178 protein-coding genes, 2 tRNA genes and 1 riboswitch are annotated in these 177,409 nt (G+C 73.1%); of the genes, 81 read left to right on the forward strand and 99 right to left on the reverse strand.

The genetic code is table 11. The annotated features are described in order from the left end of the window. Positions 1 to 90: 90 nt before the first annotated feature. The 6 genes from pknB to ACFVQZ_RS23595 all read right to left on the reverse strand — a co-directional run bounded on the left by pknB (position 91) and on the right by ACFVQZ_RS23595 (position 8,224). Complete coding sequence (gene pknB, locus ACFVQZ_RS23570; protein ID WP_081958961.1) at positions 91 to 2,169, reverse strand: Stk1 family PASTA domain-containing Ser/Thr kinase; 2,079 nt, start codon at positions 2,167 to 2,169, stop codon at positions 91 to 93. A 158-nt stretch (positions 2,170 to 2,327) separates the two neighbouring features. Beyond that, a complete protein-coding gene (locus ACFVQZ_RS23575; protein WP_030493736.1) occupies positions 2,328 to 3,788 on the reverse strand; it encodes a penicillin-binding transpeptidase domain-containing protein in 1,461 nt (486 codons plus the stop codon). Next, positions 3,785 to 5,224, reverse strand: a complete 1,440-nt coding sequence (locus tag ACFVQZ_RS23580; protein ID WP_030493735.1) for an FtsW/RodA/SpoVE family cell cycle protein — start codon at positions 5,222 to 5,224, stop codon at positions 3,785 to 3,787. Before ACFVQZ_RS23580 ends, ACFVQZ_RS23575 begins: the two co-directional genes overlap by 4 nt. Before the next feature lie 26 nt (positions 5,225 to 5,250). Further along, complete coding sequence (locus ACFVQZ_RS23585; protein WP_383625693.1) at positions 5,251 to 6,750, reverse strand: Stp1/IreP family PP2C-type Ser/Thr phosphatase; 1,500 nt, start codon at positions 6,748 to 6,750, stop codon at positions 5,251 to 5,253. Between the two features lie 96 nt (positions 6,751 to 6,846). Continuing rightward, the gene (locus ACFVQZ_RS23590; RefSeq protein ID WP_030493733.1) at positions 6,847 to 7,374 is read right to left on the reverse strand and encodes an FHA domain-containing protein; all 528 of its coding nucleotides are present in this window, start codon (positions 7,372 to 7,374) and stop codon (positions 6,847 to 6,849) included. 10 nt (positions 7,375 to 7,384) lie between these two features. Beyond that, complete coding sequence (locus ACFVQZ_RS23595) at positions 7,385 to 8,224, reverse strand: FHA domain-containing protein (RefSeq protein ID WP_030493732.1); 840 nt, start codon at positions 8,222 to 8,224, stop codon at positions 7,385 to 7,387. Between the two features lie 671 nt (positions 8,225 to 8,895). On the opposite strand from ACFVQZ_RS23595, the gene ACFVQZ_RS23600 reads away from it, so the two are divergent. The 3 genes from ACFVQZ_RS23600 to ACFVQZ_RS23610 all read left to right on the forward strand — a co-directional run bounded on the left by ACFVQZ_RS23600 (position 8,896) and on the right by ACFVQZ_RS23610 (position 11,691). Continuing rightward, positions 8,896 to 8,982: transfer RNA gene (locus tag ACFVQZ_RS23600), tRNA-Leu, on the forward strand. A gap of 215 nt (positions 8,983 to 9,197) precedes the next feature. Next, positions 9,198 to 10,970: a sensor histidine kinase gene (locus ACFVQZ_RS23605; RefSeq protein WP_383625697.1), complete on the forward strand. Its 1,773-nt coding sequence runs from the start codon at positions 9,198 to 9,200 to the stop codon at positions 10,968 to 10,970. Between the two features lie 40 nt (positions 10,971 to 11,010). After that, positions 11,011 to 11,691 (forward strand): response regulator, encoded by a 681-nt coding sequence (locus tag ACFVQZ_RS23610; RefSeq protein WP_383625701.1) that lies wholly within the window; start codon positions 11,011 to 11,013, stop codon positions 11,689 to 11,691. Positions 11,692 to 11,748: 57 nt separating this feature from the next. On the opposite strand, the gene ACFVQZ_RS23615 is transcribed toward ACFVQZ_RS23610, so the two are convergent. After that, the gene (locus ACFVQZ_RS23615; protein ID WP_383625704.1) at positions 11,749 to 12,231 is read right to left on the reverse strand and encodes a MarR family winged helix-turn-helix transcriptional regulator; all 483 of its coding nucleotides are present in this window, start codon (positions 12,229 to 12,231) and stop codon (positions 11,749 to 11,751) included. A 96-nt stretch (positions 12,232 to 12,327) separates the two neighbouring features. Here ACFVQZ_RS23615 and ACFVQZ_RS23620 point away from each other — a divergent pair, with 96 nt between their 5' ends. From ACFVQZ_RS23620 to ACFVQZ_RS23635, 4 genes are all read left to right on the forward strand, one after another. Beyond that, positions 12,328 to 13,425 (forward strand): hypothetical protein, encoded by a 1,098-nt coding sequence (locus ACFVQZ_RS23620; RefSeq protein ID WP_030493728.1) that lies wholly within the window; start codon positions 12,328 to 12,330, stop codon positions 13,423 to 13,425. A gap of 163 nt (positions 13,426 to 13,588) precedes the next feature. Continuing rightward, positions 13,589 to 15,037: a DUF2252 domain-containing protein gene (locus tag ACFVQZ_RS23625; protein WP_030493727.1), complete on the forward strand. Its 1,449-nt coding sequence runs from the start codon at positions 13,589 to 13,591 to the stop codon at positions 15,035 to 15,037. Positions 15,038 to 15,089: 52 nt separating this feature from the next. Continuing rightward, a complete protein-coding gene (locus tag ACFVQZ_RS23630) occupies positions 15,090 to 15,875 on the forward strand; it encodes a hypothetical protein (protein WP_383625707.1) in 786 nt (261 codons plus the stop codon). A gap of 50 nt (positions 15,876 to 15,925) precedes the next feature. Further along, the gene (locus ACFVQZ_RS23635) at positions 15,926 to 16,267 is read left to right on the forward strand and encodes a rhodanese-like domain-containing protein (protein ID WP_030493725.1); all 342 of its coding nucleotides are present in this window, start codon (positions 15,926 to 15,928) and stop codon (positions 16,265 to 16,267) included. A gap of 20 nt (positions 16,268 to 16,287) precedes the next feature. Here the strand turns inward: ACFVQZ_RS23635 and ACFVQZ_RS23640 are convergent, their stop codons facing one another. From ACFVQZ_RS23640 to paaA, 6 genes are all read right to left on the reverse strand, one after another. Further along, on the reverse strand, positions 16,288 to 17,421 hold the full coding sequence (locus ACFVQZ_RS23640) for an acyl-CoA dehydrogenase family protein (RefSeq protein WP_383625712.1): 1,134 nt from the start codon (positions 17,419 to 17,421) through the stop codon (positions 16,288 to 16,290). A 132-nt stretch (positions 17,422 to 17,553) separates the two neighbouring features. Then, the gene (locus ACFVQZ_RS23645) at positions 17,554 to 18,615 is read right to left on the reverse strand and encodes a 2Fe-2S iron-sulfur cluster-binding protein (RefSeq protein WP_383625715.1); all 1,062 of its coding nucleotides are present in this window, start codon (positions 18,613 to 18,615) and stop codon (positions 17,554 to 17,556) included. After that, entirely contained in the window at positions 18,616 to 19,119 is a 504-nt protein-coding gene (paaD, locus tag ACFVQZ_RS23650) for a 1,2-phenylacetyl-CoA epoxidase subunit PaaD (RefSeq protein WP_383625718.1), read from the reverse strand. Further along, positions 19,113 to 19,895, reverse strand: coding sequence for a 1,2-phenylacetyl-CoA epoxidase subunit PaaC (gene paaC / locus ACFVQZ_RS23655; RefSeq protein ID WP_383625722.1), 783 nt, complete (start codon positions 19,893 to 19,895; stop codon positions 19,113 to 19,115). Before paaC ends, paaD begins: the two co-directional genes overlap by 7 nt. Then, the gene (paaB, locus tag ACFVQZ_RS23660; RefSeq protein ID WP_030493720.1) at positions 19,892 to 20,179 is read right to left on the reverse strand and encodes a 1,2-phenylacetyl-CoA epoxidase subunit PaaB; all 288 of its coding nucleotides are present in this window, start codon (positions 20,177 to 20,179) and stop codon (positions 19,892 to 19,894) included. Before paaB ends, paaC begins: the two co-directional genes overlap by 4 nt. After that, positions 20,176 to 21,189 (reverse strand): 1,2-phenylacetyl-CoA epoxidase subunit PaaA, encoded by a 1,014-nt coding sequence (paaA, locus tag ACFVQZ_RS23665; RefSeq protein WP_030493719.1) that lies wholly within the window; start codon positions 21,187 to 21,189, stop codon positions 20,176 to 20,178. The genes paaB and paaA overlap by 4 nt, the downstream gene beginning before the upstream one ends. 162 nt (positions 21,190 to 21,351) lie before the next feature. Between paaA and ACFVQZ_RS23670 the strand changes: the two genes are divergently transcribed. Genes ACFVQZ_RS23670 through ACFVQZ_RS23680 form a run of 3 tightly spaced genes read left to right on the forward strand, consistent with a single transcriptional unit; the run spans position 21,352 to position 24,061 of the window. Then, entirely contained in the window at positions 21,352 to 22,107 is a 756-nt protein-coding gene (locus tag ACFVQZ_RS23670; RefSeq protein ID WP_383625726.1) for a DUF5819 family protein, read from the forward strand. Further along, on the forward strand, positions 22,104 to 23,384 hold the full coding sequence (locus ACFVQZ_RS23675) for an HTTM domain-containing protein (RefSeq protein ID WP_383625729.1): 1,281 nt from the start codon (positions 22,104 to 22,106) through the stop codon (positions 23,382 to 23,384). The genes ACFVQZ_RS23670 and ACFVQZ_RS23675 overlap by 4 nt, the downstream gene beginning before the upstream one ends. Next, positions 23,381 to 24,061, forward strand: a complete 681-nt coding sequence (locus ACFVQZ_RS23680; RefSeq protein WP_051787639.1) for a TrmH family RNA methyltransferase — start codon at positions 23,381 to 23,383, stop codon at positions 24,059 to 24,061. Before ACFVQZ_RS23675 ends, ACFVQZ_RS23680 begins: the two co-directional genes overlap by 4 nt. Before the next feature lie 31 nt (positions 24,062 to 24,092). Here the strand turns inward: ACFVQZ_RS23680 and paaN are convergent, their stop codons facing one another. Continuing rightward, positions 24,093 to 25,790 (reverse strand): phenylacetic acid degradation protein PaaN, encoded by a 1,698-nt coding sequence (gene paaN / locus ACFVQZ_RS23685; protein ID WP_383625733.1) that lies wholly within the window; start codon positions 25,788 to 25,790, stop codon positions 24,093 to 24,095. A 184-nt stretch (positions 25,791 to 25,974) separates the two neighbouring features. On the opposite strand from paaN, the gene ACFVQZ_RS23690 reads away from it, so the two are divergent. Together ACFVQZ_RS23690 and ACFVQZ_RS23695 are read left to right on the forward strand one after the other, a co-directional pair. Continuing rightward, positions 25,975 to 27,492, forward strand: coding sequence for a 3-hydroxyacyl-CoA dehydrogenase (locus tag ACFVQZ_RS23690; RefSeq protein ID WP_030493714.1), 1,518 nt, complete (start codon positions 25,975 to 25,977; stop codon positions 27,490 to 27,492). Then, positions 27,489 to 28,079: a TetR/AcrR family transcriptional regulator gene (locus ACFVQZ_RS23695; protein ID WP_030493713.1), complete on the forward strand. Its 591-nt coding sequence runs from the start codon at positions 27,489 to 27,491 to the stop codon at positions 28,077 to 28,079. The genes ACFVQZ_RS23690 and ACFVQZ_RS23695 overlap by 4 nt, the downstream gene beginning before the upstream one ends. A 127-nt stretch (positions 28,080 to 28,206) precedes the next feature. On the opposite strand, the gene ACFVQZ_RS23700 is transcribed toward ACFVQZ_RS23695, so the two are convergent. After that, positions 28,207 to 28,773, reverse strand: coding sequence for an Lrp/AsnC family transcriptional regulator (locus ACFVQZ_RS23700; RefSeq protein WP_383625737.1), 567 nt, complete (start codon positions 28,771 to 28,773; stop codon positions 28,207 to 28,209). A gap of 186 nt (positions 28,774 to 28,959) precedes the next feature. On the opposite strand from ACFVQZ_RS23700, the gene pdhA (ACFVQZ_RS23705) reads away from it, so the two are divergent. From pdhA (ACFVQZ_RS23705) to ACFVQZ_RS23735, 7 genes are all read left to right on the forward strand, one after another. Then, positions 28,960 to 30,111 (forward strand): pyruvate dehydrogenase (acetyl-transferring) E1 component subunit alpha, encoded by a 1,152-nt coding sequence (gene pdhA, locus ACFVQZ_RS23705; protein ID WP_383625740.1) that lies wholly within the window; start codon positions 28,960 to 28,962, stop codon positions 30,109 to 30,111. Continuing rightward, positions 30,108 to 31,145, forward strand: coding sequence for an alpha-ketoacid dehydrogenase subunit beta (locus ACFVQZ_RS23710; protein WP_030493710.1), 1,038 nt, complete (start codon positions 30,108 to 30,110; stop codon positions 31,143 to 31,145). Before pdhA (ACFVQZ_RS23705) ends, ACFVQZ_RS23710 begins: the two co-directional genes overlap by 4 nt. Beyond that, positions 31,145 to 32,509 (forward strand): dihydrolipoamide acetyltransferase family protein, encoded by a 1,365-nt coding sequence (locus ACFVQZ_RS23715; protein WP_383625743.1) that lies wholly within the window; start codon positions 31,145 to 31,147, stop codon positions 32,507 to 32,509. Before ACFVQZ_RS23710 ends, ACFVQZ_RS23715 begins: the two co-directional genes overlap by 1 nt. A gap of 81 nt (positions 32,510 to 32,590) precedes the next feature. Further along, a complete protein-coding gene (locus tag ACFVQZ_RS23720; RefSeq protein ID WP_383625746.1) occupies positions 32,591 to 33,553 on the forward strand; it encodes a DUF6457 domain-containing protein in 963 nt (320 codons plus the stop codon). After that, positions 33,550 to 34,956: a molybdopterin molybdotransferase MoeA gene (locus tag ACFVQZ_RS23725; protein WP_383625749.1), complete on the forward strand. Its 1,407-nt coding sequence runs from the start codon at positions 33,550 to 33,552 to the stop codon at positions 34,954 to 34,956. Before ACFVQZ_RS23720 ends, ACFVQZ_RS23725 begins: the two co-directional genes overlap by 4 nt. After that, complete coding sequence (locus ACFVQZ_RS23730; RefSeq protein ID WP_030493706.1) at positions 34,944 to 36,035, forward strand: potassium channel family protein; 1,092 nt, start codon at positions 34,944 to 34,946, stop codon at positions 36,033 to 36,035. The genes ACFVQZ_RS23725 and ACFVQZ_RS23730 overlap by 13 nt, the downstream gene beginning before the upstream one ends. A 37-nt stretch (positions 36,036 to 36,072) precedes the next feature. Next, entirely contained in the window at positions 36,073 to 37,053 is a 981-nt protein-coding gene (locus ACFVQZ_RS23735) for an NAD(P)H-quinone oxidoreductase (RefSeq protein ID WP_030493705.1), read from the forward strand. A gap of 138 nt (positions 37,054 to 37,191) precedes the next feature. Here ACFVQZ_RS23735 and ACFVQZ_RS23740 read toward each other — a convergent pair whose 3' ends face one another. From ACFVQZ_RS23740 to ACFVQZ_RS23765, 6 genes are all read right to left on the reverse strand, one after another. Beyond that, a complete protein-coding gene (locus tag ACFVQZ_RS23740; RefSeq protein ID WP_030493704.1) occupies positions 37,192 to 37,749 on the reverse strand; it encodes a bacterial proteasome activator family protein in 558 nt (185 codons plus the stop codon). 98 nt (positions 37,750 to 37,847) lie between these two features. Beyond that, positions 37,848 to 40,712, reverse strand: coding sequence for an FtsX-like permease family protein (locus tag ACFVQZ_RS23745; RefSeq protein WP_383625754.1), 2,865 nt, complete (start codon positions 40,710 to 40,712; stop codon positions 37,848 to 37,850). Then, positions 40,709 to 41,452 carry an ABC transporter ATP-binding protein gene (locus ACFVQZ_RS23750; protein ID WP_030493702.1) on the reverse strand — a complete coding sequence of 248 codons (744 nt, stop codon included), beginning with the start codon at positions 41,450 to 41,452 and terminating at the stop codon, positions 40,709 to 40,711. Before ACFVQZ_RS23750 ends, ACFVQZ_RS23745 begins: the two co-directional genes overlap by 4 nt. 109 nt (positions 41,453 to 41,561) lie before the next feature. Next, the gene (locus ACFVQZ_RS23755; RefSeq protein WP_383625759.1) at positions 41,562 to 42,296 is read right to left on the reverse strand and encodes a PadR family transcriptional regulator; all 735 of its coding nucleotides are present in this window, start codon (positions 42,294 to 42,296) and stop codon (positions 41,562 to 41,564) included. 98 nt (positions 42,297 to 42,394) lie between these two features. Further along, positions 42,395 to 43,336, reverse strand: coding sequence for a hypothetical protein (locus ACFVQZ_RS23760; protein ID WP_383625762.1), 942 nt, complete (start codon positions 43,334 to 43,336; stop codon positions 42,395 to 42,397). Positions 43,337 to 43,415: 79 nt separating this feature from the next. Next, positions 43,416 to 45,056, reverse strand: a complete 1,641-nt coding sequence (locus ACFVQZ_RS23765) for a protein kinase (RefSeq protein ID WP_383625765.1) — start codon at positions 45,054 to 45,056, stop codon at positions 43,416 to 43,418. Between the two features lie 292 nt (positions 45,057 to 45,348). Between ACFVQZ_RS23765 and ACFVQZ_RS23770 the strand changes: the two genes are divergently transcribed. Continuing rightward, a complete protein-coding gene (locus ACFVQZ_RS23770) occupies positions 45,349 to 47,070 on the forward strand; it encodes a serine/threonine-protein kinase (RefSeq protein WP_030498647.1) in 1,722 nt (573 codons plus the stop codon). Positions 47,071 to 47,077: 7 nt separating this feature from the next. Here ACFVQZ_RS23770 and ACFVQZ_RS23775 read toward each other — a convergent pair whose 3' ends face one another. The 3 genes from ACFVQZ_RS23775 to ACFVQZ_RS23785 form a co-directional block, all read right to left on the reverse strand. Next, on the reverse strand, positions 47,078 to 48,094 hold the full coding sequence (locus tag ACFVQZ_RS23775) for a phosphotransferase (RefSeq protein ID WP_030498648.1): 1,017 nt from the start codon (positions 48,092 to 48,094) through the stop codon (positions 47,078 to 47,080). A gap of 15 nt (positions 48,095 to 48,109) precedes the next feature. Further along, the gene (locus ACFVQZ_RS23780) at positions 48,110 to 48,541 is read right to left on the reverse strand and encodes a pyridoxamine 5'-phosphate oxidase family protein (protein ID WP_383625770.1); all 432 of its coding nucleotides are present in this window, start codon (positions 48,539 to 48,541) and stop codon (positions 48,110 to 48,112) included. A gap of 98 nt (positions 48,542 to 48,639) precedes the next feature. Beyond that, a complete protein-coding gene (locus tag ACFVQZ_RS23785; RefSeq protein ID WP_030498650.1) occupies positions 48,640 to 49,299 on the reverse strand; it encodes a response regulator transcription factor in 660 nt (219 codons plus the stop codon). A 342-nt stretch (positions 49,300 to 49,641) separates the two neighbouring features. Here ACFVQZ_RS23785 and pdhA (ACFVQZ_RS23790) point away from each other — a divergent pair, with 342 nt between their 5' ends. The 6 genes from pdhA (ACFVQZ_RS23790) (at position 49,642) to ACFVQZ_RS23815 (ending at position 55,841) form a co-directional block, all read left to right on the forward strand. Beyond that, positions 49,642 to 50,826 (forward strand): pyruvate dehydrogenase (acetyl-transferring) E1 component subunit alpha, encoded by a 1,185-nt coding sequence (pdhA, locus tag ACFVQZ_RS23790; RefSeq protein WP_383625774.1) that lies wholly within the window; start codon positions 49,642 to 49,644, stop codon positions 50,824 to 50,826. Positions 50,827 to 50,828: 2 nt separating this feature from the next. Further along, entirely contained in the window at positions 50,829 to 51,809 is a 981-nt protein-coding gene (locus ACFVQZ_RS23795) for an alpha-ketoacid dehydrogenase subunit beta (RefSeq protein ID WP_030498652.1), read from the forward strand. Positions 51,810 to 51,822: 13 nt separating this feature from the next. Then, positions 51,823 to 53,232, forward strand: coding sequence for a dihydrolipoamide acetyltransferase family protein (locus ACFVQZ_RS23800; protein WP_383625777.1), 1,410 nt, complete (start codon positions 51,823 to 51,825; stop codon positions 53,230 to 53,232). A gap of 101 nt (positions 53,233 to 53,333) precedes the next feature. Further along, positions 53,334 to 53,804, forward strand: coding sequence for a hypothetical protein (locus ACFVQZ_RS23805; RefSeq protein ID WP_383625779.1), 471 nt, complete (start codon positions 53,334 to 53,336; stop codon positions 53,802 to 53,804). A gap of 70 nt (positions 53,805 to 53,874) precedes the next feature. Continuing rightward, positions 53,875 to 54,525 (forward strand): FCD domain-containing protein, encoded by a 651-nt coding sequence (locus ACFVQZ_RS23810; protein WP_030498622.1) that lies wholly within the window; start codon positions 53,875 to 53,877, stop codon positions 54,523 to 54,525. Further along, positions 54,522 to 55,841: a nitrate/nitrite transporter gene (locus ACFVQZ_RS23815; protein ID WP_383625784.1), complete on the forward strand. Its 1,320-nt coding sequence runs from the start codon at positions 54,522 to 54,524 to the stop codon at positions 55,839 to 55,841. Before ACFVQZ_RS23810 ends, ACFVQZ_RS23815 begins: the two co-directional genes overlap by 4 nt. A gap of 13 nt (positions 55,842 to 55,854) precedes the next feature. Here ACFVQZ_RS23815 and ACFVQZ_RS23820 read toward each other — a convergent pair whose 3' ends face one another. Then, complete coding sequence (locus ACFVQZ_RS23820) at positions 55,855 to 56,682, reverse strand: maleylpyruvate isomerase family mycothiol-dependent enzyme (RefSeq protein WP_383625787.1); 828 nt, start codon at positions 56,680 to 56,682, stop codon at positions 55,855 to 55,857. 163 nt (positions 56,683 to 56,845) lie between these two features. Between ACFVQZ_RS23820 and ACFVQZ_RS23825 the strand changes: the two genes are divergently transcribed. Further along, positions 56,846 to 57,652: a carbon-nitrogen family hydrolase gene (locus tag ACFVQZ_RS23825; RefSeq protein ID WP_383625790.1), complete on the forward strand. Its 807-nt coding sequence runs from the start codon at positions 56,846 to 56,848 to the stop codon at positions 57,650 to 57,652. A gap of 84 nt (positions 57,653 to 57,736) precedes the next feature. On the opposite strand, the gene ACFVQZ_RS23830 is transcribed toward ACFVQZ_RS23825, so the two are convergent. From ACFVQZ_RS23830 to ACFVQZ_RS23845, 4 genes are all read right to left on the reverse strand, one after another. Then, positions 57,737 to 58,549, reverse strand: coding sequence for a hypothetical protein (locus ACFVQZ_RS23830; protein ID WP_030498626.1), 813 nt, complete (start codon positions 58,547 to 58,549; stop codon positions 57,737 to 57,739). A gap of 78 nt (positions 58,550 to 58,627) precedes the next feature. After that, positions 58,628 to 59,239 (reverse strand): hypothetical protein, encoded by a 612-nt coding sequence (locus ACFVQZ_RS23835; protein WP_030498627.1) that lies wholly within the window; start codon positions 59,237 to 59,239, stop codon positions 58,628 to 58,630. A gap of 37 nt (positions 59,240 to 59,276) precedes the next feature. After that, on the reverse strand, positions 59,277 to 60,731 hold the full coding sequence (locus tag ACFVQZ_RS23840) for a hypothetical protein (protein WP_030498628.1): 1,455 nt from the start codon (positions 60,729 to 60,731) through the stop codon (positions 59,277 to 59,279). A 13-nt stretch (positions 60,732 to 60,744) separates the two neighbouring features. Further along, positions 60,745 to 61,128, reverse strand: a complete 384-nt coding sequence (locus ACFVQZ_RS23845) for a hypothetical protein (protein WP_107645587.1) — start codon at positions 61,126 to 61,128, stop codon at positions 60,745 to 60,747. A gap of 258 nt (positions 61,129 to 61,386) precedes the next feature. On the opposite strand from ACFVQZ_RS23845, the gene ACFVQZ_RS23850 reads away from it, so the two are divergent. Then, entirely contained in the window at positions 61,387 to 62,595 is a 1,209-nt protein-coding gene (locus tag ACFVQZ_RS23850; protein WP_030498630.1) for an aminotransferase class I/II-fold pyridoxal phosphate-dependent enzyme, read from the forward strand. Between the two features lie 15 nt (positions 62,596 to 62,610). On the opposite strand, the gene ACFVQZ_RS23855 is transcribed toward ACFVQZ_RS23850, so the two are convergent. From ACFVQZ_RS23855 to ACFVQZ_RS23865, 3 genes are read right to left on the reverse strand one after another with little or no spacing between them, the layout of a single operon-like run. Beyond that, the gene (locus ACFVQZ_RS23855; protein ID WP_030498631.1) at positions 62,611 to 63,096 is read right to left on the reverse strand and encodes an LURP-one-related family protein; all 486 of its coding nucleotides are present in this window, start codon (positions 63,094 to 63,096) and stop codon (positions 62,611 to 62,613) included. 54 nt (positions 63,097 to 63,150) lie between these two features. Further along, positions 63,151 to 63,900: a DUF4239 domain-containing protein gene (locus ACFVQZ_RS23860; RefSeq protein ID WP_051788520.1), complete on the reverse strand. Its 750-nt coding sequence runs from the start codon at positions 63,898 to 63,900 to the stop codon at positions 63,151 to 63,153. Between the two features lie 3 nt (positions 63,901 to 63,903). Then, positions 63,904 to 65,274: a hypothetical protein gene (locus ACFVQZ_RS23865; RefSeq protein WP_383625799.1), complete on the reverse strand. Its 1,371-nt coding sequence runs from the start codon at positions 65,272 to 65,274 to the stop codon at positions 63,904 to 63,906. 203 nt (positions 65,275 to 65,477) lie between these two features. On the opposite strand from ACFVQZ_RS23865, the gene ACFVQZ_RS23870 reads away from it, so the two are divergent. After that, a complete protein-coding gene (locus tag ACFVQZ_RS23870) occupies positions 65,478 to 67,289 on the forward strand; it encodes an NHL domain-containing thioredoxin family protein (RefSeq protein WP_030498388.1) in 1,812 nt (603 codons plus the stop codon). A 16-nt stretch (positions 67,290 to 67,305) separates the two neighbouring features. Here the strand turns inward: ACFVQZ_RS23870 and ACFVQZ_RS23875 are convergent, their stop codons facing one another. Both ACFVQZ_RS23875 and ACFVQZ_RS23880 read right to left on the reverse strand, forming a co-directional pair. After that, positions 67,306 to 68,613, reverse strand: a complete 1,308-nt coding sequence (locus tag ACFVQZ_RS23875) for a M18 family aminopeptidase (RefSeq protein WP_383625803.1) — start codon at positions 68,611 to 68,613, stop codon at positions 67,306 to 67,308. Between the two features lie 180 nt (positions 68,614 to 68,793). Continuing rightward, positions 68,794 to 70,623, reverse strand: a complete 1,830-nt coding sequence (locus ACFVQZ_RS23880; protein ID WP_383625806.1) for an acyl-CoA dehydrogenase — start codon at positions 70,621 to 70,623, stop codon at positions 68,794 to 68,796. Between the two features lie 155 nt (positions 70,624 to 70,778). Here ACFVQZ_RS23880 and ACFVQZ_RS23885 point away from each other — a divergent pair, with 155 nt between their 5' ends. The 3 genes from ACFVQZ_RS23885 to ACFVQZ_RS23895 all read left to right on the forward strand — a co-directional run bounded on the left by ACFVQZ_RS23885 (position 70,779) and on the right by ACFVQZ_RS23895 (position 73,594). Further along, entirely contained in the window at positions 70,779 to 71,294 is a 516-nt protein-coding gene (locus ACFVQZ_RS23885) for an SseB family protein (protein ID WP_030498391.1), read from the forward strand. Between the two features lie 158 nt (positions 71,295 to 71,452). After that, complete coding sequence (locus ACFVQZ_RS23890) at positions 71,453 to 72,415, forward strand: pirin family protein (protein ID WP_030498392.1); 963 nt, start codon at positions 71,453 to 71,455, stop codon at positions 72,413 to 72,415. An 87-nt stretch (positions 72,416 to 72,502) separates the two neighbouring features. Next, positions 72,503 to 73,594, forward strand: coding sequence for an AI-2E family transporter (locus tag ACFVQZ_RS23895; protein ID WP_030498393.1), 1,092 nt, complete (start codon positions 72,503 to 72,505; stop codon positions 73,592 to 73,594). Here ACFVQZ_RS23895 and ACFVQZ_RS23900 read toward each other — a convergent pair. Together ACFVQZ_RS23900 and ACFVQZ_RS23905 are read right to left on the reverse strand one after the other, a co-directional pair. Continuing rightward, on the reverse strand, positions 73,591 to 74,403 hold the full coding sequence (locus tag ACFVQZ_RS23900) for an MBL fold metallo-hydrolase (protein ID WP_383625811.1): 813 nt from the start codon (positions 74,401 to 74,403) through the stop codon (positions 73,591 to 73,593). The genes ACFVQZ_RS23895 and ACFVQZ_RS23900 overlap by 4 nt on opposite strands. 115 nt (positions 74,404 to 74,518) lie before the next feature. After that, the gene (locus tag ACFVQZ_RS23905; RefSeq protein WP_030498395.1) at positions 74,519 to 76,645 is read right to left on the reverse strand and encodes a SpoIIE family protein phosphatase; all 2,127 of its coding nucleotides are present in this window, start codon (positions 76,643 to 76,645) and stop codon (positions 74,519 to 74,521) included. A 143-nt stretch (positions 76,646 to 76,788) separates the two neighbouring features. Between ACFVQZ_RS23905 and aspS the strand changes: the two genes are divergently transcribed. Beyond that, positions 76,789 to 78,606, forward strand: a complete 1,818-nt coding sequence (gene aspS, locus ACFVQZ_RS23910; RefSeq protein WP_030498396.1) for an aspartate--tRNA ligase — start codon at positions 76,789 to 76,791, stop codon at positions 78,604 to 78,606. 134 nt (positions 78,607 to 78,740) lie between these two features. Here the strand turns inward: aspS and ACFVQZ_RS23915 are convergent, their stop codons facing one another. From ACFVQZ_RS23915 to ACFVQZ_RS23965, 11 genes are all read right to left on the reverse strand, one after another. After that, entirely contained in the window at positions 78,741 to 79,175 is a 435-nt protein-coding gene (locus ACFVQZ_RS23915; RefSeq protein WP_030498397.1) for a PIN domain-containing protein, read from the reverse strand. Further along, positions 79,172 to 79,417 carry a ribbon-helix-helix protein, CopG family gene (locus ACFVQZ_RS23920; protein WP_081959704.1) on the reverse strand — a complete coding sequence of 82 codons (246 nt, stop codon included), beginning with the start codon at positions 79,415 to 79,417 and terminating at the stop codon, positions 79,172 to 79,174. The genes ACFVQZ_RS23915 and ACFVQZ_RS23920 overlap by 4 nt, the downstream gene beginning before the upstream one ends. 3 nt (positions 79,418 to 79,420) lie before the next feature. Beyond that, on the reverse strand, positions 79,421 to 79,963 hold the full coding sequence (locus tag ACFVQZ_RS23925; RefSeq protein ID WP_051788482.1) for a GNAT family N-acetyltransferase: 543 nt from the start codon (positions 79,961 to 79,963) through the stop codon (positions 79,421 to 79,423). A gap of 74 nt (positions 79,964 to 80,037) precedes the next feature. Next, positions 80,038 to 80,430, reverse strand: a complete 393-nt coding sequence (locus ACFVQZ_RS23930) for an Imm50 family immunity protein (protein ID WP_051788483.1) — start codon at positions 80,428 to 80,430, stop codon at positions 80,038 to 80,040. Between the two features lie 38 nt (positions 80,431 to 80,468). Beyond that, on the reverse strand, positions 80,469 to 80,861 hold the full coding sequence (locus tag ACFVQZ_RS23935; RefSeq protein ID WP_030498401.1) for a hypothetical protein: 393 nt from the start codon (positions 80,859 to 80,861) through the stop codon (positions 80,469 to 80,471). Positions 80,862 to 81,078: 217 nt separating this feature from the next. Further along, a complete protein-coding gene (locus tag ACFVQZ_RS23940) occupies positions 81,079 to 81,636 on the reverse strand; it encodes an SMI1/KNR4 family protein (RefSeq protein ID WP_383625820.1) in 558 nt (185 codons plus the stop codon). Between the two features lie 157 nt (positions 81,637 to 81,793). After that, positions 81,794 to 82,207: a hypothetical protein gene (locus ACFVQZ_RS23945; protein ID WP_383625823.1), complete on the reverse strand. Its 414-nt coding sequence runs from the start codon at positions 82,205 to 82,207 to the stop codon at positions 81,794 to 81,796. Beyond that, positions 82,194 to 82,697 (reverse strand): Imm50 family immunity protein, encoded by a 504-nt coding sequence (locus ACFVQZ_RS23950; protein WP_030498404.1) that lies wholly within the window; start codon positions 82,695 to 82,697, stop codon positions 82,194 to 82,196. Before ACFVQZ_RS23950 ends, ACFVQZ_RS23945 begins: the two co-directional genes overlap by 14 nt. 14 nt (positions 82,698 to 82,711) lie before the next feature. After that, positions 82,712 to 82,981 carry a hypothetical protein gene (locus ACFVQZ_RS23955; RefSeq protein ID WP_321193517.1) on the reverse strand — a complete coding sequence of 90 codons (270 nt, stop codon included), beginning with the start codon at positions 82,979 to 82,981 and terminating at the stop codon, positions 82,712 to 82,714. Between the two features lie 108 nt (positions 82,982 to 83,089). Beyond that, on the reverse strand, positions 83,090 to 83,935 hold the full coding sequence (locus ACFVQZ_RS23960) for a helix-turn-helix domain-containing protein (RefSeq protein ID WP_383625828.1): 846 nt from the start codon (positions 83,933 to 83,935) through the stop codon (positions 83,090 to 83,092). Positions 83,936 to 84,300: 365 nt separating this feature from the next. Beyond that, positions 84,301 to 84,735, reverse strand: a complete 435-nt coding sequence (locus ACFVQZ_RS23965) for an ATP-binding protein (protein ID WP_383625831.1) — start codon at positions 84,733 to 84,735, stop codon at positions 84,301 to 84,303. A gap of 154 nt (positions 84,736 to 84,889) precedes the next feature. On the opposite strand from ACFVQZ_RS23965, the gene ACFVQZ_RS23970 reads away from it, so the two are divergent. Both ACFVQZ_RS23970 and ACFVQZ_RS23975 read left to right on the forward strand, forming a co-directional pair. Next, positions 84,890 to 85,732 (forward strand): helix-turn-helix domain-containing protein, encoded by an 843-nt coding sequence (locus tag ACFVQZ_RS23970; RefSeq protein WP_383625834.1) that lies wholly within the window; start codon positions 84,890 to 84,892, stop codon positions 85,730 to 85,732. Then, the gene (locus ACFVQZ_RS23975) at positions 85,729 to 85,941 is read left to right on the forward strand and encodes a DUF397 domain-containing protein (protein ID WP_383625837.1); all 213 of its coding nucleotides are present in this window, start codon (positions 85,729 to 85,731) and stop codon (positions 85,939 to 85,941) included. The genes ACFVQZ_RS23970 and ACFVQZ_RS23975 overlap by 4 nt, the downstream gene beginning before the upstream one ends. Positions 85,942 to 85,956: 15 nt before the next feature. Here the strand turns inward: ACFVQZ_RS23975 and ACFVQZ_RS23980 are convergent, their stop codons facing one another. Continuing rightward, on the reverse strand, positions 85,957 to 86,460 hold the full coding sequence (locus ACFVQZ_RS23980) for a hypothetical protein (protein WP_383625840.1): 504 nt from the start codon (positions 86,458 to 86,460) through the stop codon (positions 85,957 to 85,959). Between the two features lie 156 nt (positions 86,461 to 86,616). Here ACFVQZ_RS23980 and ACFVQZ_RS23985 point away from each other — a divergent pair, with 156 nt between their 5' ends. Next, positions 86,617 to 86,955: a DoxX family protein gene (locus ACFVQZ_RS23985; RefSeq protein ID WP_383625843.1), complete on the forward strand. Its 339-nt coding sequence runs from the start codon at positions 86,617 to 86,619 to the stop codon at positions 86,953 to 86,955. A 71-nt stretch (positions 86,956 to 87,026) separates the two neighbouring features. Here ACFVQZ_RS23985 and metG read toward each other — a convergent pair whose 3' ends face one another. Together metG and ACFVQZ_RS23995 are read right to left on the reverse strand one after the other, a co-directional pair. Beyond that, a complete protein-coding gene (gene metG, locus ACFVQZ_RS23990; RefSeq protein WP_030495967.1) occupies positions 87,027 to 88,634 on the reverse strand; it encodes a methionine--tRNA ligase in 1,608 nt (535 codons plus the stop codon). Positions 88,635 to 88,719: 85 nt separating this feature from the next. Continuing rightward, the gene (locus tag ACFVQZ_RS23995) at positions 88,720 to 90,756 is read right to left on the reverse strand and encodes a VWA domain-containing protein (protein WP_383625848.1); all 2,037 of its coding nucleotides are present in this window, start codon (positions 90,754 to 90,756) and stop codon (positions 88,720 to 88,722) included. Between the two features lie 237 nt (positions 90,757 to 90,993). Between ACFVQZ_RS23995 and ACFVQZ_RS24000 the strand changes: the two genes are divergently transcribed. Continuing rightward, the gene (locus tag ACFVQZ_RS24000) at positions 90,994 to 93,084 is read left to right on the forward strand and encodes a PhoX family protein (RefSeq protein ID WP_383625851.1); all 2,091 of its coding nucleotides are present in this window, start codon (positions 90,994 to 90,996) and stop codon (positions 93,082 to 93,084) included. Between the two features lie 28 nt (positions 93,085 to 93,112). Here ACFVQZ_RS24000 and ACFVQZ_RS24005 read toward each other — a convergent pair whose 3' ends face one another. From ACFVQZ_RS24005 to ACFVQZ_RS24035, 7 genes are all read right to left on the reverse strand, one after another. After that, positions 93,113 to 94,108 (reverse strand): hypothetical protein, encoded by a 996-nt coding sequence (locus ACFVQZ_RS24005; RefSeq protein WP_383625854.1) that lies wholly within the window; start codon positions 94,106 to 94,108, stop codon positions 93,113 to 93,115. 80 nt (positions 94,109 to 94,188) lie between these two features. Continuing rightward, the gene (locus ACFVQZ_RS24010) at positions 94,189 to 95,661 is read right to left on the reverse strand and encodes an APC family permease (protein WP_383625857.1); all 1,473 of its coding nucleotides are present in this window, start codon (positions 95,659 to 95,661) and stop codon (positions 94,189 to 94,191) included. Positions 95,662 to 95,956: 295 nt separating this feature from the next. Then, complete coding sequence (locus tag ACFVQZ_RS24015; protein ID WP_030495962.1) at positions 95,957 to 97,918, reverse strand: FUSC family protein; 1,962 nt, start codon at positions 97,916 to 97,918, stop codon at positions 95,957 to 95,959. Positions 97,919 to 97,946: 28 nt separating this feature from the next. Continuing rightward, entirely contained in the window at positions 97,947 to 98,183 is a 237-nt protein-coding gene (locus ACFVQZ_RS24020; protein WP_030495961.1) for a DUF2630 family protein, read from the reverse strand. 17 nt (positions 98,184 to 98,200) lie between these two features. Continuing rightward, complete coding sequence (locus ACFVQZ_RS24025; protein WP_321193007.1) at positions 98,201 to 99,250, reverse strand: endonuclease/exonuclease/phosphatase family protein; 1,050 nt, start codon at positions 99,248 to 99,250, stop codon at positions 98,201 to 98,203. Positions 99,251 to 99,254: 4 nt separating this feature from the next. Further along, complete coding sequence (locus ACFVQZ_RS24030; RefSeq protein ID WP_383625863.1) at positions 99,255 to 99,695, reverse strand: hypothetical protein; 441 nt, start codon at positions 99,693 to 99,695, stop codon at positions 99,255 to 99,257. A 13-nt stretch (positions 99,696 to 99,708) separates the two neighbouring features. Next, positions 99,709 to 100,155, reverse strand: coding sequence for a hypothetical protein (locus ACFVQZ_RS24035; RefSeq protein ID WP_030495958.1), 447 nt, complete (start codon positions 100,153 to 100,155; stop codon positions 99,709 to 99,711). A 199-nt stretch (positions 100,156 to 100,354) separates the two neighbouring features. Here ACFVQZ_RS24035 and ACFVQZ_RS24040 point away from each other — a divergent pair, with 199 nt between their 5' ends. The 4 genes from ACFVQZ_RS24040 (at position 100,355) to ACFVQZ_RS24055 (ending at position 103,185) form a co-directional block, all read left to right on the forward strand. Next, positions 100,355 to 100,768, forward strand: coding sequence for a RidA family protein (locus ACFVQZ_RS24040; protein ID WP_030495957.1), 414 nt, complete (start codon positions 100,355 to 100,357; stop codon positions 100,766 to 100,768). 116 nt (positions 100,769 to 100,884) lie between these two features. Further along, positions 100,885 to 101,289: a hypothetical protein gene (locus tag ACFVQZ_RS24045; protein WP_030495956.1), complete on the forward strand. Its 405-nt coding sequence runs from the start codon at positions 100,885 to 100,887 to the stop codon at positions 101,287 to 101,289. 67 nt (positions 101,290 to 101,356) lie between these two features. Beyond that, complete coding sequence (locus tag ACFVQZ_RS24050) at positions 101,357 to 102,325, forward strand: daunorubicin resistance protein DrrA family ABC transporter ATP-binding protein (RefSeq protein ID WP_030495955.1); 969 nt, start codon at positions 101,357 to 101,359, stop codon at positions 102,323 to 102,325. Beyond that, positions 102,322 to 103,185 carry an ABC transporter permease gene (locus ACFVQZ_RS24055; RefSeq protein WP_383625869.1) on the forward strand — a complete coding sequence of 288 codons (864 nt, stop codon included), beginning with the start codon at positions 102,322 to 102,324 and terminating at the stop codon, positions 103,183 to 103,185. The genes ACFVQZ_RS24050 and ACFVQZ_RS24055 overlap by 4 nt, the downstream gene beginning before the upstream one ends. A gap of 40 nt (positions 103,186 to 103,225) precedes the next feature. On the opposite strand, the gene ACFVQZ_RS24060 is transcribed toward ACFVQZ_RS24055, so the two are convergent. The 4 genes from ACFVQZ_RS24060 to ACFVQZ_RS24075 form a co-directional block, all read right to left on the reverse strand. Then, positions 103,226 to 103,600 (reverse strand): VOC family protein, encoded by a 375-nt coding sequence (locus ACFVQZ_RS24060; protein WP_030495953.1) that lies wholly within the window; start codon positions 103,598 to 103,600, stop codon positions 103,226 to 103,228. A 102-nt stretch (positions 103,601 to 103,702) separates the two neighbouring features. Further along, positions 103,703 to 104,131: a universal stress protein gene (locus tag ACFVQZ_RS24065; protein ID WP_030495952.1), complete on the reverse strand. Its 429-nt coding sequence runs from the start codon at positions 104,129 to 104,131 to the stop codon at positions 103,703 to 103,705. 69 nt (positions 104,132 to 104,200) lie between these two features. Next, the gene (locus tag ACFVQZ_RS24070) at positions 104,201 to 104,830 is read right to left on the reverse strand and encodes an FMN reductase (RefSeq protein WP_030495951.1); all 630 of its coding nucleotides are present in this window, start codon (positions 104,828 to 104,830) and stop codon (positions 104,201 to 104,203) included. A 4-nt stretch (positions 104,831 to 104,834) separates the two neighbouring features. Further along, a complete protein-coding gene (locus ACFVQZ_RS24075; protein WP_030495950.1) occupies positions 104,835 to 105,968 on the reverse strand; it encodes an LLM class flavin-dependent oxidoreductase in 1,134 nt (377 codons plus the stop codon). A 188-nt stretch (positions 105,969 to 106,156) separates the two neighbouring features. Between ACFVQZ_RS24075 and ACFVQZ_RS24080 the strand changes: the two genes are divergently transcribed. Both ACFVQZ_RS24080 and cobM read left to right on the forward strand, forming a co-directional pair. Next, positions 106,157 to 107,389: a bifunctional cobalt-precorrin-7 (C(5))-methyltransferase/cobalt-precorrin-6B (C(15))-methyltransferase gene (locus ACFVQZ_RS24080; protein WP_030495949.1), complete on the forward strand. Its 1,233-nt coding sequence runs from the start codon at positions 106,157 to 106,159 to the stop codon at positions 107,387 to 107,389. Continuing rightward, positions 107,386 to 108,135: a precorrin-4 C(11)-methyltransferase gene (gene cobM / locus ACFVQZ_RS24085; RefSeq protein ID WP_030495948.1), complete on the forward strand. Its 750-nt coding sequence runs from the start codon at positions 107,386 to 107,388 to the stop codon at positions 108,133 to 108,135. The genes ACFVQZ_RS24080 and cobM overlap by 4 nt, the downstream gene beginning before the upstream one ends. Before the next feature lie 35 nt (positions 108,136 to 108,170). On the opposite strand, the gene ACFVQZ_RS24090 is transcribed toward cobM, so the two are convergent. Then, on the reverse strand, positions 108,171 to 108,245 hold the full coding sequence (locus tag ACFVQZ_RS24090) for a 50S ribosomal protein bL37 (protein WP_099895366.1): 75 nt from the start codon (positions 108,243 to 108,245) through the stop codon (positions 108,171 to 108,173). A 95-nt stretch (positions 108,246 to 108,340) separates the two neighbouring features. Beyond that, the gene (locus ACFVQZ_RS24095) at positions 108,341 to 109,459 is read right to left on the reverse strand and encodes a cobalt-precorrin-5B (C(1))-methyltransferase (RefSeq protein ID WP_383625876.1); all 1,119 of its coding nucleotides are present in this window, start codon (positions 109,457 to 109,459) and stop codon (positions 108,341 to 108,343) included. Positions 109,460 to 109,471: 12 nt separating this feature from the next. On the opposite strand from ACFVQZ_RS24095, the gene ACFVQZ_RS24100 reads away from it, so the two are divergent. Continuing rightward, entirely contained in the window at positions 109,472 to 110,215 is a 744-nt protein-coding gene (locus ACFVQZ_RS24100) for a cobalt-precorrin-6A reductase (RefSeq protein ID WP_383625879.1), read from the forward strand. On the opposite strand, the gene ACFVQZ_RS24105 is transcribed toward ACFVQZ_RS24100, so the two are convergent. From ACFVQZ_RS24105 to ACFVQZ_RS24115, 3 genes are read right to left on the reverse strand one after another with little or no spacing between them, the layout of a single operon-like run. Then, on the reverse strand, positions 110,206 to 111,690 hold the full coding sequence (locus ACFVQZ_RS24105) for a precorrin-2 C(20)-methyltransferase (RefSeq protein ID WP_383626020.1): 1,485 nt from the start codon (positions 111,688 to 111,690) through the stop codon (positions 110,206 to 110,208). The genes ACFVQZ_RS24100 and ACFVQZ_RS24105 overlap by 10 nt on opposite strands. 5 nt (positions 111,691 to 111,695) lie before the next feature. Next, positions 111,696 to 112,331 carry a precorrin-8X methylmutase gene (locus ACFVQZ_RS24110; protein WP_030495944.1) on the reverse strand — a complete coding sequence of 212 codons (636 nt, stop codon included), beginning with the start codon at positions 112,329 to 112,331 and terminating at the stop codon, positions 111,696 to 111,698. Between the two features lie 2 nt (positions 112,332 to 112,333). Next, a complete protein-coding gene (locus ACFVQZ_RS24115) occupies positions 112,334 to 113,575 on the reverse strand; it encodes a cobalamin biosynthesis protein CobG (RefSeq protein WP_383626023.1) in 1,242 nt (413 codons plus the stop codon). Between the two features lie 79 nt (positions 113,576 to 113,654). Then, positions 113,655 to 113,781, forward strand: a riboswitch (cobalamin riboswitch). Positions 113,782 to 113,821: 40 nt separating this feature from the next. On the opposite strand from ACFVQZ_RS24115, the gene cobN reads away from it, so the two are divergent. After that, positions 113,822 to 117,442, forward strand: a complete 3,621-nt coding sequence (gene cobN / locus ACFVQZ_RS24120; protein ID WP_383625881.1) for a cobaltochelatase subunit CobN — start codon at positions 113,822 to 113,824, stop codon at positions 117,440 to 117,442. A gap of 134 nt (positions 117,443 to 117,576) precedes the next feature. Here the strand turns inward: cobN and ACFVQZ_RS24125 are convergent, their stop codons facing one another. Beyond that, the gene (locus tag ACFVQZ_RS24125) at positions 117,577 to 117,924 is read right to left on the reverse strand and encodes a DoxX family protein (protein WP_383625884.1); all 348 of its coding nucleotides are present in this window, start codon (positions 117,922 to 117,924) and stop codon (positions 117,577 to 117,579) included. A gap of 92 nt (positions 117,925 to 118,016) precedes the next feature. Here ACFVQZ_RS24125 and ACFVQZ_RS24130 point away from each other — a divergent pair, with 92 nt between their 5' ends. Next, complete coding sequence (locus tag ACFVQZ_RS24130) at positions 118,017 to 118,460, forward strand: MarR family winged helix-turn-helix transcriptional regulator (RefSeq protein ID WP_383625888.1); 444 nt, start codon at positions 118,017 to 118,019, stop codon at positions 118,458 to 118,460. Positions 118,461 to 118,539: 79 nt separating this feature from the next. Further along, the gene (locus ACFVQZ_RS24135; protein ID WP_383625891.1) at positions 118,540 to 119,409 is read left to right on the forward strand and encodes an alpha/beta fold hydrolase; all 870 of its coding nucleotides are present in this window, start codon (positions 118,540 to 118,542) and stop codon (positions 119,407 to 119,409) included. A gap of 51 nt (positions 119,410 to 119,460) precedes the next feature. Here the strand turns inward: ACFVQZ_RS24135 and ACFVQZ_RS24140 are convergent, their stop codons facing one another. Next, the gene (locus tag ACFVQZ_RS24140) at positions 119,461 to 120,429 is read right to left on the reverse strand and encodes a S8 family peptidase (RefSeq protein WP_383625894.1); all 969 of its coding nucleotides are present in this window, start codon (positions 120,427 to 120,429) and stop codon (positions 119,461 to 119,463) included. Positions 120,430 to 120,601: 172 nt separating this feature from the next. Between ACFVQZ_RS24140 and ACFVQZ_RS24145 the strand changes: the two genes are divergently transcribed. Further along, positions 120,602 to 121,570 (forward strand): DUF1648 domain-containing protein, encoded by a 969-nt coding sequence (locus ACFVQZ_RS24145; protein ID WP_383625897.1) that lies wholly within the window; start codon positions 120,602 to 120,604, stop codon positions 121,568 to 121,570. A gap of 2 nt (positions 121,571 to 121,572) precedes the next feature. Then, positions 121,573 to 121,929 carry a GntR family transcriptional regulator gene (locus tag ACFVQZ_RS24150; RefSeq protein ID WP_030495937.1) on the forward strand — a complete coding sequence of 119 codons (357 nt, stop codon included), beginning with the start codon at positions 121,573 to 121,575 and terminating at the stop codon, positions 121,927 to 121,929. A 16-nt stretch (positions 121,930 to 121,945) separates the two neighbouring features. Here the strand turns inward: ACFVQZ_RS24150 and ACFVQZ_RS24155 are convergent, their stop codons facing one another. Then, positions 121,946 to 122,917, reverse strand: a complete 972-nt coding sequence (locus ACFVQZ_RS24155; protein WP_030495936.1) for an NAD(P)-dependent oxidoreductase — start codon at positions 122,915 to 122,917, stop codon at positions 121,946 to 121,948. An 89-nt stretch (positions 122,918 to 123,006) separates the two neighbouring features. Here ACFVQZ_RS24155 and ACFVQZ_RS24160 point away from each other — a divergent pair, with 89 nt between their 5' ends. The 4 genes from ACFVQZ_RS24160 (at position 123,007) to ACFVQZ_RS24175 (ending at position 125,761) form a co-directional block, all read left to right on the forward strand. Then, complete coding sequence (locus tag ACFVQZ_RS24160) at positions 123,007 to 124,335, forward strand: hypothetical protein (protein WP_383625902.1); 1,329 nt, start codon at positions 123,007 to 123,009, stop codon at positions 124,333 to 124,335. Between the two features lie 96 nt (positions 124,336 to 124,431). After that, entirely contained in the window at positions 124,432 to 124,842 is a 411-nt protein-coding gene (locus ACFVQZ_RS24165; protein ID WP_383625905.1) for a VOC family protein, read from the forward strand. A gap of 19 nt (positions 124,843 to 124,861) precedes the next feature. Beyond that, entirely contained in the window at positions 124,862 to 125,104 is a 243-nt protein-coding gene (locus ACFVQZ_RS24170; protein WP_383625909.1) for a hypothetical protein, read from the forward strand. Between the two features lie 153 nt (positions 125,105 to 125,257). After that, positions 125,258 to 125,761, forward strand: coding sequence for a DUF1801 domain-containing protein (locus ACFVQZ_RS24175; protein WP_036415458.1), 504 nt, complete (start codon positions 125,258 to 125,260; stop codon positions 125,759 to 125,761). On the opposite strand, the gene ACFVQZ_RS24180 is transcribed toward ACFVQZ_RS24175, so the two are convergent. Beyond that, positions 125,739 to 126,653 (reverse strand): NAD(P)-dependent oxidoreductase, encoded by a 915-nt coding sequence (locus tag ACFVQZ_RS24180; RefSeq protein WP_030495931.1) that lies wholly within the window; start codon positions 126,651 to 126,653, stop codon positions 125,739 to 125,741. The genes ACFVQZ_RS24175 and ACFVQZ_RS24180 overlap by 23 nt on opposite strands. An 87-nt stretch (positions 126,654 to 126,740) precedes the next feature. After that, positions 126,741 to 127,802 carry a LuxR C-terminal-related transcriptional regulator gene (locus tag ACFVQZ_RS24185; RefSeq protein ID WP_383625913.1) on the reverse strand — a complete coding sequence of 354 codons (1,062 nt, stop codon included), beginning with the start codon at positions 127,800 to 127,802 and terminating at the stop codon, positions 126,741 to 126,743. Between the two features lie 137 nt (positions 127,803 to 127,939). On the opposite strand from ACFVQZ_RS24185, the gene ACFVQZ_RS24190 reads away from it, so the two are divergent. The 15 genes from ACFVQZ_RS24190 (at position 127,940) to ACFVQZ_RS24260 (ending at position 142,432) form a co-directional block, all read left to right on the forward strand. Next, positions 127,940 to 128,122 carry a hypothetical protein gene (locus ACFVQZ_RS24190; protein WP_321193004.1) on the forward strand — a complete coding sequence of 61 codons (183 nt, stop codon included), beginning with the start codon at positions 127,940 to 127,942 and terminating at the stop codon, positions 128,120 to 128,122. Positions 128,123 to 128,257: 135 nt separating this feature from the next. Then, positions 128,258 to 128,446: a lysine biosynthesis protein LysW gene (locus ACFVQZ_RS24195; RefSeq protein WP_030495929.1), complete on the forward strand. Its 189-nt coding sequence runs from the start codon at positions 128,258 to 128,260 to the stop codon at positions 128,444 to 128,446. Further along, the gene (locus tag ACFVQZ_RS24200; protein ID WP_383625918.1) at positions 128,443 to 129,327 is read left to right on the forward strand and encodes a RimK family alpha-L-glutamate ligase; all 885 of its coding nucleotides are present in this window, start codon (positions 128,443 to 128,445) and stop codon (positions 129,325 to 129,327) included. Before ACFVQZ_RS24195 ends, ACFVQZ_RS24200 begins: the two co-directional genes overlap by 4 nt. A gap of 38 nt (positions 129,328 to 129,365) precedes the next feature. After that, on the forward strand, positions 129,366 to 130,004 hold the full coding sequence (locus ACFVQZ_RS24205) for a degT/DnrJ/EryC1/StrS aminotransferase (protein ID WP_383625922.1): 639 nt from the start codon (positions 129,366 to 129,368) through the stop codon (positions 130,002 to 130,004). After that, positions 130,001 to 131,320 carry an aminotransferase class I/II-fold pyridoxal phosphate-dependent enzyme gene (locus tag ACFVQZ_RS24210; protein WP_030495926.1) on the forward strand — a complete coding sequence of 440 codons (1,320 nt, stop codon included), beginning with the start codon at positions 130,001 to 130,003 and terminating at the stop codon, positions 131,318 to 131,320. Before ACFVQZ_RS24205 ends, ACFVQZ_RS24210 begins: the two co-directional genes overlap by 4 nt. Further along, the gene (gene argC, locus ACFVQZ_RS24215) at positions 131,313 to 132,362 is read left to right on the forward strand and encodes an N-acetyl-gamma-glutamyl-phosphate reductase (protein ID WP_030495925.1); all 1,050 of its coding nucleotides are present in this window, start codon (positions 131,313 to 131,315) and stop codon (positions 132,360 to 132,362) included. Before ACFVQZ_RS24210 ends, argC begins: the two co-directional genes overlap by 8 nt. Further along, entirely contained in the window at positions 132,359 to 134,218 is a 1,860-nt protein-coding gene (locus ACFVQZ_RS24220; protein WP_383625926.1) for a M20/M25/M40 family metallo-hydrolase, read from the forward strand. Before argC ends, ACFVQZ_RS24220 begins: the two co-directional genes overlap by 4 nt. After that, positions 134,215 to 135,042, forward strand: coding sequence for a thiamine pyrophosphate-dependent enzyme (locus ACFVQZ_RS24225; RefSeq protein ID WP_036415455.1), 828 nt, complete (start codon positions 134,215 to 134,217; stop codon positions 135,040 to 135,042). The genes ACFVQZ_RS24220 and ACFVQZ_RS24225 overlap by 4 nt, the downstream gene beginning before the upstream one ends. Continuing rightward, entirely contained in the window at positions 135,039 to 135,971 is a 933-nt protein-coding gene (locus ACFVQZ_RS24230; protein WP_051788012.1) for a transketolase, read from the forward strand. Before ACFVQZ_RS24225 ends, ACFVQZ_RS24230 begins: the two co-directional genes overlap by 4 nt. Before the next feature lie 41 nt (positions 135,972 to 136,012). Then, a complete protein-coding gene (locus tag ACFVQZ_RS24235; protein ID WP_383625930.1) occupies positions 136,013 to 137,266 on the forward strand; it encodes an ATP-grasp domain-containing protein in 1,254 nt (417 codons plus the stop codon). Beyond that, positions 137,263 to 138,591: a hydrolase gene (locus tag ACFVQZ_RS24240; protein ID WP_383625933.1), complete on the forward strand. Its 1,329-nt coding sequence runs from the start codon at positions 137,263 to 137,265 to the stop codon at positions 138,589 to 138,591. Before ACFVQZ_RS24235 ends, ACFVQZ_RS24240 begins: the two co-directional genes overlap by 4 nt. Further along, positions 138,588 to 139,841 (forward strand): MFS transporter, encoded by a 1,254-nt coding sequence (locus ACFVQZ_RS24245; RefSeq protein WP_030495920.1) that lies wholly within the window; start codon positions 138,588 to 138,590, stop codon positions 139,839 to 139,841. Before ACFVQZ_RS24240 ends, ACFVQZ_RS24245 begins: the two co-directional genes overlap by 4 nt. 46 nt (positions 139,842 to 139,887) lie before the next feature. Further along, the gene (locus ACFVQZ_RS24250) at positions 139,888 to 140,856 is read left to right on the forward strand and encodes an NAD-dependent epimerase/dehydratase family protein (protein ID WP_383625937.1); all 969 of its coding nucleotides are present in this window, start codon (positions 139,888 to 139,890) and stop codon (positions 140,854 to 140,856) included. Continuing rightward, a complete protein-coding gene (locus tag ACFVQZ_RS24255) occupies positions 140,856 to 141,176 on the forward strand; it encodes an antibiotic biosynthesis monooxygenase (RefSeq protein WP_030495918.1) in 321 nt (106 codons plus the stop codon). The genes ACFVQZ_RS24250 and ACFVQZ_RS24255 overlap by 1 nt, the downstream gene beginning before the upstream one ends. Continuing rightward, positions 141,173 to 142,432, forward strand: coding sequence for an ATP-grasp domain-containing protein (locus tag ACFVQZ_RS24260; RefSeq protein WP_383625940.1), 1,260 nt, complete (start codon positions 141,173 to 141,175; stop codon positions 142,430 to 142,432). Before ACFVQZ_RS24255 ends, ACFVQZ_RS24260 begins: the two co-directional genes overlap by 4 nt. 5 nt (positions 142,433 to 142,437) lie before the next feature. Here the strand turns inward: ACFVQZ_RS24260 and ACFVQZ_RS24265 are convergent, their stop codons facing one another. Then, positions 142,438 to 142,947, reverse strand: a complete 510-nt coding sequence (locus tag ACFVQZ_RS24265) for a hypothetical protein (protein ID WP_383625943.1) — start codon at positions 142,945 to 142,947, stop codon at positions 142,438 to 142,440. Between the two features lie 11 nt (positions 142,948 to 142,958). Next, positions 142,959 to 144,035, reverse strand: a complete 1,077-nt coding sequence (locus ACFVQZ_RS24270; protein WP_383625946.1) for a MerR family transcriptional regulator — start codon at positions 144,033 to 144,035, stop codon at positions 142,959 to 142,961. 166 nt (positions 144,036 to 144,201) lie between these two features. Between ACFVQZ_RS24270 and ACFVQZ_RS24275 the strand changes: the two genes are divergently transcribed. The 3 genes from ACFVQZ_RS24275 (at position 144,202) to ACFVQZ_RS24285 (ending at position 145,537) form a co-directional block, all read left to right on the forward strand. Next, positions 144,202 to 144,690 carry a carboxymuconolactone decarboxylase family protein gene (locus tag ACFVQZ_RS24275; RefSeq protein ID WP_030495914.1) on the forward strand — a complete coding sequence of 163 codons (489 nt, stop codon included), beginning with the start codon at positions 144,202 to 144,204 and terminating at the stop codon, positions 144,688 to 144,690. A 98-nt stretch (positions 144,691 to 144,788) separates the two neighbouring features. Further along, entirely contained in the window at positions 144,789 to 145,019 is a 231-nt protein-coding gene (locus ACFVQZ_RS24280; RefSeq protein WP_383625949.1) for a DUF4287 domain-containing protein, read from the forward strand. Positions 145,020 to 145,147: 128 nt separating this feature from the next. Further along, positions 145,148 to 145,537, forward strand: a complete 390-nt coding sequence (locus ACFVQZ_RS24285; protein WP_383625952.1) for a VOC family protein — start codon at positions 145,148 to 145,150, stop codon at positions 145,535 to 145,537. A gap of 57 nt (positions 145,538 to 145,594) precedes the next feature. On the opposite strand, the gene ACFVQZ_RS24290 is transcribed toward ACFVQZ_RS24285, so the two are convergent. From ACFVQZ_RS24290 to ACFVQZ_RS24325, 8 genes are all read right to left on the reverse strand, one after another. After that, entirely contained in the window at positions 145,595 to 145,930 is a 336-nt protein-coding gene (locus ACFVQZ_RS24290) for a YnfA family protein (protein ID WP_383625955.1), read from the reverse strand. A 36-nt stretch (positions 145,931 to 145,966) separates the two neighbouring features. Next, positions 145,967 to 147,946 carry an acetyl/propionyl/methylcrotonyl-CoA carboxylase subunit alpha gene (locus tag ACFVQZ_RS24295; protein WP_383625958.1) on the reverse strand — a complete coding sequence of 660 codons (1,980 nt, stop codon included), beginning with the start codon at positions 147,944 to 147,946 and terminating at the stop codon, positions 145,967 to 145,969. A 7-nt stretch (positions 147,947 to 147,953) separates the two neighbouring features. Continuing rightward, positions 147,954 to 149,558, reverse strand: coding sequence for a carboxyl transferase domain-containing protein (locus tag ACFVQZ_RS24300; protein WP_030495909.1), 1,605 nt, complete (start codon positions 149,556 to 149,558; stop codon positions 147,954 to 147,956). A 10-nt stretch (positions 149,559 to 149,568) separates the two neighbouring features. Then, positions 149,569 to 150,822, reverse strand: coding sequence for an MFS transporter (locus tag ACFVQZ_RS24305; protein WP_321193003.1), 1,254 nt, complete (start codon positions 150,820 to 150,822; stop codon positions 149,569 to 149,571). Next, positions 150,815 to 152,029 carry an aminotransferase class I/II-fold pyridoxal phosphate-dependent enzyme gene (locus tag ACFVQZ_RS24310; protein WP_383625963.1) on the reverse strand — a complete coding sequence of 405 codons (1,215 nt, stop codon included), beginning with the start codon at positions 152,027 to 152,029 and terminating at the stop codon, positions 150,815 to 150,817. Before ACFVQZ_RS24310 ends, ACFVQZ_RS24305 begins: the two co-directional genes overlap by 8 nt. Before the next feature lie 107 nt (positions 152,030 to 152,136). Further along, positions 152,137 to 153,129, reverse strand: coding sequence for a 3-hydroxybutyryl-CoA dehydrogenase (locus ACFVQZ_RS24315; RefSeq protein ID WP_383626026.1), 993 nt, complete (start codon positions 153,127 to 153,129; stop codon positions 152,137 to 152,139). Positions 153,130 to 153,321: 192 nt separating this feature from the next. Then, positions 153,322 to 154,104 carry a helix-turn-helix transcriptional regulator gene (locus ACFVQZ_RS24320; RefSeq protein WP_321193002.1) on the reverse strand — a complete coding sequence of 261 codons (783 nt, stop codon included), beginning with the start codon at positions 154,102 to 154,104 and terminating at the stop codon, positions 153,322 to 153,324. 258 nt (positions 154,105 to 154,362) lie between these two features. Then, positions 154,363 to 154,701 (reverse strand): MerR family transcriptional regulator, encoded by a 339-nt coding sequence (locus ACFVQZ_RS24325; protein ID WP_030495904.1) that lies wholly within the window; start codon positions 154,699 to 154,701, stop codon positions 154,363 to 154,365. A 286-nt stretch (positions 154,702 to 154,987) separates the two neighbouring features. Here ACFVQZ_RS24325 and ACFVQZ_RS24330 point away from each other — a divergent pair, with 286 nt between their 5' ends. Continuing rightward, a complete protein-coding gene (locus tag ACFVQZ_RS24330; RefSeq protein ID WP_030495903.1) occupies positions 154,988 to 155,347 on the forward strand; it encodes a hypothetical protein in 360 nt (119 codons plus the stop codon). An 89-nt stretch (positions 155,348 to 155,436) separates the two neighbouring features. Here the strand turns inward: ACFVQZ_RS24330 and ACFVQZ_RS24335 are convergent, their stop codons facing one another. The 5 genes from ACFVQZ_RS24335 to ACFVQZ_RS24355 all read right to left on the reverse strand — a co-directional run bounded on the left by ACFVQZ_RS24335 (position 155,437) and on the right by ACFVQZ_RS24355 (position 157,954). Next, a complete protein-coding gene (locus ACFVQZ_RS24335) occupies positions 155,437 to 155,694 on the reverse strand; it encodes an SCO5918 family protein (protein WP_030495902.1) in 258 nt (85 codons plus the stop codon). Positions 155,695 to 155,794: 100 nt separating this feature from the next. Then, entirely contained in the window at positions 155,795 to 156,004 is a 210-nt protein-coding gene (locus ACFVQZ_RS24340) for a hypothetical protein (protein ID WP_383626029.1), read from the reverse strand. A 274-nt stretch (positions 156,005 to 156,278) separates the two neighbouring features. Beyond that, a complete protein-coding gene (locus ACFVQZ_RS24345) occupies positions 156,279 to 156,482 on the reverse strand; it encodes a cold-shock protein (RefSeq protein ID WP_030495900.1) in 204 nt (67 codons plus the stop codon). A 273-nt stretch (positions 156,483 to 156,755) separates the two neighbouring features. Further along, a complete protein-coding gene (locus ACFVQZ_RS24350; protein WP_081959257.1) occupies positions 156,756 to 157,292 on the reverse strand; it encodes a DUF1772 domain-containing protein in 537 nt (178 codons plus the stop codon). A gap of 11 nt (positions 157,293 to 157,303) precedes the next feature. Then, positions 157,304 to 157,954, reverse strand: a complete 651-nt coding sequence (locus tag ACFVQZ_RS24355) for a maleylpyruvate isomerase family mycothiol-dependent enzyme (protein ID WP_030495898.1) — start codon at positions 157,952 to 157,954, stop codon at positions 157,304 to 157,306. A 71-nt stretch (positions 157,955 to 158,025) separates the two neighbouring features. Here ACFVQZ_RS24355 and ACFVQZ_RS24360 point away from each other — a divergent pair, with 71 nt between their 5' ends. Next, the gene (locus ACFVQZ_RS24360; protein ID WP_383625972.1) at positions 158,026 to 158,940 is read left to right on the forward strand and encodes a LysR family transcriptional regulator; all 915 of its coding nucleotides are present in this window, start codon (positions 158,026 to 158,028) and stop codon (positions 158,938 to 158,940) included. Between the two features lie 332 nt (positions 158,941 to 159,272). On the opposite strand, the gene ACFVQZ_RS24365 is transcribed toward ACFVQZ_RS24360, so the two are convergent. The 3 genes from ACFVQZ_RS24365 to ACFVQZ_RS24375 all read right to left on the reverse strand — a co-directional run bounded on the left by ACFVQZ_RS24365 (position 159,273) and on the right by ACFVQZ_RS24375 (position 161,605). After that, positions 159,273 to 159,836, reverse strand: coding sequence for a DUF5994 family protein (locus tag ACFVQZ_RS24365; protein WP_036415441.1), 564 nt, complete (start codon positions 159,834 to 159,836; stop codon positions 159,273 to 159,275). Between the two features lie 144 nt (positions 159,837 to 159,980). Beyond that, positions 159,981 to 161,192: a PP2C family protein-serine/threonine phosphatase gene (locus tag ACFVQZ_RS24370; RefSeq protein WP_383625976.1), complete on the reverse strand. Its 1,212-nt coding sequence runs from the start codon at positions 161,190 to 161,192 to the stop codon at positions 159,981 to 159,983. Between the two features lie 140 nt (positions 161,193 to 161,332). Continuing rightward, positions 161,333 to 161,605: a hypothetical protein gene (locus ACFVQZ_RS24375; RefSeq protein ID WP_036415438.1), complete on the reverse strand. Its 273-nt coding sequence runs from the start codon at positions 161,603 to 161,605 to the stop codon at positions 161,333 to 161,335. 230 nt (positions 161,606 to 161,835) lie between these two features. Between ACFVQZ_RS24375 and ACFVQZ_RS24380 the strand changes: the two genes are divergently transcribed. Beyond that, positions 161,836 to 162,312 (forward strand): DUF5994 family protein, encoded by a 477-nt coding sequence (locus ACFVQZ_RS24380; RefSeq protein ID WP_383625980.1) that lies wholly within the window; start codon positions 161,836 to 161,838, stop codon positions 162,310 to 162,312. Between the two features lie 59 nt (positions 162,313 to 162,371). On the opposite strand, the gene ACFVQZ_RS24385 is transcribed toward ACFVQZ_RS24380, so the two are convergent. Further along, positions 162,372 to 162,442, reverse strand: a tRNA-Gly gene (locus ACFVQZ_RS24385). 400 nt (positions 162,443 to 162,842) lie between these two features. Here ACFVQZ_RS24385 and dcd point away from each other — a divergent pair. Together dcd and ACFVQZ_RS24395 are read left to right on the forward strand one after the other, a co-directional pair. Beyond that, positions 162,843 to 163,418 carry a dCTP deaminase gene (gene dcd, locus ACFVQZ_RS24390; protein ID WP_030495892.1) on the forward strand — a complete coding sequence of 192 codons (576 nt, stop codon included), beginning with the start codon at positions 162,843 to 162,845 and terminating at the stop codon, positions 163,416 to 163,418. A gap of 14 nt (positions 163,419 to 163,432) precedes the next feature. Next, on the forward strand, positions 163,433 to 163,930 hold the full coding sequence (locus tag ACFVQZ_RS24395; protein ID WP_030495891.1) for a phosphoribosyltransferase: 498 nt from the start codon (positions 163,433 to 163,435) through the stop codon (positions 163,928 to 163,930). A 21-nt stretch (positions 163,931 to 163,951) separates the two neighbouring features. On the opposite strand, the gene ACFVQZ_RS24400 is transcribed toward ACFVQZ_RS24395, so the two are convergent. The 7 genes from ACFVQZ_RS24400 to ACFVQZ_RS24430 all read right to left on the reverse strand — a co-directional run bounded on the left by ACFVQZ_RS24400 (position 163,952) and on the right by ACFVQZ_RS24430 (position 169,072). Then, positions 163,952 to 164,599: a contact-dependent growth inhibition system immunity protein gene (locus tag ACFVQZ_RS24400; protein ID WP_383625985.1), complete on the reverse strand. Its 648-nt coding sequence runs from the start codon at positions 164,597 to 164,599 to the stop codon at positions 163,952 to 163,954. Between the two features lie 12 nt (positions 164,600 to 164,611). Further along, entirely contained in the window at positions 164,612 to 164,917 is a 306-nt protein-coding gene (locus tag ACFVQZ_RS24405) for an RNase A-like domain-containing protein (protein WP_383625989.1), read from the reverse strand. A gap of 10 nt (positions 164,918 to 164,927) precedes the next feature. Further along, positions 164,928 to 165,596, reverse strand: a complete 669-nt coding sequence (locus ACFVQZ_RS24410; protein ID WP_383625992.1) for a hypothetical protein — start codon at positions 165,594 to 165,596, stop codon at positions 164,928 to 164,930. Positions 165,597 to 165,606: 10 nt separating this feature from the next. Beyond that, on the reverse strand, positions 165,607 to 167,313 hold the full coding sequence (locus ACFVQZ_RS24415; protein WP_383625995.1) for an RNase A-like domain-containing protein: 1,707 nt from the start codon (positions 167,311 to 167,313) through the stop codon (positions 165,607 to 165,609). A gap of 1 nt (position 167,314) precedes the next feature. Continuing rightward, positions 167,315 to 167,614, reverse strand: a complete 300-nt coding sequence (locus tag ACFVQZ_RS24420) for a WXG100 family type VII secretion target (RefSeq protein WP_383625998.1) — start codon at positions 167,612 to 167,614, stop codon at positions 167,315 to 167,317. 49 nt (positions 167,615 to 167,663) lie between these two features. Further along, a complete protein-coding gene (locus ACFVQZ_RS24425) occupies positions 167,664 to 168,074 on the reverse strand; it encodes a WXG100 family type VII secretion target (protein WP_383626002.1) in 411 nt (136 codons plus the stop codon). A gap of 161 nt (positions 168,075 to 168,235) precedes the next feature. Further along, entirely contained in the window at positions 168,236 to 169,072 is an 837-nt protein-coding gene (locus ACFVQZ_RS24430; protein ID WP_383626005.1) for a Yip1 family protein, read from the reverse strand. Between the two features lie 192 nt (positions 169,073 to 169,264). Here ACFVQZ_RS24430 and ACFVQZ_RS24435 point away from each other — a divergent pair, with 192 nt between their 5' ends. Next, positions 169,265 to 169,927 (forward strand): hypothetical protein, encoded by a 663-nt coding sequence (locus ACFVQZ_RS24435; protein WP_383626008.1) that lies wholly within the window; start codon positions 169,265 to 169,267, stop codon positions 169,925 to 169,927. Between the two features lie 61 nt (positions 169,928 to 169,988). On the opposite strand, the gene ACFVQZ_RS24440 is transcribed toward ACFVQZ_RS24435, so the two are convergent. Further along, on the reverse strand, positions 169,989 to 172,247 hold the full coding sequence (locus ACFVQZ_RS24440; protein WP_383626011.1) for a (Fe-S)-binding protein: 2,259 nt from the start codon (positions 172,245 to 172,247) through the stop codon (positions 169,989 to 169,991). 157 nt (positions 172,248 to 172,404) lie between these two features. Continuing rightward, positions 172,405 to 172,926 (reverse strand): sugar transferase, encoded by a 522-nt coding sequence (locus ACFVQZ_RS24445; RefSeq protein WP_036415434.1) that lies wholly within the window; start codon positions 172,924 to 172,926, stop codon positions 172,405 to 172,407. 246 nt (positions 172,927 to 173,172) lie between these two features. Here ACFVQZ_RS24445 and dnaK point away from each other — a divergent pair, with 246 nt between their 5' ends. The 4 genes from dnaK to ACFVQZ_RS24465 are packed head-to-tail and all read left to right on the forward strand — an operon-like array spanning position 173,173 to position 177,318. Next, complete coding sequence (gene dnaK / locus ACFVQZ_RS24450; protein ID WP_030495886.1) at positions 173,173 to 175,011, forward strand: molecular chaperone DnaK; 1,839 nt, start codon at positions 173,173 to 173,175, stop codon at positions 175,009 to 175,011. Continuing rightward, entirely contained in the window at positions 175,008 to 175,664 is a 657-nt protein-coding gene (gene grpE / locus ACFVQZ_RS24455) for a nucleotide exchange factor GrpE (protein ID WP_030495885.1), read from the forward strand. Before dnaK ends, grpE begins: the two co-directional genes overlap by 4 nt. 33 nt (positions 175,665 to 175,697) lie before the next feature. Then, positions 175,698 to 176,870 carry a molecular chaperone DnaJ gene (gene dnaJ / locus ACFVQZ_RS24460; RefSeq protein ID WP_030495884.1) on the forward strand — a complete coding sequence of 391 codons (1,173 nt, stop codon included), beginning with the start codon at positions 175,698 to 175,700 and terminating at the stop codon, positions 176,868 to 176,870. 4 nt (positions 176,871 to 176,874) lie between these two features. Beyond that, positions 176,875 to 177,318: a heat shock protein transcriptional repressor HspR gene (locus ACFVQZ_RS24465; protein ID WP_030495883.1), complete on the forward strand. Its 444-nt coding sequence runs from the start codon at positions 176,875 to 176,877 to the stop codon at positions 177,316 to 177,318. The last annotated feature ends 91 nt before the right edge of the window (positions 177,319 to 177,409 follow it).

The raw sequence follows: 177,409 nt of genomic DNA on the forward strand, positions 1-177,409 counted from the left end.
CGGTCCGGCAGCAACGGCTCGATCCTCGCCCACTGGGCATCAGTCAACGACACACATCAACCAACGATCAGATGATCCGAAGGAAACGCCCTAGTCGAACCAGCCGCCGATCTCCCCGTTGTTGCCGTCGCCCTGCTGGTCGCCGGGCTGCTGCTGGTCGCCGCCGCCGCCGTTGTTGCCGCCGCCGGGGTTGCCCCCGCCGGGGTTGCCGCCGCCCGCTTCGACGGTGACCAGGGTGACCGTGTCGCCCTGCTTGACCTGCGAGCCCGGAGTCGGGAGCGACTGGCGCACCTGGGCGTCGTCCTTGTCGACGCCGACCACGGTGACCGCGACGCCCTGGCCCTGGAGGTTGTCCCGGACCTCCTTGAGCGTCTTGCCGACGATGTCGCCGGGGATCGTGATCTGCTGGACGGCCGGGCCCTTGGAGACCTTCAGGGTGATCTGCACGTCGAGCGGCTGGTTGCTGGGGCCGCCGGGGGACTGGTCCACGACCGTGCCCTTGGGCTGGTCGTTGTCGACCTCCTCCTGCTTCACGTTGCTGAAGCCGAGCCCGTTCAGCTGCTGGAGCGCCAGGCTGATGTCGCGGTTGCGGACGTCCGGCAGCTGCGTCAGCTTCTGCTTGGCGACGGTGAGGGTGACCTCGGAGTTCTTCTCGGCCTTGGTGCCGTTCTGCGGGTTCTGCCGCAGCACCGTGCCGGGGTCCTCGTCGGACTCCTCCTCCTCGACCTTGACCTTGAAGCCCTTGCCCTCCAGGGTCTCCCGGGCCCGCTCCAGCGACTGCTCCTGGACGTCCGGGACCTCCACGAGCGGCGCGCCCTCGGAGACCCACACCTGGATCGAGGCGTTGACCTCCATCTTGCTGGAGCCGTCCGCGGCCGGGTTCTGCCGGCAGATCGCCCCGGTGGGCTGGTCGCAGCGCTCGCTGCCCGCCTCGACCACCTTCACCTGGGCGTTGGTGGCGGCCCGCTGGGCGTCGTCCAGCTTCTGGCCGACGAGCTGCGGCACCGTCGTCTGCTGCGGGGTGTCGTCGGTGTTCAGCAGGTACTGGGCGATGAAGATCGCGCCGACCAGGACCAGGACACCGCAGAGCGCCAGCAGGATCGTCGAGGCGTTCGACTTCTTCTGGCCGCCGCGGCGGCGGTCCGGGCGGTCGTCGTAGCCGTCGTACCCGCCGTAGCCCCCGCCGTCCGGCGGGACCGGCGGCATCATCGAGGTCTGGCCCACCGGGTCGGCCTGGCGCAGCGCCGTCGTCGGCTGGTCCTCCGGCGGGTAGCCGTAGCCGTTGTACGCCGGGGCCGCCATGCCCATCGCGGCGGCGGCCGCCACCGGCTGCCCGTCGAGGCACGCCTCGATGTCCGCGCGCATCTCGTCGGCGGACTGGTAGCGGTAGTCGGGGTCCTTGACCAGCGCCTTCAGGACGATGGCGTCCATCTCGGGCGTGATCTCGGGGTCGAAGTTGCTCGGCGGCTGCGGCTCCTCGCGGACGTGCTGGTACGCGACGGCCACGGGCGAGTCGCCGATGAACGGCGGCCGGACGGTGAGCAGTTCGTACAGCAGGCAGCCGGTGGAGTACAGGTCGGAGCGGGCGTCGACCTGCTCGCCCTTGGCCTGCTCCGGGGAGAGGTACTGGGCGGTGCCGATGACCGCGGCGGTCTGCGTCATGGTCATGCCCGCGTCGCCCATGGCGCGCGCGATGCCGAAGTCCATGACCTTGACCTGGCCGGTGCGGGTCAGCATCACGTTCGCGGGCTTGATGTCGCGGTGCACGATGCCGGCGCGGTGCGAGTACTCCAGGGCCTGGAGGATGCCGACGGTCATCTCCAGGGTGCGCTCGGGCAGCAGCTTGCGGCCGGAGTGCAGCAGCTCGCGGAGGGTCGAGCCGTCGACGTACTCCATCACGATGTACGGGATGGACACCCCGTCGACGTAGTCCTCGCCGGTGTCGTAGACCGCGACGATCGCCGGGTGGTTCAGGGAGGCGGCGGACTGTGCCTCACGGCGGAACCGGGCCTGGAAGGACGGGTCACGGGCGAGGTCGGCCCGCAGCGTCTTCACGGCGACGGTGCGGCCGAGCCGGGTGTCCTGGGCGAGGTACACCTCGGCCATGCCACCGCGGCCGAGCACCGAGCCCAGCTCGTACCGGCCGCCGAGGCGACGCGGCTCTTCCATAGCTAATCCAGCCCTCTCCGTCTGTCCCGACCGCACCCATGGGTGGTCCGGCGGTGTGTGCTGTCCGCGCATACGCTACCGGCCCCGAAGAGCCGTACCGCCCGCGTGGGGCAGCTGATACCTGACCGGTACCTGGCGGGCACCGGCCCTTTGCAAGATCAGCCGCGGCTCTTCAGAACCGCCTTCATGACCGCCTTCGCGATCGGCGCGGCCAGACCGCCACCGCTGATGTCCTCACGGCCGACGCCCGCGGCGTCCTCGACGATCACGGCGACGGCGACGGGGGAGCCCTGGTCGGTCTTGGCGTACGAGATGAACCAGGCGTACGGCCGCTTGGCGTTCTTCTCGCCGTGCTGCGCGGTACCGGTCTTGCCGCCGACCTTCACGCCGTCCATGTTCAGGTCGGCCCGGCCGCCGGTGCCGTTGGAGACGACGCTCTCCATCATCTGCTGGAGCTTCTGCGCGTTCTCCGGGGAGACCGGCTGGCTCATCTGCTCCGGCTCGTTCTGCTTGATGACGTCCAGGTTCGGCGCGCGCAGCTGGTCGATCATGTACGGCTTCATGAGCTTGCCGTCGTTGGCGATCGCCGCCGTGACCATCGCCATCTGGAGGGGGGTGGTCGCGGTGTTGAACTGGCCGATGGAGGAGAGCGCGTTGCCGCCGCGGTCGGCCTTCTTGTCGTAGACGGAGGCCGAGGAGCGGACCGGGACGAACTGCTCGGCGTTGAAGCCGAACTTCTCCGCCATCTCGTTCATCTTGTCGACGCCGACGTCGTCACCGAGCTTGGCGAAGACCGAGTTGCAGGAGATCTCCAGGGCCCGGTTCAGGCTGGCGTTGGCGCAGCCCGAGGCGTGGTTCTTCATCGGGATCGTGGAGAGCGGGATCTTCCAGCCCTCCGGGGTGTCCGTCGCCGCGTTGATGTCCGTGACCTTGCCGGCCTCCAGCGCGGCGGCGGCGGTCACGACCTTGAAGACCGAGCCCGGGGGGTAGATCTCGCGCAGGGCGCGGTTCTGCATGGGCTTGGCCTTGGACTCGGTCAGCGACACCCACGCCTTCTCGTCGTCGCTGCCGGCGATCTTGGAGGGGTCGTACGACGGGGTGGACGCCAGCGCGAGAATCTTCCCGGTCGACGGCTCGATCGCGACCACCGCGCCGGTGTTGTTCCCCAGACCCTCGAAGGCGGCCTTCTGAGCGGCGCCGTTGAGGGTGAGGACGACGTCGCCGCCCTTCTTCTTCTCGCCGGTGAACATGGCGAGGGTGCGGTCGAAGAAGAGCCGGTCGTCGTTGCCGGTGAGGATGCCGTCCTCGATCTTCTCGATGAAGTTGGCGTCGTACACCTGCGAGGCGTACCCGGTGACCGGGGCCCACATGGGGCCGTCCACATAGGTCCGCTTGTACTTGTAGTAGTTGCCGCCGGAGTCGACGGAGCCGGTGATGGGCTTCCCGTCGACGATGATGTTGCCGCGCTCGTTCGCGTACCGCTCGATGCGGACGCGGGTGTTCTTGGGGTGCGCGTTGAGCTCGTCGGCACGGACGAACTGGACCCAGTTGTCGCGCAGGAGCAGGGCGAGGACGAGCAGGCCGCAGAAGATCGCGACCCGGCGCAGCGGCTTGTTCACGGACGGACCACCTGGGTCATCTCGGCGTCGGGGTTCGGGGCGGGAGCGGGCGCGGGGCGGCGCGCGGTGTCGCTGATCCGGATCAGGATGCCGATGAGGGCCCAGTTGGCGATCACGGACGAACCGCCGTACGCCAGGAACGGCATCGTCATGCCGGTGAGCGGGATCAGGCCCATCACACCGCCGGCGACGACGAAGATCTGGAGCGCGAAGGCGCCGGAGAGGCCCATCGCGAGCAGCTTGCCGAACGGGTCGCGGGCGGCGAGGGAGGTCCGGATGCCGCGCTCGATGATGAGGCCGTAGACCAGCAGGAAGACCATGACGCCGGCCAGGCCGAGCTCCTCGCCGACGGTGGCGAAGATGAAGTCGGAGTTGGCGGCGAAGCCGATGAGGTCCGAGTTGCCCTGGCCGAGGCCGGTCCCGAGGATGCCGCCGGAGCCGAACGACATGAGCACCTGGGTCATCTGGTCGCAGGCGTTCAGCATGTTCTGGTCGGTGGCCGTCTCCAGACAGCCGAACGGGTCGAGCCAGGCCGCCACACGCGACTGCACGTGCGTGGCCGTGGAACCGACGGCCACCGCGCCGGCGACGGCCATGAGCAGACCCATGACGATCCAGCTGGTCCGCTCGGTCGCCACGTACAGCATGATCACGAACATGCCGAAGAACAGCAGCGAGGTGCCGAGGTCGTTCTCGAAGACCAGGATGAGGAGGCTGACCGCCCAGATCGTCAGGATCGGGCCGAGGTCACGGCCGCGCGGCAGATAGAGCCCCATGAAGCGGCGGCTGGCCAGAGCCAGCGCGTCCCGCTTCACCATCAGGTAGCCGGAGAAGAACACGGCGAGGACGAGCTTGGCGAACTCACCGGGCTGGATCGAGAAGCCGCCGATGCGGATCCAGATCTTGGCGCCGAAGCTGTCGGTGCCGAGGCCCGGAACGAGCGGCAGCAGCAGGAGGACGAGCGCCGCCACCATGGAGATGTACGTGTAGCGCTGCAGGACCCGGTGGTCCTTGAGCAGCAGCAGCACGCCCACGAACATGGCGATGCCGATCGCCGAGTACATCATCTGACTGGGTGCGTCGGGGCTGAAGGAGCCGTACCGCCGCATCGACGTCGCGATCAGCCGCGGCGACTGGTCCAGTCGCCAGATCAGCACCAGGCCCATGCCGTTGAGCAGGGTCGCCAGCGGGAGCAGCAGCGGGTCGGCGTACGGGGCCCACTTGCGGACGACGAGGTGCGCGACGGTCGCGAGGAGGGCCAGGCCGAGGCCGTACCCGAGCATGCCGGACGGGACCTCGCCGTCCAGTGCGAGGCCCACGTTGAGGTACGCGAACACCGGGATGGCGACGGCGAAGCCGAGGAGCGCCAGCTCGGTGTTGCGGCGGCTCGGCGCCTCGATCGCGCCGATGGTGGTCGTGTTGGTGACAACGCTCATGGTGGTGACAGGCCCCCTACGGGTGCTTACTGCTTGCCGCAGTTCGAGGCCAGCTTCTGCTCCTCCGGAGTGAGGGTGGGACCCGGGGTCGGAGCGGCTGCGGTGGGCTTGGTTTCGGGCTTGGCGTCCGCGCCGTCGCCGTCGGCCGGCTTCTCGGCGGCCTCGGCGGCCTTCTCCTTGCCGGCCTTCTCCTTGGCCAGGCGGCGCTCTTCGGTCTTCTTGCAGGCGGACGCCTGCACGGCCAGCTCGGAGATCTTCGTCTGGGCCTTGGCGAGGCTGCCGCCGGCGATGGTGTCCTCGACCTGCTTCCGCTGGTAGGCGGGAAGGTACTTGAGTTCGATCTCGGGGTGGTCCTTCTCGACCTCCGAGAGCTTCACCCAGGCGAGGTCCTGGCTGATGCCGCGGTACAGCGCCACGTGTTCGGCGTTGGAGCCCACGAAGTACTGGGTCTGGGTCCAGCGCCAGCCGCCGTACGCGCCGCCGGCGAGGACGCCGAGCGCGAGGACGAGGATCAGGGTGCGCCCGATCCAGCGCCGCTTCTTCCGCGGCTTCACGAAGTCGTCGTCGGTGTACGCGTCGAAGGCGCCGTGCGGCGGCACGGCGCCGTAGCCGTGGTCGTCGCCGCTGCCGGGCGGGCCGAAGCCGCCCGCGGGCGGCTGGTGGTGCGCGGGGCGGCCGAGGCCGGAGGCGCGGCCGGCCGGGGTCTGCATGGCGCCGCCGTCGTTCAACTGCGTCTGGTTCTCGGCGACCGCGCCGACGACGACGGGGGTGTCGCTGAGGTGGCCGGCGAGGGTGTCGCCGCCGTCGACGTCGAGGACGTCGGCGACGATCACCGTGATGTTGTCGGGGCCGCCGCCGCGCAGCGCGAGCTGGATCAGCTCCTGCACGGTCTCCTGCGGGCCCTGGTAGCTGGCGAGGGTGTCCTCCAGCGTCTGGTGGGACACCACGCCGGACAGGCCGTCGGAGCAGATCAGGTACCGGTCGCCGGCGCGGACCTCGCGGATGGAGAGGTCGGGCTCGACGTGGTCGCCGCTGCCGAGCGCGCGCATGAGGAGCGACCGCTGCGGGTGGGTGGTGGCCTCTTCCTCGGTGATCCGGCCCTCGTCGACGAGCCGCTGGACCCAGGTGTGGTCCTGGGTGATCTGGGTGAGGACGCCGTCGCGCAGCAGGTAGGCGCGCGAGTCGCCGACGTGCACGAGGCCGAGGCGCTGACCGGTCCACAGCAGGGCGGTGAGCGTGGTGCCCATGCCCTCCAGCTGCGGGTCCTCCTCGACCATCATCCGGAGCTGGTCGTTGGCGCGCTGCACCGCCGTGCCGAGCGAGGTGAGGATGTCGGAGCCGGGGATGTCGTCGTCGAGGGTGACGAGCGTCGAGATCACCTCGGAGGAGGCGACCTCGCCGGCGGCCTGGCCGCCCATGCCGTCGGCGATCGCGAGCAGCCGGGGACCGGCGTAGCCGGAGTCCTCGTTGCCCTCGCGGATCATGCCCTTGTGCGAGCCCGCGGCGAATCGCAGGGAGAGACTCATGCCCACCTGCCCTGTCGCCGCTGCATCGGGGTAGAGCCGGTCTCGACCCACACTGCCCACCCTCCGGTCGCTCCGGTCAGCTCGCTCATTGTCGTACTACTTCCGCAGCTCGATGACGGTCTTGCCGATGCGGATCGGCGCCCCCAGCGGGATCGGCGTTGCGGTGGTGAGGCGGGTCCGGTCCAGGTACGTGCCGTTCGTGGACCCGAGGTCCTCGACGATCCACTGGCCGTCCCGGTCCGGGTAGATCCGGGCGTGCCGGCTGGACGCGTAGTCGTCGTCCAGCACGATCGTCGAGTCGTGCGCCCGGCCCAGCGTGATCGTCTGGCCCTGGAGGGCGACGGTCGTGCCGGTGAGGGTGCCCTCGGAGACGACCAGCTTGGTCGGGGCGCCGCGGCGCGACCGGCCGCCGCCGGCCGGCTGCGGCTGCTGCGCGCGCTGCTGCGGCGGCGCGGCGGCCTGGCGGCCGCCCTGCTGCGGGCGCGCCTCCTGGCGGCGGGAACCTCGCTGGGTCACCCGCGTACCGAACAGGTCGCTGCGGATGACCTGGACGGCCACGATGACGAACAGCCACAGAACGGCCAGGAAACCCAGCCGCATGACCGTCAGGGTCAGCTCTGACATTGCCCCCGCTTCACCCTTCGGCTTGCCGGTAAACGATGGTGGTGCTGCCCACGACGATCCGCGAGCCGTCGCGGAGCGTAGCGCGGGTGGTGTGCTGCCCGTCCACCACGATGCCGTTGGTGGATCCGAGATCCTGGATCGTCGAGGGCGTTCCGGTCCGGATCTCGCAGTGCCGGCGGGACACGCCGGGATCGTCGATCCTCACGTCCGCGTCGGTGCTGCGGCCGAGGACCAGGGTCGGGCGGGAGATCTGGTGGCGGTTGCCGTTGATCTCGATCCAGCGGCGCACCTGGGCGCCGCCGGCTGCCGGCGGACGGCCGCCGCCGGCCTGCCGCTGACCCGCGCCGACGGGCGGCGGCGTGGACGGCATCGGCGGGACTCCGCCCTGCGGGCCCTGCGGGTAACCGTAGCCGCCGCCGTGGCCCTGGGGCTGGTGGTGCTGCGGGTGGCCGCCGGGCGGCTGCGGCTGCGACGTGCTCGACGCGAGCGTACGGCTGCGCACCCGGTACAGGCCGGTGTCGAGGTCGTCGGCCTTCTCCAGGTGCACCTTGATCGGGCCCATGAAGGTGTACCGCTGCTGCTTGGCATAGTCGCGGACCAGGCCGGCGAGCTCGTCGCCCAGCTGGCCCGAGTAGGGGCTCAGGCGCTCGTAGTCGGGCGCGCTGAGCTCCACGATGAAGTCGTTGGGGACGACGGTCCGCTCGCGGTTCCAGATCTGCGCGTTGTTGTCGCACTCGCGCTGGAGCGCGCCGGCGATCTCGACCGGCTGGACCTCGGACTTGAACACCTTGGCGAAGGTGCCGTTGACCAGACCTTCGAGACGCTGCTCGAAACGCTTCAGGACTCCCATGGGGCACCTCCTCCGTCGTTGCCGTCCTGGTACTGCTTACTGATCGTATCCACGCGTCGGGAAATCGGCTGGTTCCCCTTCTCTGCCCTGTGGACGAGTGTCACCTCTCACAGGCCCTCCCCCCAGGGATCGTAGAGGGGGCCTGTGGACAGTGTCCCGCACGCGGCTGTCCGACAGGAGGGGCGGAGTACGCGAGTCAGCGCGCCGGAGGCTCCGACGGCCCCGCAACCTCCCGCTTCTCCCCTGTCCCTCCTCATCTCTCCCCTCTCTCCCCTGTGTCCCTTCTCTCCTTCTTCTCCCCTCTTCTCCCCAGCGGGGTGCGGAGCGACTCCGGGGGGTGGCCGGGGAGGGTTGCGGGGCGGTGTTCCGGGTGGTGCCCCGCGGGTGTTCCGCGTGGGGGTGCGTGGGGTGTTCCGCGTGGTGTTCGGGGGCGGTGTTGCGGGCGGGGCTTCGGAGGGGGCGGTGGGGCTGCCCGTCGTCCTGCGGCTCGTCCTCGTGCACCCTCGCCCCCTCCCCCTCTCTCCGCCCGGGTCCCTCTTCGTCTCCCTCTCCTCTGTTCTGCCGGTGGGGGGTCGAAACAACGGATGTGAATCCACCGTCCGCGACGTGCTAATCTTCAGATGTCGCCAGGCGCTCCCACCGAAAGGTGAGAGACCGGGAGACCACCCAATGCGCGGGTGGCGGAATAGGCAGACGCGCTGGATTCAGGTTCCAGTGCCCGAAAGGGCGTGGGGGTTCAACTCCCCCCTCGCGCACCAGACGGAAGCCCCGTAGGTCCCAGACCTACGGGGCTTCCGCGTTGTTCGGACGTGTGACGCTTCCCACTCCCCGTCTTCTCTCCTTCCTCGCCTTCGGCTTCGCCCCTGCGCTCTTCGCTTCGTCTTCGACTTCGACTTCGGCTTCGTCTTTCGTCGTTGCGGGTCGCGACGAAAGAGGGACGTGCCGGGCGGCCGGCGCTGCCTAGGGTGCGAGCGTGGAAGCGACGACGGTGAGAACGACGGGGGTCGGGGCGCGGGTGGCCGCCGCGTGGCGGTGGCTCGTGCCCGCGGGGGAGTGGTCGCGGCGCAGGACGGTCGGCGAAACGGCCCTCACCGCCGTCGTCGCGCTGCTCGCCGCCGGGACCGAGGAACTGCTCGGCGGCGAGGGAGGGCAGCTCGCCGGAGTCGCCGCCGGGACGGTCGTGCTGTGCCTGCTGCGCCGCCGGTTCCCGGCCACCGTGCTCGTCGTCACCGCCGCGCTCGCCCCGGTCGTCCCCGGGTTCGGTGCGCTGCTGCTGGTCCTCGGCTGGTCCGCCGGCGGGCACGTCACGGGGGTGGGCCGGGCGCTGAACGCGTTCATCGCCGCGTACGTCCTCAACGTCGTCACCACCCTGCTCGTCTCCTGGGACCACCAGCGGATGCTCACCGTCGCCTTCATGGCGACCCTCTACTACCTGGCCACCACCCTCGCCCCCGGTCTCGCCCACCGCTACTGGGCCCAGCGCCGCACCCTGCTGCACGCCCTCCAGGAACGCAACGAGCAGCTGGTACGGGAGCGGGCCATGATCGGGCGGAACGCGCGGCTGCGGGAGCGGCAGCGCATCGCCCAGGACATGCACGACAGCCTCGGCCACCAGCTCGCCCTGATCGCCGTCCACACCGGCGCGCTGGAGGTCGACCGCGAGCTGACCGGGCGGCAGCGCGAGGCCGTCGGCGTGCTCCGGGAGGCGTCCGTGACCGCCATGCACGAACTCCGGGAGGTCGTCGGCATACTCCGCGACGGCACCGAGGCCGCCGACCCCGACACCGGCCCCGCGGGCGCCGGCGACGAGAGCGGGAAGGCCGCGCGGGGGCTCGCCGGGATCGCGGGGCTCGTGCACTCCGCGCGCGCCGCCGGGGCCCGCGTCACCCTGCGGCGGGTCGGGGACGAGCGGCCCCTGGAGCCGGCCGCCGGGCACGCGGCGTACCGCATGGCGCAGGAAGCGCTCACCAACGCCTACAAGTACGCGCCGGGCGCCGCCATCAGCGTCGAACTGCGCTACGAGCCCGACACGTTCGTCATCGAGATCTTCAACGAGGAGCCGCCGGCCGGGCCCGCGCAGGGGGTCGTCAGCGGCGGCCAGGGGCTGGCGGGACTGGAGGAACGGGCCCGGCTCGTCGGCGGCATGTTCCACGCCGGGCCCGCCGACGGCGGCGGCTTCCGGGTCGCCGGAATGCTGCCGTACGGCTCGGCCCCGGCCGGTGAAGCAGTGCCTTTGGTCGATGCGGACGACGACTTCCGGCAGCAGTCGACGAAGCCCTTCAGCCAGGAAGCTCGGTCCGTACTGGTCGGAGAGCCCGACTGGAGCTTCACGGAACGGGAGTTGGCGATGGCACTGCACGGAGGGAAGCCCCGCAGCACGGGGGGTTCGATCGCGATCGGCTGCGGCATCGCCTTCGCGGCGCTCGTCGCCCTCGTCGTCGCCGCCGGCTTCGGCCTCTACTACTTCGTCGGATCGGTCCAGGACGCGATGGTCGATCCCGCGAAGTACGAGTCGATCGACGTCGGCATGGCGGAGAAGGACGTCCGGGCGATGCTGCCCGACGGCGACTCCCTCGCGAACATGGCCGCCACGGGCGACGGAACGCCGCCCGAGCCCAAGGGCGCCGCCTGCCTCGCCTTCCTCTCCACGGAGACGAGCGACTCGTTCGACACGGAGCCCGTTTTCCGGTTCTGCTTCAAGGACGGCAAGCTGATCGAGAAGAAGGCGTACGTGGTACGGCTGTAGCGTCACGGCGGGCCCGTACCGTAGGCATGGGGGAGGCGTAGTGCTGTCAGGGCGGACGGGACGGCCCGGGCGGGCCGTGAAGGTCGTGGTGGCCGACGACGAGCCGCTGATCAGAGCGGGGATCCGGATGATCCTCAACTCCGATCCGGACATCCAGGTGGTCGCCGAGGCCGCGAACGGGCGCGAGGCCGTCGACGCGGCCCGCGCGCACGCCGCCGACGTCGTGCTGCTCGACATCCAGATGCCGGTCCTCGACGGACTGTCCGCCCTCCCCGAGCTGCGCAGGGCCGCGCCGGGGGCGCGGGTGATCGTCCTGACCACCTTCGGCGAACGGGAGAACGTGCTGCGGGCGCTGGAGCACGGCAGCGCGGGCTTCCTGCTGAAGGACACCGCCCCCGCCGAACTGATCGGCGCGGTACGGGCCACCGCCGTCGGCGACGCCTACCTCTCGCCCGCGGCCACCCGGCACGTCGTCGAGCGGCTGGCCTCCGGCCGCGAGACGGCCCGCGCCGAAGAGGCGCGGGGGCGGGTCGCCGCGCTCGGCGAGAAGGAACGGGAGGTGCTGGCGCTCCTCGGCGAGGGGCTGTCCAACGCCGACGCGGGCCGCCGGCTGCACATGAGCGAGGGCACGGTGAAGACGTACGTCAGCAGGATCCTCGCCAAGCTCCAGTGCGACAACCGCGTCCAGGCGGCGCTGCTGGCCCGCGACGCGGGGCTCTGACGGTCCGGGGCGTCGTGGCCGCCCGGGGCGGGGTGGGACGGCCCCGGGCGGCGGGGGTCAGCGAGGGGTCGCCGGGGACGCCGGGGGCGGGGTGTCGTCGGGTCCGGCGGCGTTGTAGCGGAGCAGGTAGGCGGCGAAGCGGGCCAGGTCCTCGCCCGACCAGTCCTTCAGCCGCTCCTGGTAGGCGGCGAGACGGTTGGCCTGGGCGGTCGCGAGGACCGCGAGGCCGGCCTCCGTCGGGTGCAGCACCTGCACCCGGTGGTCGTCGGGAGCGGGCCGGCGCTCCACCAGGCCCATCTTCTCCAGTCCGGCCAGCTGGCGGCTGACCGTCGACTTGTCCAGCAGGTAGTGCGCCGCGAGGTCGGTGGCGCGGCAGCCGCGCCGGTCCTCGATGTGCGCGAGCAGCGTGTACGAGACGAGCGGGATCTCCGGGTGGACCCGGGCCGCGGCGGCGCGGGCCCGGCGCGCGAAGGCCGTCAGCTCGCGCTGGATGACGTCCACGGACGCCTCGCGCGGTGCCTCGGTGCCGGGGTCGGACATGTGGGCTCCCTTGTCGAGCTCGCCCGGTGCGGGTTTTCAGTTGTATAGTACAACGGTTCTTAGTTGTAAAAGCCAACCAATGCATCGGAGGTCACGGTGTCCACAGGACCCCACTCCACCGCCGGCGCCCTGCGGCACGTCCTCGGGCACCTCCTCACCCCCCTCCTCATGTGCGTCGGCATGGGCCTCGCCTACCTCGGCGCGTTCCACGCCCCCCAGCCGCACGACCTCCGCGTCGACGTCGTCGGCTCCGGGCCCTCCGCCCAGGTCCTCGCGCAGACCCTCCACGACAAGGGCGCCGGCGCCCTCGACGTCCGTACCGTCCCCGACCGGGCGGCCGCCGCGACCGCCCTCCGCGAGCAGGACAGCTACGGCGCCTACATCCCCGGCGACCACCCCGAACTCCTCGTCGCCTCCGCCTCCTCCGACACCAGCGCCATGGCCGTCGAGAAGGTCTTCACCAAGGTCGCCGCCGAGCAGGACGCCCCCCTCAAGGTCACCGACCTCGCCCCCACCGCCTCCGGCGACCCCACCGGCCAGGGGATCTTCTTCCTCCTCGTCGCCGTCAGCATCGGCGCCTACGCCTCCGTCGCCGTCATCGGCGCCGCCGGAGCCGCCCTCCCCATGCGCCTGCGCGCCCTCCTCGCCGCCGGCACCTCCCTCGTCGTCAGCCTCATCGGCACCCTCTTCGCCGGCCCCGTCTTCCACCTCGTCGACCACGGCCTCGCCGGCGTCTGGGCCCTCTCCTGGCTCTACGCCGCCGGCATCCTCCTCATCGGCGTCGGCCTGCACACCTACCTCCGCCGCTGGACCACGCTCGGCGTGATGGTCCTCTTCGTCATGCTCAACTTCACGAGCTCCGGCGGCATCTACCGGCCCGAACTGCAGCCCGGCTTCTTCGGGTCCCTGCACGCCTTCTGGAACGGCGCCGGGCTCGTCGAGGGCATCCGCGGCCACGTCTACTTCGACGGGCACGCCCTCGGCGGCAACGTCCTCGTCCTCGCCCTCTGGCTCCTCGCCGGAGCCGTCCTCGTCACCCTGGCCGGCCGCACCGAGGCCCGCCGGAACGCCCTGGCCGCCGCCGCGACCCCGCCGGCCGGGACGGACCGGGCCGACCGGGCCCCGGCCGCCGACGCCGCGAAGGAAGCCGAGGCGGCGAACGAGGAGGAGATGGAGGAAGCCGTGGCGGTGTGAGGCGGGAGGGGGGCTCACGGACTCGTGGGCGTCCGAACGGGGGCGCCCGGGGTTTTCCACAGGCCGTTGTCCACAGGGGGAGACGGGCGATCAAGAGCGGCTGTACCGTCAGGCCCGGAAGTCACCGGCACCGGCCGGACCAGTCATCGGGGGAGGTCGTCCCATGGGCGAGATCCAGGCCGTCGTGCCAGGACAGCGCGGAGACACGGGCGCGGAGCGCATCCCGCACGTGCCCGGATTCGCACGGCGCGGCGGCGCCACGGAGCACTCCCCCAGGACGCGCGGGAAGCAGCTGCGGACCGCCGTCCCCCGCTCCTCCCACGCGCGGCTCACCCTCCCCGCCGGGCGCCCCGACGCCGTCCGCGCCGTCGAGGAGTCGAGCCGGGGCCGCGTCCCCGAACTCACCCCCATCCGCGTCGGCCGGATGGCCGCCAACCCCTTCGCGTTCCTCCGCGGCTCCGCCGGCCTCATGGCCCACGACCTGGTCGGCACCCCCGTCACCGGCATCGCCGCCCAGCTGTGCGGCGACGCCCACGCCGCCAACTTCGGCCTCTACGGGGACGCCCGCGGCCGGCTCGTGATGGACCTCAACGACTTCGACGAGACGGTCGCCGGGCCCTGGGAATGGGACGTCAAACGGCTCGCCACCTCCCTCGTCCTCGCCGGCCGGGTGGTCGGCGCGGACGAGGACACCTGCCGGGCCGCCGCCTTCGACACCGTCGGCGCCTACCGGCGCACCATGCGCCTCCTCGCCCGGCTCCCCGCCCACGACGCCTGGAACGCGATACCCGACGAGGAGCTGGTCTCCCACACCGACGCCCGCGACCTCCTCGGCACCCTGGAGCGCGTCTCCGCCAAGGCGCGCAACAACACCAGCGCCCGGTTCGCCGCCCGCTCCACCGAGGCCGTCGCCGAGACGGACGGCGGCGGACGCCGCTTCGTCGACGCGCCCCCCGTCCTGCGCCGGGTGCCGGACGCCGAGGCCGCCGCCGTCACCGCCGCCCTCGGCGACTACCTGGAGACCGTCTCCGAGGACCGCCGCCCGCTCCTCGCGCGGTACGCCGTCCACGACGTCGCCTTCCGGGTCGTCGGCACCGGCAGCGTCGGCACCCGCTCCTACGTCGTCCTGCTCCTCGACCACCGCGGCGAACCGCTCGTCCTCCAGGTGAAGGAGGCCCGGCCGTCCGCGCTCCTGCCCCACCTGCCCGCCGCCGGGTTCGCCGTCCCCGACGCCGGCCACGAGGGCCGCCGCGTCGTCCTCGGGCAGAAGCGCATGCAGGTCGTCAGCGACATCCTGCTCGGCTGGACCACCGTCGAGGGGCGCCCCTTCCAGGTGCGCCAGTTCCGCAACCGCAAGGGCAGCGTCGACCCCGCCGCGCTCACCGCCGACCAGCTCGACGACTACGGCCGCATGACCGGCGCGCTCCTCGCCCGCGCCCACGCCCACAGCGCCGACCCGCGCCTGATAGCCGGCTACTGCGGCAAGAACGAGGAGTTCGACGAGGCCGTCGCCGCCTTCGCGGTCACCTACGCCGACCGGACCACCCAGGACCACGCCGACCTGCTCGCGGCGATCCGCACCGGGCGCATGGCGGCGGAGCTGGGCGTCTGAGGACCTACGCTGGAGGGGTCGGGCCGGAACGAGGACGTGGGCGGGCGGGAACGTGAGCGAGGACCAGCGGGCCGAGGCCCGGTTGGAGCGGGCTGTTCGGGTGGCCGAGCAGGCGTTGATCGAGTTCGAGATCGCCGTGGAGACCTTCCGGGTCGAGGTGGAGAACTTCTCGCGGCTGCACCACCAGAAGCTGGGGCCGATGTACGCGCGGCTCGACGAGCTGGACGCGGCGATCGCGGAGGCCAAGGCGGCGCGGACCGGCGACCCCGAGGACCTGCGCCGGGCGCGGGAGGCGCGGGCCGCGGTGCAGCCGCTGCCGGGCGTCGAGGCGCTGTTCGACGACTGGCTCGACTCCGACGGGCTCTCCCCCGAGGCCGCCGCGATGCTGACCGAGCGGCCGGTGCGGCCGCCGCAGCGGGTGCGGCCCAGCGAGGAGGTGCGCCGGCTCTACCGGGAGCTGGCGCGGAAGGCCCACCCCGACCTGGCCCGTGAGGAGGACGAGCGGAAGCGGCGGGAGGAGTTCATCACCCGGGTGAACGCCGCCTACGCGCGGGGCGACGAGGAGCTGCTGCGGGAGCTCGCCGACGAGTGGGAGGCCGGACCGGTGCCGGCCGAGGGGCGGCTGAGCGAGAGCGAGGAGCTGTACGCGCGGCTGGAGTGGCTGGCGCAGCGCAAGGACCTGCTGTCGGCGCTGGCGCGGGAGCTGGAGGAGAGCGCGATCGGGTCGATGCTGCGGCTGGCGCCCGAGGACCCGGACCGGCTGCTCGACGAGATCGCCGAGCAGCTGCGCGGCCAGGTGTCCGAGCGTGAGGCCGAGCTGGCCACGCTGGTGCAGTAGGTTTTCCCAGGTCGAGGCGGTTCCGCCGTACACGAGAGAAGGTCAGTGCCATGAGTTTCGCCCCGTTGCCGTCGGTGCCCGCCGCGTCCGTGCCCGCCGATGCCCTGGTGCTGGACGTGCGCGAGGACGACGAGTGGGCGGCCGGCCGGGTCGAGGGCGCGCTGCACGTGCCGATGAGCGACTTCGTGGCGCGGTTCGCGGAGGTCGGCGAGAAGCTGGCCGAGCACGGGCGGGCCTATGTGATGTGCCGGGTGGGCGGCCGGTCGGCGCAGGTCACCCAGTACCTGGTGCAGCAGGGGTACGACGCGGTGAACGTGGACGGCGGGATGGTGGCGTGGGAGAGCGCCGGGCGTCCCGTGGTGTCGGACAGCGGGCCCGGGTACGTCGCCTGAGCCGAGGCGTGCCGTAGGGGTCAGTCCAGGGGATGGGCGGCGATGAGGTCGCCCAGGGTCTCCTCGTGGGCGGCGGCCGGTCCGAGGGACAACTCCAGGTACTTCGCCCAGGCGTGGTAGCGGTGGAGCGGGTAGTCGGTGTCGGCGCCGAAGCCGCCGTGCAGGTGCTGGGCGGTCTGGACGACCCGGCGGACGCCCTCGGCGGCCCAGATCTTGGCGACGGCGAGGTCGGCCTCGGCGGGCAGGGCCGCGTCGGCGCCGGTGGAGACGCGCCAGGCGGCCTGCCAGAGGGTGGCCTCCATGGCGCGGAGGTCGATGTAGCGGTCGGCGGCCTGGACGGCGACGGCCTGGAAGGTGGCCACGGGGTGGCCGAACTGCTCGCGTTTGCCGGTGTACTGGCTCGTCATGGTGAGGACCTGTTCGCCCAGGCCGAGGGCGAGCGCGCAGGTGCCGGTGGTGAGCAGGGCGCGCAGCGCGGGCCAGGCGCCGGGGGAGTCGAGGACCCGGTCGGCGGGGAGGCGGACGGCGTCGAGCCGGAGCCGGGCGAGACGTTCGCCGTGGGTGCCGTACTGGGCGTCGAGGGCGAGCCCCGGGTGGTCGCGCGGGACCAGCGCGAGGACGGAGCCGCCGTCGGGGGTGCGGGCGGGGACGGCGGTCAGGTCGGCGTGGTGCGCCCAGGGGACGTGGTCGGTGGTGCCGTCGAGGATCCAGTGGGCGCCGTCGCGGCGGGCGGTGACGGCCCGTTCGGCCGGTTCGTGACCGGTGGCGCCGTGGGCGGCGGCGGTGAGGACCAGGCGCCCGGCGATCGCTTCGGGCAGCAGGGCGGCGGCGGTCGCGGCCGGGGCGTGGTGCTGGACGACGTGCGTGACGGCGGTGGTCTCCAGCAGCGGGACGCGGGCCAGGACGCGGGCGGACTCGCGCAGGACGAGGCAGAGGGCGATCGGGTCCAGGCCCGTACCGCCGTGCTCGGGGGCGACGAGGAGCCCGAGGAGGTCGGTGGCGGCGAGGCGCCGCCACAGGGGGCGGTCGAGGTCGTCGGCGACGGCCGTCGGGGTGAGGGCGGGGCTCGGTACGGCGTCGGGGGCGACATCGGCGAAGACGGCGCGGGCCGTCTCCGCGGCCGCCTGCTGCTCTTCGGTGAACGTGAAGTCCATGGCCCTGTCCCTCCGTCGCGTGCGTTGCGTGCGTCGCGTCCGTGGCGTCCGGCGCCGTCCCGGCGGCCCGTCAGCGCGCGAGCATCTGACGGGCCGTCAAGATAGAACAGGTTCTAGCGGAAGGGAATGGCCTCAGCGGTCGAAGTCCAGCTCCACGTCCGGGGTGGCGGGGTGGGACTGGCAGGCCAGGACGTAGCCGGCGTCGGTCTCCTCCGGTTCGAGGGCGAAGTTGCGGTCCATGCGGACCTCGCCGCCGACGACGAAGGCGCGGCAGGTGCCGCAGACGCCGCCCTTGCAGGCGTAGGGGGCGTCGGAGCGGGCGCGGAGCACGGTGTCGAGGAGGCTCTCGCCGCGCTCGACGGGCCAGGTGCCGGAGCGGCCGTGGAGCGTGGCCGTGAGCGTGGCGTGCGCGGGGGTGTCGGCGGTGGGGACGGGTGCGGGGCCCGAACCGTCGTCGACGTGGAAGATCTCCTGGTGGACGCGGGCGCGGTCGACGCCGAGGCCGCGCAGGGCCCGCTCGGCGCCCTGGACGAGGCCGTAGGGGCCGCAGAGGAACCAGCCGTCGACGGCGGCGACCGGCAGCAGGGCCGGCAGGAGGGCGGTGAGCCGGTCCTCGTCGAGGCGGCCGGAGGGGAGTCCGGCCTGCTGCTCCTCGCGGGAGAGGACGGTGACGAGCTGGAACCGCTCGGGGTGACGGTCCTTCAGGTCGGCCACCTCGTCCAGGAACATGGTGGAGGCGGCGGTGCGGTCGCTGCGGATCAGGCAGAACCGGGCGCCGGGCTCGCGGTCGAGGAGGGTCGCGGCCATGGAGAGCACCGGGGTGATGCCGCTGCCGCCGGCGACGGCGGCGAAGTGCCCGGGGCGCGGGTCGAGGACGAACCGGCCGGTGGGGGCCATCACGTCGACGGTGTGGCCGGGGGCGAGTTCCTTGAGGGCCCAGGTGGAGAAGGCGCCGCCGTCGACCAGGCGGATGCCGACGCGGAGTTCGGGCCGCTCGCCGGCCGGGGCGGCGGGGGAGCAGATCGAGTAGGTGCGGCGGATCTCCTGGCCGGACTCGTCGGTGCGGCGCAGCGCGAGGTGCTGGCCGGGGCGGTGCCGGAAGGTCTCGTGGAGGGCTTCGGGGACTGCGAAGGTGACGGCCACGGAGTCGTCGGTGAGCCGCTCGACCCGGCTGACCGGGAGCGGATGGAACATCTACAGCTCCTTGAAGTGGTCGAAGGGTTCGCGGCAGGCGGCGCAGCGGCGCAGGGCCTTGCAGGCGGTGGAGGAGAAGCGGCTGAGGAGTTCGGTGTCGGTGGATCCGCAGTGGGGGCAGCGGATGGCGAGGGTGACGGCGACGGGCCCGCCGGCCGGGCCCTGGGGGCGGGGCGGGGCGATGCCGAACTCGGCCAGCTTGCGGCGGCCTTCCTCGGTGATGTCGTCGGTGGACCAGGCGGGGGCGAGGACGGTGATGACGGTGACCTCGGGGACGCCGTGCGCGTGAAGGGCGTGCTCGATGTCGGTGGACATCGTCTCCACGGCGGGGCAGCCGGTGTAGGTGGGGGTGAGGGCGACCTCGACGCGGCCGGGGCCGGTGACGTGGACGCCGCGGAGAACGCCGAGTTCGGCGAGGGTGAGGACGGGCAGCTCGGGGTCGGGGACGGCGCCGGCGATCCGGGCCAGCTCCGCTTCGAGCGGGGTGGTGGTGGCGGTCACCATGTTGCCCCCGGGTGGCTGCGGTGCAGGTGCTGCATCTCGGCGAGCATCCGGCCGAAGTGCTCGGTGTGGAGGCCCTGGCGGCCGGCTCCGGCGCGCCAGGCACCGGTGCGGGAGCCGGTGGGCACGGTGAGGCCGGCGCGGGTGAGGACCGCGGTGACGGAGTCGAGCCAGGCCGCTTCGAGGGCGGCGGGGTCGGTGCCGAGGCCGTCGAGGGGCTGGAAGAGTTCGCCGGTGTACCGCCAGAGGGCGTCGCAGGCCGTCTGCATGCGGCGGTGGCTCTCCTCGGTGCCGTCGCCGAGGCGGAGGGTCCAGTGTTCGGCGTGGTCCTGGTGGTAGGCGACTTCCTTGACGGCCTTGGCGGCGAGCCCGGCCAGCGGGCCGTCGCCGGCTGCGAGAGCGGCGTAGAGCAGCCGCTGGTAGGTGGAGAAGTAGAGCTGGCGGGCGATGGTGTGGGCGAAGTCGCCGTTGGGCTGCTCGACCAGCTGGACGTTGCGGAAGGCGCGCTCCTCGCGGAGGAAGGCCAGTTCGTCCTCGTCGCCGGCGAGGGAGAGCAGGACGCGGGCCTGGCCGAGGAGGTCGAGCGCGATGTTGGCGAGGGCGACCTCCTCCTCCAGGACGGGGGCGCCGCCGGCCCACTCCCCCAGACGCTGGGCCAGGATGAGGGCGTCGTCGCCGAGGGCGAGGGCCGCGGCGGTGACGGCCGGGTCCGCGGCGGGCGCCGGAGCGGTCGGGGCGGTGGCCGCGTCCGTGGCGGCCGGGGTGCCGGTGGCGGTCACAGGTGCTTCACCCCTTCCGGGATCTCGTAGAAGGTCGGGTGCCGGTAGGGCTTGTCGGCGGCCGGTTCGAAGAAGGGGTCCTTCTCGTCCGGGGAGGAGGCGGTGATGGCGGCGGAGGGCACGACCCAGAGGGAGACGCCCTCCATGCGGCGGGTGTAGAGGTCCCGGGCGTTGCGCAGCGCCATCTCGGCGTCGGGGGCGTGGAGGCTGCCGGCGTGGGTGTGGGAGAGCCCTCGGCGGGAGCGCACGAACACCTCCCACAAGGGCCACGTGTCGCTGCTCATGCCTGTGCCTCCCCGTGCTGTCCGGTGTGCTTGCGCGCGTAGGCCGCGGCGGCCTCTCTGACCCAGGCGCCGTCCTCGTGGGCCTGGCGGCGCTTGGTGATCCGCTGGTCGTTGCAGGGGCCGTTGCCCTTGAGCACGTCCCAGAACTCGTCCCAGTCGATGGGACCGAAGTCGTAGTGCCCGCGCTCCTCGTTCCACTTCAGGTCGGGGTCGGGGAGGGTGAGGCCGAGGGCCTCCGCCTGCGGGGCGGCGATGTCGACGAAGCGCTGGCGCAGTTCGTCGTTGGAGTGCCGCTTGATCTTCCAGGCCATGGCCTGGGTGGAGTGGGTCGACACGTCGTCGGGCGGGCCGAACATCATGAGCGACGGCCACCACCAGCGGTCCACGGCGTCCTGGGCCATGGCGTGCTGGGCCTCGGTGCCCCGGGAGAGGGCGAGCAGGGCCTCGTACCCCTGGCGCTGGTGGAAGGACTCCTCCTTGCAGACGCGGACCATGGCCCGGGCGTACGGGCCGTAGGAGCAGCGGCAGAGGGGGACCTGGTTGGTGATGGCGGCGCCGTCCACCAGCCAGCCGATGGCGCCGACGTCGGCCCAGGTGAGGGTGGGGTAGTTGAAGATCGAGGAGTACTTCTGGCGGCCGGTGTGGAGCTTGTCGAGGAGCTCGTCGCGGCTGACGCCGAGGGTCTCGGCGGCGCTGTAGAGGTACAGGCCGTGGCCGGCCTCGTCCTGGACCTTGGCCATGAGGATGGCCTTGCGGCGCAGCGAGGGCGCGCGGGTGATCCAGTTCGCCTCGGGCTGCATGCCGATGATCTCGGAGTGGGCGTGCTGTGCGATCTGGCGGATGAGCGAGGCGCGGTACGCCTCCGGCATCCAGTCGCGCGGCTCGATGCGCTCGTCCGCGGCGACGGCGGCGTCGAACACCGCCTCGCGGGCGGCCTGTGCCGCCGCGTCCGCGGCATCCGCGCCGGGCGCCTCCGCGGTCACTGCCGTCCCTGCCGTCCCTGCGGTCATCGGACCCCCTACCGACCGATCGTTCGGTTGAATGACTTCAATGGTGGGTCGGCGGCCCGTATGGTGTCAACCCTGTGGATAACCGCCTGCTCCGTTCGGGGCGCAGACGAGCGGGTCACCGGTGGGACGGGATCGGGTCGGGAAGCCCGGGATCGGGGTGGGATGAGCGCGCACATCGACGTGAGCGACGTGAGCGACGTGAGCGACGTGAGCGACGTGAGCGTCGTGGGCGCCGGCGACGGCCGCGGGGAGCGGCGGCCGGCCGCGGGGATCCTGGCGCTGTCGCTGCCGTACCAGGTCGTCGCGGCGGTGGCGCTCGCCGCGCTGGCCGTCTTCGCCTGCCTGCACCTGGCCATGGTCTTCCTGCACGTGGCGCCGTCGAACACGATCACCAAGCAGCACGGGCAGGCCGTCGAGGACTGGATCTACCCCGAGTTCGAGCAGAACTGGAAGCTGTTCGCCCCCAACCCGCTCCAGCAGAACGTCTCCGTCGAGGTCCGCGCCGAGGTCGCCGACGCGTCGGGCGCCCGGCGGACCACCGGCTGGATCGACCTCACCGCGCAGGACGTCGAGGCCGTGCGGGGCAGCGTCTTCCCCAGCCACACCGAACAGAACCAGCTGCGCCGGGCGATCGACTGGTACGGCAACGCGCACGACGACGAGGGCCGCCCGAAGGGGATGCGCGGCCGGCTGTCGGAGGAGTACATGCGCCGGATCGTGCTGCCGCGCATCGAGGGCCCCCGGGCGCGCGCGGACGTCGGCGGGCGGGTGGAGCGGATCCAGCTCCGCCGCGTGGCCCGCCCGGTGCAGGCCCCGCACTGGAGCACCGAGAAGCGCTCCACCGAGCCCTCGATCAGCGTGATGCCCTGGTGGCAGATCACCGACGCCGACCGCAGCCGTACGGAGACCAGCCGATGACCGCCCCCCGTCCCGCGCCGGCCGCGGCCCCCGCGCGCGTGCCCTTCGACCGCCGGCTCGCCGGGGCCGTGCAGACGGTGACCTCGCGCGCGCTGGGCCCGTACCAGACCGCGATCGTCCGCATCGGCTTCGCGCTGACCTGGCTCTTCTTCCTGCTGCGCGAGTTCCCGCACCGGCACGAGATGTACGGCCCCGACGGGCCGTGGTCCTTCGACCTGGCGCGCCGGCTGATCGCCGACAACCGCGCCTTCACCGTCCTGATGTGGTCGGACGGGCGGCTCTGGTTCGAGGTGGTCTACGGGCTCGCCGTGGTGGCCGCGGCGCTGCTGCTCGTCGGCTGGCACACCCGGGCCGTCTCCGTGGTCTTCATGGTCGGCGCGCTGTCACTGCAGAACCGGTCCGTCTTCCTCGGCGACGGCGGCGACAACGTGGTGCACCTCGTCTCGCTGTACCTCACGCTGACCCGCTGCGGCCAGGTGTGGTCCCTGGACGCCCGGCGGGCGGCCCGGAAGGCGGCCGGCGGCGAGGAGGCGGCCCGCCGGGTGGAGCTCACGGGCCCGGTCCTCTGGGTCGTCCTCGGCGGCTTCCTGGTCGCCGCGACCTGGTTCAGCCCGCTCACCGGCGAGTGGTGGATGTACGTGCTGCTGTGGGTGCTCTGGCTCGGCCAGGGCCTGTGGTGGCTGGTGGAGCAGTACGCGCCGGGCGAGCCGCGCGTCCTCCTGGACGTCCTCGCCAACCTCGCCCACAACGCGACGCTCCTGGTCCTCATGGCCGAGGTGTGCCTGATCTACGCCACCGCCGGCTGGTACAAGGTGCAGGGCTCGCGCTGGCAGGACGGCACCGCGCTCTTCTACCCGCTGCACCTCGACTACTTCACGCCCTGGCCGGCCCTCTCCGACCTGCTCGCCTCCAGCGGGATCATGGTCATGCTGCTCAGCTACGGCACCGTGATCGTGCAGGTCGCCTTCCCCTTCACGCTGTTCAAGCGCAAGGTGAAGAACGTCCTGCTCGTGGTGATGATGCTGGAGCACGCCGGGATCGCGGTCCTGCTGGGCCTGCCCGCGTTCTCCCTGGCGATGATCGCCGCCGACGCCGTCTTCCTGCCGACCGTCTTCCTGGTGTGGCTGGGGGCGCGCGCCGCCCGGCTCCGGGACCGGCTGCCGTGGCGGAAGGCCGCGCCGGAGCTGCCGCCGCAGCGTGCCGCCGGGGACCCCGGCGCGGGGCCGTCCGGCGGGGAGACGGGCGGCGAGACCGCCCCCCGTACCCTCGTCGGGTGAGCACCACCGAAGAGAACCCCGTCCCGGACGGCGCCGAGCCGCTGCAGTACGACGAGGGCTACGGCCCCGAGATCGGCGTCGGCCCGCACCCGCTGCCGTGGCCCGAGGACCCGCGCTACGACCGGGAACTGCTGGCCGGGGGCGACCGGCGCAACGTCGTGGACGCGTACCGGTACTGGACCCGGGAGGCGATCGTCGCCGACCTGGACACCCGCCGGCACGACTTCCACGTGGCCGTGGAGAACTGGGGACACGACTTCAACATCGGGTCGGTGGTGCGGACGGCCAACGCCTTTCTGGCGAAGGAGGTCCACATCGTGGGGCGCCGTCGCTGGAACCGGCGCGGGGCCATGGTCACCGACCGCTACCAGCACGTCCGGCACCACCCCGACACGGAGGCGCTGACCGCCTGGGCGGCGGCCGAGGACCTGCCGATCATCGGCATCGACAACCTGCCGGGCTCGGTGCCGCTGGAGCGGACCGTGCTGCCCCGCCGCTGCGTGCTGCTCTTCGGCCAGGAGGGCCCCGGGCTGACCGAGGAGGCCCGCCGCCACGTGCGGACGGTCTGCTCGATCGCGCAGTTCGGCTCCACCCGGTCGATCAACGCCGGCGCCGCCGCCGCGATCGCCATGCACGCCTGGATCCAGCGCTACGCCGACGTGCCGGCCCCCGAGTAGGGGGACCGGCACGCCGGAGGCCGGTGCCGGGTCACGCCTGGCGGCGCACCTCGACCACGCGGAAGCGGTGGGCGACGAAGGCGCCGTCGCACAGCGCGGCGTTCGCCGCCGGGTTGCCGCCCGAGCCGTGGAAGTCGGAGAACGCGGCCGTCTGGTTCACGTACACCCCGCCCGTGAGGTTCAGCGAGAGCTGCGCCGACTCCTCCAGGCAGACCTCCTCGACGGCCCGCTCGACGCCGGCGTCCGTCGTGTACGCGCCGACCGTCATCGCGCCCTTCTCGCGGATCGTGCGCCGCAGCAGCTCCAGGCCGTCGGCGGTGGACTCCACCGAGACGGCGAAGGAGACCGGGCCGAAGCACTCGGAGAGGTACGCGGCCTCCGCGTCCGGCTTGGAGCCGTCCAGCTTCACCATGACCGGGGTGCGGACGACCGCGTCCGGGAAGTCCGGGTTGACGACCTCGCGGGAGGCCAGGGCGACCTCGCCGAGGTCGGCGGCGGCCTCCAGGCGGGCCTTCACATCCGGGTTGACCAGGGCGCCGAGCAGGGCGTTGGCCCGGGCGTCGTCGCCCAGCAGGCCGCCGACCGCGCCGGCCAGGTCGGCCACCACCTCGTCGTACGACTTGGGGCCCTGGTCGGTGGTGATGCCGTCGCGGGGGATCAGCAGGTTCTGCGGGGTGGTGCACATCTGGCCGCTGTACAGGGACAGCGAGAACGCCAGGTTGGACAGCATGCCCCGGTAGTCGTCGGTGGAGTCGATCAGGATCGTGTTGACGCCGGCCTTCTCCGTGTAGACCTGCGCCTGCCGGGCGTGGGCCTCCAGCCAGTCGCCGAACTCGGTGGAGCCGGTGTAGTCGATGATCCGGATCTCCGGGCGGAGGGCCAGGGTCTTGGCGATGCCCTCGCCCGGGCGCTCGGCGGCCAGCGCCACCAGGTTCGGGTCGAAGCCGGACTCGGCGAGCACCTCGCGGGCGATCTTCACGGTCAGCGCCAGCGGGAGCACCGCGCGCGGGTGGGGCTTCACCAGGACCGCGTTGCCCGTGGCGAGGGACGCGAACAGGCCCGGGTAGCCGTTCCACGTCGGGAAGGTGTTGCAGCCGATGACCAGGGCGATGCCGCGGCCGACGGGGGTGAACTCCTTGGTCAGCTCCAGCGGGTCCCGCTTGCCCTGCGGCTTGGACCAGGCGGCCCGGCCGGCGGGGGTGCGGGTCTGCTCCTCGTACGCGTACGCCACCGCCTCCAGGCCGCGGTCCTGCGCGTGCGGGCCGCCGGCCTGGAACGCCATCATGAACGCCTGGCCGCTGGTGTGCATGACCGCGTGGGCAAACTCGTGGGTGCGGGCCGAGATCCGGGCCAGGATCTCCAGGCAGACCAGGGCGCGCGTCTCCGGACCGGCGTCGCGCCAGCCGGGCAGGCCGGCGCGCATCGCGGGCAGCAGCACGTCCACGTCCGCGTGCGGGTACTCGACGCCCAGCTCGGGGCCGTACGGCGACACCTCGCCGCCCGTCCAGCCGTCGGTGCCGGGCTGGTCGAGGTCGAAGCGGCCGTTCAGCACCGCCTGGTGGGCGGCGAGGCCGGCGGCGGCGTCGAGCGAGCCGTCCGCGCCGTACGCCTTCGGGTGCTCCGGGTAGGGCGACCAGTAGGCGCGGCTGCGGATGGTGGCGAGGGCCTGATCGAGCGTGGACCGGTGCTTCGCGGCCAGAACGTCGGTGGTCGGCTGGGCGGTGGCCATGGGTGGACCAACTCCTCGTCGAGCTGGGCAGGGAGACGCGTACGGAGTTAGAGTAACCGAACGATCGGTCGGGACAAGGGGGTCCGTCGATCCTGTGGAAAACCCATCGGGGAGGATCACTCCTATGAGCGCCGGCAGCGAAGCGGACAAGCGTGCCAACGGGACCGTCAGGGGGAGCGCCGCCATGGACCAGGCCATCGGACGGGGCCGTACGGTCGCCGTCGTCGGCACCGGCACGATGGGCCAGGGGATCGCGCAGGTCGCGCTGGTCGCCGGCCACCCCGTACGGCTCTACGACAGCGCGCCCGGCCGGGCCGCCGAGGCCGTCGCCGCGATCGGCGCCCGCCTCGGCCGGCTGGTCGAGAAGGGCCGGATGACCGCCGCCGACCGCGAGGCCGCCGCCGGGCGGCTGCACGCCTGCGAGGACCTGGCCGACCTCGCCGACGCGGCGCTCGTCGTCGAGGCGATTGTCGAGGACCTGGCGGTCAAGCAGCGGCTCTTCGCCGACCTGGAGGAGACCGTCGGCGACGACGCCCTCCTCGCCACCAACACGTCCTCGCTCTCCGTCACCGCCATCGCCGGGCGCCTGCGGCGGCCCGGCCGCTTCGTCGGCCTGCACTTCTTCAACCCCGCGCCGCTGCTCCCCCTCGTCGAGGTCGTCCGTGGCGCCGCCACCGACGAGACCGCCGCCACGCGCGCGTACGGGACGGTCCTCGCCTGGGGCAAGACGCCGGTGCGCTGCGCCGACACCCCCGGCTTCATCGTCAACCGGATCGCCCGCCCCTTCTACGCCGAGGCGTTCCGCGTGTACGAGGAGCGGGGCGCCGACCCGGCCACCATCGACGCGGCGCTGCGCGAGTGCGGCGGCTTCCGGATGGGCCCGTTCGAGCTGACCGACCTGATCGGGCAGGACGTCAACGAGGCCGTGACCCGCTCCGTGTGGGACTCCTTCTTCCAGGACCCGAAGTTCACGCCGTCGCTGGCGCAGCGGCGGCTCGTGGAGTCGGGGCGGCTGGGCCGGAAGTCGGGCCACGGCTGGTACGCGTACGCGGACGGTGCCGAGCGGCCCGAGCCGCACACCGCGCCGCCCGCGAAGGCGCCGGAGCGGATCACCGTCCACGGCGACCTCGGGCCGGCCCGGGCGCTGGTGGGGCTCTTCGCGGACGCGGGGATCCGCGTGGAACGCCAGGAGGCCGAGGAGGGCGAGGGCGACGGGCGGGTCGTGCTGCCGGGAGGGGCCGAGCTGCACCTCGCGGACGGCGAGGCCTCCTTCCCGTACCGGAACGAGATCGTCTACTTCGATCTCGCCCTGGACTACGCGGCGGCGAGCCGGATCGTGCTCTCCGCGCGGGAGGGGGCCGACCCCGACGCCCTCGCGGAGGCCGTCGGGCTCTTCCAGGCGCTCGGCAAGAAGGTGTCCGTCATCGGCGACGTGCCCGGCATGATCGTGGCCCGGACGGTCGCGATGCTCGTCGACCTCGCCGCCGACGCCGTCGACCGGGGCGTCGCCACCGCCGAGGACATCGACACGGCGATGCGGCTCGGGGTCAACTACCCTGCCGGCCCGCTGGAATGGGGCGCGCGGCTGGGGTACCGGCGGGCGGCGATGCTGCTGGACGAACTGCACGACCGCTACCCGACGGGCCGGTACGCGCCGTGCCTCGGGCTCGCGCGCCGGGCCTACGCCGAGGAGGCGCGATGACCACCGCACGGCGCGACACCTACACCCCCGAGACGCTGCTCTCGGTCGCGGTGCGGGTCTTCAACGAGCGCGGGTACGACGGCACGTCCATGGAGCACCTGTCCAAGGCGGCCGGGATCTCCAAGTCGTCGATCTACCACCACGTGTCCGGCAAGGAGGAGCTGCTGCGGCGGGCCGTCAGCCGGGCGCTGGACGGGCTCTTCGCGGTCCTCGACGAGCCGGGCGCGGTGCGCGGCCGGGCGGTGGAGCGGGTCGAGTACGTGACCCGGCGGACCGTCGAGGTGCTGATCGCGGAGCTGCCGTACGTCACGCTGCTGCTGCGGGTGCGGGGCAACACCGCGACGGAGCGGTGGGCTATGGAGCGGCGCCGGGAGTTCGACCACCGGGTGGCCGAGCTGCTGGGGGCCGCGGCGGCCGAGGGCGACCTGCGGTCGGACGTGGACATCCGGCTCGCGACCCGACTGCTTTTCGGCATGATCAACTCGCTGGTGGAGTGGTACCGGCCGCATCCCGACCAGGCGGAGCGCGACCAGCTCGCCGAGACCGTCGCCCACCTGGCCTTCGACGGGCTGCGCAAGCCGCGCTGAGGCCGGCCGCGGGCGGTCGGTGCGGCCGCTTCCGGCTAGGTGCCGCTGATCCGGCCGCTGAGGCGCCGGCAGGAGTATGCGAGGGCCCCGGGGACGTTCCCGGGGCCCTCGCGCGCGTGCGGGGCCGTCAGGGCTTCGGGTCGGCGTTCAGGTCCATCTCGTCGAAGACGAGGAGGGTGCGGGTGGAGAGCACCTCCGGGATGGCCTGGAGGCGGGTGAGGACCAGCTCCCGCAGGGTCCGGTTGTCCGGGGTGTGGACCAGCAGCAGGACGTCGAAGTCGCCGCTGACCAGCGCGATGTGCGCGGCGCCGGGGAGCGCCTTCAGCTGTTCGCGGACCGTGCGCCAGGAGTTCTGGACGATCTTGAGCGTGATGTAGGCGGAGGCGCCGTGGCCGGCCCGCTCGTGGTTGACCCGGGCGCTGAAGCCCCGGATCACGCCGTCGTCGATGAGCCGGTTGATCCGGGCGTACGCGTTGGCCCGGGAGACGTGGACGCGCTCGGCGACGGAGCGCACCGAGGCGCGGCCGTCCGTCTGGAGCAGTCGCAGGATGTCCCGGTCTATCGCGTCCAGCGGGCGTGCCGGGGCGGCGTACGCCGGCGTGTCCGGGGGCGCGCTCAGCACCTCGCCCACCGCGTCCCCCGCCGTGTCGTCCGGGGCCCCGCCCCGGGCGACGGCCATTTGTTCATCCGCCATGTCCCCCCGCCTCTCTCCGGTGGACGACCTGTCCCTATCCCAGGCTGTGGAGAACCGTTTGTCCACAGGCTGGAGGTGCCTGTAGCCAAAATGCCTCCACGACCGAACAATCGGTAGGTGAGGCGCGCCACATCCGCGCCACCCGCCTTCGGGTCTTATGCCCGCTCCCACGAGGAGGTGGACTCGTTGCAACAGCGCAGTTCGACAGTCCAGGAGCCGCTCGCCGACACGGCCTACCGGCCCACACCGCCGCCGGCCTGGCGACCGCGGACCGATCCCGCCCCGCTGCTGCCCGACACCGAGCCGCTGCGCGTGCTCGGCACGGACGCCGTGGCCGACGCCGACCCCGCGCTGCTGCGCCGGCTCTACGCGGAGCTGGTCCGCGGGCGCCGGTACAACGCCCAGGCGACCGCCCTGACCAAGCAGGGCCGGCTCGCGGTCTACCCGTCCACCACCGGCCAGGAGGCCTGCGAGGTCGCCGCCGCCCTCGCCCTGGAGGAGCGCGACTGGCTCTTCCCGTCCTACCGGGACACCCTCGCGGCCGTCGCCCGCGGCCTCGACCCCGTCCAGGCGCTCACCCTGCTCCGCGGCGACTGGCACACCGGCTACGACCCGCGCGAGCACCGCGTCGCCCCGCTGTGCACCCCGCTCGCCACCCAGCTGCCGCACGCCGTGGGCCTCGCCCACGCGGCCCGGCTCAAGGGCGACGACGTGGTCGCGCTCGCCATGGTCGGCGACGGCGGCACCAGCGAGGGCGACTTCCACGAGGCGCTGAACTTCGCCGCCGTCTGGCAGGCGCCGGTCGTCTTCCTCGTGCAGAACAACGGCTTCGCGATCTCCGTGCCGCTGGCCAAGCAGACCGCCGCCCCCTCGCTCGCCCACAAGGCCGTCGGCTACGGCATGCCGGGCCGCCTGGTCGACGGCAACGACGCGGTCGCCGTCCACCAGGTCCTCACCGAGGCCGTCGCCCGCGCCCGGCGCGGCGGCGGACCGACCCTCGTGGAGGCGATCACCTACCGGATCGACGCCCACACCAACGCCGACGACGCCACCCGCTACCGCGCGGACGGCGAGGTCGAGGCCTGGCGGGCGCACGACCCGGTGCTGCTCCTGGAGCGGGAGCTGACCGAGCGGGGCCTCCTCGACGAGGACGGCCGCCGCGCCGCGGCCGAGGCCGCCGAGACGATGGCCGCGGAGCTGCGCGAGCGGATGAACGCCGACCCGGTGCTCGACCCGATGGACCTCTTCACGCACGTGTACGCCGAGCAGACCGCGCAGCTGCGCGAGCAGGCGGCGCAGCTGCGGGCCGAACTCGAAGCGGAGGACGAGAGCCGATGACGACGGCGACGACCGGCGCGGCGGCCGCGAAGGCGGCCGGCCGGCCCAAGCCGGCCACCATGGCGCAGGCGCTCCAGCGCGCCATGCGCGACGCGATGGCCGAGGACCCGACCGTCCACGTGATGGGCGAGGACGTCGGCACCCTCGGCGGGGTCTTCCGGGTCACCGACGGGCTCGCCAAGGAGTTCGGCGAGGACCGCTGCACGGACACGCCGCTCGCCGAGGCGGGCATCCTCGGCACCGCCGTCGGCATGGCCATGTACGGCCTGCGGCCGGTGGTCGAGATGCAGTTCGACGCGTTCGCCTACCCGGCGTTCGAGCAGCTCGTCTCGCACGTGGCGAAGATGCGGAACCGGACGCGCGGCGCGATGCCGATGCCGATGGTCATCCGGGTGCCGTACGGCGGCGGGATCGGCGGCGTCGAGCACCACAGCGACTCCTCCGAGATCTACTACATGGCCACCCCCGGCCTGCACGTCGTCACCCCGGCGACCGTCGAGGACGCCTACGGGCTGCTGCGGGCGGCCATCGCCTCCGACGACCCGGTCGTCTTCCTGGAGCCCAAGCGGCTCTACTGGTCCAAGTCCGACTGGTCGCCCGAGGCACCCGCGCGCGTGGAGCCCATCGGCAGGGCCGTGGTGCGACGCCCCGGCACCAGCGCCACCCTCATCACCTACGGCCCGTCCCTGCCGGTCTGCCTGGAGGCCGCCGAGGCGGCCACCGCCGAGGGCTGGGACCTGGAGGTCGTGGACCTCCGGTCGCTCGTGCCGTTCGACGAGGAGACCGTCGCCGCGTCGGTGCGGCGCACCGGCCGCGCGGTCGTGGTCCACGAGTCCGGCGGCTTCGCCGGCCCCGGCGCGGAGATCGCCGCCCGGATCACCGAGCGCTGCTTCCACCACCTGGAGGCTCCGGTGCTGCGGGTCGCGGGCTTCGACATCCCGTACCCGCCGCCGATGCTGGAGCGGCACCACCTGCCGGGTGTCGACCGGGTCCTGGACGCCGTCGCGCGGCTCCAGTGGGAGGCGGGGAACTGATGGCCCAGGTCCTGGAGTTCAAGCTGCCCGACCTCGGTGAAGGACTCACCGAGGCGGAGATCGTCCGCTGGCTCGTGGACGTCGGCGACGTCGTCGCCGTCGACCAGCCCGTCGTCGAGGTCGAGACCGCCAAGGCGATGGTCGAGGTGCCCTGCCCGTACGGCGGCGTGGTCACCGCCCGCTTCGGCGACGAGGGCACCGAACTGCCCGTCGGCGCGCCGCTCCTGACGGTCGCGGTGGGCGCCTCCGGAGCGGACGGCGCGGCACCGGCCGACGCGCCCGCGGCCGAACCGGCCGCCGGGGACGCCGTCTCCTCCGAGTACTCCGGCAACGTCCTCGTCGGCTACGGCACGGCCGGCCCCGCGGCCCGCCGGCGCCGGATCCGCCCCCAGTCCCCGGCCGTCGTCTCTTCCACGCCGACCACGACGGCCGGTCCCACCCGCGCGGCGGCCCCCGTGGCCGCCGCCCCGGTCCCCGCTGCCGCGCCCGCCGGGCCGGTGCCGGTCATCTCCCCGCTGGTGCGGAAGCTGGCCCGGGACCGCGGCCTCGACCTGCGCGAGGTGCGCGGCTCGGGACCCGACGGCCTGATCCTGCGGGCCGACGTCGAGCGGGCCCTCACCGCCCGCGAGACGCCCGTCGCGCCGGCCCCCGCACCCGCCGCGTCCGCACCGGCCGCGGGCGAGCGGATCCCGCTGCGCGGGCTGCGCGGAGCCGTCGCCGACAAGCTCTCCCGCAGCCGCACCGAGATCCCCGACGCGACCTGCTGGGTGGACGCCGACGCCACCGCGCTCATGGCCGCGCGGGCCGCGATGAACGCGGCGGGCGGGCCGAAGATCTCGCTCCTCGCGCTCCTGGCCCGGATCTGCGTCCACGCGCTGGCCCGCTTCCCCGAGCTGAACTCCACCGTGGACACGGCCGCCCGCGAGATCGTCCGGCTGCCCGACGTGCACCTCGGCTTCGCCGCGCAGACCCCGCGCGGGCTCGTCGTCCCGGTGGTCAGGGACGCCGGGAAGCGGACCGCCGAGTCGCTGACCGAGGAGTTCGCCCGGCTCACCGAGTCGGCCCGGCAGGGCACCCTCACCCCGGCCGACCTCACCGGCGGCACCTTCACCCTCAACAACTACGGGGTGTTCGGGGTCGACGGCTCCACGCCGATCGTCAACCACCCCGAGGCGGCGATGCTCGGCGTCGGCCGGATCATCCCCAAGCCCTGGGTCCACCAGGGCGAACTGGCCGTCCGTCAGGTGGTGCAGCTCTCGCTCACCTTCGACCACCGCGTCTGCGACGGCGGCACGGCCGGCGGCTTCCTCCGGTACGTCGCCGACTGCGTCGAACAGCCCGCCGTGCTGCTGCGCACCGTCTGACCGGCGGCCCGGCGCCCCCGGCCCGTCTCACCAGGAGACCGGCCGGGCCGCGCCGGGCGGCGACGGACCATACTTGCCGGGGTGACCACCGCATACGACGCCGTCGTGCTCGCCGGAGGCGCCGCGCGGCGCCTCGGCGGCGCGGACAAGCCCGGGGTACGGGTCGGCGGCCGGGCCCTGCTCGACCGGGTGCTCGCCGCCTGCGCCGGCGCCCGCCGCACCGTGGTCGTCGGCGACCCGCGCCCGACCGTCCGCCCCGTCCGCTGGACCCGCGAGCAGCGGATCGGCACCGGCCCCGTCGCCGCGCTGGACGCGGGCGCGCGGGCACTCGCCGAGGAGCCCGTGGAGGTGCCGGCACTCGCGACGGAGGCCCCGGAGGCCCGGCCGCCCGCGACAGAGCCTTCCGCCGGAGCACCCGCCACCGCGCCCGAGGTCCTGCTCGTGCTCTCCGCCGACCTGCCGTTCCTCGGGGAGGCCACCGTCGGACGGCTGCTCGCCGCGCTCGACGGCGCGCCGGACGCCGGGGCCGCGCTGCTCACCGACGCCGGCGGACGCGAGCAGCCGCTGGTCGCCGTCTACCGGGCCGGAGCGCTGCGCCGCGCGCTCGACAGGCTGCGGGACGCCCACGGGGAGCTCGACCACCTGCCGCTCCGGAAGCTCACCGGCGGGCTGCGGACCGTGCGGGTGCCGGCCGGGCCGGACGAGCCGGAGGCGTCCTTCGACTGCGACACCTGGGAGGACATCGCCACGGCCCGGGCCCGCATCAGGGACCATGGAGCCGTGCTGGACGAATGGATCACCGCAGCCAAGACCGAACTGGGCCTCGACCTGGACGTCGACACCGGCGTCCTGCTCGACCTGGCCCGTGACGCCGCCCACGGCGTCGCCCGCCCCGCCGCGCCGCTGACGACCTTCCTCGTCGGCTACGCGGCGGCGCGGGCCGCCGCGAACGGGACGGCCCCCGCCGAGGCGGTCGCGGAGGCCGCCCGCAAGGCCGCCGCGCTCGCCCAGCGCTGGGCGGCCGAACAGGACGAGGCCGGATGACCCCCGGCCAACCCGTCCCCACCGCCGCCCCCGCCGCGTCCGCCGCCGCCGGGCACGAGCAAGAGCACGGACACGGGCACGGGCACGGACACGGGCACGGAGACGGGCACGGGCACCACCGCGCCACCCCCTGGCCCGAGGCGCGCGCCCGCGCCGCCCGCGCCGGAACCGAGGCCCGCGCGGCCACGGACCGTCCGCCCGTCCGCGTACCGCTCGGGCAGGCCCTCGGCCGGACCCTCGCCGCACCGCTGCGGGCCCTCACCGACCTGCCGTCCTTCGACAGCTCCGCCATGGACGGGTGGGCGGTCGCGGGACCGGGCCCCTGGACCGTGCGCGAGGAGTCCGTCCTCGCCGGGCACGCCGGGGCCGCCGCCCTCGCCCCCGGTGAGGCGGTACGGATCGCCACCGGCGGCCGCGTCCCCGCCGGCGCCACCGCCGTCGTCCGCAGCGAGCACTCCCGCACCGGCACCTCCGAGGACGGAACGGTTCTGCTGCACCCCCTCCGCGACGTCGTCACCGGGCAGGATGTCCGGCCCCGGGGCCAGGAGTGCCGCGCCGGTGACGTGCTGCTGCCCGCCGGCACCCCCGTGACCCCCGCCGTGCTCGGCCTCGCCGCCGCCGCCGGCTACGACGAGGCCGCCGTGCTGCCCCGTCCCTCGGTGGAGGTCCTCGTCCTCGGCGACGAGCTGCTGACCTCCGGACTCCCCCACGACGGCCTGATCCGGGACGCGCTCGGCCCGATGCTCGGCCCCTGGCTCACGGCGCTCGGCGCCGAGGTCCTGGCGACCCGCCGGATCGGCGACGACGCCGAGGCCCTGTACGCCGCCGTCACGGGTTCCACCGCCGACCTCGTCGTCACCACCGGCGGCACCGCCGCCGGGCCCGTGGACCACGTCCACCGGGTCCTCGACCGGGCCGGCGCGCTCCTGCTCGTCGACGGCGTGAAGGTCCGCCCCGGGCACCCCATGCTGCTCGCCCGGCTCGACGCCGGACGCCACCTCGTCGGCCTGCCGGGCAACCCGCTCGCCGCCGTCTCCGGCCTCCTCACCCTCGCCGCCCCCCTGCTCGCCGCCCTCGCCGAGCCCGCGCCGCGAGGACCCGCGCCCCAGGACCCCGCGCCGCGAGGACCCGCCGAGGCCCCGCAGGTGTCCCCGTACCGCCTGCCCGTCGGTGAAGGCGTGCAGGGGCACCCGTACGACACCCGGCTCGTCCCCGTCGTCCACCGGGACGGGGTCGTCGTGCCGCTGCGCTACCACGGTCCCGCCATGCTGCGCGGCATCGCCGCCGCCGACGCCATGGCCGTCGTCCCGCCCGGCGGCGCCGAGCCCGGCCGGCGCCTCGACCTGCTCGCCCTCCCCTGGCCGACCGAGCAGCCGTCCGCCCAAGGAGCATGTTTCACGTGAAACTTCCCAGTCGTGACGTCATGGCCCGCCACGCCGACGAGAAGGTCAGCGGCTCGCGGATCCATCTGCCCAGCCGGTCCGTGGAACCGCTCCGGCAGGTCGCCCGGCGTCTGCTGATGGCCCTCGGGGTCCTCTTCCTGACCGTCCTCATCGTCTACGTCGACCGCGACGGCTACCACGACAACGCCAACGACACCGTCGACTTCCTCGACTGCGCCTACTACGCGACCGTCACCCTCTCCACCACCGGATACGGCGACATCGTCCCGTTCAGCGACTCGGCGCGGCTCGTCAACATCCTGGTGATCACGCCGCTGCGCGTGCTCTTCCTGATCATCCTGGTCGGCACCACTCTCGAGGTCCTCACCGAACGGACCCGGGAGGAGTTCCGCCTCAAGAAGTGGAGGTCCCACTTGCGCGACCACACCGTGATCGTCGGCTTCGGCACCAAGGGGCGATCCGCGATCCAGACCCTCTGCGCCACCGGTCTCCGCAAGGACCAGATCGTCATCGTCGACCCCTCCGGCAAGGTCATCGAGGCGGCCAACCTCGACGGCTTCGTCGGCGTCGTCGGCGACGGCACCCGCAGCGACGTGCTCCTCCGGGCCGAGGTCCAGCGCGCCCGGCAGATCGTCATCGCCACCCAGCGCGACGACACCGCCGTCCTGGTCACCCTGACCGCCCGCCAGCTCAACAAGGGCGCGAAGATCGTCGCCGCCGTCCGCGAGGAGGAGAACGCGCCGCTGCTCCGCCAGTCCGGCGCCGACGCGGTGATCACCAGCGCCTCCGCCGCCGGCCGGCTCCTCGGCCTCTCCGTGCTCAGCCCCAGCGCCGGCACGGTCATGGAGGACCTCATCCAGCAGGGCACCGGCCTCGACCTCGTCGAGCGCCCCGTCACCAAGGCCGAGGCGGGCCGCAGCGTCCGCGAGACCGACGACCTGGTGGTGAGCGTGCTGCGCGGCCACCGGCTGCTCGGCTACGACGACCCGCAGGCCAGCCCGCTGCAGCTCACCGACCGGGTCATCACCATCGTCCGCGCCGCCCCGGTCACCCCGCTCACCACACCGCCGGAGGACTGACCGCGCGCGGCGGGGCACCGGGAGTAGCCTCGCCGCCATGCATGCGATCACGATTCCGGAACCCGGCGGTCCCGACGCCCTCGTCTGGGCCGAGGCGCCCGATCCCGTGCCCGGCGAGGGCGAGGTCCTCGTCGAGGTGGTGGCGAGCGCCGTCAACCGCGCCGACGTCCTCCAGCGGCAGGGCTTCTACGACCCGCCGCCCGGCAGCTCCCCGTACCCCGGCCTGGAGTGCTCCGGGCGGATCGCCGCGCTCGGCCCCGGCGTCTCCGGCTGGTCCGTCGGCGACGAGGTCTGCGCGCTGCTCGTCGGCGGCGGCTACGCCCAGCGCGTGGCCGTCCCGGCCGGCCAGCTGCTCCCCGCCCCCAAGGGCCTCGACCTGGCCACGGCCGCCGCGCTCCCCGAGGTCGCCTGCACGGTCTGGTCCAACGTCTTCATGATCGCCCACCTGCGGCCCGGCGAGACGCTGCTCGTGCACGGCGGCGCCAGCGGCATCGGCACCATGGCGATCCAGCTGGCCAAGGCGGTCGGCGCGAAGGTCGCGGTCACCGCCGGCAGCCCGGAGAAGCTGGCCCGCTGCGCCGAACTCGGCGCGGACGTCCTGATCGACTACCGCGCCCAGGACTTCGTCGAGGAACTGCGCGCGGCCACGGACGGCGCGGGCGCGGACGTGATCCTCGACATCATGGGCGCCAAGTACCTGGACCGGAACGTCCAGGCCCTCGCGGTCAACGGCCGCCTCGTCGTCATCGGCCTCCAGGGCGGCGTCAAGGGCGAGCTGAACCTCGGCGCGCTGCTCGCCAAGCGGGCCGCCGTGATGGCGACGACCTTGCGCTCCCGGCCGCTCCAGGAGAAGGCGGCGATCGTCGCGGCCGTCCGCGAGCACGTCTGGCCGCTGATCGAGGGCGGCACCGTCCGCCCGGTCGTCGACCGGACGCTGCCGATGGCGGACGCCGCCGAGGCGCACCGCGTCCTGGAGTCCGGCGCGCACGTCGGCAAGGTGCTGCTCGTCGCGCCGTAAAGGCCCGCGGGCACGCGGAAGGCCCCGCACGCAGGGGGAAGCCCCGCACGCACGGAGAGGCCTCACGGACACGGGAAGGGCCCGGCGCCTCCGAGAAGCGCCGGGCCCTTTCCCGTACACGTACAGACGGCAACGCCCCTACAGGTAGGGCCCCGACCCGACCGCGCGCCCGTGGCCGCGTCCGCCGCCCTCGTCGTCATCGTCGTGCGAGGCGACGCCGGGGGGCAAGGCCCGCCGCATCTGCTCCAGCTGCGCGCGGGCCGCCATCTGCTGGGCGAACAGCGCGGTCTGGATGCCGTGGAAGAGGCCCTCCAGCCATCCCACCAACTGGGCCTGCGCGATGCGCAGTTCCGCCTCGGAGGGAATGGCCTCGTCGGTGAACGGCAGCGACAGGCGCTCCAGTTCCTCGACCAGCTCCGGCGCGAGGCCGTCCTCCAGCTCCTTCACCGAGCTGGCGTGGATCTCCTTCAGCCGGACCCGGCTCGCCTCGTCGAGGGGTGCCGCCCGGACTTCCTCCAGAAGCTGCTTGATCATGCTGCCGATCCGCATGACCTTCGCAGGCTGCTCGACCATTTCCGTCACCGGGACCTCGCGGGATTCGTCGTCGCCCTGGGCGCCGCCGAGAGCCATCCCGTCCTGTCCCACGATGAGGACCTGGGGGCTTTCCGGCGACCTGTCATTCCTCGGCATCTCCATGCCGCCATTCTCTCGCACACGTGCTTCACCACCAGGTGTGCCCGGGGACGCGGGTGATCCACCCTCGTCCCCGGGCACGGTCCGGCCACGGAAAGGTGTCAGGTCGCCGCGCGGCGGGCGACGGCCCCCTTCGAGCGGGTCACCAGGGCGGCGAGCAGCGCGGCGCCCAGCGGGACGGCGACGAGCAGGGCCGCCAGCGTCGCCCAGGGCACCACGATCGGCACGTACGGCGGGGTGATGTCGCCGCCCCAGCCCTCGGCGACGATCTGCTCGTAGGAGCGGATCTGCTCGCGCTCCTCGGTGAGCCGCAGGCCCATGGCGGGCAGCAGGCCGGAGACCGAGCCGAGGACGACGCCCATGGCGGCCACCACCCCGCACTGGAAGCCGCTGAGGGTGCGGCGGACGCGCGGCGGGGCGCCGACGGCGGCGAGCGTCTTCAGGTCGGCCTCGGCGTCGGCCTGGGCGAGACCGGTGGCGATGCCGGCGGCGCCGATGGTGACCAGGCCGGCGAAGACGGTCAGCGCGAGCAGGAAGATGCTGTCGTCGGAGACGTACCCCTCCTCGATGGTGAGGTCGATCCCGGCGCCCAGCGACGCGATCTCGGCGTCGAGCTTCTGGCGCTGCTCGCTGTCGGGCAGCCGGTCGGTGCTGAAGTACGCGCCGACGGGGGCGGTGGACAGACCGGCGGCCTTCGCGGCGGCCGGCGTCATCAGCACCTGGAGGCCGTAGGTCTCCTGATCGCCCGTCACCAGGTGGGCGGGGACGGAGGAGACCTTGCCCGGGGCGGGCTTGTTCTCCATCGACGCCTTCTCGGCGGCCTTCGTGTCGGTGATCTGCTTGACGCCGATCGTGCCGTCGGCGGCGACCAGCGCCTTCTGGAAGGTGACGGCCTTGCCGGCGGCGAGCGCGTCGGCGGCGCCGGGCGCGTCGATGCCGAGCACCTTCAGCAGGCGGGCGTCGCCGACGAGGAGACCGCCGTCGACGTAGACGCCGTGGCCCTCGTCCGTCTCGCAGCGCCAGTCGTCGCGGATCATCGTGCGCCGCTGCTCGGCGGTGTACTTCGCCGAGGGGTCGCTGCCGTCGGTCGTCGGCGCCCACAGCGGGCAGACGTTGGCGGGCGGCACCATCACCTCGTACCGGCCGCAGCCGGCGCCCTCGCCCCAGGCGGAGCAGCCGGGCTTGCCGACGGCGACGCGGGAGACGTCGGCGCGGGTCTCGACGGAGACGTGGCGCTGGACGGCGTCGGCGACGGCGCGGACGTCCCGGCCGCCCTCCTCCATCTGGACGAAGGAGACGGCGCCGTGCGGCAGCGCGGCGGTGTACTCGGCGCGGTACTGCGCGTCGCTGCTCGACGTGTACGTGGCGACGGCGACGGTGCCGGCGACGGCGGCGAGCACGGCGGCGACCGCGGGGGCCGTACGGCCCCGGTTGCGGACGGCGTCGCGGAGCGCGAGCCGCGGCGACAGCGGCAGCCAGCGGCCGGTCCGGCCGAAGAGCCCGACCAGGGCCGGGGTCATGGCGACCACGCCCAGTTCGGCGAGGGCGGAACCGCCGGCGACGATGATGAACTGGTCGGTGACGACCGAGCCGTACAGGGCGATCACCGCGCCGAGGAGCAGCGCGACCAGGCCGAGGACGGGCAGCACCCGGCTGGTGGAGCGGACGCCGCGGCGGCCGGTGAGCGAGGCGAGCACGGTCTGCCGGGAGGCGGTGACGGCCGGGACGACGGCGGCGAGCAGGCCGGTGAGGACGGCGAGCAGCGCGATGCCGAGGAGTTCCAGCGGCCGGACGTCGAAGGCGCCGAACCGCTGCCCCATGTAGTCCTCCAGGACCGGCTGGAGGGCCAGGGTGAGGACCAGGGCGAGGACCGTGCCGACGACGGCGGCGGAGACGCCGATGACGAGGCCGCCGCTCAGCACGATGGCCCGGATGTGGCTGCGGGAGCCGCCGTTGGCGCCGACCAGGCCGAGCTGGCGGCGGGAGCGGCGGGCGCCGACCGCGAAGGCGGGACCGGCGAGCAGGCAGATCTCCAGCATCGCCAGGCCGACGACGGTGCCGACGGAGGCGAGGAGCAGGGTGTCGGGGGTGCCGCCGGCCCGGTAGTCGTGCCAGCCGGGCCGCTGGAACATCGGGACCTCGGAGTCGGCCGGCGGGTCGAGCAGGACGGCCCGGGAGACGACGGCGACGCCCTGGGCGTTCACCTTCATGACGTCGTTCCACGTGAAACCGCCGTCGCGCCGCACCAGATAGGTGGTGGTGGCGCCGGGGCCGGGCGCGCCCGCCTTCTCGGCGGCCTTCGCGTACGGGGCGAGGAACGCGCCGGGCAGCGCGGTGACCTGCGTGGTCGTCAGCGAGTCGGGGAGTTCGTAACTGCCCACGATCCGGTACGGCCGGTCGAAATTGCGAGCGGAAACGGTCGAGCCGACGGCGAGTCCGCTCCGCTCCAGGAACGCCGAGGTGGCGATCACCTCGTCGGCCTTCCGCGGATAGCGCCCGTCGAGGAGGGTGGTGATGCCCCGGGCCGTCGGGTCGTCGGCCTTCAGCTCGCGGACGTCGGTCTGGAGCAGGCCGTGCACGGTGGTCAGCTTGGCGGCGCCGACGGTGTCGGTGATCCAGTGCGCGCCGGCGGGTATGGCCTTGGCGAGATCGGTGGTGCCGCTGGGCCAGGGCACGCCGTCCTTCTCGTCCTGCGCCGGCATGACGTTGTCGCCCTCGGGCGTCTGGTGGACGGGCGCGCCGCCGAAGCCGGGGTCGCGGAAGGCGGCGTCGGCGGCGCCGATGGTCCGCTCCAGCTTCTCCGGGACGGACAGTTCGGCGCTGCGGATGGTGAGGTCGGCGGCGCTGACCCCGAGGATGGGGAGGGCGATCATCGCGAGGACGAGCGAGCTGCGGCCCTTGGCGCGCCAGGCGTCGCGGCGGGCGATGCGGACGGCCGCCCGCCAGGAGTGGAACCAGGTCTTCACGCCTCGGCCACCCGGCCCGTCAGGAGGGAGTCGGCCTCGCTGCGCACGGTCTGGTCGACGATGGCGCCGTCGCGCAGGAAGACGACCCGGTCGGCCCAGGCGGCGAAGCGCGGCTCGTGGGTGACGAGGACGCCGGCGGCGCCGGCGTCGCAGCGGGAGCGGAGCAGGGCGAGGACGGACTCGCCGGTCTCGGAGTCGAGGGCGCCGGTGGGCTCGTCGGCGAGGACGAGGCGGCGGTCGCCGACGAGGGCGCGGGCGATGGCGACGCGCTGCTGCTGGCCGCCGGACATCTCGTCGGGGAAGCGGTCGGCGAGGTGGCCGAGCCCCATCTCCTCCAGGGCGGCGAGCGCTTCGCCGCGGGCCTTGCGGGCGGAGGTCCCGTCGAGCTCGCGGGGCAGGGCGACGTTCTCGGCGGCGGTCAGGGCCGGGATGAGGTTGTAGTCCTGGAAGACGTAGCCGATGCTGCGGCGGCGCAGGGCGGCGAGCTCCTTGAGCCCGGCGGTGGTGATGTCGGTGCCCTCGACGATCACGTGACCGGAGGTCGGGGTGTCGAGGCCGCCGGCGATGGTGAGCAGCGTGGACTTGCCGGAGCCGGACGGCCCCATGACGGCGACGAGTTCGCCGGGGTGCACGTCGAGGTCGATGCCGCGCAGGGCGTGCACCTCGGTGGCGCCGGACCCGTGGACCCGGGTCAGGTTCTGCAGGCGCAGCACGGGCTGCGCGGTGGGCGGTGTGGACATGGCGGGGTCCCCCTAGGCGTGCGCGGCGGCGGCCGGGCACGGGTGTGAGCGGTGACGGTCGAAGCGAAGAAAGTGAAAGAAGCGGGGTGTGACGAGGTCCGGGCCCGGCTCAGCGGGCCCGTCCCCCGCCCGGGCCCCCGGGCGCGCCCCCCGACCCACCCGCGGCCCCGCGCCCCCCGTCCCCCGCCCGGGGCCCGCGCCGGGCTCCCTGCCCGGAGACGGCCCCCGCGACGGGCGCGGGCGCGGCGGCGGGGGCGGTGGCGGGCGGGGTGCCGGGGCCGGGGCCGGGGGCCGGGGCGGTGGCGGAGAGGCGGATCAGCCGGGACTCGCAGTGGTCGAGCCAGCGGGCCTCGGCCTCGGTCTGGAAGATCAGCTGCTCCAGGACGAGGAGCCAGGCGACGTCGTCGCGTTCGCGGGAGCCGCCGGCTTCGAGGGCGCTCAGGGCCTGGGCCTTGAGCCGGGTGTAGTCCTGCATGGCCTGCACGGTGTGGCGGCGCTGGGACTGGATGACCTCGCGGATGTCGACGCCGGGCGCGCCGACGGCCATGGCGAGCTTGATGGCGAGCTCGTCGCGGGCGGGGCTGGTGCGGTCCACGGGCCGTTCGAACCAGGTGCGCAGCTCGGCGCGGCCGGCGTCGGTGATCGCGTAGAGCGCGTGGCCGGCGCCGTCCTCGCCGTTCTGGGCGACCAGGCCGTCCCGTTCGAGCCGGCCCAGGGTCGTGTAGACCTGGCCGACGTTCAGCGGCCAGGTGGCGCCGGTGCGGGACTCGAACTCGGTGCGCAGCTGGGAGCCGTAGCGGGGGCCGTGTTCGAGGAGGGCGAGGAGCCCGTGGCGGATCGACATACCGAGTATGTATACCGGGTAAGTCGAGGGCGGCAACCGTCGCGAGAGGGACCCGGAAGGTCCGCCTCAGGGGGGACCCGGCGGGGGTGGCACGGGGGTCAGCGGCGGCGCAGCCGGAGGCCGAGGAAGCCGAGCCCGAGGCCCATGAGGGTGAGCCCGATGCCGAGGGTGAGCAGGGGAACGTCCTGGTCGGAGACGGTGGCGTCGTTCCGGACGGTGAGCCGGGGGGAGTCGGCGGGGCGGGTCGCGCGGGCCGTCGCCGGGTGGGTGCCGGCCTCCCCCTCGGGTACCGCGGCGTCCTCCTCGGGGAGGTGGCCCTCGGGGGATTCTGTAGCGGTTCTGTCACGTGCGGGGGTGGCGCCGGCGTCCTCGGTGGCGGTCGGTTCGGCCGGTTCGGGCCGCCCGGGCCGGACGCGTCCTTCCCCGGCGGGCCGGCCGGCGAGCGAGGGCGAGCCGGTCGGCGCGGGGGCGTCGCTGGTGGGGGCGGCGGCGGGCTTCCCGGGCCGGGGCGCGCGGGAGCCGCCGGGGCCGCCCGAGGGGGTGGGCGCCGTGGACGGCTTGGACGCGGTGGGGGCGCCGGGGGCGCGGGTCGCGGGGGAGGACGGGGTGGCGGGCGTGGTGGTGCCGGGGCCGGTGGCCGTGCCGGTGGACGCGGTGGGGCGGCCGGTGGTGGTGGCGGCCGGAGGGGTGGCCGTGCCCGTGCCCGTGCCGCCGGGCGGGGTGGTGGCGGGGACGGCCGTGGTGGGGGCGGTGGTGCGGGCGGCGGCGGGGCCGTGCGCGGGGCCGCCGGTGGGGCCGTGCGCGGGGGCGGCGGCGCGCCCGGCGGGGGGTGCGGAGGGGCCGGCGAGGGCCGCGCCGGAGAACCCGTACAGGGTGAAGGCGCAGGCCAGCGCGGGGGCGACGGCGCTCCTCCGGAGCCCCTGGAGCCGTACGAGACCATGCGGGCCGCAGGTGCCGTGGAGTCCCCGGAGTCGTCGCGCGCGGCGGTGCCGTCCGCCGCCGCTGCCGCGTCTGCCGGTCCCGCCGCGTGTGGGAGTCACCGGGAATCCCTCCCCTGCCGTGCCGCCGAGGTGTCCGACTCAGCGTCACATAACGGGACGGGCCCGGCATCCGGGGCGGTTACTTCGGGGGATTCCCGGTGGAGATCTCCAGGGTGAACTCGGCGTCCTCGGCCTTGATGTCCGTGCCGGCCGGCGGGTACTGGGTGAGGATCGTGTCCTCGCCGTACGTGTTCTCGTCCACCGGCGTCTGCTTCTTGATCTTCCAGCCGGCGGCGTGCAGGCAGTCCTTCACCGAGGTGAGGTTCTTGTACGTGAAGTCGGGCACCTCGAACTTCTCGGGGTCGTCGCTCGACTCCCGCGGCTCGGTGCACTCCTTCGTCTCGATGGTCTTCGACAGGTCCGGGCCCTTGTGGCCGGGGCCCTCCGTCTGGACCTGGCCGCCGGCCGTGGCGCCGCCGGTGCCGGTGGCGCCGGTGGTCCCGCCGTCCCCGTCGTCCTTCATGTTGAGCGCGACGATCACACCGCCGACCGCGATCAGGGCGACCAGCACCGCGCCGACGATCACCGGCATGTTCCGGCGCGGCGCGGCGGCCTGGGCCGGGGTGTGCGCGGGCGTGTAGGCGGCGGGCTGCGGGGTCGGGTAGCCGGGCGCGGGCGTGGGCGCCTGCTGCGGGTAGCCGTACGCGGGGTTGGGCGCGGGCGCCGGCGTCGGCGGGCCGTACGGGCCGGGCTGCGGGGTGTGCGCCGGGTACGGCTGCTGCACCTGCGCGGAGGGGTGGGGCGGCGGGGTCTGGCCGACCGGCGGGAAGACGGCCGAGCCGACGCCGGAGCCGCTGTTCACCGGCCCGCCGGCGACGATCACGGGGGCGGCGGACTGGCCGGCCGACAGCACCCGCAGGCACTCGTCGCGCATCGCCGCGGCGCTCGGGAAGCGCTCGTTGGGGTTCTTCCGCAGGGCGCGGGCCACCAGGGCGTCCATCGCGGGCGTCACCGAGCGGTTCACGGAGGACGGGGCGACCGGCTCCTCCTGCACGTGCGCGTAGGCGATGGCCAGCGGGGAGTCCGCGTCGAACGGCAGCCGGCCCGTCAGCAGCTGGAACAGCATGATGCCGACCGAATAAAGGTCGGAGCGGGCGTCCACCGCCCGGCCCAGGGCCTGCTCGGGGGAGAGGTACTGCGGGGTGCCGACCACCATGCCGGTCTGCGTCATCGACGTCACGCCCGACTGCATGGCGCGCGCGATGCCGAAGTCCATGACCTTCACGACGCCGCGCTTGGTCATCATCACGTTGCCGGGCTTGATGTCGCGGTGCACCAGGCCCATCTCGTGGCTGACCTCCAGCGCGGCGAGCACGTCCGCCGTCACCTTCAGCGCCTTGTCGGCGGGCATCGCCCCGTACTGGCGGACGTCGGCGGCGAGCACCGAGCCGAGCGGCTGCCCCTCCACGTACTCCATGACGATGTACGGCATGAGACCGCCGTCGAGGGTGTCCTCGCCGGTGTCGAAGACCGAGACGATGTTGGTGTGCGAGAGCTTCGCCACGGCCTGCGCCTCGCGGCGGAACCGCTCGCGGAAGGACGCCTCGCGGCCCAGCTCGGTGTGGAGCGTCTTGATGGCGACCTGGCGGTCCAGCGCGCTGTCGTACGCCAGGTAGACCGAGGCCATGCCGCCCTCGCCGAGGAGGTCGCGCAGCTGGTAGCGGCCGTTCGCGACCGAACCGCCCGCGTAGCGGCCGCCCTGAGCGCCGTCGTGGCTCATCTCTGCTGTCCCCCTGCGCCCCGCGGCGTCGGTCCGTCGTCTGTGGCCGGACCTTCGTATCCCGCCGATTTTCTGCGCCAAGTCTGCCCCAGGCCCCTGACACGTCAAGCCGGGTGCCCGTTCCGTGACCCTCCGTACCGCCGGAGCCGGGCGGCGGCCGGGCGAAACCCGCGGAATTTGCACAGGCGTACGCGAGAAGGGTTGGATGGCCGGTCATCGCGAACCGTGATGTCGCACGAAGCCTGTAGCGTGACGACTGACCCACGGCACGGACAGACGACGGCGAGGACTCATGGAACCCGGATCCGACGCAGGTGGCGGTGTGCCCGGCGCTGCCGCGGAGTCATGGGGAGTCGGCGGCATCGTCGGCGACGGCCGCTACCGTCTGACGCACCGTCTGGGCCGCGGCGGCATGGCCGAGGTCTTCGCCGCCGAGGACGTGCGGCTCGGCCGCACCGTGGCGGTGAAGCTGCTCCGCTCCGACCTCGCCGAGGACCCCGTCTCCAAGGCCCGCTTCACGCGCGAGGCCCAGTCGGTCGCCGGCCTCAACCACCACGCGATCGTGGCGGTGTACGACTCCGGCGAGGACCTGGTCGACGGCCGCCCGGTGCCGTACATCGTGATGGAGCTCGTCGAGGGCCGCACCATCCGCGACCTGCTGGTCAGCGCCGAGGCGCCCGGACCCGAGCAGGCGCTGGTGATCGTCTCCGGCGTGCTGGAGGCGCTGGCCTACTCCCACCAGCACGGCATCGTGCACCGCGACATCAAGCCGGCCAACGTGATCATCACGAACTCCGGCGCCGTGAAGGTCATGGACTTCGGCATCGCCCGCGCCCTGCACGGCGCGCAGGCCACGATGACGCAGACCGGCATGGTCATGGGCACGCCGCAGTACCTCTCCCCGGAGCAGGCGCTCGGCAAGGCCGTCGACCACCGCTCCGACCTGTACGCGACGGGCTGCCTGCTCTACGAGCTGCTGGCGCTGCGGCCCCCCTTCACCGGCGAGACGCCGCTGTCGGTGGTCTACCAGCACGTCCAGGACACCCCCGTCCCGCCGTCCGAGGTCCGCGGCTCGACGCCGCCGGAGCTGGACGGCCTGGTGATGCGCTCGCTCGCGAAGGAGCCGGACGACCGGTTCCAGAGCGCCGAGGAGATGCGCGGGCTGATCCAGTACAGCCTGGAGATGCTCCAGCAGCAGGGCAGCCACACCGGCACCTGGAACACCGGCCCGGTGACCGCGCACGACGGCGGCCACACGCCCGTCAACGGCATGGCCGCGACGACGGCCATGGGCCACCCGCCGCTCGGCGACACCGCGCAGGGCCGGATCGTCCCGCTGCCCAACCCCGACGACGGCGGCTACGGCGGCTACAACGGCTACGACGACGGCACCGGCGGCACGGGCGGCACCGGCGGCTACGGCCAGAACGGCGGCGGCTACGGCGGCCACGACGACCGGGGCCGGCGCAACCGGCGGATCCTGTTCGCGGCGCTCGCGCTCGTCGCGATCGTCGCCGGCGTCGTCTTCGCGGTGAACATGGCCGACGGCGGCACGAAGAAGAAGGACCCGGTCACGACGCCGACGACGGTGTCGCAGTCGCCGTCCACGGCCTCCGAGGAGCCCACCCCGTCCGAGGAGCCGTCCGAGGACCCGCACACCGAGCAGCCCAGCGACACGACCGGCGGCGGTGGCGGCAACGGCGGCGGCGGGAACACCACCCGGCAGCCGTGGAACCCGGACCCGACGACGGAACCGACCACCGACCCCACGACGGCCCCGCCGACCACCGAGCCGACGCCCAGCGACGAGCCGACCACGGACCCGACGGAGACCGGCGAGCCGTCCACCGAGCCGCCCGTCACCGAGCAGCCGACCGGCCAGCCCACGGGCGGCGACAGCGGCGGCGGCGACTCCGGCGGCCAGACCGAGCCGACCGGCGGCGGCAACGGCGACCCGAACACCCCGCCCGTCGACACCTCGGGCGGCGGCGACACCGGCGCGACCACCCCGTAGGGGCCGCTCAGGCGGAGAAGGCGTCGCGGACGGCGTCGTACTCCCGGGTCCACCACACGGCCAGGGCCGACACCGCGGGGAACTGCGGGTCGGCCCTGCGGTCGTGCAGCTGGTAGCGCCAGCGCAGCGTCCAGAAGTCGTTCAGCCGCTCCCACCACACCCGGTGCACCGCCGCCGCCAGCTCCGCGCCGTCGGCGCCCGCCGCCCGCCGGTACGCGCGCGCGTACGCCCGCACCTTCTCCAGGTCCAGCTCGCCCCCCGGCCGTACGAAGAAGATCGCGGCGGCCCGCACCGCCTCCTCCGCCCGCGGCCGGACCCCGAGGCGGTCCCAGTCGACGATCGCGGCCGGTTCCGCGCCCCGGTAGAGCACGTTCAGCGGGTGGAAGTCCCCGTGCACCCAGCCGGCCGTGGCGGGCGCCGGAGGGCGCCGGTGGGCGTGCTGGGCGATCAGCCGGCGGCGCTCCCGCAGCCGGTGCTCCGCGAGCGCGTCGAAGCCGCCGTACGGGCGGTGGGCGCGGGCCAGCCGGATCAGCTCGGCGATGTCCCGGAAGGTGTCCTCGGGGCGGGCGCTGTCGTGCCGGTCGCCGGCCGGCGGCGGCTCCATGACCCGGGCCAGCGTGGTGTGGACGCGGCCCAGGAGGGCGCCGAGGCGGCGCGAGCCCCCCGTGGTGAGCTGGGCGCCGTCCCGGTGCCGGCCCTCGACCCACGGGTGCAGGGCGTAGCAGCGCCCGCCGATGACGGCGACCGTGCGGCCCCGGCTGTCGGGGAGCGGCGGGGCCACCGGGAGGCCCAGGGCGTGCAGCCGCTGGGTGGCGCGGTGCTGGCGGGTGATGGTGGCGCGGTCGGCGGTGGAGGCGTCCAGGTGCTGCTTGAGGAAGTAGTGGCCGCGGGTGGTGGAGAGCCGGTAGCCGCGGTTGAGCAGGCCCTCGGTGACGGGGACGCAGGCCAGCGGCTCGCCGGCGTGCGGGTGGCGGCGCAGCAGGGCGCCGACCGGAGGAGCGGGGTGTTCAGATGAGCGCGGCACTCCGCAGATGTTAGATCACGCTGCGTGGTCGAGGTGTCGCGCTACGGAACCGGCGGCCGGGCCGTAGTCGATGCTGTGCACCGTCACGAACTGCGGTTCGATCCGCAGGTACACCGGGACGAACGGCTCGCCGTCGACGCTCCGCGGCTCCGGCCCGAACGCGTCCAGCTCCTCCGGCGTCGGCTCGACGATCTCGGCGGTCCCGGTGAACTGCACCGACCACAGGACGCCGGAGACCGGATCCAGGTCGTCCGCCCCGTAGGCGACGACGCTGCCGCTGCACGCCTGGTGGTAGCCGAGCCCTTCGTGCATGCGGATCACCACCCCGCCGTCCGAGACGATGTGCCGGGCGGGCGCGACGAAGGGCATCGCCCGCATGCTCGTGGCGACCCGGCCGTACGACGCACGGCCGAGCAGTTCGATGGCGCGCAGCTCCTCGGTGGACATGTCTCCACTCTCCGCCACCGGCACCCCGCCGGGAAAGGGGCGCCCGGCCCCCTCTGTCCGGGGACGTAGGTCCCTGGACACGGCGCCGGGCCCTCGGCTCAGTGCCGCTCGGCCTGCATCCGCGCCACATAGGCGGCGGCCTGCGAGCGGCGCTCCATGCCCAGCTTCGACAGCAGGCTGGACACGTAGTTCTTGATGGTCTTCTCCGCCAGGTGGAGGCGCTCGCCGATGGCCCGGTTGGTCAGGCCCTCGCCGATCAGGTCGAGGATCTTCCGCTCCTGCTCGGTGAGGTTCGCGAGCTTGTCGTCGCCCTTCGGGCTGTTCCCGTCGCGAAGCCGCTCCAGGACCCGCGCCGTCGCCACCGGGTCGAGCAGCGACTTGCCGGCCGCCACGTCCCGGACCGCGTTCAGCAGTTCGTTGCCGCGAATGGCCTTGAGGACATAACCCGAGGCCCCGGCCATGATCGCGTCGAAAAGCGCCTCGTCGTCCGCGTACGACGTGAGCATCAGGCACTTGATCGCGTCGTCCTGGGAACGGACCTCGCGGCACACCTCGACCCCGCTGCCGTCCGGCAGCCGCACGTCGAGCACCGCCACGTCGGGGCGGGTCGCGGGAATTCTGACCAGGGCGTCCGCCGCCGTCCCCGCCTCGCCCACCACCTCGATGTCGTCCTCCACGGAAAGCAGCTCGTGGACGCCGCGCCGGACGACTTCGTGGTCATCCAGCAGAAATACCCGGATTTTTCCTTCTTCGCGCACGGAGTCAGTCTCACATATTGGCTCTTCCGGTGCCCGGGGTGCGCGGGTTACGGTGCCGGATGTTCCGACGACGGCGTCGGGCCGCTGCTCATGGCGCTGACCTGGGCGACTTCCCGCTTTTCTCGATTTACTTGGAAATCCAAGCAAAATCGCAGGTCAAGTGGGGTTTCGCAGGAATGCCGCGCTATGGGTAACGTGCCTTGTGACGGCGCTCGCCGGGACACCTGTCACGCCGACCCCGGCCGCGTCGCACCCACCCCGTGCGCAGGGTACGGATAAGGCGGAGAGCCGCACTGGCCTTACCGGCGAACCCGGGGGCCGGACCGACGGAGGAGCACGCACGTGACCGTGGAGAGCACTGCCGCGCGCAAGACGACGCGACGCAGCAGCGGCGCCAAGCGCACCACAGGCGCCGGCGCCGGCGCCAAGAAGGCCGCCCAGGCCGCCCCGGCCGGGGAGCCCGAGCTCGTTCAGCTGCTGACGCCCCAGGGCGAGCGCGTCCAGCACCCCGACTACGACATCGACCTGAGCGCCGAGGAGCTGCGCGGCCTCTACCGCGACATGGTCCTCACCCGCCGCTTCGACGCCGAGGCGACCGCCCTGCAGCGCCAGGGCGAGCTGGGCCTGTGGGCCTCGCTCCTCGGCCAGGAGGCGGCCCAGATCGGCTCCGGCCGGGCCCTGCGGGACGACGACTACGTCTTCCCGACCTACCGGGAGCACGGCGTGGCCTGGTGCCGCGGCGTCGACCCCACCAACCTGCTCGGCATGTTCCGCGGCGTGAACAACGGCGGGTGGGACCCCAGCAGCAACAACTTCCACCTGTACACGATCGTCCTCGGCTCGCAGACCCTGCACGCCACCGGCTACGCCATGGGCGTCGCCAAGGACGGCGCGGACTCCGCCGTGCTCGCGTACTTCGGCGACGGCGCCTCCAGCCAGGGCGACGTCAACGAGTCGTTCGTCTTCTCCGCGGTCTACAACGCCCCGGTCGTGTTCTTCTGCCAGAACAACCAGTGGGCGATCTCCGAGCCCATCGAGAAGCAGACCCGCGTCCCGCTCTACCAGCGCGCCCGCGGCTTCGGCTTCCCCGGCGTCCGCGTCGACGGCAACGACGTCCTCGCCTGCCTGGCCGTCACCCGGTCGGCGCTGGAGCGCGCCCGCCGCGGCGAAGGCCCCACCCTGATCGAGGCGTTCACCTACCGGATGGCCGCCCACACCACCTCCGACGACCCGACCCGCTACCGCCGCGACGCGGAGCGCGAGGCGTGGGAGGCGAAGGACCCGATCCTGCGCCTGCGCGCGTACCTGGAGAACGAGGGTCACGCCGACGCGGCCTTCTTCGAGGAGCTGGAGACCGAGAGCGAGGCCCTCGGCAAGCACGTCCGCGAGGTCGTCCGCGCCATGCCCGTCCCGGACCACATGGCGATGTTCGACCACACCTACGCGGACGGTCACGCGCTCGTCGACGAGGAGCGCGCCCAGTTCGCCGCCTACCAGGCGTCCTTCGCGGACGGAGAGGCCGAGTAATCATGGCTGTGCAGAAGCTTCCCCTCGCGAAGGCGCTCAACGAGTCCCTGCGCAAGGCCCTGGAGACCGACCCGAAGGTCGTCGTCATGGGCCTCGACGTCGGCAAGCTCGGCGGTGTCTTCCGCATCACCGACGGCCTCCAGAAGGACTTCGGCGAGGACCGGGTGGTCGACACCCCGCTCGCCGAGTCCGGCATCGTCGGCACCGCGATCGGCCTCGCCCTGCGCGGCTACCGCCCGGTCGTGGAGATCCAGTTCGACGGCTTCGTCTTCCCCGCGTACGACCAGATCGTCACCCAGCTGGCGAAGATGCGGGCCCGTTCGCTCGGCACCGTGAAGATGCCGGTCGTCATCCGCATCCCGTACGGCGGCGGCATCGGCGCCGTCGAGCACCACTCCGAGTCCCCCGAGTCGCTGTTCGCGCACGTCGCGGGCCTCAAGGTGGTCACCCCGGCGAACTCCTCCGACGCCTACTGGATGCTCCAGCAGGCCATCCAGAGCGACGACCCGGTCATCTTCTTCGAGCCCAAGCGCCGCTACTGGGACAAGGGCGAGCTCGACACCGAGGCCATCCCCGGCGAGCTCCACAAGGCCCGGGTCGCCCGCGAGGGCACCGACCTCACCCTCGTCGCCTACGGCCCGATGGTGAAGACCTGCCTGGAGGCGGCGGCCGTCGCCGCCGAGGAGGGCAAGTCGGTCGAGGTCGTGGACCTGCGCTCGATCTCCCCGCTCGACTTCGACACCATCCAGGCGTCGGTCGAGAAGACCCGCCGGCTGGTCGTCGTCCACGAGGCGCCGGTGTTCTTCGGCTCCGGCGCGGAGATCGCCGCCCGGATCACCGAGCGCTGCTTCTACCACCTGGAAGCCCCCGTCCTGCGGGTCGGCGGCTACCACGCGCCGTACCCGCCGGCGCGCCTGGAGGAGGAGTACCTGCCGGGCCTGGACCGCGTGCTCGACGCCGTCGACCGCTCGCTGGCGTACTGAGGAGAGCACGACCATGACGATCCGCGAATTCAAGATGCCCGACGTGGGCGAGGGCCTCACCGAGGCCGAGATCCTCAAGTGGTACGTCCAGCCCGGTGACACCGTCACCGACGGGCAGGTCGTCTGCGAGGTCGAGACGGCCAAGGCCGCCGTGGAGCTGCCGATCCCGTTCGACGGCACCGTCCACGAGCTGGTCTTCCCCGAGGGCACCACGGTCGACGTCGGCCAGGTCATCATCTCGGTGAACGTCGGCGGCGGCGTGCCCGCCGAGGCCCCGGCCCAGGCCGCTCCGGTGCCCGCCGAGGCCCCGGCCGCCCCGGCGCCCGTCCAGGAGCCGGTCGCCGAGGCCGAGGCCGACGAGCCGCAGGGCCGCCAGCCGGTCCTCGTCGGCTACGGCGTGGCCGCGGGCTCCACCAAGCGCCGCGCCCGCAAGACCGCGCCCGCCGCGCCCGTCGCGGTGGTCCCCGAGCAGCTGAACGGGCACGGCGCCGTCACCGGCGCGCCCAAGCCGCTGGCCAAGCCGCCGGTGCGCAAGCTCGCCAAGGACCTCGGCGTGGACCTGGCGGCGGTCGTGCCGACCGGCCCGGACGGGATCATCACCCGCGACGACGTGCACCGCGCCGCCGCCCCGGTCGCCCCCGAGGCGCCGGCGCAGACCCCGCAGGCCCCGGCTCCGGCCGCCGTCCCGGCGCAGGCGCCCGCCGCCGTCGCCGCGGGCGACGCGCGGGAGACCCGCGTCCCCATCAAGGGCGTCCGCAAGGCGACCGCGGCGGCGATGGTCGGCTCGGCCTTCACCGCCCCGCATGTCACCGAGTTCGTGACCTTCGACATCACGCGCACGATGAAGCTGGTCGAGGAGCTCAAGTCCGACAAGGACATGGCGGGCCTGCGGGTCAACCCGCTGCTCCTCATCGCGAAGGCCGTGCTGGTCGCGGTCAAGCGCAACCCGGAGATCAACGCGGCCTGGGACGAGGCGGCGCAGGAGATCGTCCTCAAGCACTACGTGAACCTGGGCATCGCCGCGGCCACCCCGCGCGGTCTGATCGTGCCGAACATCAAGGACGCGCACGCCCAGACCCTGCCCGAGCTCTCGAAGTCCCTGAGCGAGCTGGTCGCCACCGCCCGCGAGGGCAGGACCACCCCGGCGGCGATGCAGGGCGGCACCCTGACCATCACCAACGTCGGCGTCTTCGGCGTCGACACCGGTACGCCGATCCTCAACCCCGGCGAGTCCGCGATCCTCGCGGTCGGTGCGATCAAGCTCCAGCCGTGGGTCCACAAGGGCAAGGTGAAGCCGCGTCAGGTCACCACCCTGGCGCTCTCCTTCGACCACCGCCTGGTCGACGGCGAGCTCGGCTCCAAGTTCCTGGCCGACGTGGCCGCGATCCTGGAACAGCCGAAGCGCCTCATCACCTGGGCGTAACGGCCCGAACAGCCCGAACAGCCCCAACAGTTCGATCGGGGCGTTTCACGTGAAACATCCGGTGGTGGCGTCCGTCCACCACCGGATGTTCTGCTAGGCGCATGGATCTTCGTCTCGAACCCCCGGACGGCGCCGGGCCCGTGCGGCTCGGCATGGACCTCGACGCGGCCGTGGCGGCCGTCGGCGAGTGGGGGGAGCCCCGGGTGCGCGTGCGGCCCGGGACGCGGCGGGGCACCGTCTCCGCGACCTGCGGCGGGATCGGCGTCGAGGTGCTGCTGGAGGAGGACGACCGGGTCACGGCCGTCGAGCTCTGGTGGCCGGGCGAGGGGCGGACGAGCACCGCGCGGGTGCTGCTCGACGGGCGGGACGTGTTCGCGACGCCCGCCGACGACCTCCTCGCCGGGCTCGACGCGCGGGACGCCGACGGCGAGGACCCGTACGTCCCGGGGCTGTCGCTCGGGTTCACGCGGCGGACCTCGCAGGAGGTGCCGCGCCGGCCCGACGGGCTGCCCGTCCACGTCACCTCCGTCCTCGTCGGCGGCGCGGGCTACTACGACTTCCGGCTGCGCTGAACGGGCGGTAAGGAGTCCAGGATGCGGACGCGACTGTCAGACGCATCCCTGATGTATCTATGCTGTGCGCATGCCCTCAGCGCTCAAGCAGCCGCCCGCCGCCGAACGGGTCTACAGCCACGTCAAGCGGGCCGTCCTCGACCGCCGTTACGAAGGCGGCACCCTCCTCACCGAGGGCGAGCTCGCCCAGGCCGTCGGAGTCTCCCGCACCCCCGTCCGCGAGGCCCTGCTCAAGCTGGAGATGGAAGGGCTGCTGAAGCTCTACCCGAAGAAGGGCGCCCTCGTCCTCGCCGTCTCCGCCCAGGAGATCGCCGACGTCGTCGAGACCCGGCTCCTCGTCGAGGAGTTCGCCGTCCGCAAGGCCGTCCCCGCACCCCCCGCGCTCCTCACCCGCCTCGAAGAGCTCCTGGCGGAACAGCAGCGCCAGGCCGGCGCCGGCGACCTCGCCGACGTCGCCGTCACCGACCGCTGCTTCCACGCCGAGATCGTGCGGCACGCCGGCAACCAGATCCTGGCCCGCCTCTACGACCAGCTCCGCGACCGGCAACTCCGCATGGGCGTCGCCGTCATGCAGGCCCACCCCGACCGCGTCGCCCAGAACATCACCGAGCACGCCGAGATCCTCGACCACCTGCGCGCCGGCGACGCGGACGGCGCCGCCGCCGCCGTCCGCCGCCACCTCGGCCGCGTCGGCAGCCTGGTCCGGGGTGAGGACCGGTGAGCGGACGCAACGCCTACGGCTCCGCCGTCACCCTCCCCGGCGACCCGCCCGGCGGCCGGCGCGCCGCCCTCGTCTGGGGCGTCGGCGTCGGCGTCTACTTCGTCGCCGTCATCTTCCGCACCTCGCTCGGCGTCGCCGGACTCGACGCCGCCGACCGCTTCCACGTCGGCGCCTCCGCGCTCTCCACCTTCTCCATACTCCAGCTGCTGGTCTACGCCGGCATGCAGATACCCGTCGGCCTCCTCGTCGACCGCCTCGGCACCAAGAAGGTCCTCGCCCTCGGCGTCGTCCTCTTCACCCTCGGCCAGCTGGGCTTCGCCCTCTCCCCCACCTACCCCATGGCCCTCGCCTCCCGCGCCCTCCTCGGCTGCGGCGACGCCATGACCTTCATCAGCGTGCTGCGCCTCGGCGGACGCTGGTTCCCGGCCCGCCGCGGCCCCCTGATCGCCCAGCTCGCCGGCCTCATCGGCATGGCCGGCAACCTGGTCTCGACCGTCGTCCTCTCCCGCGCCCTGCACGGCCTCGGCTGGACCGCCACCTTCGTCGGCAGCTCCCTCGCGGGCGTCCTCGTCCTGGTCCTGCTGCTGCTCTTCCTCAAGGACCACCCCGAGGGCCACGAACCCGCCCCCGTCCGGCACGCCGGCGCCGCCTACGTCCGCCGGCAGATCGCCGAGTCCTGGCGCGAACCCGGCACCCGGCTCGGCCTGTGGGTGCACTTCACCACCCAGTTCCCCGCCATGGTGTTCCTGCTGCTGTGGGGACTGCCGTTCCTCGTCGAGGCCCAGGGCCTCTCCCGAGGCACCGCCGGCGAACTCCTCACCCTCGTCGTGCTCTCCAACATGGCCGTCGGCCTCGCGTACGGGCAGATCATCGCCCGCCACGGCGGCGCCCGCGCCCCGCTCGCCCTCGGCACGGTCGCCGCCACCGCCCTGCTGTGGGCGGCCACGATCGCGTACCCCGGCGACCACGCGCCGATGTGGCTGCTCGTCACCCTCTGCCTGGTCCTCGGCGCCTGCGGACCCGCGTCCATGATCGGCTTCGACTTCGCCCGCCCGGCCAACCCGCCGGAGCGCCAGGGCACCGCCTCCGGCATCGTCAACATGGGCGGGTTCGTCGCCTCGATGACGACCCTGCTCGCCGTCGGCGTCCTGCTCGACGCGACCGGCGACGACTACCGGATCGCGTTCTCCTCGGTCTTCGTCCTCGAAGCCCTCGGCGTCACCCAGATCCTGCGCCTCAAGTCCCGCACCCACCGGCGCGAACGCGAACGCCTCGTCGCCAGCCGCGTCGAGGCCGTCCACGTGCCCGTGTCGTGACCCCGCGAGGGGACTACTTCGGCGTCACCGCGAAGTGGTTCAGGATCGCCGCGGCCAGCTCCGGATCGCCCTCGGTCTTGACCCGGTCGGCCACCTCGGCCGGCCGGACCCGGCCGCAGGCCAGCCGCACGTACGTCTCCCAGTCCGTCGCCAGCGTCACCGCCGGGCCCAGCGACGGCGCCCCGTCGATCGTGCCCCGCCCGTCCGCGTCCACCCGCACCGTCCGCAGGAACTCCACCGGACCGGTCACGTCCACCACGACCGCCGACCCGGCCGGCGCGCCCGCGTGCTTCGCGACCACCTTCGGCAGCGCCTCCAGCAGCAGGTCCCGCACCACCGCCGCGCCGGGCGAGTCCAGGTTCCCCGGCACGCCCAGCGCCGTCCGCAGGTCCTGCTCGTGCACCCACGTGTCGAAGGCCCGCAGCCGGTAGCCCTGCTCCAGCGTCTGCTCCGCGCCCAGCGGCGCCCGGATGACGTGGTCGGGCGCGCGGTTCTCGTTGCGCAGCTGCCGGGCCCGGCGGATCAGGACGTACTCCAGCTCCGCCGTCATCTCCGGCGCCGTGTGGTGCCGCCGGACGTCGACCTGCACCTCCATGTAGCGGGCGAAGTCCGTGCGCACGTGGTACAGGTCGCGGGGGAGCGAGTGGATCGGCCGCGGGTCGCCGAGCATCTCCGTCTCCATGCCGATCACATGGGACACGATGTCGCGCACCGACCAGCCGATGCACGGGGTCGCCCGGTTCCACTCGCCCTCCACGAGCGGCTGCACCAGCTCGGCTATCGCTTCGATGGAGTGGGTCCAGGCGTCGGCGTAGTTCTGGAGGCTGGGATGGACGGTCACGGGACCCCTCGACGTTCTTCGGTGCGGGCTGAAAACACGACTGGGCGACGGTGGAATGGGAGGCTCGGACGCTAAGTTACGCTCCCCGGGAGCACCCCGGCAGTGCTTTCGTGTGACGATCGTAGGCCGGTGTTGACGGCTTCAACGCCAGGACGGTGGTAGTGTGCGCGCCTCGCTGATCCAGATCGCGGTAGACCCGGACGAACCGGTCGCCGACCGGCGGGCCCGCGCGGCCCGTCTCGTACGGGAGGAGCGCGGGGCCGCGGACCTCGTCGTCCTCCCCGAACTGTGGCCCGTCGGCGCCTTCGCCGCCGACCTCTTCGAGCCCGAGTCCGAGCCGCTGCACGGCCCCACGTACGCGGCCATGGCCGCCGCCGCGCGGGACGCCGAGGTCTGGCTGCACGCCGGCTCGTTCGTGGAGGCCGCCGGCGGCGCCCTGTACAACACGTCGCTGGTCTTCGCCCCCGACGGCGAACTCGCCGCCTCCTACCGCAAGATCCACCGCTTCGGCTTCGACAAGGGCGAGGCCGTCCTCATGGCCGCCGGCGAGGACCTGGTCACCTTCGACCTGCCGCACCTCACCGTCGGCGTCGGCACCTGCTACGACCTCCGCTTCCCCGAGCTGTTCCGCGGCCTGGTCGACGCCGGTGCCGAGGCGTTCGTCGTCCCCGCCGGCTGGCCCGCCCGCCGCCGCGCCCACTGGCGGCTCCTCGCGCGGGCGCGGGCCGTCGAGAACCAGGCGTACGTCCTCGCCTGCGGCACGGCCGGCACCCACGCGGGCGTCGAACAGGCCGGCCACTCGATGGTCGTCGACCCCTGGGGCGAGATCGCCGCCGAGGCCGGCCCGGGCGAGGAGGTCCTGCGGGCCGTCCTGGACCCGGCGAAGCCCGCCGCGATCCGCGACGAGTTCCCGGCCCTCAAGGACCGCGTCCTCGGCGTCGCCGCCCCGCGCCGGACCCGGGTCCGCTGAGCCCGACCGTCCGCCGAGCACGACACCCCCCGGCGGCACCGCCGGGGGCGTCAGGCGGCGGTCCGCCGCGGCCGGCCGCTCCGCTCAGGCCGTCAGCTCGTCGGCGTCCGGGAGGAGGTCCGTCAGGGACTGCCAGAGGTGCTTCGGGGAGACCCGGCGCAGCCGGAAGGCGCTCTCCGGGGTGACGCCGCCCTCCGTCACCGGCTCCGCCGGCAGCTCCCGCAGCCAGTAGCCGAGCGGCCCGCAGTCCCAGGCCGCCACGGCCCGCGCCACGACGCCCCGCTCGCCGTCCCGGGCGCCCTGCCACGCGGCCGTGACCCGCCACTGCGAGCGCAGCTCCACGATCAGGTCGGCCAGCGGGCCCGCCGGGGCGCTCGCCGCCTCCAGCGCCGCCGCGACCAGCGCCCGCTCGTCCGCGCCCGGCGTCGACGCCGCCTTCTCCAGGGCGGCGAGACCGGCCTCCAGGGCCCCGACCGTCGTCTCCACGACCGCCTCTTCCGTCGGCACGCCGCCGGACTGGCGGAGCGCGACGAGGTCGGCGAGCGTCCACACCACCGTGCGCGGCTCGACGAGCCGGTAGACGGCCTCGGCCTCGCCCGGCCACGACTCGTGGCAGACGACGCTCTCCTCGCCGATCAGCAGCCCGTGGACGAGCCCGCCCTGCCGGCCGCCGGCCTCCAGGGAGACGATCACCGTCGGCTGCACGACCGTCTTCATCACCGGCAGCAGCAGGGCCGACAGCTCCCCGGCCCCGTTGATCAGCCCGGCTTCCCGCAGCGCCTCCCGGGCGCCCTCCATGGACTCCGGGACCGGCTGTCCGGTCGCCATCTGGGCCAGCACGTACACGTGGTCGTCGGCGAGGCGGAACCGGGACCGGGTCACATCGAAGGAAGGCATCTTTTGTCGCTCATTCGCTCGGGAGAGAACAGGGAAAGGGGGACGCGGGACGTGCGGGGGTGACGGGGGCGGCGGGGATCAGTACTGCGACTCCGCGAACAGGTGCGTCACCCGCGACACCCCCGCCTTCACCGCGCCCAGCCGGGTCAGCGCCGACCGGTCCACGCCCGCGAAGATCAGCCCCAGGGACAGGTCGCCGCCCTCCGCGCGGCCGGCGACCTGGACCGTGAGGCGGTGCTTCTTGCCGCGGCCGGTCTCCCGCACGGTGATCGTGACGCCCGGGTCCTCGTCGTCCGGCAGCCGACTGAGGACGTAGCCGTTCTTGTCGAGGGCCGAGAGCCGGTAGTCGTCACCCGCGAACCGCAGGTGCAGCGCGCGCTGGTCCAGGGTGAAGCCCGCGCGGTTGCGGGACATGGGCACCACCCGGTCGCCGACGCGGAGGGTCGACCGGTTGAGGGTGGGCAGCTTCACGACGTCGGTGTGGATCCCGCGCGCCTCGAACGAGGCCGTGGGCAGCAGCCCGCCCCGCAGCTCCGAGACGACGGCCGCCTCCGCGTTGCTCCGCGGCAGCGGCGCGGTGAGGACGATCTCGCCGAACTCCCGCGAGACCCCCCTGAAGCCGGCCCGGTAGTCGTGCCGGCCCCCCTCCTTCCACCGGTGCAGCTCGAAGGGGGAGACGTCGGTGTGCATGATCCCTGTGTACCTCTCAGTCGTGCCCGGCCGCGGCTCAGTCGAACGGGTTCAGGGCGCTGCCGAGCTTCTTCGCCCCGTCCTTGATCCCGTTGCCGATGTCGGACGCCTTGTCGCCGACCCAGTCGCCCGCCTTCTCCAGGCCCTTGCCGATGGCCTCGTGGTTGTCCCAGATGAGGGCGGCGCCGTACGCCACGCCGGTGCCGACCGCGAGGCCGAGGGTCACCGGGTTCGGGGCGACGGTCAGCGCCGTCATGGACGCGCTGAACGCCGTGCCGGTCAGGTCCGACGCGAACTTCGCCGGATCCGCCTTGATCATGTCCGCGTTGTACGTGGTCAGGTTGGCCACGCCGTACGCGGTCGCCGCGACACCGCCGACGACGCCGGCGCCGCGCAGCCAGCCGGCCGCCTTCGCCGCGTTCGCCAGACCGCCCTGCTGCGCCACCTTCACCAGGTTCGCCTCGGCGGCCGTCGGCATGAAGAAGGCGCCGTTGCGCATGTAGCCGCCCCACATGGCGGCCTCGTCGGAGCCGGTGATCGCGGTCGCGAGACCCGGGGGGATCTTGCTGAGCATGCTGCCGGGCGCGGCGCCCGCCAGCCGCATGTTGAAGTGCTTCGACAGGAACGTGCCGGGCGCCGTCGGGTGCACGAACGGCGGACGCAGCGCCTTGGACAGCTTGTACGAGTACAGGCCGGCCGCCGTCAGCGCGCCGGCGAACGCGCCCGCCGTGATCGCGCCGTTGGTGAACTTGGTGACCAGCTCCGCCAGCTGCGGATTGCCCGTCAGCCGCGTCAGGCCCTCGCGCTGGAGCCGCTTGACGTAGTCGTCCAGCGTCTCGTTGTCCTTCATCTCCAGCCAGGCGAGGTTCATCCGCTCGTCCTTGGCCTTGTCGTCGGCCGCGGCGACCTTGTCCGCGCCGCCGTTGAAGCCGCCGACCGTCTCGTCGTTCTTCGCGCCGCCGCTGTCCTTGACCACGGCCTCCAGGTCCTTCTTCAGGTCCTGGTCGGCGAGGTCGAACGCCTTCACGCACCCCTCGATCTGCGCGGCCCACGAGGACTCCGCCTCCCGCACGCTCCGGGCGAAGTCCGGGTCGTGCGCGGCGGCCTGCCGCTCACCGGGACTCATCCGCCCGTAGTCGTACGCGACCCGGCCCTCCTCGGAGACCTTCATCCCCGCCTTCACCGCGTCGGCGCGGGCCGACTCCAGCTGCTTCTTCAGCTCCACGAACTGCTGGTGCCCGTTCCGCAGCAGCGTCGCGGTCGCCTTCGCCTGCGTCTGCGCCGCCTGGTACTCGTACCGGGTGGCCGCGAAGTTGGTCCGCGCGGCCGTGGCGCTCTCGCCGATCCAGGCCGGCGACGAGGGCAGCGACTCCACGCTGTCCCGGTAGCGCCCCTCGACCCGGTGCAGCTCCTTCGCCATCTCGTCCCACTTGTCGGCGGCGGCGGACAGCTTGCCCAGGTCGGTCGTCATGATCTCGGAGTAGCTCGGCATGTCGGCGCCCCCGTCAGTAGTTCGCTATGGCGGACACCGGAGGCACGCTCTTGATCTGCGTGCGCACGTCCACGTCCTGGCCGGTGAGGGTGACGACCGTGCCGCGCAGCGCGCCCTTCTCGCGCGCGAGTCGCCCGAGCAACGCCTTGACCTGGCTGTTCCACGTGGTGTCGACCGTCTTCAGACCGGACGCGACCGCCCAGCCGCCGAACGCGGAGATCGCGCTGCTGGTGGCCTCGTCGGCCCACCGGGCGGCCTTGCCGGTGTTGGGCTCCAGCTCGGTCTCGATGGTGTTGGCCGCCGCCCGCTTCTTCTCCGGCGCCGTCCGCAGGTCCGGGGCGCCACCGCCGACGATGCCGCGGCCACCGGAGCCGTCGTCCAGCTGGTTCAGGCGCATGGCCGTCGGTTCCTGTGCCGGCGTGGTGGACCGCAGGCCCGCCCACTCCTCGTCAAAACCCATCTCGCGGAGCCCCCATGGCAGTACGACGATCAACACTTTGCAGGTGCACCGTATGGTTCCCTGTTTCGGCCCTCCGGCACAAGAAGCCTGGGCCACGGCCTCACAGGACCCTCACGCGGCACGGTACGGACCGGGGCGCCAATTGTCGCGGATTGGACCTGGGAACCTCCGCCCCCGGCTCCCCACACTGTGGCCATGATCCCCGACAGCACCGCCACCACGGACCACGGAGTCCGCCCCGAGACCCTCGCCGTCCACCCGCCCCGGGTCGAGATCACCGGCAGCGTGCCGCTCGGCGTCCCCCTCCACCAGGGCCACGTCTTCGCCTTCGAGTCCGCCGACGCCCTCGCCGACTCCATGCACTCCGGCGACTCCTTCCTCTACAGCCGCATGGGCAACCCCACCGTCCGCACCCTGGAGGACGCCGTCGCCCGCCTGGAGGGCGCCGCCGGCGCGCTCTCCTTCGCCTCCGGCATGGGCGCCATCAACACCGTCCTCCTCGGCCTGCTCTCCGGCGGCGGCCACGTCATCGCCCAGCGCTGCCTGTACGGCGGCACGTACGCCATGCTCACCGACCTGGCCGCCCGCTGGGGCGTCGAGGTCAGCTACGTCTCCGGCACCGACCCGGAGGAGGTCGCCGCCGCCCTGCGGCCCACCACCCGCCTCCTCTACCTGGAGACCATTGCCAACCCCACCACCCGCGTCGCCGACCTCCCCGCCCTCGCCGCCGTCGCCCGCGAGGCCGGCGTCCCCGTCGCCGTCGACAACACCTTCGCCTCCCCGCTGCTCTGCCGCCCGCTCGCCCTCGGCGCCGACATCGCGATCCACTCGGCCACCAAGTACCTCGCCGGCCACGCCGACGTCCTCGGCGGCGTCCTCGCCGTCGCTGACCCCGAGCTCCTCGCCCGGCTGCGCCACTTCGCCGTCGAACTCGGCGCCACCACCGACCCCTTCGCCGCCTGGCTGACCCTGCGCGGCATGCAGACCCTGCCGCTCCGCATGGAACGCCACTGCGCCTCCGCCGCCGACCTCGCCGCCCGGCTCACCGGGCACCCGGCCGTCGCCGCCGTCCGCTACCCCGGACTCGACGGCCACCCCGACCGGGAGATCGCCGCACGGCTGCTGCCGGACGGCGCGGGCGGCGTGATCTCGATGGACCTCGCGGGCGGCCGGGACGCCGGCCGCGCCTTCGTCGAGGCGGTCCGGCTGGCCTCCCTCTCCGTCTCCCTCGGCGACGTCAAGACCCTCGTCATGCACCCGGCGTCCACCTCGCACCGCCAGCTCGACGCCGCAGCCCTGGAAGCGGCCGGCATCGGCCCCGGCACGGTCCGCCTCGCGGTGGGCATCGAGCACGTCGAGGACCTGTGGACCGACCTGGAACAGGCCCTCGCCAAGGCGCTCTGACGCCCTCCGGCCCCCCTAGCCCTCCCGCTCGGCCATCCGGATCACGCACACCGCCACCGCGATCAACAGCGCCGCGTCGGCGTCCTCCCGGACCACGTCCACGGCGTACGTGTCACGGACGCGCAGCCACCGGCGGGAGATGTGGGCGAGGAGTTCGCCGTCGTACTCGACGGCGAACTCCCGGTCCAGGATCCGCCCGCTGACGTCCAGTTCCGTCCCGTCGGCCAGCGTCACCCGGTAGTGGTTCCGCAGCAGCGACAGCCGCTTGCGCCGCACGGTCGCCAGCGGCCGGTCGTCCCGCTCGACCGTCATCGCGTCCCGCAGCGCGAAGAACTTCTCCCGTAGCGTGACGAGCACCCGCCCGTCCGGGTCCTTCAGCTCCAGCGTGTCCCGCAGCCGCAGCGCCTTGCCGTCGACGAGGAAGGCGGGCCGGCCGTCCTCGTCCTCGATCCAGTAGTCGTCACCGATCGCGAAGATCTTGTCCCGTACGAGGTATTTCATACGGGATGTCTCCCGCTCACCGTTTCACGTGAAACAACGCGGCGCGCACGCCCGTCACTCGAAGTACCGCGTGAAGGCCTCCGGCCCCGTCCCCAGCGTCTCCCCGAACGGCTCGTCCAGCTGAGCGACCAGCAGCGCCGTGAACGCGATGAAACCCGCCAGGCCCATCACCATCACCACATGGGTGAACGTGCGGTGGATCCCGAAGATGAACATGAACGCCAGCGTGAGGAACCCGCCGATGATCAGCCCCGTCCACAGCACCGGCGACAACCGCTCCTCCGCCACCGCCTCCCGGCTGCGCCGCGCGTCGTCCACGTAACCGACCTGCGCCAGCACCTCCTGCGCGGCGATCTGCTGCGGGACGCTGGCGTCGTCACCGACCTCGCCGGCCTCCCGGAGCCGTTCGAGCAGCCGCCAGCCCTCCCGGTCGAGCGGCTGCCGGGCGGCCATCATCGGCCACTCCACGTCCACGACGTGATCGGCGTACGTCCGCGCCGCCACGCGCAGCGGCTCCCGCCGGTCCTCGGGCAGCGCGTCCGCCAGCAGATACGTCTGGTGCAGCGCGCTCGCCTCCGCCTGCGCGTGATCGGCGGCGGCCGACCGGTTCTCCCACACGGAGACCAGGCAGACGCCCAGGACGATCGCGTACAGGACCGAGACCATCATGGCGATGTACTCGGCCACGTCCTCGCGCGGCTCCTCGTCCGCCCCGGCGGGGAAGAGGCGCGCCTTCGCCACGACGGCGAGCGCGCCGAGCGCGGCGACCCCGAAGACGACGGCGAGCGTTTCGAACAGGGCCACGGGTCAGGACCTCCGGTTGCCGAGGAGCGCGGCGGCGAGGGCGGCCGGCACCAGGATCAGCAGCAGCATCACGACGACCCCCATCTCGTCCGCCTCCCGGCCCCGCCGCCGCAGCCGCCCGAGGAACCCCTCGCCGTCGAGCGCGGCGGCCCGAGGCGGCACGACGACCGGAGCCCGCCCGCCCCCGCTGTCCGCCTCCCCGACCCGCCCCGCCCCGTCCCCCCGCCCTTCACCGGCCCCGACTCCGACTCCTGCCCCGGCCGCATCTCCGGCCCCCGGTCCGGCTTCCGTCCCCGCTCCGGCACCGGCCGCGCCCAGTGCCGCGTCGGTGGCGGCGAGCGCGCCGGGCTCCGGGCCCGGAGGCCCGACGGGCAGCACCCCGGACACGGGCGGAACGGCAGCGACAGCCCCAAGAGCCCCGACAGCCCCGGCCACCCCACCCACCTCTGACGCCCCACCCACCCCGGGCGCCCCACCCGCCCCCGGCAGGGCACCGGACCCGACCCCACCACCGACCCCACCACCGACCCCACCCCCCACGCCGCCCCCGGGCAGGGACCCTCCAGCCGCCCGCCCCGGCTCCTCCGGCACCGTGAAGGACGCGGCGGCGCGGGCCGTGAGCAGCGGCGCGGGGACGCGGCGCCCGCGCCCGTCGTAGGTCGCGACCCGGTCGGTCGCGGTGGCGACACCGGTGCTGCGATGCGTACCGGCCGGCCGGCGGACGGTCGCGGTGCACCGGGCGGAGGCGCCGGCCGCGAGCACCGGGACGAGCCCGGGCCGCCCGCCGCAGTCCACGCCCCCGGCAGCGAGCCGGAGCGCCGGATCGGTGAGGCGCACGCCGTACAGGGGCCGGTTCCCCCGGTTGCCGACGGTGTACGTCACGGTGGCCGCGCCCGGCGGCGGCGCCACGCGCACCCGCTCGGCGAGGACGAGGGCGCCGAGGACACCGGCGTACCCGGCGCGGGCGGTCGCGCGGGCGGTCAGCCCCAGGGAGGGGACGTGCCCCTCGGCGCGCACGGTGCCGGTACGGGTCCCGGGCTGAGCGCGGAAGCGGGCGACGCACTCCAGGGACGTGAGTCCGACGAGGACCCGGCGCGGGCAGCGCACCAGGGTGCCGGCCGGGTTCCCGGGGTCGCGCACCCGCAACCCGTGCAGATCGGCGCCGCCCCGGTTCACCAGCCGGTACCGCTTCACCACCTCGCTCCCGGCCCGGACGGCGACCGGCTCGTCTCCGCTGCCGGTCCGCCCGTTGACGGTGACCGCGATCCGCAGCGCCTTGTCCCCGGCGCCGCCGGCCCGGGCTTCTCCCGGCCCGGCGAGCACGAGCGCGGGCAGCACGAGGACCCCGGCCAGCAGTCCGGCCCCGGCCCGCACCGCCCGCCTCCCCCGAAAGCGGGAGTAGTCCGATGATCCGCCCGCACACGTCATGGGCCCATGCCACCGCCCGCCCCGCCCCGCCCCCGGCCCGGGACACGCCGACACCCCCCGCCCGGCCGCACCGATCCACCCGTACGCCCGCCGCCCCCACGTGACGGGCCCTTCACGGTGCCGTCACGGACGGATGGCAAGCTTGAAGGATGAACGATGCCGCTCCGGCGCCCACCCCCGCGCCCGCCCCCCGTTCCCGCGCCCGTGTCCGCGCCCCCGAGCTGATCGGCAAGGGCGGCTGGCTGAACACCGGTGGCGACGACCTCACCCTCGCCGACCTGCGCGGAAAGGTCGTGATTCTCGACTTCTGGACCTTCTGCTGCATCAACTGCCTGCACGTCCTGGACGAGCTGCGGGAGCTGGAGGAGAAGCACCGGGACACGCTGGTGATCGTCGGGGTGCACTCGCCGAAGTTCGTGCACGAGGCCGAGCACCAGGCCGTGGTGGACGCGGTGGAGCGGTACGAGGTGCACCACCCGGTGCTCGACGACCCGGAGCTCGCGACCTGGAAGCAGTACGCGGTGCGGGCGTGGCCGACGCTCGTGGTGATCGATCCCGAGGGGTACGTCGTCGCGCAGCACGCGGGCGAGGGACACGCCAACGCGATCCGGACGCTCGTCGAGGAGCTGGAGGCGGAGCACGAGGCGAAGGGGACGCTGCGGCGCGGGGACGGGCCGTACGTGCCGCCGGAGCCGGTCGCGACCGACCTGCGCTTCCCCGGGAAGGCCGTCGTCCTCCCGGGCGGGAACCTGCTGGTCTCCGACACCACCCGGCACCAGCTCGTGGAGCTGGCCGCCGACGGGGAGACCGTGGTGCGGCGGATCGGCGGCGAGGGCGTGTTCCGCGAGCCGCAGGGGCTGGCGCTGCTGCCGGACGGGACGGTCGTCGTCGCGGACACCGTGCACCACGCGCTCCAGCGGTTCGACCCGGCGACCGGCGCGGTGGAGCGGATCGCCGGCACCGGGAAGCAGTGGTGGCAGGGGTCGCCGACCTCCGGTCCCGCGCTCGGCGTGGACCTGTCCTCGCCGTGGGACGTCGCCTGGTGGCGGGGCAAGGTGTGGATCGCCATGGCCGGCGTGCACCAGCTCTGGACGTACGACCCCGAGGGCGGGACCGTCGAGGTCGCGGCGGGGACGACGAACGAGGGGCTCGTCGACGGGCCCGGCGCCGAGGCGTGGTTCGCGCAGCCGTCCGGGCTCGCCGCCACCGAGGACCGCCTCTGGATCGCCGACTCGGAGACCAGCGCGCTGCGGTACGTCGACACCGACGGGCACGTGCACACCGCCGTCGGCACCGGCCTCTTCGACTTCGGGCACCGGGACGGCGCCGCCGGTCAGGCGCTGCTCCAGCACCCGCTCGGCGTGACGGCCCTGCCCGACGGCTCGGTCGCGGTCTCCGACACGTACAACCACGCCCTGCGCCGCTACGACCCCGCCACCGGCGAGGTCACCACCCTCGCCACCGATCTGCGCGAACCCAGCGACGCGGTGCTGGTCGGCGACGACATCGTCGTCGTCGAGTCGGCGCGGCACCGCCTCACCCGGCTGCGGCTGCCGGAGGAGGCCGTGCAGGTCGAGTCGGTGGCGCACCGCACCCAGCGCGAGGCGACCGAGGTCGCCCCGGGCCGGCTCCGCCTCGACGTGGTCTTCCAGGCGCCGACGGGCCAGAAGCTGGACGAGCGGTACGGCCCCTCGACCCGCCTCCTGGTCTCCGCGACCCCGCCGGAGCTGCTGCTGTCCGGCGAGGGCACGGGCACGGACCTCTTCCGCGACCTGGAGCTGAACCCGGCCGTCACCGAAGGCGTCCTGCACGTCTCCGCGATGGCCGCGTCCTGCGACGACGACCCGGCCAACGAGTACCCGGCCTGCCACGTCCACCAGCAGGACTGGGGCGTCCCCGTCCGGCTCACGCAAGCCGGCGCGAGCCGCCTCCCGCTGATCCTGGCGGGCATGGACGCCTAGGCCCGGGCGCCCGCGCTCAGCCCTCCAGGAAGGCGACCAGGGCGTTGGCGAGGAGGTAGGGGTCCTCGGCGCCGCAGAGTTCGCGGGCGCTGTGCATGGAGAGGATCGCCACGCCGATGTCGACGGTGGTGATGCCGTGGCGGGCGGCCGTGATGGGGCCGATCGTGGTCCCGCAGGGCATGTCGTTGTTGGAGACGAACGACTGCCACGGCACGCCGGCCTTCTCGCAGGCGGCGGCGAAGATCGCGCGGCCGGTGCCGTCGGTGGCGTACCGCTGGTTGACGTTGACCTTGAGGATCGGGCCGCCGTTGACGCGCGGGTGGTGGGTCGGGTCGTGCCGCTCCGCGTAGTTCGGGTGGACGGCGTGGCCGGTGTCGGAGGAGAGGCAGACCGTGCCGGCGAAGGCGCGGGCCCGGTCCTCGTAGCCGCCGCCGCGGGCGTACACGGAGCGCTCCAGGACGGTGCCGAGGAGCGGGCCCTGGGCGCCGGTGTCGGCCTCGGAGCCGTTCTCCTCGTGGTCGAAGGCGGCGAGGACCGGGATGTGCGGGAGGTTCTCGCGACCGGCGGTCTCGACGAGCGCGGCGACGCCGGCGTGGACGGAGAGGAGGTTGTCCATGCGGGGGCCGGCGACGAGGTCGCGGTCGCGGCCGAGGTAGGCGGGGGCGTCGACGGCGTGGACCATGAGGTCCCAGCCGGCCACGTCCTCGGCGTCGACGCCGGCCTCGCCGGCGACGAACTCGACGAGGTCGCCCTCGTGGACCTCTCCGGTGCCCCACACGGGCTGCATGTGCCGCTGGCGGTCGAGCTTCAGGCCGTCGTTGGCGGAGCGGTCGAGGTGGATGGCGAGCTGCGGGACGCGCAGCAGCGGCCGGTCGACGTTGACGAGCCGGTGGCTGCCGTCGCGGAGGGTGAGCCGGCCGGCGAGGCCGAGGTCGCGGTCGAGCCAGGTGTTGAGGAGGGTGCCGCCGTAGATCTCCACGGCGACCTGCCGCCAGCCCTGGGTGCCCATGTCGGGGCGGGGCTTGACGCGCAGGTTGGGGGAGTCGGTGTGGGCGCCGACGATCCGGTACGGGGTGTGCGGCTCGGCGCCCTCGGGCACGTACCAGGCGATGATCGCGCCGCCGCGGGTGACGAACTTCCCGCCGCTGGTCCCGTCCCACGCCGCGGTCTCCTCGACCCGGCGGAAGCCCGCCTTCTCCAGCCGCTCCGCGGCGTTCGCCACCGCGTGGTACGGCGACGGGGACGCCGAGAGGAAGGACATCAGGTCATCGGTGTGCCCGGGTCCGAACGGTGCGGACGCCGGACGGGAAGCTGCGCTGCTCATGCGCCCCACCTTACGGGGGCGTTTTCGCGGGGCCGGGTGGGGTGAGCCGACCGTCGCCGTCCGGCTGCCGGGAAGGCGGAACGGCCCGCCCCCCTCCCCGGGGACGGGCCGTTCCTGTATGGACCGAGGTGTGTTCGTACGGGGTGGGGTACGGGTACCCCACCCCGCCGTACCGGAGTACTAGAACGCCGCCTCGTCCAGGTCCATCAGGCCGCCGTCGACGCCCTCGGCGACGAGGCGCTCGGTGGAGACGCCGGGCAGGACGTTCGCGGCGAAGAACTTCGCGGCGGCGATCTTGCCCTGGTAGAAGGCGACGTCCTTGCCGGTCGCGCCGGCCGCGAGCTTCTCGGCGGCGACGGCCGCGCCGCGCAGCAGCAGGTAGCCGACGACGACGTCGCCGGAGGCCATGAGCAGGCGGGTGGTGTTGAGGCCGACCTTGTAGATGTTCTTGACGTCCTCGCCGGTGGCGGTGAGGTCGGTGATCATCTTGCCGACGATCGCCTCCAGGTCGACGGCCGCCTTGGCGAGCGCGTCGCGGGCGCCGGCCAGCTCCTCGCCGCCGGTGCCGGTGGCGAGGAACTTCTTGATCTCCTCGGAGAGGGTGTTGAGCGCAGCGCCCTGGTCGCGGACGATCTTCCGGAAGAAGAAGTCCTGGCCCTGGATGGCGGTGGTGCCCTCGTAGAGGGTGTCGATCTTGGAGTCCCGGATGTACTGCTCGATCGGGTACTCCTGGAGGAAGCCGGAGCCGCCGAAGGTCTGGAGCGACTGGGCGAGCTGCTCGTAGCCCTTCTCGGAGCCGTAGCCCTTCACGATCGGCAGGAGCAGGTCGTTGAGGCCGTGGAGCGCCTTGGCGTCCTCGCCGGCGGCTTCCTTGAGCTGGATGGCGTCCTGCACGGAGGCCGTGTAGAGGACGAGGGAGCGCATGCCCTCGGCGTACGCCTTCTGCGTCATCAGGGAGCGGCGCACGTCGGGGTGGTGGGTGATGGTGACCTTGGGGGCCGCCTTGTCCATGAAGTTCGCCAGGTCGGTGCCCTGGACGCGCTCCTTGGCGTACTCCAGGGCGTTGAGGTAGCCCGTGGAGAGGGTGGAGATCGCCTTCGTGCCGACCATCATGCGGGCGAACTCGATGATGAGGAACATCTGGCGGATGCCGTCGTGCTTGTCGCCGATGAGCCAGCCCTTGGCGGGGTGCTTGTCGCCGAAGGTCATCTCGCACGTGTTGGAGGCCTTGAGGCCCATCTTGTGCTCGACGTTGGTGGCGTAGACGCCGTTGCGGGCGCCGAGCTCGCCGGTCTCCCAGTCGAACTCGTACTTGGGGACGAGGAAGAGGCTCAGGCCCTTGGTGCCGGGGCCGGCGCCCTCGGGGCGGGCGAGGACGTAGTGGAGGATGTTCTCCTCCATGTCGTGCTCACCGCTGGTGATGAAGCGCTTGACGCCCTCGATGTGCCAGGAGCCGTCCTCCTGCTGGATCGCCTTGGTGCGGCCGGCGCCGACGTCGGAGCCGGCGTCGGGCTCGGTGAGGACCATCGTGGAGCCCCAGCGGCGCTCGACGGCGATCTGCGCGGCCTTCTTCTGCTGCTCGTTGCCCTCGGTGTAGAGGATGCCGGCGAAGGCGGGGCCGGAGGAGTACATCCAGATGGCCGGGTTGGAGCCGAGGAGGAGTTCGGCGTAGGCCCAGATGAGGGAGCGCGGCGAGACGGTGCCGCCGATCTCCTCGGGGATGCCGAGGCGCCAGTACTCGGACTCCATGAAGGCGTTGTACGAGTTCTTGAAGGAGGCCGGGACCGGGGCCGTGTTGGTCTCCGGGTCGAAGACCGGCGGGTTGCGGTCGGCGTCCGCGAAGGACTCGGCCAGCTCGTTCTCGGCGAGGCGGCGGATCTCGTCGAGGATGCTCTTGGCGGTGTCGACGTCCATCTCCTCGAACGGACCCGTGCCGTACACCTTGTCGCGGCCGAGCACCTCGAAGAGGTTGAACTCGATGTCGCGGAGATTCGACTTGTAGTGCCCCATGGCGACGGCTCCGTAAAGATCGGGGAGGGTGTCCTCGTACGTACGCCACCCAGGTCCTACTCACGAGTAGCGCACTGTTCTCTCCGATGATGCTACCCACCGGTAATAAGAGCAACCCCTACCGGGCGATCTGTGACGCAGTAGGCTCAGGGCCCATGTACGGCTACGAGCAGAATCCGGGTGCGCAGCAGCAGTACGGGATGCCCGGGATGCAGGGCGGCGCACCGGGGATGCAGGGTGGCGCGCCCGGCATGCAGGGGGGAGTGCCCGGCGGTTACGGGCAGCAGCAGGCCCCGCTGTACCCGGAGCCCTCGCCGCCCTCGCTCGCCGACGCCGTACGGGCCTTCACCACCGGCACCCTCGCCGCCGAGGACTTCCAGCAGATCTTCGCGACGTCCAAGGTCTACTGCCCGCGCGGCGACAACCCCGGCTTCCTCGCCCTGCACAACACCCAGCAGCCGGTGATCCCGATGTTCACCTCGCTGAAGGAGCTGCGGCGGTACGCGGGCAAGGAGTCGAAGTACTTCGTGATCACCGGTGCCGAGGTGATCGACCTGCTCCCGACCGGCTACGGCTTCGTCCTCGACATGGAGGGCGACCACCGGATGGTCTTCGACGCGAAGGCCGTGGAGCAGATGGTCGACTACGCGATGCGGCGGATGTACGGCTGACCGATCCTGAGAGCAGGAGCAGAGGGCGCCCGGGAGGAATTCCTCCCGGGCGTTCCGCGTTCCGGGTGGCAGGAAGTTCAGCATTCAACTAAAGTGGTCGTACGAGGACAGGCCGAGCCGGCCACCGTGCCCTCAGGCCGTATCAAGGAGGTCCCGCCATGCCCGCCGTGACTGTCGAGAACCCGCTCACCCTGCCGCGCGTCGTCGCCGGCGCCGACGCCGTCCCGCGCCCCGTGCTCGCCGTTACCACGGCCCCCCAGGGCTTCGAGGGCGAGGGCTTCCCGGTCCGCCGGGCGTTCGCGGGTATCAACTACCAGTACCTCGACCCGTTCATCATGATGGACCAGATGGGCGAGGTGGAGTACGCGCCGGGCGAGCCCAAGGGCACCCCCTGGCACCCCCACCGCGGCTTCGAGACCGTCACCTACATCATCGACGGCACCTTCGACCACCAGGACTCCAACGGCGGCGGCGGCACCATCACCAACGGCGACACCCAGTGGATGACCGCCGGCGCCGGCCTCCTCCACATCGAGGCCCCGCCGGAGTCCCTCGTCGTCAGCGGTGGCCTCTTCCACGGCCTCCAGCTGTGGGTCAACCTCCCCGCCTCCGACAAGATGATGGCCCCCCGCTACCAGGACATCCGCGGCGGCCAGGTCCAGCTCCTCACCTCCCCCGACGGCGGCGCGCTGCTCCGCGTCATCGCCGGCGAGCTCGACGGGCACGAGGGCCCCGGCATCACCCACACCCCGATCACCATGATCCACGCCACCCTCCGCCCCGGCGCCGAGATCACCCTGCCCTGGCGCGAGGACTTCAACGGCCTCGCGTACGTCATGGCCGGCCGCGGCACCGTCGGCGCCGAGCACCGTCCGATCCACCTCGGCCAGACCGCCGTCTTCGGCAAGGGCGGCTCGCTGACCGTCCGCGCCGACGAGAAGCAGGACTCCCACACCCCGGACCTGGAGGTCGTCCTCCTCGGCGGACGCCCGATCCGCGAGCCCATGGCCCACTACGGCCCGTTCGTCATGAACACCCAGGCCGAACTGCGCCAGGCGTTCGAGGACTTCCAGGCCGGCCGCCTCGGCACCATCCCCGCCGTCCACGGCATGGGCGAATAAGAGCGGTACGCCTCGATGTGACGGGTCGTCGCCCGGACGGCCCGTCACGTCCCCGTTCCTCCCGGATCGGTGTGATCTTATGGGCGGGTGGAGACGAGTCGTACGCCCCTGCTTCCCGAGCCCGCCCGCAAGCTCGGCGCCTGGTGCGCCGTCCTGCTCCTCGTCGCGGGCGTGGCCGCCGTCTTCGTCTGGCTGTGCGTGGTCTTCAAGGCGGCCGTGACCCCGGTGCTGCTCGCCATCCTCGGGACGGCGCTGCTCGGACCGCTCTACCGGCGGCTGCTGCGGATGAAGGTCAGCGCCTCCCTCGCCGCCGCGATCACCGTCGCCGCCGTCCTCCTGGTCGTCGGCGGCGCCACGTACATCGTGGTCGCCGCGCTCCTGGAGACCGGCGACCAGATCCTCGCCTCGCTGCGGCGGGCCGCCGTCGACATCGCCGACCACTTCGGCGCCGCCGGCACCTCGCTGGAGGACCTGGCCGCGAACGCCCGGGAGCTGCTGGAGAAGTTCGGCGGCACCGCCGCCTCCGGGGTGATCTCCGGGCTCAGCGTCGTCGGGCAGATGCTCGCCACCGCCGTCCTCGCCCTGCTGCTGATCTTCTTCTTCCTCCGCGACTCCGACAAGGCCGTCGGCGCGCTGCGCGCCTTCGTCCCGTCCGGCACCTCCGACACCGCCGAGGCGATGGCCCGCCGCGCCTTCGAGGCCGTCGAGGGCTTTATGCGCGGCACCACGTTCGTCGCCTTCGTCGACGCCGTCCTCATCGGCGTCGGCCTGCTGGTCCTCCAGGTGCCCGGGGCGGTCGGGCTCGCCGCGCTCGTCTTCGTCACCGCCTACATCCCGTACCTGGGCGCCTTCCTCTCCGGCGCGGTCGCCGTCCTCGTCGCCCTCGCCGACCGCGGCTTCGTCATCGCCCTGTGGGTGCTCGGCGTCGTCCTCGCCGTCCAGGTCATCGAGGGCAACGTGCTCCAGCCGGTGGTCCAGAGCCGCACCGTCCAGATGCACCCCGCCGCCGTCATGCTCGCGATCACCGCGGGCGCGTCGGTCGCCGGCATCCTCGGCATGCTCCTCGCCGTCCCGCTCACCGCCGCCGCCACCGGCATCCTCGGCGAACTCCGCGCCCGCTACGGCTCCGGCACCGGCACGGCCACCGCCCCGGCCCCGGACCCGGAGGCGACCGCCTAGACCGCCGCCGGTCCCGGCTCGAAGGACTTCAGCATGGCCTCCAGGGCCGCCTGGTCCGGGCCGACGAACGGATCGGCGTCCGGCGCCGCCGCCAGCGTCGCCAGCATCCGGTCCGTCATCCGCACGGCCGGCGGCAGATGCGTGGACAGCACGATCTCCGGGTCCATCGCCCGCAGCGGCTCCAGGGTCGCCCGGTACTTCTCCGGGTCCACCACGTGCACCCACGGGCTGTCGATCGTCGCCCACAGCAGCTGCGTACCGCGCAGCTCCTCCGGCTTCAGGTCGCTCGCGTGCCCGCTTTCCGCGAGTTCCCGGCTCGGCATCGGCCCGCCGAAGCAGTCCGAACTGAAGCAGATCCGGGTCCGGTCGTCGTAGAAGCCGACGGTCGCCGGATTGTCGAAGAGCGGCGGCCGGAAGGCGTGCAGCTCGCGGTCGCCGACGTCCAGGGACTGCCCCGGGTTGAGGAAGTACAGCCGGTCCATCGGCAGCGCCCGCGCGGTCGTCATGATCCCGGCCCCGATGAACGTGGTCACCACGCGCGCGTGGGGAGCGGCGTCCAGCAGGGCGAAGATGCCGCCCGTGTGGTCGCGGTCCGGATGGGTCAGCCAGATCCACCGCACGTCCGCGGGGTCGATCACCCCGGACAGCGTCCCGACGAAGTCGCGGTCCTCCAGCGACAGGCCGGTGTCCACGACGACGGGTTCGGCGGCGGTCAGCACATAGGCGTTGGCGGGGACGTGCCCGATCCCCGGCACTTCCAGGCTGTCGGCGAGGACGGTGGTGTCGCTCCCGACCTTGTGGGTGTCCATGACGCGCTCCGTGGTCCCCCCGGGCGGCCGTACGACACCAGTCTCCGCCCCTGGGGCACCCCCCGCGCGCCGGAAGGGCGGACGGGCCGGGAGGGCTGCCGCGGGCAGGGCCGCCCTACCCGCAGCAGCCCTCAGGCCCCGTCGGTTCGCGGAGTTCGAACCAGATCGTCTTGCCCTCGCCGCGCGGCTCGACGCCCCACGCGTCGGCCAGCATCTCCATCAGCACCAGGCCCCGGCCGCTGGACGCCATCTCGCCGGGCTGGCGCCGGTGGGGGAGCTCGTCGCTGGCGTCCGAGACCTCCACGCGCAGCCGGCGCGCCTTCTCGCCGCAGGCGACCTCCGCCGTCAGCAGCGCGTCGCCGTCCGTGTGGACGAGGACGTTGGTGACCATCTCCGACACCATCAGCACGGCCGAGTCCAGCTGCTCGGCGTCCGTCCAGTCGTGCAGCAGCTGCCGCACCTGCTCGCGCGCCTCCGCGATCCGCTCCGGCTCCGCCTGCGCGATCGTCATCAGCGTCCGGCGCGGCGTCTGCCGCACCGGCGTCGCCGGCCGCCGGGACAGCAGCAGCACCGCGATGTCGTCCTCGCGCCGGTCCGCCAGCGGCCCGGTGGTGTGGTGCGACCCGGGCCCGTGCACGGCCTCCACCAGCGTGTCGGCCAGCTCCTCCAGATCGTCGCCCCGGTGCTCCTCCAGGATCCGCCGGACCCGTTCCCAGCCGCTGTCGAGGTCGTGCCCGCCGGTCTCCAGCAGGCCGTCGGTGCAGATCATCAGCGTCTCGCCCGGTTCGAGGGTGAGCCGCGTCGTGGGGTAGTCGGTGTCGGCGTCGATGCCGAGCGGCAGCCCGCCGGCCGTCGGCCTGAGCAGAACCGTTCCGTCGACCATGCGGACCGCCGGGTCAGGATGACCCGCCCGGGCGATGTCCACCGTCCCCGTCTCCAGGTCCACCTCCAGGTACAGGCAGGTCGCGAACCGCGGCCCGGCCCCCGGCCCGCCCGTCTCCGTCTCCGCCCCGTACCCGTCGTTCACCCCGTACAGGAACCGCGACGCCCGCGACAGCACCGCGTCCGGCCGGTGCCCCTCGGAGGCGTACGCCCGCAGCGCGATCCGCAGCTGCCCCATCAGCGCCGCCGCCCGCACGTCGTGCCCCTGCACGTCCCCGATGACCAGCGCGATCCGGCCCGCGCCGCCGCGCCGGCCGCCGGGCAGCCGGATCATGTCGTACCAGTCGCCGCCCACCTGGAGCCCGCCGCCGGTCGGCACGTACCGCGCCGCCACCTGGATCCCCGGGATCCCCGGACCCAGCACCGGCATCATCGTCCGCTGGAGCCCCAGCGACAGCTCCCGCTCCGACTCCGCCACCCCGGCCCGCGCCAGCGCCTGCGCCAGCATCCGCGCCACCGTCGTCAGCACCGACCGCTCGTCCGGCGTGAACGCCACCGGATGCTTGAACGCCGCCATCCAGGCGCCCATCGTCCGCCCCGCCACCACCAGCGGCACGAACGCCCACGACTGCCGCTCGAACTGCTCCGCCAGCGGCCAGGTCGTCGGGAAGCGGCGCCGGTACTCCTCCGGGGACGGCAGGTAGATCGCCCGCCCGGTCCGCACCACCTCCGCCGCCGGGTAGTCCGTCGCCAGCGACATCGACGTGAACGGGCCCTCGTCGCCGTCCCGCTGCCCGTGGTGCCCGATCACCGTCAGCCGCTCGCCCGACACCCCGAACACCGCGAGCCCGTCCGGCGAGAACCCCGGCATCGACAGCGACGCCGCCACCCGCAGCACCTCGGCCGTCGACCGCGCCTCCGCCAGCGCCCGCCCCGCGTCCAGCAGGAACGCCTCCCGCGACCGCCGCCAGTCGCCCGTGATCGGCGTGTGCGGCCCGGCCGTGCCCGGCTGCGGGTCGGCCACCTCCTGGAGCGTGCCGACCAGCTGGTAGTCGCCGCCCTCGACCAGCGGCTTCGACCGGCTGCGTACCGTACGGAGCACCCGGCCCCGCTCGTCCATGATCCGAAGCCGCGCCTCGGCGAGCGTCCCCTCGGCCACCGCCAGGCTGACCACGCCGTCGATCTCGTTCCAGTCGACCGGATGGAAGCGCGAGCGCACGGCCGCCTCGGTCAGCCGCGCCGGCTCCGCGGGCAGCCCGAGCAGCCGGGCGGCCTCGGCGTCGAGCGAGACGATCCCGGAAGCGTTGTCCCAGCGCCACAGGCCCGTGGCGATCGCGGCCAGGACGTCCTCGGTGCGCATTGCCCCACTTTATGAATATCGGACTGCGTGTCGCCACCGAGCGTATTCGAATCGCGATCTTGGGTGGGCCGGTAGGCTGGTGGGGCTTGGCTAGTGACTAGTCACGTCCCACCCCACCGATCCCGAAGACTGGATGAACGACGATGCATCGGTACAGGTCCCACACCTGCGGCGAGCTCCGCGCCTCTGACGTCGGCACCGACGTCCGGCTCAGCGGCTGGCTGCACAATCGGCGCGACCTGGGCGGCATCCTCTTCATCGATCTGCGCGACCACTACGGCATCACGCAGCTCGTCGCCCGCCCCGGCACCTCCGCCTACGAGGCCCTCGACAAGCTGACGAAGGAGTCCGTCGTCCGCGTCGACGGCAAGGTCGTCTCGCGCGGCGCGGAGAACGTCAACCCCGAGCTGCCCACCGGCGAGGTCGAGGTCGAGGTCGGCGAGGTCGAGGTCCTCGGCGCCGCCAAGCAGATCCCCTTCACCATCAACGCCGACGACGGCGTCAACGAGGAGCGGCGCCTGGAGTACCGCTTCCTCGACCTGCGCCGCGAGCGCATGCACCGCAACATCATGCTGCGCTCCGCCGTCATCGCCGCCATCCGCTCCAAGATGACGGCCCTCGGCTTCAACGAGATGGCGACCCCGATCCTCACCGCGACCTCCCCCGAGGGCGCCCGTGACTTCGTCGTCCCGTCCCGCCTCAACCCGGGCAAGTTCTACGCGCTCCCGCAGGCCCCGCAGCAGTTCAAGCAGCTGTTCATGATCTCGGGCTTCGACCGCTACTTCCAGATCGCGCCCTGCTTCCGCGACGAGGACGCCCGCGCCGACCGCTCGCCCGGCGAGTTCTACCAGCTCGACGTCGAGATGAGCTTCGTCGAGCAGGAGGACGTCTTCCAGCCGATCGAGAAGCTCATGACCGAGCTCTTCCAGGAGTTCGGCGGCGGCCGCGAGGTCTCCTCCCCCTTCCCGCGGATCCCGTTCCGCGAGTCGATGCTCAAGTACGGCAACGACAAGCCCGACCTGCGCACCTCCCTCGAACTCGTCGACATCACCGACGTCTTCGAGAACTCCGAGTTCAAGGCGTTCGCCGGCAAGCACGTCCGCGCGCTCGCCGTCCCGGACACCGGCGACCAGCCGCGCAAGTTCTTCGACGGCCTCGGGGACTTCGCCGTCTCCCTCGGCGCGAAGGGCCTGGCCTGGGTCCGCGTCGGCGAGGAGAACGCCCTCACCGGCCCGATCGCCAAGTTCCTCACCGAGGAGAACGTCAAGGTCCTCACCGAGCGCCTGGGCCTCAAGCCCGGCCACGCCGTCTTCTTCGGCGCCGGCGAGTTCGACGAGGTCTCCAAGATCATGGGCCCGGTCCGGGTCGAGGCCGCCAAGCGTGCCGGCCAGTTCGAGGAGAACGTCTTCCGCTTCGCGTGGATCGTCGACTTCCCGATGTACGAGAAGGACGAGGAGACCGGAAAGATCGACTTCTCGCACAACCCCTTCTCCATGCCGCAGGGCGGCCTGGAGGCCCTGGAGACGAAGGACCCGCTGGACGTCCTCGGCTGGCAGTACGACATCGTCTGCAACGGCATCGAGCTGTCCTCCGGCGCCATCCGGAACCACGAGCCCGACATCATGTTCAAGGCCTTCGAGATCGCCGGCTACAGCCGCGAGACCGTCGAGACCGAGTTCGCCGGCATGCTCCGCGCCTTCCAGTACGGCGCCCCGCCGCACGGCGGCATCGCCCCCGGCGTCGACCGCATCGTCATGCTGCTGGCCGACGAGCCCAACATCCGCGAGACCATCGCGTTCCCGCTCAACGGCAACGCGCAGGACCTCATGATGGGCGCCCCGACCGAGCTCGACGAGTCCCGCCTGCGCGAGCTGAACATCCAGCTCCGCAAGCCGGTCGAGAAGAAGCCCACCGACGACCGCCCGGTCACGGACGCGGTCCACCCGGACGCGTCCCGGTAAGCAGCCGTCGAAGGGCCCGGGATCCGCCGCTCGCGGATCCCGGGCCCTTGTCGTCTGCCGGTCTTGTCGTCTGCCGGTACGAACCCCGCGGCGCGGCCGGCCTCGGCGGGACCGAGGCCCCGGGCGCCGGCGTCTCAGCCGTCGGCGGGCAGGATCCGGAACGCGGGCAGGCCCCGGGTGAGCGGCTCGATCGCCCGGTAGTCCCGCTGATCGAGCGTGAAGATCCGGTCGGTTCGGTACCGGTCCGCGAGCACGACGCCCACGGCGTCCGCCAGATCCAGGCGGAGCCCCTCGTACTTCGCCCTCACGGCGTGGGCGGACATCAGGTCCGCCAGGCGCAGCTCCGCGAGCTTGTACTGGCCCGCCTCGATCCTCGCGTTGAGTGCCTCCATGATCTGCATGGCGGCGGGGAACCCGAGATCGCGGTGCACCAGGTGGTCCAGTTCGGTGATCACGAGCGGCGAGATCGCGAACACCTCACGGTCCAGGAGCGCCGCGGCGGCGGCGTGCTCCGGTTGTGCGGCGTCGAAGGCCGCGTAGAGGGCGGACGTGTCCGCGATGATGATCAACGCCGGGCGTTCCGCTCTTTGATGTGCTCGTACACCGCGTCGTCCATACCGGCCGCGGTCCGCGGACGCCCGCTGTCGAAGACAGGAAGCGCTCCGGTGCCCTTCTGCGCCCTGGGCGAGGAGTCCAGGAGCAGGGCGATGGCCCGTCGAATGAGCTCCGCCTTGCTGACGCCGGTGGCCGCGGCCTCCGCGTCGAGGCGCAGCTCCAGCGCCTCAGGGAGATACACCGTCGTCTTTATCATGCCCTATAGGGTACCACCCGTGCCCGATTCGTCCCCTGTGCGTGGAGACGGCGCCACCCACCGCACCTCCCCGTCGTGCACCTCATCGGTCGGTACGAGCCCGGCGGCGCGGGCGACGGCGGCGGAGGCGGCGTGCTCGGGATGAACGTGCGCGACGACGGTACGGCCCCGGTCCCGCAGCCACCCGACGAGCGCGCGGGCGGCCTCGGAGGCGTACCCGCGCCCCTGCCAGGCGGTCCCGACGACCCAGGCGACCTCGGCGCGGTCACCGGCGACGGTCGCCTGCACGGTCCCCACGAGCCGCCCGCCGTTCCGCTCCCGGACCACCCAGTTGCACCAGCTGGTGCCCGGCTCCGGCGCCCCGGCCGCCCACCGCGCGTACCGAGCACGCAACTCCTCCAGCCCCTCCGGCGCACCCCCGATGAACCGGTGCAGCGCCGGATCTCCCAGCACCCCCACCATCTCCTCGGCGTGCCCGACCTCCAGCGGCACGAGCTCCAGCCGCTCCCCGGCCGGGATCACCTCGACGACGACGTCCTGCCGCACCTTCTCGACTCCTCTTGCGCGAGTACTCCAGCTCAAGACCTCGATGGCTCCCGCCAGGGACGCGGTGGCGCGGCTCAGTCAACACTGTTGCTGTAGGCGGAAATCCGGGAAATGTAGGCCATTTCAGCGGTGGCGTGCAACTGGACCGGGACGGAGTCGATCCCCAGCGTGATTCCGTCCTGCGCTCGCAGGGAGATCGACACCACCGGGTTCGAAGCGAAACCGCTGAGCGAGACGCTTCGCAGGCCGGAGAGGCCCAAGGTGACCTGAACTGTATTGAAGCCCTGCACGCTCCACTTCTTCGGAGGCCGTTCCGGAAAGGACGGCATGTCGAACCTGAGGTTCAGTGCCGGACCGTCGCGAAGGATTTCGACCTCGTGAAGTGACACGTTTTCGAGGTCAGGGATGTGTCCTCCATAAATGCTCTCGAATCCTGCGGAGTCGGCGAGAAGGGAGATCCATGTCATCCGCGTATCCTGTCAGTAGTCATAGCACGAGCCGGCGGTCACCCCTTGCCCTGCTTCCGTAGGGTTCGCAGTATCGCGTCGAGGTCCTCAAGGGCCCGGACGCAGAATTCCTGGTCCCGCATCAACTGGTCCACGCGCTCGTCGAACTCCGGCGAGTCCGCACGCTCACCAGAATCTCCTAGGAGCTGTGACGGGGCGAGGAGCCAGTTCCTCCTCGACGTGTCGATACGCCATTCGTATCGCGTGGGGGTTGCTTTTCTTGCGTCTTCGATGGTGCGCAGTTTCTCTTCGTCGGGCTCGGCGAACCTCCAGCCGAGGAAGGGAACCTGCTGGTACCCGTAGAGTGGGTGCCGGCCTCCGCTCAGTCGGATCCACCGCAACTCTCCGAACCGACTCAGCGCCTCGCGGGCCAGATCAAAACGCTCCGACAATTCCTCGGCTGCCTTCCTGAACGCACCATGAATCGGCCGTCATCCACCGCACCTCCCCGTCGTGCGTCTCGTCCGTGGGTACGAGCCCGGTGGTACGAGCTCCAGCCGCTCCCCGGCCGGGATCACTTCGAGGACGACGTCCTGCGGCACCTTCTCGACTCTCTTCGGCTTACCCGTCACGGCTGCCGGTCGACGATCCGGCTTCTTCCTCACCGCGTCACACTCCGCTGGGCCGGACCGCCTGAACGGCCCCCAGCCGGCGGAACTCGTGCGTCGCGAGGGGGAACAGAGTGGAAAGGATGCCCGACCTCAGTTCTCCGTCGAGGCAAGAGGCGAGGAACTGGGTGCACGTGATGGGGAAATGCTCCCAGCGTTCGCCCCGGGCCTCGTTCACCATGACCGTCCATCGGTCCGGATCGACGTCCGGACGGACGAGCCAGTAGAGGCACTCTCCGTTGTCCGTGGTGGCCCAGGGCAGGACTCGGGCCCCGTCGGCCTCAAGTTCCGCGGGCTTCTTCTCGACCTCCCACAGGTATTCGAGGTCCTCTGCCTGGTTCCTCGCCCATGTGATGAGGTCATAGTGCCTGTTGGGGCATTCCGGCTCCAGGACGTAGAGATAGTTGTCCCACTTGCTCCCGCCGTAGATACCGATGAACTCCTTGTAGTCGGAGGGGAGTTCGGACCCCAAGTTGGCCTCGAACGCATCCCAGTCCTTCGTTCGAGACCCCTCGGGCGCCGGGGATATTTCGAGCAGTCGAGAAATTCCGCTTGTCATGCGTGAGTCCCTTTCTCGGGTGCCGTGAGTCCAAACTGCAGAGGAATCCCACGGGGCTGACAGCCGTCGCGGCGTGGTCCCGCAGGCGTCCCGTCACCCTGTCCGCTCCCTCGCCTGGCACGTGGTCGACTCCCTTGGTGCAGGTGGTGAACGGTTCTCAAGGAGAGGTGGCGGCGAGGTAGGTGCGGGCGCGGGTGAGCCTCGCTTCCTCGGCCCGGAAGGCGAGGTGTTCCGTCGGACTCTCGACCGTCACCGTGATGCCCCTGGGCCCGGGCGCGCGGAGGATCCGCACGGTGCGCCGCGCGCTGCCTCCCCGGCCGGAGACGCGCAGGCCGGCGACGGAGGTGAAGGTGAGGAAGAACTCGAAGGCGTTGCCGCCGTCTCCGTTTCCCCAGTGCTCCAGGACGGCGGGCGGCGCGGGGCACAGGTCGAACCCGAGCGTGACGCTGACCTCCCTCTCGTCGACGAGGCAGTGGAAGAGCTCGCACGCGTCGAGTGCGGGGAGCGCCGCCGGCGGCTCCCACGCTTCCTCGGCACCGGCCACCGGGCCGATCCGTTCAGAGCCGTTCATAGAAGGTCTTCTCGCTGAGGTCGGGCAAGGTGACGAACCTACGGGAGTCGACTTTGCCGAGGAACCCCCGGGGCCCGCCGTCGCCCCCGTCCGGGCCGGCCGCGAAGGCGCTCAGATGACCGGCGACGACGGAGTCGGACGCCTCGAAGGACAGCCGGAGCGAGGCGGACTCGGCGGTCACCAGCACCCTGCGCCTCCCCGCTTCCTCGACGCGGAGGACGGTCGTGGCGGGCGGGTGCCACCCTCGCATCTCCAGACGCTCGACCGCGAGGAACTGGAGGTGGCACTGCAGGCGGTCGAACCCCGCCTCCCGCCACGCGGGCAGGGGATGGGCCGGATACGAGGGCAGGTCCACCCGCAGCGTGAGCGCGGGGCCGTAGTGGTTCAGGTGCACGGACCGTACGACGAGCGGCCCGGCGGGCGGCAGCCCTCCGTAGAGGGCGTACAGCTCCGCCTGGTTCACCAGCAGGTCGACCCAGTCCGGAGACACGGCCTCGGCTCCCCTCATCGCAGCCGCTGGACGACGATCCAGTAGTCGTCCTCCTCTTCGCTCACCGCGCAGACCACCCGCCCGTCCCTCGACATGGCCAGTAAGTCCAGCCCCTCCTCAGGCCGCACGAGCCGCGGAGCGAGTACGGCGCCGGGCGCCCACCCCACCACGGTTCCGTTCGCCACGCTCTTCAGCGCCTCCAGCACGGAGGGAACGCCGCCGGGCGCGTCCTCCTCCGGGACCACGAGCCCCGTCGCGGCCGACGAAAGTGCACGCCATCTCATCGTGCAACCTTACGAGTCCGAACGGCGGCCGTCCCGGGAGAAGCCCCCATGTCGCTCCTCCGGCCGGACGCATCACTACCTCCCGGGCCGTCATGTGAGCAGTGCTCCTCAGTGGCGGGTGTCGTGGGTGGTGGAGTGGGAGGTGTTCGTGCTGCCGCAGCGGGGGCAGGGGGTGCCGTCCGGGGATCTGAAGGCGGCGTCGCAGGCGTGGCAGTACTGGAGGGGTGCGGGTGGGGGTGGGGGGAGCTGGGTGCCCAGTGGGGGTGCCGGGGGGAGGTGGGCGGTGAGGCGGTGGGCCAGGAGGGCGGCGGGGCGGTGGAGAGGGGTGGTGGGCAGGCCGGTCGTCAGGGCGTGGCGGACGGTCTCGGGTGAGGCTCCGCGTTCGAGCCAGGCGGCCACGCCGGGGGTGAGGTGTGCGGCGTCGGTCTCGGAGCAGTGGAGGCGTGGGTCGGCGGTCCGTAGGTCGAGGAGGACCTGGAGGGCGGAGCGGAGGAGTTCGCGGGCCGGGAAGCCGGGGTGGGGGACGGGAGGGAGGGGGCGGGGGGAAGGGGGCTCGGGGGGTGTCGCGGGGGGTGCGGGTGGGGGTGCGGGTGCGGGCGGCTGCTGTTTTTGGGTGGGCTCTTTTTGGGGTGGGGCCGGCTTTTCTGCCGGGGGGTGGAGTTGCGTCGGGCGGTGGTAGAAGACCGTGTGGGTGGCTACGCGGCCGTCGGCCGAGCGGACGACGGTTCGGCGCAGGTAGTGGTGGGCTTCGAGCGCGTTCAGGGCCTTCGCCACGGTGGCCCTGCCGAGCTGGAGGTCGCGCGCGAGGCTCCTGATGTCCACGCGAGTGCCCTCGGGCAGTGACGCGATGCGGACGGCGACGCCGATCGCCACGCCGTTCAGCCCCTTGTGCTGGAGGAGGGCGTTGTCCAGGACCGTGAAGTTGCGGGTGAGGCGGGCGCGCTCGTGGCACACACCGCCGGAAGTACGCCGGGAAGAGTGGTTCTTGGGGTGTGAGCGGGACGTGGCACGGGAGCGCCGACTACGCTGTGGGGTATCCATCGGGAAGGTAGTGCTTCCTGTTTGGTAGGCCCTCGCACTGGGACGGCAATCCCGGCGGGGGCCGACGCATTTCTGCGAACGGTGGGTATGAAGCCGAGCGTAGAGCAGTCAAGACGCCCTTGGGTCGCGTTAGTTGGCATATTCACTCGCGTGAGTGACCGCGCTCCCACGCCGCGCGGGGGTGGGTGGGTGGGAGTTCTTTCCCCCGGTTCTTTGTCTTGAGGGGCCCGCACCGGCGGCGTCCGGCGCACCGGAGCCCGGTTCGCCGGGCTCCGGTGTCAGGGCCCGGTTTTCCGCCCTCCGGCCGTGTGGTCGCACTCCGCCCAGACCGTCTTGCGGGGTACCGGGCCCGGTGTGATCCCCCAGCGGTCCGACAGCTCCTCGACCAGCAACAGGCCGTTTCCGGAGTGCGGTTCCGGAAGGTCTTCGCCACGCGTGTCCGTGACCTCGATGCGCAGCGTTCCCGGGCGGGCGGTCAGTGCGAGCCGGAAGTCCCGGCCGGCGACCCTGCCGTGCGTCACCGCGTTCGCCGTCAGCTCGGCGATGATCTGCGCGGCCGCCTCGGTCACGTCGTACGGGATGTCCTGGCGTGGCCGCAGCCACTCGACGGCCAGGAGGCGAGCCAGCCTCGCGCCGCGCGGGGTCGGGGAGAGCTGGATTTCGAAACGGCGTTCGGTGTGCGGGAGTTGCAGCGTCCCGTTCTTCTCGTTCACGTCACCGAGCGTGGCCGCGTGCGGCTAGCGTGAACAGTCACCCCGCCGATACGTAGGGTGACTGTCCGGAGCTTGTCCACCGCTGTCCGGTCTGTCGAAAGCCCCGCGGCGGGTAGGGGGTTGCGGCCATGCAGGACACGCGGAGGGGTGCGGGATGTCGGCTGAGGAAAGCGGCTGGGAAGTCGATCCGGACGACGAGTGGGGTGTCGCCGTCGTCGCCACGGTGGGTCGCCAACTGCGGCTGCGTCGGGAGGCGGTGGGCATGCGGGCCGCGGAGTTCGCGGAAGCGGTCGGTTATGGCGAGGACCTGGTCTACAAGATCGAGGGCGGCAAGCGGATCCCGCGCCCCGAGTACCTGGACAAGGCGGACGAGGTCCTGCGGGCCGACGGGCTGCTGTCGGCGATGAAGGACGACGTGGCGAAGGTCCGGTACCCGAAGAAGGTGCGCGCTCTGGCGAAGATGGAGGGTAAGGCGGTGGAGATCGGGGTGTACGAGTGCAACCTCATCCCGGGGTTGCTCCAGACGCAGGAGCACGCCCGGGTCGCGATCGAGGCGGCCCAACCCCCGTACTCGCAGGGCGACGTGGACCGCATGGTGGCCGCCCGCGTGTCCCGGCAGTCCGTCTTCGAGCGGGACCCCGTGCCCGCCCTGAGTTTCGTGCTGGAAGAGGGTCCTCTGAGGCGGCCTCTTGGCGGCATCATGGTGTGGCGAAGGCAGCTCGAACGACTGCTGGAGGTGGGGCGCATGCGTCAGGTGACACTCCAGGTGATGCCGACGCACCGTGAGGTCCACTCGGGGCTGGACGGCCGCATCGAGCTGCTGAAGTTCGCGGACGGGACGGCGGTGGGACGCTCCGAGGGCGCGTTCAACGGCCGTACGGTTTCCGACCCGAAGCAGATCCGCATCCTTGAGCTGCAGTATGGGACCATCCGAGCGCAGGCACTCCCGCCAGGGGAGTCGCTGGCCCTCATCGAGCAACTGCTGGGAGAGACATGATCCGCAACACCCCTGTGGGGGGCGCCTCGGAACTGGCATGGTTCAAGAGCAGCTACAGCGGTGGCAACAACGGAGAGTCGTGCGTCGAGGTCGCCGCCGGATCCGGCGCCGTCCGTGTGCGGGACTCCAAGGACACCGGTCTGCCCCACCTCGTCCTGTCGCCCGAGGCGTGGGCCGGGTTCGTCGGGTTCACGCGCGCCCACGGCTGACCGCCTCGCGGATCCTCAGCGGGCGTGGTCCTTCAGGAACGCGCCCGCCAGCGCCGCCGCTTCCTCCTTCGTGGGGGCGGCGGCCTCGTCGGTTCTGGAGCCGTCGGCGGCCGTGGCCGTCCACGTCCAGGTGTCGCCGGAGGGGGCCAGCTCCGCGCGCCCGCCGAAGAGGGCGAGGGTGGTGGTGCCGGGCGTCGGGCGGGGCACCGCGTCCGGCCATTTCTTGCGGGCGCCCTGCCGGGTGATGCCCCAGACGGCGCCCAGCTGCTCGTAGCTCGCGCCGTACGAACCGGCCGTGCCGGCGGCGACGGCGGTGAGGCGCTTGACCTCCTGGTCGACCACCTTCCAGGCGGCGAGGACGGAGAGGGCGATGTCCACGGGTTCGCCGTGCCACATCCGGTCCTCGGGCTGCCCGGTGGCGCGGGCGCGGAGGGTGGCGGCGAGGGGGTTCAGGGCCTCGCAGAGGGCGGATTCGAGGCCGGTCAGTTCTTCTTCGGGGAGCTGGTCCGAGAACGTCATGCGACAACTCTAGTTTACGAGACCTGGGCTTGGGAACTCTTGTTTACATGAATCTCGAGTCGCTGTTCTCCGCCGTCGTCGTCACACCCTCGCCGTCCGCTCCGTCATCCCGGTGTACGGCCCCCTCCCGGGGCCGCGACCGGAGGAGTCGTCCACATGTCCACCACCGCCGCCGTCGTCACCGCGCTCGCCGCCTTCATGGCCGGGTTCTCCGGCGCCTCGGTGCTCGCCAGGGCGAAGTTCGTCGTGGAGCCGCTTGCCGCGTACGGGGTGCCCCGGTCGTGGTGGAACGGACTGGGGGTGCTCAAGCTGGCCGGGGCCGCGGGGCTCGTCGCGGGGTTCTGGGTGCCGGTCGTCGGGGCGCTCGCGGCCGTGGGACTGGTGCTGTACTTCGCGGGCGCCGTGATCACCGTCGTACGGGCGAAGGCGTACGGGCACGTGACGTTCCCGCTGGTGTACATGGCGCCGGCGGTCGGCGTGCTCGCCGTGGGGTGACGGCGGGGACGGCGAAGGCCGCCGGCCCGGTCTGTACCGGGCGGCGGCCTTCGCTCGCGTGCGGGCGGACGTCAGTCCTTCTTCGGGTCCTCCAGACGCGGGAAGAGCACCGCGCCCTTCGTGACCGTGGCGCCCGCGGGGAGCTTGCCCCACGTGCCGGCCTCGGCCAGCGGCTGGTCGGCGAGGGCACCCAGGGACGCCTCGGCGCCGAGGGAGTCCCAGAGCTTCTGGGAGGTCTCCGGCATGATCGGGTTGAGGAGGACGGCGACGGCACGGAGCGCCTCGGCGGCCGTGTAGAGGATCGTCGCCAGGCGGGCCCGGCCCTCCTCCGACTCGTCCTTGGCGACCTTCCACGGCTCCTGCTCCGTGATGTAGCCGTTGACCTGCTTCACGAAGTCGAAGACCGCCAGGATGCCGCCCTGGAAGTCCAGCTCCTCGCCGATCTTGGCGTCGGCGGTCGCGACCGCCTTCGCCAGGCCCTCGTGGACGGCCTTCTCGGCGTCGCCGTCGGCCGCGGAGGCCGGCAGCGCGCCGCCGAAGTACTTGCCGACCATCGCCGCCACGCGGGAGGCGAGGTTGCCGTAGTCGTTGGCCAGCTCGGACGTGTAGCGGGCGGAGAAGTCCTCCCACGAGAACGAGCCGTCGCTGCCGAACGCGATCGCGCGCAGGAAGTACCAGCGGTACGCGTCCACGCCGAAGTGCGAGGTCAGGTCCTGCGGCTTGATGCCGGTCAGGTTCGACTTCGACATCTTCTCGCCGCCGACCATCAGCCAGCCGTTCGCCGCGACCCTGCCCGGCACCGGGAGGCCCTGCGCCATCAGCATCGCCGGCCAGATCACCGCGTGGAAGCGGAGGATGTCCTTGCCGACGAGGTGGACGTTCGCGGGGAAGGTCTCCTCGAACTTCTCCGGGTTCTCGTTGTAGCCGACGGCCGTCGCGTAGTTCAGCAGCGCGTCGACCCACACGTAGATCACGTGCTTGTCGTCCCACGGGATCGGGATGCCCCAGTCGAACGTCGAACGCGAGATGGAGAGGTCCTGCAGGCCCTGCTTCACGAAGTTCACGACCTCGTTGCGGGCCGACTCCGGCTGGATGAAGCCCGGGTTCGCCTCGTAGAACTCCAGGAGCTTCGGGCCGTACTCGCTCAGCTTGAAGAAGTAGTTCTCCTCCTTGAGGATCTCCACCGGCTTCTTGTGGATCGGGCACAGCTTGGTGCCGTCCTCGGCCTCGATGAGATCGCCCGGGAGCTTGTACTCCTCACAGCCCACGCAGTACGGGCCCTCGTAGCCGCCCTTGTAGATCTCGCCCTTGTCGTACAGGTCCTGCACGAACTCCTGGACGCGGTCCGTGTGACGCTTCTGCGTGGTGCGGATGAAGTCGTCGTTCGCGATGTTCAGGTGCTCCCAGAGGGGCTTCCAGGCCTCCTCCACGAGCTTGTCGCACCACTCCTGGGGCGAGACCCCGTTCGCCTCCGCGGTGCGCATGATCTTCTGACCGTGCTCGTCCGTGCCGGTGAGGTACCACACCTTCTCGCCGCGCTGACGGTGCCAGCGCGTGAGCACGTCGCCTGCGACGGTCGTGTAGGCGTGGCCCAGGTGAGGAGCGTCGTTGACGTAGTAGATGGGGGTCGTGACGTAGAACGCCTTCGCCCCCTGCTTCTCGGATCCAGTGGCCGCCATGGTCGAAATCCTAACGGCCTTACGAAGATCCACTCACATCGAATAAGGAGGGGCAGGGGGCGGGGCGGGGCGGGCTGGGCAGGCGTTACGGCTTCAGGCCGGTGAGGACGCCCCGGTAGAACTCCTCGTGCGGCGTCTCGGCCGGCGCCGGGCCCGCGAAGTGCGTCGCCGTGCGGTCGGCGGTGAGCTTCCGCAGGTAGTCGAACGCCTTGCCGTCCGCCTCGCCCCAGGCCGTGAACCGCCAGTGCACCGGGCGGCCGGCCGCCTCGGCCAGCGCCTGGTTCGCGGCGGTACGGGACTCGGGCGCGCCGTCCGTCTGGAAGATCACCAGTGCCGGGCGGGCCGGGTCCGCCTTCTCGTGGTGGGCCAGGACCTCCTCGACGGCGCGGTGGTAGTTCGTCCGGCCGAGGCGGCCGAGACCGGCGTTGATCTCCTCGACGCGGGTGGGGGTGAGGTCGGCGGGGGTGACGTCCACGACGCCGTCGATGTCCGTCGAGAAGAACACGGTGGTGACCGTCGCGTCCTCGTCCAGGTGCGCGGCCAGCGCGACGGCCTGCTCGGCGAGGCGCTGCACGGAGCCGTCCTTGAAGTACCCGCGCATCGAGCCGGACCGGTCGACCACGAGGTACACCTTGGCCCGCGTCCCTTCCAGCCCCTCGGCCGCGAGCGCCTTGCCGGCGGCACGGTGGGCGTCGAGGAGGTGCGGGGGCAGGTCCGTCGGCGGCTGCGGCTGCGGCTGCGCCTCCGGCGTGGCGGGGGCGGCGGGCGCGGGGGCGGGTGCGGGCTCGGACTCCGTCGCCGTCTCCGCCTCCGGCGCGCTCGCGTCGTCGGCGTCGGTAGCCGCGTCCGCCTCCGGCGCCTCGGCGTCGGTGGTCTCGGCCGGGGCCGGCTCGGCGTCGGTGGCCGCCTCCGGTTCGGTCGCGTCGGCCGGGGCCTCGGTGGCGGCGGTCGCCTCCGGCTCCGCAGGTTCGTCCTGCGCCTCGGGCGCGGGCTCCGGGGTGGCGTCCGCCGTTACGGCGGCCTCGGACGCGACGGCGACGTCCGCCTCCGGCGCCTCGGCGTCGGTGGTCTCGGCCGGGGCCGGCTCGGCGTCGGTGGCCGCCTCCGGCTCGGCCGTTTCGGCCGGGGCCTCGGTGGCGGCGGTCGCCTCCGGCTCCGCAGGTTCGTCCTGCGCCTCGGGTGCGGGCTCCACGACGGCGGCTTCCGCCTTCGGTGCCTCGGTGTCGGTGGCCGCCTCCGCCTTCGGCTCGGTCGCGTCGGCCGGGGCCTCGGTGTCGGCGGTCGCGGGCTCGGCCTGTGCCTCGGGCGCGACGGCCGGGTCCGCCTCCGGCGGCTCCGCGTCGGTGGTCGTCTTCGCCTCGGGCGCGGCCTGCTCCTCCGGCTCCGCCGTGTTCGCGTCGGCGGTCGCCTCGGTCGGGGGCGCGGCGTCCGTCGTCGGCGCCGACTCCGCGTCGGCGGTCGGCTCGGCCTCGATGGTCGCCTCTGCCTCGGCCTCCGCCACCGGCTCCGCGTCGGCGGTCGCCTCGGGCTCGGCCTCGGGCTTCGTCACCGGCTCCGCGTCGGCGGTCGCCTCGGGCTCGGCCTCGGGCTTCGTCACCGGCTCCGCGTCGGCGGTCGCCTCGGGCTCGGGCTTCGTCACCGGCTCGGCCGTGTCGGCCGGGGCCTCGGTGTCGGTGGTCGCCTTCGGTTCAAGCTCCGCCACCGGCTCGGCGGTCTCCGGCTCCGCCGGGGTCGGCTGCTCCGCAGGGTCGGCCGGGGCCGCCTCGGCCTCCGTACCCGCCTCCGTATCCGTCGGCTGGGGGGACCTGCGGGCCCTCGGGATCTGGGGGTTGTCGAAGGCCGCGGCCACCAGGTCGTCCGCGGCCTTCAGGGCGGCCGTCGGCGACGGGGTCGCATCCTGCTCCTGGGGCGCGGACTGCTCCGGAGCCGGAGCCGGAGCCGATTCCGCAGTCGGAGTCGGCGTCGGTTCCGGTGTCGGAGCCGGAGTCGGGGCCGCGACCGTCGCCGTCGCCGTCTCCGGGGTCGGGTCGGGTTCGCGGGACTGGGGCGGGACGGAGGGGGTCGTCGCGGGATTCTCGCGGTCGCGGCCGAATACCTTGCGCAGCAAGCTCCGAATACCCATGGGCGAACCCTTTCGCATGAGTTGGATGCGGTATGCGTCCTTCATCCCTGGCCAGGGCGGACACGTAAGGTTAGCGGCCACGCCCTCCGGTTCCGTGGACCCCGTCGGTCACGGTTGCCGTGCATTCATCGGGCGTTCACTCCGCCGCCGTCCCCGTGCAGAGGTGCGCACATACCGTCGCGGCCGAACGGATTCCCGACACCATGTCGGCGCAGTGCTGCGCCGGAGGAGGACGAAGTGCGCAAACTGCTGCCGCTGATCGGCACCAACCCGCACGGAGGCGGTCGTTCCGCCCTCACCTGCCGGTTCCGCTGTGGCGACGCCTGCTTCCACGAGGTGCCGAACACCAGCGACAACGAGTACGTCGGCGACGTCATAGCCGGGGTGCTGTCGCGGCGTTCGGCGCTGCGGGCCGCCGCCGTCGCGACCGTCGCGACCGCGGCGGGCGGCTCGCTCGTCCTCGGCGGCGCCCCGGAGGCGCAGGCCCAGCCGGGCAACGGCCACGGCCACGGGAACGGACACGGGAACGGCCACGCCCCCAAGGCCGACGGCGCCCGCGGGCTCCGGTTCGCGCCGGTCGCGCCCAACACCGCCGACCAGGTCACCGTCCCGTCCGGGTACGCGCAGAACGTCGTCATCCGGTGGGGCGAGCCGATCCTCCGCGGCGCCCCCGCCTTCGACGCCGAGAACCAGACCGCCGCGGCGCAGGCCGGGCAGTTCGGGTACAACAACGACTTCCTGTCCCTGCTGCCGCTGCGCGGCGAGCGCGGGCGCCAGGTGCTCGTCGCGAACCACGAGTACACCGACGAAGTGCTGATGTTCCGCGGGTACGACTCCGAGAACCCGACCCGCGAGCAGGTCGAGATCGCCTGGGCCGCGCACGGCCTCTCCGTCGTCGTGGTGCAGGAGGAGCACCGTACGGGCAAGCTCTCCCCGGTCTCCCGGCACTACCTGAACCGGCGGCTGCACACCACGAGCGAGTTCGAGCTGACCGGCCCGGCCGCCGGCTCCGCGCTGGTGAAGACCTCCGCCGACCCGGAGGGGCGTACCGTCCTCGGCACGCTCAACAACTGCGCCGGCGGCACCACCCCGTGGGGCACCACCCTCCACGGCGAGGAGAACTTCAACCAGTACTTCGCGTACGGCTCCTCCGTCACCGACAAGCGGTACGGCGTCGGCAGCGGCGCCTCCGAGCGCAAGTGGGAGCGGTTCGACAAGCGCTTCGACCTCCGCGCGGAGCCGAACGAGGTCCACCGCCAGGGCTGGGTCGTCGAGCTCGACCCGTACGACCCGGAGTCGACGCCCCGCAAGCGCACCGCGCTCGGCCGCTTCAAGCACGAGGCGGCGCAGCCGCGGCTGACCGCCGACGGGCGCCCGGTCGTCTACATGGGCGACGACGAGCGGTTCGACTACTTCTACAAGTTCGTGTCGTCGAAGCGGATGATGAAGGGTTCGTCGCGGCGCGCCCGCGAGCACAACCTGACGCTGCTGGACGAGGGCACGCTGTACGTCGCCAAGCTGACCGGCGACTCCCCGGCCGCCGAGATCGACGGCACCGGCAAGCTCCCGAACGACGGCGAGTTCGACGGTTCCGGCACCTGGATCCCGCTGGCCACGGCCGGCCCGGACGGCGCCGTCTCGCACGTCCCCGGCATGACCGCCGAGGAGGTCTTCGTCTTCACGCGGCTCGCCGGCGACAAGGTGGGCGCGACGAAGATGGACCGCCCCGAGGACGTCGAGCCGTCGCCGCGCTCCGGCCGCGTGTACGTCGCCCTCACCAACAACTCCAACCGCGGCAAGGGCACCAACCCGGGCGCGGACGAGGCCAACCCGCGCAACCTGAACAAGCACGGGCAGGTCCTGGAGCTGGCCGAGCACTGGGACGACCCGGCGTCGGACGGCTTCGCGTGGCGGCTCTTCCTCGTCGCCGGCGACCCGGAGGACCCGTCCACGTACTTCGCCGGCTACCCGAAGGAGAAGGTCTCCCCGATCTCCTGCCCGGACAACGTGGCCTTCGACCCGCACGGCAACCTGTGGATCTCCACCGACGGCAACCAGCTCGGCTCGCACGACGGCCTGTTCGGCGTCGCCGTGCACGGCGAGCGCCGCGGTGAGCTGAAGCAGTTCCTCACCGTCCCGCGGGGCGCCGAGACCTGCGGCCCGGTCATCCAGGACCGCCGCGTGCTCGTCGCCGTGCAGCACCCGGGCGAGATCGACGGCGCCTCCGTGGAGAACCCGGCGTCCGCCTGGCCCGACGGCCCCGGGAAGATCGTCCGCCCGTCGGTCGTCGCCGTGTGGCGCGCCGACGGCCGCGACATCGGCGTCTGATCCGGCCGCACCGGGAGGGTCGGGGCGGTCAGCCGACCCCCAGGCCCTCCCGGAAGCGGACGAACTGCTCCTCCGGGTCGCCCGTGTACGCCCACGGCACCCACGCGGCCCGTCTGCCGAGCAGGCCCAGCAGCTCGCGGGCCGGCTCCACCTGGCCCGCGTAACAGGCGGCGTGCGCGAGGAAGTTGAGGTCGGCGACCTCTTCCGGTGCGACGGGGCGGGAGGCGTCCCGGCCGCCGATCCACCGCTCGTAGGTGCGCCGCAGCTCGGTCACCGCCAGCTCGTGCTTCCAGTGCTGGTCGAAGCCGCGCACCGGGCCGCGGCCGAGGGCCCCGTCGGCGATGTAGCGGTACTCCTCGACCCGCGCCACCTGCACCAGGACGGGCAGTGGCGAGCCGGGCGGTGCGACGCCGGCGGCGTCGCGCGCGAAGTCGTACATGGAGCCGTGGGTGCCGTGCCAGCGCGCCGAGAGGTAGCGCAGCACCTGCACGTGGCCTTCGAGGTTGTACGGGTCGCGGCGGCGCAACTCGTCGAACCAGTAGCGCAGTTCCCGGCGCGGCACCCCGCCGTCGTACAGCCGCGCGACCGACAGCAGCGACACCCACGGCATCGGGTCTGCCGGGGCGGCGTCGGCGGCGCTCCGGCAGGCGGCCACGGCCGCGTCGATCCGGGCCCGGTCCACGGTGGCGCCCCGCCCGGCGGCGATGGCCGCGTCGAAGACCCGTACCACCTCGGTCGCCGCCCGCAGCACGGCCGCGTCGGCGCTGTGCGGCTCGGCGGCCCGCCAGGTCTCGACGGTGGAGCTGCCGGCGGCGGCGTGCGAGAGCAGCCGGACGCGGTGGGTGCGGCGGGCCCAGTCGTCGCCGGTGGCGGCGAGCAGGTCCCGGACGCCCTGCCAGCGGCCGATCACGATGTCGTGGCGGGCCTCGGTGAGCGCGCGGTCACCGAAGTCCGGGTCGAAGTCGGGGACGAACCGGTCCGCGCGTGACCGTGACCGTCCGAGGGCGCGTCGGCGTACGCCCATGGGGAACCTCCTTCGATCGGCGCGGTGGCGCGGGAAACGGGCGGTGGGTCAGAAGTCCGTGGGGTCAGAAGTCCGTGGCGTCAGAAGTCCGTGGCGTAGCTCTTGTCCCGCATCCGGCTGCCCGGGGACGCGGGTGCCGACTCGCCGGCGGCGGCGAGGGCGCGGGAGGCGTCGAGGCGGGCGGGCCGGTAGTAGGCGCTGCCCTTGCGCCAGTACACGGCCATGGGGACGAGGCCGGCGGCGAGCCCGCCGAGGCCGATGGTGAGCGCGGTGGTCGACAGCTCACCCAGCGACTCGACGAACGCCCACAGCATGAACAGCGAGCCGAGCAGCGGCCACACCCCGCCGAGCAGCAGGTTCCGGGCGGAGCGCAGCAGCAGCGACTTGTACGCGACGACGGCGGCGATGCCCGCCAGGCCGTAGTAGAACGCGATCTGGAGGCCGATCGCGGAGACCGCGTCCCGGAGGATCCGCTGCACGGAGCCGGCGGAGGCCGCGGCGGCGAAGAGGACGAGCGCGGCGGCGCCGACGGCGGCGACGGCGACCCACGGGGTGTTCCAGCGGCGGTGGACGAGGCCGAAGGCGGCGGGCAGGGTCCGGTCGCGGCCCATCGCGAAGAGCGAGCGGGTCACCTGGATGAGGGTGGTCTCCAGGGTCGCGACCGTGGACAGCACCACGGCGACGACCAGCAGTTTCCCGCCGACGCCGGGCCAGATCTCCTCGCCGAGGACGGCGAGCACGTTCGGTCCGGCGGACGCGATCCGGTCGGCGGGCAGCAGCACGTTCACGGCGACGGTGAACGCCACGAAGAGCAGGAAGACGAAGCCGACGCCGACGAGCGCGGCGAGTCCGGCGGTCCGGCGGCTGTTCCGGGTCTCCTCGCTGAGGTTGCTGGTGACGTCCCAGCCCCAGTAGTAGAACGCGGCGATCAGCGCGCCCGCGGCGAAGCCCGCGGGGCCGTCGAAGTGCCCGAGGCCGAACCAGGACCAGTCGAAGGCGACGGCCTGCCCGCGGTGCGCCACCGCCGCGACGACGAACACCAGCAGGATCGCCATCTCGACGCCCGACATGACGATTTGGGCCCGTACGGTGAGGCGGGCGCCGCCCAGCACGACGCCGAGCATCAGCAGGAACCAGCAGGCGCCGACGGCGGTCGCCAGCGGCGTCGAGGCGGCGAGGTCCGCGTCGAACAGGGCCAGCGTGAGGGCGCCGGCGGGCAGCGAGCCGGCCACCATGAACACGGTCGCGGCGAAGACCAGCGCCCACCCGGAGAGGAAGCCCAGGAAGGGGTGGAGGGTGCGGCCCACCCACGAGTAGCCGGCGCCCGCGTTGACGTCGATCCGGCCGAGGCGCGCGTACGCGAGGACGATGCCGAGCATCGGTATCGCGCAGTACAGCAGCGCCGCCGGTCCCGCGTAGCCGACGGCCCCGAAGAGCACGGCGGTCGTGGCGGCGAGCGAGTAGGCGGGGGCGCTGCCGGCCACGGCCATCACGATCGTGTCGAAGGTGCCGAGGACATTGGGCTGGAGCCCTCTGCTGGTGGTGGTGCGCATGGCGGTGTCCTCGGAGTCCTGGGATCGGGTGGGGGGTTCCGGACGACGGAGGGAGGGGCGGGGCGTGGGCGGGGAGCGGACGGGCAGGGCGAAGTGGCCCGGGGAGCGAGCCGGTTGGCCGGCCGGGCGCGGGCGCGGGCAGGGGTGCGGGCGCTGATCACATCGCGGCGGTCGAGCGCATCGTAGTCGCCCCGGTGCGATCCGGTAACGGTGGCAGGAAGGTTCCGTTCCGTGACCGCCGGTAAGGGCTGCGGTGCGCCCCCGCGTACCGTCCCAAAGGGGTTTACGGGGTGCGTCAGCGCAGTTCGGGTCCGGCGATGGCGCGGGCCGCGCGGACCTCGTGGCGGAGCGGGGCGAGAACGCCGTCCTCGTCGCCGGGGAGCGCGGTGCGGACCGGGACGAGGGTGTCGGTGGTGCGCAGGCCGGCGGCCAGCTCGCGCAGTTCGCGCGCGACGGCCGTCACCTCCGCCGGGTCGGGCGGTGGCGCGCCGTGCGCGACCCGGATGCGGGCGGCGGTGGTGGCGTCCAGGATCCGTTCGACGGCGATGGCGAGCGGCCACCAGGCGGCGGCGCGGGGGCCGGTCGGCGGCGGTTCGGTGAGGGCGCGCTGGAACTCGGAGCGGACCGCCGACAGGTCGCGGTAGAGCGCGCGGCGGGCGCGCAGCCGGCCCGCGTCGGCGTCGGTGCCGAAGGCGCGTTCCACGTACGCCGCCGCGTCCGCGACCGCGTCGGCGAGCCGGTCGCCGATCCGGGCGTGCCAGGACTCCGGCCACAGCAGGTAGCCGGCGACGAGCGCGATGGCGCAGCCGAGGAGGGAGTCGTACAGGCGGGGCAGGACGAGGTCGAAGCCCTCCTGGTTGAGGGCGTCGGAGAGCAGCAGGATGACGGGGGTGATGGCGGCGGTCTGGAAGGCGTACCCCTTCGCGGTGAACGCCGGGATCAGCGCGGCGAGCACCGCCATCACCGGCACGTCCCACCAGCCGCGGGGGACCTCGGCGAGGACCAGGGCGGCGGCGACGAGGCCGAGGCAGGTGCCGACGGCGCGCAGCACGGCCCGCGAGAACACGGAGCCGAAGTCCGGCTTCATCACGAAGGTGACGGTCAGCGCGACCCAGTACGAGCGGGGCACGGGGATCAGCGAGACGAGGGCCTGGGCGAGGCCGATGCAGAGCGCGAGGCGGAGCCCGTACCGCCAGGCGGGCTCGGACAGCAGCATGGTGCGGGCGGCGCGGCGGGCGCGGACGGTGAGCGCGGCGGGGCGGCCGAGGCGGTCGTCGACGTTGTGCGGGTCGGGTTCGGCGGCGTGGACGACGGTGGCGGCGTACCGGAGGGCGTGCTCGACGGCCTTCTCGGCGGGGCGCGGGGAGGGGCCGAACAGCGGCTCCGGCGGGTCGGGGGGTGCGGTGCGGCCGGTCTCGACGGCGTCGGCGAGGTCGCGGACGGTGCCGGCGACGGCCGGCGGCAGCGGGCCGTGGAGGCGGGCCCGCAGGTCGGCGGCGGGGGCGGCTTCGAGGAGCGGGACGAGGACGTTGAGCTGGGCGAGCAGCCGGGCCAGGGCGGAGGTGCGGCCGTGCTGGCGGGCCCGGCGGGCCAGGATCAGGTCGTACGACTGGTTGAGCGAGGCGGTGACCGCCTGCCGTTTCTCCTGGTACGACTCCGAGCCCGCCGCCTCGTACAGGTCGGCGACGGTCCGGTAGGTGGCGGCCACCGCGGCCCGTTCGGGCGCGGCGCGGCGCAGCGGCCAGCCGAGGAGGGTCAGCACAAGGACGACGAGGCCGCCGGCGGTGAGCAGCAGCGGCGCCTTCCACCAGGGGTCCGGCATGGGGAGGCCGGCGCCGACGACGGCGTTGAGGAGCAGCAGCAGGCCGGAGGCGGAGGCGAGCGCGCCGATGGAGGAGATCATCCCCGAGACGAGCGCGACGACGGTGAGCGTGGCGACCGCGAGCCAGCCCTGCCCGTACGCGAGCGTGCCGAGGGTGACGCCGAGGGCGCCGAACAGCTGGGGGACGGCGATGTTGAAGAGGCGCATCCGGTAGGCGTCGGCGGTGTCCCCGATGACGCCGGACAGCGCGCCCATCGACACGAGCGCCCCGTAGGCCGGCTGTCCGGCGGCGAGGCCGACGGCGAGCGGCGCCGAGAGGGCGATCGAGGCGCGGGCGACGGCGGCCCAGGGGACGGGGGCGGGGGCGGGGCGCAGTCCCGCCGTCAGCCACGCGGGAGGAGCCAGCCGACCGGGGTGACGCCGTGCAGGACCCATGGCCCCAACGTAACCGTCCGGGTGGGCGTCAGCTGCGGTAGGACTCGACCTCGGAGGCCGGGCGGAGGGTGGCCGTGTCGGGGTCCTCGCCGAACTCCGCCTTGGCGCGCCGCTGCCTCAGCAGGTCCCAGCACTGGTCGAGCCGGACCTCCAGCTCGGCCAGCCGGGTGCGTTCCTCGGGGAGGAGGCCGCCGGTGCGCTGCCGGAGCGCCCGCTCCTCTTCCACGAGCGCGCCGATGTCGTCGAGGATCTGCTCGTCGTCCATGCCTCCAGCGTCGCCGATCAGCGCCGGTCGCGCAGGTCGAGATCGGCGACGACGGCCCGGTGGTCGCTGCCGGGGAGGGCGGGGAAGCGGGTGGCGGTCGCGGTGAGGTCGGGCGTGGTGACGACGTGGTCGATCTGCACGTACGGCGGGACCGGGCCCTCGGCGGGCCAGGTCGGGGTGCGGGAGGCGCCGGTGGTGCGGGCGGCGTCGTGGAGCGGGCCGGCGGCGAGGAGGCCGCGGTAGGCGGCGTGGTCCTGGGAGGCGTTGAAGTCGCCGGCGAGGACGAGCGCTTCGCCGGCGGGGCGGTCGGCGACGGCGTCGCGGAGGCGGGCCAGTTCGGCCTTCCAGAGGGCGACCTGGCCGGGGACGGGCGGCATGGGGTGGGCGAGCTGGAGGCGCACCGGCCGTCCCGCGACGTCCGCCGTGGCGCCCGGCATCCCCATGACGGACGGGACGACGGACCGGTCGCGCAGCGGGTGGGCACTGAGCAGGACGGAGCCGGCGGAGCCCGCCGCGTCGACGGAGACCCGGTGCGGCAGCTGCGCGGAGAGCGCGGCGGTGAGGGCGCGGGCGCAGGCGGGGTCGCACTCGGAGACGAACAGCACCTGGGGCCGTTCGCGCCGGGCCAGGTCGATGAGGGAGCCGGTGGCCTGCCCGAACTCGACGTTCGCGGCGATGACGCGGAGCCGGGCGACCGGCGGGGCCTGGCCGGGGGCGGGCGGCGGGGCGGACGGCAGCGACGCCCAGGCGGTGCCGGTGACGACGAGCGCGGCGGCGAAGGCGAGCGCCCGGCGGCGGGCGGCGGCGGCGAGCAGCAGCCCGAGCCCGGCCGGGGCGGTCAGCCAGGGGAGGAAGGAGAGCAGCTGGGGGACCGGGGTGACGCCGTCGGTGCCGAGCGCCCGGCACCCGGCGACGGCCGCCGGGACGGCCAGCAGCGGCCCGGCGGCCCAGGCGAGGGCGCGGTCGCGGGGGCGGGGGGACGCGGGCGGGCGTCCGCCGCCGGTGAACGTACGGCTGACGCCGCCGGCGGGGCCGGGGGTGCCGGTCGGCGTGAGGGCTCGGTCCACTCCTTCAGTGTCGCAGGGCCCGTACGACCTCCGCCGTCGTCGCCCCGTCGAGCGTCCGATGGCTGCGCGCCGTACCGGACTTGGCGGTTCCGGCCGCGACGCGGTCGACGGTGAGGACGACCGCGTCGAGGACGGCCCCGGCCGCGTCCCGGAAGACGACCATGACCGTGTAGTCGGCGGTCGAGTCCAGGGGGTTGGCGGCGGTGACGGCGGCGGCCGTGCGGTCGCCGTCGGCGGAGACCGGGCCGGCGGTCACGTCGCCGGTGGCGTTCGCGCCGTCCTTGATCCGGTCCATCCGCTCCCGGGCGGCGCCGGAGACGGCGGCGGACGCCGAGGACGCGAGGTCCCCGGCGGCCTCCCGCGCGGCGTCGCAGCCGGCGGTGCCGACGGCGACGGCGAGGACGAGGAGCGAGGCGGTGAGGGCCCGGCGGGGCGCCGTCGTCATGTCCGGCGCGCCGTCAGTAGCGGGCGCCGGGGCCGTACGCGTCGTCCGTGGCGAGGGCCCAGATCACGAAGACCGAGATGGCCATCGAGAGCAGCGCCCACCACGGCTGGTACGGCAGGAACAGGAACTGGAGGAGGAGGTTGAGGGAGGCCAGCGCGATGCCGGCGACCCGGCCCCACTCGGCGCCCTTGAGGATCCCGTAGCCGGCGATCGCGACGACGACGCCGACGATCAGGTGGATCCAGCCCCAGGTGGTGAGGTTGAACTTGAAGACGTAGTCGCCGACGCGGGCGTAGACGTCGTCCTCGGCGATCCCGGCGATGCCCTGGAAGACGTTCATGAAGCCGGTGACGAGCATGAGGACACCGGCGAAGAGCGTCCCGCCGGAGGCCCACGCCTCGGAGGCGGACGGCTTGTGGGGGCGGGAGGGGGCGCTGTGCTGCGCACTGTTCTGGCTCATGAGCCCATCGTGGGATCAAGGGGATGAAGGCGACTTTTCTGATGAGCCGAACGGGTGAGGGCGGGGGGTTTGGGGTCGTTCTTGCGGGAGTAATCCTGGATGTGTAGGGTCCAGAATAGATCCTGGATGTCAGGCATCCTGAATACGTCGCGGGCTCCGCCCAGCCGCGACACCGCACCGTGAAGGGGAACGACCCGTCATGACCGACCAGCGCACCCTCACCAACCCGCCCGCCCTCCACGACCCCGCCCCCTTCGGCTACAGCCACGCCGCCTCCGCCCCCGGCGAACTCGTCTTCATCGCCGGGCAGTACGCCTCCGACGCCACCGGCGCGCCCGTCCCCGGCGACTTCGCCGCCCAGGTCGAGCTGTCGCTCACGAACCTGCGGCTCGCGCTCGAGGGCGCCGGCCTCGGCTACGAGCACGTCGTCCGGCTCGGCTCGTACGTCGTCGACCACGACCTCGGCAAGCTGGAGGTCCTCGGCAAGGCGCTGCACGCGGCGTTCGGCGACCGGCTCCCCGCGCAGACGCTCAGCGGCGTCGCCTCGCTGGCGCTGCCCGGGATGCTCTTCGAGATCGACGCGGTCGCGGTGCGGCCCGGCGCCGGCCGCTGATCCACTTGCGGGAGGCGGGGCGGCGGGTGTGCCCTGGACACGAGTGACGCGACATCGCGCCCTCGCGACATGCGCCCTCGCGACATGCGCCTTTGCGACATGAAGGAGTCCCCGCCATGGCCGCACACGCAGCGGTACCCGCGCGACACCACGCGATCCCCCACGGCGCCGTCCTGCCCGCCGTCCTCGGCATCGCCTACGGCCTCTACGCCGCCACCGTCTCCCGCCACGGCGGCGCCCTCACCTGGGGCCAGCTGTGGCTCGGCCTCGTCTCCGCGCTCCTCCTCGCCGGCGCGGTGTACGCGCTCCGCACCCACGGCCGCGCCCTCCCGCGCGAAGCGCGCGCGGTGGCGTGGGGCGCGCTCGCCGGCATCGCCGTCGGCTTCCTGTTCAGCCTCTCGCGGGCGAGCGTGCTCTCCGCGACCGTGCTGGGGCTGGCGGTCGCGGCGGGCGTCGGCGGCGCGGCCTTCTACCTCTTCTACACCCACGAGGACGCCACGGGCCGCCCGGCGCCGTACTGACCGGCACCGGTTCCGGGGCCGCGCGCCCGACAGGCGCGGCGCGCGGGCGCGCGGGAGACTGGGGCGTATGACTGGCTTGGCCATCGAGACCGACGGGCTCGTCAAGGTCTTCGGCGGGAACCGCGCCGTCGACGGCGTCGACCTCCGCGTCCCCGCCGGCACCGTCTACGGACTGCTCGGCCCCAACGGCGCCGGCAAGACGACCACCGTCAAACTGCTCGCCACCCTCCTCCGGCCCGACGCCGGCCACGCCCGCGTCTTCGGGAACGACGTCGTCCGGGACGCCGACACCGTCCGCGGCCGCGTCAGCCTCACCGGCCAGTACGCCTCCGTGGACGAGGACCTGACCGGCACCGAGAACCTCGTCCTGCTCGCCCGCCTCCTCGGGCACACCCGGCCCGCCGCCCGCGACCGCGCGGCCCAGCTGCTCGGCGCGTTCGGGCTCGCGGACGCCGCCGACCGGCAGGTCAAGAACTACTCGGGCGGCATGCGGCGCCGCATCGACATCGCCGCGTCCATCCTCAACACCCCCGACCTGCTCTTCCTCGACGAGCCGACCACCGGCCTCGACCCGCGCAGCCGCAACCAGGTGTGGGACATCGTGCGGGCCGTCGTCGCCCAGGGCACGACCGTCCTGCTCACCACCCAGTACCTCGACGAGGCCGACCAGCTCGCCTCCCGCATCGCCGTCATCGACCGGGGCCAGGTCATCGCCGAGGGCACGAAGGGCGAGCTGAAGGCGTCGGTGGGCTCCGGCTCCGTGCACGTGCGCCTCCGGGACGCCGAACAGCGCCCGGAGGCCGAGCGGATCCTCACCACCGCCCTCCGGGCCGCCGTCCAGCTCGACCCCGACCCGGTCGCGCTCACCGCCACCGTCAACGGCCACGGCACCGACCTCGGCGCCGCCGAACAGGCCGCCCGCGCCCTCGCCGAACTGGCCCGCGCCGGGATCACCGTCGACAACTTCGCCCTCGGCCAGCCCAGCCTGGACGAGGTCTTCCTCGCCCTCACCGACCGGAAGGGGCCGGCCGCATGAGTACCGGCACCACCTCGACCGACACCGCCGTCCCCCGGGAGGAGTTCGCCGCGCCCCGGGCCGACGAACTCGCCGCCCTGCTCGTCGCCCGGGACCGGCCGCCCCGGCCCGGCGCGCTCGCCGCGTCGCTGACCTTCGGCTGGCGGGCCATGCTGAAGATCAAGCACGTGCCGGAGCAGCTGTTCGACGTGACGGCGTTCCCGGTCATGATGGTGCTGATGTACACGTACCTCTTCGGGGGCGCGCTGGCCGGGTCGGTGTCGGAGTACGTGCAGTTCCTGCTGCCCGGCATCCTCGTGATGTCGGTCGTGATGATCACGATGTACACCGGCGTCTCGGTCAACACCGACATCGAGAAGGGCGTCTTCGACCGCTTCCGCACGCTGCCGATCTGGCGGCCGGCGCCGATGGTCGGCTATCTCCTCGGCGACGTCGTGCGCTATCTGATCGCCTCCGCCGTGATGCTGACCGTCGGCCTCGTCATCGGCTACCGGCCCGGCGGCGGGGTGGTCGGCGTGCTGTTCGGGGTGGCGCTGCTGCTGGTCTTCTCGTTCGCGTTCTCGTGGATCTGGACGATGTTCGGGCTGCTGCTGCGCAGCGAGAAGTCCGTGATGGGCGTCAGCATGATGGTGATCTTCCCGCTGACCTTCCTGTCCAACGTGTTCGTCGACCCGCGGACCATGCCGGGCTGGCTCCAGGCGTTCGTCAACAACAACCCGGTGACCCATCTGGCGACGGCGGTGCGGGAGCTGATGGCCGGCGCGTGGCCGGCGGCGGACGTCGCGTGGACGCTGGGCTGGTCGGCGGTCCTGGTGGCGGTCTTCGGCGCGGTGACGATGCGGCTCTACAACCGCAGGTGAGCGGCTCCGCAACCGCAGGTGACCCGGGCGGCGGCCCCGGCTACCGCTCCGGGCGGGGCGTCTTCTGCTGGACGGCCCAGCGGTTGCCGTCCGGGTCCGTGAAGTACACGAACGACCCCCACGGCCGGTCGTCGATCTCGCCGACGTCGACGCCACGGGCGGTCAGGCCGGCGTGGGCCTCCTCGATGTCGTCGACGACGACCTGGAGGTTGTCCAGCGACCCCGGGGCCATCTCGGTGATGCCCCTCCCGAACGCGATCGAGCACGCGGAGCCGGGCGGGGTCATCTGCACGAAGCGGATCGCTTCGCTGACGGTCACGTCGTGGTCGGCGTGGAAGCCGACGCGCTCGTAGAAGGCCTTGGCGCGGTCGACGTCGGTCACCGGGACGCCGACGAGTTCGAGCTTGATGTCCATGGACGCCATCCTCGGCCCGCGCGCCCGAGCCCGCAGCCCAGCGGGGGCCTGCCGGGTGCGGCCCACGGCAGGGCCGGGGCGTGGGCGCGCCCCGGGGCGGGGTCAGGTGCCGCGGACGACGACGACCGGGCAGGGGGCGTGCTGGGTGACGTGGGTGGAGACCGAGCCGAGGACCGCCGCCTTGAAGCCGCTGTAGCCCCGGTCCCCCACCACCAGCAGGCTCGCCCCTTGCGCCTGGTCGAGCAGCGCCTGCGCCGCGTTGCCGCCGACGACCGTGCGGGTGGTGGCCGCGGCCTCCTCGGGGGTGAGCGTGTCCGCGAGGGACTGGTCGAGGATCTGCCGGGCCAGCCGCTCGGGGTCGAACTCCGGCGGGACGCCCGGCATCAGCGTCGCCCAGGACGCCGGGTACTCCCAGCTGATCACCGCGTGGAGCGCGTCCCCGGTGAGGGCGGCCTGGCCGGCCGCCCATGCCAGTGCCTTCAGGGACGGCTCCGAGCCGTCCACGCCCACCACGATCCTGCCGCCGGCCATCGCCGACCTCCGTTCGTCGTCGGGAGTCACCGTGAGGCAACCGTAACCACCCACAACGTAACAAACCGCTCAGTCCAGGCGGAGGTCGGCCAGCTGCTTCTCGAAGGGGACGAGCTCGTCGTCCCCGGACCGGGGCCGGCCGTTCGCCGTCGCCGCGACCAGGTCGGCGAACTCCTCGCCCGCCCGGGTGATCCGGTGCGGCAGGCCCTCGGTGTACTCGTCGCCGCCGGTGCCCCAGTCCTCCGAGGCCGCGTAGACGGCGGTGGGGGCGGTGCGGGCGCGGAGGTAGGCGAAGAGCGGGCGCAGCGCGTGGTCGAGGACCAGGCTGTGGCGGGCGGTGCCGCCGGTCGCGCCGAGGAGGACCGGCGTACCGGTGAGGGCGGCCGGGTCGACGAGGTCGAAGAAGGACTTGAACAGGCCGCTGTAGGAGGCGGTGAAGACGGGCGTCACCGCGATGACGCCGTCCGCGCCGGTCACCTTGTCGAGCGCGTTCTGCAGCGCCTCCGACGGGAAGCCGGTCACGAAGTTCTTCGCGATGTCGACGGCGAGGTCGCGCAGTTCGACGACCTCGGCCTCGACGGCGTACTCCTGCTCGGCCAGCCGGTAGCGGGCGGCCTGGACGAGCCGGTCGGCGAGGAGCCGGGTGGAGGACGGCGAGCTCAGGCCGGCGGAGACGGCGACCAGCTTCAGGGTCTGCATGGCGTCAGACCTCCTTCGTGGCGTTCGGGGTGTCCGTGGTGTCCGGGGTTTCCGTGGCGCTCGCGGTCTTCGCGGCGACGACGGCGGGGTGGAGCGGGGCGGTGGCGGGGACGCCGGCGGGGCGGAGGCTCGCGAACTCCTTGCGGAGCACCGGAACGACCTCCTCGCCGAGGATGTCGAGCTGTTCGAGGACCGTCTTGAGCGGCAGTCCGGCGTGGTCGATGAGGAAGAGCTGGCGCTGGTAGTCGCCGACGTAGTCGCGGAAGGACAGGGTGCGCTCGATGACCTCCTGCGGCGAGCCGACGGTCAGCGGGGTCTGGCTGCTGAACTCCTCCAGGGAGGGGCCGTGGCCGTACACCGGGGCGTTGTCGAAGTACGGGCGGAACTCCCGTACCGCGTCCTGCGAGTTCTTCCGCATGAACACCTGGCCGCCGAGGCCGACGATGGCCTGCTCCTCGGTGCCGTGGCCGTAGTGCGCGTACCGCTGGCGGTAGAGCCGGACCATCTTCTCGGTGTGCTGCTTGGGCCAGAAGATGTGGTTGGCGAAGAAGCCGTCGCCGTAGTACGCCGCCTGCTCGGCGATCTCCGGGGAGCGGATGGAGCCGTGCCAGACGAACGGCGGGACGCCGTCGAGCGGGCGCGGGGTGGCGGTGAAACCCTGGAGGGCGGTGCGGAACTTGCCCTCCCAGTCGACCACGTCCTCCCTCCACAGCTTGTGGAGGAGCGCGTAGTTCTCGATGGCGAGCGGGATGCCCTGGCGGATGTCCTGGCCGAACCACGGGTAGACCGGGCCGGTGTTGCCGCGGCCCATCATGAGGTCGACGCGCCCGTCCGCGAGGTGCTGGAGGGTGGCGTAGTCCTCGGCGATCTTCACCGGGTCGTTGGTGGTGATGAGGGTCGTGGACGTGGAGAGGATCAGGTTCTCCGTGCGGGCCGCGATGTGGCCGAGGAGGGTCGTCGGGGAGGACGGGACGAACGGCGGGTTGTGGTGCTCGCCGGTCGCGAAGACGTCGAGCCCGACCTCCTCCGCCTTGAGCGCGATGGCGACCGTGTTCTTGATGCGCTCGTGCTCGGTGGGGGTGCGGCCGGTGGTGGGGTCGGTCGTCACGTCGCCGACGGTGAAGATCCCGAACTGCATCGTGGTCACCTCTCGCGTTTCCTCGCTGATGGTTGAATCTTAAATCACTTGGGGGAACGGTGCCACCCGCCCCGCTATTCCGGTGCCGCCCCCTCCTCTCTTCCGGTGCCGCCCGCCCCTCTCCTCCGGCCCCGGCGTGAGGACGGCCACGTGCCGTCCACCTGCGGCTCTCACGTAAAGTCCCCGACGTGAACGCTGCGATATCGGTGGTGTCGGTCGTCGGGATCGGCGCGGACGGGTGGGACGGACTGCCCGAGAGGGCCCGCCGGGTGCTGCGCGACGCCGAGGTGATCGTGGGCGGGGCCCGGCAGCTCGGACTGCTGCCCGACGACTGCCGCGGCGAGCGGATCACCTGGCCGTCGCCGCTCCGCCCCGCCGTCCCGGCCCTGCTCGCCGCCCACCACGGACGCGCGCTCGCCGTCCTCGCCAGCGGCGACCCCTCCTTCTACGGGATCGCCCGCACCCTCCGCGAAGCCGCGGGCGACCGGGAGCTGGACGTCCACCCGCACCCGTCCTCCGTCTCGTACGCCTGCGCCCGCCTCGGCTGGCCGCTGGAGGCCGTCGACACGCTGTCGCTGGTCGCCCGGCCGCTGGACGCCCTGCGCGCCGCCCTCCACCCCGGGCGCCGGCTGCTGCTGCTCGGCGAGGGACCCGAGACGCCCGCCCGGGTCGCGGCACTGCTCCGCGAGGCCGGCTGGGGCGGGACCCGGATCCGGGTCCTGGAACAGCTCGGCGGCCCCGCCGAACGGCTCCTCGACGCCACCGCCGCCGACTGGCCGCACCCGCGCACCGACGCGCTGCACGTGCTGGCCCTCGACTGCGTCCGCGACCCCGGCACGCTGCGGCTCGGCAGCACGCCGGGGCTGCCGGACGAGGCGTACGAACACGACGGGCAGCTCACCAAGCGGTACGTTCGCGCCGCGACGCTCGCCGCGCTCGCACCCGCCCCCGGCGAACTCCTCTGGGACGTCGGCGGCGGCTCCGGCTCCATCGGCGTCGAATGGATGCGCGCCCACCGCGACTGCCGGGCGATCGCCGTCGAGAAGTCGCCCGCGCGGGCCGAACGGATCGGCCGCAACGCCGCCGCCCTCGGCGTCCCCGCGCTGAAGGTCGTCACCGGCCCCGCGCCCGCCGCCCTCGCCGGCCTGCCCGCCCCCGACGCCGTCTTCGTCGGCGGCGGCCTCACCGCCCCCGGCCTGCTCGACGCCTGCTGGGACGCGCTCCCCGCCGGCGGCCGGCTCGTCGCCAACACCGTCACGCTGGAGTCCGAGGCGCTGCTCGCCCGCTGGTACGCCCGGCACGGCGGCGAGCTGATCCGGCTCGCCGTCTCCGCCGCCGTGCCCGTCGGCGGCTTCACCGGCTGGCGCCCGGCCATGCCGGTGACCCAGTGGTCCGTAACGAAGGGTTCTGCACACGAATGACCGTCTACTTCATCGGCGCGGGCCCCGGCGCGGCCGACCTGATCACCGTGCGCGGCGCCCGCACCCTCGCGGCCTGCGGCGTCTGCCTCTACGCCGGCTCGCTCGTGCCCCGCGAACTGCTCGCCGAGTGCCCGCCCGACGCGAAGCTCGTCGACACGGCGTCGATGCACCTCGACGAGATCGTCGCCGAGATCACCGCCGCGCACGAGGCCGGCCACGACGTGGCCCGCCTCCACTCCGGCGACCCGTCCGTCTTCAGCGCCATGGCCGAGCAGATGCGGCGGCTCGACGCGGCCGGCATCCCGTACGAGGTCGTGCCCGGCGTCCCGGCCTTCGCGGCGGCCGCGGCCGCGCTGAAGCGGGAACTGACCGTCCCGACCGTCGGCCAGACCGTCATCCTCACCCGCATCGCCCAGCAGGCCACCCCCATGCCGGAGGGCGAGGACCTCGCCACCCTCGGCCGCAGCGGCGCCCTGCTCGTCCTCCACCTCGGCGCCCGCTACGCCGACCGGATCGTCTCCGAACTGATCCCCCACTACGGCGCCGACTGCCCCGCCGCCGTCGTCGCCATGGCCAGCCGCCCCGACGAGATCGTGCTGCGCGGCACCCTGGAGGACATCGCGGACCAGGTGAAGGCGGCCGGCATCACGAAGACGGCCGTCATCGTCGTCGGCCGCACCCTGGCCGCCTCCGCATTCCGCGACAGCCACCTCTACGACCCGGCCAGGGACCGCCACACCTGCTGACGGCCCCCGGCCCCGGCGGCCGGCGGTCCGGCGCCTCAGGCGTTGGGCCGCTTGCCGTGGTTCGCCTTCTTCTTCTTGCGCGCCCGCTTCTTGTTCCCACGCTTCGCCATGGCGATTCCTCCCTGTAGGTGAGGGTTGTCGCAGCCGAGCCTAGGTTCGCCGCCCCGGTCCCGCATCCGGTCGGTGCGGCGGAGGGTTCCCGGGGCTACGGGCCCGACGGGGTCGCGCGGCCGACGACGGTGCCGGCGCGGTCGATGGCGAGGACGTCGACGGTGACCGGGGCGCCGCGCAGGACGGACAGGGCCTCGTCGCGGGCGCGGGCGGCGACCACGTCGCCCAGGGGGACGGCGGCGGCCTCGCAGAGGCGGAGGGCGGCGAGACCGGTGTTGGCGGCGGCCACCTCCGCCGCCAGGGCCTCCGGCGCGCCGGCCTCGCGGGCCAGGCCGGCGAGGAACGCCTTGTCGACCTGGGAACGGGCCGAATGGAGGTCCAGGTGGCCGGCGGCGAGCTTGGACAGCTTCGCGAAGCCGCCGCAGATCGTCAGCCGGTCGACCGGGTGGCGGCGGAGGTACTTGAGGACGGCGCCCGCGAAGTCGCCCATGTCGAGGAGGGCGAGCTCCGGGAGGTCGTACGCCTGGGTGACGGTCCGTTCGGAGGTGGAGCCCGTACAGCCGGCGACATGGGTGAGGCCGGCCGCGCGGGCCACGTCGACGCCGCGGCGGATCGAGTCGATCCAGGCCGAGCACGAGTACGGGACGACGACGCCGGTCGTGCCGAGGACGGACAGGCCGCCGAGGATGCCGATGCGCGGGTTCCAGGTGGAGCGGGCGATCTCGGCGCCGTCGTCGATGGAGAGCGTGATCTCGACGTCGCCGGGGGCGCCGTGGGCCGCCGCGACCTCCGCCACGTGCTCGCGCATCAGCTGCCGCGGCACCGGGTTGATCGCCGGTTCGCCGACCTCCAGGGGCAGGCCGGGAAGGGTGACCGTGCCGACGCCCTCGCCGGCCCGGAAGACGACACCGGAGCCCGGCGGGAGGAGCCGTACCGTCGAGCGGATCACCGCGCCGTGGGTGACGTCCGGGTCGTCGCCCGCGTCCTTCACCACCGCCGCCATCGCCGCGTCCGCCGTCAGCGACTCCGCGGTGAGGGCGAACGACGGGGTCTGCCCCTTGGGCAGCGTGATCGTCACCGGGTCGGGAAACCCGCCGGTGAGCAGCGCCGTGTACGCGGCGGTGGTCGCGGCCGTCGCGCAGGCGCCGGTCGTCCAGCCGGGCCGCAGACCGGTGTGCTTGAGTTGGGCCTCGCGCCCGCCGCCGGTACTCACGAAAGGGCTCCTGTGCACGTACTCATTCTCGGAGGGACCACCGAGGCCCGCGCCCTGGCCGGCCTGCTGGCGGGGCGGCCCGGCGTCCGGGTGACGAGCTCGCTCGCCGGGCGGGTCGCGGCGCCCCGGCTGCCGGCCGGGGAGGTCAGGATCGGCGGCTTCGGCGGCCCGGAGGGGCTGGCGGCGTGGCTGCGGGAGCACGCCGTGGACGCGGTCATCGACGCCACCCATCCCTTCGCCGAGCGGATCAGCTTCAACGCGGCCCGGGCGGCCGCCACCGCCCATGTTCCCCTGCTGGCCCTGCGCCGCCCCGGCTGGGTCCCCGGGGACGGTGACGACTGGCACGACGTGGCGTCCCTGGAGGAGGCGGCGCGGGCCCTCGACGGGTTCGGCGACCGCGTCTTCCTCACCACCGGCCGCATGGGCCTCGCGGCCTTCGCGGCCCGCCCGGAGTGGTTCCTGGTCCGGTCGGTCGACGCCCCGGCGGCCCCGATGCCGGCCCGCGTCGAAGTCCTCCTGGACCGGGGCCCGTTCACCCTCGACGGCGAGCGGGAGCTGATCGCCCGCCACCGCGTCGACGTCCTGGTGACGAAGGACTCCGGCGCCGCCGCCACCGCCCCCAAGCTCACCGCCGCCCGCGAGGCCGGCGTCCCGGTCGTCGTCGTCCGCCGCCCCCCGTCCCCGCAGGGCGTCCCGGCCGCCACCACCCCGGAGGAGGCGGCGGCGTGGGTGCGGGGCGGGTTCCGTCAGCCGTAGCGGCGGGGGGTCCAGGTGATCGTGTGGCCGTCGGCGCGTTCGACGGCTCGGGTCTGGGAGGAGCCGATCAGGAGGAGAGTGCGCATGTCGACCTCGGAGGGTTCCAGGGTCTTCAGGGTCACCACGCGGACCGACTGCTCCGGGCCGCCGACGTCGCGGGCGACGACCACGGGGGTGTCGGGGGAGCGGACCTCCAGGAGGAGGTCGCGGGCGGCGGCGACCTGGTGGGTGCGGGACTTCGAGCCGGGGTTGTAGAGGGCGAGGACCAGGTCGGCCTCCGCCGCCGCGCGCAGGCGGGTCGCGATGACGTCCCACGGCTTGAGGCGGTCGGAGAGGGAGATCGTCGCGTAGTCGTGACCGAGGGGGGCGCCGGCCGCGGCGGCGGCGGCGTTGGCGGCGGTCACGCCCGGGAGGACCCGGACGGGCACGTCCGCGTACGCCGGTTCGCAGGCGACCTCCAGGACGGCAGTCGCCATGGCGAAGACGCCCGGGTCGCCGCCGGAGACGACCGCGACCTTGTGCCCGCGCCGGGCCAGGTCGAGCGCGAACTCGGCGCGCTCCGACTCGACCTTGTTGTCGGAGCCGTGCCGGATCTGGCCGGGGCGCAGGACCGGCACCCGGTCGAGGTAGGTGGTGTAGCCGACGAGGACGTCGGCGTTGACGAGCGCGCCGCGGGACTCGGGGGTCAGCCAGGGCGCGCCGGCGGGGCCGGTGCCGACGACGGTGACCTCGCCGCGCTCCCGTACCGGGTTCTTCCGGTCGATGCGGGAGGGGAGGACGGCGACCGAGAAGTACGGGACGGTCTCCGGGTCCACGTCGGCGAGGCGGTCGGTGCGCTCGCCGGCCATGAACGCCCGCTCCACGTACCGCGCGTCCTCCAGGCGGCCGGCCCGCTCCAGGGCGCGGCGCACGGCCGGGAAGGTGCGGCCGAGCTTCATCACGACCGCCGAGTCGGTGCCGGCGAGGCGGGCGGTCAGCTCGTCCTCGGGGAGGGTGCCGGGGACGATCGTCAGGACTTCCTCGGCCTCGCACAGCGGCTCGCCGAGGCGGGCGGCGGCGGCGCTGACGGAGGTGACGCCGGGGATGACGGTGGTGTCGTAGCGGTGCGCGAGCCGCTTGTGCATGTGCTGGTAGGAGCCGTAGAACAGCGGGTCGCCCTCGGCGAGGACGGCGACCGTGCGGCCCGCGTCGAGGTGCGCGGCGAGGCGGGCGGCGGCCTCCTCGTAGAAGTCGTCGAGGGCGCCGCGGTAGCCGCCGGGGTGGTCGGTGGTCTCGACGGTGAGCGGGTACATGAGCCGCTCCTCGACGTGGTCCTCGCGCAGGTGGGGGGCGGCGATGGAGCGGGCTATCGAGCGGCCGTGGCGGGCCGAGTGGTAGGCGACGACGTCGGCCTCGGCGATGGCCTTCACGGCGGCGAGGGTGAGGAGGTTCGGGTCGCCGGGGCCGAGGCCGACCCCGTACAGCTTGCCCTTCACTACGGTCACTGCTGGATCTCCGGTTCGTGCGCGAGGGCGTTGAGGGCGGCGGCGGTGATGGCGCTGCCGCCGCGGCGGCCGCGGACCACCAGGTAGTCGAGGCCGAGGTCGTTGGCGGCGAGGGCGTCCTTGGACTCGGCGGCGCCGATGAAGCCGACGGGGATGCCGAGGACGGCGGCGGGCTTCGGGGCGCCCTTCGCGATCATCTCCAGGAGGTGGAAGAGCGCGGTGGGGGCGTTGCCGATGGCGACGACGGAGCCTTCGAGGCGGTCCCGCCACAGTTCGAGGGCGGCGGCGGAGCGGGTGGTGCCGAGCTCGGCGGCGAGGCCGGGGACGGCGGGGTCGGCGAGCGCGCACAGCACCTCGTTGTCGGCGGGCAGCCGCTTGCGGGTGACGCCGGAGGCGACCATCTGCGCGTCGCAGAGGATGGGGGCGCCGGCCTGCAGGGCGGCGCGGGCGCGGGTGACGACGCCGGGGGAGTACGCGAGGTCCCGCACGAGGTCGGTCATGCCGCAGGCGTGGATCATGCGGACGGCGACGGTGGCGACGTCGGCGGGCAGCGCGCCGAGGTCGGCCTCGGCGCGGATCGTGGCGAAGGAGCGGCGGTAGATCTCGGCGCCGTCTTTCTCGTACTCGTACATCCTCAGTGCTCCATCGGTTTCGTGCGGGCCGCCGCCACGGCTGCGGCCAGGGCGGTGCGGGGGACGGGCGCGCCGTCCAGCAGATAGGTGCCGGTGTCCCGGGCGGTGACCTCGACCCAGGTGCCGTGCGGGTGTCCGCAGCGGCGCTCGCAGCCGGAGTAGTGCACGGGCAGCGGTCCGGCGGGGGCGCGGGCGGCGTCGGCGCGGACGTCGGCGAGGGACTTGGCGCAGCCGGGCAGGCCGGTGCAGGCGGTGACGCCGGTGCCGGGGGCGGCGGGGTCGGTGAGCAGGCCGAGGGCGGCGAGGGCGGGGAGCCGGCCGGCGGTGGGGCCGACGGCGACCGCGCCGCGCCAGGGCGTCAGCCGGATCTCGGCCGCGCCGTCGGCGAGCGCCCGCAGTTGCCCGGCGGTGAGCCGGCCGAGGGGGGCGAGGACGTGCACGGCGTGGTCGCCGAGCGGGCCGGGTGCGGGCGGGGGTCCGGCCGGCCGGGCGGGAGAGGGTACGGGCTCCGCGGTGATCGCCGCGCGGCGCAGGGCGCCGGCCCAGTCCGGGAGGTGCCCGGGCGGGAGTTCGCGGGGGCGCCAGGCGCCGGTGGCGGCGGTGTCGGCGGCGTCGAGGAAGGCGAGGGCGCAGGCGAGCGCGGCGGGCGCGGCGGCTTCGGCGCCGGGCAGCCGGAAGGCGCCGGAGCCGGTGTCGAGGACGACGGTGCCGTCGGGTGCTGCGATCAAGGTCACATCGCCGCCGAGTCCGGCGACGTCGCCGCGGCCGTCGTCGAGGACGAAGAGGAAGCGGCCGGAGAGGGCCGCCGCGCGGGGTGCGGCGCAGAGCGCGGCGTCGAGGGCGCGGGCCCACAACTGCACGTCGGCGTGGCCGAGTCCGTCGAGTCCGGCGGCGGGGGAGGCGACGATGTTCCGGACCCGCTCGTGGGTGGGGGAGGGCAGCAGGCCCGCGTCGCCGAGGAGGGCGGCGAGCCGGGCGCCGCAGTCGTCGCGCAGGCCGCGCAGCTCGGCGTTGCCGCGTGAGGTGACGGAGACGGCGCCGTCGCCCAGGGTCTCGGCCGCGTCCGCCAGCGCCAGGGCCTGACGATGCGTCAGGCGGCCTGCGGGGAGGCGGAGTCGGGCGAGGTGCCCGTCGGCGGCGGCGTGCAGCCGGAGCGCCCCGGGGCACGCGTCGCCTCGGTCCCGTATGCGGGGTTCGCCCGGTTCGGCCGGGCGGGGCGGGGTCGGCGGCATGGCGGCGAGCATACCCACGGGGAACCGGACGGCCACCGAGTGTGATCCGGCCGACTCTCCGGCGCCCTCCGGCGCGCCGACGGCACGCTCTACTATGCAGATCGGCATGGGGTCCCAGGACCCCGGGGAGGAAGCCCGGTGAGAATCCGGCGCGGTCCCGCCACTGTGAGCCCGTACCCCACGGGTGAGCCAGGAACTCCCGCCGTCCATCGACCACCCGGGGCGCGGACAACCCCGAGGAAGGGCCTGAGCCTCGCCATGCTCCTGCTGCTGTCGCACTCCGACACCGACCTGCTCAGCGCCCGTGCGGCCGGCGGTCCGGTGGAGTACCGCTTCGCCAACCCGTCCCGGCTCCCGCTCGCCGACCTCCCCGCGCTCCTCGACGGCGCCGAGCTGGTCGTCGTCCGCCTCCTCGGCGGCGTCCGCTCCTGGCAGGAGGGCCTCGACGCGGTCCTCGCCACCGGGAAGCCGGTCGTCGTCCTCAGCGGCGAACAGGCCCCCGACGCCCAGCTGATGGCGGCCTCCACGGTGCCGGTCGGCGTCGCCACCGAGGCGCACGCCTACCTCGCCCACGGCGGCCCCGCCAACCTGGAGCAGCTGGCCCGCTTCCTCTCCGACACCGTCCTGCTCACCGGCCACGGCTTCGAGGCCCCGGCGCCCGCCCCCACCTGGGGCCCGCTGGAGCGGACCGCGCGCCCCGGCGACGGCCCGACGATCGCCGTGCTCTACTACCGCGCCCACCACATGAGCGGGAACACCGCCTTCGTCGGCGCCCTCTGCGACGCGATCGAGGACGCCGGCGGCCGGGCGCTGCCGTTGTACGTGGCGTCGCTGCGGGCGCCCGAGGAGGAGCTGCTGGCGGAGCTGCGCCGCGCCGACGCGATCGTCACCACCGTCCTGGCCGCCGGCGGCACCAAGCCGGCCGCCGCGCAGGCGGGCGGGGACGAGGAGGCGTGGGACGCGGGGGCGCTCGCCGCGCTCGACGTGCCGGTGCTCCAGGCGCTCTGCCTGACCGGTTCGCGCGCCGCCTGGGACGAGAACGACGAGGGCCTGTCGCCGCTGGACGCGGCGAGCCAGGTCGCCGTCCCCGAGTTCGACGGCCGTCTCATCACCGTGCCGTTCTCGTTCAAGGAGATCGACGCCGACGGCCTGCCCGCCTACGTCGCCGACCCGGAGCGCGCCGCCCGCGTCGCCGGCATCGCGGTCCGGCACGCGCGGCTGCGGCACATCCCGAACGCCGAGAAGAAGCTGGCGCTGGTCCTCTCCGCGTACCCGACGAAGCACTCCCGCATCGGCAACGCCGTCGGCCTGGACACTCCGGCCTCCGCCGTCGCCCTGCTGCGCCGGTTGATCGCCGAGGGGTACGACTTCGGGCCGGCCGAGGAGCTGCCGGGCCTGGTGTCCGGCGACGGCGACGAGCTGATCCGCGCCCTCATCGAGGCCGGCGGCCACGACCAGGACTGGCTCACCGAGGAGCAGCTGGCGCGCAACCCGGTCCGCATCCCGGCCGCCGACTACCGGCGCTGGTACGCCGGGCTGCCGGCCGAGCTGCGCGAGCAGGTGGAGGAGCACTGGGGTCCGGCGCCCGGCGAGATGTTCCTGGACCGGTCGCGGAACCCGGAGGGCGACATCGTCCTGGCGGCGCTGCGGCGCGGGAACCTGCTGATCCTCATCCAGCCGCCGCGCGGCTTCGGCGAGAACCCGATCGCGATCTACCACGACCCGGACCTGCCGCCGTCGCACCACTACCTGGCCGCCTACCGCTGGATCGCGGCCCGCGCGGAGGACGGCGGCTTCGGCGCCGACGCGATGGTCCACCTGGGCAAGCACGGCAACCTGGAGTGGCTGCCCGGCAAGAACGCCGGCCTGTCCGCCGCCTGCGGCCCGGACGCGGCTCTCGGCGACCTGCCGCTCGTCTACCCGTTCCTGGTCAACGACCCGGGCGAGGGCACCCAGGCCAAGCGCCGGGCGCACGCCACGCTCGTCGACCACCTGGTGCCGCCGATGGCCCGCGCCGACTCGTACGGCGACATCGCGCGCCTGGAGCAGCTGCTCGACGAGTACGCGCAGATCTCCTCGATGGACCCGGCGAAGCTCCCGGCGATCCGCGCGCAGATCTGGACCCTCATCCAGGCCGCCAAGCTCGACCACGACCTCGGTCTCCAGGAGCGCCCGGAGGACGACGGCTTCGACGACTTCCTGCTGCACGTCGACGGCTGGCTGTGCGAGGTGAAGGACGCGCAGATCCGTGACGGCCTGCACGTCCTCGGCGGCGCGCCGACCGGCCCGGAGCGGGTCAACCTGGTGCTGTCCATCCTCCGCGCCCGGCAGATCTGGGGCGGTACGCAGGCGCTGCCCGGTCTGCGGGAGGCGCTGGGCCTGGACGAGTCGGCGGCCACCCGGACCACCGCCGACGAGGCGGAGGCGAAGGCCCGCGAGCTGGTCGAGGCGATGGAGGCCGCGGACTGGGACGCGGACGCGGTCGCGACGGTGGCGGCGGGGCACGGCCCCGAGGTCGCCGCGGTCCTCCGGTTCGCCTGCGACCAGGTCGTGCCGCGGCTGGCGGCCACCACCGACGAGCTGACGCACGCGGTGCACGCCCTGAACGGCGGCTTCGTGCCGGCCGGCCCGTCCGGCTCGCCGCTGCGGGGCCTGGTCAACGTGCTGCCGACGGGCCGGAACTTCTACTCGGTCGACCCGAAGGCCGTGCCGTCGCGGCTCGCCTGGGAGACCGGGCAGGCGCTCGCCGACTCGCTGCTGGAGCGCTACCGCACCGACAACGGTGCGTGGCCGACCTCCGTCGGCCTCTCCCTGTGGGGGACGAGCGCGATGCGGACCGCCGGCGACGACGTCGCCGAGGCGCTGGCGCTGCTGGGCGTCCGGCCGCTGTGGGACGAGGCGTCGCGCCGGGTGAAGGGCCTGGAGCCGATCCCGCTCGCCGAGCTGGGCCGCCCGCGCGTCGACGTGACGCTGCGCATCTCGGGCTTCTTCCGGGACGCGTTCCCGCACGTCATCGGCCTCCTCGACGACGCCGTCCGGCTGGTCGCGGGGCTCGACGAGCCCGCGGCGGACAACTACGTGCGGGCGCACGCCCAGGCCGACCTCGCCGAGCACGGCGACGAGCGCCGCGCCACCACCCGCATCTTCGGCTCCCGCCCGGGCACGTACGGCGCGGGCATCCTCCAGCTGATCGACTCGCGGGACTGGCGCACCGACGCCGACCTGGCCGAGGTGTACACGGTGTGGGGCGGGTACGCGTACGGGCGCGGGCTCGACGGCCGGCCGGCGCGCGCCGAGATGGAGACCGCGTACAAGCGGATCGCGGTCGCGGCGAAGAACACGGACACCCGTGAGCACGACATCGCGGACTCGGACGACTACTTCCAGTACCACGGCGGCATGGTGGCGACCGTCCGCGCGCTGCGGGGCACCGCTCCCGAGGCGTACATCGGCGACTCGACCCGCCCGGAGACGGTCCGCACCCGGACGCTGGTGGAGGAGACGTCCCGGGTGTTCCGGGCCCGGGTGGTGAACCCGCGCTGGATCGAGGCGATGCGCCGCCACGGCTACAAGGGCGCGTTCGAGCTGGCCGCGACGGTCGACTACCTCTTCGGTTACGACGCCACGACGGGTGTCGTCGCCGACTGGATGTACGACAGGCTGACGCAGGAGTACGTCCTCGACGAGACGAACCAGGCGTTCCTCAAGGAGGCCAACCCCTGGGCTCTGCACGGCATCGCGGAGCGCCTGCTGGAGGCGGAGTCGCGCGGCATGTGGGAGAAGCCGGACCCGGAGACGCTGGCCGCGCTGCGCCAGGTGTTCCTGGAGACGGAGGGCGACCTCGAAGACCAGGGTGCCGCGGAGGACGCGGGCGCCTAGGGGTCCCCTGGCCGCGGGCTTCGCCGACCGGACGGGGGTCGGTGGGCGGAGCCGCGGCCCGGCGGAGCGGCCCGGAGCGGTCGGGCCGCCGTCCGCCGCGGTGGCGAGACGAAACGTATCGTATCGAGTGAGCGTCAGGCGCTGGCTATGCGCAACACCAGCGCGACCGCCGGGAGCACGGTGAGGACGACGACCGGTGCCAGCGCGTAGTCCTTCGCCCGCACGTGGGTGACGAGGGCGCCGATGAAGTAGAGGACCAGGCCGATCGCGGCGGCCTCGCCGAGGACCGGGACCACCAGGCCGACGAGCAGGCCGAGCGCGCCCGCCACCTTCGCCGTGCCCAGCCACGGCAGCCACGTGTCCGGCACCCCGAGCTTCGTCATGTTCCCCGCCACCGCCGGGTTGCGGGTGAAGGTCGCGACGGCGGAACCGGTCATGGCGAGGGCGAGCAGGCCGGCGAGGACGGCATAGGCGATGAACATGGGGACGCTCCAATGATCCGTGAACGGAAACCATTGAAGAGTATCAACGATTTTTCTCGCTCCACAATCACCTTGTTGTTACGGTGGACGGCATGGCAGCCCTCCCGACCGACCGGCTCGGTTTCCTCCTCTCCTTCCGCGGAGAGCTCACCGGCGCGCGCATCCGCTCCGCCCTGGGCGTCGAGGGGCTGCATCCGCGCAACGCGATGACCCTGATGCAGCTCGCCCCCGCGCCCATGAGCCAGCGCGACCTCGCCGCCGCGATGGAGATCGACCCCAGCCAACTGGTCGCCGTGCTGAACGAGTTGGAGGCCGAGGGGCTGGCCGAGCGGCGCCGCGACCCGGCCGACCGGCGCCGGCACATCGTCGAGATCACCCCGGCCGGCGCGGCCGTCCTGGAGCGCATCGACCAGGCCGTCAGCGAGGCCGAGCGCGAGCTCTTCGCCGACCTCACGGAGGCGGAGCGCACCCTGCTGCGGGGCCTGCTCGACCGCGTGGTGGTCGACCCGTCCGCCCACGAGTGCGGCGAGGAGTAGGGAGCACCCGGGCCGGGCGATGAGTTTCCGGCCCGGCCGCCGTCTACCCCTGCGAGCGCACCGCACGGAGGAGAGAACGATGGCCGAGCCCACCACCCGCACCCTGGAGACCGACGGCGCGACCCTGCGCTACGACGTCCGCCCCGGCACCGGCACGGACCCGCGTCCGCTGCTGCTCGTCGGCTCCCCGATGGACGCGACCGGATTCACCACGCTGGCCTCGCACTTCACGGACCGGACCGTCGTCACGTACGACCCCCGGGGCACCGGCCGCAGCGAGACCGCCGACGGCGGGCCGGTCGAGATCCGGCCGGAGGAGCACGCCGACGACCTGGCCCGGGTGATCGAGGACCTGGCCGCCGGCCCGGTGGACGTCTTCGCGAGCAGCGGCGGCGCCGTCAACGCCCTCGCCCTGGTCGCCCGCCGCCCCGGTCTGGTGCACACCCTCGTCGCCCACGAGCCGCCCGCCGCCGGGATCGTCCCGGACGGCGCCGAGGCGCTGGCCGCCTGCGCGGACGTGCACGCCGTCTACCAGCGGGACGGCTGGGGCGCCGGCATGGCGAAGTTCATCGCGCTCACCAGCCACGAGGGGCCGGTCCCGGCGGACTGGGCCGGGCTTCCGGTGCCGCCGCCGGAGACCTTCGGCCTGCCGGCCGAGGACGACGGGCGCCGCGACGACCCGCTGCTCGGCCGGAACCTGCGCCTGTGCACCTCGTACGCCCCCGACGTGGAGGCGCTGAGGGCGGCCGGCACCCGGATCGTGCCCGCCGCGGGCGAGGAGTCCCGGGGGCAGCTCGCGGCCCGCGCCGCCGCCGCGCTCGCCGACCGCCTCGGCACCCCGCTCGCCGTCTTCCCCAGCCACCACGCGGGCTTCCTGGGCGGGGAGTTCGGGCAGCAGGGCGCGCCGGAGGAGTTCGCGAAGACGCTGCGGGCGGTCCTGGAGGGCTGAGCCGGGGTCGGTTCCGCTCAGGACCCGGGTCAGTTCCGCTCAGGGCACGGGTCAGTTCTGGTCGGCCGCCGCCTTCACGGCGGCGGCCGCGTCCACGTTGCCGAGGCCCAGCTTGGGGTTCTGCGACGGGTTCTTCGCCGTGTCGCGGATGGTCCGCATGATCTCCTCGGGGTTCAGCCCCTGCTGGTGGAGCGCGGCGGCCACGGCGGCGACGTACGGGGAGGCCATCGAGGTGCCGGAGAGCTTGCCGTACCCCGTGGTGTTCTTCAGGGTCTCCCTGGACGTGTAGGTCGGCAGCGTGGAGAGGATGTCCACGCCGGGCGCCGCCACCGCGTTCCGCGCCCCGAAGTTGGTGAAGGTGGCCGGCCGCCCCTCGGCGTCGGCGGCGTTCACGACGAGGACCGGGGTCTCCAGCTCGTACGGCTGGAGCAGGGTCGCGTCGTTGCCGGCGGCGGCGATCACCACCGCCCCCTTGCCGTTCGCCACCGAGATCGCCTCGTTGAGGACGCCGCCCTTGAGCAGCCGGGCCATCAGGCCGGACTCGCCGAGGGACAGGTTGATGACGTCGGCGCCGTGCTGGGCGGCCCAGACGATCCCCTTGGTGATGTTCGCGTCGCTGCCGCTGCCGTCGGCGCCCAGCACCCGGACCGGCATGATCTTCGCGCCGGGCGCGCCGCCCGCGATCCCGACGCCGTTGTCGGTGTGCGCGGCGGCGATGCCGGACACGTGAGTGCCGTGGCCGTTGAGGTCCTTCGGGTCGTCGTCGCCGTCCACGAAGTCGTAACCGTCCACGAGCCGCCCCTCGAGGTCGGGGTGGCCGGGGTCGACGCCGGTGTCGACGACGGCGATCACCGTGTCGTCGCCCCGGGCGGTGGACCAGGCGTCGGGGAGCTTCAGGGCGTTCAGCGCCCACTGCTGGTTCCGCATCGGGTCCGGCTCGTCGTCGCTGCCGCAGCCGGTGGCGAGGACGGCGGTGAGGCCGGCGAGGGCGGTGAGGGCGGCGGCGGACCGACGGCGCATGAAGTCTCTCCCCTTTTTCGGTGACAAACGTCCGGATATGTCACTGATTTGCCCCATTCAACAACCGGCTCCCCGGGCCCGCATCCGGAGGGTGGGGGTGGCCGGCCCTCCCCGTAAACCGACTTGTTCTAGTAGAGTGCGAACAAGTAGTCCGCGACTCAGGGGAGGGTCCATGTCCACCGCTCCACGCGCCTCCGCGCTCCGCGTCCCGCTCCGCCTCCGCGCCTTCGCCGCGCTCCCGTTCCTGCTCGCCACCGCCGCGTACCTGCTGCTCCTCGTCCTCCACGCGGACCGGCTGCCCGACCCGCTCGCCACCCACTTCGGCCCCGGCGGCGACGCCGACGGCTTCACCGGCCGGACCGCCTTCGCCGCCGCCGGCAGCGCGCTCCTGCTCGCCCTCGGCGCCGGCTGGACCGCGCTCGCGCGGCGCGGCGCGCTGTGGGGCGCCTGGCTGACGGCGGGCCTGCTCGGGACGCTGCTCTGCCTCCTCGTACGGGACAACCTCGACGCCGCCGACGCCGCCGGCGTCCGCTCCCCGCTGTCGAACGTGGCCGTCGCGCTCGCCGCCGGCGCCGTCTGCGCCCTCGCCGGACACGCCCTGTCCCGCCTCGTCCCGCCGGACGACACCGCCGCCGGCGGCGACGGCCCCGGCCCGGACGCACCCCGGCTCGACCTCGCCGACGGCGAACTCGCCGGCTGGTCCCGCACCACCGCGTCCGCCCCGCTCACCGCCCTCGGCCTGCTGGTGCTCGCCGCCGGGGCCGTCGCCGCCCTCTTCGGGCCCTGGCCGGTGCTGCCGCTCGCCGTCCTCGTCGCCGTCCCCGGCATCGCGCTCGCCCGGGTCCGCGTCACCGTCGACCGCCACGGCCTCACCGTCCGCTCGACGCTCACCCCCCGCCCCCGCCTGCACGTGCCGCTCGCCGACGTCACCGGCGCCGACGCGCGCGACGTCGCCGCCCTCGGCGAGTTCGGCGGCTGGGGCTACCGGGTCCGCGCCCGCCGCACCGGCGTGATCCTCCGCTCCGGCGAGGCCCTGGTCGTCCGGCGCGGCGACGGCCGCGAGGTCGCCGTCACCGTGCCCGACGCCCGGACCGCCGCCGCCCTCCTCAACACCCTCACCGAACGCCGTGGAAGGCTCTGACCGTGCTCTTCCGTGTCGACCCCGCCTCCGCCGTCCCGCTCGGCGACCAGATCGCCGCCTGCGTCCGCGGCGCCCTCGCCGACGGCACCGCCGCCCCCGGCGAACGGCTCCCCGCCGCCCGCGAGCTCGCCGACTCCCTCGGCGTCAACGTCCACACCGTCCTGCGCGGCTACCAGCGGCTCCGCGACGAGGGCCTGATCGAGCTCCGGCGGGGCCGCGGCGCCATCGTCGTCCCCGGCGCCGCCGCCCCCGACCGCGCGCGGCTCGTCACCCGGCTCCGCGAGGCCGCCGCCGAGGCCCGCGAACAGGGCCTCACCGACGAGGAGTTCCTCGCCCTCGCCCGTACCGTCCTCGACTAGAGCGCGCTCTCCCGGATCACGAGAGGACGCGGACCGGCGCCCCCGCCAGGTACGCCTCCACGTCCTCCACCGCCTGCCCGAAGTAGCGGGCGTAGTTCGCCTCGGAGACGTACCCGAGGTGGGGGAGGGCCAGCACGTTCGGGAGGGTGCGCAGCGGGTCGCCGGCCGGCAGCGGCTCCGTCTCGTACACGTCGAGCCCCGCGCCCGCGAACCACCGCTCGCGCAGCGCCCGCAGCAGCGCCTCCTGGTCCACCAGCCCCGCCCGCGAGGTGTTCACCAGGTACGCCCCCGGCCGCATCGCCCGCAGCTCCGGCTCGCCGACGACGCCGCGGGTGCGGTCGGACAGCACCAGGTGCAGCGAGACCACGTCGCTCCCCGCGAACAGCTCCTCCTTGCTCTTCGCCAGCCGCACGCCCTCCCCGTGCGCGGCGACCCGCTCCTCCGTCAGGTTCGGGCTCCACGCCAGCACGTCCATGCCGAAGGCGCGGCCGACGGCGGCGACCCGCCCGCCGATCTTCCCCAGGCCCAGCAGCCCCAGCGTGCGGCCCGCCAGGTCGCCGCCGACCGTCGACTGCCACGGCCCGCCCTCGCGCAGCGCCCGCGCCTCCGTCGTCACGTGCCGGACCAGGCCCAGGATCAGCGCCCAGGTCAGCTCGGCGGGCGGCTCGGAGCCGCTGGCCGTGCCGCAGACGGTGATCCCGCGCTCCCGGCAGGCGGCCAGGTCGATCGAGGCGTTCCGCATCCCGGAGGTGACGACCAGCCGCAGCCGGGGCAGCCGGTCGAGCAGGGCGGCGTCGAGCGGCGTCCGCTCCCGCATCACGACCAGGATCTCGCAGTCGCCGACGGCGGCGGCCAGCGCGTCCCGGTCCGTCAGGTGCTCGCGCAGCACCCGCACCTCCACCCGCCCGCGCAGCGGGCTCCAGTCGGCGGAGGCGAGGGCGGCGCCCTGGTAGTCGTCGAGCACGGCGCAGATCGGCAGAGAAGTCATGCCCGCATGATCGCCGACGGGACGCCCGGCGTCACCCGTCCGGCCCCACCCGGGGCGCCGGGACCCCGCCCCGCCCCCACAGTGGCCCCATGGGAGCACCAGACGGCGGCGCCGACGACGAACTCACCCGGCTGCGCGCCCGGGTGGCCGCGCTGGAGTCCGGCGCCGCACCCGCGGCGCCGCGCCGGGAGCGCCACCGCGGGCGCTCCTTCCTCTCCGGGCTGCTGGTCGTCCTCGGCTGCCTCCTCGTGCCGCTCGCCCTGGTCGCCGTCTGGACCTCGGACCTGATCGGCGACACCGACCGGTACGTGCGGACGGTGCGGCCGCTCGCCGCCGACCCGGACGTGCAGGCGGCCGTCGCGGACCGGGTCACCACGGCCGTGACGGCCCACGTCGACCTGCCGGCGCTCCTCGAAGGCGTCGCCCCCGACGAGCGGCCCCTGGTGGAGAAGGCCCTCGGGAAGCTCGGCGGCTCGCTGGAGGGCGCGGTCGCCGGCTTCGTCCGCGACCGCGCCGGGGACGTCGTCGCCTCCCCGGCCTTCGAGACGATCTGGACCGACGCCAACCGCGCCGTCCACACCTCCCTCGACCGGGCCCTCACCGGTGACCCGGACGGGGCCGTGAAGATCGAGACGGACGCGGTCACCGTCGACCTGGCGCCGGTCGTGGAGCGGGTGAAGGAACGTCTCGTCGACGCCGGCCTCACGGCCGCCGCGAAGGTCCCCGAGGTGCACACCGACTTCACCGTGCTGCGCTCCGACGACATCGGGAAGGCGAAGACCGGCTTCGCGCTGCTCCAGGCCATGGGCGCGTGGCTGCCGGTGATCTCCGTGCTCTGCGTGGCCGGCGGGGTGCTGCTCGCGGTGCGCCGCCGGCGGGCGCTGGTCGCCGGGGCCCTGGGCCTGGCGGTGGCGGCGGTCGTCCTCGGGATCGCCCTGACCGTCTTCCGTACCGTCTACCTCGACGCCCTGCCGTCGTCGGTCTCCCCGGCGGCGGCCGGCGCGGTCTACGACACGCTGGTCCGCTTCCTGCGCACCTCGGTCCGGGTCGTCGCCGTCCTCGGCGCGCTCGTGGCGCTGGCCGCCTGGCTGTCCGGGCCGAGCCGCCCGGCCGTCCTGGTGCGCGGCCTGTGGCGCTCGGGCGTGGGCGCGACCCGCGCGACGGCGGACCGGGCGGGGCTGCGGCTGGGCCCGGTCGGCCCGTTCGCGCGCCGCTTCCACCGGTGGATCACGGTGATCCTGGTGGCGGGCGCCGCGCTGGCCTTCGTCCTGTGGCCGCACCCGACCGGCTGGGTGGTCGTCGGCCTCGCCCTCGCGCTGCTCTTCGCTCTGGCGGTGACGGACTTCCTGGCCGGCCCGGAGGAACCGCGGACCGGCGAGACCCCGCCCCCGGGCGTCAGCGGCGCTCGTACGCCGTGAAGGACCCCGCCCCGGTCTCCCGCGTCCCTCGGTGAAGATCAACAGAGGTCAGGATCCGAGAAGCGCGGCGGGGGCGGCGCCGCTAGCGTGATCGTCATGGACATCACCATCCACACCACCGTCCTCCCGCACGAGGACCCCGACGCCTCCCTCGCCTTCTTCCGCGACGTCCTCGGCTTCGAGGTCCGCAGCGACGTCGGCCAGGGCCGGATGCGCTGGATCACCGTCGGACCCGCCGGGCAGCCCGGCACGTCGATCCTGCTCGCCCCGCCGGCCGTCGACCCGGGGATCACCGAGGACGAGCGCCGCACCATCGCCGAGATGATGGCGAAGGGCACGTACGGCTGGATCCTGCTGGCGACGCCCGACCTCGACGCCGCCTTCGAGAAGGTCTCCGCCGGGGACACCGAGGTCGTGCAGGAGCCGACCGAGCAGCCGTACGGCGTCCGCGACTGCGCCTTCCGCGACCCGGCCGGCAACCTCATCCGCATCCAGGAACTGCGCTGAATCCCAGGGGGGGACCGACATGTGCCAGCCCGCATGGGCCGCGGCCCGCACGGAGGCGGTACGGCTCCAGGGGCTGCGGACGCTGCGCCGGGTCCGTGACCGCATCGACCGCGAGTACGCCCGGCCGCTGGACGTCCCGGCCCTGGCCCGGACGGCCGGCCTGCCCGCCGGGACGCTGCACCGCGCCTTCACCCAGGCGTACGGCCTGAGCCCGCACGCCTTCGTCACCGCACTCCGCACCACCCGGGGGAGAACCGCATGACCACCGCACCCTGAGGGACGGCGTCCGGCTCTCCTGAGGCCGCCGGTCAGTTTCGGAGAAGCACCGGGGGGACCCGGAACCTAGCCTGGAATCACACCGCGAAAGCCCAGCCCGACCAGCTCAGCAGCTCAGCCAGCGACGAGGGGAACCAGCATGGCCGGCAAGACCACCGCCTCCACCCGCACCACCGCCAAGACCGCGGCGACCGCCTCCGGCAAGGCCACCGCGTCCTACGACGGCTTCACCGAGGACGAGCGGGAGGCGATGAAGGAGCGCGCCAAGGAGCTGAAGGCCACCAAGGCCCGCTCCTCGCGCGGCAAGGCCGCCGACGGCGAGGCCGACCTCCTCACCAAGGTCGCCGAGATGCCCGACGCGGACCGGGTCCTCGCCGAGGGCGTCCACGCCCTGGTCAAGAAGGTCGCGCCCGGCCTGACCCCGAAGACCTGGTACGGCATGCCGGCCTACGCCAAGGACGGCAAGGTCGTGCTCTTCTTCCAGAGCGCCGCCAAGTTCAAGGCCCGCTACGCCACGCTCGGCTTCAACGACTCCGCCACCCTCGACGACGGCGACATGTGGCCCACGGCCTTCGCCCTCGCCGCCCTCACCCCCGAGGTCGAGGCCCGCATCGAGGCGCTCATCGCGAGGGCGACGGCCTGACCGCCCGCATCCCGGCCCGGTGGTCGCCGTACCGGGGCGTCCAGCCGAGGTCGCGGGTGGCCTTCGCGTGCGAGACCCGCAGCTGCGTGTCGAGCATGAGGGCGCCCAGGTAGGGGACGGCGAGGCGGAGCAGCCGGCCGGGGACCCGCAGCCGGGAGCCGCGGGCGGCGGCCAGCTCGCCCCAGGTCGACGGGCGGTCGTCGACGATGTTGTACGCCTCGCCCGCGCCGCCCCGCTCCAGCGCGGCGACCGTCGCCTCCGCCGCGTCCTCGACGTGGATCCACGACATGGTGCCGCCGCCGCCCCGCGGCACCGGGAACGGGCGGCTGCCGGGCGCCGGGTCGAACCAGGTGCCGGGGCCGTAGAAGACGCCGTACCGCAGCGCCGTGCCGGCCACGTGGCCGGCGGCGAACAGCCGGCCCTCCGCCTCGACGAGGCCCGTGATCACGTGGTCGGCGACGGTGCCGTTCCGGACGCCGAACGGATCGTCCTCGGTGACCGGCCGGGGCCCGTGGTCGCGGTAGCCGTACCCCAGGACCAGCGACTGGGTGACGAACCGGCCCGCACCCAGCACGCCCGCCGCCTCCAGCAGGTGGTCGGTGCCGCGGACGCGGAGCACGTTGCTCGGGTCGTCCTCGGTGAGCCGCAGCTTCGGCGAGCCGAGCGCGGTCAGCTGGTGGACGACCGCGTCGGCGGACAGCCCGTCCAGGGCCCGCAGCAGGCCCTCCCGGTCGAGCGCGTCCGCGCGGACGGGCGTCCCGCCCAGGGCCCGTACCGCCCCGGCCGAGGCGTCGGAACGGGCCAGGGCCAGCACCTCGTGCCCCTCCCGGACCAGGGCCCGGGTCAGCGGACGGCCGATGGCGCCGGTCGCGCCGGCGAGCAGGATCCTCATGGTCAACCTCCTGGTGTCGTCACCAGCGGAGGTTGGACAGGAGGCCCGTACGTGACAGCGGGACGCCCGCCGGAAGGGTGACGCCCGTCACGTCCCGTCCGGCGCCCGGTCGCGCGGCCCCGCCGGATCCAGCAGACCCGCCTGGGCGATGAGGTACGCGAGCTGGGCGCGGCTGTTGCTGCCGAGCAGGTCCGACGCCTTCTTCATGTGCGCGGCGACCGTCCGCGGGCTCATGCCGAGACGGCTGGCGATGGCCGCGTCCGTGTAGCCGTCGACCATGAGCCGCAGCACGTTCAACCGCGTGGCCTCGGTGAGGAGTTCGGGCCTCTGGTGGTCCGAGCGGTACGTGACCGGCTCCGCCCGCTCCCATGCGTGTTCTAAAACCGACGCCAGGTAGTGCACGATCCCGGGGTCCCGGATCATGATGGCGGACAGGTGGCGGGCGCCCTGGTTGTCGGGGATGAACGCCACGGAACGGTCGTAGATGATCAGCCGCTCGAAGACCTCGTCGATGGTGCGCACCTCGACGCCGACCTCGGTGACGCGCCGGATGTAGTCGAGCGTGGGGCCGTGGGCCCGCACGGTGTGCTGGTACAGCGTGCGCTGGGCGACGCCGCGGTCGCGCGCCTCCAGCGCCCGGGGCAGCGCCTCGGCCAGGATCTCCGCGGGCCGCCCGCCGCCGGGGTGCGCGGTCAGGGACTCGGTCGTGCAGGACTGCGCGGCCTCCTCCAGCGCGGCGCTGATGACCGCGGGCCCGTACAGCCGCTGGATGGCGACGGACGTGTCGCGGCGGGTGCTGCGGTAGACGCTCTCGACCCGGGACATCGCGGTCCGCATGGCGTTCAGGGCCTGCTGCTGCTCCATGATGGCCCGCTCCACGGGGTGGGCCAGGGCCGCGGCGGCGACGTCGGGGGGCACGGGGACGAGCGTGTCCGGGGCGTCGGCCGCGGGCGCCAGCAGCCCCAGCGCCGCCAGGCAGGCGGGCGGCTCGCCCTGGGCGGAACCGGTCGTGAGCGCCGCCTCGTAATAGGCGAGACCCTCGGGACAGACGCTGGTGTGGAGCGGCGGAACGGCCGCATTCCCGCCGGGCCCGTCGAGTATGTCAGGTCCGCCCGCCGGCTTGTCCGGCTTGTCGGCTATGGAGCACATTGCTTGTCCCCCCTCATGTTTCTGCAACGCCTGATCCTGAAGCCTGTGATCGCTTCACGCAAGCGCCGCCCCGGGGCATGCTCTTCATGAAGAAACCAGCAGCGGCTGGTGGACCGAAGAACCGGGGGGAACCGGAAATGAAGAGCAGTGTTTTCCTGAACGCCATGAAGGCTTTCGCCGTCGCCGCTTTCGCCGTCGTGGCGGCGACCGGCGTCTTCGCCGCTCAGGGCGACACGGAGCGCGGTGTCCTCGCCGCCACGACGGCCGCGGACACCGTGACCGTCCTGGCCGGCGCCCAGGACGACCACGGCTGGGGCTGATCGGTCGCCCCGTCGCCGCGACCTCCGTCCGGGACGACACCGACATCACCTCCGCCGGAAATTCCGGCGGATATCTCACCGATCGGTAATGCGCGGACAGCACCGCCATGCCGATTTTCGTAAGGAGTCTCCACAATGACCACCGCCATTGCCGCGCCCACGTGCCTGGTATGCGACTCGGAATTCGAGGTGCAGGCCGACTGGGAAAAGGGCGAGATCACCGAATGCACTGCCTGCGGGCAGGAGCACGAGGTCCTGGAGAAGACCGGTGACCTGGTCCGCCTGGACCTCGCGCCCGAGGTCGAGGAGGACTGGGGCGAGTGAACCAGGACGCAGAGGTCCTCGTCTCGGCGACCATGCTGAGGCCGGACGAGAAGCTCCTTCTCCAGGCCCTGCGGGCCAAGGGACTGAAGGCGGCTCCGCTGCTCCGGGAAGACCTCGCGGGGGTGGTGGCGGGCGACACGCGCCCGCCCGGCCTCGCCCTCATCAGGAACCTCTCCCACCAGGACGCCGTCAGCGTCTCCCGCCGGCTCGAACACCGCGGCGTCGCCACCCTCAACCGCGCCGCCACCATCGAGACCTGCAACGACAAGGGCCTCCAGGCCCTCACCTTCGCCCGGCACGGCATCCCGCACCCGCACACCCTGCACGCCTTCAGCTACGACCAGGTCCGCGAGACCGTCGCGCGGATGGGGCTGCCGACCGTCGTCAAGCCCGTCAGCGGCTCCTGGGGCCGCGGCGTCACCCGGATGGTCAACCCCGAGTGCGTCGACGCCTGGGTCGGCGGGCGCGAGTCCACCGACGCCGCCGGGAAGCTGTTCCCGGTCGTCGTCCAGCAGTACATCGACAAGCCCGGCCACGACCTGCGCGTGGTCGTCGTCGGTCGCACCCCGGTCGTCGCGATCCAGCGGGTCTCGCCCGATTTCCGCACCAACACCCACCTCGGCGCGGAGGTCCGCCGCACCGAGATCACACCGGAGATCGAGAAGCTCTGCGCCCAGGTCGTCGACGCCCTCGGCGACGGCTTCTACGGGGTCGACCTCGTCGAGGACCGCACCACCGGGGAACTGCTGGTGCTCGAAGTCAACGCCAACCCCGAATTCGCCCGCTCCTCCGCCCAGCACGGCGTCGACGTGGCCGGTCATCTCGCCACCTACGTCACGGAGTTGCTCGGGCGCACCGCCGTCGCGCCGACCGCCGCCTGAGCGCGCGCACCCCGCGACGGAGACACCCGGAGAAGACCATGGAACTGTTCGACACCGCGACCGTGCTCACCCGCGTCCTCACCTCGGGCGTCGTCATGAGCATCGAGAAGAGCGACCGGGAGCTGCCCGGCCTGGAGCGGCTGCTCACCAAGCGCACCGGCCGCGCCAGGGCGGCCCTCTTCAACAGCCGCACAGGCGCCCTGCACGGCGCCCTCGCCGGCCAGGGCCTCGGCCACGGCGACACCGTGACCGTGCCCCACACCGACCGCCCGACCCTCGCGTTCCTCGCCTGGCTCGGCCTGACCGCCGAGCCCGCCGGGGCCGGCGAGCCCGTCGCGTACGACTACGTGGAGGTCACGGCGGAGAACGCCGACCGGCTGCCCGAACTCGCCGCCGCGGCCACCGCCCCCGTCCTGGTGGTGGACCTCACCGGCCTCGGCTTCGGCCCGGCCGCCGCCGTCCTCACCGACTCCGCCGACGTCTGGGCGCGCGCCGAGCGCCTGAAGATCTTCGGCGCCTACGACCTGCGGACCATGTGGACCCAGGAGGAGGCCGACGCGGAGCTGGTGCCCGGCGTCCAGTTCAACTACCGGCTCAGCCCGCTCGTGGCCGCCTGCGTGCGGATGGCCCTCACCCACGCGGTCCGGCCGGCCGCCTCTCTCGGAGCACACTCGTGATCACTGACTTCCCGGCAGCGCCGCTGCCCCTTCCGTCCGAGGCCGAGCTCGACACCGAGCTCGCCGCGCTCGGCGGCGACGCCCTCATCCCCAAGGCCCTGCGCCGCACCCTCTTCCCGGTCATCACCAAGGAAGACGTGTTCAATCTGATGCTGGCCCAGCGCCAGGCCCCGGAGAAGGTCGTCGCCGACTTCGCCGAGGCGTACCGCGCGTACGTCGGCGCCGCCCACGCGCTGCCGACCGCCAGCGGCACCTCCAGCCTGCACATGGCGCTCGTCGGCGCCGGCGTCCAGCCCGGCGACGAGGTCATCGTCCCGGCGTTCACCTTCATCGCCACCGCCCAGGCGGTCGTCGCCGCGCACGCCGTCCCCGTCTTCGTGGACATCGACCCGGTCACGTACTGCATGGACCCGGAGGCCGCCGCCGCGGCGATCACCGACCGCACCCGCGCCCTCATGCCGGTGCACGTCCACGGCCTCCCGGCCGACGTGCCCGCCCTGCGGGCGCTCGCCGACCGGCACGGCATCGCCCTCGTCGAGGACGCCTCGCACGCCCACTCGGCGAAGATCGGCGACCAGGTCGCCGGCTCCTTCGGCGACGCCGCCGGCCAGAGCCTCATGGCCGACAAGAACTTCCCGCTCGGCGGCGAGGGCGGCATCGCCTTCTTCGCCACCGAGGAGGCGTACGACCGCGCCGCCGCCTACCTGGAGCGGCACGGCATCGACTACGGCATGTCCTGGGTCGCCGCCGCCTTCGGCAGCAGCCAGCTCAAGCGGCTCCCGTACTACGACGCGATCCGCGCCCGCAACGCCGCCCTCCTCGGCGAAGCCCTCGACGGCACCGGCCTGTTCACCCCGCCGCACGTCCCCGAAGGCCACACCCACGCGTACAACATGTACCGGGTCACCCTCCACCCGGAGGCCGTCGGCCTCGGCGACCTGCCCGTGCACGCCGTCAAGGAGGCCGTGCACGAACTCCTCGTCGCCGAGGGCGTGCCCGCCCGCGAGTGGCAGAACACCCCCATCCCCTGCCACCTGCCCTTCGTCCACCGCGACGGCTTCGGCAACGGCCACCCCTTCACCCTCAACCCCGGCGCCGTCCGCGACCACCGCCCCGAGGACTTCCCGGTGACGCTCGGCATGCTCGACAGCACCCTGGTGCTCTGCCGCGAGCTGCGCTCCCCCGTCGAGTACGAGCGCGCCCTGCGGTACGCCGACGCCTTCCGCAAGGTCGCCCGGCGACCCGACGCCATCCGCAAGCTCGTGGAGAACGGCGACCACCGCCGCCCGTACGAGAAGGCGGCCCGCCTTGGCTGACACCGACCAGAAGGTCCGCGTCGCCGTCATCGGCGCCAGCGGCTACACCGGCGGCGAGGTCATCCGGCTGCTCCTGGAGCATCCCGGCGTCGAACTCGCCTTCCTGTCCGCGGAGCGCAACGCCGGCGCCACCCTCGGCTCCGTCCACCCCTGGCTGCGCAACCACCCGGCCGCCGCCGGTCTCAGGTTCCGTCCGCTGGAGGAACTGGAGGACGTGGACATCGCCTTCGGCTGCCTCCCCACCGGGGCGCTGCCCGAGCGGCTGCCGCTCGTCGCCGAGCGAGCCAAGCGGGTCCTCAACCTCGGCGGCGACTTCCGGCTCCGCGACCGGGCCGAGGTGGAGTCGTACTACCCGAAGACCGCGAAGAACCCGCCGTTCGAGGACTTCGCCTACTACGTGCCGGAGCTGAGCACCGCCGTCCCGGAGAGCCGGTTCATCAGCCTGCCCGGCTGCATGGCCGTCACCACCGTCTACGCCCTCTACCCGCTCTTCGCCGCCTCCCTCGTCGACCACCGGGTCGTCGTCGACGCCAAGACCGGCTCCACCGGCGGCGGACGCGGCAGCGGCGAACCGCCGGCCGAGCGCAGCGGCAACTTCCGGGTGCACAAGCTGTACGGCCACCGGCACGCGCCGGAGATCAGCCAGGCCATCGCCGAGTTCACCGGCGCCGCCATGGACCTGCGGTTCTCCACCCACAGCCTCGACGTGGCACGCGGCATCATGGTCACCGCCTACACCGACCTGCTGCCCGGCGTCTCGCCGCTCGACGTCAAGCGGGCCTACGCCAAGGCGTACGTCGGCAAGCCGTTCGTCCGGGTGCGGACCGCGCCGAAGGCCCCGCAGGACTTCCCGATGCTGAAGGCCGTCGTCGGCTCCAACGTCGCCGAGGTCGCCGTCGCCGTCCGCGACGGGCAGTGCGTCGCCGTCGCCGCGCTCGACAACCTGGTCAAGGGCGCCGCCGGCCAGGCCATCCAGGCCATGAACCTGATCTGCGGCTTCGACGAGACCGCGGGCCTGCCCACCACGGCGGTGTCGCCGTGACCAGGCCCCTGTACGTGATCAAGGCGGGCAGCGCCACCCTCGACCTCGGCACCGTCCACCAGGAGATCGCCGCCCTCGCCGCCCGCGGCGCCCGGGTGCTCCTGGTGGCCGGCGGCGCCACCGGCATCGAGCGGCACTACCGCTCCGCCGGCCGCCCGATGCCCCGGCTCCGGCTCGCCAACGGCGACGAGGTCCGCTACTGCCCGCCGGAGGAGATGCGGCACCTGGTCGACGCGTACGAGCAGGTCACCCTGCCCGCCGTCGAGCAGGACCTGGCCGCCCACGGCCTGCGCGTCTTCACCTCCGTCGCCGCCCGCAACCGGCTCGTCTCCGGCCGCGCCAACCGGCCGCTGAAGGCCCTCAACGACGACGGCCGCCCGGTCGTCGTCCGCGACCACCGGGCCGGCGTCCCCGCGGACGTCGACACCGCCCGGCTCACCGCGCTCCTCGACGCCTACGACGTCGTCTGCGTCTCCCCGCCGGTGCACGACGAGGCCGGCGGCGCGCCGCTCAACGTCGACGCCGACGTCCTCGCCGCCGCCCTCAGCGTCGCCCTCGACGCCGACCACCTGCGGCTCGTCACCGGCACCGCCGGACTCCTCACCGACCCGGCCGATCCCGCCTCCACCCTGCCCAACGCCTACCCCGGCGACGGCGCCCGGTACGCCGGCGGCCGGATGCGGCAGAAGGTCCGGGCCGCCGAGATGGCCCTCGCCGGCAGCGCCGACGTCGCCATCACCGGCCCCCACACCATGGCCGAACCGGAGAAGTGGACCCGCTTCTGGCGCACCCGCGAACCCGGCGCCGACCTCGGGCTGCTCACCAAGGTCGTCTCCGTGCCGTCCGTCTCCGGCGACGAGGCCGAACTCGCCGTCTACCTCGCCGACTGGTGCCGCGAACGCGGCATCGACGCCGAGGTCGACGCCGCCGGCAACCTCGTCGCCACCCGCGGCGACGGCCCCCGCCGGATGCTGCTCCTCGGCCACCTCGACACGGTGCCGCACCTGCGGCCCGCCGAGTGGCGCGGCGAGGAGCTGTGGGGCCGCGGCAGCGTCGACGCCAAGGGCAGCCTCGCGAACTTCCTGGAGGTCCTCGCCCACGCCGACATCCCCGAGGACGGGCAGCTGCGCGTCGTCGGCGCCGTCGAGGAGGAGGTGTCCTCCTCCAAGGGCGCCTTCCACGCCCGCGACCACTACCCCGCCGACGCCGTCGTCATCGGCGAGCCCAGCGGCGCGGAGACCCTGACCCTCGGCTACTTCGGCCTGTTCAAGCTGCGCGTCACCGCGTCGGTCGCCAGCGGCCACTCGGCCGGCATGGACGCCGTCACCGCCCCCGACCTGCTGACCGACGTCCTCGACGCCGTCCGCGCGGCGGTCCTCAAGGAGGCGCCCGAGGCGCTCAGCGCCGTCATCGACATCCGCTGCGAGACCGGCCGCGCCCAGCACCGGGCCGTCGGCGTCCTCAACTTCCGGGTGCCGCCCGGCGCCGACCTGGAGGTGCTGCGCGCCGCCGCGCTCGGCGCCGCCGCCGGCCGGGACGGCGTCGAGACCGAGGTCCTGCGGGCCACCCCCGGCCACGCGGGCGGCCGGGCGACCGGCCTCGTCAAGGTCTTCACCCGCGCCTTCGCGCAGGCCGGCATCCGGCCCCGGTTCGTGGTGAAGAAGGGCACCTCCGACATGAACACCCTGGCCACGACCTGGAAGGGCGTCCCCATGGTGGCGTACGGCCCGGGCGACTCGGCCCTCGACCACACCGACGAGGAGCGGATCGGCAGCATGGAGTACCGCACCGCCCGCTCGGTCCTCGCGGACGCTGTGAACCGCTGGTTCGCCCTCGGCGAGGGGAGCACCCGGTGACCGCCGTCCACGACGCCCCGGCGCGTACCGGCACCGAGGACGCGACCGTCGCCCTGCTCGCCGAGCGGGCCCGGGAGGCCCGGCGGCTCGTCGTCGACATGGCCGCGAGCCCCCGCGGCTGCCACCTCGGCGGCAGCCTGTCCGTCCTGGACATCCTGATCGCGGCCCTGCACCGCGCCGGGCGCGGCGACGGCACCGAGGTCGTGCTCAGCAAGGGCCACGCCGCCGCCGGACTGTACGCCGCGCTGCACGTCAGCGGCGTCCTGCCGGAGAACCCGGCGCCGCTGTACGGCCTCGCCGGGCACCCGTACACAGGGCACCCCGGGCCGAAGGTCCCCGGCGTCCGGTTCCCCACCGGCAGCCTCGGCCACGGCGTGCCGTACGCGGCCGGCTGGGCCATGGCCCGCCGGCTCGGCGGACAGGGCGGCCTCGGGATCGCGGTCGCCGGCGACGGCGAGCTCCAGGAGGGCCTGGTCTGGGAGACCGTCCAGGTCGCCGCCGCCCAGCGGCTCGGCACCTTCGTCCTCGTCGTGGACCGCAACGGCGGGCAGAACGACGGGCTCGTCGCCGACATCTCCCCGCTGCCCCGGCTGGCCGAGCGCTTCGACGCCTTCGGCTTCGACACCGTCACCGTCGACGGCCACGACCTGGCCGCCCTCACCGAGGTGTTCGCCGGCGACCGCGCGGACGCCGTCCGGCCGCTCGCCGTCCTCGCCGACACCGTCAAGGGCAAGGGCGTCCGCGCCGTCGAGGGCAAGGCGGCCTCGCACTACGTGACGATCGACGCGGCCCGCGCCGCGCAGTGGAAGCGAGCCATCCGATGACCCCGACGACCCTCACGCCGCCGCCCGCGGCCGTCCTCAGCGGACGCGACGCCTACCGCGCCGAGCTCACCGAACTCGCCGCCCGCGACCCGCGGATCGTCTGCCTCGAAGCGGACCTCGGCGGCAAGAAGCACCCCTTCCAGCTCGCCCACCCGGACCGCTTCTTCAACCTCGGCATCGCCGAGGGCGCCATGATCGACATGGCGACCGGGCTCGCCGCCGCCGGCTACCGCCCGTTCGTCTCCACCTTCGCGCCCTTCGCCGCGCTGCGCGCCGCCGAGAGCCTCAAGCTGACGCTGGGCTACCTGAAGGCCGGCGTCACCGTCGTCGCCCCGTACGCCGGGGTGTCCGGCGCCTGGTTCGGCACCACCCACCACTGCCTGGAGGACCTGGCGGTCCTGCGCAGCATCCCCGGTGTCGCCGTCGCCGCCCCGTACGGCGAGGCCGAGACCCGGGCGGTGGTCCGCGAGGCGGCCCGCACCGGCACGCCCACGTACATCCGGACCGGCCGGAACGCCGCGTACGCCTCGCTGCCCGGCGGCGACGCCCTGCCGCCCGTGGTGTGGGACGCCCGGGGCGACGCCGACACGCCCTGCCTGGTGTCCGTCGGCGAGGAGGGCACCCGCCTCGCGCTCGCCGCCCGCGAGCGGCGCCCCGAGCTGGCCCACGCCCACCTGGTCCACGTCGACCACGCGCGGCTCGCCCGCTCCGCGGCCGAACTGGCCGGTCTGCACCGCCGGTTCGTGGTCGTCGAGGAGCACCGCGGCGAGGGCGGCGCCGCCGAGGCGCTGGCGCTGCTGCTGCCCGGCAGCGAGGTCGTCGGCGTCAACGCCGGCCACGACTGGCCGTACGAGGGCGGCGACCACCACGAGGTGATGGCCCGCCTCGGCCTCACCACCGACGCCGTCCTCGCCGCCGCCACCCCCTGACCCGCCGCCCCCACCACCCCACGTCCGCAAGGAGTCCCGCCATGCACGTCCTGATGATCGAGTGCAACCCGAACGGCATCCAGGGCATCGCCAACGCCCTGGAGCTGGGCCACGACGTCACCCTCGTCTCCGCCGACCCCGACTTCTACCTGGCGGCCTCGCCGCTCGCGAAGGACGCCTTCGCGCACCCCCGCTGCCAGGTCGTGAAGAGCGACCAGGCGTTCTCCATTGACGAGCTGGAGCGGATCGCCAAGGAGATCCACGCCGCCCACCCGGTGCACGGCGTCACCACCTACAGCGAGTACCACACCGTGCACACCGCGACCGTGGCCCGCTCCCTCGGCCTGCCCGGCATGAGCGTCGACGGCGCCCTCAACGCCCGCCACAAGCACCGCACCCGCCTCACCCTCGACGGCACCGGCGTCCGCCAGCCGCGCTTCGCGCACGTCGACGACCCGGCGAAGGTCGAGGCCGCCGTCCGCGAGATCGGCTTCCCGTGCGTCGTCAAGCCGTCCGACGGCACCGCCAGCCTCCACGTCCTCCACCTCAGGGACGAGCAGGACCTGCGCGACTACCTCGCCGAGCTGGAGCGCGTCACCGACTACGGGCGCGGCGTCGTCCGCATCCCCGACATCCTCATCGAGGAGTTCGTCGAGGGCGAGCTGATCTCCGTCGAGTCCTGCGTGCTGGCCGGCGGCGAGGTCGTCAACCTCGGCCTCACCGACCGCCCGCTCAGCGGCTTCCCGCACTTCATCGAGATGGGCGCCACCTACTTCGACGGCCACCCGCTCCAGGACGAGCTGTTCGCCATGACCACGCAGATCCTGAACGAGCTGGGCGTCGACTTCGGCTTCATCCACACCGAGTTCCTGCTCGGCCCCGACGGCCCGGTGCTCTGCGAGGTCAACGGCCGGCTGATCGGCGGCATCGTGCCGACCCTGATGAAGATCTCCTCCGGCGTCGACGCCTACCTGGAGGTCATCCGGCAGGCCCTCGGCGAGCGCCCCGAACTCCCCTTCCCCGGCGGCACCACGGCCGGCGGCCACTGGTTCGGCGCCCCGATCGCCGGCACCGTCGAGTCCATCGGCTTCGACGCCCTGGCCGGCCTGCCCGGCTTCCACAGCGCGCAGGCGTACAAGAAGCCCGGCACCGCCGTCGACCGGCTCGCCAAGAGCAACTTCGACTGGATCGGCCACCTCATCTTCACCGGCGAGGACCGCGCCCAGGTCAACGAGCGCTGCGAGGACGCCCTGGGCCGGATCGAGCTGCGCATGCGGGTCGAGGTCGCCCGGTGAGCGCGGCTCCGATCCGGCAGGAGGCGGGGACCCTCACCGTCCAGGGGGTCGCGGTCCCCCTCCTCGACGACGAGGCGCTGTACGACGTGACGGCCGAGGACGGCGTCTTCACCGCCTTCGTCCCGGCCGGCCGCCGCACCGGCTCGGAGCCCGAGCTGTGGCCCGGCTACACCGAGACCCACGCCCACGTCTCGCTCCCCGCCAACTGGGACGACTCGGTGGACGACCCGCGGATCGTCGCCCTCCAGTACCTCTACCACGGGGTCACCCACGTCGTGGACATGTTCGGCTTCCCGCTGGTGGACGACGCCTGGCGGGCCGGCCGGGAGGCGTCCCCGTGGCCGTACCCCGAGGTCGTCCACTGCGGGTACGCGGTGACGGCGATGACCGACGCGGCCGGGCGCACCGGGCACGGCGTGGAGTTCCCCGCGCCGGTCCACATGCTCGGCGTCGAGGCCGACCTGGAGCACGCGCTGCGGTCCAACGCCGAGCGCGGCGGCACCTTCCTCAAGGTCATGTTCACCGACGGCACCGAGCAGCCCGGCAGCCCGGTCCGCTTCTCCCGGCTCTCGGAGCGGGTGCTGCGCTTCACCGCCCGGATCGCCGCCGAGCGCGGCGTCACGGCCGTCGTCGACTGCAACACCCTGGAGGAGACCCGGTTCGCGTACGACTGCGGCTTCCGGCTCTTCGCCCACACCGTCCGCGACCGCACCCTCGACGACGCCGACTGGAAGGAGCTGGACGGCGCCCGGTTCGTCTCCACGCTCGCCGGCCTCCGGTCGATGATCATGACGCGGGAGGAGTTCCTGGAGGAGTACGGCCGCGAGGGCTTCCTCGACACCCAGGACCCCGCGAACCTGGAGTTCGTCCGCACCGTCGAGCAGCCCTTCGGCATCGCGTACGGCTGCCAGGAGACCCGTACCGCCGCCCTCGCCGACATGCGCCGCAACGCGCTGGCGGCGCTGCGCCGCGGCGACCTCCTCATCGGCACCGACTCCGGCAACCTCGGTGCCTACCACGGCTACTCGTTCCTCAGCGAGCTCGCCCTGCTCGCCGGCGACGACGACGGGCTCGCCGAGGAGCTGCGCCGGCAGGCCACCGTCACCGGCCGCCGCCACTTCGACGAGCTGAGCGGCGTCCGCGACCCGCGGCCGCCGCTGCGGACCGGCGCCCCCGCCACCTTCAACCTCCACACCCCCGGCGGCCCGCTGTCGGCGCTGCCCCTGGCCACCGTCGTGCGCGGTGTGCCGGTCGACCGGGCCGCCGTCGCCCGCGCGATCTCCGAGCTCCGCTCGGCCCCCACGAACGGAAAGGCAGTCCTGTGACCAGCCAGCGCAGAAGCGCCCTCTTCGGGCTCAACGCGGGGATCTTCCTCGCCCACATCGGGAACTTCATCTGGTTCCCCATCCTGGTGGCCTCGCTGGGCGACAGCGACAGCGGCTTCTGGGCCGGCGTCGTCATGTGCATGACGTACGTCGGGCGGCTGGCCGCGACCTTCTCCTACGAGGGCTTCGCCGACCGGCTCGGCATCCGCGGCGCGGTGTTCGTCGGCACCGGCCTGGAGGCGGTCTCGCTGGGCCTCATGGGCTTCACCAGCGGCGTCCTCGTCTACAGCCTGCTGGCCCTGTTCATCGGCTTCGGCTCCGGCACCGCCTTCCCCGGCCTGAAGAACATCCTGGTGTCGTACCCGGAGGACGAGCGCGCCAAGGCGTTCTCGACGTTCCAGATGTCCGCGCAGGTCGGCCTGTTCGGCGGCGCGCTCGCCGGCGGTCTGCTCCTCGGCATGGACCTGCGGGTCGTGTTCACCGCCGTCTTCGTGCTCTTCCTCGGCTTCTGCCTGTCGGCGTCGCTGTTCATCCCCCGCGACGGCTTCCAGGCCGACGGCACCGCCGCCCCCCGCAAGGACGCCGGCGCGGAGCGGGCCCCGCTGTTCAGCCTCGCCGGGCTGAAGTCCGTCGAGGTCGGCGGCGCCACCCGCTACTTCCTGCTGTCGGCGGTGTTCTGGTTCCTGTCCCTGTGCTTCGTCGTCGGCATCCCGCTGCACATGGGGAAGTACGTGCCCGGCTGGGCGCCCTCCGCGCCCTTCTGGATCACCGGCCTCAGCCTGCTCGTCCTCCAGTACCCGGTCTTCAAGCTGGCGATCAAGCACCTGCGCCCCGGCGTGGTCATGGGCATCGGCCTGACCGCCATGGCCGTCGCCTTCGCCCTCTTCGGCGCCGGCCCGGCCGCGCTGTGGGCCGTCGTCGCCGGCTGCTTCGTCGTCGTCTTCGGCGAGATCCTCTTCGTGCCGTCCTTCGACATGTGGGTCGCCCGCAAGGTGCCCGAGCAGCAGCTCGCCCGCGCCATGGGCGCCATGCACTTCTTCCGCAGCGCCGGGAACATGGCCGGCGCGCTGCTCGCCGGCGTCATGTTCGACGTCTCGGTCTCCGCCGGACTGCCGGGCGCCAACTGGTACGTGGCCGCGGCCGTCGCCGCGCTGTGCGCCGTCATCTGCTTCGCCAGCCGCGACGAGGACCGCCCCGCGGACGCCGCCGGCGACGCCGAACCGTCGTCCGCCGAACCGGTCAAGGCCTGACCCCTCCCGGGGAAGAGAGAGACAGGGAAGAGAGAGACAGCGAGAGATGGCAGAGATCTGCGTCATCGGAGGAACCCGCTTCTTCGGGAAGCTCCTGGTGCGCCGGCTGCTCGACGAGGGCCACCGGGTCACGCTCGTCACCCGGGGCCGCACCCCCGACCCGTTCGGCACGGCCGTCCGCCGGCTGACCGCCGACGTCACCCGGCCGGGCGAGCTGGCCGCCGCCGTCGCCGGCGAACGGTTCGACGCCGTGGTCCACCAGGCGTGCTACACCCCGGCCGCCGCCCTGGAGGCCGCGACGGCCTTCGGCGCCCGCGCCGGCCGGTTCGTGCTCACCAGCAGCATGGAGGTGTACAACGCCGACACCTTCCGGCACCGGATCCCGGCGCCGCCCATGAGCGCCTTCGCCCGCGAGGACGAGCTCCGGCCGGAGGAGTACGCGTACGACACCGCACTGCCCTGGCACGACCTCGACTTCGTCGGCCGCAACTACGGCGAGGGCAAGCGGCAGGCCGAGGCGGCCCTGGTGCGGCACGCCCGCGTGCCCGTCACGATCGCCCGCGTCGCCCATGTCCTCGCCGCCACCGGCGACTTCACCGGCCGGCTGGACTTCCACCTCGGCCGCGCCCGCACCGGCGAACCCGTCACCGCCCACGCCCGCCCGGGCCGCACGTCCCTGGTGCACGCCCCGGACGCCGCCGCGTTCCTCGCCCGCGCCGCCACCGGCGAACTCGCCCCCGACGGAGGCGTCTTCAACGTCGCCTCGCCCGACACGGCCGACGTGTACGACGTGTGCGCGGCCGTGGAGCGCGCCACCGGGAAGGCGACCGCCGTCGTCGAAAAGGACGACCCGGCCGGCGACCCCGCGCTCTCCCCGTACTCCTGCCCCGCCGACTTCGGCGTCGACCCCGCCCGGGCCCTCGCGCTCGGCGCCGACCTCGCGCCGATCCGCGACTGGCTCCCGGAGATCGTCCGGATCGCCGCCGCCGCGCAGCCCGCCGGGGGAGCCGCCTGATGTTCGACCTGATCGTCATCGTCCGCGTCCCCGACCCGGCCGACGCCGGACCCGTCGCCGACGCGCTGCGCCGGATGCGCCCGCTGTGCCTCGCCGAGGACGGCTGCGTCGCCTGGGAGGCGTACCGCTCCGACGCGGACCCGCTCCGCTTCGTCCTCGTCGAGCGCTGGGCGAGCCGCGCCCACTGGGAGGCGCACGGCGAGGGCGCCGCCATCCAGGAGATCTACGTCCCCGAGATCCTGCCGCGCGTCGAACGCGAGGTCCACCCGAGCACCCCCCTGAGCACCCTGACCCCTGCCACGGAAAGAGCACCGCGATGACCACACGGCCCCGCATCGCCGTCGTCGGAGGCCGTCCCGCCCCCGTCCACGGAGCCCGCGACCTCGGCATCGACGTCACCCTCGTCCACACCGAGGGCCAGTTCGACCGCGCCGAGGCCGAACCGCACGTCGTCTCCATCCTCACCTGCGACATCACCGACACCGGCGCGCTGCTGGAACTGCTGCGCCCGCTGCACGAGGCCGCGCCGTTCGACCGGATCCTCACCACCACCGAGCTGTCCGCCGTGCCGGTCGGCGAGGTCAACGAGAAGCTGGGCCTGCCCGGCACCCCGCCCGAGGTGTCCCGGACCATCCAGGACAAGGCCCTCACCCGGCAGGCCCTGGACCGGGCCGGCCTCAGCCCCGTCCGGCACCGCCGCGTCCACACCGCCGACGAGGCCGCCGCGTTCCTGGCGGAGGTCGGTGACCGGATCGTGCTGAAGCCCGGCCAGGGCGCCGGCAGCCTGCACATCAACGTGGTCGCGGACCCGGCGGACGCGGCCCGCGCCTTCCGGGAGATCGAGGAGTTCGGGTACGGCGGCGTGCTCGCCGAGGAGTACCTGGACGGCCCGGTCGTCAGCGTCGAGGCGTTCTCCCACGAGGGCCGCCACGTCGTGCTGGGCGTCAGCGAGTACCGGGTGAACGAGCACTTCGTCGAGTGGGAGTGCAGCGTCCCCAGCGACGCGGCCCGCCCGGTCCTGGCGGAGCTGCACGCGCTCACCGCCGGCGTGCTGGACGCCGTCGGCCTCACCGACGGCCCCTCGCACAGCGAGTTCGTCCTCACCCCGGCGGGCCCGCGCCTCCTGGAGACCCACAACCGCCTGTCGGGCGCCGGCATCCCCGAGATGGTGCACCGGGCCACCGGCTGGGACCCGGCGCGGCTCTTCCTCACCGTCCCGCTCGGCATCGACCGGCTGCCCGACACGGCTCCGGAGCCCCGGCAGGGCGCGGCCATCCGCTTCCTGGACGCGGCCCCGGGCCGGATCACCGCGATCACCGGCGCCGACGACCTGCCCGTCCCGGTCCGCCGGGTCCCGGCCGGCGAACGCGCGCCGCACATGATCCCGTACCTCAAGGACTTCGCGGACGCGGACGCCGGAGCGGTGATCGGCAAGCACCCCGGCGACGAGGTGTCGGCGATGGACTCGCTGCTCTCCTCCGACCGGGGCTACGTCTTCGCGACCGCCCCCACCCGCGAGGACGCCGTGCGCCGCTGCGAGGCCCTGGCGGACGCCATCGTCTTCCACGTCGCGTAGCGGCGCTACCGCCCGGCACCGGGCGCCGAGGCCCGGCGCGCGGTGTCGCGCCGGGCGACCGCCTCCGCCACCTCGTCGAGGGCGGTACGGATCAGCGCGCCGTACCCGCCGGGGAGCGCGGGGGCGTGCTCGCGGGCCGCGGCGAGATGCCCGGCGGCCGTCTCGAACGAGCCGAGGCGGCGGTAGGCGTCGGCGAGGTTGAGGTGGAGCGACGGGTAGAGCCCGGCGACGCCCAGCCCCGCGTGGTGCTCCTGGAGACGCTGCTCGGTGAGCGCGTCGGCGGCGTCCAGGGCGCGGACGTCCCAGGCCAGGGCCTGCGCGGGGTCGTCGTACAGGTCCGCCAGGTGGTGGGCGAGGGTGCACCGGTGCAGCGGGTCGCCGGTGACGCCGATCCCGGACCACAGCTCCAGCAGCCGCGCGCGGGCACCGGCGGCGTCACCGCCCTGCCCGTCGGCGACGGCCCGGCCGATGGCCTCCATGGTGCTGTCGGGAGGGGGCGTGCTGCTTCCACTCATCGTCGCTTCCTTCAACTTTCTCGGTCGTGTACGGGCATGGCCAGGGTGGTGAGGTCGCCGCGGTCGGCGGAGCGGACGGTGACGGGCCGGTCCGGCCCGCGCAGGTCCAGCATCACGTCGGGCCCGAGGGCGGTGCTGACGGCCGGGTGGAGGGTGGTCAGCGCGAAGCGGATCCGCAGCTCCCGCCCGGTCGTGACGGCGTCCAGCGACACCCCCGACACGTCCAGGACACCGGGGGACACCCGCAGCGTGACGCACGGCTCCGGCTGCTCCTCCAGGGCCCGCAGCAGCCGGCCCTTGGCGACCGTCACCCGGGTCGTGGCCCCGGGCAGCGACGCGAGCATCAGCCGGTGGTCGGGGAAGTCGTCCGCCAGCAGCGGGCAGTGCCGGTCCTCCCGCTCCGGCATCCGCAGCCACAGCCCGTACGGCGTCGCCTCGACGCGTACGAGAGGACTGCGGCGGACGTCCGGGACGGCGGCCCGCAGCGCGTCGCCGTCGACGGTGGCGGCCCAGGTGCCCGCGCCCGCCTCCACCGGGACCAGGGTCCGGGTCGCGAGGCGGTACCGGTCCGTCGCGGTCAGCGACACCGCCCCCGGCGCCGCCTCGACGCGCAGCCCGCCGAGCACCGGCAGCCCCGGCTCCCGCACGGTCGCGGTCAGCACCTGCTCGACGGCGTCCGCCAGCACCGGCCCCCGCAGCGCGGCGACCGGCAGCCGCCCCGCGTCCCCGGGCGCGCACGCCGGCGCGAGGCCCGCGGTGAGGTTCGCCGTGAGGACCGCGGCCTTCCGCCGCACGTCCGCGGCCTCCCCGACGACCCGCGCGACGTGCGCGTCGATCATCCGGGCCGCCTCCCCGGGCGATCCGTCGAGCACCGCCCGGACGTCCGCGAGGGGCATCCCGATCTCCCGCAGCCGCCGCAGCACACCGGCCCGCTCCTCCTGCCCGGCGGCGTAGGAGCGGTACCCGGTGACCGGGTCGACCTCGGCGGGAGGCAGCAGCCCGGAATCGGCGTAGAAACGCAAGGCGCTCGCGGTCAGCCCGGTACGCCGGGCGAAGACCCCGATCGGCATCAGCTCGGAAGGGGACACGGCGCCATGGTCGACCTTCGACCCACTCGAAGGTCAAGCAGAAAAAACGCTTCCCCGGTCACATCTCCCCGCCCCGCTCCGTCATGACAACGAACGACGCACGACGAACGACCCACGGGACGAAGGCGCCGACGGAGCGCCCCGGACGAAGAAGGAAGCGACCGCCATGACGAAGACCCCGATCTCCCGCATGTCCGACCCGACCGCGCTCGTGCCCGAGCTGAACGACGTCAGCGCCGCCCTCTTCCGCGCCACCGGCAACCGCTCGGTGCCGCGCGGCACGATCAACCTCGTGCACCTGCGTGCCGGCCAGATCGTCGGCAACACCTACCTGACGACCCTGAACACCGGCTTCCTGCGCAAGGCCGGCGAGACCGAGGAGCGCATCACCGCCGTCTCCTCCTGGCAGGACGCCCTCTGCTTCACCGCCGCCGAACGCGCCGCCCTCGCCCTCGTGGAGGCCACCCTCCAGCCCGCCCCGCCCGGCCGCGAGCGCGTCACCGACGACCTGTACGCGGAGGCGGCGCGGCACTACGACGAGAAGGCGCTGGCGACCCTGACCGTCGCGATCGGCCAGATCAACTTCTTCATCGCCCTGGCGGTCATCGGCAAGCCCCAGCCGGTCACCACCCTCGCCGACCAGCAGTGGTCCTGACACCCCGCCATGTGACCCACCCCACACCCCGGCGCCGATGACTCCCCGCCCCACGGCCGGTCATAAGAAGCGACGCCAACGACCTAAGAGAGGCCACCATGACCGACGCCGTGAAGGGTCCCGCCAGCTACTTCCCGTTCATCGAGAAGAAGTACGGCCGCCCGATCGCCGAATGGAAGCACCTCATCCGCACCTCCCCGCTGACCCGGCACATGGACCTGGTGTCCTGGCTGAAGTCCGAACACGCCCTCGGCCACGGTCACGCCAACGCCCTCGTCGCCCACACCCTTGCGGAGACCAAGACCCCGACCAAGTCCAAGACCACGTGACCGGCCTTCCCCGCACAACCCCGTTGCCCCATAGGCCCGGACAAGACTAAGGTCCACGGCGGCATCGCGTGTCGGTCACCGGCCGGGTGAGGCATGGAGGTGCCGGGACATGCCGTCGGAGGCATTCCTTGTCAGTCGAGCTCAATCACACGATCGTCCACGCCCGGGACAACCGGGAGTCCGCGGAGTTCTTCGCGGAGCTGCTCAGCCTCGAGATCACCGCCGAATGGGGCCCGTTCATCGCGGTCGCCCTCGGCAACGGCGTCACGCTGGACTTCGCCACCGTCCCCGCGGACAGCATCACCCCCCAGCACTACGCGTTCCTGGTCTCCGAGGAGGAGTTCGACGCCGCGTACGCGCGGATCAGGGGGCGCGGCATCGAGCACTACGCCGACCCGCACCGCAAGCAGCCGGGCACCGTCAACCACAACGACGGCGGCCGTGGCGTGTACTTCATGGATCCGGCGGGCCACGCCATGGAACTCCTCACCGTGCCGTACGGCGGCTGGCCGTCGTAGCCGGTGCGGGCCGGGGGCCGGGCGGGTCCGTCCGGCCCCCGGCCGGCCCGGCGCTCCTCAGTGGCCGCGCGGGGCGTACATGATGACGGCCATGCCGGCGAGGCAGACCAGGGCGCCGATGACGTCGTAGCGGTCGGGGCGGTAGCCGTCGGCGACCATGCCCCAGGCGATCGACCCGGCCACGAACACCCCGCCGTACGCAGCGAGGATGCGCCCGAAGTCGTCGTCGTGCTGCCAGGTCGCCACCACGCCGTACAGGCCGAGGGCGATGACCCCGGCGCCGATCCAGACCCACCCCTTGTGCTCGCGGATGCCCTGCCACACGAGCCAGGCCCCGCCGATCTCGAAGAGGGCGGCGACGGCGAACAGGGCGACGGAACGAGCGACGGTCATACCGCCGGACCCTACCGGCGGCCCGCCCCGCGCCCGTCAGGAGTCGGGCTCCGGGTCCGGGGTCACGACGGCGAGGATCTGGTCGGCCGAGACCGTGCCGTTCAGGGTGCACCGGACGTCCTCGACGACTCCGGAGAGGGGCGCGAGGACGCGGTTCTCCATCTTCATGGCCTCGACGACCATGAGCACCGCCCCCTTCTCGACCCGGTCGCCCACCGCGCAGGAGAGGGCGACGACCGTGCCGGGCATGGGGGAGCGCACGGTGTTGTCGGCGGCGTCCGTGTCGTTCTCGGTGTGCGTCCGGGTGGCCAGGGCCGTCCGGTGGCCGTCGAGGACCAGGTCGAAGCCGTCGGCGGTGCGGCGGCCGGCCCAGTCGCGGTCGGCCACTCTGCCGCGGAAGAGTCCGTCGCGGTGGGAGACGGTGACGCGGAACGCGCGGTCGTGGACCAGGACCTGCACCGCGCCGTCGCGGACGCCCGTCAGCCGCGCCTCCAGTTCCCGGCCGCCGTCGCGCAGCACGAGGCGGCCGAGGGGCGCGTCGGGGTCCAGGGACGGGCGGTCGAGGGGCCCGACGGTGCCGGTCCACGGCGAGGCGGCCGGGTCGCCGGGCGGCGGGACCTCCATGGCCGCCGCGCAGGCGGCGGCCTCGGCGGACAGGGCGCGGGGCGGGTTCTCGGCGACGAAGGCGTCGACGAGGTGGGTGTCGAGGCGTCCCGCGACGACCCGCGGGTCGCGGAGCAGGTCCGCGACGAAGCCGAGGTTGGTGGTCAGGCCGACGACCGCGGTGGTGCGTGCCGCGCCGGCCAGCCGCCGCAGCGCGGACGCCCGGTCCGGGCCGCGGGCGATCAGCTTGGCGATCATGGGGTCGTAGAACGCGGGGACGTCGCCGTACGTGTCGAAGGCGGCCTCCACGCGGACGTCGGGCACGCCGGCGGGCCACGCGACGACGTCGGCCCGGCCGGGCGCGGGCCGGAACCCGGCGTCCGGGTCCTCGGCGTAGACGCGGCACTCGACGGCGTGCCCGACGGCGGTGATCTCGTGCTGGGCGAGCGGGAGGCGTTCCCCGGCCGCCACGCGCAGCTGCCATTCCACGAGGTCGACGCCGGTGATCTCCTCGGTGACCGGGTGCTCGACCTGGAGGCGCGTGTTGGCCTCCAGGAAGAAGAAGCGGCCGTCGGTGTCGAGGATGAACTCGAAGGTCCCGGCGTTGACGTAGCCCAGGGCCTCGGCGCCCCGGACCGCCGCGTCGAGCAGCGCCGCCCGGACCGCGGGGTCCAGGCCGACGGCGGGGGCCTCCTCGACGATCTTCTGGTGGCGGCGCTGGAGCGAGCACTCGCGCTCGAAGAGGTGGACCACCGAGCCGTGGACGTCGCCGAAGACCTGGACCTCGATGTGCCGGGGGCGGGACACGTAGCGCTCGGCGAGGAGCCGCCCGTCGCCGAAGTTGGCCCGGCCCAGGCGTACGGCCTCGGCGACGGCGTCCGGCATGCCGGCCTCGGCCTCGACGACCCGCATGCCCTTGCCGCCGCCGCCGGCGACGGGCTTGAGGATCACGGGGTAGCCGATGCGCCGGGCGTCGGCGACCAGCCGCTCGACGGACTCGGTGGCCTCCTCGGAGCCGGGGAGGACGGGGACGCCCGCCTCGGCCATGAGGGCCCTGGCGGTCGCCTTGTCGCCCATGGCGGCGATCATCGCGGCGTCCGGGCCGACGAAGACCAGGCCGGCGTCGGCGACCGCCTGCGCGAACCGTGGGTTCTCGGAGAGGAAGCCGTAGCCGGGGTGGACGGCGTCGCAGCCGGTCCGGAGCGCCGCGCCGACGACCGCCTCGATGTGCAGGTAGCTGTCGGCGGCGGCCTCCGGGCCGAGGCGCACGGACTCGACGGCGCCCTCCAGGTGGGGCGCGGACCGGTCGGCGTCGGAGTACACGGTGACGTACTCGACGCCGAGGCGGCGGCAGGTGCGGGCGATGCGGCGGGCGATCTCGCCGCGGTTCGCGATCAAAAGGCGCTTGAGCATGTCGTCGTCACATCCTGAACACGCCGAAGCGCGTCTCCTGCTGGGGGGCGTCCGCGGCGGTCGCCAGACAGAGCGTCAGCCATTCACGGGTGTCGGTCGGGTCCACCACGGCGTCCACCCACAGCCGGGCGGCGTAGTACAGCGGATGGGACTGCCGTTCGTACGTCTCGATGATGGGGCGCCGGATCGACTCCTCCTCCTCGGCGGAGAGGGTCTTTCCCTCCTTGGCGAGCTGGTCGCCGCGGATCAGCGCCATCACGGTCGCGGTCTGCTCCGCGCCGACGGCGGTGGACTTGGCGTTCGGCCACATGGCCATCATCCGGGGGCCCATGGACCGGCCGCACATCGCGAAGTTGCCCGCCCCGAAGCTGCCGCCGACCACCAGGCTGAACTTCGGCACCTGGGCGCACGAGACGGCGTTGACGAGCTTCGCGCCGTGCTTGGCGATGCCGTCGGCCTCGTACTCGGCGCCGACCATGAAGCCGTTGATGTTGTGCAGGAACAGCAGCGGGATGCCGCGCTGGGCGCACAGCTCGATGAAGTTCGCGCCCTTCTGCGCGCTCTCCGGGAACAGCACCCCGTCGTTGATCACCACCCCGACCGGGTAGCCGCCGATGTGGCCGGTGCCGCAGACCAGGGTGGGGCCGTAGCGGGCCCGGTACTCGGTGAACTCGCTGCCGTCGAGGAGCCGCGCGAGGATCTCGCGGGCCGGGATGTGCTCGCGCAGGTCGGCGCTGAGGATCCCGGGCAGCTCGGCCGGGTCGTACAGCGGCGGCCGGGGGGCCCGCGGCGGCGCCGACACCGTGCCGGGGCCGGTGCGCCGCACGATGTCCCGGACCAGCTCCAGGGCGTGGTCGTCGTTCTCGGCCAGGTGGTCGGCGACGCCGGTCACCCGGGTGTGCAGGTCCGCACCGCCCAGGGTCTCCGCGTCGACGACCTCGCCGGTGGCCGCGCGGACCAGCTGCGGGCCGCCGAGGAAGATCGTGCCGTTGCCGCGGACGATGACCGCCTCGTCGCACATCGCGGGGATGTACGCGCCTCCGGCGGTGCACGAGCCCATGACGGCCGCGATCTGGGGCAGTCCGAGCGCCGACAGCTCGGCGATGTTCCGGAAGATGCGCCCCAGGTGGTACTCGTCGGGGAACAGGTCCTCCTGCAGCGGCAGGTAGATGCCGCCGGAGTCCACCAGGTAGACGCAGGGCAGGCCGTTCTCACGGGCGATCTTCTGGGCGCGCAGGTGCTTCTGCACCGTGAGCGGGAAGTACGTGCCGCCCTTCACGGTCGCGTCGTTGGCGAAGACCATCACCGGCCGGCCGCCGACCACGCCGATCCCGGTGACCAGCGCGGCCGACGGGACGGGTTCGCCGTAGACGTCGTGCCCGGCCAGCTGCCCGACCTCCAGGAACGGGGTGCCGGGGTCGAGCAGCTGGAAGACCCGCGTGCGGGCGGTGAGTTTGCCGCGTTCGGCGTGGCGGCGGTGCGCGCGGGCGTCCCCGCCGGCGACGGCGGCGGCCCGCGCGTCGGCGATGATCCGCCGCTTGCTCTCGAACGCCTCGGCGTTGCGGTGGAACACCTCGGACGAGGTGTCGATGTGGGAGCGAAGTATCGTCATGGTTCTCTGGTCAGGTCGCGCCGCGGTCGGGGACGGCCGCCGTGCGCGGCGCGGAGGCGTCACGGCGTACGAGGACGTAGGCGAGGGCGCTGAGCGCCGTGGCGACGCCCGCCCAGACGAGGTTGGCGTGCAGCAGGGCCGCGAAGGTCGCCACGACGCCGGCGATCGACTGGGCCAGGAACCCGCACAGCGCGACGGCGTAGGCGCCGTGGTCCTTCACGGCGCTCACCGCGACGGCCATGCTGCTCGGGAACAGCGCCGCCTGCCCGAAGGTGACGGCGCAGTACAGCACCGTGAACACCACGAGCGCGGCGCGCAGCGGCACGGACGGCAGCAGCCACAGGCCGACCGTGAGCACGCCGGCACCGGTCATGATCAGGGCGCCGGTCCGCATGAGCCGGCCCGAACCGGCCGTGGCGACGCGCCGGTTCACCATGACCGCGCCCGCGAAGTACGCCAGCCCGAACAGCAGCCCCATCGACCCGTACGCGTCCGCGCCCAGGCCGAACTGGTCCTGGAAGACGTACGGCGCGACCTCCTGGAGGAGGACGATCGTGGCGAAGCCGAGCCCGCCGGCGACGGTGGGCAGCAGGAACGCCGGAACGGTCAGGATGCCCAGGTAGATCCGCAGCATGTTCGCCTGCTCGGCGCGCCCCCGGCCGGGGTCCAGCGGCAGCGTCGCCGCCCCGAGGGCGCCGACGGCCCCGACCGCGGCCAGCACGGCGAAACCCGCCTTCCAGTGCGCGTACGTGCCGATGAGGCCGCCGAGGAACTGGCCGCCGCCGAGGGCGGTGACGAAGGCGATCGACAGCACCGACAGCCGCCGGGCGAGCGCGTCGCCGCCGCCGAGGTCGCGGACGAAGATGCGGGCGATGATGGCGGCGCCGCCGGCGCCGACGCCCTGCACGCAGCGCAGGACCAGCAGGGCCTCGGCGGAGGAGTTCACGGCCAGCAGGGCGCTGGAGCCGACGAACAGCGCGAGCGACGCGAGCAGCGAGGCGCGGCGCCCGTACCGGTCCGCCGCCCGCCCCCACAGGACCACGGGCGCCGCGGCGCCGATGACGAAGAGGGACACCGACAGCGCGGCGGTGCTGCGGGAGACGCCCAGGTCGTGCTGGACGGCGGGGAGGGACGGCAGGTAGATGGTGGTGGCCATCTGCGCCATGAACACCAGCAGACAGCCGACGGCCATCGTGCGGCGCTCCAGCCGGGCGGCGGGCGCGCCGGCCGGCGGCGGGGTGCCGGGGGAGCGGTCCTCAGGCATGCCGGTCCCGCAGTTCCTTCAGCTGCCGGCAGAAGTCCTCGATCTCGGCGGTGGTCATGTTCGCGCGGAGCATCAGCCGCAGGCCGGCCTTCCCGCGGGCGATGACGGGGAAGAAGATCGGGGAGGCGTAGTAGCCGCGCTCCAGCAGCGCCTGGGCGAGGCGGACGGTCGCGTCCTCGGAGCCGATGTCCACGAAGCGGATCGGCAGTCCGTCACCGCTGAGCCCGGTCGGGAGCAGGCTGTCGAAGAGGTCGACGTTCGCCTGGAGCCGGCGCTGGAGTGCCGGGAGCTCGTCCGAGCGGTGCAGTTCGACCGAGGCCAGGACGGCGCCGAGGCCGGCGGTGTTGATGCGCTGCGACCACATCAGCGGGCCGCCGTTGCGCAGGGCGGTGTCGCGCCGGTCGCGCGACCCCTTGCGGCCGAGGAAGATCGCGCCGCCCGAGGCGCCGAAGCCCTTGTTGAGGGAGGTGATGATCAGCGTCCGGTCGCCGATCCGGCCGCCCATGGCCTCCAGGACGGCGCCCCGGCCGCGTTCGCCGACGGTGGAGATGCCGTGCGCCTCGTCGAAGAACAGGAACAGGCCGTACTTCTCCTGGAGCCGCAGCAGTTCGCCGATCGGCGCCTTCCCGCCGGTGCTGTAGACGCCGTCGGCGACGTACGCGACCTGCGGGTGCTTCCTGCAGAGGTCTTCCAGGGCCTCGACGTCGTTGTGCCGGATCGTGGTGAGGGGGGCCTCGTCGGCGACGTTCGCCTTCATCGCGTTGAGGCAGAAGTGCGCGTTCTTGTCGAAGACCATCAGCGGCGGCTCGCCGCCGGTGAGGAGGCCGGAGGCGAGCAGGGGCAGGCTCGCCCAGGCCGCCGCGGCGCAGGAGGCCACGGTGACGGCCTCCACGTCGAACAGCTCCGACAGGGCGTCCTCGGCGTCCCGCAGCGCGGCGAAACGTATCCGCATGCGGGAGGTCGAGGTGTTCAGCGCGCCTTCCGCCAGCACGGCGTCGACGGCGCCCTGGACGATCTTCGGATGGGTGTCCAGGCCGAGGTACGAGTACGAGGACATGTTGACGAACTCGTGCCCGTCGGCGAGCGACCGGTGGCGCCCCCCGCCCAGGCCGGCCGCGACGATGTCGAACATGCCGGCCTCGGTGGTGGTCTCCCAGAAGTCGTGGCTGATGCGCGCCGACTTCTTGATGTTCATATACGCGTGCATGCGTATGCTCCTGAAATCCGTGAACGGGACTGCGAGCGGACTGAGGGCTTTTCGGCGAGCGAGGCGGCGTACTCCTCCGGGAGCCGGACCGCTTTCCTTCGTCCGGGCTACGCGTACGCGTAGAACCCGCGGCCCGACTTCCTGCCGAGGAGGCCGGACTGCACCATGCGCGTCAGCAGCGACGGCGGAGCGTAAAGAGGCTCCTTGAACTCCGCGTACAGGGAATCGGCCGCCGCCGCGACGACGTCGAGACCGATGAGGTCGCACAGCCGCAGCGGGCCCATGGGGTGGGCGCAGCCGCGTTCCATGCCGCGGTCGACGTGCTCGGCCGACGCGTACCCCGACTCGACCATGCGGACGGCCGCCAGCAGGTACGGGACGAGCAGCGCGTTGACCACGAAACCGGCGCGGTCCCCGGCGGGGATCGGGTCCTTGCCGAGCGTCCCGGCGACGAAGGCCTCCGCGCGCCGGAGCACGTCCGGGTCGGTGAGCAGCGTGGGGACGAGCTCCACCAGGGGCAGCGTGACGACCGGGTTGAAGAAGTGGATGCCGATCAGCCGGCCCGGGTGCGCCGTGGCGCGGGCCAGCCGGGTGATGCTGATCGCCGAGGTCGTCGAGGCCAGGACCGCGTCCTCGGCGACGACCTTGTCGAGCGTGGCGAACAGGTCGAGCTTCAGTTGCTCGTCCTCCGGGACGGCCTCGATCACGAGCTCGCGGTCGCTCAGGTCCGCGAGGTCGGCGGTGACGGAGACCCTGGCCAGCGCCGCGTCCCGGTCCGCCGCGGAGAGCCGGCCCTTGGCCACGCCCCGGTCCAGGGACGCGGCGAGCCGGCGCGGCGCGGAGACCAGCGAGGACTCCCGGGACACCGCGAGCCGGACGTCGAGGCCGCGCAGGGCGCACAGTTCGACGATGCCGCCGCCCATCGTGCCCGAGCCGACCACGCCGACGCGCCGGACGGGGCGGGCGGCGGGGTCCGGCCGTCCGGCGGCCTCGCGGGCGGCGTCCGCGTCCCCGGCCGGGAGGGCGCCGCCCGCGGGGCCGCCGGTCGGGGCGCCCCAGCCGCCGCCTCCCAGGAATGTCTTCTCGTTGTCCGTGAACACCCGCAACGCCGATCTCCGGATTCTCTCTCGACGGGACGGTCGGAAAGCGCCCCGGAGATTCGAGAAAACCCGCCGGAAGTTCGGGGTGTCAACGCTTCCCCACCGGCAAAGATCTGCCGGTGGGAAAGGGCCCGACCGGCAGATCTTTGCCGCTCGCCGCCTCTTGATCGGCGGGGTTCCGGTGGTGTGTGATCAGTCGTCGGCGGGCGACGGCGGAACCGCCCCGAGAACGACGAATCGCAGTCCCGGATGCCCTGCCGGCAGCAGCACCTGGGTCTGCACGTCGACGGTGCCGGACGAGACGTGCGGAAGGCGCAGCCGGAAGCGGTGCCCGTCCCGGTTGCCGACGATGCACGTCCGCTCCTCCCACAGGCGCCGGCAGACGGGGTCCTGCAGGACCTCCCGCAGCAGCGCCGAGAGCCCCGGCTCGCCGGGCCGCTCGGCCATGGCGAAACGGATCATGGCGAGGTAGACGTACGCGTGCCGGGGCCAGTCCACCATCTGCTCCCGGGCCTCCTGGGTGGTCAGCCCCCACCGGATGAGGTTGGCGTCCGGGGCGAGGACCCAGGGGAACCACTCGGCCATGGCCCGGTTGTACGTGACGATGTCCCAGCGGGTGTCCGTCACATAGGCGGGGCGCGGCAGCTGCCGGTCGACCTGCTGCTGGAGCGCGGGCAGCACGGTCGGGTCGCCGGCGTCCGGCCGGGGCGCGTACGGGGTCCCCCCGAAGACGTGGAAGTGCAGCGCGGCGCGCTCGTCCGCGTCGAGGCCGAGGACGTCCGCCAGCCGGGCGAGCACACGGGGGTCGAGGCGCGGGATCGCGCCGCGCTCCAGGTCCCGGTACCACCGCTCGCTCATGCCGATCTCGCCGGCCACCTCGGTCTGCGGCAGCGGCCCTCCGAGCCCTCGCCGCTCCCCGGCCCGCCCCCGCCAGCTCCGCAGCAGCACCGCCAGCCCGACGACCTCTCCCGTCACCGCCCCACCGGCCCTCTGACCAGCACTGATCCCGGTACCGCGTCCCTGTCCAGCCATCCCACACTTCCCCCGTGCAGCCGATCGAAGCAGCGATGCTACTGGAGGGTAGGACTCCGCTCGCCGTGCCGGCCCGGTGACCGGCGGCCGGGGTCCGGAAGCCCACGGCGTCGGCCCGGCCGCGGGCCGGTCAGGACGGGGCGGGCTCTGTCAGGTCGGAGGGAGGGACGTGCGCGGCGAGGGCGGCCGGGCGGGTGCGGCTCACGCCTGGTCCGAGGGCGTACGGGACTCGGCGGCGCGGCGGTACTCCGCGTTGATGCGCTGCGCCTCCTCCAGCTGGTCCTCGAGGATGATGATCCGGCAGGCGGCCTCGATCGGCGTTCCCTGGTCGACGAGTTCGCGGGCTCGGGCGGCGATGCGGAGCTGGTAGCGGGAGTAGCGGCGGTGGCCGCCCGCGGAGCGCAGCGGAGTGATCAGGCGGGCTTCGCCGAGGGCGCGGAGGAAGCCCTGGGTGGCGCCGATCATCTCGGCGGCCCTGCCCATGGTGTAGGCAGGGTAGTCGTCGTCGTCGAGACGGTCGTACGAGTCGTCTGCTGTCATGAGCACCTCTCCGTGACGTGCATAGAGGGGCCCTGGTGCCAGTCGGGGCATCAGGGCCTGAGGGAACTACTACACCACCTGCGGGCCCTGAGGGAGCGCCGGCGTCCGGTGTCCGCCCGCCCGGCCCGGCCGCTGCCGGGCGCGCCGGGATCGCGGTCGCCGAGGCTCGTCGCCGCACCTCGGTCGCCGAACCGCCGTCGCCGACTGGGGTGATCGACCCGCCGTCCGTCCCGCCCGCGAGGGAGGACTGGGGCAGGAGGCGGGGCGACCCGTAGGATCGGTTTCCATGTCGAAGACTGACGAGCTGCTCGTTGACATCGCCCGGCTGGTGGAGTCCGGGCGCAGCAACCAGATGTCCCTGACCGTCGTCGCCGGCGGCGCGGTCATCACAGGCCGGCTGGCGCCCGAGGCGGTGTGGCGGCAGCGGGTGTCGGAGGTCCTGGCGGACTCCGACCACCTGGCCGACTTCTCCGCGGTCTTCGCCGCCGCGCCGAAGGGCGAGTCGTCGCCCACCCACCTGCACTTCCACCTGGCGCGGATCCTCCAGGGCACGGTGGGCATCCCGGAGACGGGCGGCATGTACCGCGTCTCGATCGCGGACGTCAGCGCCTGGACGATGGGCGACGTCAGCTACTCCGACCACTGAGCCCGGCGCGGCGGAGGACCCGTCCGTGAACGGGGAAGGGCCCGACCGGCTGGTGCCGGTCGGGCCCTCCCGCGTTCACGGACCCCGGTTCACACCCGCCCGCGCTGCGCGGCGGGACCCCTGCCGCAGGTGAAGCCGAGCTTGGTCATGGCGAGGACGACCTCACGGGCGGTGAAGTCGCGGCGGTCCTGACGGGTGACGACCTGGCCGACCTGTTTGACGGGGTAGGTACGGCGGCCGATGACCACGGACTCGCCGGTGACCTCCTCGGGCTCGACGCCCCTCATGGCCTCCAGGACGCCGGCCTGGTCGAGTTCGAAGGGGAAGCGGGCGATGACACAGCGCACGAGACCTCACAGGGGAGAGGGAAGGAGTGGGGGCGGCCCGCCGCGGGGCGGGGCGCGGAAGTCGGGACCGTCGGGACCGCCGCGCGACTCGGGACCGGTTTCAGGCGGCCCGGGGACGGGGCGCCGGTACCGGGCCGCCGTCGACGCGGAGGTCGCGCAGCCGGAGCCGGTCGGTGTAGGCGGCGCCGGCGCGGGCGGTGGTGAGCTGGGCCCGGGTGACCAGGCCGGTGCGCTGATCGTCGTGGTCGCAGACGATCAGATGGCCGGTACGGGCTCCGGCCATGACGGCCAGGGCCACTTCCACGGTCATGTCGTCGCAGACCTGCGGTCCGTTCGGGTCCGGGGAACCGGCGGTCAGCGCCGGGCCGGCCGGAGGGAACGGGGCGGCGGCAGGTGTCACAGCGGGCCTCCTGAGGTGGTGGATCGGCGTCCGGACCGTACGGGGCTCAGGCGACGGTCCCGCCGGAACACCGCGCGCCGCCGCGCATTCTTTTCTCTGCACTCTTCGGAAACGCAGAGAGCTGGGGCCCGCACCCCGAAGGATGCGGGCCCCAGCTGCTCAAGGTGCTTGTGGCGCGTCAGCGTCAGGCGGGAACGATGTTCTCCGCCGTCGGGCCCTTCTGGCCCTGCGCGACGTCGAAGGAGACCTTCTGGCCCTCCTGGAGCTCGCGGAAGCCCTGGGTGGCGATGTTCGAGTAGTGGGCGAACACGTCAGGACCGCCACCCTCCTGCTCGATGAAGCCAAAACCCTTCTCCGCGTTGAACCACTTGACGGTACCGGCAGCCATGTCTTTTCTCCTTCGGGAAGTGCAGCGGAAAACGCGACCTGCGAATTCCGTGTCGCCGCGATGATTCCCTGCCCGGAAAAAGACCGGAACGCACGATGTCTCCGCCCGGCGCGCGGCCGGACGGGGACACCTGAAAATTTCGGGTACCAAAACTGCAACTGATTCGACAGTAGCACGCCGGAACGCGCCGTGCGGGTTTCGTATTTTTCCGTGCGCGCCGCCGATAAAAAACCTCACGGTGGCACCGGCTGAAATCTCGCTTCGCGAACGCAGTTATTCGACGCCCGGGAATGCGCCGCCCCGAGCTGCGCCCGCGCCCTCCCGCGTCGGTACGACGCCCCGCGGCGGCCACAGGGCGAGGACGATCAGCAGGGCGAACGCGGTGAGGGCGGTGAGCGTGCGCAGGTTGTTGAAGAGTTCCCAGCGCCCCAGGATCTCCGCGTGATCGACCGGCGCCGAGGTGACCGCCCATTCCTTGATCCGGCCGTTGATCGGCACATTGCCGAGCCGGGTCGTCAGGAACGACGCGAGGGTCAGCAGCCCCGCGGTCCCCGCGATCAGCCGGGCCCGGCCGCGGCTCAGGGCCGCGAGAGCGAGGGAGCTCAGCGTCGACACCGCCATCGCGGCCTGCACGGTGATGCCGTTCCTCTTCATCAGCTCGGCGTGGAACGACAGCCGCATGTCGAGCGGTACCGCGTCGAAGGTGGGGACGAGGTTGGCGGCGCCGTAGCCGAACGCGCCGGCGAGGAGCCCGGTGGCGAGCAGGGCGACGGCGTGGACGAGACGGACGCGCGGGTGCGTGAACTCCATGGCGGGCCCCCTCACGCGGATGCCTGGAAGCGATCGGCCCGCGCACCGCGCAGGTGCCCCGGGGGGAGCCGCCGGCCGTACGCGACGAGGAGGAGGTCCTGTGCGGCGCCGGTCACGGGCGTTCCGGTGCCGAAGGACCAGTCGAGGTCGTCGGCGCGGAGTGCGACGCCGCCGAGGTCGGCCCCGAAGAACCGGACGGTCCTCGCGTCGACGCTCTCCAGGAGGACGCGCACGCGGTCCTCGGGGACGCGGCGCCCGAGGCCCAGCGCGACGGTGATGTCCAGGCCGTGGACCACGTCGTGCCCCAGCGCCGCCACGATCCCGCCGACCGGCGGCTTCCAGGGGTGCTCCGCGTTGTCCCGCAGGAACGCGGCGAGTTCACGCGGCGCGTGGGCGGCCGCGTCCGCGCGGGCGCACCGGTCGGTCATCCGGTGCAGGTTCCCTCGCGCCCTGACCAGTTCCCACGCCATCCTGGGGAACGCGTACCGGAACCCCATCGACATGTGGGCCGCGACCTCTCGCACCCGCCACCCCCCGCACAGGCTCGGCGCGTCCCACTCCTCCGTCGCCAGGCCGTCCAACACGGCCGCCAGCTCCCGGCGTTCGCCCGCGATCGCCGCTCTGATGTCCGCCGCCGGCATCCTGCCCGTCGTGTTCCCCATACCTCCCAGGCTTTCGGTAGCCCCGCCATAAGTCCAAGAGTTTGCCCGTCTCGCACCTAGCATGATCAGTTATGGACATTCGGCAGCTCCGGTACTTCGTCACCGTCGCGGAGGAAGCCAACTTCACCCGAGCCGCCGCCCGTCTGCACCTCGCGCAGCCGGGGCTGAGTGCCCAGGTCCGCCGACTGGAGAAGGAACTCGGGCACCAGCTGCTCGACCGCTCCGGCCGGTCGGTGACCCTGACCGAGGTGGGCGAGGCCGTCCTGCCGTACGCGCGGGCCGCGATCACCGCCGTCGAAGCGGTACGGCAGACCGCGGACGAGTACACCGGCCTGCTGCGCGGACACGTCACCCTCGGCCTCGTCGCGGGCGCGGCGGCGGCGGCCCACCGGTTCGACCTCGCCGGGCTCCTGGCCGGCTTCCACGAGGACCACCCCCAGGTGGAGATCGCCGTCACCGAGGACACCTCGGAGCGGATGCTCGCCGCACTGCGCCGGGGGGAACTCGACATCGCCGTGATCGGCCTCACGACCGAGGAACCCCCGCCGGGCGTCTCCCTCCAGGTCCTGGTCGACGAACCCCTGGTCGCGGCCGTCCCCCCGGACGACCCCGCCCTCACGCCCCCGGACCGCACCGACATCCCGCTGGCCGAACTCCGCGACCGCCCGCTGATCAGCCTGCCGCGCGGCACGGGGCTGCGCGGGGTCCTCGACCGCGCGTGCGCGCGGGCGGGGTTCCCGCCCCGCATCGCCTTCGAGGCGGCCGCCCCGCTGTTCCTCGCCCAGCTCGCCGCCCGCGGCCTCGGCGTTGCGGTGGTCCCGGCCCTCCCCGCCGAGACGGCGTCGGCCCTGGGCCTCCGCACGCTCCGGATCACCGAGCCCCGCCTCCGCGGCCGAGTGGCCCTGGCCTGGCGCGCCGACGGCCCCTCCACCCCCGCCGCCACCGCTTTCCTGGACCTGCTGCGCACGGGCCTGATCCCCACGTGACGCCACACGCGGACCGAGGCGGCTGGCTGAAGACCAGCTCCGCCATCAGCTTCAGCCAGTACTTCACCCGGTGCCACTGCCGGCAGAACCGGTTCGGCCGCCGCCAGTTCCGGTGCTCATCGAGCGCTCGGTCGCATTCCTTGCAGCGCCTCACGCGTGTCCGCGTTCCGTAGGCCGCAACTCTCCGTCGTGCGTTGACACTCGCATGTCTGGGCAACGACGAAGCCCCAGGTCGCTGACCTGGGGCTTCGTGGGCGCCCGTTTCGACCGCTGTTCACCGCCACCAAGGGCACGGATGGGGCACGGGAGCGGAGAGCGGGGCGCAGCAGGTGTCATCTCCGCATGCCCTGGGGCGGCGGGTAGATCATGCGTGCCCCGACGACGGGGTGGGGGTGGGGACGGGGCTGCGGGGAGGCGCCGCCGTCCGTCTCCCAGGCGTCCTCACGGGCCCCTGCCTCCCGCAGGAGACGACCGGTCGCGTTCTCCTCGGACATCAGGGTGCCGGTGGTGTGGACGTTGCCCGGGATGGACGCGGCGGTCATCAGGCGCGCGGCGGAGGAGGGTTCGGTCTCCGGGGGGATCACGAGCAGGTCGCAGCGGCCGAGGCTGTACGAGAGCAGGATCATGGTGTCGGGGGCCTGGTCGATGAACCAGCCGACGTGCACGGCGTAGCCGCCGACGGGGACCTTGCGCAAAGCAACAGGCCAGGGGGCCGGGTTCGCGGTGATGCGCGTGACGCGTCCGAAGCGGTCCCGCAGCGCCTCCGCCAGGGGCGGCAGCTCGGCGGCGAGATCGCGTGTGTAAGGCCACCAGGCGCCGTCGAGCAGGCCGGCCAGAGAGGTGATCGGGGTCAGTGCCAGGCGTGCCTGGCGCGTGGGAGCGGTGGTGCTGGTCATGAGACCGGGACCCGTCCCCGGGGCGCCCGCGGGTGCCCCGGCCTAGTGAGCGCCGGGAACGACGTCCGCGTGGTGGCGGGTGTGCGAGGTGCTCCCGGTACCTCCAACGTACTCCGCGGCGGGGCCGGACGCGCCGGGTCCCCGTCACCCTCGTCCGCGCCACTCCACGAGGACGAGGGTCGCGTCGTCGGTGGTGGCCCCGCCGCGGGCCCGCCGGAGCGTGTGGGACAGGTCGCGTGCCACGGCCCGTACGCCCCGGTCGGCCCGGTCCAGCCGATGGACCCAGTCGATCAGCTGGTCCTCGCCGAACTCCTCCTGCCCGCTCTCGTGTTCCTCGATCAGACCGTCGGTGAAGCAGAGGATCCGGTCCCCGGGTTCGAGCGCCACCTCGCTGACCTGCGGCTGGTCTCCGCCGAAACCGACGGGGAGGGTGGTGGGGCTGTCGAGGCGGCGTACGACGCGATGCTCGCGGATCAGCATGGGGGCGGGGTGCCCGGCGTTGACCCACTGGAGGCGGCCGGTGCCGGTGTCGAGCCGCAGCATCTGCGCGGTGACGAAGTGGTCGGGGGCGAACTGTTCGGCGACGGCCCGGTCCATGAAGAGGTAGATCTCGGAGAGCTCGACGCTGGTGCGGCGGGCGTGCCGGTACGCGCCGATGGCGACGGTCGCCATGGTCGCCGCGTCCAGGCCGTGGCCCATGGCGTCGATCATGGCGAGGTGGAGGACGTCGCCGTTCAGGGCGTAGTCGAAGCTGTCGCCGGCCACGTCGTAGGCGGGTTCCAGGACTCCGGCGACGGCGACGCGGGGCATCGTCATGGCGAGGGGTGGCAGGAGCGACCACTGGATCTCGGCGGCGACGCTCATCGGTTCGCCGCGGCGGGTGCGGAAGAAGAGGTCGGTGTAGCCGTTCTTGGTCCGGATGGTGTCGGCGGCCAGGGCCGCGAGCCTGCGCAGGAGACGGCGGGCGTCGTCGTCGACCGTGTCCAGGGTGACGCCCAGGACGCCGGCCTGGTCGCCGCCGTCGAGCAGCGGCACATGAACCCGTACGCCGTCGGCCGCCGGCACCTCGACCGGACGCGAGGTGAGGAAGCAGCGACCGGCCGCCGAACCGTCGATGGGCACGGGATCGCCGCCCGCCAGTCCGTCCCCGGCGAGGGGGACCAAGCTCTGCTGCCCGTAGTCCTGGAGCAGGATCTGCGGATCCCGGCCGCCGATCCGGGCGAGGACGTCGGCGAGGGCGGGCGCCACCCGGTCGGGCGGCAGCGCGTGGGCGTGATCCAGGAGCCCGCCCAGCAGCATCTCCCCGAAGCTCTCCGAGCGGTCGGGATTCCCGTCCTCGTGCGGTCCGACGGTCATCCGGGGGCCTCCAGGCGGGCGGCGGGGCGACACCCTGGTCCGGTGCCGACGGGCCGATCCATCGGCATCGTGGTGCGGCTTCCAGGATGCTCCGCGGCGCCCGGGGATGCCACGCGCGCCCGGCGGCTCCGGTCGCCCGGTCAGGGTTCCTCGGAGTGGGGCCCGGCGCCGCTCGGGGGCCTGCTGCTGGCCAGCCAGGACCGGGCCGGTTCGGCGGTGCGGGCGGTGTCGACGGTGAGGTGGAGGCGGGTGCCCCCGCCCGGGGCGGGATAGCTGCGCTGCTCGCCGCCGGCGAAGCAGCGGCGGAGGACGTCGGCCACCATCCGTGCGGCGTCCGGGGTGGCGGCGACGATGCGGACTTCGGCGTGCCCCGGCGGCGGCAGGGCCTCGGCTTCTGGCTCGCTGCGGTCCAAGAACGGCACCGTCCTTTCTCGTCGGAGGCCGGGCTGGGGTCAGGCCTCCGTACGTCCACGGTACGTCCGGAAGTCCGGCGCCGATCGGTTCCGCGGTGGGGACGGCGCGTCCGCGGGTCCTCCCGGAGTACGGTGAAAGAACGGGGCCGCCGCCCCGCTCACCGGCCCGGCGTCCGCCGTGGCACCGGTCCGGGCGGCAGCGGCATCACCCGTGGACGGACGGACCGACCATGACCGACACAGGCATTCCCCGCACGCCCCCGCGCCTCCTGCCGGACGAGATCCACCGGGCCGTCGGACCGGGCACCGCGCTCCTCCGACTGGAGACGACGGGGTCCCGGCAGAGTCTCCTCGACGGGGCCTGGTGGCCGCGCTCACGCGACGTCGAGCGCGAACTCCCGCCGCTGATCACCGCCCTGACCGCACACCTCGGACCCCTCACCCGGGTCGGCCTGGACGCCTCGGCCTGGAACGACATCCCGGTTCGTCTGATCGTCGACGACCGGGTCGTGCACCTCGACTCCTTCCCCGTCGGCGACGACACCGTGCTGATCACCCGCGGCGACGGCGACCACTTCTCCCTCATGGTCGTCCCGCCCGCCACGACGCCCGAGGCCGCCCGCACGGCCATGGCCCGCGCCGTCCACGCCGGCAATGTCACCCAGGCCGCCAAGATCCTCCTCGCCGAACTCCCGCACTCCCCGTAGGCGGCACCCCCCTGGACGACGACGAAGCCCCAGGTCGCTGACCTGGGGCTTCGTGGAAGAGCGGATGACGGGAATCGAACCCGCGCTATAAGCTTGGGAAGCTCATGTTCTACCATTAAACTACATCCGCACAGCGGCCGGATGAGCCGGTCGCATCGTTGCACACTGTACCCCATGCGCCACGGGTGGCGTAGTCCGTCTCTCTTCGGCGGGTCGGAGTGCCGCGTGGAGGGCTGTCCTGTTGATCCCCTAATGTGGCTGTCTCGTCCAGCATGTGTGTAGGGGAAGGGACTTGATGGGTTCCGTGGAGCGCACCGTCGTCCGCTGTGCCGAAGGGCACGTGTTCAGTACCGCCTCGTTTCCGCTTCAGCAGCTCGGTGCCGGGCGGATCGGGCCCGGGCGGCTCCTCCGGTGTCCGCGGTGCGCGCGGCTGAGGCAGGCGGTGCCGGTGGAGGCGCGGCAGCGCTGACCTGGGCGGGCGCGGGCGGTCCCGATTGGGGCGGCTCGCGCCCTCTGCGTATCGTGGGGGCGTGCTTCTCTCAGACAAGGACATCCGGGCCGAGATCGACGCCGGGCGGGTGCGCATCGACCCGTACGACGAATCCATGGTGCAGCCGTCCAGCATCGACGTGCGTCTCGACCGCTTCTTCCGGGTGTTCGAGAACCACCGCTACCCGCACATCGATCCGGCCATCGAGCAGCTCGATCTGACGCGCGAGGTGGAGCCGGAGGGCGACGAGGCGTTCATCCTGCACCCCGGCGAGTTCGTGCTCGCCTCGACCTACGAGGTCATCACCCTGCCGGACGACATCGCGTCCCGGCTGGAGGGGAAGAGTTCCCTCGGGCGGCTCGGGCTCGTCACGCACTCCACCGCCGGGTTCATCGACCCCGGCTTCTCGGGGCACGTGACGCTGGAGCTGTCGAACCTCGCGACCCTCCCCATCAAGCTCTGGCCGGGGATGAAGATCGGGCAGCTGTGCATGTTCCGGCTGAGCTCGCCCGCCGAGTTCCCGTACGGCAGCGAGCGGTACGGCTCCCGGTACCAGGGCCAGCGGGGGCCGACGGCCTCCCGCTCGTACATGAACTTCCATCGGACCCAGGTGTGAGGCGGTAGCCGGACATGAGTGAAGTACGCGAGAACCTGACGTACGAGGGCTTCGGGACCGCCGTCCGCGAGCTCGCCCAGACCATCGCCGACGACGGCTACGAGCCCGACATCGTGCTGTCGATCGCCCGCGGCGGCGTCTTCGTCGCCGGCGGGCTCGCCTACGCGCTGGACTGCAAGAACATCCACCTCGTGAACGTGGAGTTCTACACCGGCGTGGGGACGACCCTCGAGATGCCGGTCATGCTCGCGCCCGTCCCGAACGCGATCGACTTCTCCGACAAGAAGGTCCTGATCGCCGACGACGTCGCCGACACCGGCAAGACCCTCAAGCTCGTCCACGACTTCTGCGTCGACCACGTCGCCGAGGTCCGCTCCGCCGTCATCTACGAGAAGTCCCACTCCCTCGTGAAGTGCGAGTACGTCTGGAAGAAGACGGACGAGTGGATCAACTTCCCCTGGTCCGTCGAGCCCCCCGTCGTCAAGCGCGAGGGCCAGGTCCTCGACGCCTGAGCCCTCGCCCGCGGGGCGCGCTCAGGAACGGGTGCCGTGGAGCCGCCCGGCCAGGCTTGCCAGCCAGCCGCCGGGGGCGTACGGGGCCGGGGGGTCGACCTCCATGCCCAGCTCCTCCAGGGCGAGTGCGTAGTCGGACTCGCCCAGGGGCAGCGCGAGCAGATCGTGCAGCTCACCCGTCAGCTGGGCGATCAGGCCGCTGTCGGTGGTGTCCAGGTAGTCCTGGAGCGCGGCGTCGTGGTCCTCGAACTCGTCCGGCATGTCCTGGGAGAACCAGCCCCCGAGGAACTGGGCGAGCTCGGGAAAGCGGGCGTGCCACTCCCACCGGGTCCGCGGGGTGGACGGCGGGGGCGCCTGCCCCGTCTCGACGCTCTCCCGGAGCCGGTCGGCGAGGCTGACGAGCCACGGCTGGATCTCCGCGTCGGCCAGGCCGACATCCGGCACGGGATAGAACTCGCCGAGCCGGAGCCGCAGCCGCCCCGGCGGATTGTCCGAGTAGGAGCGCAGCTGCTCCTCGGCGACGGGGATCGCCCAGGGGCGGGTGCGCCAGGTGTGCCGCAGGTACGCGGTCAGCGCCTCCGGATCGTCGGCGCCGCGACCCATGTGGGCGCGGATCACATGGTCCAGTTCGCCGTACTTCCGGTCGTGCTCGCGTGGCGACAGGGGCAAGGGACACAGCCTCTACAGGTAGATCGGAAAGGTGGCGTGCACGGTGAAGCCGTGCGGGGCGTCCGGGCTGCGCCGGAGGATCACCCGGGCGGCGCGCACGTCGACCGGCTCCTGGCCGGCGAGCATCATCGCCTGGCGCAGCACGCGGCCGACCGGCTCCGGCCGGGAAGGCCAGGCCGCCTCGATGGTGAGACGCTGCCGGGTCGACTGGGCCAGCCATCGGTGGATGTTCTGCTCGTTGGCGGTCACCACCTGCTGGGTGGCCCACTGGGCGGTCTCCCGGTCGGGGTAGGTGGCGGAGGTGTGGGGGCTCGGCACGGGGTTTCTCTCAGTGCTCCTCGTCGATGTGGGTGTGTACGGCCGCGAGGATCGCCCGCAGTACGGGGGCCGACGCCCATGGTGCCGTCGCGGCCAGTCCGGCCACGGGCGCGGACGGGACGGCCGGTGTGGGGAAGAGCAGGAGCGCCTCCTGCAGCTCCGCGGCCAGCCCGGCCAGTGCGACCCGACAGCCATGGGGGTGCTCGGCGGCGACTCCCGCCCGGACGCCTTCGTCGAAGTCCTCGTACTCGCCCGATTCCACCCACCACCAGAACTGGTGGATCCTGCCGAACTTCAGTTCGGCCTCCCAGGGGGCCATCGGAAGCCGTCCGAAGTCCGGGACCGGCTTCTGCCCCTGGCCTCGGAGCGCCGCCGACAGCTGCCGCAGGAAGGCGGGTGCGGGTACGTCACCGGCGGCCTCGGCGAGCAGTGCGGCGAATCCCGCCGACAGGGTCGCCGGGTCCACCTGCTCCACCTCGTTCGAGACCAGGTCGAGGAGGGCGGCGACCGCGGCGATCGGCATGGCCCAGTCGGCTTGGGGCGACTCCCTGACCGTCCGGCAGAACCGGGCGATCTCGTCCTCCAGCGTCCTCGACGGGTCACGCCGGCAGACGGCCGCCAGTTCCAGGAGACGGGAGACGGCGCTGTCGTGGAACACGGCTCCGATGTATGTGGTCACGTTGCGCATGCTAAGGCGCCTCCGGCATGGAGGTCAGGACGATGAACGGGGGATCGGTGTGGTCCCCGATGTACTTGAGCGTCACCTTGACGCTGTGCACGTCCTTCGCCTGTGCCTGGAAGCCGTCCGCGGCGAAGTCGGCCCGGCTGAGCGAGCGTCCGGTGACCTCGTTGAAGGAGAGGCTGTAGCTCGGCTTCGAGTTCGGGTTGTACTGGTTGGGGTCCTTCTGCCGCTCCGTCCACCGCTCGATCAGCTCCGCGTTGCGTATGTCGTCCAGGACCAGCTGGGTGAGGCGCTGGGCGGAGGCGTGGTCCGTGAAGGTGGAGATGGCGCGCGGAGCCACCGTCCCGTCGGGGCGAACCGTCTCCTGGTCACGGAGGCGCTGCGCCAGCTGCTCGTCCGTCTTGCCGACGTGCTTGTCGACCGGATGGCTCCCTTCGATGCCCTCCTGGCCCGCGAGGTCGATGGGGAAGAAGTGGTTCTTCGGGTCCTCCCCGGGCACGGTGTAGGTGTGGACGGGTTTGAACTCGTGAAGTGCTCGGGCGCCGAAGGACTGGGCGCGGGCCTCCTCGGCGTGGAAGCTGGGGGCGCTCATGAACGCCTCGTCCAGGGGGGCGATCATGTCGTCGAACTGCCGGGTGAGAGCGTCCACCCTCCGCTCGTACCGGTTGACGATGGCGTTCATGGCGCTGGTGTCGATGTTCAGCGGGATGTTCAGACCGACCGCCGCCGCTCCCTTCACCACACCCTTGAAGATGCCCTTGACGTCCTTGAGGTCGAAGCCGTCCTTGAGGTCGACATCGAGGACGGCCTTCTTGACCGCCTCCAGGTACTCGTCGTAGACCTTCGCGTTCAGCTCGGCGGCCGCCTCGGCGAAGTCCCGCAGCAGTTCGCTCACCTTCCGGCTGGTGTCGGCCAGCACCGCGAGCACCGGGTGGCTCGCGCCGGCCCCCGAACCCGCCGTGTCGTGCTTCCACTCATACCCGGCCCTGCTCTTGCCCCATGCGGTGGTGCCCCACAGCGAGCTGCAGAACGTCCGCATCGCGTCGTGCCATTCGCTGTCGGCCTGGCTGGTGATGCCCGCCATGTAACCGGTCAAGCTGCCCTCGACGAGGAAGAGCGACCGGTTCGCGTGCCCCCAGTACTCGGAGAGCGAGTTCAGATGGTGCTGATCGGGGTAGGGATAGACATCCGGCACCCGGCCCATGCGGTAGGCATGCTTGACGGCGACCCGCACGGCGTCCACGATCGGCTCCGGGACCCACTCCAGGATGCGGACCCAGATCCTGTCGCCGCCGTCGTCGTCCCCCCACTTCAGGTCGGTGACGCGGGGGTATGCGGGGGCCGTCTCCATGACCGGGGGCGGAGGCACGGTGAGGGCCTGCTTGGTACCGCTCGGGTCCGAGGCGGCGTCCGCCTTGACGTAGTTGTTGGCCGTCGTGGTGAACCCGACGGCCGCGCCTCCGACGCTCACCACGCTCCGCGCCCATACCTCCAGGAAGCGGTTCCCGACCTTCGTGTAGGCGGCTGAGAAGGCCTGGGCCGACGTGCCGTAGCCACCTGCGTCCTGGTACTCCCCGAGTTCCCGGAGAAGGGTGTTCGCCGCCTTGTGCAGGTTCGTCTGCTCCTTGGCGAACTGGCCGGAGACCCGATAGAGGTCCGACGGCGTGACGTCGATGGTGCCGCTCTGCGCCGACGGGGGCGGAGGGGTGCCCATCTCAGCCCGCCCCCCATCCGCGCAGGACGGCACGGTGCGCCTCGGTGTAGTTCGCGTGGCCCGTCGTCACGATCTCGTGGAGCCACGCCTGGGACGCCTGGAGGTCCTGCATCCTCTTGTCCCACTGGTCGAGTTCCTCGACGAACGCTTCGCGCGCCTCGCCCTGCCAGGTGAGGACGACCTTCTCGGTACGCCCGTACAGCGTCTCCAGACGCTGGTTGAGCTGTCGGAGGATGTCTTCCAGTTCCGCCGCGGCCTCACGTAAGGTGCTGAAGCTGACAACTATGTGGTCGTTGCTCATGCGGAGTGCTCCCCCTGGATGTGTCGACGTGCGAAGTCGGTGCGCGGCGTCAGATGTCGCGCAGGCGGCTTGAGGCCGGTGGCGGCGTGCCGGCGTCGGACAGCGAGTCGGCCTCGCGGGCGACGTCCATGTGCGAAGTGACCGACCGCATGCTGCGGAGGGTGGCCAACTCCTGTTCGGTGAAGCCGTCCTGGCTCATGCGCAAGGCTTCCTCCAGGACCGCCAGGATCCCTCGGATGCGCACCGCGTCCTCGGCCACACCCCGGTGCAGGGCTCGGTAGCCCCGGGCGGCGTCACCTTGCCATCCGGCCTCGATGCGGTCGACGACCGCGTCCATACGCCTGACCTGGCCGTCGAGATGACGTTGCATCACGTCGAGATCGTCGGCGAGGCGGGTCAGAGCGCCGTCCTGCACGACGAGATCGCCGTTCCCCGCGGCTGTCCCGTTCTCACGTCGCATGCGCGTACTCCCCCGAAGTCCTGACAGCACCGACAATGTTGCATGTGCACATGACGGGGGGAACAGGGGGGTCGGATGTGACCTCCCTTACGGAGGCGCAGCGAGAGAGAGCCCCCGCCGGGTGTTCGGTGGGGGCTCTTTCGTGTGCGGGTGCGTGCGGGCTACAGCGTGCCCAGCTTGATCAGGCTCAGCAGGGCGATCAGCTGGATCGCGGAGGCGCCCAGGGCCTTGGGCCACGGGAGGTCGTGGGAGCGGCCGACCATGAGGGTGAAGAGCGCGCCGGCCGCGCCCCAGGTGATCCAGCCGATCATCTGGACGAGGCCGTTCTCGCCGCCCAGGAAGAGGGCGAAGAGGAGGCGGGGGGCGTCGGTGAGCGACATGATCAGCATCGACAGGCCGACCGTGGGCTGCCAGGTGCCGTCGCCGCCGAGCTGGCGGGCGAGGGTGTGGGTGACCGCGCCCAGGATCAGGCCGGCGAGGACGAAGCCGACGCCGGTCATCAGCACGTACGGGATCGTGCTGGAGATCGTCGCGTTCAGCACCTCGTCGCGGGCCTGGTCGAAGCCGAAGATCGCCAGCAGGCCGTAGAGGAAGGTGACGATCAGCGCCGGGCCCCACACCGCGTGGTCGCGCATCTGGAGGAAGGTGTCCGCCGGGCGCAGCACGATGCCGCTCAGGAGGGCCTTCCAGGGCAGGCGGGGGCCAGCGGGGGCCGGGGGCGCCTGGTAGCCGCCCTGCTGAGCGTACGGGTCGTCGACGCTGAACATCTGGGTGTGGCCCGGGTTGTTCGCCGTCGCCGCGTGCGGGTGCTGCGCGTGCGGGTCGCCGAAGTACTCGGGCTCCCCGTACGGCTGCTGCTGCCGCGGTGGCTGTTGCTGCCACTGCTGCTGCGGCGGGTACCCCTGCGGGGGCGCGTCGTACCCGTACGGCGCCTGCTGCGGTCGATGCTGCTGCGGGGGGCGGTTGTCCCGGCCGCGTCCGTTCCTGAATCCAGCCACGTCATTGAACGTACCCGCTTCCGCGGCGGGCCCGCTCCATTGCGGCTGACCTGTGACATCCCCTAGGGGACCCCTGAGCCGTGACGGGGCCGTGCGGTGGGCGCCGGGCGGCTGTTACAAAACGGACGTATCGCCTCAATGTGTGGTCCGTAGCGTCGGTGGGGTCAGCAGCGAAACCCCCTGGAGTTCTCCATGCGCCTCAACCGCCGTGCCCGCGTCCTCCGTACCGCCGCCGTCGCCGCCGGCACCTCCGCCGCCCTCCTGCTCCCGGCCGCCGCCGCCTTCGCGAGCGACCAGGCCGTGAGTGACCAGGCGCCTGCCGGCCAGGCTGTCTTCTGGCGGAACGTCGACCTCGCCGACGGCTCGCTCGCCAAGGTGTACCAGGACGGTCCCGGGCGCTTCTCCGCCGACGTCTACGGGGGCGGGCAGCTGCTCGGCACCCTCCGCAGCACCGACGGGAAGCCCGCGTACGGGGAGAACAACGGGCTCCACATCGTGCTCCGCCCCGACGGGACCGTCCGCTCGTGGCTGGACCGGGTCCCCGCGCCCCAGCCGGACCCGAAGCCTGCGCAGGTCGCGCTTCCCGGCGGGACCGTCGCCACCTTCGCCAAGAACGTCAAGGACGGCCCGCGCGTCCAGGTCGCCGCCGTCAACGGCAAGCGCCTCGCCACCGTCGACGCGCAGCACCTCACCGTCCGGCACCACGGCTGGACGTACAAGCTCGCCGTGCAGCCCGGCAAGCACCCGTACCGCTTCGTCGTCATCGACGCCCCGAAGCAGGGCGGCGACAGCTGGGTCTACGACCTGAACGGCAGGCTCGTCGCGACGTACCACGCCCACGCCCAGCAGCGCTGAGAGCGTGAGAAAGGGCCGTCCCACCGGGTGGGACGGCCCTTTCTCATGGTCTTACATCGTCTTACGCGACCGGCTCCGGCTCCTCCGCCGGGGTTTCCGGCTCGGGGTCGACCGGGGTCTTCACCGAGTCCAGCAGCAGCTGGGCCACGTCCACGACCTGGAGCGATTCCTTCGCCTTGCCGTCGTTCTTCTTGCCGTTCACGGAGTCCGTGAGCATGACGAGGCAGAACGGGCAGGCGGTGGAGACGATGTCCGGGTTGAGGGACAGCGCCTCGTCGACGCGCTCGGTGTTGATGCGCTTGCCGATCCGCTCCTCCATCCACATCCGCGCGCCGCCGGCGCCGCAGCAGAAGCCGCGCTCCTTGTGGCGGTGCATCTCCTGCTGGCGCAGGCCGGGGACGGCGGACATGATCTCGCGCGGCGGCGTGTAGACCTTGTTGTGCCGGCCCAGGTAGCACGGGTCGTGGTAGGTGATGAGGCCGTCGACCGGGGTCACCGGGATCAGCCTGCCCTCGTCGATGAGGTGCTGGAGCAGCTGGGTGTGGTGGATGACCTCGTACTCGCCGCCGAGCTGCGGGTACTCGTTGGCGATGGTGTTGAAGCAGTGCGGGCAGGTGGAGACGATCTTCTTGGCCGACTTCGGCTTCTTCGTCGACTCGTCCTCGTCGTCCTCGCCGAACGCCATGTTCAGCATGGCGACGTTCTCCTGGCCGAGCTGCTGGAACAGCGGCTCGTTGCCCAGGCGGCGCGGGGAGTCACCCGTGCACTTCTCCTCGCCGCCCATGATCGCGAACTTGACGCCCGCGATGTGCAGCAGCTCCGCGAAGGCCTTGGTGGTCTTCTTGGCGCGGTCCTCCAGGGCGCCGGCGCAGCCGACCCAGTAGAGGTAGTCGACCTCGGACAGGTCCTCGACGTCCTTGCCGACGATCGGGACCTCGAAGTCGACCTCCTTGGTCCACTCGACGCGCTGCTTCTTGGCCAGGCCCCAGGGGTTGCCCTTCTTCTCCAGGTTCTTCAGCATCGTGCCGGCCTCCGACGGGAAGGCGGACTCGATCATGACCTGGTAGCGGCGCATGTCGACGATGTGGTCGATGTGCTCGATGTCGACCGGGCACTGCTCGACGCACGCGCCGCAGGTGGTGCAGGACCACAGGACGTCCGGGTCGATGACGCCGTTCTCCTCGACGGTGCCGATCAGCGGGCGCTCGGCCTCGGCCAGGGCCGCGGCGGGGACGTCCTTCAGCTGCTCGGCCGTGGCCTTCTCGTTGCCCTCCATGTCCTTGCCGCCGCCGGCGAGCAGGTACGGCGCCTTGGCGTGCGCGTGGTCGCGCAGCGACATGATGAGGAGCTTGGGGGAGAGGGGCTTGCCGGTGTTCCAGGCGGGGCACTGCGACTGGCAGCGGCCGCACTCGGTGCAGGTGGAGAAGTCGAGGAGGCCCTTCCAGGAGAACTGCTCGACTTGGGAGACGCCGTAGACGTCGTCCTCGCCCGGGTCCTCGAAGTCGATCGGCTTGCCGCCGGTCGTCATCGGCTGGAGCGCGCCGAGGGCGGTCTCGCCGGTGGCGTTGCGCTTGAACCAGATGTTCGGGAAGCCGAGGAAGCGGTGCCAGGCGACGCCCATGTTGGTGTTCAGCGAGACCGTGATCATCCAGATCATGGTGGTGCTGAGCTTGATCATGGCGAAGAGGTAGACGAGCGTCTGGAGCGTCGCCACCGACATGCCCTTGAAGAGCAGGACCAGCGGGTACGAGGCGAAGTAGGCGGCCTCGTAGTGGTCGACGTGGTGCAGGGCGCCTTCCAGGCCGCGCAGCACGTAGATGGCCAGGCCGATGGTGAGGATGACCCACTCGACGAAGTACGCCTGGCCGGCCTTGGAGCCGGCGAAGCGGGACTTGCGGCCGGGGCGGGACGGCAGGTTCAGCAGCCGGATGACCATCAGGGTGGCGATGCCGAGGACGGTCATCGAGCCGATGAACTCGATGTACATCTCGTACGGCACGAAGCCGCCGATGACCGGCAGCGTCCAGTCGGCCTGGAAGAGCTGGCCGTACGCCGTGACGATGGTCGGCGGCAGGGTCAGGAAGCCGATGGCGACGAACCAGTGGGCGAAGCCGACGATCCCCCAGCGGTTCATCCGGGTGTGGCCCAGGAACTCCCGGACCAGCGTCACGCTGCGCTGGTAGGGGTTGTCGGTACGGGTGCCGGCCGGGACCGGCTGGCCGAGCTTGAAGTACCGGACGAACTGGCCGATGGCGCGAGCGAGCAGGGCAACGCCGACCACGGTCAGCGTCAGCGACACGATGATCGCGGCGAGTTGCATGACGGGCTCCTCGGGCGGGCCTGGGGCGCGGCTGGCGCGGCCTCTTCCTCGCCTCACCCTCGCCCTGAGCCTACTAAGCGGTAACTTATCTAGTCCGTGCTGAGATTACCGGGCGGGGCGCTCCACTTGTAGCGGACCTCGCGGTGATCTGTGTCGCTCAGGCAAGCCTTGCCGGACGGGCCGGGGCGCGCCGGAGACGACGACGGCGGACTGCTGGAAGCGTACGCGCCAGAACGGCCAGATCCATGCCGAGCCAGTGGTGGTCCACATAGTGGAGGTCCAGCAGCTCGCGTTCCTCCCACGGCAGGTCGGAGCGGTCGCTGATCTGCCAGGGTCCGGTGACGCCGGGGCGGACCGAGAGCCGGCGCCGGGCCTCGCCGACGCACTCCCGGTGGGTGGGGGAGAGCGGGCAGGGGCCGACGAGCGACATCTGGCCCCGGACGACGTGCAGCAGCAGCGGCAGCGCCGCCAGCGGACTGCGGGTCCGGAAGGTCAGCATCGTGAAGGGGCGCCCGTGCCGTCCGGCGACCGTGCGGCGGCGCAGGGCGGGGCCCTCCTGGGCGAGCGAGAGCAGGAGCGCGGTCGCGGCGAGGACGGGGGAGAGCAGCACCAGCAGCGCCGTACCCCCCACGAGGTCGAAGGCCCGCTTGAGGTCGACACTGCGGTGGTTCGCCGTCATGCCCCGGAACCCTCCGGCTGAGATCATGGGATGTTCGTGGGATATGCCTGCTTTGCCCGGCAAAGGGCATCAGGACTCTGCCACCTCCGGGGCTCCGCGTCAGGTAGCGACGCGCCCTCTGCGTCTCTTTGAGCGACTGAACGGGCGAAGAGTTGAGCGGGGTCGACTCAGGTCTGTTGACGCCCCCGGCTCCGTGAGGCATCCTTGAGTCAGTTCCACTCAAGTCAGTCAGCTGGAGGAATCGAAATGGCACGTGCGGTCGGCATCGACCTGGGCACGACTAACTCCGTCGTCAGCGTTCTGGAAGGCGGCGAGCCCACCGTCATCACGAACGCGGAGGGCGCCAGGACCACGCCGTCCGTCGTCGCCTTCGCGAAGAACGGCGAGGTGCTCGTCGGCGAGGTGGCCAAGCGCCAGGCCGTCACCAACGTCGACAGGACCATCCGGTCGGTCAAGCGCCACATGGGCACCGACTGGAAGATGGAGATCGACGGCAAGACCTTCAACCCGCAGCAGATGAGCGCCTTCATCCTGCAGAAGCTGAAGCGGGACGCCGAGGCCTACCTGGGCGAGAAGGTTGTCGACGCGGTCATCACCGTCCCGGCGTACTTCAACGACTCCGAGCGCCAGGCCACCAAGGAGGCCGGCGAGATCGCGGGCCTGAACGTCCTGCGCATCGTCAACGAGCCGACCGCCGCCGCCCTGGCGTACGGCCTCGACAAGGACGACCAGACGATCCTCGTCTTCGACCTCGGTGGCGGCACCTTCGACGTGTCCCTCCTGGAGATCGGCGACGGCGTCGTCGAGGTGAAGGCCACCAACGGTGACAACCACCTCGGTGGTGACGACTGGGACCAGCGCGTCGTCGACTACCTGGTGACGCAGTTCAAGAACGGTCACGGCGTCGACCTCTCCGCCGACAAGATGGCCCTCCAGCGTCTGCGCGAGGCCGCCGAGAAGGCGAAGATCGAGCTCTCCTCCTCGACCGAGACCTCCATCAACCTGCCCTACATCACGGCCTCCGCCGAGGGCCCGCTGCACCTGGACGAGAAGCTCACCCGGGCCCAGTTCCAGCAGCTGACCGCGGACCTCCTGGAGCGCTGCAAGGTCCCGTTCCACAACGTCATCAAGGACGCGGGCATCGCCCTCTCCGAGATCGACCACGTGGTCCTGGTCGGCGGCTCGACCCGCATGCCGGCCGTCGCCGAGCTCGTCAAGGAGCTGACCGGCGGCAACGAGGCCAACAAGGGCGTGAACCCGGACGAGGTCGTCGCCATCGGCGCCGCCCTCCAGGCCGGTGTCCTCAAGGGCGAGGTCAAGGACGTCCTGCTCCTCGACGTCACCCCGCTGTCCCTCGGCATCGAGACCAAGGGCGGCATCATGACCAAGCTCATCGAGCGCAACACCACGATCCCGACCAAGCGGTCCGAGATCTTCACGACGGCCGAGGACAACCAGCCGTCCGTGCAGATCCAGGTCTACCAGGGCGAGCGCGAGATCGCGGCGTACAACAAGAAGCTCGGCATGTTCGAGCTGACCGGCCTCCCGCCGGCCCCGCGCGGCGTCCCGCAGATCGAGGTCGCCTTCGACATCGACGCCAACGGCATCATGCACGTGACCGCGAAGGACCTGGGCACGGGCAAGGAGCAGAAGATGACCGTCACCGGCGGCTCCTCGCTGCCGAAGGAAGAGGTCGACCGGATGCGCCAGGAGGCCGAGCAGTACGCGGACGAGGACCACCGCCGCCGCGAGGCCGCCGAGTCCCGCAACCAGGGCGAGAACCTCCTCTACCAGACGGAGAAGTTCCTCAAGGACAACGACGACAAGGTCCCGGGCGACGTGAAGTCCGAGGTCGAGGCCGCGCTCGGCGAGCTCCGCGAGAAGCTCAAGGGCGAGGACGCCGCGGAGATCCGCACCGCCACCGAGAAGGTCGCGGCCGTCTCCCAGAAGCTCGGCCAGGCCATGTACGCCGACGCCCAGGCCGCCCAGGCCGCGGGTGGCGACGCCGGCCAGGCGAAGGCCGACGACGACGTCGTCGACGCCGAGATCGTGGACGACGAGCCCAAGAAGGACGGTCAGGCGTGAGCGAGGAGACCCCGGGCTTCGAGGAGAAGCCCGACGTCCCCTCCGGCGACGCCGCCGAGGCCGCCGAGTCCCCCGAGGACACGGCGGCCCCGGCCGGGGACGCGAACAGCGCGCCGGCGGCCGACGCCGGCCTCACCGCCCAGCTGGACCAGGCCCGTGCCGCGCTCACCGAGCGCACCGCGGACCTCCAGCGGCTCCAGGCCGAGTACCAGAACTACCGCCGCCGCGTCGAGCGGGACCGGGTCACGGTCAAGGAGATCGCCGTCGCGAGCCTCCTGTCCGAGCTGCTGCCCGTCCTCGACGACGTCGGCCGGGCCCGGGACCACGGCGAGCTCGTGGGCGGCTTCAAGTCGGTCGCCGAGTCGCTGGAGACCGTCGTCGCCAAGATGGGGCTCCAGCAGTTCGGCAAGGAGGGCGAGCCCTTCGACCCGACGATCCACGAGGCCCTGATGCACTCGTACGCGCCGGACGTCACCGAGACGACCTGCGTCGCGATCCTGCAGCCGGGGTACCGGATCGGCGAGCGGACCATCCGGCCCGCCCGCGTGGCCGTCGCCGAGCCCCAGCCGGGGGCGCAGGCCAAGGCCGAGGAGCAGGGCGAGGCCAAGGCCGACCCCGGCACCACCGATGCGTCCGAGAAGGACAGCGAGTAACAGCCGTACCCGCGTGCGGGAGGAGGGACGTCGATGAGCACGAAGGACTTCGTCGAGAAGGACTACTACAAGGTCCTCGGCGTCCCCAAGGACGCCACCGAGGCCGAGATCAAGAAGGCGTACCGGAAGCTCGCCCGCGAGAACCATCCGGACGCCAACAAGGGCGACACCAAGGCGGAGGAGCGCTTCAAAGAGATCTCCGAGGCGAACGACGTCCTCGGCGACCCCAAGAAGCGCAAGGAGTACGACGAGGCGCGCGCGCTGTTCGGGAACGGCGGCTTCCGGGCCGGCGGTCCCGGCGCGGGCGGCTCGTTCAACTTCGACCTGGGCGACCTCTTCGGCGGTGCCCAGGGTGGGGCCGGCGGTTTCGGCGGTGGCGGCCTCGGGGACGTCTTCGGCGGACTGTTCAACCGCGGCGGCGGCGCGGGTGCCCGCACCCAGCCCCGCCGGGGCCAGGACATCGAGTCCGAGGTGACGCTCAGCTTCACCGAGGCCATCGAGGGCGCGACCGTGCCCCTGCGAATGTCCAGCCAGCAGCCCTGCACGGCCTGTTCCGGCACCGGCGACAAGAACGGCACCCCCCGGGTGTGCCCGACCTGCGTCGGCACCGGACAGGTCTCGCGCGGCAGCGGCGGCGGCTTCTCGCTGACCGACCCGTGCGTGGACTGCAAGGGCCGCGGCCTGATCGCCGAGAACCCCTGCGAGGTCTGCAAGGGCTCCGGCCGGGCCAAGTCCTCGCGGACCATGCAGGTCCGGATCCCGGCGGGCGTCTCCGACGGGCAGAAGATCCGGCTGCGCGGCAAGGGCGCCCCGGGCGAGCGCGGCGGGCCGAACGGCGACCTGTTCGTCGTGGTGCACGTCGACGCCCACCCGGTCTTCGGCCGCAAGGACGACAACCTCACCATCACCGTGCCCGTCTCCTACCCGGAGGCGGCGCTCGGCGGCGACATCAAGGTGCCGACCCTCGGCGGACCCCCGGTCACGCTGAAGCTGCCCGCCGGCACCCCCAACGGCCGGACCATGCGCGCCCGCGGCAAGGGCGCGGTCCGCAAGGACGGGACGCGCGGCGACCTGCTGGTGACGGTGGAGGTCGCGGTGCCCGGCGAACTCGACGACAAGGCCCGCGAGGCGCTGGAGACCTACCGGGAGGCGACCGCCTCCACGGACCCCAGGGCCGAGCTGTTCCAGGCGGCGAAGGGAGCGTGACGCGGTGGAAGGAAGACGTCGGAACCCCTATGAACTGACCGACGAGACCCCGGTGTACGTCATCTCGGTGGCGGCCCAGCTGTCCGGTCTGCACCCGCAGACCCTGCGGCAGTACGACCGCCTGGGTCTGGTCTCCCCGGACCGCACGGCCGGCCGGGGCCGCCGCTACTCGGCCCGTGACATCGAACTGCTCCGCCAGGTGCAGCAGTTGTCGCAGGACGAGGGCATCAACCTGGCCGGGATCAAGCGCATCATCGAGCTGGAGAACCAGGTCGCCGCGCTCCAGGCCCGGGTCGCCGAGCTCTCGTCGGCCGTCGAGGGCGCCGCCGCGGCGATGCGCCAGCGCGAGGCCCAGGTGCACGCCTCGTACCGCCGCGACCTGGTGCCGTACCAGGACGTGCAGCAGGCGAGCGCGCTGGTGGTCTGGCGCCCCAAGCGCGACCACTAGGGCGTTTCTTTCGGATCATCTTGCCGACCAGATGAAGATGGCGGCGATGTGGAGTCCGGCGAGGTAGATGGTGGCGGTCTTGTCGTATCGG

It is taken from the genome of Streptomyces sp. NPDC057854 (assembly GCF_042797055.1).
Lineage (GTDB): Bacteria > Actinomycetota > Actinomycetes > Streptomycetales > Streptomycetaceae > Streptomyces.

Bases quoted from the DNA above. Each gene is read 5' to 3' on its own strand.
- pknB (WP_081958961.1), bottom strand. From the start codon at position 2,169: ATGGAAGAGCCGCGTCGCCTCGGCGGCCGGTACGAGCTGGGCTCGGTG.
- ACFVQZ_RS23580 (WP_030493735.1), bottom strand. From the start codon at position 5,224: ATGAGCGTTGTCACCAACACGACCACCATCGGCGCGATCGAGGCGCCG.
- ACFVQZ_RS23585 (WP_383625693.1), bottom strand. From the start codon at position 6,750: ATGAGTCTCTCCCTGCGATTCGCCGCGGGCTCGCACAAGGGCATGATC.
- ACFVQZ_RS23590 (WP_030493733.1), bottom strand. From the start codon at position 7,374: ATGTCAGAGCTGACCCTGACGGTCATGCGGCTGGGTTTCCTGGCCGTT.
- ACFVQZ_RS23595 (WP_030493732.1), bottom strand. From the start codon at position 8,224: ATGGGAGTCCTGAAGCGTTTCGAGCAGCGTCTCGAAGGTCTGGTCAAC.
- ACFVQZ_RS23615 (WP_383625704.1), bottom strand. From the start codon at position 12,231: ATGTCCGACCCCGGCACCGAGGCACCGCGCGAGGCGTCCGTGGACGTC.
- ACFVQZ_RS23625 (WP_030493727.1), top strand. From the start codon at position 13,589: ATGGGCGAGATCCAGGCCGTCGTGCCAGGACAGCGCGGAGACACGGGC.
- ACFVQZ_RS23635 (WP_030493725.1), top strand. From the start codon at position 15,926: ATGAGTTTCGCCCCGTTGCCGTCGGTGCCCGCCGCGTCCGTGCCCGCC.
- ACFVQZ_RS23640 (WP_383625712.1), bottom strand. From the start codon at position 17,421: ATGGACTTCACGTTCACCGAAGAGCAGCAGGCGGCCGCGGAGACGGCC.
- ACFVQZ_RS23645 (WP_383625715.1), bottom strand. From the start codon at position 18,615: ATGTTCCATCCGCTCCCGGTCAGCCGGGTCGAGCGGCTCACCGACGAC.
- paaD (WP_383625718.1), bottom strand. From the start codon at position 19,119: ATGGTGACCGCCACCACCACCCCGCTCGAAGCGGAGCTGGCCCGGATC.
- paaB (WP_030493720.1), bottom strand. From the start codon at position 20,179: ATGAGCAGCGACACGTGGCCCTTGTGGGAGGTGTTCGTGCGCTCCCGC.
- paaA (WP_030493719.1), bottom strand. From the start codon at position 21,189: ATGACCGCAGGGACGGCAGGGACGGCAGTGACCGCGGAGGCGCCCGGC.
- ACFVQZ_RS23670 (WP_383625726.1), top strand. From the start codon at position 21,352: ATGAGCGCGCACATCGACGTGAGCGACGTGAGCGACGTGAGCGACGTG.
- ACFVQZ_RS23675 (WP_383625729.1), top strand. From the start codon at position 22,104: ATGACCGCCCCCCGTCCCGCGCCGGCCGCGGCCCCCGCGCGCGTGCCC.
- paaN (WP_383625733.1), bottom strand. From the start codon at position 25,790: ATGGCCACCGCCCAGCCGACCACCGACGTTCTGGCCGCGAAGCACCGG.
- ACFVQZ_RS23690 (WP_030493714.1), top strand. From the start codon at position 25,975: ATGGACCAGGCCATCGGACGGGGCCGTACGGTCGCCGTCGTCGGCACC.
- ACFVQZ_RS23695 (WP_030493713.1), top strand. From the start codon at position 27,489: ATGACCACCGCACGGCGCGACACCTACACCCCCGAGACGCTGCTCTCG.
- ACFVQZ_RS23700 (WP_383625737.1), bottom strand. From the start codon at position 28,773: ATGGCGGATGAACAAATGGCCGTCGCCCGGGGCGGGGCCCCGGACGAC.
- ACFVQZ_RS23710 (WP_030493710.1), top strand. From the start codon at position 30,108: ATGACGACGGCGACGACCGGCGCGGCGGCCGCGAAGGCGGCCGGCCGG.
- ACFVQZ_RS23715 (WP_383625743.1), top strand. From the start codon at position 31,145: ATGGCCCAGGTCCTGGAGTTCAAGCTGCCCGACCTCGGTGAAGGACTC.
- ACFVQZ_RS23725 (WP_383625749.1), top strand. From the start codon at position 33,550: ATGACCCCCGGCCAACCCGTCCCCACCGCCGCCCCCGCCGCGTCCGCC.
- ACFVQZ_RS23730 (WP_030493706.1), top strand. From the start codon at position 34,944: ATGTTTCACGTGAAACTTCCCAGTCGTGACGTCATGGCCCGCCACGCC.
- ACFVQZ_RS23735 (WP_030493705.1), top strand. From the start codon at position 36,073: ATGCATGCGATCACGATTCCGGAACCCGGCGGTCCCGACGCCCTCGTC.
- ACFVQZ_RS23740 (WP_030493704.1), bottom strand. From the start codon at position 37,749: ATGGAGATGCCGAGGAATGACAGGTCGCCGGAAAGCCCCCAGGTCCTC.
- ACFVQZ_RS23750 (WP_030493702.1), bottom strand. From the start codon at position 41,452: ATGTCCACACCGCCCACCGCGCAGCCCGTGCTGCGCCTGCAGAACCTG.
- ACFVQZ_RS23755 (WP_383625759.1), bottom strand. From the start codon at position 42,296: ATGTCGATCCGCCACGGGCTCCTCGCCCTCCTCGAACACGGCCCCCGC.
- ACFVQZ_RS23765 (WP_383625765.1), bottom strand. From the start codon at position 45,056: ATGAGCCACGACGGCGCTCAGGGCGGCCGCTACGCGGGCGGTTCGGTC.
- ACFVQZ_RS23770 (WP_030498647.1), top strand. From the start codon at position 45,349: ATGGAACCCGGATCCGACGCAGGTGGCGGTGTGCCCGGCGCTGCCGCG.
- ACFVQZ_RS23780 (WP_383625770.1), bottom strand. From the start codon at position 48,541: ATGTCCACCGAGGAGCTGCGCGCCATCGAACTGCTCGGCCGTGCGTCG.
- ACFVQZ_RS23795 (WP_030498652.1), top strand. From the start codon at position 50,829: ATGGCTGTGCAGAAGCTTCCCCTCGCGAAGGCGCTCAACGAGTCCCTG.
- ACFVQZ_RS23800 (WP_383625777.1), top strand. From the start codon at position 51,823: ATGACGATCCGCGAATTCAAGATGCCCGACGTGGGCGAGGGCCTCACC.
- ACFVQZ_RS23805 (WP_383625779.1), top strand. From the start codon at position 53,334: ATGGATCTTCGTCTCGAACCCCCGGACGGCGCCGGGCCCGTGCGGCTC.
- ACFVQZ_RS23810 (WP_030498622.1), top strand. From the start codon at position 53,875: ATGCCCTCAGCGCTCAAGCAGCCGCCCGCCGCCGAACGGGTCTACAGC.
- ACFVQZ_RS23830 (WP_030498626.1), bottom strand. From the start codon at position 58,549: ATGCCTTCCTTCGATGTGACCCGGTCCCGGTTCCGCCTCGCCGACGAC.
- ACFVQZ_RS23835 (WP_030498627.1), bottom strand. From the start codon at position 59,239: ATGCACACCGACGTCTCCCCCTTCGAGCTGCACCGGTGGAAGGAGGGG.
- ACFVQZ_RS23840 (WP_030498628.1), bottom strand. From the start codon at position 60,731: ATGCCGAGCTACTCCGAGATCATGACGACCGACCTGGGCAAGCTGTCC.
- ACFVQZ_RS23845 (WP_107645587.1), bottom strand. From the start codon at position 61,128: ATGCGCCTGAACCAGCTGGACGACGGCTCCGGTGGCCGCGGCATCGTC.
- ACFVQZ_RS23850 (WP_030498630.1), top strand. From the start codon at position 61,387: ATGATCCCCGACAGCACCGCCACCACGGACCACGGAGTCCGCCCCGAG.
- ACFVQZ_RS23855 (WP_030498631.1), bottom strand. From the start codon at position 63,096: ATGAAATACCTCGTACGGGACAAGATCTTCGCGATCGGTGACGACTAC.
- ACFVQZ_RS23870 (WP_030498388.1), top strand. From the start codon at position 65,478: ATGAACGATGCCGCTCCGGCGCCCACCCCCGCGCCCGCCCCCCGTTCC.
- ACFVQZ_RS23875 (WP_383625803.1), bottom strand. From the start codon at position 68,613: ATGAGCAGCGCAGCTTCCCGTCCGGCGTCCGCACCGTTCGGACCCGGG.
- ACFVQZ_RS23880 (WP_383625806.1), bottom strand. From the start codon at position 70,623: ATGGGGCACTACAAGTCGAATCTCCGCGACATCGAGTTCAACCTCTTC.
- ACFVQZ_RS23885 (WP_030498391.1), top strand. From the start codon at position 70,779: ATGTACGGCTACGAGCAGAATCCGGGTGCGCAGCAGCAGTACGGGATG.
- ACFVQZ_RS23890 (WP_030498392.1), top strand. From the start codon at position 71,453: ATGCCCGCCGTGACTGTCGAGAACCCGCTCACCCTGCCGCGCGTCGTC.
- ACFVQZ_RS23900 (WP_383625811.1), bottom strand. From the start codon at position 74,403: ATGGACACCCACAAGGTCGGGAGCGACACCACCGTCCTCGCCGACAGC.
- ACFVQZ_RS23905 (WP_030498395.1), bottom strand. From the start codon at position 76,645: ATGCGCACCGAGGACGTCCTGGCCGCGATCGCCACGGGCCTGTGGCGC.
- aspS (WP_030498396.1), top strand. From the start codon at position 76,789: ATGCATCGGTACAGGTCCCACACCTGCGGCGAGCTCCGCGCCTCTGAC.
- ACFVQZ_RS23920 (WP_081959704.1), bottom strand. From the start codon at position 79,417: ATGATAAAGACGACGGTGTATCTCCCTGAGGCGCTGGAGCTGCGCCTC.
- ACFVQZ_RS23930 (WP_051788483.1), bottom strand. From the start codon at position 80,430: ATGACATGGATCTCCCTTCTCGCCGACTCCGCAGGATTCGAGAGCATT.
- ACFVQZ_RS23940 (WP_383625820.1), bottom strand. From the start codon at position 81,636: ATGACAAGCGGAATTTCTCGACTGCTCGAAATATCCCCGGCGCCCGAG.
- ACFVQZ_RS23945 (WP_383625823.1), bottom strand. From the start codon at position 82,207: ATGAACGGCTCTGAACGGATCGGCCCGGTGGCCGGTGCCGAGGAAGCG.
- ACFVQZ_RS23955 (WP_321193517.1), bottom strand. From the start codon at position 82,981: ATGAGATGGCGTGCACTTTCGTCGGCCGCGACGGGGCTCGTGGTCCCG.
- ACFVQZ_RS23970 (WP_383625834.1), top strand. From the start codon at position 84,890: ATGTCGGCTGAGGAAAGCGGCTGGGAAGTCGATCCGGACGACGAGTGG.
- ACFVQZ_RS23975 (WP_383625837.1), top strand. From the start codon at position 85,729: ATGATCCGCAACACCCCTGTGGGGGGCGCCTCGGAACTGGCATGGTTC.
- ACFVQZ_RS23980 (WP_383625840.1), bottom strand. From the start codon at position 86,460: ATGACGTTCTCGGACCAGCTCCCCGAAGAAGAACTGACCGGCCTCGAA.
- ACFVQZ_RS23985 (WP_383625843.1), top strand. From the start codon at position 86,617: ATGTCCACCACCGCCGCCGTCGTCACCGCGCTCGCCGCCTTCATGGCC.
- metG (WP_030495967.1), bottom strand. From the start codon at position 88,634: ATGGCGGCCACTGGATCCGAGAAGCAGGGGGCGAAGGCGTTCTACGTC.
- ACFVQZ_RS23995 (WP_383625848.1), bottom strand. From the start codon at position 90,756: ATGGGTATTCGGAGCTTGCTGCGCAAGGTATTCGGCCGCGACCGCGAG.
- ACFVQZ_RS24005 (WP_383625854.1), bottom strand. From the start codon at position 94,108: ATGGGCGTACGCCGACGCGCCCTCGGACGGTCACGGTCACGCGCGGAC.
- ACFVQZ_RS24010 (WP_383625857.1), bottom strand. From the start codon at position 95,661: ATGCGCACCACCACCAGCAGAGGGCTCCAGCCCAATGTCCTCGGCACC.
- ACFVQZ_RS24015 (WP_030495962.1), bottom strand. From the start codon at position 97,918: ATGGGTCCTGCACGGCGTCACCCCGGTCGGCTGGCTCCTCCCGCGTGG.
- ACFVQZ_RS24020 (WP_030495961.1), bottom strand. From the start codon at position 98,183: ATGGACGACGAGCAGATCCTCGACGACATCGGCGCGCTCGTGGAAGAG.
- ACFVQZ_RS24030 (WP_383625863.1), bottom strand. From the start codon at position 99,695: ATGACGACGGCGCCCCGCCGGGCCCTCACCGCCTCGCTCCTCGTCCTC.
- ACFVQZ_RS24035 (WP_030495958.1), bottom strand. From the start codon at position 100,155: ATGAGCCAGAACAGTGCGCAGCACAGCGCCCCCTCCCGCCCCCACAAG.
- ACFVQZ_RS24040 (WP_030495957.1), top strand. From the start codon at position 100,355: ATGACCGACCAGCGCACCCTCACCAACCCGCCCGCCCTCCACGACCCC.
- ACFVQZ_RS24045 (WP_030495956.1), top strand. From the start codon at position 100,885: ATGGCCGCACACGCAGCGGTACCCGCGCGACACCACGCGATCCCCCAC.
- ACFVQZ_RS24050 (WP_030495955.1), top strand. From the start codon at position 101,357: ATGACTGGCTTGGCCATCGAGACCGACGGGCTCGTCAAGGTCTTCGGC.
- ACFVQZ_RS24055 (WP_383625869.1), top strand. From the start codon at position 102,322: ATGAGTACCGGCACCACCTCGACCGACACCGCCGTCCCCCGGGAGGAG.
- ACFVQZ_RS24060 (WP_030495953.1), bottom strand. From the start codon at position 103,600: ATGGACATCAAGCTCGAACTCGTCGGCGTCCCGGTGACCGACGTCGAC.
- ACFVQZ_RS24065 (WP_030495952.1), bottom strand. From the start codon at position 104,131: ATGGCCGGCGGCAGGATCGTGGTGGGCGTGGACGGCTCGGAGCCGTCC.
- ACFVQZ_RS24070 (WP_030495951.1), bottom strand. From the start codon at position 104,830: ATGCAGACCCTGAAGCTGGTCGCCGTCTCCGCCGGCCTGAGCTCGCCG.
- ACFVQZ_RS24075 (WP_030495950.1), bottom strand. From the start codon at position 105,968: ATGCAGTTCGGGATCTTCACCGTCGGCGACGTGACGACCGACCCCACC.
- cobM (WP_030495948.1), top strand. From the start codon at position 107,386: ATGACCGTCTACTTCATCGGCGCGGGCCCCGGCGCGGCCGACCTGATC.
- ACFVQZ_RS24110 (WP_030495944.1), bottom strand. From the start codon at position 112,331: ATGTACGAGTACGAGAAAGACGGCGCCGAGATCTACCGCCGCTCCTTC.
- ACFVQZ_RS24115 (WP_383626023.1), bottom strand. From the start codon at position 113,575: ATGCTCGCCGCCATGCCGCCGACCCCGCCCCGCCCGGCCGAACCGGGC.
- cobN (WP_383625881.1), top strand. From the start codon at position 113,822: ATGCTCCTGCTGCTGTCGCACTCCGACACCGACCTGCTCAGCGCCCGT.
- ACFVQZ_RS24125 (WP_383625884.1), bottom strand. From the start codon at position 117,924: ATGTTCATCGCCTATGCCGTCCTCGCCGGCCTGCTCGCCCTCGCCATG.
- ACFVQZ_RS24130 (WP_383625888.1), top strand. From the start codon at position 118,017: ATGGCAGCCCTCCCGACCGACCGGCTCGGTTTCCTCCTCTCCTTCCGC.
- ACFVQZ_RS24135 (WP_383625891.1), top strand. From the start codon at position 118,540: ATGGCCGAGCCCACCACCCGCACCCTGGAGACCGACGGCGCGACCCTG.
- ACFVQZ_RS24140 (WP_383625894.1), bottom strand. From the start codon at position 120,429: ATGCGCCGTCGGTCCGCCGCCGCCCTCACCGCCCTCGCCGGCCTCACC.
- ACFVQZ_RS24145 (WP_383625897.1), top strand. From the start codon at position 120,602: ATGTCCACCGCTCCACGCGCCTCCGCGCTCCGCGTCCCGCTCCGCCTC.
- ACFVQZ_RS24155 (WP_030495936.1), bottom strand. From the start codon at position 122,917: ATGACTTCTCTGCCGATCTGCGCCGTGCTCGACGACTACCAGGGCGCC.
- ACFVQZ_RS24160 (WP_383625902.1), top strand. From the start codon at position 123,007: ATGGGAGCACCAGACGGCGGCGCCGACGACGAACTCACCCGGCTGCGC.
- ACFVQZ_RS24165 (WP_383625905.1), top strand. From the start codon at position 124,432: ATGGACATCACCATCCACACCACCGTCCTCCCGCACGAGGACCCCGAC.
- ACFVQZ_RS24170 (WP_383625909.1), top strand. From the start codon at position 124,862: ATGTGCCAGCCCGCATGGGCCGCGGCCCGCACGGAGGCGGTACGGCTC.
- ACFVQZ_RS24175 (WP_036415458.1), top strand. From the start codon at position 125,258: ATGGCCGGCAAGACCACCGCCTCCACCCGCACCACCGCCAAGACCGCG.
- ACFVQZ_RS24180 (WP_030495931.1), bottom strand. From the start codon at position 126,653: ATGAGGATCCTGCTCGCCGGCGCGACCGGCGCCATCGGCCGTCCGCTG.
- ACFVQZ_RS24185 (WP_383625913.1), bottom strand. From the start codon at position 127,802: ATGTGCTCCATAGCCGACAAGCCGGACAAGCCGGCGGGCGGACCTGAC.
- ACFVQZ_RS24190 (WP_321193004.1), top strand. From the start codon at position 127,940: ATGAAGAGCAGTGTTTTCCTGAACGCCATGAAGGCTTTCGCCGTCGCC.
- ACFVQZ_RS24195 (WP_030495929.1), top strand. From the start codon at position 128,258: ATGACCACCGCCATTGCCGCGCCCACGTGCCTGGTATGCGACTCGGAA.
- ACFVQZ_RS24205 (WP_383625922.1), top strand. From the start codon at position 129,366: ATGGAACTGTTCGACACCGCGACCGTGCTCACCCGCGTCCTCACCTCG.
- ACFVQZ_RS24230 (WP_051788012.1), top strand. From the start codon at position 135,039: ATGACCCCGACGACCCTCACGCCGCCGCCCGCGGCCGTCCTCAGCGGA.
- ACFVQZ_RS24235 (WP_383625930.1), top strand. From the start codon at position 136,013: ATGCACGTCCTGATGATCGAGTGCAACCCGAACGGCATCCAGGGCATC.
- ACFVQZ_RS24250 (WP_383625937.1), top strand. From the start codon at position 139,888: ATGGCAGAGATCTGCGTCATCGGAGGAACCCGCTTCTTCGGGAAGCTC.
- ACFVQZ_RS24255 (WP_030495918.1), top strand. From the start codon at position 140,856: ATGTTCGACCTGATCGTCATCGTCCGCGTCCCCGACCCGGCCGACGCC.
- ACFVQZ_RS24260 (WP_383625940.1), top strand. From the start codon at position 141,173: ATGACCACACGGCCCCGCATCGCCGTCGTCGGAGGCCGTCCCGCCCCC.
- ACFVQZ_RS24265 (WP_383625943.1), bottom strand. From the start codon at position 142,947: ATGAGTGGAAGCAGCACGCCCCCTCCCGACAGCACCATGGAGGCCATC.
- ACFVQZ_RS24275 (WP_030495914.1), top strand. From the start codon at position 144,202: ATGACGAAGACCCCGATCTCCCGCATGTCCGACCCGACCGCGCTCGTG.
- ACFVQZ_RS24280 (WP_383625949.1), top strand. From the start codon at position 144,789: ATGACCGACGCCGTGAAGGGTCCCGCCAGCTACTTCCCGTTCATCGAG.
- ACFVQZ_RS24290 (WP_383625955.1), bottom strand. From the start codon at position 145,930: ATGACCGTCGCTCGTTCCGTCGCCCTGTTCGCCGTCGCCGCCCTCTTC.
- ACFVQZ_RS24295 (WP_383625958.1), bottom strand. From the start codon at position 147,946: ATGCTCAAGCGCCTTTTGATCGCGAACCGCGGCGAGATCGCCCGCCGC.
- ACFVQZ_RS24300 (WP_030495909.1), bottom strand. From the start codon at position 149,558: ATGACGATACTTCGCTCCCACATCGACACCTCGTCCGAGGTGTTCCAC.
- ACFVQZ_RS24305 (WP_321193003.1), bottom strand. From the start codon at position 150,822: ATGCCTGAGGACCGCTCCCCCGGCACCCCGCCGCCGGCCGGCGCGCCC.
- ACFVQZ_RS24310 (WP_383625963.1), bottom strand. From the start codon at position 152,029: ATGCACGCGTATATGAACATCAAGAAGTCGGCGCGCATCAGCCACGAC.
- ACFVQZ_RS24325 (WP_030495904.1), bottom strand. From the start codon at position 154,701: ATGACAGCAGACGACTCGTACGACCGTCTCGACGACGACGACTACCCT.
- ACFVQZ_RS24330 (WP_030495903.1), top strand. From the start codon at position 154,988: ATGTCGAAGACTGACGAGCTGCTCGTTGACATCGCCCGGCTGGTGGAG.
- ACFVQZ_RS24340 (WP_383626029.1), bottom strand. From the start codon at position 156,004: ATGACCGTGGAAGTGGCCCTGGCCGTCATGGCCGGAGCCCGTACCGGC.
- ACFVQZ_RS24345 (WP_030495900.1), bottom strand. From the start codon at position 156,482: ATGGCTGCCGGTACCGTCAAGTGGTTCAACGCGGAGAAGGGTTTTGGC.
- ACFVQZ_RS24350 (WP_081959257.1), bottom strand. From the start codon at position 157,292: ATGGAGTTCACGCACCCGCGCGTCCGTCTCGTCCACGCCGTCGCCCTG.
- ACFVQZ_RS24355 (WP_030495898.1), bottom strand. From the start codon at position 157,954: ATGGGGAACACGACGGGCAGGATGCCGGCGGCGGACATCAGAGCGGCG.
- ACFVQZ_RS24360 (WP_383625972.1), top strand. From the start codon at position 158,026: ATGGACATTCGGCAGCTCCGGTACTTCGTCACCGTCGCGGAGGAAGCC.
- ACFVQZ_RS24365 (WP_036415441.1), bottom strand. From the start codon at position 159,836: ATGACCAGCACCACCGCTCCCACGCGCCAGGCACGCCTGGCACTGACC.
- ACFVQZ_RS24370 (WP_383625976.1), bottom strand. From the start codon at position 161,192: ATGACCGTCGGACCGCACGAGGACGGGAATCCCGACCGCTCGGAGAGC.
- ACFVQZ_RS24380 (WP_383625980.1), top strand. From the start codon at position 161,836: ATGACCGACACAGGCATTCCCCGCACGCCCCCGCGCCTCCTGCCGGAC.
- ACFVQZ_RS24395 (WP_030495891.1), top strand. From the start codon at position 163,433: ATGAGTGAAGTACGCGAGAACCTGACGTACGAGGGCTTCGGGACCGCC.
- ACFVQZ_RS24415 (WP_383625995.1), bottom strand. From the start codon at position 167,313: ATGGGCACCCCTCCGCCCCCGTCGGCGCAGAGCGGCACCATCGACGTC.
- ACFVQZ_RS24420 (WP_383625998.1), bottom strand. From the start codon at position 167,614: ATGAGCAACGACCACATAGTTGTCAGCTTCAGCACCTTACGTGAGGCC.
- ACFVQZ_RS24425 (WP_383626002.1), bottom strand. From the start codon at position 168,074: ATGCGACGTGAGAACGGGACAGCCGCGGGGAACGGCGATCTCGTCGTG.
- ACFVQZ_RS24435 (WP_383626008.1), top strand. From the start codon at position 169,265: ATGCGCCTCAACCGCCGTGCCCGCGTCCTCCGTACCGCCGCCGTCGCC.
- ACFVQZ_RS24440 (WP_383626011.1), bottom strand. From the start codon at position 172,247: ATGCAACTCGCCGCGATCATCGTGTCGCTGACGCTGACCGTGGTCGGC.
- ACFVQZ_RS24445 (WP_036415434.1), bottom strand. From the start codon at position 172,926: ATGACGGCGAACCACCGCAGTGTCGACCTCAAGCGGGCCTTCGACCTC.
- dnaK (WP_030495886.1), top strand. From the start codon at position 173,173: ATGGCACGTGCGGTCGGCATCGACCTGGGCACGACTAACTCCGTCGTC.
- dnaJ (WP_030495884.1), top strand. From the start codon at position 175,698: ATGAGCACGAAGGACTTCGTCGAGAAGGACTACTACAAGGTCCTCGGC.